At 49.2% G+C, this 230,686-nt stretch carries 213 protein-coding genes, 2 tRNA genes, 2 pseudogenes and 1 riboswitch (2 of these 218 running past the window's edge); of the genes and pseudogenes, 123 read left to right on the top strand and 94 right to left on the bottom strand.

Annotated features, from left to right (window positions below; genetic code table 11):
* The 18 genes from ACS18Q_RS06445 to ACS18Q_RS06530 form a co-directional block, all read left to right on the top strand.
* Positions 1 to 836, top strand: the 3' end of a protein-coding gene (locus ACS18Q_RS06445) for an NADH-quinone oxidoreductase subunit C (protein ID WP_195723463.1). 910 nt of this gene lie to the left of the window's left edge; 836 of the gene's 1,746 nt are visible here — the last part of the coding sequence; its start codon lies off the left edge, out of view; its stop codon occupies positions 834 to 836.
* 7 nt (positions 837 to 843) lie between these two features.
* The gene (locus tag ACS18Q_RS06450; protein ID WP_158107311.1) at positions 844 to 1,422 is read left to right on the top strand and encodes a formate hydrogenlyase complex iron-sulfur subunit; all 579 of its coding nucleotides are present in this window, start codon (positions 844 to 846) and stop codon (positions 1,420 to 1,422) included.
* A gap of 41 nt (positions 1,423 to 1,463) precedes the next feature.
* Positions 1,464 to 2,237 (top strand): NADH-quinone oxidoreductase subunit B family protein, encoded by a 774-nt coding sequence (locus tag ACS18Q_RS06455; protein ID WP_392440971.1) that lies wholly within the window; start codon positions 1,464 to 1,466, stop codon positions 2,235 to 2,237.
* A complete protein-coding gene (locus ACS18Q_RS06460) occupies positions 2,224 to 2,658 on the top strand; it encodes a formate hydrogenlyase maturation HycH family protein (protein ID WP_441257552.1) in 435 nt (144 codons plus the stop codon). The genes ACS18Q_RS06455 and ACS18Q_RS06460 overlap by 14 nt, the downstream gene beginning before the upstream one ends.
* Positions 2,655 to 3,110, top strand: coding sequence for a hydrogenase maturation peptidase HycI (hycI, locus tag ACS18Q_RS06465; RefSeq protein ID WP_004726124.1), 456 nt, complete (start codon positions 2,655 to 2,657; stop codon positions 3,108 to 3,110). The genes ACS18Q_RS06460 and hycI overlap by 4 nt, the downstream gene beginning before the upstream one ends.
* Positions 3,111 to 3,349: 239 nt before the next feature.
* Positions 3,350 to 3,895 carry a 4Fe-4S dicluster domain-containing protein gene (locus ACS18Q_RS06470; RefSeq protein ID WP_004726123.1) on the top strand — a complete coding sequence of 182 codons (546 nt, stop codon included), beginning with the start codon at positions 3,350 to 3,352 and terminating at the stop codon, positions 3,893 to 3,895.
* Between the two features lie 27 nt (positions 3,896 to 3,922).
* Positions 3,923 to 6,067, top strand: coding sequence for a formate dehydrogenase subunit alpha (gene fdhF, locus ACS18Q_RS06475; protein WP_081454197.1), 2,145 nt, complete (start codon positions 3,923 to 3,925; stop codon positions 6,065 to 6,067).
* A 75-nt stretch (positions 6,068 to 6,142) separates the two neighbouring features.
* Positions 6,143 to 8,200, top strand: coding sequence for a sigma 54-interacting transcriptional regulator (locus tag ACS18Q_RS06480; protein ID WP_441257553.1), 2,058 nt, complete (start codon positions 6,143 to 6,145; stop codon positions 8,198 to 8,200).
* Positions 8,201 to 8,254: 54 nt separating this feature from the next.
* Positions 8,255 to 9,100, top strand: a complete 846-nt coding sequence (gene fdhD, locus ACS18Q_RS06485) for a formate dehydrogenase accessory sulfurtransferase FdhD (protein WP_004726121.1) — start codon at positions 8,255 to 8,257, stop codon at positions 9,098 to 9,100.
* 113 nt (positions 9,101 to 9,213) lie between these two features.
* Entirely contained in the window at positions 9,214 to 9,795 is a 582-nt protein-coding gene (locus ACS18Q_RS06490) for a HupE/UreJ family protein (RefSeq protein ID WP_081454196.1), read from the top strand.
* 12 nt (positions 9,796 to 9,807) lie between these two features.
* The gene (gene hypF / locus ACS18Q_RS06495; RefSeq protein WP_441257554.1) at positions 9,808 to 12,108 is read left to right on the top strand and encodes a carbamoyltransferase HypF; all 2,301 of its coding nucleotides are present in this window, start codon (positions 9,808 to 9,810) and stop codon (positions 12,106 to 12,108) included.
* 69 nt (positions 12,109 to 12,177) lie between these two features.
* Complete coding sequence (locus ACS18Q_RS06500) at positions 12,178 to 12,435, top strand: HypC/HybG/HupF family hydrogenase formation chaperone (RefSeq protein WP_004726118.1); 258 nt, start codon at positions 12,178 to 12,180, stop codon at positions 12,433 to 12,435.
* On the top strand, positions 12,432 to 13,583 hold the full coding sequence (gene hypD, locus ACS18Q_RS06505; RefSeq protein ID WP_441257555.1) for a hydrogenase formation protein HypD: 1,152 nt from the start codon (positions 12,432 to 12,434) through the stop codon (positions 13,581 to 13,583). The genes ACS18Q_RS06500 and hypD overlap by 4 nt, the downstream gene beginning before the upstream one ends.
* A gap of 1 nt (position 13,584) precedes the next feature.
* Positions 13,585 to 14,577, top strand: a complete 993-nt coding sequence (gene hypE / locus ACS18Q_RS06510) for a hydrogenase expression/formation protein HypE (RefSeq protein ID WP_004726116.1) — start codon at positions 13,585 to 13,587, stop codon at positions 14,575 to 14,577.
* An 8-nt stretch (positions 14,578 to 14,585) separates the two neighbouring features.
* Positions 14,586 to 14,927: a hydrogenase maturation nickel metallochaperone HypA gene (hypA, locus tag ACS18Q_RS06515; protein ID WP_004726115.1), complete on the top strand. Its 342-nt coding sequence runs from the start codon at positions 14,586 to 14,588 to the stop codon at positions 14,925 to 14,927.
* Position 14,928: 1 nt separating this feature from the next.
* A complete protein-coding gene (hypB, locus tag ACS18Q_RS06520; protein WP_441257556.1) occupies positions 14,929 to 16,044 on the top strand; it encodes a hydrogenase nickel incorporation protein HypB in 1,116 nt (371 codons plus the stop codon).
* Between the two features lie 40 nt (positions 16,045 to 16,084).
* Complete coding sequence (locus ACS18Q_RS06525; RefSeq protein ID WP_004726112.1) at positions 16,085 to 16,450, top strand: DsrE/DsrF/TusD sulfur relay family protein; 366 nt, start codon at positions 16,085 to 16,087, stop codon at positions 16,448 to 16,450.
* Positions 16,451 to 16,516: 66 nt separating this feature from the next.
* A complete protein-coding gene (locus tag ACS18Q_RS06530) occupies positions 16,517 to 17,776 on the top strand; it encodes a rhodanese-like domain-containing protein (protein WP_208549761.1) in 1,260 nt (419 codons plus the stop codon).
* A gap of 108 nt (positions 17,777 to 17,884) precedes the next feature.
* Here ACS18Q_RS06530 and selD read toward each other — a convergent pair whose 3' ends face one another.
* A complete protein-coding gene (selD, locus tag ACS18Q_RS06535) occupies positions 17,885 to 18,928 on the bottom strand; it encodes a selenide, water dikinase SelD (RefSeq protein ID WP_441257557.1) in 1,044 nt (347 codons plus the stop codon).
* Positions 18,929 to 19,436: 508 nt separating this feature from the next.
* Between selD and ACS18Q_RS06540 the strand changes: the two genes are divergently transcribed.
* Entirely contained in the window at positions 19,437 to 20,129 is a 693-nt protein-coding gene (locus tag ACS18Q_RS06540; RefSeq protein WP_004726108.1) for a DUF2726 domain-containing protein, read from the top strand.
* Here ACS18Q_RS06540 and ACS18Q_RS06545 read toward each other — a convergent pair.
* On the bottom strand, positions 20,121 to 21,179 hold the full coding sequence (locus ACS18Q_RS06545) for a GGDEF domain-containing protein (protein WP_038151207.1): 1,059 nt from the start codon (positions 21,177 to 21,179) through the stop codon (positions 20,121 to 20,123). The genes ACS18Q_RS06540 and ACS18Q_RS06545 overlap by 9 nt on opposite strands.
* Positions 21,180 to 21,456: 277 nt before the next feature.
* Between ACS18Q_RS06545 and ACS18Q_RS06550 the strand changes: the two genes are divergently transcribed.
* Positions 21,457 to 21,533: transfer RNA gene (locus tag ACS18Q_RS06550), tRNA-Val, on the top strand.
* Between the two features lie 37 nt (positions 21,534 to 21,570).
* Positions 21,571 to 21,647, top strand: a tRNA-Val gene (locus ACS18Q_RS06555).
* Positions 21,648 to 21,914: 267 nt separating this feature from the next.
* Here the strand turns inward: ACS18Q_RS06555 and ACS18Q_RS06560 are convergent.
* A complete protein-coding gene (locus ACS18Q_RS06560; RefSeq protein ID WP_143679053.1) occupies positions 21,915 to 22,466 on the bottom strand; it encodes a VRR-NUC domain-containing protein in 552 nt (183 codons plus the stop codon).
* A 428-nt stretch (positions 22,467 to 22,894) separates the two neighbouring features.
* On the opposite strand from ACS18Q_RS06560, the gene ACS18Q_RS06565 reads away from it, so the two are divergent.
* From ACS18Q_RS06565 to ACS18Q_RS06575, 3 genes are all read left to right on the top strand, one after another.
* Complete coding sequence (locus ACS18Q_RS06565) at positions 22,895 to 24,211, top strand: methyl-accepting chemotaxis protein (RefSeq protein WP_441257558.1); 1,317 nt, start codon at positions 22,895 to 22,897, stop codon at positions 24,209 to 24,211.
* A 604-nt stretch (positions 24,212 to 24,815) separates the two neighbouring features.
* Entirely contained in the window at positions 24,816 to 25,787 is a 972-nt protein-coding gene (locus ACS18Q_RS06570; RefSeq protein ID WP_004726102.1) for a calcium/sodium antiporter, read from the top strand.
* Between the two features lie 56 nt (positions 25,788 to 25,843).
* Complete coding sequence (locus ACS18Q_RS06575) at positions 25,844 to 26,701, top strand: mechanosensitive ion channel family protein (protein ID WP_143679050.1); 858 nt, start codon at positions 25,844 to 25,846, stop codon at positions 26,699 to 26,701.
* Positions 26,702 to 26,869: 168 nt separating this feature from the next.
* Here ACS18Q_RS06575 and ACS18Q_RS06580 read toward each other — a convergent pair whose 3' ends face one another.
* Positions 26,870 to 27,190 (bottom strand): DUF1840 domain-containing protein, encoded by a 321-nt coding sequence (locus tag ACS18Q_RS06580; RefSeq protein ID WP_014205164.1) that lies wholly within the window; start codon positions 27,188 to 27,190, stop codon positions 26,870 to 26,872.
* A 378-nt stretch (positions 27,191 to 27,568) separates the two neighbouring features.
* On the opposite strand from ACS18Q_RS06580, the gene ACS18Q_RS06585 reads away from it, so the two are divergent.
* The 5 genes from ACS18Q_RS06585 to katG all read left to right on the top strand — a co-directional run bounded on the left by ACS18Q_RS06585 (position 27,569) and on the right by katG (position 34,707).
* On the top strand, positions 27,569 to 27,925 hold the full coding sequence (locus tag ACS18Q_RS06585) for a VOC family protein (RefSeq protein WP_143679049.1): 357 nt from the start codon (positions 27,569 to 27,571) through the stop codon (positions 27,923 to 27,925).
* A 367-nt stretch (positions 27,926 to 28,292) separates the two neighbouring features.
* Complete coding sequence (locus tag ACS18Q_RS06590) at positions 28,293 to 29,492, top strand: type III PLP-dependent enzyme (RefSeq protein WP_004726097.1); 1,200 nt, start codon at positions 28,293 to 28,295, stop codon at positions 29,490 to 29,492.
* Positions 29,493 to 29,660: 168 nt separating this feature from the next.
* A complete protein-coding gene (locus tag ACS18Q_RS06595) occupies positions 29,661 to 30,332 on the top strand; it encodes a response regulator transcription factor (RefSeq protein ID WP_004726096.1) in 672 nt (223 codons plus the stop codon).
* Between the two features lie 22 nt (positions 30,333 to 30,354).
* Positions 30,355 to 31,821, top strand: a complete 1,467-nt coding sequence (locus ACS18Q_RS06600) for a sensor histidine kinase (protein WP_441257559.1) — start codon at positions 30,355 to 30,357, stop codon at positions 31,819 to 31,821.
* Between the two features lie 711 nt (positions 31,822 to 32,532).
* Positions 32,533 to 34,707, top strand: a complete 2,175-nt coding sequence (gene katG, locus ACS18Q_RS06605) for a catalase/peroxidase HPI (protein ID WP_041942559.1) — start codon at positions 32,533 to 32,535, stop codon at positions 34,705 to 34,707.
* A gap of 234 nt (positions 34,708 to 34,941) precedes the next feature.
* Here the strand turns inward: katG and ACS18Q_RS06610 are convergent, their stop codons facing one another.
* The 7 genes from ACS18Q_RS06610 to ACS18Q_RS06640 all read right to left on the bottom strand — a co-directional run bounded on the left by ACS18Q_RS06610 (position 34,942) and on the right by ACS18Q_RS06640 (position 40,196).
* The gene (locus ACS18Q_RS06610; RefSeq protein WP_238529573.1) at positions 34,942 to 35,397 is read right to left on the bottom strand and encodes a c-type cytochrome; all 456 of its coding nucleotides are present in this window, start codon (positions 35,395 to 35,397) and stop codon (positions 34,942 to 34,944) included.
* A gap of 3 nt (positions 35,398 to 35,400) precedes the next feature.
* Positions 35,401 to 35,844 carry a c-type cytochrome gene (locus tag ACS18Q_RS06615; protein WP_232281691.1) on the bottom strand — a complete coding sequence of 148 codons (444 nt, stop codon included), beginning with the start codon at positions 35,842 to 35,844 and terminating at the stop codon, positions 35,401 to 35,403.
* Positions 35,837 to 36,376, bottom strand: a complete 540-nt coding sequence (locus ACS18Q_RS06620; RefSeq protein WP_004726090.1) for a methylamine dehydrogenase light chain — start codon at positions 36,374 to 36,376, stop codon at positions 35,837 to 35,839. Before ACS18Q_RS06620 ends, ACS18Q_RS06615 begins: the two co-directional genes overlap by 8 nt.
* A gap of 16 nt (positions 36,377 to 36,392) precedes the next feature.
* Positions 36,393 to 36,998, bottom strand: coding sequence for a redoxin domain-containing protein (locus tag ACS18Q_RS06625; protein WP_172562177.1), 606 nt, complete (start codon positions 36,996 to 36,998; stop codon positions 36,393 to 36,395).
* Positions 36,998 to 37,552, bottom strand: coding sequence for a MauE/DoxX family redox-associated membrane protein (locus ACS18Q_RS06630; RefSeq protein ID WP_441257560.1), 555 nt, complete (start codon positions 37,550 to 37,552; stop codon positions 36,998 to 37,000). Before ACS18Q_RS06630 ends, ACS18Q_RS06625 begins: the two co-directional genes overlap by 1 nt.
* A 1-nt stretch (position 37,553) precedes the next feature.
* Positions 37,554 to 38,696 (bottom strand): amine dehydrogenase large subunit, encoded by a 1,143-nt coding sequence (locus ACS18Q_RS06635; RefSeq protein ID WP_441257561.1) that lies wholly within the window; start codon positions 38,694 to 38,696, stop codon positions 37,554 to 37,556.
* Positions 38,697 to 39,002: 306 nt separating this feature from the next.
* A complete protein-coding gene (locus ACS18Q_RS06640; RefSeq protein WP_004726086.1) occupies positions 39,003 to 40,196 on the bottom strand; it encodes a class I SAM-dependent methyltransferase in 1,194 nt (397 codons plus the stop codon).
* Between the two features lie 245 nt (positions 40,197 to 40,441).
* Between ACS18Q_RS06640 and yccX the strand changes: the two genes are divergently transcribed.
* Complete coding sequence (gene yccX / locus ACS18Q_RS06645) at positions 40,442 to 40,717, top strand: acylphosphatase (RefSeq protein WP_014205155.1); 276 nt, start codon at positions 40,442 to 40,444, stop codon at positions 40,715 to 40,717.
* 31 nt (positions 40,718 to 40,748) lie between these two features.
* On the opposite strand, the gene ACS18Q_RS06650 is transcribed toward yccX, so the two are convergent.
* From ACS18Q_RS06650 to ACS18Q_RS06675, 6 genes are all read right to left on the bottom strand, one after another.
* Positions 40,749 to 41,078 (bottom strand): TusE/DsrC/DsvC family sulfur relay protein, encoded by a 330-nt coding sequence (locus ACS18Q_RS06650; protein ID WP_441257562.1) that lies wholly within the window; start codon positions 41,076 to 41,078, stop codon positions 40,749 to 40,751.
* Positions 41,079 to 41,217: 139 nt separating this feature from the next.
* On the bottom strand, positions 41,218 to 41,880 hold the full coding sequence (locus tag ACS18Q_RS06655; RefSeq protein ID WP_004726083.1) for a Bax inhibitor-1/YccA family protein: 663 nt from the start codon (positions 41,878 to 41,880) through the stop codon (positions 41,218 to 41,220).
* Between the two features lie 333 nt (positions 41,881 to 42,213).
* Entirely contained in the window at positions 42,214 to 42,969 is a 756-nt protein-coding gene (locus tag ACS18Q_RS06660; protein ID WP_004726082.1) for an amino acid ABC transporter ATP-binding protein, read from the bottom strand.
* A gap of 22 nt (positions 42,970 to 42,991) precedes the next feature.
* On the bottom strand, positions 42,992 to 44,089 hold the full coding sequence (locus ACS18Q_RS06665) for an amino acid ABC transporter permease (protein WP_004726081.1): 1,098 nt from the start codon (positions 44,087 to 44,089) through the stop codon (positions 42,992 to 42,994).
* Position 44,090: 1 nt separating this feature from the next.
* Positions 44,091 to 45,299, bottom strand: coding sequence for an amino acid ABC transporter permease (locus ACS18Q_RS06670; RefSeq protein WP_004726080.1), 1,209 nt, complete (start codon positions 45,297 to 45,299; stop codon positions 44,091 to 44,093).
* Positions 45,300 to 45,366: 67 nt separating this feature from the next.
* Complete coding sequence (locus ACS18Q_RS06675; protein WP_004726079.1) at positions 45,367 to 46,395, bottom strand: amino acid ABC transporter substrate-binding protein; 1,029 nt, start codon at positions 46,393 to 46,395, stop codon at positions 45,367 to 45,369.
* A 460-nt stretch (positions 46,396 to 46,855) separates the two neighbouring features.
* Here ACS18Q_RS06675 and ACS18Q_RS06680 point away from each other — a divergent pair, with 460 nt between their 5' ends.
* A complete protein-coding gene (locus tag ACS18Q_RS06680; RefSeq protein WP_441257563.1) occupies positions 46,856 to 47,794 on the top strand; it encodes an NAD(P)-dependent oxidoreductase in 939 nt (312 codons plus the stop codon).
* Positions 47,795 to 47,886: 92 nt separating this feature from the next.
* Here ACS18Q_RS06680 and yidA read toward each other — a convergent pair whose 3' ends face one another.
* Positions 47,887 to 48,711: a sugar-phosphatase gene (yidA, locus tag ACS18Q_RS06685; protein ID WP_158140819.1), complete on the bottom strand. Its 825-nt coding sequence runs from the start codon at positions 48,709 to 48,711 to the stop codon at positions 47,887 to 47,889.
* 273 nt (positions 48,712 to 48,984) lie between these two features.
* Between yidA and queE the strand changes: the two genes are divergently transcribed.
* The 10 genes from queE (at position 48,985) to ACS18Q_RS06735 (ending at position 59,897) form a co-directional block, all read left to right on the top strand.
* Entirely contained in the window at positions 48,985 to 49,635 is a 651-nt protein-coding gene (gene queE, locus ACS18Q_RS06690; protein WP_238810060.1) for a 7-carboxy-7-deazaguanine synthase QueE, read from the top strand.
* A 12-nt stretch (positions 49,636 to 49,647) separates the two neighbouring features.
* Positions 49,648 to 50,337: a 7-cyano-7-deazaguanine synthase QueC gene (queC, locus tag ACS18Q_RS06695; RefSeq protein ID WP_014205150.1), complete on the top strand. Its 690-nt coding sequence runs from the start codon at positions 49,648 to 49,650 to the stop codon at positions 50,335 to 50,337.
* A 368-nt stretch (positions 50,338 to 50,705) separates the two neighbouring features.
* A complete protein-coding gene (locus ACS18Q_RS06700) occupies positions 50,706 to 51,797 on the top strand; it encodes a NapC/NirT family cytochrome c (protein WP_441257564.1) in 1,092 nt (363 codons plus the stop codon).
* 19 nt (positions 51,798 to 51,816) lie between these two features.
* Positions 51,817 to 54,264: a molybdopterin guanine dinucleotide-containing S/N-oxide reductase gene (locus ACS18Q_RS06705; RefSeq protein WP_004726073.1), complete on the top strand. Its 2,448-nt coding sequence runs from the start codon at positions 51,817 to 51,819 to the stop codon at positions 54,262 to 54,264.
* A gap of 129 nt (positions 54,265 to 54,393) precedes the next feature.
* Positions 54,394 to 55,002 carry an HAD family hydrolase gene (locus ACS18Q_RS06710; RefSeq protein WP_441257565.1) on the top strand — a complete coding sequence of 203 codons (609 nt, stop codon included), beginning with the start codon at positions 54,394 to 54,396 and terminating at the stop codon, positions 55,000 to 55,002.
* A 192-nt stretch (positions 55,003 to 55,194) separates the two neighbouring features.
* On the top strand, positions 55,195 to 56,115 hold the full coding sequence (locus ACS18Q_RS06715; RefSeq protein ID WP_441257566.1) for an alpha/beta hydrolase: 921 nt from the start codon (positions 55,195 to 55,197) through the stop codon (positions 56,113 to 56,115).
* 194 nt (positions 56,116 to 56,309) lie between these two features.
* Positions 56,310 to 56,960, top strand: coding sequence for a glutaredoxin 2 (grxB, locus tag ACS18Q_RS06720; RefSeq protein ID WP_441257567.1), 651 nt, complete (start codon positions 56,310 to 56,312; stop codon positions 56,958 to 56,960).
* A gap of 170 nt (positions 56,961 to 57,130) precedes the next feature.
* Positions 57,131 to 57,355, top strand: coding sequence for a hypothetical protein (locus ACS18Q_RS06725; protein ID WP_004726068.1), 225 nt, complete (start codon positions 57,131 to 57,133; stop codon positions 57,353 to 57,355).
* 224 nt (positions 57,356 to 57,579) lie between these two features.
* The gene (locus tag ACS18Q_RS06730) at positions 57,580 to 58,566 is read left to right on the top strand and encodes an ABC transporter substrate-binding protein (RefSeq protein ID WP_441257626.1); all 987 of its coding nucleotides are present in this window, start codon (positions 57,580 to 57,582) and stop codon (positions 58,564 to 58,566) included.
* Positions 58,563 to 59,897, top strand: a complete 1,335-nt coding sequence (locus tag ACS18Q_RS06735) for a diguanylate cyclase domain-containing protein (RefSeq protein ID WP_014205143.1) — start codon at positions 58,563 to 58,565, stop codon at positions 59,895 to 59,897. The genes ACS18Q_RS06730 and ACS18Q_RS06735 overlap by 4 nt, the downstream gene beginning before the upstream one ends.
* Here the strand turns inward: ACS18Q_RS06735 and ACS18Q_RS06740 are convergent, their stop codons facing one another.
* Complete coding sequence (locus ACS18Q_RS06740; RefSeq protein WP_014205142.1) at positions 59,898 to 60,446, bottom strand: MSHA operon transcriptional regulator; 549 nt, start codon at positions 60,444 to 60,446, stop codon at positions 59,898 to 59,900.
* A gap of 418 nt (positions 60,447 to 60,864) precedes the next feature.
* Between ACS18Q_RS06740 and ACS18Q_RS06745 the strand changes: the two genes are divergently transcribed.
* Positions 60,865 to 62,007 carry a GGDEF domain-containing protein gene (locus tag ACS18Q_RS06745; protein ID WP_238770820.1) on the top strand — a complete coding sequence of 381 codons (1,143 nt, stop codon included), beginning with the start codon at positions 60,865 to 60,867 and terminating at the stop codon, positions 62,005 to 62,007.
* A gap of 75 nt (positions 62,008 to 62,082) precedes the next feature.
* Here ACS18Q_RS06745 and ACS18Q_RS06750 read toward each other — a convergent pair whose 3' ends face one another.
* Genes ACS18Q_RS06750 through ACS18Q_RS06760 form a run of 3 tightly spaced genes read right to left on the bottom strand, consistent with a single transcriptional unit; the run spans position 62,083 to position 67,511 of the window.
* Positions 62,083 to 64,905: an Hsp70 family protein gene (locus tag ACS18Q_RS06750; protein ID WP_441257568.1), complete on the bottom strand. Its 2,823-nt coding sequence runs from the start codon at positions 64,903 to 64,905 to the stop codon at positions 62,083 to 62,085.
* Between the two features lie 54 nt (positions 64,906 to 64,959).
* On the bottom strand, positions 64,960 to 66,867 hold the full coding sequence (locus ACS18Q_RS06755; protein ID WP_441257569.1) for an Hsp70 family protein: 1,908 nt from the start codon (positions 66,865 to 66,867) through the stop codon (positions 64,960 to 64,962).
* An 11-nt stretch (positions 66,868 to 66,878) separates the two neighbouring features.
* Complete coding sequence (locus ACS18Q_RS06760) at positions 66,879 to 67,511, bottom strand: DUF2760 domain-containing protein (protein ID WP_154181125.1); 633 nt, start codon at positions 67,509 to 67,511, stop codon at positions 66,879 to 66,881.
* A 342-nt stretch (positions 67,512 to 67,853) separates the two neighbouring features.
* Here ACS18Q_RS06760 and ACS18Q_RS06765 point away from each other — a divergent pair, with 342 nt between their 5' ends.
* On the top strand, positions 67,854 to 69,371 hold the full coding sequence (locus tag ACS18Q_RS06765) for a sensor domain-containing diguanylate cyclase (protein WP_154181126.1): 1,518 nt from the start codon (positions 67,854 to 67,856) through the stop codon (positions 69,369 to 69,371).
* Positions 69,372 to 69,455: 84 nt separating this feature from the next.
* Positions 69,456 to 69,986 carry a 3'-5' exonuclease gene (locus ACS18Q_RS06770; protein ID WP_038151184.1) on the top strand — a complete coding sequence of 177 codons (531 nt, stop codon included), beginning with the start codon at positions 69,456 to 69,458 and terminating at the stop codon, positions 69,984 to 69,986.
* 283 nt (positions 69,987 to 70,269) lie between these two features.
* On the opposite strand, the gene ACS18Q_RS06775 is transcribed toward ACS18Q_RS06770, so the two are convergent.
* The 3 genes from ACS18Q_RS06775 to ACS18Q_RS06785 form a co-directional block, all read right to left on the bottom strand.
* Positions 70,270 to 70,716 carry a TerB family tellurite resistance protein gene (locus ACS18Q_RS06775; RefSeq protein WP_004726057.1) on the bottom strand — a complete coding sequence of 149 codons (447 nt, stop codon included), beginning with the start codon at positions 70,714 to 70,716 and terminating at the stop codon, positions 70,270 to 70,272.
* 75 nt (positions 70,717 to 70,791) lie between these two features.
* The gene (locus ACS18Q_RS06780) at positions 70,792 to 72,720 is read right to left on the bottom strand and encodes an alkaline phosphatase D family protein (RefSeq protein ID WP_441257570.1); all 1,929 of its coding nucleotides are present in this window, start codon (positions 72,718 to 72,720) and stop codon (positions 70,792 to 70,794) included.
* Between the two features lie 9 nt (positions 72,721 to 72,729).
* Entirely contained in the window at positions 72,730 to 73,083 is a 354-nt protein-coding gene (locus tag ACS18Q_RS06785; RefSeq protein ID WP_004726055.1) for a hypothetical protein, read from the bottom strand.
* Positions 73,084 to 73,205: 122 nt separating this feature from the next.
* On the opposite strand from ACS18Q_RS06785, the gene ACS18Q_RS06790 reads away from it, so the two are divergent.
* Entirely contained in the window at positions 73,206 to 74,519 is a 1,314-nt protein-coding gene (locus ACS18Q_RS06790; protein WP_441257571.1) for a MipA/OmpV family protein, read from the top strand.
* Between the two features lie 281 nt (positions 74,520 to 74,800).
* Here ACS18Q_RS06790 and ACS18Q_RS06795 read toward each other — a convergent pair whose 3' ends face one another.
* The gene (locus tag ACS18Q_RS06795; RefSeq protein ID WP_172562187.1) at positions 74,801 to 75,388 is read right to left on the bottom strand and encodes an FMN-dependent NADH-azoreductase; all 588 of its coding nucleotides are present in this window, start codon (positions 75,386 to 75,388) and stop codon (positions 74,801 to 74,803) included.
* Positions 75,389 to 75,572: 184 nt separating this feature from the next.
* Between ACS18Q_RS06795 and hrpA the strand changes: the two genes are divergently transcribed.
* From hrpA to ACS18Q_RS06840, 9 genes are all read left to right on the top strand, one after another.
* Complete coding sequence (gene hrpA / locus ACS18Q_RS06800) at positions 75,573 to 79,496, top strand: ATP-dependent RNA helicase HrpA (protein WP_441257572.1); 3,924 nt, start codon at positions 75,573 to 75,575, stop codon at positions 79,494 to 79,496.
* Between the two features lie 132 nt (positions 79,497 to 79,628).
* A complete protein-coding gene (locus ACS18Q_RS06805) occupies positions 79,629 to 80,105 on the top strand; it encodes a porin family protein (protein WP_004726051.1) in 477 nt (158 codons plus the stop codon).
* 452 nt (positions 80,106 to 80,557) lie between these two features.
* Positions 80,558 to 82,243, top strand: coding sequence for a bifunctional 3-(3-hydroxy-phenyl)propionate/3-hydroxycinnamic acid hydroxylase (locus ACS18Q_RS06810; protein ID WP_441257573.1), 1,686 nt, complete (start codon positions 80,558 to 80,560; stop codon positions 82,241 to 82,243).
* Between the two features lies 1 nt (position 82,244).
* Positions 82,245 to 83,195, top strand: coding sequence for a 3-carboxyethylcatechol 2,3-dioxygenase (gene mhpB, locus ACS18Q_RS06815; RefSeq protein WP_275724345.1), 951 nt, complete (start codon positions 82,245 to 82,247; stop codon positions 83,193 to 83,195).
* A 32-nt stretch (positions 83,196 to 83,227) separates the two neighbouring features.
* Positions 83,228 to 84,091, top strand: coding sequence for an alpha/beta fold hydrolase (locus tag ACS18Q_RS06820; RefSeq protein WP_004726048.1), 864 nt, complete (start codon positions 83,228 to 83,230; stop codon positions 84,089 to 84,091).
* A 10-nt stretch (positions 84,092 to 84,101) separates the two neighbouring features.
* Entirely contained in the window at positions 84,102 to 84,899 is a 798-nt protein-coding gene (mhpD, locus tag ACS18Q_RS06825; RefSeq protein ID WP_004726047.1) for a 2-keto-4-pentenoate hydratase, read from the top strand.
* Positions 84,899 to 85,834, top strand: coding sequence for an acetaldehyde dehydrogenase (acetylating) (locus ACS18Q_RS06830; RefSeq protein ID WP_004726046.1), 936 nt, complete (start codon positions 84,899 to 84,901; stop codon positions 85,832 to 85,834). The genes mhpD and ACS18Q_RS06830 overlap by 1 nt, the downstream gene beginning before the upstream one ends.
* Positions 85,835 to 85,846: 12 nt before the next feature.
* Positions 85,847 to 86,860 carry a 4-hydroxy-2-oxovalerate aldolase gene (gene dmpG / locus ACS18Q_RS06835; protein WP_441257574.1) on the top strand — a complete coding sequence of 338 codons (1,014 nt, stop codon included), beginning with the start codon at positions 85,847 to 85,849 and terminating at the stop codon, positions 86,858 to 86,860.
* Between the two features lie 77 nt (positions 86,861 to 86,937).
* Positions 86,938 to 88,293: an MFS transporter gene (locus ACS18Q_RS06840; protein ID WP_172562189.1), complete on the top strand. Its 1,356-nt coding sequence runs from the start codon at positions 86,938 to 86,940 to the stop codon at positions 88,291 to 88,293.
* Between the two features lie 93 nt (positions 88,294 to 88,386).
* On the opposite strand, the gene hcaD is transcribed toward ACS18Q_RS06840, so the two are convergent.
* Genes hcaD through hcaE form a run of 5 tightly spaced genes read right to left on the bottom strand, consistent with a single transcriptional unit; the run spans position 88,387 to position 92,598 of the window.
* On the bottom strand, positions 88,387 to 89,586 hold the full coding sequence (gene hcaD / locus ACS18Q_RS06845; RefSeq protein WP_441257575.1) for a 3-phenylpropionate/cinnamic acid dioxygenase ferredoxin--NAD(+) reductase subunit: 1,200 nt from the start codon (positions 89,584 to 89,586) through the stop codon (positions 88,387 to 88,389).
* Between the two features lie 9 nt (positions 89,587 to 89,595).
* Positions 89,596 to 90,408 (bottom strand): 3-phenylpropionate-dihydrodiol/cinnamic acid-dihydrodiol dehydrogenase, encoded by an 813-nt coding sequence (gene hcaB / locus ACS18Q_RS06850; protein WP_004726042.1) that lies wholly within the window; start codon positions 90,406 to 90,408, stop codon positions 89,596 to 89,598.
* Positions 90,405 to 90,722 carry a 3-phenylpropionate/cinnamic acid dioxygenase ferredoxin subunit gene (gene hcaC, locus ACS18Q_RS06855; protein ID WP_014205127.1) on the bottom strand — a complete coding sequence of 106 codons (318 nt, stop codon included), beginning with the start codon at positions 90,720 to 90,722 and terminating at the stop codon, positions 90,405 to 90,407. The genes hcaB and hcaC overlap by 4 nt, the downstream gene beginning before the upstream one ends.
* Complete coding sequence (gene hcaF / locus ACS18Q_RS06860) at positions 90,722 to 91,240, bottom strand: 3-phenylpropionate/cinnamic acid dioxygenase subunit beta (RefSeq protein ID WP_441257576.1); 519 nt, start codon at positions 91,238 to 91,240, stop codon at positions 90,722 to 90,724. The genes hcaC and hcaF overlap by 1 nt, the downstream gene beginning before the upstream one ends.
* Positions 91,237 to 92,598, bottom strand: a complete 1,362-nt coding sequence (gene hcaE / locus ACS18Q_RS06865; protein ID WP_441257577.1) for a 3-phenylpropionate/cinnamic acid dioxygenase subunit alpha — start codon at positions 92,596 to 92,598, stop codon at positions 91,237 to 91,239. Before hcaE ends, hcaF begins: the two co-directional genes overlap by 4 nt.
* A 136-nt stretch (positions 92,599 to 92,734) precedes the next feature.
* On the opposite strand from hcaE, the gene hcaR reads away from it, so the two are divergent.
* Positions 92,735 to 93,619: a DNA-binding transcriptional regulator HcaR gene (gene hcaR, locus ACS18Q_RS06870; RefSeq protein WP_055466679.1), complete on the top strand. Its 885-nt coding sequence runs from the start codon at positions 92,735 to 92,737 to the stop codon at positions 93,617 to 93,619.
* Between the two features lie 28 nt (positions 93,620 to 93,647).
* Here the strand turns inward: hcaR and ACS18Q_RS06875 are convergent, their stop codons facing one another.
* Positions 93,648 to 94,466 (bottom strand): DNA-binding transcriptional regulator, encoded by an 819-nt coding sequence (locus ACS18Q_RS06875; RefSeq protein WP_004726037.1) that lies wholly within the window; start codon positions 94,464 to 94,466, stop codon positions 93,648 to 93,650.
* A 238-nt stretch (positions 94,467 to 94,704) separates the two neighbouring features.
* Between ACS18Q_RS06875 and ACS18Q_RS06880 the strand changes: the two genes are divergently transcribed.
* Positions 94,705 to 95,085, top strand: a complete 381-nt coding sequence (locus ACS18Q_RS06880) for a hypothetical protein (protein ID WP_004726036.1) — start codon at positions 94,705 to 94,707, stop codon at positions 95,083 to 95,085.
* A gap of 243 nt (positions 95,086 to 95,328) precedes the next feature.
* Here the strand turns inward: ACS18Q_RS06880 and ACS18Q_RS06885 are convergent, their stop codons facing one another.
* Both ACS18Q_RS06885 and ACS18Q_RS06890 read right to left on the bottom strand, forming a co-directional pair.
* The gene (locus tag ACS18Q_RS06885) at positions 95,329 to 95,898 is read right to left on the bottom strand and encodes an MSMEG_1061 family FMN-dependent PPOX-type flavoprotein (protein ID WP_275138704.1); all 570 of its coding nucleotides are present in this window, start codon (positions 95,896 to 95,898) and stop codon (positions 95,329 to 95,331) included.
* A gap of 374 nt (positions 95,899 to 96,272) precedes the next feature.
* Positions 96,273 to 97,757 (bottom strand): carboxypeptidase M32, encoded by a 1,485-nt coding sequence (locus tag ACS18Q_RS06890; protein WP_441257578.1) that lies wholly within the window; start codon positions 97,755 to 97,757, stop codon positions 96,273 to 96,275.
* Positions 97,758 to 98,091: 334 nt separating this feature from the next.
* On the opposite strand from ACS18Q_RS06890, the gene hcp-2 reads away from it, so the two are divergent.
* The 6 genes from hcp-2 (at position 98,092) to ACS18Q_RS06920 (ending at position 105,237) form a co-directional block, all read left to right on the top strand.
* Positions 98,092 to 98,610 (top strand): type VI secretion system effector Hcp-2, encoded by a 519-nt coding sequence (gene hcp-2 / locus ACS18Q_RS06895; protein WP_004726027.1) that lies wholly within the window; start codon positions 98,092 to 98,094, stop codon positions 98,608 to 98,610.
* A gap of 151 nt (positions 98,611 to 98,761) precedes the next feature.
* Entirely contained in the window at positions 98,762 to 100,813 is a 2,052-nt protein-coding gene (locus tag ACS18Q_RS06900; protein WP_441257579.1) for a type VI secretion system Vgr family protein, read from the top strand.
* A complete protein-coding gene (locus tag ACS18Q_RS06905) occupies positions 100,810 to 101,604 on the top strand; it encodes a DUF4123 domain-containing protein (protein ID WP_441257580.1) in 795 nt (264 codons plus the stop codon). Before ACS18Q_RS06900 ends, ACS18Q_RS06905 begins: the two co-directional genes overlap by 4 nt.
* Positions 101,601 to 103,718 (top strand): phospholipase effector Tle1 domain-containing protein, encoded by a 2,118-nt coding sequence (locus tag ACS18Q_RS06910; protein WP_441257581.1) that lies wholly within the window; start codon positions 101,601 to 101,603, stop codon positions 103,716 to 103,718. The genes ACS18Q_RS06905 and ACS18Q_RS06910 overlap by 4 nt, the downstream gene beginning before the upstream one ends.
* 1 nt (position 103,719) lies before the next feature.
* On the top strand, positions 103,720 to 104,478 hold the full coding sequence (locus tag ACS18Q_RS06915) for a DUF2931 family protein (protein WP_441257582.1): 759 nt from the start codon (positions 103,720 to 103,722) through the stop codon (positions 104,476 to 104,478).
* Positions 104,479 to 104,598: 120 nt separating this feature from the next.
* Positions 104,599 to 105,237: a LysE family translocator gene (locus ACS18Q_RS06920; protein WP_004726022.1), complete on the top strand. Its 639-nt coding sequence runs from the start codon at positions 104,599 to 104,601 to the stop codon at positions 105,235 to 105,237.
* 29 nt (positions 105,238 to 105,266) lie between these two features.
* Here the strand turns inward: ACS18Q_RS06920 and ACS18Q_RS06925 are convergent, their stop codons facing one another.
* Positions 105,267 to 106,652 (bottom strand): alanine/glycine:cation symporter family protein, encoded by a 1,386-nt coding sequence (locus ACS18Q_RS06925; RefSeq protein ID WP_038151170.1) that lies wholly within the window; start codon positions 106,650 to 106,652, stop codon positions 105,267 to 105,269.
* Positions 106,653 to 106,755: 103 nt separating this feature from the next.
* Positions 106,756 to 106,860: riboswitch (glycine riboswitch) on the bottom strand.
* A 307-nt stretch (positions 106,861 to 107,167) separates the two neighbouring features.
* Here ACS18Q_RS06925 and ACS18Q_RS06930 point away from each other — a divergent pair.
* From ACS18Q_RS06930 to msrB, 3 genes are all read left to right on the top strand, one after another.
* Positions 107,168 to 107,326 carry a hypothetical protein gene (locus tag ACS18Q_RS06930; protein WP_441257583.1) on the top strand — a complete coding sequence of 53 codons (159 nt, stop codon included), beginning with the start codon at positions 107,168 to 107,170 and terminating at the stop codon, positions 107,324 to 107,326.
* A 20-nt stretch (positions 107,327 to 107,346) separates the two neighbouring features.
* Positions 107,347 to 108,078, top strand: coding sequence for a chromosome partitioning protein ParA (locus ACS18Q_RS06935; RefSeq protein WP_441257584.1), 732 nt, complete (start codon positions 107,347 to 107,349; stop codon positions 108,076 to 108,078).
* Positions 108,079 to 108,193: 115 nt separating this feature from the next.
* Positions 108,194 to 108,643: a peptide-methionine (R)-S-oxide reductase MsrB gene (msrB, locus tag ACS18Q_RS06940; RefSeq protein WP_004726018.1), complete on the top strand. Its 450-nt coding sequence runs from the start codon at positions 108,194 to 108,196 to the stop codon at positions 108,641 to 108,643.
* 62 nt (positions 108,644 to 108,705) lie between these two features.
* Here the strand turns inward: msrB and ACS18Q_RS06945 are convergent, their stop codons facing one another.
* Positions 108,706 to 109,188, bottom strand: a complete 483-nt coding sequence (locus ACS18Q_RS06945; RefSeq protein WP_004726017.1) for a YajQ family cyclic di-GMP-binding protein — start codon at positions 109,186 to 109,188, stop codon at positions 108,706 to 108,708.
* 19 nt (positions 109,189 to 109,207) lie between these two features.
* A complete protein-coding gene (locus tag ACS18Q_RS06950) occupies positions 109,208 to 110,266 on the bottom strand; it encodes a 3-deoxy-7-phosphoheptulonate synthase (RefSeq protein WP_014205115.1) in 1,059 nt (352 codons plus the stop codon).
* Positions 110,267 to 110,472: 206 nt separating this feature from the next.
* On the opposite strand from ACS18Q_RS06950, the gene ACS18Q_RS06955 reads away from it, so the two are divergent.
* Both ACS18Q_RS06955 and ACS18Q_RS06960 read left to right on the top strand, forming a co-directional pair.
* Positions 110,473 to 111,360: a putative PEP-binding protein gene (locus ACS18Q_RS06955; protein ID WP_158165276.1), complete on the top strand. Its 888-nt coding sequence runs from the start codon at positions 110,473 to 110,475 to the stop codon at positions 111,358 to 111,360.
* Between the two features lie 123 nt (positions 111,361 to 111,483).
* Entirely contained in the window at positions 111,484 to 111,966 is a 483-nt protein-coding gene (locus ACS18Q_RS06960; RefSeq protein WP_395212017.1) for a PaaI family thioesterase, read from the top strand.
* Here ACS18Q_RS06960 and ACS18Q_RS06965 read toward each other — a convergent pair.
* The gene (locus tag ACS18Q_RS06965) at positions 111,963 to 113,312 is read right to left on the bottom strand and encodes a hypothetical protein (RefSeq protein WP_004726013.1); all 1,350 of its coding nucleotides are present in this window, start codon (positions 113,310 to 113,312) and stop codon (positions 111,963 to 111,965) included. The two genes, ACS18Q_RS06960 and ACS18Q_RS06965, sit on opposite strands and share 4 nt — an antisense overlap.
* Positions 113,313 to 113,414: 102 nt before the next feature.
* On the opposite strand from ACS18Q_RS06965, the gene ACS18Q_RS06970 reads away from it, so the two are divergent.
* Positions 113,415 to 114,251: a CvfB family protein gene (locus ACS18Q_RS06970; RefSeq protein WP_143679015.1), complete on the top strand. Its 837-nt coding sequence runs from the start codon at positions 113,415 to 113,417 to the stop codon at positions 114,249 to 114,251.
* Between the two features lie 173 nt (positions 114,252 to 114,424).
* Here ACS18Q_RS06970 and rsmF read toward each other — a convergent pair whose 3' ends face one another.
* The 4 genes from rsmF to ACS18Q_RS06990 form a co-directional block, all read right to left on the bottom strand.
* Positions 114,425 to 115,849 carry a 16S rRNA (cytosine(1407)-C(5))-methyltransferase RsmF gene (gene rsmF / locus ACS18Q_RS06975; protein ID WP_441257585.1) on the bottom strand — a complete coding sequence of 475 codons (1,425 nt, stop codon included), beginning with the start codon at positions 115,847 to 115,849 and terminating at the stop codon, positions 114,425 to 114,427.
* 157 nt (positions 115,850 to 116,006) lie between these two features.
* The gene (locus tag ACS18Q_RS06980) at positions 116,007 to 118,643 is read right to left on the bottom strand and encodes a PqiB family protein (protein WP_004726010.1); all 2,637 of its coding nucleotides are present in this window, start codon (positions 118,641 to 118,643) and stop codon (positions 116,007 to 116,009) included.
* Complete coding sequence (locus ACS18Q_RS06985) at positions 118,636 to 119,892, bottom strand: paraquat-inducible protein A (RefSeq protein ID WP_055466006.1); 1,257 nt, start codon at positions 119,890 to 119,892, stop codon at positions 118,636 to 118,638. The genes ACS18Q_RS06980 and ACS18Q_RS06985 overlap by 8 nt, the downstream gene beginning before the upstream one ends.
* Before the next feature lie 39 nt (positions 119,893 to 119,931).
* Positions 119,932 to 121,728, bottom strand: a complete 1,797-nt coding sequence (locus ACS18Q_RS06990) for an ABC transporter ATP-binding protein (RefSeq protein ID WP_055466007.1) — start codon at positions 121,726 to 121,728, stop codon at positions 119,932 to 119,934.
* 88 nt (positions 121,729 to 121,816) lie between these two features.
* Here ACS18Q_RS06990 and ACS18Q_RS06995 point away from each other — a divergent pair.
* The 3 genes and pseudogenes from ACS18Q_RS06995 to prc all read left to right on the top strand — a co-directional run bounded on the left by ACS18Q_RS06995 (position 121,817) and on the right by prc (position 125,039).
* A pseudogene (locus ACS18Q_RS06995) lies at positions 121,817 to 122,289 on the top strand (GAF domain-containing protein).
* A 99-nt stretch (positions 122,290 to 122,388) separates the two neighbouring features.
* Positions 122,389 to 123,018, top strand: coding sequence for an RNA chaperone ProQ (gene proQ / locus ACS18Q_RS07000; RefSeq protein WP_441257586.1), 630 nt, complete (start codon positions 122,389 to 122,391; stop codon positions 123,016 to 123,018).
* A 17-nt stretch (positions 123,019 to 123,035) separates the two neighbouring features.
* Positions 123,036 to 125,039 carry a carboxy terminal-processing peptidase gene (prc, locus tag ACS18Q_RS07005; protein ID WP_441257587.1) on the top strand — a complete coding sequence of 668 codons (2,004 nt, stop codon included), beginning with the start codon at positions 123,036 to 123,038 and terminating at the stop codon, positions 125,037 to 125,039.
* A 54-nt stretch (positions 125,040 to 125,093) separates the two neighbouring features.
* Here the strand turns inward: prc and ACS18Q_RS07010 are convergent, their stop codons facing one another.
* Positions 125,094 to 125,924: an HDOD domain-containing protein gene (locus ACS18Q_RS07010; protein ID WP_158165279.1), complete on the bottom strand. Its 831-nt coding sequence runs from the start codon at positions 125,922 to 125,924 to the stop codon at positions 125,094 to 125,096.
* A gap of 280 nt (positions 125,925 to 126,204) precedes the next feature.
* Between ACS18Q_RS07010 and ACS18Q_RS07015 the strand changes: the two genes are divergently transcribed.
* The 12 genes from ACS18Q_RS07015 (at position 126,205) to rmf (ending at position 143,602) form a co-directional block, all read left to right on the top strand.
* Positions 126,205 to 126,879, top strand: coding sequence for a hypothetical protein (locus ACS18Q_RS07015; protein WP_004726003.1), 675 nt, complete (start codon positions 126,205 to 126,207; stop codon positions 126,877 to 126,879).
* 205 nt (positions 126,880 to 127,084) lie between these two features.
* Complete coding sequence (pepN, locus tag ACS18Q_RS07020; protein ID WP_432582473.1) at positions 127,085 to 129,691, top strand: aminopeptidase N; 2,607 nt, start codon at positions 127,085 to 127,087, stop codon at positions 129,689 to 129,691.
* Between the two features lie 42 nt (positions 129,692 to 129,733).
* On the top strand, positions 129,734 to 129,952 hold the full coding sequence (locus ACS18Q_RS07025) for a DUF2835 domain-containing protein (RefSeq protein ID WP_081454431.1): 219 nt from the start codon (positions 129,734 to 129,736) through the stop codon (positions 129,950 to 129,952).
* Between the two features lie 188 nt (positions 129,953 to 130,140).
* A complete protein-coding gene (locus ACS18Q_RS07030) occupies positions 130,141 to 134,982 on the top strand; it encodes an NAD-glutamate dehydrogenase (RefSeq protein WP_441257588.1) in 4,842 nt (1,613 codons plus the stop codon).
* Positions 134,983 to 135,055: 73 nt separating this feature from the next.
* A complete protein-coding gene (gene pyrD / locus ACS18Q_RS07035; RefSeq protein ID WP_004725999.1) occupies positions 135,056 to 136,066 on the top strand; it encodes a quinone-dependent dihydroorotate dehydrogenase in 1,011 nt (336 codons plus the stop codon).
* Positions 136,067 to 136,253: 187 nt separating this feature from the next.
* The gene (locus tag ACS18Q_RS07040) at positions 136,254 to 136,796 is read left to right on the top strand and encodes a cell division protein ZapC (protein WP_238820125.1); all 543 of its coding nucleotides are present in this window, start codon (positions 136,254 to 136,256) and stop codon (positions 136,794 to 136,796) included.
* Positions 136,797 to 137,139: 343 nt separating this feature from the next.
* On the top strand, positions 137,140 to 137,295 hold the full coding sequence (locus tag ACS18Q_RS07045; RefSeq protein ID WP_154181151.1) for a hypothetical protein: 156 nt from the start codon (positions 137,140 to 137,142) through the stop codon (positions 137,293 to 137,295).
* On the top strand, positions 137,267 to 139,390 hold the full coding sequence (gene rlmKL, locus ACS18Q_RS07050) for a bifunctional 23S rRNA (guanine(2069)-N(7))-methyltransferase RlmK/23S rRNA (guanine(2445)-N(2))-methyltransferase RlmL (RefSeq protein WP_441257589.1): 2,124 nt from the start codon (positions 137,267 to 137,269) through the stop codon (positions 139,388 to 139,390). The genes ACS18Q_RS07045 and rlmKL overlap by 29 nt, the downstream gene beginning before the upstream one ends.
* A gap of 12 nt (positions 139,391 to 139,402) precedes the next feature.
* Positions 139,403 to 139,645: a glutaredoxin family protein gene (locus tag ACS18Q_RS07055; RefSeq protein ID WP_081454430.1), complete on the top strand. Its 243-nt coding sequence runs from the start codon at positions 139,403 to 139,405 to the stop codon at positions 139,643 to 139,645.
* Entirely contained in the window at positions 139,623 to 141,539 is a 1,917-nt protein-coding gene (locus tag ACS18Q_RS07060; RefSeq protein ID WP_441257590.1) for an ABC transporter ATP-binding protein, read from the top strand. Before ACS18Q_RS07055 ends, ACS18Q_RS07060 begins: the two co-directional genes overlap by 23 nt.
* 8 nt (positions 141,540 to 141,547) lie before the next feature.
* Complete coding sequence (locus ACS18Q_RS07065; RefSeq protein ID WP_441257591.1) at positions 141,548 to 143,263, top strand: DUF3466 family protein; 1,716 nt, start codon at positions 141,548 to 141,550, stop codon at positions 143,261 to 143,263.
* 165 nt (positions 143,264 to 143,428) lie between these two features.
* On the top strand, positions 143,429 to 143,602 hold the full coding sequence (rmf, locus tag ACS18Q_RS07070; protein WP_038151159.1) for a ribosome modulation factor: 174 nt from the start codon (positions 143,429 to 143,431) through the stop codon (positions 143,600 to 143,602).
* Between the two features lie 136 nt (positions 143,603 to 143,738).
* Here the strand turns inward: rmf and fabA are convergent, their stop codons facing one another.
* Together fabA and ACS18Q_RS07080 are read right to left on the bottom strand one after the other, a co-directional pair.
* On the bottom strand, positions 143,739 to 144,257 hold the full coding sequence (gene fabA / locus ACS18Q_RS07075; RefSeq protein WP_004725988.1) for a bifunctional 3-hydroxydecanoyl-ACP dehydratase/trans-2-decenoyl-ACP isomerase: 519 nt from the start codon (positions 144,255 to 144,257) through the stop codon (positions 143,739 to 143,741).
* A 71-nt stretch (positions 144,258 to 144,328) separates the two neighbouring features.
* Positions 144,329 to 145,972: a S16 family serine protease gene (locus ACS18Q_RS07080; protein ID WP_441257592.1), complete on the bottom strand. Its 1,644-nt coding sequence runs from the start codon at positions 145,970 to 145,972 to the stop codon at positions 144,329 to 144,331.
* 166 nt (positions 145,973 to 146,138) lie between these two features.
* Between ACS18Q_RS07080 and matP the strand changes: the two genes are divergently transcribed.
* The 4 genes from matP to ACS18Q_RS07100 all read left to right on the top strand — a co-directional run bounded on the left by matP (position 146,139) and on the right by ACS18Q_RS07100 (position 148,010).
* Positions 146,139 to 146,588: a macrodomain Ter protein MatP gene (gene matP / locus ACS18Q_RS07085; protein WP_004725983.1), complete on the top strand. Its 450-nt coding sequence runs from the start codon at positions 146,139 to 146,141 to the stop codon at positions 146,586 to 146,588.
* A gap of 11 nt (positions 146,589 to 146,599) precedes the next feature.
* A complete protein-coding gene (locus tag ACS18Q_RS07090) occupies positions 146,600 to 146,917 on the top strand; it encodes a DUF3634 family protein (protein ID WP_441257593.1) in 318 nt (105 codons plus the stop codon).
* A gap of 125 nt (positions 146,918 to 147,042) precedes the next feature.
* Complete coding sequence (locus ACS18Q_RS07095; protein ID WP_014205098.1) at positions 147,043 to 147,372, top strand: hypothetical protein; 330 nt, start codon at positions 147,043 to 147,045, stop codon at positions 147,370 to 147,372.
* Between the two features lie 272 nt (positions 147,373 to 147,644).
* Positions 147,645 to 148,010, top strand: coding sequence for a regulator (locus ACS18Q_RS07100; RefSeq protein WP_441257594.1), 366 nt, complete (start codon positions 147,645 to 147,647; stop codon positions 148,008 to 148,010).
* Between the two features lie 45 nt (positions 148,011 to 148,055).
* Here ACS18Q_RS07100 and ACS18Q_RS07105 read toward each other — a convergent pair whose 3' ends face one another.
* The 13 genes from ACS18Q_RS07105 to ACS18Q_RS07165 form a co-directional block, all read right to left on the bottom strand.
* On the bottom strand, positions 148,056 to 150,701 hold the full coding sequence (locus ACS18Q_RS07105; RefSeq protein WP_441257595.1) for an SIR2 family protein: 2,646 nt from the start codon (positions 150,699 to 150,701) through the stop codon (positions 148,056 to 148,058).
* A gap of 479 nt (positions 150,702 to 151,180) precedes the next feature.
* Entirely contained in the window at positions 151,181 to 151,543 is a 363-nt protein-coding gene (locus ACS18Q_RS07110) for a hypothetical protein (protein ID WP_441257596.1), read from the bottom strand.
* A gap of 456 nt (positions 151,544 to 151,999) precedes the next feature.
* Positions 152,000 to 152,281, bottom strand: coding sequence for an antitoxin MazE-like protein (locus ACS18Q_RS07115; protein WP_441257597.1), 282 nt, complete (start codon positions 152,279 to 152,281; stop codon positions 152,000 to 152,002).
* A complete protein-coding gene (locus ACS18Q_RS07120) occupies positions 152,202 to 152,381 on the bottom strand; it encodes a hypothetical protein (RefSeq protein WP_232658763.1) in 180 nt (59 codons plus the stop codon). The genes ACS18Q_RS07115 and ACS18Q_RS07120 overlap by 80 nt, the downstream gene beginning before the upstream one ends.
* Before the next feature lie 78 nt (positions 152,382 to 152,459).
* Positions 152,460 to 153,830, bottom strand: a complete 1,371-nt coding sequence (locus tag ACS18Q_RS07125) for a zonular occludens toxin domain-containing protein (protein WP_441257598.1) — start codon at positions 153,828 to 153,830, stop codon at positions 152,460 to 152,462.
* A gap of 4 nt (positions 153,831 to 153,834) precedes the next feature.
* Complete coding sequence (locus ACS18Q_RS07130) at positions 153,835 to 154,176, bottom strand: DUF2523 family protein (protein WP_232658765.1); 342 nt, start codon at positions 154,174 to 154,176, stop codon at positions 153,835 to 153,837.
* An 8-nt stretch (positions 154,177 to 154,184) separates the two neighbouring features.
* Positions 154,185 to 155,576, bottom strand: a complete 1,392-nt coding sequence (locus ACS18Q_RS07135; RefSeq protein ID WP_441257599.1) for a hypothetical protein — start codon at positions 155,574 to 155,576, stop codon at positions 154,185 to 154,187.
* 155 nt (positions 155,577 to 155,731) lie between these two features.
* Positions 155,732 to 155,950 (bottom strand): hypothetical protein, encoded by a 219-nt coding sequence (locus ACS18Q_RS07140; RefSeq protein WP_238819974.1) that lies wholly within the window; start codon positions 155,948 to 155,950, stop codon positions 155,732 to 155,734.
* Positions 155,951 to 155,984: 34 nt separating this feature from the next.
* Complete coding sequence (locus ACS18Q_RS07145; protein WP_238819975.1) at positions 155,985 to 156,209, bottom strand: hypothetical protein; 225 nt, start codon at positions 156,207 to 156,209, stop codon at positions 155,985 to 155,987.
* A gap of 9 nt (positions 156,210 to 156,218) precedes the next feature.
* The gene (locus ACS18Q_RS07150) at positions 156,219 to 156,536 is read right to left on the bottom strand and encodes a hypothetical protein (RefSeq protein WP_232658769.1); all 318 of its coding nucleotides are present in this window, start codon (positions 156,534 to 156,536) and stop codon (positions 156,219 to 156,221) included.
* Positions 156,529 to 157,788: a replication initiation factor domain-containing protein gene (locus tag ACS18Q_RS07155; protein ID WP_441257600.1), complete on the bottom strand. Its 1,260-nt coding sequence runs from the start codon at positions 157,786 to 157,788 to the stop codon at positions 156,529 to 156,531. The genes ACS18Q_RS07150 and ACS18Q_RS07155 overlap by 8 nt, the downstream gene beginning before the upstream one ends.
* On the bottom strand, positions 157,788 to 157,997 hold the full coding sequence (locus tag ACS18Q_RS07160) for a hypothetical protein (protein ID WP_417870123.1): 210 nt from the start codon (positions 157,995 to 157,997) through the stop codon (positions 157,788 to 157,790). The genes ACS18Q_RS07155 and ACS18Q_RS07160 overlap by 1 nt, the downstream gene beginning before the upstream one ends.
* Positions 157,994 to 158,323, bottom strand: a complete 330-nt coding sequence (locus ACS18Q_RS07165) for a hypothetical protein (RefSeq protein WP_441257601.1) — start codon at positions 158,321 to 158,323, stop codon at positions 157,994 to 157,996. Before ACS18Q_RS07165 ends, ACS18Q_RS07160 begins: the two co-directional genes overlap by 4 nt.
* A gap of 172 nt (positions 158,324 to 158,495) precedes the next feature.
* On the opposite strand from ACS18Q_RS07165, the gene ACS18Q_RS07170 reads away from it, so the two are divergent.
* Positions 158,496 to 158,864, top strand: coding sequence for a DUF3693 domain-containing protein (locus ACS18Q_RS07170; protein WP_202642843.1), 369 nt, complete (start codon positions 158,496 to 158,498; stop codon positions 158,862 to 158,864).
* A gap of 170 nt (positions 158,865 to 159,034) precedes the next feature.
* Here the strand turns inward: ACS18Q_RS07170 and ACS18Q_RS07175 are convergent, their stop codons facing one another.
* The 4 genes from ACS18Q_RS07175 to ACS18Q_RS07190 all read right to left on the bottom strand — a co-directional run bounded on the left by ACS18Q_RS07175 (position 159,035) and on the right by ACS18Q_RS07190 (position 163,781).
* Complete coding sequence (locus ACS18Q_RS07175; RefSeq protein WP_441257602.1) at positions 159,035 to 160,279, bottom strand: Nramp family divalent metal transporter; 1,245 nt, start codon at positions 160,277 to 160,279, stop codon at positions 159,035 to 159,037.
* Between the two features lie 106 nt (positions 160,280 to 160,385).
* Positions 160,386 to 162,119 carry an ATP-binding protein gene (locus ACS18Q_RS07180; protein WP_441257627.1) on the bottom strand — a complete coding sequence of 578 codons (1,734 nt, stop codon included), beginning with the start codon at positions 162,117 to 162,119 and terminating at the stop codon, positions 160,386 to 160,388.
* A 7-nt stretch (positions 162,120 to 162,126) separates the two neighbouring features.
* Positions 162,127 to 163,314, bottom strand: a complete 1,188-nt coding sequence (locus ACS18Q_RS07185; protein ID WP_206980610.1) for an FIST signal transduction protein — start codon at positions 163,312 to 163,314, stop codon at positions 162,127 to 162,129.
* A 110-nt stretch (positions 163,315 to 163,424) separates the two neighbouring features.
* Complete coding sequence (locus ACS18Q_RS07190) at positions 163,425 to 163,781, bottom strand: hypothetical protein (RefSeq protein ID WP_441257603.1); 357 nt, start codon at positions 163,779 to 163,781, stop codon at positions 163,425 to 163,427.
* 258 nt (positions 163,782 to 164,039) lie between these two features.
* Here ACS18Q_RS07190 and ccoN point away from each other — a divergent pair, with 258 nt between their 5' ends.
* The 11 genes from ccoN (at position 164,040) to ttcA (ending at position 174,045) form a co-directional block, all read left to right on the top strand.
* On the top strand, positions 164,040 to 165,467 hold the full coding sequence (gene ccoN, locus ACS18Q_RS07195; RefSeq protein WP_004725969.1) for a cytochrome-c oxidase, cbb3-type subunit I: 1,428 nt from the start codon (positions 164,040 to 164,042) through the stop codon (positions 165,465 to 165,467).
* 12 nt (positions 165,468 to 165,479) lie between these two features.
* The gene (gene ccoO / locus ACS18Q_RS07200; RefSeq protein WP_004725967.1) at positions 165,480 to 166,100 is read left to right on the top strand and encodes a cytochrome-c oxidase, cbb3-type subunit II; all 621 of its coding nucleotides are present in this window, start codon (positions 165,480 to 165,482) and stop codon (positions 166,098 to 166,100) included.
* A gap of 11 nt (positions 166,101 to 166,111) precedes the next feature.
* Positions 166,112 to 166,285: a CcoQ/FixQ family Cbb3-type cytochrome c oxidase assembly chaperone gene (locus tag ACS18Q_RS07205; RefSeq protein WP_038151150.1), complete on the top strand. Its 174-nt coding sequence runs from the start codon at positions 166,112 to 166,114 to the stop codon at positions 166,283 to 166,285.
* Entirely contained in the window at positions 166,285 to 167,262 is a 978-nt protein-coding gene (gene ccoP / locus ACS18Q_RS07210; protein ID WP_004725963.1) for a cytochrome-c oxidase, cbb3-type subunit III, read from the top strand. The genes ACS18Q_RS07205 and ccoP overlap by 1 nt, the downstream gene beginning before the upstream one ends.
* A gap of 85 nt (positions 167,263 to 167,347) precedes the next feature.
* The gene (locus ACS18Q_RS07215) at positions 167,348 to 167,830 is read left to right on the top strand and encodes a FixH family protein (RefSeq protein ID WP_441257604.1); all 483 of its coding nucleotides are present in this window, start codon (positions 167,348 to 167,350) and stop codon (positions 167,828 to 167,830) included.
* A 4-nt stretch (positions 167,831 to 167,834) separates the two neighbouring features.
* Positions 167,835 to 170,207: a heavy metal translocating P-type ATPase gene (locus ACS18Q_RS07220; RefSeq protein ID WP_441257605.1), complete on the top strand. Its 2,373-nt coding sequence runs from the start codon at positions 167,835 to 167,837 to the stop codon at positions 170,205 to 170,207.
* Positions 170,208 to 170,381 carry a cbb3-type cytochrome oxidase assembly protein CcoS gene (gene ccoS / locus ACS18Q_RS07225; RefSeq protein ID WP_004725957.1) on the top strand — a complete coding sequence of 58 codons (174 nt, stop codon included), beginning with the start codon at positions 170,208 to 170,210 and terminating at the stop codon, positions 170,379 to 170,381.
* Complete coding sequence (locus tag ACS18Q_RS07230) at positions 170,378 to 171,052, top strand: sulfite exporter TauE/SafE family protein (RefSeq protein ID WP_441257606.1); 675 nt, start codon at positions 170,378 to 170,380, stop codon at positions 171,050 to 171,052. The genes ccoS and ACS18Q_RS07230 overlap by 4 nt, the downstream gene beginning before the upstream one ends.
* Positions 171,053 to 171,142: 90 nt before the next feature.
* Positions 171,143 to 171,895 (top strand): FNR family transcription factor, encoded by a 753-nt coding sequence (locus tag ACS18Q_RS07235; protein WP_014205085.1) that lies wholly within the window; start codon positions 171,143 to 171,145, stop codon positions 171,893 to 171,895.
* 130 nt (positions 171,896 to 172,025) lie between these two features.
* A complete protein-coding gene (gene uspE / locus ACS18Q_RS07240; RefSeq protein WP_004725950.1) occupies positions 172,026 to 172,973 on the top strand; it encodes a universal stress protein UspE in 948 nt (315 codons plus the stop codon).
* A 139-nt stretch (positions 172,974 to 173,112) separates the two neighbouring features.
* Complete coding sequence (gene ttcA, locus ACS18Q_RS07245) at positions 173,113 to 174,045, top strand: tRNA 2-thiocytidine(32) synthetase TtcA (protein ID WP_004725949.1); 933 nt, start codon at positions 173,113 to 173,115, stop codon at positions 174,043 to 174,045.
* Between the two features lie 66 nt (positions 174,046 to 174,111).
* Here ttcA and ACS18Q_RS07250 read toward each other — a convergent pair whose 3' ends face one another.
* Genes ACS18Q_RS07250 through ACS18Q_RS07260 form a run of 3 tightly spaced genes read right to left on the bottom strand, consistent with a single transcriptional unit; the run spans position 174,112 to position 176,376 of the window.
* Entirely contained in the window at positions 174,112 to 174,774 is a 663-nt protein-coding gene (locus ACS18Q_RS07250) for a DUF2987 domain-containing protein (protein ID WP_441257607.1), read from the bottom strand.
* A gap of 2 nt (positions 174,775 to 174,776) precedes the next feature.
* Positions 174,777 to 175,574, bottom strand: a complete 798-nt coding sequence (locus ACS18Q_RS07255; RefSeq protein WP_441257608.1) for a glucosaminidase domain-containing protein — start codon at positions 175,572 to 175,574, stop codon at positions 174,777 to 174,779.
* Positions 175,567 to 176,376, bottom strand: coding sequence for a hypothetical protein (locus tag ACS18Q_RS07260; protein WP_441257609.1), 810 nt, complete (start codon positions 176,374 to 176,376; stop codon positions 175,567 to 175,569). Before ACS18Q_RS07260 ends, ACS18Q_RS07255 begins: the two co-directional genes overlap by 8 nt.
* 325 nt (positions 176,377 to 176,701) lie before the next feature.
* Between ACS18Q_RS07260 and potA the strand changes: the two genes are divergently transcribed.
* The 5 genes from potA (at position 176,702) to ACS18Q_RS07285 (ending at position 181,744) form a co-directional block, all read left to right on the top strand.
* Positions 176,702 to 177,838, top strand: a complete 1,137-nt coding sequence (gene potA / locus ACS18Q_RS07265; RefSeq protein WP_004725943.1) for a spermidine/putrescine ABC transporter ATP-binding protein PotA — start codon at positions 176,702 to 176,704, stop codon at positions 177,836 to 177,838.
* The gene (potB, locus tag ACS18Q_RS07270; protein WP_014205083.1) at positions 177,822 to 178,679 is read left to right on the top strand and encodes a spermidine/putrescine ABC transporter permease PotB; all 858 of its coding nucleotides are present in this window, start codon (positions 177,822 to 177,824) and stop codon (positions 178,677 to 178,679) included. The genes potA and potB overlap by 17 nt, the downstream gene beginning before the upstream one ends.
* Positions 178,679 to 179,449, top strand: coding sequence for a spermidine/putrescine ABC transporter permease PotC (gene potC / locus ACS18Q_RS07275; protein ID WP_004725940.1), 771 nt, complete (start codon positions 178,679 to 178,681; stop codon positions 179,447 to 179,449). Before potB ends, potC begins: the two co-directional genes overlap by 1 nt.
* 99 nt (positions 179,450 to 179,548) lie before the next feature.
* Positions 179,549 to 180,580, top strand: a complete 1,032-nt coding sequence (locus ACS18Q_RS07280; protein WP_004725938.1) for an extracellular solute-binding protein — start codon at positions 179,549 to 179,551, stop codon at positions 180,578 to 180,580.
* Positions 180,581 to 180,703: 123 nt separating this feature from the next.
* Positions 180,704 to 181,744 carry an extracellular solute-binding protein gene (locus tag ACS18Q_RS07285; protein WP_238825818.1) on the top strand — a complete coding sequence of 347 codons (1,041 nt, stop codon included), beginning with the start codon at positions 180,704 to 180,706 and terminating at the stop codon, positions 181,742 to 181,744.
* 93 nt (positions 181,745 to 181,837) lie between these two features.
* Here ACS18Q_RS07285 and cobB read toward each other — a convergent pair whose 3' ends face one another.
* From cobB to ACS18Q_RS07340, 11 genes and pseudogenes are all read right to left on the bottom strand, one after another.
* Positions 181,838 to 182,575 carry a Sir2 family NAD+-dependent deacetylase gene (cobB, locus tag ACS18Q_RS07290; RefSeq protein WP_238772993.1) on the bottom strand — a complete coding sequence of 246 codons (738 nt, stop codon included), beginning with the start codon at positions 182,573 to 182,575 and terminating at the stop codon, positions 181,838 to 181,840.
* A gap of 169 nt (positions 182,576 to 182,744) precedes the next feature.
* A complete protein-coding gene (locus tag ACS18Q_RS07295; protein ID WP_441257610.1) occupies positions 182,745 to 183,965 on the bottom strand; it encodes an ammonium transporter in 1,221 nt (406 codons plus the stop codon).
* A 315-nt stretch (positions 183,966 to 184,280) separates the two neighbouring features.
* Positions 184,281 to 184,703, bottom strand: a complete 423-nt coding sequence (locus ACS18Q_RS07300; protein ID WP_014205079.1) for a hypothetical protein — start codon at positions 184,701 to 184,703, stop codon at positions 184,281 to 184,283.
* Complete coding sequence (locus ACS18Q_RS07305) at positions 184,690 to 185,751, bottom strand: formate dehydrogenase subunit gamma (protein ID WP_041942686.1); 1,062 nt, start codon at positions 185,749 to 185,751, stop codon at positions 184,690 to 184,692. The genes ACS18Q_RS07300 and ACS18Q_RS07305 overlap by 14 nt, the downstream gene beginning before the upstream one ends.
* Before the next feature lie 6 nt (positions 185,752 to 185,757).
* Positions 185,758 to 186,366 (bottom strand): formate dehydrogenase FDH3 subunit beta, encoded by a 609-nt coding sequence (gene fdh3B, locus ACS18Q_RS07310; RefSeq protein WP_004725926.1) that lies wholly within the window; start codon positions 186,364 to 186,366, stop codon positions 185,758 to 185,760.
* Between the two features lie 11 nt (positions 186,367 to 186,377).
* Positions 186,378 to 189,233: a formate dehydrogenase subunit alpha gene (locus ACS18Q_RS07315; protein ID WP_441257611.1), complete on the bottom strand. Its 2,856-nt coding sequence runs from the start codon at positions 189,231 to 189,233 to the stop codon at positions 186,378 to 186,380.
* 10 nt (positions 189,234 to 189,243) lie between these two features.
* Complete coding sequence (locus tag ACS18Q_RS07320; RefSeq protein ID WP_014205076.1) at positions 189,244 to 189,441, bottom strand: twin-arginine translocation signal domain-containing protein; 198 nt, start codon at positions 189,439 to 189,441, stop codon at positions 189,244 to 189,246.
* Between the two features lie 76 nt (positions 189,442 to 189,517).
* Positions 189,518 to 190,125: pseudogene (locus tag ACS18Q_RS07325) on the bottom strand (TorD/DmsD family molecular chaperone).
* A gap of 63 nt (positions 190,126 to 190,188) precedes the next feature.
* Positions 190,189 to 191,850 carry a 4Fe-4S binding protein gene (locus ACS18Q_RS07330; protein WP_441257612.1) on the bottom strand — a complete coding sequence of 554 codons (1,662 nt, stop codon included), beginning with the start codon at positions 191,848 to 191,850 and terminating at the stop codon, positions 190,189 to 190,191.
* 200 nt (positions 191,851 to 192,050) lie between these two features.
* A complete protein-coding gene (locus tag ACS18Q_RS07335; RefSeq protein ID WP_441257613.1) occupies positions 192,051 to 192,602 on the bottom strand; it encodes a DUF3306 domain-containing protein in 552 nt (183 codons plus the stop codon).
* Positions 192,592 to 193,053, bottom strand: a complete 462-nt coding sequence (locus ACS18Q_RS07340) for a DUF3305 domain-containing protein (RefSeq protein WP_441257614.1) — start codon at positions 193,051 to 193,053, stop codon at positions 192,592 to 192,594. Before ACS18Q_RS07340 ends, ACS18Q_RS07335 begins: the two co-directional genes overlap by 11 nt.
* A gap of 302 nt (positions 193,054 to 193,355) precedes the next feature.
* On the opposite strand from ACS18Q_RS07340, the gene ACS18Q_RS07345 reads away from it, so the two are divergent.
* The 3 genes from ACS18Q_RS07345 to ACS18Q_RS07355 all read left to right on the top strand — a co-directional run bounded on the left by ACS18Q_RS07345 (position 193,356) and on the right by ACS18Q_RS07355 (position 197,615).
* Complete coding sequence (locus ACS18Q_RS07345; RefSeq protein WP_238773008.1) at positions 193,356 to 194,195, top strand: formate dehydrogenase accessory sulfurtransferase FdhD; 840 nt, start codon at positions 193,356 to 193,358, stop codon at positions 194,193 to 194,195.
* Positions 194,196 to 194,367: 172 nt separating this feature from the next.
* Entirely contained in the window at positions 194,368 to 196,716 is a 2,349-nt protein-coding gene (locus tag ACS18Q_RS07350; RefSeq protein ID WP_038151139.1) for an AAA family ATPase, read from the top strand.
* Entirely contained in the window at positions 196,716 to 197,615 is a 900-nt protein-coding gene (locus tag ACS18Q_RS07355) for a mechanosensitive ion channel family protein (protein ID WP_014205071.1), read from the top strand. The genes ACS18Q_RS07350 and ACS18Q_RS07355 overlap by 1 nt, the downstream gene beginning before the upstream one ends.
* 119 nt (positions 197,616 to 197,734) lie before the next feature.
* On the opposite strand, the gene ACS18Q_RS07360 is transcribed toward ACS18Q_RS07355, so the two are convergent.
* On the bottom strand, positions 197,735 to 199,783 hold the full coding sequence (locus ACS18Q_RS07360; protein ID WP_441257628.1) for a sensor histidine kinase: 2,049 nt from the start codon (positions 199,781 to 199,783) through the stop codon (positions 197,735 to 197,737).
* On the bottom strand, positions 199,773 to 201,242 hold the full coding sequence (locus ACS18Q_RS07365) for a sigma-54-dependent transcriptional regulator (RefSeq protein WP_441257615.1): 1,470 nt from the start codon (positions 201,240 to 201,242) through the stop codon (positions 199,773 to 199,775). The genes ACS18Q_RS07360 and ACS18Q_RS07365 overlap by 11 nt, the downstream gene beginning before the upstream one ends.
* A 259-nt stretch (positions 201,243 to 201,501) precedes the next feature.
* On the opposite strand from ACS18Q_RS07365, the gene ACS18Q_RS07370 reads away from it, so the two are divergent.
* Genes ACS18Q_RS07370 through ACS18Q_RS07395 form a run of 6 tightly spaced genes read left to right on the top strand, consistent with a single transcriptional unit; the run spans position 201,502 to position 206,395 of the window.
* Complete coding sequence (locus tag ACS18Q_RS07370) at positions 201,502 to 202,317, top strand: substrate-binding domain-containing protein (RefSeq protein ID WP_277755544.1); 816 nt, start codon at positions 201,502 to 201,504, stop codon at positions 202,315 to 202,317.
* A 9-nt stretch (positions 202,318 to 202,326) separates the two neighbouring features.
* Positions 202,327 to 203,025, top strand: coding sequence for an ABC transporter permease (locus ACS18Q_RS07375; protein ID WP_004725898.1), 699 nt, complete (start codon positions 202,327 to 202,329; stop codon positions 203,023 to 203,025).
* A 9-nt stretch (positions 203,026 to 203,034) separates the two neighbouring features.
* Positions 203,035 to 203,745, top strand: a complete 711-nt coding sequence (locus ACS18Q_RS07380) for an energy-coupling factor ABC transporter ATP-binding protein (protein WP_004725897.1) — start codon at positions 203,035 to 203,037, stop codon at positions 203,743 to 203,745.
* The gene (gene mobA, locus ACS18Q_RS07385) at positions 203,723 to 204,310 is read left to right on the top strand and encodes a molybdenum cofactor guanylyltransferase MobA (RefSeq protein WP_238773020.1); all 588 of its coding nucleotides are present in this window, start codon (positions 203,723 to 203,725) and stop codon (positions 204,308 to 204,310) included. Before ACS18Q_RS07380 ends, mobA begins: the two co-directional genes overlap by 23 nt.
* Entirely contained in the window at positions 204,307 to 206,097 is a 1,791-nt protein-coding gene (locus ACS18Q_RS07390) for a bifunctional molybdopterin-guanine dinucleotide biosynthesis adaptor protein MobB/molybdopterin molybdotransferase MoeA (RefSeq protein WP_441257616.1), read from the top strand. Before mobA ends, ACS18Q_RS07390 begins: the two co-directional genes overlap by 4 nt.
* Positions 206,098 to 206,125: 28 nt before the next feature.
* Complete coding sequence (locus ACS18Q_RS07395; RefSeq protein ID WP_014205065.1) at positions 206,126 to 206,395, top strand: DUF2960 domain-containing protein; 270 nt, start codon at positions 206,126 to 206,128, stop codon at positions 206,393 to 206,395.
* Positions 206,396 to 206,483: 88 nt separating this feature from the next.
* Here ACS18Q_RS07395 and nagK read toward each other — a convergent pair whose 3' ends face one another.
* The gene (gene nagK, locus ACS18Q_RS07400) at positions 206,484 to 207,395 is read right to left on the bottom strand and encodes an N-acetylglucosamine kinase (protein WP_441257617.1); all 912 of its coding nucleotides are present in this window, start codon (positions 207,393 to 207,395) and stop codon (positions 206,484 to 206,486) included.
* A gap of 161 nt (positions 207,396 to 207,556) precedes the next feature.
* Positions 207,557 to 208,294, bottom strand: a complete 738-nt coding sequence (locus tag ACS18Q_RS07405) for a tRNA-uridine aminocarboxypropyltransferase (protein WP_038151131.1) — start codon at positions 208,292 to 208,294, stop codon at positions 207,557 to 207,559.
* 120 nt (positions 208,295 to 208,414) lie between these two features.
* On the opposite strand from ACS18Q_RS07405, the gene ACS18Q_RS07410 reads away from it, so the two are divergent.
* The gene (locus ACS18Q_RS07410; RefSeq protein WP_441257618.1) at positions 208,415 to 209,206 is read left to right on the top strand and encodes a sterol desaturase family protein; all 792 of its coding nucleotides are present in this window, start codon (positions 208,415 to 208,417) and stop codon (positions 209,204 to 209,206) included.
* Here the strand turns inward: ACS18Q_RS07410 and ACS18Q_RS07415 are convergent.
* Positions 209,203 to 211,236 carry a methyl-accepting chemotaxis protein gene (locus ACS18Q_RS07415; RefSeq protein ID WP_441257619.1) on the bottom strand — a complete coding sequence of 678 codons (2,034 nt, stop codon included), beginning with the start codon at positions 211,234 to 211,236 and terminating at the stop codon, positions 209,203 to 209,205. The two genes, ACS18Q_RS07410 and ACS18Q_RS07415, sit on opposite strands and share 4 nt — an antisense overlap.
* 98 nt (positions 211,237 to 211,334) lie before the next feature.
* Here ACS18Q_RS07415 and ACS18Q_RS07420 point away from each other — a divergent pair, with 98 nt between their 5' ends.
* Positions 211,335 to 211,862 (top strand): NlpC/P60 family protein, encoded by a 528-nt coding sequence (locus tag ACS18Q_RS07420; protein WP_394624562.1) that lies wholly within the window; start codon positions 211,335 to 211,337, stop codon positions 211,860 to 211,862.
* Here the strand turns inward: ACS18Q_RS07420 and ACS18Q_RS07425 are convergent.
* A complete protein-coding gene (locus tag ACS18Q_RS07425) occupies positions 211,859 to 212,200 on the bottom strand; it encodes a DUF3802 family protein (protein ID WP_004725876.1) in 342 nt (113 codons plus the stop codon). The two genes, ACS18Q_RS07420 and ACS18Q_RS07425, sit on opposite strands and share 4 nt — an antisense overlap.
* Before the next feature lie 396 nt (positions 212,201 to 212,596).
* Here ACS18Q_RS07425 and ACS18Q_RS07430 point away from each other — a divergent pair, with 396 nt between their 5' ends.
* Positions 212,597 to 213,463, top strand: a complete 867-nt coding sequence (locus ACS18Q_RS07430; protein WP_004725873.1) for a fructosamine kinase family protein — start codon at positions 212,597 to 212,599, stop codon at positions 213,461 to 213,463.
* A gap of 166 nt (positions 213,464 to 213,629) precedes the next feature.
* On the top strand, positions 213,630 to 213,833 hold the full coding sequence (locus tag ACS18Q_RS07435; protein WP_232658788.1) for a CPXCG motif-containing cysteine-rich protein: 204 nt from the start codon (positions 213,630 to 213,632) through the stop codon (positions 213,831 to 213,833).
* A gap of 29 nt (positions 213,834 to 213,862) precedes the next feature.
* On the opposite strand, the gene ACS18Q_RS07440 is transcribed toward ACS18Q_RS07435, so the two are convergent.
* Complete coding sequence (locus ACS18Q_RS07440; protein WP_154181174.1) at positions 213,863 to 214,474, bottom strand: riboflavin synthase subunit alpha; 612 nt, start codon at positions 214,472 to 214,474, stop codon at positions 213,863 to 213,865.
* Positions 214,475 to 214,588: 114 nt separating this feature from the next.
* Between ACS18Q_RS07440 and ACS18Q_RS07445 the strand changes: the two genes are divergently transcribed.
* Together ACS18Q_RS07445 and ACS18Q_RS07450 are read left to right on the top strand one after the other, a co-directional pair.
* A complete protein-coding gene (locus ACS18Q_RS07445) occupies positions 214,589 to 215,965 on the top strand; it encodes an MATE family efflux transporter (protein ID WP_441256866.1) in 1,377 nt (458 codons plus the stop codon).
* A gap of 68 nt (positions 215,966 to 216,033) precedes the next feature.
* A complete protein-coding gene (locus ACS18Q_RS07450; protein ID WP_441256867.1) occupies positions 216,034 to 217,026 on the top strand; it encodes a DUF3080 domain-containing protein in 993 nt (330 codons plus the stop codon).
* Between the two features lie 40 nt (positions 217,027 to 217,066).
* Here ACS18Q_RS07450 and ACS18Q_RS07455 read toward each other — a convergent pair whose 3' ends face one another.
* The 9 genes from ACS18Q_RS07455 to ACS18Q_RS07495 all read right to left on the bottom strand — a co-directional run bounded on the left by ACS18Q_RS07455 (position 217,067) and on the right by ACS18Q_RS07495 (position 224,972).
* Positions 217,067 to 217,915, bottom strand: a complete 849-nt coding sequence (locus ACS18Q_RS07455) for a DNA ligase (protein WP_158165303.1) — start codon at positions 217,913 to 217,915, stop codon at positions 217,067 to 217,069.
* Between the two features lie 241 nt (positions 217,916 to 218,156).
* A complete protein-coding gene (locus ACS18Q_RS07460; protein WP_014205057.1) occupies positions 218,157 to 218,996 on the bottom strand; it encodes a patatin-like phospholipase family protein in 840 nt (279 codons plus the stop codon).
* 103 nt (positions 218,997 to 219,099) lie between these two features.
* Positions 219,100 to 219,867, bottom strand: coding sequence for a siderophore ferric iron reductase (locus tag ACS18Q_RS07465; protein ID WP_050780255.1), 768 nt, complete (start codon positions 219,865 to 219,867; stop codon positions 219,100 to 219,102).
* A gap of 219 nt (positions 219,868 to 220,086) precedes the next feature.
* The gene (locus tag ACS18Q_RS07470) at positions 220,087 to 221,262 is read right to left on the bottom strand and encodes a tetratricopeptide repeat protein (protein ID WP_172562377.1); all 1,176 of its coding nucleotides are present in this window, start codon (positions 221,260 to 221,262) and stop codon (positions 220,087 to 220,089) included.
* Complete coding sequence (locus tag ACS18Q_RS07475) at positions 221,262 to 221,882, bottom strand: energy transducer TonB (protein WP_004725855.1); 621 nt, start codon at positions 221,880 to 221,882, stop codon at positions 221,262 to 221,264. Before ACS18Q_RS07475 ends, ACS18Q_RS07470 begins: the two co-directional genes overlap by 1 nt.
* Positions 221,882 to 222,286 carry an ExbD/TolR family protein gene (locus ACS18Q_RS07480; protein ID WP_004725853.1) on the bottom strand — a complete coding sequence of 135 codons (405 nt, stop codon included), beginning with the start codon at positions 222,284 to 222,286 and terminating at the stop codon, positions 221,882 to 221,884. Before ACS18Q_RS07480 ends, ACS18Q_RS07475 begins: the two co-directional genes overlap by 1 nt.
* The gene (locus tag ACS18Q_RS07485; protein WP_004725850.1) at positions 222,283 to 222,828 is read right to left on the bottom strand and encodes a MotA/TolQ/ExbB proton channel family protein; all 546 of its coding nucleotides are present in this window, start codon (positions 222,826 to 222,828) and stop codon (positions 222,283 to 222,285) included. The genes ACS18Q_RS07480 and ACS18Q_RS07485 overlap by 4 nt, the downstream gene beginning before the upstream one ends.
* A gap of 9 nt (positions 222,829 to 222,837) precedes the next feature.
* Positions 222,838 to 224,205: a MotA/TolQ/ExbB proton channel family protein gene (locus tag ACS18Q_RS07490; protein ID WP_158107386.1), complete on the bottom strand. Its 1,368-nt coding sequence runs from the start codon at positions 224,203 to 224,205 to the stop codon at positions 222,838 to 222,840.
* The gene (locus tag ACS18Q_RS07495; protein ID WP_172475423.1) at positions 224,205 to 224,972 is read right to left on the bottom strand and encodes a DUF3450 domain-containing protein; all 768 of its coding nucleotides are present in this window, start codon (positions 224,970 to 224,972) and stop codon (positions 224,205 to 224,207) included. The genes ACS18Q_RS07490 and ACS18Q_RS07495 overlap by 1 nt, the downstream gene beginning before the upstream one ends.
* A gap of 175 nt (positions 224,973 to 225,147) precedes the next feature.
* Between ACS18Q_RS07495 and ACS18Q_RS07500 the strand changes: the two genes are divergently transcribed.
* Entirely contained in the window at positions 225,148 to 225,675 is a 528-nt protein-coding gene (locus ACS18Q_RS07500) for a lipocalin family protein (RefSeq protein WP_004725845.1), read from the top strand.
* Here ACS18Q_RS07500 and ACS18Q_RS07505 read toward each other — a convergent pair.
* Positions 225,640 to 226,425, bottom strand: coding sequence for an MBL fold metallo-hydrolase (locus ACS18Q_RS07505; RefSeq protein WP_172562235.1), 786 nt, complete (start codon positions 226,423 to 226,425; stop codon positions 225,640 to 225,642). The two genes, ACS18Q_RS07500 and ACS18Q_RS07505, sit on opposite strands and share 36 nt — an antisense overlap.
* Positions 226,426 to 226,536: 111 nt before the next feature.
* Positions 226,537 to 227,490, bottom strand: coding sequence for a lactate/malate family dehydrogenase (locus ACS18Q_RS07510; RefSeq protein ID WP_004725841.1), 954 nt, complete (start codon positions 227,488 to 227,490; stop codon positions 226,537 to 226,539).
* A 322-nt stretch (positions 227,491 to 227,812) separates the two neighbouring features.
* Here ACS18Q_RS07510 and ACS18Q_RS07515 point away from each other — a divergent pair, with 322 nt between their 5' ends.
* The 3 genes from ACS18Q_RS07515 to ugpE all read left to right on the top strand — a co-directional run.
* On the top strand, positions 227,813 to 229,105 hold the full coding sequence (locus ACS18Q_RS07515) for an extracellular solute-binding protein (protein ID WP_441256868.1): 1,293 nt from the start codon (positions 227,813 to 227,815) through the stop codon (positions 229,103 to 229,105).
* Positions 229,106 to 229,255: 150 nt separating this feature from the next.
* On the top strand, positions 229,256 to 230,137 hold the full coding sequence (locus ACS18Q_RS07520) for an ABC transporter permease subunit (RefSeq protein WP_441256869.1): 882 nt from the start codon (positions 229,256 to 229,258) through the stop codon (positions 230,135 to 230,137).
* 25 nt (positions 230,138 to 230,162) lie between these two features.
* A protein-coding gene (ugpE, locus tag ACS18Q_RS07525; protein ID WP_004725836.1) for a sn-glycerol-3-phosphate ABC transporter permease UgpE crosses the window boundary here: on the top strand, positions 230,163 to 230,686 show its 5' portion. Its footprint extends 319 nt past the window's final position; the window shows 524 of its 843 coding nt (coding positions 1-524); it begins with the start codon at positions 230,163 to 230,165; its stop codon lies beyond the right edge, outside the window.

The following is a 230,686-nucleotide window of genomic DNA, read 5'->3' on the forward strand; positions in this document are numbered from 1 at the left end:
GCTTTGACTCCGGCTTCATGCAATTTTTCCGCGTGCGTGAAAAAACCATGGAACTGGCTGAGCTACTGACCGGTGCTCGTAAAACTTACGGCATGAACCTGATTGGAGGTGTGCGTCGCGACTTCTTGAAAGCGCAACGTGAGAAAGGCATCGCGATGGTGCGTGAAGTGCGTCACTCCTTCCAAGAGTTGGTGGAAGTGCTGCTTTCTACACCCAACATCGACAGCCGTTTGGTCGGCGTGGGTGTGTTGGCAAAAGATATCGCGCGCGACTTCAGCCCCGTTGGCCCGCTGATCCGCGGTAGCGGTTTTGAGCGTGATGTGCGTGTGGTGCATGGTCAATCGCTGGAAGCATATGCGAATGTGCCGATTGAACTGCAACACATGGGCAACGGCGATGTGCAATCTCGCGTCATCGTACGTATTCGCGAAGTGTTGGATTCTCTTAACATCATTGAATACGGTTTGGATAACCTGCCAGCAGGCGCCATTCTGACCGAAGATTTCGAATACACACCGCACAAATTTGCCCTGGGCTTTACCGAAGCGCCACGGGGTGAAAACGTGCACTGGAGTATGACGGGCGACAACCAAAAACTGTTCCGCTGGCGTTGCCGCGCGGCCACTTACGCCAACTGGCCAACCCTGCGTTACATGCTGCGTGGCAATACCGTGGCTGATGCGCCGCTCATCATCGGTAGTTTGGACCCTTGTTACTCTTGTACTGACCGCGTGACCATCGTGGACACCAAGAAAAAACGTAGCCAAACCGTGTCCTACAAAGCCATCGAACAATACAGCGTGAGCCGTAAAAACTCACCGCTGAAAGGACTGTGAGGCTGTCATGATTAAACTACTCAAAACCATTCTCAAAACTGGTGACGTGACGGCGAAATACCCGTTTGCGCCGTTTGAGGTTGCCGAGGATTTTCGCGGTAAACCGGAGTTGAATGCGAGCCAATGCATTTCGTGCGGTGCGTGTACACGCGCTTGTCCGGCCAATGCCTTGATCATGGAAACGGATGAACAGAACGGCACGCGTCGTTGGGAACTCTCACTGGCGCGCTGCATTTACTGCGGCCGCTGCGAAGAGGTGTGCCCAACCCACGCGATTGAACTCTCCAAATCGTTTGAATTGGCCGTGACCAAAAAAGAAGACTTGTACGAAAGTGCAGAATTCGAATTGGCCAACTGCACCTGCTGCCAGCGTCCGTTTGTGGCGAAAAAACTGCTCAACTACGTGGTGGATTCACTAGAGCAAGCGGGCTTGAGCGGTGAAGCGCTCGCCACACGTCGCCGTCAGCTGGAAACCTGTCCGGCATGTCGCCGCGCAGACAACATGCTCGATGGCACCAACTTGGCGACCCACCGTTTTATGACCAGCCCTAATGATTTAATCCTGATGACGTCGGAGGAGATGTGAAAGGTATCAAGCAACTGTCTGGTGAACAACACACCACCGCCGTGCCGGTCGAAGTCTCTCCACAACATGAGAAACTGAAACAGGCGCTGATCAAGCAAATCAAACGCTCTGCTTACGTTTACCGCGTCGACTGCGGCGGTTGCAACGCGTGCGAAATCGAAATCTTCGCCGCCACAACGCCGGTTTACGATACAGAACGATTTGGGATCAAAGTGGTCGCATCACCACGTCATGCCGACATTCTGCTGTTCACGGGTGCGGTCACCCGTGCCATGCGTGCGCCAGCGCTGCGTGCGTATGAAGCGGCGCCGGATCCAAAAATCGTGGTCTCTTACGGCGCGTGCGGTTGCGACGGCGGTATTTTCCACGACTTGTATTGTGTGTGGGGCGGCACCGATAAAATCGTTCCGGTGGATGTTTACATTCCGGGCTGCCCTCCAACACCCGCTGCGACGTTGTACGGCTTTGCAGTCGCACTCGGCCTGCTTGAACAAAAAATGCATGCCAAACAACATGATGTTGAATCCACACCGGCCACATTGCGCCATACCGGTATTCCGATGGACATCCGCGTGATGGTGGAACGTGAAACCCGTCTGCTGGCGGGTTACCGCCAAGGTAAACGCATCGCCAACGAACTGCTGGTTGTACTGGCGAACAGTACAAGCGATACCGTGGACAGCAACGTCAGCCGCTACTTGAGTGAACGCGACGACCCACGCCTGAGCGACATCGTGAACAGCGTGATGCGTTCGGTGATGCGTCAAATCACCGGTGGCGATCAACCGAAAGGGGCTTGCCATGGCTGTCAGTGAATCACGCCATTTGGAAGGGCAGGTCTACTTCTACCGCTTGAGCCGTAAATTTGTCGACAACAAATACGATGTGCCCGAAGAAGCGAAGCAGATCATGTATTACAGCCTGACCATCGGCCACCACCTCGGCATTGTCGATTGTCTGAAGTCTGAAATGCAGTGTTCAGGTCACGAGTACCTGGCTTGGATTTCTGGCCTTAATGAACACAGCGAAGCCTATCGCAAGCTGAAAGGTTTTCTGATGTTTGGTGAGATCACGGTGTTCCCAGAGCACATTCACATGCTGGCGCTGGCGCTGGATCGCATCGATAGCACCACGCAATCAGAAAAAAGCCAACAGTTGACGAAAGGCATGATCGCCATTTTGAACGCGATCTACAACGAGCCGACCATGTACTTGATGATTCGGGGTGGGGCATGAGCCAAGATTTACTGTTAACTGTTGGCAACAACATGATGGGCGATGATGGCGCAGGCCCGCTGCTGGCGCAACTGTGTCGTGATCATCCGGTCGGATGGAGCGTGATCGAAGGCGGCACCATGCCGGAAGATAGCTTGCATCTGATCCGCAAAATTCAGCCGCGACGCGTGTTGGTTGTGGATGCCGCTGACTTTGGCGAAAAGGCGGGGGAAGTGCGCATTATCGAGTCCGATACCATCGCAGACATGTTCATGGTGTCCACGCACAGCTTACCGCTCAATTTCCTGATTGATGAGCTAAAAACGTTCGTTCCGGAAGTCACATTTGTCGGCATTCAGCCAGCGATTGTGGCGTTCTCGTTCCCGATGACCGAGATGGTTACCGAGGCTGTGACCGAGCTGCATCGCCGCCTTCCTGAATGGGAAGGCCACGGCGGTTACGAGAGCTGTTAACCCGAGATTTTGCTGAGTGTCGACACTTGTGCCGAAAATCATCGACACTTGTGTCGATGCCATTGCGCGCTCAGCTTCACTCCGGGAATGATTCGATATTTTCTCACGAGTTTTGGATTTTTAATGATTCAAAATCAATGAGTTAAAATTATTTTTGTTGATATTTCAATATTGGCACACCTTGTGCTTATAAGGAGCCGAGTGGTTGACTCGGTTCTATCGACACAGAAGGATATCCCATGAATCGATTTGTCTTTGCTGACGCTAATAAATGTATTGGCTGTCGCACGTGTGAAGTGGCTTGCGCGATTTCACATCAAGATGAAGGTATCGGGACACTGCAAGATCGTGAGAGTTTTCTACCTCGATTAGAGGTCATTAAAAATGCTCACGTCACCACGCCGGTGATGTGTCGTCAATGCGACGATGCACCGTGTGCTCAAGTGTGTCCTAACAACGCGATTGTCCACGAGGACGGTTACATTAAAGTGATTCAATCACGGTGTATTGGCTGTAAAACCTGCGCCATTGCTTGCCCTTACGGCGCAATGAATGTCGTGACAACCATGATTGAAGACACGTCACGTAGTGCTTTGTTCGCACGAAAAGTGCCTAAATCACAAGCGATTAAGTGTGATTTATGTTCTCACCGTACCAACGGCCCTGCGTGTATGGAAGTTTGCCCAACAGGTGCGATTTCTCTGATTGAACCAGAGGAAATTCATCAAACCAGTCAGAGCAAACGTGAAGCGGCTGCCAGCCGTATCGCGATTGTCACTGTCTGATTTCTTGAAATAGTGAAGAAGGTAACTATGAAAAAATCCATTGTAGTTTGTCCGTACTGCGGTACGGGGTGCAAACTAAAGCTACTTGTTGAGAACAACAAAGTAGTGGGTGCAGAACCGGCCGACGGTCGGACCAACGAAGGTCAACTGTGCCTGAAAGGTTATTATGGTTGGGATTTCCTAAACGATACTAACTTGCTGACTCCTCGTCTTAAAAAACCAATGATCCGTCGTACAAAAGACGCGAAATTGGAAGCCGTCTCTTGGGATGAAGCGTTAGATTTCGCCGCTGAAAAGCTGATGGAAATCAAAAGCAAATATGGCCCAGACGCCATTATGACAACCGGTTCGGCTCGTGGCCCAGGTAACGAAGCGAACTTTGTGATGCAAAAACTGGCACGTGCGGTCATTGGGACCAACAACGTCGATCACTGCGCTAGGGTGTGACACGCGCCATCAGTCTCCGGTCTGGAGTCAACAGTAGGTAATGGTGCAATGAGCAACGCCATTCCCGAAATTCAAGAAACAAAATGTTTGCTCATTTTCGGTTACAACGCAGCGGATTCTCACCCAGTTGTAGCAAGACATATTATCAAAGCACGTGCGAATGGTGCCAAAGTCATCGTGTGTGATCCGCGTAAGATTGAATCTGCGCGTATTGCGGATCAGTGGTTGCCACTGAACAACGGTTCGAACATGGCGCTGGTGAACGCACTGGCTTATACCATCATCGAAGAAAACCTGTACGACAAAGCCTTTGTTGAGCAGTACACCGAAGGGTTTGACGCGTTCTACGACATCGTGAAGAACTACGCACCAGAAACCGTGGAAACGATTACTGGTCTTGACGCAGCATCGATTCGTTTAGCAGCTCGTACTTATGCAGCAGCGCCAGAAGCCATGATCCTTTGGGGCATGGGCGTGACCCAATATGGTCAAGCGGTTGACGTGGTTCGCGGCTTGGCAGGTCTGGCTACCTTAACCGGTAACTGGGGTCGTCGTGGTGTGGGTTGTGGTCCGGTTCGTGGTCAGAACAACGTACAAGGTACGTGTGACTTAGGGATGTTGCCTCACCAATATCCGGGTTACCAAGACGTGACTGATGATGCCATCCGCGCGAAATTTGAAAAAGCGTGGGGCGTGTCATTGTCACCTAAACCGGGTTACCGCCTGACTGAAGTTGGTCACAAAGTGGCAGACGGCGAATGTAAAGCCTTCTACATCTTTGGGGAAGACCCAGCGCAGACAGAAGCGGACTTGAACGCGATGCGTAATACGCTGCGCAAGATGGAACTGGTGATTGCACAAGACATCTTCATGACCAAAACGGTTGAAATGGCCGACGTGGTCTTCCCAGCGACCAGTTGGGGCGAACATGAAGGCGTGTACTCCAGTGCTGACCGTGGTTTCCAACGTTTCTACAAAGCCGTCACTCCGCCAGAAGGCGTGAAACCGGACTGGGAAATCTTCAGCCTGTTGGCAACACGCATGGGTTACCCAATGCACTACAACAACACCCAAGAAATTTGGGATGAGTTGCGTTCATTGGCACCGCTTTACGCGGGTGCAACCTACGAGAAAATGGCGGATCTGAAATCAGTACAATGGCCTTGTCCAACTGAAGATCACCCAGGGACCTCGTTCTTGTTTGAAGGCAACAAGTTCTCGACACCATCAGGCAAAGCGAAGTTCATTGCAGCCGACTGGCGTGCGCCACTGGAACAACCGGATGAAGAGTACCCATTGGTGCTATCAACCGTGCGTGAAGTGGGCCACTACTCGTGCCGTTCAATGACCGGTAACTGTTCAGCCTTGTCTGCTTTGGCAGATGAACCTGGATACGTTCAGATGAACCCAGCCGATGCAGAGAAACTTGGCATTAAAGATCAACAACTTGTTTGGATTTCATCGCGCCGCGGTAAAGTCATTTCTCGTGCAAGTTGTAGCGAACGAACCAACAAAGGTGTGGTGTACATGACCTACCAATGGTGGATCGGTGCCTGTAACGAGCTGACGATTGAACACGTGGATCCAATCTCAAGCACGCCGGAATTTAAATATTGCGCCGTGAAAGTTGAGAAAATTGACGATCAACCGTGGGCTGAAAATTATGTACAAACTGAATATAGCAACATGAAAGCGCGATTAAAGTCGCAAGTTGAGTTTGCTTAATTCGGTAATCAATAGCTCTTCGTATGCGTTTATAATGATGACAAATACGAAGGGCTATAATTTATTGTTATTATTATGAATAAAACAGCGAAAGAATTAACCGCATTTTCCAAAGCGATGCTGCTAATTCATGGGATGTCTGATCTGCTCACATTTCTTCACAGCGAAGAGTGTGAATTTTTACACGTCGAGAGAATCAATATCATTCTAAATGATGAGCGATTGGGTGAAGCGATCGTTTATTTTCTTGATGCAAATCAGCAAATCCAAAGCGATGTGATATTTCATCATAATATTGATAATTATCATCAACGTTACGAAGAACAGGTGTATCAACTTGACGGCGTCGATTTTTACTACTCACATCCGAAGCTGGCACAGCATCCGGCTTACCAGAACGTACGTAGTTACTACAAGATTCCGCTGGATACCTTGGACAAACACCTCGGTGCGATTGAGCTGATTAACCCCAAATTTGACCAATTGGATGGGGGAGAAAATCAATTTAATTTATTTAACAGTATGTTGGTGTCGTTTATTACGCATGTGTTAGATCATCAACATGCAAATACGTTAACACGACATATTAGTGATGAAAGAGACAATTACCATATTCTGGTGGATGTCACCAATGCCGTTATTAGTCAGAGCAGTAAAGAAAATCTATTAACATCATTACTCAACTGTTTACATCCTTATTTTAAAATCAAAGAGTTGTCGATTATTGATATGGACAACGGTCGCTGTATTCAGCGGGATGGACGAATTGTTGGGAATGATATTCAAACGCAGTGTTTTTTCTTTAATGATATTTCTGGAAGCGTCCTGGATATTTATTATCCCGAGACCATGATTGTTACGGGCAATGATCTCGATCAATTGCGCGCGGAACATAGCGATTTCAATATTGAGAATGATATTGAATGTTTAATTTTAGTCCCGTTGATTTTCCGTCGGGAATTGGTGGGCAAAATTGCTTATATGCTGCGCGATGCAGCGCAGTTGCAAGAGATCGATGTTGCGCTGCTGCAACAGATCGCGGCGCGCGTGGCGCTCAGCATGCACAGTTTGCGTGAAAGCCAGCACAGTGCGCAGTCGCTGCCCAAAAGCACCGACATCCTCATTGATGAAACGTACGAGCATTACCAAATCTTTGACGACATCATCAGCCAAAGTGAAGTGATGAGCCAGGTGTTGGATCAGGTTGCGATGGTCGCGAGCTGTGACAGTACCGTGTTGATCGAAGGGGAAACCGGCACCGGTAAAGAGCTGATTGCCCAAGCGATTCACAAAATGAGCCGCCGTTGTAATCGCCAAATGATCAAAATGAACTGTGCGGCGATCCCAGATGGTTTGTTTGAAAGTGAGCTGTTTGGTCATGAACGCGGCGCGTTTACGGGTGCAATCAAAAATCGCGTGGGCCGTTTTGAATTGGCCGACCAAAGCACGCTGTTTTTGGATGAAATTGGCGATTTATCGCTGGAATTGCAACCCAAGCTGCTGCGGGTGCTGCAAGAACATGAGATCGAACGCGTGGGCCACAACCAGTTGATTCACGTGGATGTGCGTTTGGTGGTGGCCACCAACGTCGATTTGCTCGCGCGAGTGGAAGAGAAGCAGTTTCGTAGCGATCTGTATTACCGCATGAATATCTTCCCGATTCGATTGCCGCCGCTGCGCGAACGGGCTGAAGACATTCCGCTGCTGGTGAAACACTTTGCGCGTCTAATTTCGAAAAAGATGGGCAAAAACATTCGTGCCATCAGCCAAGAATCCATGCGCTGCATGACGGAATATCCTTGGCCGGGCAACGTGCGTCAGTTGAAAAACTTCATCGAGCGCGCGGTGATTTTAACGCGTGGCGAAGTGCTGAATGTGCCTGTGCATGAACTGGTTGGCATGGGACAACCCGTGTCGAGCCCGGCACCTGCGCTGGCTGCCAACGCGAGCTGTGCCAACACCAGCGAGGACACGATCTCTCGCGAGGCGATCATTCAGGCGTTGAAAGAGAGCAATGGCATTGTGGCTGGGCCAAGAGGCGCGGCCGTGAAATTGGGATTGAAACGGACAACGCTGTTGTCACGCATGCAAAAAATGGAGATTAGCAGTAAGGATTATCTTGTCGAACGCTAAGCCGCTTGGATTGCGGATGGTTCGGTCGACAGACAATAAACAAAGGTATCAACGGTGTACGAAGAACAACAGACGGTCTGTCATCCCGAAGTGACAACACGCAGCATCATCAAATGTCAGCGCACTCGCGGACAGTGGAGCCAAGATGACATTTTGATCGAAGAGACGCCGATTGCCTTGGAATATAACGGCATCGCTTACACCGTCATGATGGGCACGCCACGAGATTTGGAAGCTTTCGCGCTGGGGTTCTCGCTCAGCGAAGGCATCATCGACCATCCCCGCGATGTGCACGACATTGACGTAACCCACAACGCGCAAGGCTGCACGGTATCGATTGAATTAGCCAATCGCTGCGTTGCCCGATTGAAAGCGCGTCGCCGCTCAATGGCCGGTGTGACCGGATGCGGGATCTGCGGCACGGAACAACTCAGTCAGGTGGCGCGTTGCCTGATGCCACTGCCCACCACCGCGCAGTTTTGCTTTGACTTTCTCGATCATTCGCTCGCGTCGCTGGAGCAGCACCAACGTTTGAATCAACTCACAGGTACCACGCACGCCGCCGCTTATTTGGACGAGCAGGGCGAGGTGCAAGCGCTGTTTGAAGATGTCGGCCGCCACATTGCGCTGGATAAACTGCTTGGCTGGGCGAGCCGCCAGCAAGTAAAAGGCGGGGCAGTGTTGGTCACCAGCCGTGCCAGCTTTGAAATGGTGCAAAAAGTGGCCGCGTGCGGCTTTGAAATTTTGCTCGCGCTCTCCGGCCCCACCTCGATGGCGGTCGAATTGGCGGAGCGTCTTAATGTGACGTTATGCGGCTATTGCCGTGAAGGTCGCCTCAATATTTACGCGCACCCTGAGCGCGTGCGTTATCAGGATACTGTTCAACGGGATGTTAGTTAATCGCGTTGATTAGTCGTAAGGCTCATGGCTGCTGGGTTTCCAGCATATCGGGAGTCATGAGTCTTCTTTTTTTAGTTTTTATTTTCTCGTTCATTTTTTAAGAGCTTTTCGTTATGAGTAAAAAAAATACAGCAATCGTTAGTCTATGCCTTCTTTTCTCACCGATGGTGTTTGCTCACCCGGGCCACATTGGTAGTCATGGATTGGAAAGCGGTTTTATGCACCCGCTGACGGGTTTGGATCACATGAGCGTGATGATTGGCGTGGGCCTGCTCGCATCACTGTTTGGTGGTAAAAATCGCTGGACGATGCCACTGAGCTTTATCGCTTTCATGGTGATTGGTGGTGTGATGGGGATTTCTAGCCTTGTGGTGCCAGGGGTTGAAACCTTCATCGCGCTCAGCGTCGTGATGATGGGTGTGATGCTGCTTCGCGGTGCGAACATGCCACAAAAAATGGCGACCACATTGATCATGGCGTTTGCGGTATTCCACGGTATGGCGCATGGCGCAGAAATGCCAATCAACGGTCAAGCGATCAGCTACTTCTCTGGCTTTATCGTTGCGACAGCGGGTCTGCACATTGCTGGTATCGCTCTGGGCGAAATGGTAATGCGTTTTGCAGCCAGCAAACGTCTGACCAAACTGGCAGGTGCGGCAATCGCGCTGCTGGGTGGCTCATTCCTGTTTTCATAACGGACCGAAGCGATGATGCGTTGTCTGATTGAAATTAAAGGACAGGTACAAGGGGTCGGTTTTCGGCCCTTTGTGTACCGTCTGGCCATTGAACACCAGTTGAAAGGCTGGGTGATCAATGATGCCCGGGGCGTACGGATTGACGTCCAAGGTGAGCAGCGCCAATTTGACGCGTTTTATCGTGAACTCCTCATTCAAACGCCACCCTTGGCCCGAGTGGACAACGTGGCGTTGCGTCCGCTGGATCCGACCGATTTTGCGGCGTTTCAGATTTTATCCAGCAGCGATGACGCGGAGATCAGTGTCAGTGTGCCGCCCGATCAGGCCATCTGCATGGATTGCCGCCGCGAGCTGTTTGATCCGAATTCGCGCTTTTATCATTACCCGTTCATCAACTGCACCAATTGTGGCCCACGTTTCACCATCATCAAAGCTTTGCCATATGACCGCCATCAAACCTCGATGGCTGATTTCAAGCTGTGCCCAGCATGTGCGCGTGCGTATCAAAATCCGATGGATCGTCGCTACCATGCTCAGCCGGTGAGCTGCGCGCATTGCGGCCCGTCGGTGACGCTGCTCAGCCCGCAACAAACTTGCATTACGAAAGCACATGCGGCGATTGAACGCGCAGCCGAGCAACTGATTGCGGGCGGTGTGATTGCGCTCAAAGGCCTCGGCGGATTTCACTTGGTGTGCGATGCCACATCGCTTCAAGCGGTGGCGCGTTTGCGTGAATTAAAACATCGCGCCAGAAAGCCGTTGGCCGTGATGGTGAGTGATGTCGCGCAAGCCAAATATTATGTGCAGGGGGAAGCGCTGGAGTGGCAAACGCTGAAATCGCAAGCCAGCCCCATTGTTTTGATGCACAAAGCCGAGCACTCCGATGCGGGTCGCGTACCTGTCGCGGACAACGTCGCGCCTGATGTCGATTGTTTGGGAGTGATGCTGGCTTATACGCCGCTGCACCTGTTATTGATTGACGTGCTGCAACAACGTGGCTGTTTTGCGCCCTTGGTGATGACCAGTGCCAATGTGTCAGGCTTGCCGTTGGCGACTGAGGCGCAGCAGGTATTTGCGATGTTTGGGTCATCCCTCGACTGCGTGCTCGATCACAATCGCCCAATCGTCCATGCCTGTGACGACAGCTTAGTGCAGCTTGCTGCGGGCAGTATGCGCGTGCTGCGGATGGCGCGCGGTTATGCGCCGCTCAGTTTTCCGCTGGCCAATCGCGCGCCAGCCACGCTCGCTGTGGGCGCGCAGCAAAAATCCACGGTTGCATTTGCGGTGCGCAATCAATGGTTTTTATCACCCTATTTGGGCGACTTGACCGATCTCGATACGCAGCAGCGGTTTGTCGATGCGACACACTATTTTCCTCATCTTTACCAAGCATCGACCGAGCGTTGGGTCGCAGATGCCCATCCGGGCTATTTCTCAACCCAGTGGGTGAACGAACAAACGTCGTCTGCGCTGCACGTGCAGCACCATTACGCGCATATTTTGTCGGTGATGGCTGAATCGCAGCTCAATGGCCCCGTTTTGGGCGTGAGTTTTGATGGCACCGGCGCGGGCGATGACGGCACGGTATGGGGTGGCGAGGTGATGATCTCCGATCGACTTGGTTATCAGCGCATTGCGCACCTTCGACCATTTCGCCTGATTGGCGGTGAGCAAGCGATTCGTGAGCCAGAGCGAGTGCTCTATGCCTTGTTGCTTGAACTCATGACGCCAGCAGAGATCCAGCAACTCCATCTGCCTGCATTTGCCGCGTGGTCGGCTTCGCGTTTCCAAAACCTGTTTCACCTGTGGCGGAACGCAGAACGTTCGCCGCTGTGTAGCTCCGTCGGCCGTTTATTTGATGCGTGGGCGTGCCTGTTGGGATTGGTGACAACACCGGATTACGAAGGCGAGAGCGGGCTGCAAATGGAAAACGCCGCGCGTCAAGCGGGCGAGCACCAAGTTGCGTTGTCGCTGCCTTGGCGCGACCAGCAACTCGACTGGGCGCCAGCGCTGCAACAATCGCTGGCGCGCGGCTTGGCGTCTGATGATGTCTCGGCAAAACGCTGGGCATGTGTGTGCAGCGATGCCTTTATCGGTGCGCTGGCCAAAGCGGTGATCGATATTGCGCAGCAACATGCCAACTTACCGTTGGTGCTGAGTGGCGGCGTGTTCCAAAACCGCTGCTTGCTCGATGCCATTGATGCGATGTATCCCGATTCAGCCTGTCCGTTTATCACGGGCAGCCACATTCCGGTCAATGACTCCGGCATTGCCGCGGGTCAGCTCTGGCATCAACTGGCGTATGACCTTTAGTCGAACTTAACGAATAACGCCATGGCGACGCATGCCGTCATGGCTTCATGATCAAGAAGTGAGAACACCATGTGTTTATGTATTCCTTCCCGCGTACTGTCTGTCGATGAAGACGCGATGACTGCCAAAGTGGACACCTTGGGCGTGTGCAAAGAGATCAGTACCCACCTCATCAGTGATTCCATTGCCGTCGGCGACCATCTGCTGGTTCACGTGGGTTTCGCCATCAGCAAAATTAATCAGCAGGAAGCGGAAACCAACCTCGCGACTTATGAAGCGTTGTTGGCTGAGATGGAACGTGAAGACGTCGCGGTGTTGCTCTCATGAGTGTCGCAGCCAACCTCTATCAAACCTATCGGCGTCCAGACGTGGTGAAAGCCTTGGCAGACAAAATTCGCCAGCGCGCCGCGCAACTGAGCGAGCCGTTATACATCATGGAAGTGTGCGGTGGACACACCCACACCATCATGAAATATGGCTTAAAACAGTTGCTGCCAGAGTCACTCAGTTTTGTGCACGGCCCGGGTTGCCCGGTGTGTGTGATGCCCAAAGAACGCATCGACCACGCGATTGCATTGGCGCAATTGCCGGATGTGATGCTGGTCTGTTTGGGGGACATGATTCGTGTGCCGGGGTCGCGATTGTCTCTGGCGCAATGCCGAGCCGAAGGCGGGCATGTGGTGCCGATTTACGATCCGATGGACGTGTTGAAGATCGCCAAAGAGAACCCCACCAAGCAGGTGGTCTATTTTGCGATTGGTTTTGAAACCACCACGCCGATGACCGCGGTGTTGGTCGATTTGGCCGAGCGCCAGCAGATCAACAATCTCTACTTTCACATCAACCATGTGTTGGTGCCGCCCGCGATGAATGCGGTGATGGCCGATGAACGCACCCCAGTGAACGCTTTCATTGGTCCGTCACACGTGAGTGCGGTGACCGGGTCACATATCTATCAACCGATTGTCGAACAACACCAGGTGCCGGTGGTGGTGGCGGGCTTTGAGCCGGTTGATGTTCTGGAGTCGGTTTTGATGCTGGTTGAGCAAGCGCTGTCGCATCAGGCGACACTGGATACGCAATATTCTCGCGTCGTGACGTCGGCGGGGAATACGGCGGCGCAAGCGTTTGTCGACAACGTGTTTGCAGTGCGTGACACCTTTGCGTGGCGCGGATTAGGCAACATTCCACACTCGGCATTGCAACTGCGCGATGCTTACGCGCATCGCGATGCGGAATTACGTTTTGCGGCGCATCTGCCACACGATCATCAAGACGATCATAAAGCGTGTCGCTGCGGCGATATTCTACGCGGTTTAGCCACGCCACCAGACTGCAAAGTGTTTGGCCGCGCGTGCAAGCCAACGCGCCCAATGGGCAGTTGCATGGTGAGTTCTGAAGGGGCTTGCAATGCGTATTATCGCTACGGCGCCATTGAATCGGTGTCGTTGACCGGGGGAAACGAAAATGAGTGAGATGACTCACGTACAAATCAGTCATGGCGGTGGCGGTCAGGAGATGGGCCAGTTTATTCGCCAGCTATTTTTCTCGCGCTTCGGCAATGAAATTCTGAGCCGCGACGAAGACGCGGCGAGCTTGTCGATCAGTGGCCCAATTGCGATGACCACCGACAGCTTCACCGTTTCACCGCTGTTTTTCCCAGGCGGCAACATCGGCTCGCTGGCGATTGCGGGCACCTGCAATGACTTGGCGATGGCTGCGGCGAAACCGACGTACTTGAGCTGCGGTTTCATGATTGAAGAGGGGCTGGCGCTGAGCGAGCTGACCGAGATTGTCGATACCATGGCCAAAGAGCTGAGCCGTATTGGCGCGCAGATTGTGTGTGGCGATACCAAAGTGGTGCCCAAAGGCAGTGTCGATAAAGTGTTTATCAACACCACTGGTATTGGCGCCATCCAGCGTGAGGGCGTGTCGGCGCATCACCTGCAAGCGGGTGATTGCATTTTGGTGTCGCGCGATATTGGTTGTCACGGCGCGTGTGTGCTGGCGCAGCGTGAGTCGATGGCGCTAGAAACGCAAATCGAGAGCGACTGTGATCTGTTATGGCCTGCGGTAGATGCGCTTTTGCACGCTGACATTGAGATTCACGCCATGCGTGATGCCACGCGCGGCGGTTTGTCTGCGGTGCTCAACGAATGGTGTCAAACCAGCCAAGTGCAGTTGGTGATTGATGAGCAAAGTGTGCCGGTGACCGATGCTGTGCGCGGGTTGTGTGAACTGTTTGGCTTCGAACCTTACGATTTGGCCAATGAAGGCACTTTTGTGCTGGCCGTGCCTGCCAAAGATAGCGACACCGCCCTAGCCGCGCTGCGTCAACATCACCCTAACGCGGCGTGTATTGGCACCGTGCAAGCCGGAACGCCAGCGCGTCCTATTTTATGCAACCCTTGGGGAAGTCGTCGTTACCTCGATTTTCCGGCGGGCGAGTTGCTGCCACGAATTTGTTGAGAAGCGCCATGCATGAACTTTCCATCAGCTTGAAAACCATCGATTTGGTTGTCGAGCAAGCTCAAAAGCACCACTACCGTAAGGTCACCAAAATTACCCTCAGCGTTGGGGTGTTGTCGTGCATTGAGCCAGAAGCGTTGCGAACTGGGTTAGAAATGGCCAGCCGCGAAACGATCGCCCAAGACGCCGAAGTGGTGATAGAAACTCTGCCAGCAATTGCTGTGTGCCAAGGGTGTCGTCACCAGTTTGCCATTGAGAATTATCAAGACAGTTGCCCGCAGTGCCACAGCTATCAATTGACTGTGCAGCAAGGCGAGGAACTTCAAGTCAAACACATCGAGGTTGAATAATATGTGTACTGTTTGTGGCTGCGGTGATAGCCAAATTGAGCACGATCATCAGCATGATCATCCCCATTCTCATGGACATTCACATGAGCACGCGCATTCTCATGACCATGACCATGCACACGACCACGGTGAGCATCACGCTCACGCTCACGCCAGCGAACAGCCGCTGGTGACTCATCACCATTACTACCACCAAGGCGATGTTCATCATCACGTTCATTATCATGGTTTTACGCCGGCATCAGCGCCGCAGCACATCCAGCCTGACCAAGCACATCATGAACATAGTCACCATGAACATAGTCATCATGAACATAGCCACTCTGAACATGCGCACCATGAACACAGTCATGCAGGCGATCACGACCACGCCGAACATCACGCGCAGACCCATGACAATGGCGATATGCATTTTGGTCGCGGCGAAGCGCAGGTGCATGTGGCGGGCGTGTCGCAACGTCAATTGCTGACACTGGAACAAGACATTCTGGGCAAAAACAACGAAGTGGCAGAGCACAACCGCGCGCATTTCATTGCCGCCGGTCAGTTGGTGCTTAACCTCGTTTCCAGCCCGGGTTCAGGCAAAACCACCTTGTTGGTTGAAACTTTAAATCGCCTGAAAGATCGCTTGCCATGTGCGGTGATTGAAGGGGACCAACAGACCAGCAACGATGCCGACCGCATTCGCGCGACACAAGTGCCAGCTCTGCAAGTCAACACTGGTAAAGGCTGCCATTTGGATGCCGACATGATTCACCACGCGTACCATCAATTGGCGTTTGATGAGGCTGGTGTGCTGTTTATCGAAAACGTGGGCAACTTGGTGTGTCCAGCCAGCTTTGATCTCGGCGAGCGTTGTAAAGTCGCGATTTTGTCGGTCACCGAAGGGGAAGACAAACCGCTGAAATATCCCAACATGTTTGCTGAATCTGAACTGATGATCATCAACAAAACGGATTTGCTGCCATACGTGAATTTCGACGTGGTGAACTGCATTCACAACGCTAAAAAAGTGAACCCAGCGATTCAAGTGATTCAGTTATCGGCGACCACTGGCGAAGGGTTCGATGCTTGGCTCAATTGGCTGACCGAGCAGCGCGCAGCAGTGACTTGTTAAGTCGTGTGTTCGATGTTCATTGTTTAGAAAGGTGAAACTCATGCAATCTCAAAATATCGTGATGACATTGTCGGGCAGCCCGTATGGTTCGGAAGCGCTATTTAATGCGCTGCGTTTGGCCATTGCGCTCAAAGAGCAAGACGACCATACCGTGAACCTGAAGCTGTTCCTGATGTCGGACAGCGTCTTTGGCGCGCTGAAAGGGCAGGTCACGCCTGATTTCAGTTACAACATTGGCCAAATGTTAGAGGTCTTGTTGGCGCAAAAGGTCAGTGTGCTGCTGTGCAAAACCTGCATTTCTGCACGTGGCGTCGCCATGTCGCAAGTGATTGATGATGTGGCCATTGGCACCATGGCGGATCTCAGCCAATGGGTCCTGTGGGCCGACAAAGTCATCGCCATGTAGTTCTAAATGATGGGCGACTCCGCCCATCATATGCATTCAAATCAACGTTCGTTAAAAGGTTCGATTATGCGTTTAAGTCAAGCATCTCTTCTTCTCTGCGGCTGCGGCCTGAGCTCCATCGCTGCCGCGGCTACCTTCTCCGATGTCTTGGAGAGCCAACAAGCGCAACCCTATGAGGTGCAAATTGTCGATTGTCGCGACAGTAACTTCTACAACGGCTGGCCAGAAATGGGCCAAGCGACTGGCGGTCATATTCCGGGGGCGGTGAACTTTGATGCGCGTTGGGTCGAAATGATGTCAGCCGATGAACTGAAACACATGATCGAGAATAAGTCGCTGGTTAAAGATCATCCGACGTTTCTTTACTGCGCCATGGACAGCGCAACTCAATTGAAAAAAACATTGGTGAAGCAGGGTTTTCAATCTGTGGACGTGATTGAGCAGCCGCTGGAACAATACCAAGGCGATTTGGTGGCATTGCCGCGTTACCAAAACTTGGTGCCAGCGTGGTGGGTGAATGACGTGATCAAAGGTGAGGCTGTGCAACATGCACCAAGCGCCGATTACAAAGTGCTGGAAGTGGCTTGGGGCCCGGCAACCAAATACCTGTGGGCGCACATTCCGGGCGCTCAGTATGTGAACACCAACGACATCGAATCGAAACCGTGGTGGAACCGTGTCTCTGACGAGCAGCTGGAAGTGTTGGTTCACAACCTTGGCATCAAATACGACACCACCGTGATTTTATACGGCCGTGAAAACATGGCGGCAGCGCGCCTTGCGAACATTTTGATGTATGCCGGTGTGCAAGATGTCCGTTTGCTTAATGGCGGCTGGCAATCATGGGAAGATGGCGGTTACAAAACAGCCATGACCTCACCTGAAGTGTCGGCGACCACGGCGTTTGGTAAAACCATACCTGCCAATCCAAACTACATCATTGATCTGCCAGAAGCGAAAGCCTTGTTGACGTTGCCACAAGATCAGCAATCGCTGGTGAGTATTCGTACATTGGCCGAATTTAACGGCGAAACCAGCGGCTATGATTACATTCAATCCAAAGGTCACATTCCGGGTGCGAAATGGGGCCATGCAGGCAGCGATGCGTACCATCTGGAAGATTTCCGTAACCCAGACCAAACCATGCGCAGCGCCGAGGAAATCACACAGTTCTGGCATGCAGCCAACATCGAGCCAGAGCAACAAGTGTCGTTTTTCTGCGGAACCGGCTGGCGCGCTTCGGAAGTCTTTTTTGATGCGTACGTGATGGGCTGGGAAAATATCAGCGTCTATGACGGCGGTTGGTATCAATGGGCTGGGAAATAAGCCCTCACTGTCGCGGTTGCGCCATCAGTGACAGAGATAAAAGCAAATAAAGAAGCGGCGAGATGGAAGTTGATTTCATCTCGCCGCTTCTTTATTTGGGCGCAGGAATTAGAGGAATTGAATGCGGCATGCCTCATCGTTGTGCGCTGAGAATTGCCCAACTTTAAACAGCGGCTGGTGATGCTCGGCCAGCAGTGCTTCTAAGTGTTCCGTGTGTTGCGGATCAACTGCAATCATCAAGCCGCCACTGGTTTGTGGATCGCACACAATGGTTTTTTGCTCGGCGGTCATTTTTGGCAAGCTGGCGCCGTAGCTGGCGAAGTTGCGGTGGGTGCCGCCCGGGACACAACCTTGCTCCAGATACACATCCACTTTCGGCAGCAATGGCAATTGTTCGGTATGAATGGTGGCGTTGAGGTTGGCACCGCGGCACATTTCAAGCAGGTGTCCGGCGAGGCCAAATCCGGTCACGTCCGTCATGGCGTGCACCCCGTCAAGGGTTGCGATCTGTTCACCAATTTTGTTCAGTTGGCACATGGCGTTGACTGCGATGTCGGTGTCGCCCTCGGCAATTTTTTTCTGTTTCTGCGCGGTGGTCAGAATGCCAATCCCCAGTGGTTTGGTGAGGTAAATGAGGTCGCCTTCGCGCGCAGTATCGTTGCGTTTAATGCGGTCCAACGCCACTTGACCGGTCACCGCCAATCCAAAAATGGGCTCGGGTGAATCGATGCTGTGGCCGCCTGCCAAACAGATGCCTGCATCGGCACACGCTTGACGGCCGCCATCAACCACTTGCTGCGCCACGTCGGCCGGCAGTTTATTGATGGGCCAGCCTAGAATGGCAATCGCCATGATCGGCTTGCCACCCATGGCGTAAATGTCGCTGATGGCGTTGGTTGCGGCAATACGGCCAAAGGTAAACGGGTCGTCCACGATGGGCATAAAGAAATCGGTAGTGCTGATGATGCCGACTTCGTCATTGAGTTTGTAAACGGCGGCGTCATCGCAGCTTTGGTTGCCGACTAACAGATTTGGGTCGACAAAACTGGGTTGTTGAGAGGCGAGAATGGTGGCAAGCACTTCAGGGGATATTTTGCAGCCGCAGCCCGCGCCATGACTGTATTCAGTCAAGCGAATCGAATCTTCGTTCATAATCAATGCTCATGTTCGGTTACTAAAAAATTTTAATTTTTAAAATAATATATGAATGCTGACACGACTCGCTGATCTACATCATGATTCAGTAGCGGTGCGAATGCGAATCTTCAAATCGTTGCAGAAATTGATGATTTCTCGCCTAAAAGGGGGCCAAATCGTCGCATGAATTCGCATCTTGAAAGCGCGCCGAACGATGGTGACGTTTTCTCTACATCGGTGTGTTGTTTGCTGCGTTGTTTATAAAGCGATGGCGTTGGGATGAAGGGTGTCGCGCTTGAGAAATCCTTGCCCGGGATGTTGCCCGCCTTGAGTGTGGGGCGCGTTGGCGTAAACTAGGGCGATGTGAAGCCAGCGCGCTGTGCAATCCTCAAAATGGAAGGAATAAACTGGCCTTTCCGCAAAACTTCAGTTATCAATGAAAGCGTTACGTCTCAAATTGTTAGCGCTTGACGACGGGCAGTCATGCAGGGTTGAGCGCTGTAAGTAAAACCGATGGAGTCCCATGACTAACATTTTTATCATCGTTGCATTGCTGGTTATTTTTTTCGTGGTGATTCAGAAGTTTGTGATTCGTCATGATGACAGCAAAGATTACGCCTATAAACGTAAAGGGCCCGTACTCAACATGGCCGAAAGTGCCTTTTACAATGCGCTCAAAACCGCGGTGGGCGAACATGGCGTTGTGCTCACCAAAGTCAGCATGGCGCAAGTGGTGGCGCCCGCAAAATTGCAGAACAAAAAGCAGTGGTTTATTGCCAGTAATCGCATTGCTCGCAGCTACTTTAACTTTGTGGTGTGCGATGCACGTACGCTCGAGCCGCGTGTGGTGGTGGAGCTGGATGACGGCAAAGAGCTGAATAAAGCTAAAGTGGATCGCGAAAAGTTGCTGATGCACGTGTGCAAAACCGCCAACATTCCTTTGATTGGCGCCAACATCAAATACAGTTATCAAGTGGGTAAGCTGCGTCGCTTGCTGGCGGCGCACATCGATTTGATTGAAACGGATAGGGAAGTGCGCTTTTGTAAGCGCTGTGGCAGCCCGATGGTGATTAAAGTGGCCAGCCAGGGCGATTTCAAAGGTCGCCGCTTCTTTACATGCAGTCGTCAACCGCACTGCACGTATACCGAAAATTACAATGTGGTCTATGAACTGGATGAGGAGAACGAGGCCAACGACAACGACTCGTTAAGCTGATTCGGTTTGCATGGTGTGCTCGCGTTTGTCTGCCACCTGACATAAACGGACCTGATTGCGTCCGTTTTTTTTCGCGCGGTATAACTCCACATCGGCCAATTTCAGTAAGTCACTGAGGTTGTCGCCGTCGCGATACTCACAAATGCCGACGCTGAGCGTCAATGCGATGCGTTGGTTGCGATAGTTGTACAGGTGCTGCCCGACGATGCCACGCAGACGTTCGCCAACGCGCTCTGCTTGCGTCAATCCCTGATCAAACAACGTGACACAAAACTCTTCACCGCCAATGCGAAACAGATTTTCATCCCCAACCACTTGCGCCAACAGTTGTGTGGTTTCAATCAACACTTTATCGCCAGTATCGTGGCCAAACTCATCGTTGACCTGTTTGAAGTAATCCAAATCGATGATCAACAAACACAACGACGAATTGTCGTCTTTATGTTGTTCAAAATGGTTGAAGGCGGAAGAGAGGGACAAACGATTGTGAGCGCCCGTCAGTGAGTCGCGCGAGGCGAGGTAACTGAGTGAGTTTTCGATGTTGTGACGGTTGGTTTCATAAATATGAGAGACCGTCCAAACGCCCACATAACACAGAATCAAATTAACCAATGTCGCGACCGTATCAAACGCGGCAACTTGGCTGGAATTGTGGTAGACGTTGAAAATTTGAATGATCAGCACCACGCCGGTCATCAGGCGGCCATGCGATTGCCCAAGTAAGACATACAGCAAAATCGGGCAGAAGATCGTCCACAGGAACAACCCATTTCCCAGAGGTTGCATAAAGCTACCCACGCCGATGATGCTAATCAGAAAGTAGACGTAATATTGAACATGTCGATGCGTGTGCTTGTGCGCGGTGGCGAGTCGATAGATGTAACCGGAGTAGAAGGCGAAGAGGAACTCCAGCCCAGCCAGTAAATAAGCTTCATTGTACGAGATGTTGAAGATGGTGAAGAACAGGGCAATCGCGGTCAGGAACAAACTGAGCCCCGCCAAAACTGACGCTCTCAGAGTATGCGAATTGTCAAACAACTTTGCATCCATGTTCTCACGTCTCGATTGCATATTTCCTAGCCAATGAAGCGCTATACTACCCCTTTAGTTTGAGCAATCAATACTATTTTTGAATACGAGTCACAAAAGGAGAGATAGTTCTAATTAGTGGCGGATGATTAATTGTGATGTAACTCAGTTAATTGACGTGACATGGCATAAAAAAGCAGCAAACTGTCGATAGAAAAGCCAATTGATTCAAAAACAAAGAAATTTGACTTGCACGCGTGAAATTCTGTCGTTAATATCCTCCCCGTTCTCAAGGAAAGCGTCCGTAGCTCAGCTGGTTAGAGTATCGCCTTGACATGGCGGGGGTCGGTGGTTCGAGTCCACTCGGACGCACCATGAGAAAACACTTAGCAAGTGTCTAAAATTGCAGTGTGCGTCCGTAGCTCAGCTGGTTAGAGTATCGCCTTGACATGGCGGGGGTCGGTGGTTCGAGTCCACTCGGACGCACCATAAATTCACACAAAACCCGCTTTTTAGCGGGTTTTGTCGTTTCTGCGCGACAAGATTTCGATCCGATCAGTGTTAATTTCGTTTCACGTGTCCGACGATGTCCAACCAGACGACAACCTGCCTTGGGGATAAAAGCGGTGTCCATAGACTGTGAACAGCAATTCCAGCGCTCATTCAAACAGACTTCGCAACATCCAATTTTGCTAAGGCGTTCTATTCGCTAAAACACCGTATTCGCTAAAAATCTGTATTCGCGAAGGCATTGTATTAGTTGCGGTCGATCCACGCTTGCGGAACGTCGATGATATTCAGTTCGTAGGTCTTGGGTTGATAGACTTGCTTCTCTTCCGCTAGGTAAGCCACGCCGACGTCACAATTCAAGATAGACTTAATTTGTGCCAAACAGACCAGTTGTGATGGAGATAGACGATCGGATTGTTTTTTCACTTCAACAAATAGAACTGAACCGTCGTCTTTGTAGAGGAATAGGTCGGGTTCTCCTGCAGTCAAACCGTGTCTTAGCGCTTTAAACATCGCCAGCCGTATTGGGTCGATGTACTTTGCAACCATTGCTCGGCCGTGGTCATATTTTTCGTTGTTCGGTTCCCAATCCCCCAGTGCGTAAAATGCCGTGCCTTGCCAGCCCTGTTCGAGATACTGTTTCAGTGCGAAATATTCCCCGAAATGATAATTGGGTTGGTTATACACATCTTGCGGGACTAACAAAGATTGGGGAATCCAATGCTTATCGCCATTTTTCCACGCTTCGAGTAGAGCATTGGGATAGGTAAAAATTGTTTCAGTCACTTCAAATTGCATTTGTTTTTCCTTCAGAAACTCACGCCAAGGGCCGTTCGAACAATTGATCTAGGCAATTGATCTAGGAAATTGACCTAGAAAATTGATAAGGAGGCGATTGTTGCACGCCGCGTGATGTTTGACTTTAACGCATTGTTCGATAGACGCACAATGCCGGTTGACATGTGTTTGTCATCCAGCTCGGTTCACCATGCGATGAATCCATGTATCTGACTGCCGGATTTTGATCGACGCTCACAAACTTGTGTCAGCCAAGGGAGCGGATCTCAGCAATAATAAGGTCATGCGTGCATATACCGAACGCATGCGTCAATAAAAATTCAAACAATAGGCGCATTGGTCGATAATGGGTAAAGGGCGTGGCGAAAGCGGTGAGGGCACGTTACACCTCCGTTTCCTAAACACACAATAATAAACACAGGGCAGCTATGTTTTTTAATCAGTCACTTCAAAAAGAAAATCAGCAGCTTAAAGAAGAGCTTTATTCTCTGGTTCAGGTTCGGGAAAGTCTTGAACAAGACATGTTGAGAATCACGCTTAATGCGAAAGGCGTGGTGCAGTCAGTCAATGCGCGTTTCCACAAGGAACTGGGCTTGGTCAAAGAGTCGGTTGAGGGGAAGCACCTCACGGAGCTGGTGCCGGAGAAAGCGCGCGATACCGAGCATTTTCATCGCATGAAAGAAGCGCTGGCGCGTGCAGAACACTGGAATGGCGCGCTGCAAATCAAGAAAGGTGGCAATAAAGAAGCGTGGTTGCGCACCATTATTCAACCGGTCAAAAACAGCAAAAATGAGCTGCTGCGCATCAGCGTTTACGCGACGGAGTTGACACGCACCATCACCACATCACGTGAGCATGAAGACATGCTCAAAGCGCTGAACCGTTCGACGGCGGTGATCGAGTTTAGCCTCGATGGCACGATTTTACGTGCGAACAACAACTTTCTGAGCACCATGGGATATTCGAATAACGAACAAATTGCGGGCAAGCATCACCGAATTTTTTGTGAAGCGGAAGAGGTGAATTCACCGGATTACAAAGCATTTTGGCGAGAACTGGCCAGCGGTCAGTTCGTTTCGGAACGATTTAAGCGTGTTGACAGTTATGGCCAAATTGTGTGGCTGGAAGCTTCTTACAACCCGATTCATAACGATTTGGGAGAGCTGTATAAAGTGGTTAAGTTCGCGACGGTGATTACCGATCAAGTGAATCAGGAATTGGCCGTGGCCGATGCCGCTAAGATTGCGTTTGATGTGTCGGAAGTGACGGGGCAACAAACCTCGCAAGGTCAGCAAGTGGTGAGCACCACGATTGAGACCATGGAACGGTTGGCCCAACAAATGCAGCAGGCCAGTGTGGGGATCGAAGCATTGAGTGAGCATTCGAAGAAAATCAGTGATTTAGTGAACAGCATCAGCGGCATTGCGGATCAAACCAACTTGTTGGCATTGAATGCGGCCATTGAAGCGGCGCGAGCCGGTGAGCAAGGGCGCGGCTTTGCGGTGGTCGCCGATGAAGTACGCCAATTGGCATCACGCACCAACAAAACCACGGAAGAGATCGTGGCGGTGGTGAGTGAAAACCTGAAACGCACCAAAGATGCGGTGGATTTGATTGCCGCGTGTCAGAGCCAAGCAGGGGATGCGTTGGAACTGTCGACGGAAGCGGGTCAGGTGATGGGCGATATTCAGCGCGGCGCACAAAAAGTGGTCGATGCGATCAGTCAGTTCAACCAAAAACTATAAGCGATCATTGCGAACATTTGGCAGGGAACATCGTCGTCGGTGTTCCCTGTTTACTTTGCCCGATCAGTCTATGTTGATTTGGCTGCGCAATGTGTGATGCCCCCCGAGCTTTATCGGCTGCCATCAACAAGCACTTGCATTATGCCCGGTGACGTAGTTAAATGCGCGCGTTTAAGGGAGTAGCCTTCTTCATCGTGATGAAGAGTGAATATCAACAGTCTCCAAGCCTCATGCTTGTGGTATTCACGTTCCTGTGTTCTGGCAAGACTTAAGCAAAGTTTGGGTACGACAGGCCTCGATCTTTGCTTACGTGTATTTGCCTGTCGACCACAGGAGTTTTTATGCGCTGCTAACCAATCTTAAATGTCTGCCTTTCAGAACATTCAATCTCATTGTGCTTCGTTTGTGAAGCAATTCGTTTGTGAAGAAATTCGTTTGTGAAGAAATAGGTCATGAGCGCATGGTGTGCGTGATTGAGCGTTATACTGAATCCACTAGCCTCACCACACAACAGGCAACACCTTCCAACAAACACAAAGGCTTTTTATAGCGCCGCTTGGTTGCGACTCATTTTTTAAGCGTGTTTGAAAGTAGGAAACGAGCTATGTTGTTAGCGATTGTGGCAATTATTGTCGGTTTTGGTCTGTTAGTCTGGAGTGCAGATAGGTTTGTTGATGGGGCTGCAGCCAGTGCAAATTATGCAGGGATGCCGCCATTACTGATTGGGATGTTGGTGGTCGGTTTTGGTACCTCCGCACCTGAAATGGTGGTGTCTGCCATGGCGGCGTTGGATGGCAATCCGGCGTTAGCGCTGGGGAACGCTCTGGGCTCCAACATCGTCAATATCAGCTTGATCTTGGGTGTTACGGCGTTGATTGCGCCGATTGCGGTGCATTCCAATATCATTCGTAAAGAATTACCCATTCTTCTGATCATCACCTTGGTGCTCGGCGGCATGCTATGGAACCACGATGTCAGCTTCATCGAAGCGAGCATTTTGTTGGTGGGTTTCATGGGTTTGATTGGCTGGTCGATTTGGAGTGCGTTAAAAGCCAAACGCGATGCGCTGCAATCCGAGTGTGAGCAAGCCGTGCAAATGCCAGCCTTGACCAAAGGCAAAGCGGCGTTCTGGTTGATCGTCGGTTTGCTGCTACTGGTGGCGAGTTCGCGCATTTTGGTGTGGGGCGCAGTCGAGATTGCGCAGCAACTGGGCGTGAGTGATCTGCTGATTGGCTTGACCATTGTGGCGCTGGGAACATCGTTGCCTGAGTTGGCGGCCTCGATTTCCGCGGCACGTAAAGGTGAGCATGACATCGCCGTGGGTAACGTGGTCGGGTCGAACATGTTTAACTCGTTGGCGGTGATTGGTATTGCTGGTGTGATTGAGCCGATCAACAATATCGGCGCTGAAATCTTCTGGCGTGATTGGACAGCGATGTTGGTGATCACCGCGATGTTGTTGATCATGGCGCTGAAGTTTGGCAAAGCAAGAACCATCACACGCAAAGAAGGGGCGGTTTTTGTATTGTTCTATCTGGCTTATAACCTGTATTTAATCATGGGCAGCTTGGGGTAATTCCCACAGGCTCATACGCTCAACGATTCACTATAAAAATAATTACGGAGACCTTCATGGATTCATTAGTCGATTTCTACAATACGCATCAGACGTTGCTTGTAGATATTGCCAAAAACACCTTGCTGACGATTTTTATCGTCGTGGTGGCGTCGATTGCCTCGAAAATTGTGCGTAAAGCCGTGTTCAAAGGCGTGATGAAAGTCGGCAGCAGCGATGAAATCGTCGCGCGTTTGCTGTCGAAAGTGGCGGCGTACTCGGTGTATTTGTTGGCCTTGGTGATCATCCTTGACTTGTTTGGGGTGAACACGGCCAGCTTAGTCGCCTTGGTCGGTGCGGCAGGTTTAGCGATTGGTTTGGCATTGAAAGATACGCTCAGCAACATTGCCGCGGGTATCATGATTTTGTTCCTCAAACCGATCAAAAAAGGCGAGTTTGTTGAGTTTGCGGGGTACACCGGTAGCGTGAGAGATATCGGCCTGTTTACCTCGGTCTTCGAAACGTCCGATGGCTTGTACATCTCCAGCCCGAACCGCACGGTGTGGGGCGCGACCATCAAGAACTTCAGCCGCAATAATCGCCGTCGTATGGAAGTGACCGTGGGCATTTCGTACAACGATTCGGTGGACGTCGGTTTGGAAGTGTTGAAAGCATTGGCGCTCAGCCATGAGGCGATCATGCGCGATCCGCAGCCGCAAGTGATGGTGCAGATGCTGGCTGATAGCTCGGTGAATCTGCAGCTGCGTGCGTGGTGTCCGAGTGACAAGTACTGGGAAACGTACTGGAGCATTCAGCGTCAGTTGAAAGGCAAGATTGAAGAGGCGGGCCTGTCAATTCCATTCCCGCAACGCGATTTGCACATCACCATGTCTCAGCAAGAGCAAATTTCGGTGTCTCAAGCTATCCAAAAATAAAGCGTGCTGGCGGTTTCGTCACGCAGCTTGATTTCGAACGACACTATTTATCAGCCCCGCATTGACGGGGCTTTTTTGTGTCAGTTTCATCGTGGGTGATGAGCTGGCGGGCAGCGAGCTAATGGGCAGTGAGCTAATTGGGTATGAGCTGGTATCAGCCCGGCTGGGTTAGCAGCCTTCTTCCCACATCACGTCACACGCTTCTTTGGCCGCCGCAGTTAGCAATGCAATCAGCGGAATTGCGCGATTTGCAATGCTGACCGGAACCTCGGCCACGGTTTCATCATCGTCTTCTTCAACCTGTGGTTGTGCTTTTTTCTTTTCCGCCTCAATCGCGGTGGTTAATAACGCCAGTGCATGCGGCACATCTTTGGCAACAACGGCACCGGGCACCGTGCCGCTGTGTCCCATCATGTTCAATAGGCGTACAGCAATGTCGCCAAACATGGTGACGTTGGCGGACGCTTTACAGCGAAAGGTCACTAACATACGAATTCTCTCTTGTAATGCAGGCTCGCATGCCGTGTGGGTTAGCGAGCGAAGTCACGAATACATTGACTGTACTCCGATGGCGGGCAATATGCCACGTCGTAGTCAGTAAGTCGCAACCAGTCAGTTGTGGTCATTGACGCGGCCATGTAACTCAAATCGCCTTCATGTCACCCATGGTTGTATGGAAAAGTCGCGCTTTGGAAGCTGAATCACCGTATGGGATTGGATGATTAGCGCCTTATCACGGCAATATGCATCACGCGTCGCTACAATCCTCTCGTCAACGCCGCCTCGTTTCAGTCGCGCGGATGACGTTGCGCCGATCGGTTCTCCATTGATCGGCCATCAGGAAAATATGCCAAGTAGGAGCAGACAATGAATCAACATGAAAAACTCAATTACGTTGAATTTGCGGCGCGCGATTTAGCGGCCACCAAGGCATTTTTCAGCGGCGCATTTGGCTGGACATTTGTCGATTACGGGGAAGGGTACACCGCATTTTCCGGGCAAGGATTGGATGGTGGCTTTTTTGCCGCGCCGATGTGCAGCCAAACCGAAACCGGCGGCGCGTTGTTAGTGTTTTACAGCAGCGAGATTGAAGCGACGCAGGCGAAAGTGACGCAACACGGCGGTGAGATTGTGCGACCCATTTTTGAGTTTCCGGGCGGCTGCCGTTTTCACTTTAAAGAGCCCAGCGGCAATGAGTTCGCCGTGTGGTCGGAAGGGCGCTAAGAACGACGTCTGAATCAAATGGAAAAGCGGGTCGAAAATCGCCTGTTTTTCCTTTGCCGACAGTGAGATCGCTTGTGTCGCAACGCCTCAAAAATCCATCATCAAATGCAATCTTCACCACAAAAATCTTTTGCTTTTAAGTGCCACATTTTTTATTGCGCTCGTGAAACGATGACCTTACTATCGCCTCGCTTCTTGATGATAGCCAATCCGAGTACATCACAGCAGGTCTTGTGGCAAGGCGATAGAGCAACTATCCAAGAGTGACTTTGACAGCGCGTTTGCGCTTTTATTGACGCTCCACTTTTCATCTCCAGCGAATGAAATCACGCCAATGAAAAGTGCACACTATATTTGGAGGTTTGCCATGGCTGCTGCTCGTTCAGTTCTGAATTTTCAATCTTTCACTTCTCAAGCACTGTCTGCTGATGACGTTCATTTGATCGAATCATCCGTTGAACAGTTTGGCGCGCCTTTGTTGCTGCTCGATTGCGACATCGTTCGTCAGCAATACCGTGCGTTGAGCGCGGCGCTGCCAAACGTGACACTACACTTTGCTTTGAAACCGCTGCCACATCCAGTGGTGGTCAGAACGTTGCTGCAAGAAGGCGCAAGCTTTGACTTGGCAACCACTGGCGAAGTGGAATTGGTGGCACAAGAAGGCGTTCCAGCAGAGCGCACGATTCATACTCACCCAATAAAACGCGATGCCGATATTCGTGACGCACTGGCATACGGTTGCAACGTGTTTGTGGTGGACAACCTGAATGAATTGGCGAAGTTCAAAGCCTACCGCGATGAGGTTGAATTGTTGGTTCGCTTGAGTTTCCGTAACTCTGAAGCGTTTGCTGACCTGTCGAAAAAATTCGGCTGCTCACCTGAGCAAGCGGTGAACATCATCGAAATGGCAAAAGAGTGGAATATCCGTATCAAAGGGTTGTCATTCCACGTGGGCTCTCAAACCACCAATCCACAGAAATACGTGGAAGCGATTCGCACCTGCAAAGGTGTGATGGAAGAGGTGGTGGCGCGTGGCTTGCCTGCATTGAGCACACTCGACATCGGTGGCGGTTTCCCAGTGAACTACACCAAACAAGTGATGCCAATTGATCAGTTCTGCCTGCCTATCAACGAAGCGTTGGCGGAATTGCCAGAAACCGTACAAGTGATTGCTGAACCGGGCCGCTTTATTGTGGCGCAGTGCATGATGAGTGTGGCGTCGGTGATGGGCCAAGCTGAGCGTGACGGCCAAATGTGGTACTACTTGGATGATGGCGTGTACGGTTCATTCAGCGGTTTGATCTTTGATGACGCGCAATACCCATTGGTGACGTTGAAACAAGAAGGCGAACGCGTCCCGAGTGTTCTGGCGGGCCCGACGTGTGACAGCATTGACGTGATCGCAGAAGACATTCTGCTGCCAAAACTGGACAACGGTGATTTGATTGTTGGCCGCATGATGGGCGCGTATACCAGCGCAACAGCGACCGACTTCAACTTCTTCAAACGTGCGCAGACAGTGGTGTTCAATGAGTTGGCTGAAAACAGCGAACGTATGATTGGTTAATACCACCGAATCGGTGCACACGAAATCGCGAAAAAACGCTCACTTCGGTGGGCGTTTTTTATGCGCGCGAAACACGCCACCGCAGCATCGCTCGCGCCGTTTGGGTGCACATTGGCGCGGATTTCACGTATGCTTGTCACCATACTTTCCTGAAAATCAGAACCTGCCGTGAAATTACTCATTATCGAAGACTCCGAAACCCTGCGCCGCAGCTTAATTGTTGGCTTGAATCACCTTGGATTTGCGACGGACGATACCGGCGATGGGCAGGAAGCTCTCAGCATGGCGCTCAACAATACATATGATGTGATCATTCTTGATTTGATGCTACCTGGCCTGAGTGGGTTGGAAATTCTGAAGGCGCTGCGAAAACATAAAAAGCAGACACGTGTGCTGATTCTGTCGGCCAAAACTGAGACGCAAGATCGGGTCGAAGGCTTGTTGCAAGGGGCGGATGATTACCTCACCAAACCGTTTTCGTTTGAAGAGCTGCACGCACGCATCTTAACCATTATGCGCCGCGGGAGTTTGGAACAGGTCGATCAAACTTTGACGGTGGACGAATACAGCTTGAATCTGGTCGACAAGACCTTTCATTTTGAGCAGCAGACGGTCGACTTGACCCCCAATGAATTCAAAATATTGCAGTGTTTATTTGCCGCGCCCAATCGTGTGATGAGCGTCGAGCAGATCAGCGAAGCCGTGGTGGGGCACTTTGATTATGTGGCGAAAAATACCATCGAAGCGCACCTGTCTGCGATTCGTAAAAAAGTGCGTGACGCGGGCGGCACACTGCCGGTGAAGAATAAGCGCGGATTTGGTTATGTGGCGCAAAAATAGCGGCCACAGTGGGAGGAAGACGATGAAATCTTGGGTGCGTTCATTGTGTAAAGACAACCAGTTTGCGTCCATGGAACGCAACCTGATTAACTCCGTGACCTTTGTGTTCGGGGCATTCTTGTTTGTGGTGTTTTTGTCGGTCGACCTTGGGCTGGATGGGTGGGTTGAAGAGCAGTTTGATCAAGCGATGCTCAACAAAGCAAACTACCTGAAGTCGCAGATTCGAGCGACGGATCACCACGTGGAATTTCTGGCAGATGAAGGGTTTATGCCAGAGTACGACATCCATGAAGATGCGCATTTCTTTCAGGTGTGGCGTGGTGATACGGTGCTTAAACGCTCCAAATCACTCGAAGCCTATCCGGGCGTGGATTTGATTAAGCCGGATGTCAAACTGGGCCGTGACCGCATTATTGATACCGTGATGCCCAACGGTAAGTTTGGCCGAGCGACGTTATCTCACTTTGTGCCCGAGAGTGACGATCATGAAATTTTGCCGGTCACGCTCACCATTTATGAGTCGTCTGGCGGCTTGGAACGCTTGGTGTGGGTGGTTGATGGCCTGCTGGTGGGCAGTTTTATTTTGGCGATGATGATCATTCGTTATGTCACCAAAACCATTATTCGCCGAGGCTTGGAGCCGCTGGAAAAGCTCAACCAAGATTTGAAAACGTTGCACAGCAGTGAACATTTGGCGGAAGAGTTGGCCATTCCTGAGCGCACTGTGGAAGAGATTGAGCCGATTCGCAAAGAGCTGAACCGCTACATCCGCAGCAATCGTACCTTGATCAACAATGAGAAGCGCATTACCGCCGACATTGCGCATGAATTAAAAACGCCGCTGGCGGAGATGATTACCCTCAGCGAAGTCTACATTCGTTATCCGCAAGATGAGCGCATTAGCAAAACCTATCAACATGACATGCTGGCGATTGCCAAACGCATGAAAGCGATTGTGGAAAATTTGCTGCTGCTGCAAAAAACGTCGTCATTATCGATCAATACCGAGCAACAGGCGTTGTCGATTCGAGGGGTGTTTGGTCAAGTGAAGCATGACTTGACGTTCAAATACCCGCAAATTGATACACGTCTATCGGTGCATTGTGACGGCGAGGAGTGTTTCGTCGCCGACCGGTTTAGCATCGAAACCATTTTGAAGAACTTGCTCGATAACGCGATGTTTTACAGCCCGCAAGAGAGCGTTGTGGCGGTTGGGTGGACGGAGTTGCCGTCGGCGTTTCAACTCACCATCAGCAATGCGTTGTTGCACCCGATCACGCAAGAGCAGCTGGCGAAACTCACGTTACCTCTGTTTCAGATTGATGCCTCGCGGACCAGCGATGAGCGGTTTGGGCTCGGTCTTTCGATCATCAGCAACATCTGTAAGCAACACGGTTACACCTTGGCGTTTCACCAGCCTCAGCCGCTGGAACTAACGGTCAGTGTTACCCTTCCTAAGGGACAAGGCGAAACACCTCACGCCGCCTGATAGCGCGAGAAACTATCCATCCAAAGCCAGCGATATGCTGGCTTTTTTGTGCCTTAAATCAGGCTCTCAGTTGATGTGTTCAGAAGCTTAACTGTGACATTCATTGATGCTGGACATGGCGTGTTCTTGCTGCACGCAAGGCATGTATTTCAATCCTGTGCGCATGAGCAGGTTATTATTTTTCGCGATGGGGCACGCCGTTGGGTTGTATTTAGGTATTATTTCTGGGTTGCTCTTTGGTTTTAAATATGTTGCAAATATCATTCTAATAATTGTTATTTTGGATATATTCAAAAAATGATTTTGTTGAAAGTATAATTAAATGGTGACAACTTTATGACACAAACAGGATTGCCATCCTTCAAGCTTATTTAATGTAAGTAATTGATCCAATTTGTCTTGGTATGTTTTGAAAGGGATGCATTGCGTTGAGGTTTTATTTTAAGGTGGTTCAGTAAAACGGACTATTAATAAAGCTAAATACTTATTTAATCATTCAATGGGTCAGACTGAAACATCGAAAGTTTGTTTAATAGGTTTTTTCTATTGAAATAATCGTTACAAATAATGTGAACATTTGTTACTTCGCGACTAGACTCACTTTCGTAGACATTAATTCACACTATATTTTGCTAAGCAACTCATCGTATTAGCAAATTTGGATCAACGAATTCATTCAACTCGAACCAAAAATAGGTAAAGGGACATTTTATGGCAAATCATGATAGTAGCGCTTCAGGCAAATGCCCAGTGATGCATGGCGGCATGACTTCCGCGGGTACCTCCAACATGGATTGGTGGCCGAACGCACTGAACCTCGACATCCTGCACCAACATGACACCAAGACCAATCCCTACGGTGCCGACTTCAATTACCGTGAAGCGCTGAAGACGCTCGACGTTGACGCACTGAAAAAAGACCTGAAAGCACTGATGACCGACAGCCAAGAATGGTGGCCAGCAGACTGGGGTCACTACGGTGGTCTGATGATTCGTATGGCGTGGCACTCAGCAGGTAGCTACCGTACCACTGACGGTCGCGGGGGCGGCGCAACGGGTAACCAGCGTTTCGCACCACTCAACTCTTGGCCAGATAACGCCAACCTCGACAAAGCGCGTCGTCTGCTTTGGCCAATTAAGAAAAAATACGGTAACAAAATTAGCTGGGCGGATTTGATCCTGCTGGCCGGTAACATGGCGTATGAATCCATGGGTCTGAAAACCTTCGGTTTCGGCTTTGGCCGCGAAGATATTTGGCACCCAGAGAAAGACACGTACTGGGGTTCTGAAAAAGAGTGGTTGGCACCAAGTGGCAGCGCAGGCACACGTTACTCCGGTGAACGTGACTTGGAAAACCCGCTTGCAGCCGTGATGATGGGCTTGATTTACGTGAACCCAGAAGGTGTGGATGGCAACCCTGATCCACTGAAAACGGCACACGATATGCGCGTGACGTTCGCTCGTATGGCGATGAATGATGAAGAAACGGTTGCACTGACTGCTGGTGGCCACACGGTGGGTAAAACGCACGGTAACGGCAACGCGGCAGAGCTTGGTCCTGATCCAGAAGGCGCAGACGTTGAAGAGCAAGGCCTAGGTTGGATTAACCACAAATCACGCGGTATCGGTCGTAACACTGTAACCAGTGGCTTGGAAGGTGCGTGGACGACGCATCCAACACAGTGGGATAACGGTTTCTTCAAGATGCTGCTTGAGCACGAATGGGCACTGACCAAGAGCCCAGCAGGCGCATGGCAGTGGGAACCAGTCGATATCGCAGAAGAAGACAAACCGGTTGACGTTGAAGACGGTAAAACCCGTTACAACCCAATGATGACTGATGCGGATATGGCGCTGAAAGTGGATCCTGAATACCGCAAGATCTCCGAGCGTTTCTACAAAGACCAAGCTTACTTCGAAGAAGTCTTCGCCCGTGCATGGTTCAAACTGACTCACCGTGACTTAGGTCCGAAAGCACGTTACGTGGGCCCAGATGTGCCGGCTGAAGATTTGATTTGGCAAGATCCAATTCCTGCGGGTCGTAGTGATTACGATGTGGATGCAGTGAAAGCGGCAATCGCAGCCAGCGGCCTGAGCATCAGTGAGATGGTGTCAACGGCATGGGACAGCGCACGGACATTCCGTGGTTCTGACAATCGTGGTGGTGCAAACGGTGCTCGTATTCGTTTGGCGCCGCAAAAAGATTGGGAAGGGAACGAGCCTGCGAAACTTGCGAAAGTGCTTGCTGTGCTTGAGAAGATTGCCGCTGACGCGGGTATCAGCGTCGCCGACACTATTGTACTGGCTGGTAACGTCGGTGTTGAACAAGCCATTCAAGCGGCTGGTTTCAACGTGGCAGTTCCATTTAGCGCAGGTCGCGGTGATGCAACGGCAGCGATGACGGATGTAGAATCGTTCGAGGTGCTGGAACCTCTGGCTGACGGCTTCCGCAACTGGCAGAAAAAAGACTACGTGGTGAAACCGGAAGAGATGATGCTGGATCGCGCTCAACTGATGGGCCTGACTGCACCTGAAATGACGGTATTGGTGGGTGGTTTGCGTGTCCTTGGTACTAACTATGGCGATAGTGCACACGGCGTCTTTACCGACCGCGTTGGCGCGCTGACTAATGATTTCTTCGTTAACCTGACGGACATGGCGTACAGCTGGAAGCCAACAGGTCGCAACAAGTACGATATTGTTGACCGCCACAGCGGTGCGACTAAGTGGACAGCCACTCGTGTTGACTTGGTGTTCGGTTCGAACTCCATCCTGCGCTCATACGCGGAAGTGTACGCACAGGACGACAACCAAGAGAAGTTTGTGAAAGACTTCGTGGCTGCTTGGACCAAAGTGATGAACGCAGACCGTTTTGACCTTATCTAAGTCCATAGGATGATATGACCCAATCCCTCGGCTAGCCCGGGGGATTTTTTTATTGAACCGATCCGATATGAGTGCCCATAAAACGCTTGCCATACAACGTTGCCACTAACGCCTGATGGTCACTAATGATGGTTGGTCACTAAGTGAGTGAATTTCATCAGGTGAAGGCACGTTTGGCGTCGATTTTTCTCCGTCCATTTAAAATCAAAGCCCGCATCATGCGGGCTTTGTGGGTTAAGGCCAAGGGTATGACCCCGTTGCAATGCCTTGCTCATTGAAGCGCTTGACGATTTCTCGGCGATATTTCACCACATCCTCCAGCGGCGCAGCGCGAATCTGCGCAATCTCTTCAGCAGAGTACGGTTTGGCATTGGCTTTGTCGCCCCATTTGTCATTGAGGTAATTCATCAATACCGCAAGGTCGTGATTGTTGAGTCCGGAAGCAATCACGCCGGGGACGTTCATTAAATAGACTCGGCCTTGTTCATCATCCATAAATGCACCGAGGTAGCCGGGCAGTGGCGGGATGCCTCCGGGTTCGGAGCCAGAGCCATCCATGTCATGGCAGCCGGAACATTTGAGGATGTAGTTCTGTTGAGGCGTATTAGGCGCGGCATACGCCGCTCCGTTCAACAGGGCGAAGGTTAGGAAAACGCTTCGTACCCAACGACGGTCAAGCGTAGTCTTCATTCCTTAATCTCCGTCACGCAGTTGATGCAGATCCTGATGCGAGAGTGGATTCTCTTTGTATTGGTCGATCAGGGTGGCATTTGGACCGCCAGTCAGGTGGTTGATGTCATTCAGCACGTAGTGTGTGATGTCGACGAGATCCGCAGTATCGAGAAAACTTTGTGGAGGCATAGCAAATCCTTGATAGCTGTTGCCTAAAGACTCAATCTTGCCGCTCATTCCACCGGTGACGACGCCCGCGATGTATTGATCGCGTTTGTCGCCCAAACGATTCCAGAGTTCCGGATTTTCCAGTGGCGGAGCGAGGCCGATGATGCCTTTGGCGTCCATTCCATGGCAGCCAGAACAGTTGGTGACAAACTTATCCTGACCCGATTCGGCACTCACCGAATAGTGAGTGCCAAGCGCCATACATGCAAATAACAGAGAAGCGGCGCGTTTATTCATTCGCCAACCCCACCAATGCGGCCACGGTGCAGTGATAGCCTTTGTTGGTGTTGGCCATGCACCAGTTGATGTCATTGTGCAGACCCATGCGATACCCCGGACGCTCCCGTTCGCTATTCAGACACGCCACTGAACTGTTCACCGTGGCTTTACCACAGCAGTCGTTGTACGAGACCAGATAGTTTTTGTTGTCGTTCGGGTTGAGACAGGTGCCTACCCACGCCACTTTGGACGCTTCAGAACCCGGAGGACAGGTGGTTTCGCTCCCCCCGGATGAGGAACACAAGTTGCCATCAAGCGCACAATGGCGCCAGTAGTCACAACTGTTCACGTCATCGCCGGGGCCTTCGGCTGCAAACACTTTGCCCGCTGAGCGGTCGAAGGGCAACAATGGCATCATGCCGGTCCCGACGATAAATACACCCGCTTTGGCGAGGAAGTTACGGCGGCCAATTTGGCGTGCGGAATGACGGACGGTTTTCTCTGAGAGCCTGTCCATGGCATTCAATAACATGTCGCTGAATTTTTTCATTGTCACTGTCTCCTGCTTAGTGATTAACCGTCATGGTCTGTTTTTGTGAAAAATCTTGTAGTGATTCAAAGCCGCTCTCTTTGGCGTTGAACAGGCTTTCCAACTGTTCTCGGCTGTTGATCAGCCCTTTTGACACGATCTGTCCTTGTTCATCCATGAGAACAGAGAAGGGCAGTTTGGCGACGCGATACGCCACACCCAACTCTTGGGAGAGCACGTATGGAATCGCATCCAATTTGTGTTGGGCAATCAGTGCGCGTTGCGCCGCTTCATCGCCATCACTGGCCAGCACCACATTGAGCCAGCGCGTTTCGGCTTTTTGTAGGCTGTTGATGAGGGGCAGCAGCACTTTACAAATCGGGCAGGAGGGCGAGACAAACAGCACCAGCGTACTTTTTTCCTGCGCGCCGCCCAAGGTGATTTCGCCTTGGTTGAGCGACATAAGTGTCATGGGTTTGGGCGTTTCACCCAGTTGCGGTCCGTTGTTGTTGATCATGGCCCCGACCGGTGAAATTCGCTCAAACAGAATCCCAACTTGGCGAGAAAGCGCAATAAACGCGATAAACAGCAGTGCGACAAGTACAGCGAGAAAGCCGACTGCAAACAGTAATACAGTATTCATTAGACGTCCTTTTCCTGATCGTGTTGAGCAATCTTCAGAATTAAATCATGGTTGTGCATCAGTTGTTCCAGCAGGTAATACCCAAACCAGAGCAACACGCCGCCGCCAATCGCCAAGGCCAGACTCAAGCTGGTGATCGGTTGATTGGCCGTCAACAACATCGAACCGGCCAGCACCATGAGGGTGGCGTTGCGCATCAATGTCCGGCGCGATACCACAATCGGTGTGCCGCCGCAGCCGCAGTCGATTTCTCGTTGACCACTTCTAAGCTGAAGGCTCATGGCGAGCGTGTAGCCCATCAGCAGCAGTAACATCAACCCTTCGCCCACGGCATTGGTTGCTGGTGTGATGCTTAGGGCGACGGCCGCGATTTCACACACCAACAGCAGTACGGCAAGCGGGTAAGCGCGTGGCTCAAAGTGGCGTGAATACTGGCTGATGTACCCCGAGAAACGACGCAAATCCGATCCTTTGTGCAGTGCGGCCTGAATAAACACCAACACGAAGAAGGTCATGAGGGTCAGGTGATATTGGGTTATCCAGGATGTGCTCATCTCAATAATCCACCATCAGCATTTGTGTGAAACTGCCCATCTCTTCGACTTCATCGACTTTGCTGCCTTCAAACGTGCTGCCGTTGAAGGTGTATTTGACCACGGTGCCGAAATCGGTCAGTGCAAATACGTCTGGCGCTTGGGTTTGAGAGACTGCCAACGAAATCGGCTCTTCCGTTTCAATACGCGTCACCACTTGGTGTGTGTCCATGTTGACACCCCAAATCTCTTGCGCGCCGTCTTTGTGGCTGCCTTCTTTACCGTTAGGATGCATGGCCACGAACATCAACTTGTTGGGTTGGTTGTAGCCCATCACTTCGTAGCCGCCAGGTAGCCAGCCGCCGTCAATGTCTTTGGTAAAGCTGAATCTGTCTTCAAGCTTCACGGTGTCGCCGCTGTCGCTGAGCACGTACATGTTGCCTTTGAACGAGGTGAACATCAGCTTGCTACCGTCGCGCTGTGCGGTGATGAATAGCGCATCGTCATCGGTATCGAAAATCTTTTCACTTTTATGCGCAGTGTAGTTCTTGCCATCTTTGGCTATGACGTACGTGGAAAAAGTGCCGTCGCCACAAGCGGCGCTGAACTTGTTGTCCTCTTGCGAGGCGTAGATCCCCCAACAACCCGGTGTCGGAATTTCTAGGAGTTCTTTCCCGCTGGCGATATCAACGATAGACACTGAAGCCGCGGGCGTTGCATTTTGGACAAAGGCGTATTTGTCGCTGGCTGAAGTTTGGAATGAGTTCACGTATGCGGCGGATTGCGCCATTTTCGGAGAGGAGGTGAGCTCTTTATCCAAACTCAGCGAGTTGACCGTGAATTTTTGCACCACTGCGTCGATATCGCCCCATACGATTCGTTTGGGATAGACCGACGCGGTATAGAGCGATTTTTTGTCCTTTGACAGGCCAAACTGGGCAATCAAACCGGTAGAGATGTTCCCTTTGACGCCAAAATTGTCGGCGCCGAGCACGGTGATGGTGCTGGAGCCCGCCCAGCTTTGATCGATCACAAACACGTTCGGTCCCGGTTTAATTTCTTTCTCGACGGAAACGTGTTCGGGTTTAAATTGTGTGGCTGCGTTTGTGGTTGGAAGGAAGATTAAGCCGCTGATAAATAACGCGCCTAGTACTGTTTTTCTCATTGAATGATCCTTTTCGTTGTAAGAAATCATCATTCAAATCGCAAGCTTTATGCCATATTTATCAGTAGATACTCATTTTGCGTGTGCTCTCAAGGTCACACCTTGTTACATCTGGTCTGGTACGTGAACAGGGCTGTCATCAAAGTGTCATGGAAAGCGAAAGTCGGGGACTGGCTGCACAAAAATGTTTGTTTTCAATGCACTATTTTGGAGTTACTGCACTAAAAATGCGCTTGATTGCACATGCGGTTACATGCATTCGTGAAAGAGAAAAGGCTTCCCTTGGGGAAGCCTTTTGAAAAATGATTACAGCACTTTACAAGCGAAACCTTTGAGGTAAAACCCTTCTGGGTATGCCGTGTCTGTCGGGTGATCGGCTGCTTGTTCAAAACGTTCCACGAATTTCACATCGCGTCCCGCGTCCAGCGCTGCATCGGCAATGATTTTCTGGAACAACACTTGATCCATCAAACCTGAACATGAATAGGTCAGCAGCGTGCCACCGGGATTGAGGATTTGCATCGCCAGCATGTTGATGTCTTTGTAGCCTCGGCATGCACCATTAAGCTGCGCTTTCGACTCTGCGAACTTGGGTGGATCCATGATCACCACATCAAACTTGGTGCCTTGGTCGCGGTATTCACGCAGCAGTTTGAATACGTCTGCATTGAGAAACACGGCGCGTTTTTTCGAAATATCGAATTCGTTCAGTTCTGCGTTGAACTTCGCAGTATCCAGTGCGGGTTGTGACACATCTGCGTTGATGACTCGTTTTGCGCCGCCTTTGAGGGCGTACAGGCCAAAACCGCCGGTGTATGAGAAGCAGTTCAACACGTCTTTATCTTTCACGTATTTCATCGACTGGAAACGGCTGTCGCGTTGGTCGAGGTAGAAACCGGTTTTGTGGCCGCCCACGATATCGACACTGATTTTTACGCCATTTTCTTCAATCACGACTGATTTTGGTGGCGCTTCGCCATGCAGAACGCCAACGCGCTCTTCCAACCCTTCTTTTTTACGGACGGCAACATCAGAGCGTTCGTAGATGCTGCATGTTGGGAAACATTGTTTCAGCGCTTCAACCAGCACGTCTTTTTGGCATTCAGCACCTGCGCTCAGCAATTGACACACCAGAAAATCTTGGTATTTGTCGATCGTAATGCCCGGCAGACCGTCAGATTCTGCGGCGATCAAGCGGTAACCCGTTAGCCCGTCACGCACAATCAGATCGTCGCGGAGTAGTTGCGCTTGTTGAATACGTTTCACGAAGAACGCGGTGTCGATGGCTTCTTTTTCAAAGCTCCATACTCGCGCACGAATTTGAGAATGCGGTGAGTATGCCGCTTTCGCAAGCCATTGGCCATCGTGGGTATATACATCAACGGTGTCACCTAAGTTGGGTTCACCTTCGATTTTGCCGATACCACGAGAAAACACCCAAGGATGTTTGCGGCGTAAAGATTTCTCACGACCTTTGACCAGATAGATTGCAGGAGTCATTGCGTTACTCAAATGATTAATAGAAATGGGCGGGTATTTTCATGGAACTCAGCCAGAAAAGCAAACGCCGCGGGAAAATAGTCTTGGTCTTGCGCTCACAGTGCTTGATGTGAAAATTGTCTATCCTTGGTAAAGGTGATTTAGGGTCAAGGCGAGCAAGTGGTGCGCATATGTTTAGGGAACTCAGGAAATGGTTGTTGTCGAATCACCATGAGGCTTCAACATCGGAACAGGAAGGGAATGAGATGTCGATCAAATGCGATAAGTTTATTGTGTCGGGCGTGGTGCAAGGGGTGGGGTTTCGCTATCACACGGCGCATCAGGGATTAACGCTGAGCTTAACGGGGTATGCAAAAAACTTGTCTAGCGGCGATGTGGAAGTAATTGCATGCGGGGAACCCGACCAAGTCGACGCGCTGCATGAATGGCTCAAAGAGGGGCCAAGAACGGCATCGGTCAATCACGTGGAACGTTTGGAATGTATCACCAACAAGCATTATCGCGGGTTTGAAATCCTGTAAGCTGGGCGCTTACAGGATGACGAGCAAAGCGTTATAGGCACTTGGCCGGTTTAGGCAGGCCTGCCAGCTTGGTGGCTTGTTTCGCTGGGCCTTTCGGGAACAGTTTAAACAGGTATTTGCTGTTGCCTTTTTCTGGACCGTGCTCTTTTTCCATGGCTTTCACAAGCATGCGAATCGCCGGTGACGTTTTAAATTCTTCGTAGAAGTTACGCACGAAAAGCACCACTTCCAAGTGAGCATCCGTTAGAGTCAGGCCTTCTTCCTTGGCAAGCATGTCAATCATTTCTTCTTCCCACAAGGTGTAGTCCAACAAGTAGCCTTGTGCGTCGGTTTCAATCGATTTGCCGTTGTATTCAAACATCTTTATTGTCCAATCGTCAGTTTGCGCTAAGGGTAGCGAAGCTCTGGCGTTTGCTCAAGGAGTATTGCGTGTGTCGCAACAACGAAAAAGCCCGAAAGCGAGGCTTTCGGGCTTAGAATCGTTACCTGAAGCGAGCGAATTAATCGTCGCGCATCACGCCGAGAATGCTCAGCAGGCTGATGAACAGGTTGTAGATAGACACGTACAGTGTGATGGTTGCCGAGATGTAGTTGGTTTCACCACCGCGAACAATTTGCTGAGTGGTCAGCAAGATTGCGCCAGTTGAGAACAGCACGAACATACCGCTCATTGCCAAGTACAGCATTGGCATTTGCAGGAAGATGTTTGCCACCATACCGATCAGCAGAACCACAAAGCCTGCCATCAGCAGACCGCCCAGGAATGACAGGTCACGTTTTGTGGTCAGCGCGTATGCGGATGCACCCATGAACGCGAGTGCCGTACCGCCAAGCGCGGTTAGTACCACATCGCCCATCCCTGCACCGATGTACATGTTGAGGATTGGACCAATGGTGTAACCCAAGAAACCGGTAAACAGGAACGTAAAGACAAGGCCCATGCTGTTGTTACGGTTCTTTTCAGTCAAAAATAGCAGACCGTAGAAACCCACCAACATGATGATCAGGCCCGGACGAGGAAGGTTCATCGCCATCGAGATACCAGCCACAACCGCAGACCAAAGCAGTGTCATTGAAAGCAGTGCATACGTGTTACGCAGCACTTTGTTTGTTTGTAGAGCACTGTCATAAGACGAGGTGCGTGAATACATAGGACTGTTCATACTCTTCCTCATAGAAAGGTGTTGATAGTTATATGGACATTTATGAGGCCAAAAGTTCCTTATTTCAAGCCTCTTCCAGTACCAATTACTGGAAATAATAATCAAAAAATGGTCGCTCATGTGTGAGCAAGTTGTAACACAATATTTCCGTTTTGGTGAATGCTAACACACTAATTGTATGAATATTCTAAGCTTTTTGAAGTTAAGCGGAAATATTTGTTTAAATCCATGTACATAAAGGTGATGAATGCCCAAGCGATTGGGCGCTTTTCAAGCGTTCTGCAAAAGAAAAGAGGCGATAAATCGCCTCTTTGATGAGTGAATTGGCTTGCATTAGTGGTGCAGAATCTGCGCCAAAAAGGCCTGAGTGCGGTCAGACTGCGGGTTTTCGAAGAAATCTTTTGGATTGTTCTCCTCGATAATTTCCCCGGCATCCATGAAGATCACCCGGTCAGCCACCTCTTTGGCAAAGCCCATTTCGTGCGTCACACACAACATGGTCATGCCTTCTTCCGCCAACTCGACCATTACATCAAGCACTTCACGCACCATTTCTGGGTCGAGCGCTGAAGTCGGTTCATCAAACAACATGACCTGCGGGTTCATGCACAATGAACGCGCAATCGCCACACGTTGTTGCTGACCACCGGACAACTGACCTGGGTATTTGTCTGCCTGATCAGGAATCTTCACGCGTTGCAGGTACTTCATGGCAATCGCTTCGGCTTCCTCTTTCGGCATCTTTTTCACCCAAATCGGTGCCAGTGTGCAGTTTTCCAAAACCGTTAGGTGAGGGAAGAGGTTAAAGTGCTGAAAACACATCCCCACTTCACGGCGAACGGCTTCGATGTTTTTCAGATCTTCCGTCAGTTCATTGCCTGACACGACGATCTGGCCTTTTTGATGCTCTTCCAGACGGTTGATGCAGCGAATCATGGTGGATTTACCCGAACCGGATGGGCCACAGATAACGATTCGCTCACCTTTTTTGACGTCTAGATTGATGTTTTTTAGTACGTGAAACTCACCGTACCACTTGTTCATGTCCTTAATCTGAATCATGAGTTCGCTTGAATTTTGTTGCGTCATAATACGTTCCTTGAAAGATTGCTTATCGTTTGTGGCCGGTGTGGAGTTTGCGTTCAAGCCAGATCGAATATCTCGACATGCCGAAACAGAACACCCAGAACACTAACGCGACAAATACATAACTCTCGGTTGCAAACCCTAACCATTCCGGGTCGGTGTTTGCAGCCTGGCCGATACCCAACACATCAAACATACCGATGATGAGCACCAAGCTGGTGTCTTTAAACAGGCCAATGAAGGTGTTCACGATAGACGGAATCGTGATTTTTAGCGCTTGAGGCAGAATGATCAGCCCCATTTTCTTCCAATAGCTCAGGCCAAGCGCATCGGCGGCTTCGTACTGACCTTTCGGAATGGCTTGCAAACCACCACGAATCACCTCCGCCATATAAGCGGCACTGAACATCACCACACCAATCAGGGCGCGCAGTAGCTTATCGGTTTCTGAACCTTCGGAGAGGAACAGCGGCAACATCACCGACGCCATGAACAGCACGGTAATCAAAGGCACGCCACGCCACACTTCAATGTACACGGTACAGAGGCTGCGAATGACAGGCATGTCTGAACGACGACCCAATGCCAGTGCGACCCCAATCGGCAGCGAGACCACAATACCGACTAGCGCGATGATCAATGTCACCAACAAGCCACCCCATTTATGGGTGGACACCACCTCCAGTCCAAACACGCCGCCATACAGCAGGCCTGCCATCAGGAACGGATAGATGTTGACAAAGAACAGCCAGATCCACGTGCGTTTTGGCGTGCGTTCATACGCCAAGAGCGCAATGAAAATCGCCAATGTGGCAAAGAAGATGCGAGGACGCCATAACTCAGCTTGTGGGTAGAAGCCGTACATGAACTGTTCCCAACGCACGCTGATAAAGACCCAACAAGCACCATCACGGGTACAGGCATCACGAGTGGCACCCACCCAGTCTGCTTTGATGATGGCCCAGTCCAGCACATGCCAGATGGCTGAAAAGGCAATGTAGGCCAAGATCAATGTTACGACAGAGTTTAAAGGGCTGTTAAACAGATTTTTACGGAGCCAGCCGACCACGCCGGTTGTGTTTGCTGGTGGCGGCAGACTGGGTTGAAACTGATGCGTTTTCATCTTATCTCTCCACCAATGCAACTTTACGGTTATACAGGTTCATCAATGCTGAGGTAATCAAACTCAGAGCCAGATAAACCCCCATGGTCATAGCAATGATCTCGATTGCCTGACCCGTTTGGTTCAGCGTGGTTCCCGCGAAGACCGACACCAGATCCGGATAACCAATTGCCATCGCAAGCGATGAGTTTTTGGTCAGGTTCAGGTATTGACTGGTTAATGGCGGAATGATGATGCGCAGTGCTTGAGGAATGACCACCAGCTTCAATGTTTTCGAGCGTGGCAGGCCAAGCGACATCGCCGCTTCTGTCTGACCATGGCTTACGGCATTGATCCCGGAACGAACAATCTCTGCAATAAACGCGGCCGTGTAGACACTCAACGCGAGCAGCAGGGCCGCCAGTTCAGGAATGATGCTGATACCACCGCGGAAGTTGAAACCTTTCAACTCGGGGTATTGCGCCGAAATCGGCATCCCCATGATGAAATAGACAATCAGCGGTAGACCCACACACAGCACCAGAACAATACGTCCCATCGGTGTTTGTTGACCGGTGAGGCGTTGCTTGTTATTGGCCCATATATTGATCACAATCGAGGCGATAACGCCTGCCACGAAGGCAATCAGAACCACACTGGATCCAGGTTCGAAGACCGGCGCCGGGAAGAACAAACCACGAACGTTCAAAAAGACCGCTTCGCCTAAGCTCATACTCTCACGTGGTGACGGCAGCGCTTGTAGCACGGCGAAGTACCAGAAGAAGATCTGAAGCAGAAGTGGGATATTACGGAACGTTTCGATATACACCGCCGCGAGACGGCTAACTAACCAGTTAGATGACAGGCGTGCAATGCCCAGCACGAAGCCGATCATCGTCGCCAAAATAATGCCCAAGACTGACACCAAAGCGGTGTTCAGTAAGCCGACAACGAACGTTCGCCCGTAAGAGTACGTTTCGTTGTAGTCGATCAAGGTCAGGCCAATCCCAAAACCGGCAGGTTGATCGAGGAAATCAAAACCGGTCGCGATACCTCGCGATTCCAGATTTGTCAGGGCGTTATTAATGATGGTGTAGAAGAAAAAAACCAGAGCGGCAATAGCGATCAGCTGAAAGACAACTGAACGAAAGGTGGGATTGTAAAATAAACTTGTGCCTTTCGACGGAGCAGCGCTCGCGGTCTTTTGCACAGCAGTATTCGTAGGTTTCATACAGCGATAACCTCTTATCCATTTTTGACAAAGGGCGGCCGAAACCGCCCATTTTTATCAGTCTTTATTAACGGATAGGTGGAGCGTACATAAAGCCGCCCGCATTCCACAGCGCGTTCACGCCACGAGAAATTTGCAGAGGCGAGCCTTTACCAACGGTACGCTCAAAGCTTTCACCGTAGTTACCCACTTGTTTCACGATTTGGTAGCCCCAATCGTCACGAATGCCAAGGCCTTTGCCCTTTGGACCGTCAACACCAAGGATACGCTTCACTTCTGGGTTGTCCGATTTCAGCATTTCGTCAGCATTCTTCGACGTGATGCCATACTCTTCTGCGTTGACCATCGCAAATAGGGTCCATTTCGCGACGTTAAACCACTTGTCGTCGTCCTGACGAACAACCGGGCCAAGCGGTTCTTTTGAGATGATTTCTGGTAGTACGACTGCTGAATCTGGTTTTTCCAAGTTCAGACGCAGTGCGTAAAGACCTGATTGGTCCGTGGTCAGCACGTCACAACGACCTGCATCGAAACCTTTTGATGTTTGCGCCGCTGTATCGAATACGACCGGCTTGTAGCTCATGCCGTTGTTACGGAAGTAGTCTGCAAGGTTGAGCTCAGTGGTGGTGCCCGATTGAACACACACGGATGCGCCATCCAGTTCTTTCGCACTTGAAATGCCAAGATCTTTCTTAACCATGAAGCCCTGGCCGTCGTAGTAGTTCACACCAACGAAGTTCAGACCCAGCGCGCTGTCGCGGTGTAGTGTCCAAGTGGTGTTACGAGACAACACATCAATTTCGCCTGACTGCAGGGCAGTAAAGCGTTCTTTCGCGGTGAGAGGTACGTATTTCACTTTAGTTTTGTCACCAAGAACTGCAGCCGCGAGCGCTTGGCAATATTCCACATCAATCCCTTCCCATTCGCCTTTTGCGTTCGGGTTCGAGAAGCCCGGTAGACCAGTACTCACGCCACAAGTCAGAAAACCTTGTGACAACACTTTGTCTAGGGTGCTATCCGCAGCAGATGCTGAGTTTGCCATCAGGGCAGTCGATGCCGCTACGACGGAAGCAAGAAGTGTTAGTTTATTTGCCATTTGTATCCTTCCTGTATGATCCATATTTGATCAGTGATGCCTGATCCAAGGTTCAGAAAATGTTGTGTTTTATTATTAGTTTCGGTTGTATTTGGGCTCAATCGCACGTTTACAAATCAACCGTTTATAAGCGTAGGAAAGGATTAAAGTTTTCTCAAATATATAATTTAAAAAGATTTTCGTTTGAGAAGCCAAACCTAAGCTGTTGTTAGAATGGCCAAATGTTACGCGATTGTAAATAGTGCAACTAGGCACACGAATAGTGCAACAGAACGGTCGAAGTATTATTGACTGTTAACTTAATATTAACACTTGGTGTTGGTATGGTAATTCAATATAAAATGCTGATCAGCCGCTTAAATTCGGTGATTAATTATTTCATCCACCTTAGCTAGTGATTTCATTGCACCTTTTTTGGTAGCATGAAACGCATAGTTATTTAGATTGTGAACAAAATAAAATGCGATACTTTCCTCTGTTTCTGGATTTAACAAATAAACCTGTGCTCGTTGTTGGCGGAGGAGAGGTAGCGTGCCGCAAGATTGATGCGCTGCTGCGTGCTGGTGCGAAAGTGACCATTGTATCACCACAAATTGCCTCGACTCTTCAATCCTATGTGGATGACCGCAAATGCCAATGGATACAGAACTTTTACTCCTCGCAATTGCTCACAAAGGAGTACTTGCAAGTCTGGGCGACAACCGACAATCCTGAACTTAATCACCAAGTGCATAAGGATGCAAAAAAACTTGGTATTCTAGTCAATGTGGTGGACGACCAACCTTACTGTGATTTCATCACGCCTTCGATGATTGAACGAGGTCGAATTCAACTGGCGATCTCCAGTGGTGGCGCGTCTCCGGTACTGATTCGCAACGTCCGTGAAACCTTGGAAGCGGTCCTGCCACAAAACCTAGGATTACTGGCTGATTTCGGAGCGTCAAAACGCAACTCAATTAAAGAATTTTTGCCGACAGTTGATCTACGTCGCAAATTTTGGGAGCTGTTTTTCGCAGAAGCCGAAGTTAAAAATGCCAAAGATCGTGAAAGCCTCGAGAAGATTTATATCAAAGCGCTCGATAAACCGTTGGATGAACGTGGTGAAGTGACTTGGGTTGAATTTGGTCAAGATGTTGAGCTTCTGCCGCTGAAAGCACTGCGTTACATGCAACAGGCCGAACTGGTCTTGCATGCGCGTTCATGCCCGTTTGAATTTATTGATTTGTGCCGTCGCGACGCAGAACGTGAACACTTTTCTAGTGCCGCCGAATTGAGTGAACGCCTACAGCAAGCGAGTCAAGCACAGCTCCGCGTGTGCGTCTTGATTCCTCAAGGCACTCAAGAGTACGCGTTGCTGCAAGCGCAACAACGTGTGCTGGGACAAGGCTACGAGAAATAGCCGCGTCGCGCTTTCGACATCCAATCAAGTCAGAAATGAATCCAAGTAAAAAGGCGGCCATAGGCCGCCTTTTTGATCTGAAGTCTATGTGTTTACGCGTTACAGGGTGTTTTGTTGAGCGCAAACTTTTCGATGGCTACAGCAACACCATCTTCATCGTTGCTCAACGTAATGTAATCGGCAATGCGCTTGGTTTCTTCCATCGCATTTGCCATCGCAATGCCTAGGCCAGCATAGTTCAGCATGTGGTGATCGTTTTCAGCATCGCCCATACATATCACCTGACTGGCCGGAATGTTGAGGTGGTCAGCAATCGCTTTGACACCGACGCCTTTATTACTTTTCGTGTTGAGGAATTCAAGGAAGAATGGGGCACTTTGCACAATGGTGTATTGTTCATGCAGTTCCGCGGGCAGGCTTTCAATCGTGCGAGTGAGCAGCTCAGGTTCGGCAACAATCATGGCTTTGATAATCGGGTGATCGTCTTCGAGCAGTTCGAAGTCCATTTCCGTGATCGTCAGGCCGTTAATCTGTGCTTCGACTTCGGTAAATTGGCTGATCTTTGGTGTGATCAAGCCGTGAATTTGGCTAAATGCATGGGTATTGACGCCCATCTCGTTTGCCAAGCGCGCCACCATTTTTGCACTACGACCATCCAAAATCTGTTGATAGATGATTTCGCCTGTGCCGACATTGGCGACCATTGACCCGTTGTAGTAAAGCACGTAATCGTCGTTGGATTGGATGTTCAGTTCTTCAAGCTTACTGCGCATGCCATCAATCGGGCGGCCGGAGGCCAACACCACTTGAATACCTTGTTCACGAGCCTCAGCAATCGCCAGTTTAGTCCGTGGTGAAATCTGCTTTTGGCTGTTTAAAAGGGTGCCATCCATATCAAGAGCGATCAGTTTGTACATGTCTTACCTAAAAAGTCTGCGCGAAACGGAAGTCGAGATTATACCTAAAATATGACAGGATGCGCGTTTTTGATGAAAGTGATGTTCAATGAACGGGCATAACTATGCGCTGGATAGCGCTATGTTTGAGTCAGGTTTGAAGGAGCTATCGGCGCTTTTTATGCGAGTCACGTCGGTTTTAAATTGACCTTCACGAACGCATCCTTTAAGGTCAGCGACCTGCAATTTTTGGATAACAAGTTAGGCAATTTTACCTTGTATAAAGTAAACGAAATGTTTGAGACGATTCAGGGCGAGGGTGTGTTTACCGGCGTGCCTGCGGTTTTTGTTCGTCTGCAAGAATGTCCTGTCGGTTGTGCGTGGTGCGATACCAAACAAACGTGGGATGCGGCGCCCGCTGATGAGCGTTCATTTGATGAAATTCTGGTCAAGACAGAAGACAATCCGAACTGGTGTTCGGCATCTGCGCCGCAGATCATCGAACGATATCGCGCTCAAGGTTATACGGCCAAACATATCGTGATCACAGGTGGCGAACCTTGTATCTATGATCTCGTGCCATTGACCCAAGCGTTTGAAGCGATCGGTTGCCGTTGTCAGATCGAAACCAGCGGCACATTTGCGGTACAAGCAACGGAAAACACTTGGGTGACAGTGTCACCAAAAGTGGCCATGAAAGGCAAACTGCCTGTGGTGGATGTGGCGCTGCAACGCGCCAACGAGATCAAGCACCCTGTGGCAACAGAGAAAGACATCGATAACTTAGACCAACTTTTAGCGCGCGCGGGTGTGCCGGCAACGACGGTGGTCGCGCTTCAACCGATTAGCCAAAAGCCACGTGCAACGCAATTGTGTATTGATACCTGCATCGCGCGTAACTGGCGCTTGTCGATCCAAACCCACAAATATCTCAGTATTGCGTAAAGGAATCGTAGAATGAAAAAAGCAGTTGTCGTCTTTAGCGGCGGTCAGGACTCAACCACCTGTCTGGTTCAAGCGTTGAAAGAGTTTGATGAAGTGCATGCGATTACGTTTGATTACGGGCAGCGCCATAAATTGGAAATCGAAGTGGCTCAAACGCTGGCGAAAAAACTCGGTGTGAAAGCGCACAAAGTGATGGATGTGGGGCTGTTGAATGAATTGGCGATCAGTTCACTGACGCGCGATGACATTCCGGTGTCCAACGAACTGCAAGAAAATGGCCTGCCTAACTCATTTGTCCCAGGCCGCAACATTCTGTTTCTGACGCTGGCGGGCATTTATGCTTACCAAATTGGCGCGCAAACCGTGATCACGGGGGTGTGTGAAACCGATTTTTCGGGCTATCCCGATTGCCGCAATGACTTTGTCAAAGCGATGAACAGTGCGTTGGTCTTGGGGATGGATCGTGAACTGGAGATTCGCACGCCGTTGATGTGGTTAAATAAAGCTGAAACCTGGGCTATGGCGGATCAAAATGGCGCGCTGGAGCTGGTGCGTCATGAAACACTGACGTGTTACAACGGCATCATGGGGGATGGCTGTGGCGATTGCCCATCGTGTCACCTACGCAAAGTCGGCTTAAATGATTATTTGGAACATCGCGAAGCCGTGATGGCCGCATTGGTTGCAAAACAAAGCCAATAATTTTTGCTAAGACAGATTGACTTGATGCAGTGAAAGTGGCGATTGTATTCGCGCACTATCGCTGCATTTTTTTATCGTGATTTTCATCTTTTCGCTTACCGCTATACCTTTCATTTCTCTACCTATTCCTCTCGAATTCTCTCTTGTAACCCGATTTATCCGTATAAGAACTGAGAAATCAGCGCAAATTGTGTTGCGATAATTTGATTCTGGTACAAAAAGTGATGTGAATCACATTCACCTATGCTATCGATTGACTACTATTAGAAAGCCTAACCCTAAGGGGTAGGGTCGCTCTCGCAACTCTGTTCAGACCATCGAATTAGGCTTCACTGGAAATCATCCCCACCACAGATTTGTGAGGAAAAATGAGTATAAAAAAAGGCGCTATAGTGCTTGTTCTCGTCATTGGTGTTGTCATTGGTTGGCTATCACTTGGCGTAACGCATGCCATCTTAGAAAAAACGTCGAGTACCGAGTTTTGTGTTTCTTGTCACACTATGGATACACCTTATAAGGAATATCAAGGTTCGGTTCATTTCACCAATGCGAAGGGTATTCGCGCTGAATGTGCAGACTGTCATATTCCGACCGATACCATCGATTACTTAATCACCAAAATTCGCGCATCCAAAGATATCTACCACGAATTCATCACCAAAAAGATCAGTACCGATGAAAAATACGAGGCACATCGCGCAGAAATGGCGGAGATGGTCTGGGCGCAGTTAAAAGCGAATGACTCTGTGACGTGCCGTTCTTGTCACACTGAAGACGCGATGGAAACTTACGACCAGTCACCTGAAGCGCAGAAAATGCACCAATATGGGATTGAAAACAATCAAACCTGTATTGATTGTCACAAAGGGGTCGCACACATTCTTCCTGAAGTGAAAATGGACAGCCAAGCGCTGGCGCATTTGGTGGATGAAGCCAAACTCACGCCAACCACGGCAAAAGAAGTCTTCACCCTTCAAGCCACGCCAATTGGCGATTTGGGCACCATCAATCCGGCGACCAAACTGGCGGTGGTGGGCGATCACGATGGCAAACGTACCGTAACGATGCAGGCGTACCAAATGCAAGGGGCTGAGCAGGTTCTGTATATGGGCCAAGGCAAACGTGCTGTGGTCGCGATCTTGACAGATGCGGGTCAAAAAGCGTTGAAGACAGGTGAGTACACAGAAGACGATTACGGCAATCAATGGCGCCAAGTTGAACTGCAAGGCGACATCGAAACGCCTGTGTTGGCGAAAGTGGATTCTCTATGGTCTTACGCAGAACAGTTAGACAATGTGTACTGTTCAACGTGTCACGCAAAAATCCCAAGTGAACACTTTACTGTCAACGCATGGCCTGCGGTTGCGAAGAGCATGGGTGATCGCACATCGATCAGCAAAGAAGACTTAGAGATTCTGACTAAGTACTTCCAATACAACGCAAAAGATGCCGCTCAATAACCAGTATAAGGATTCAGTGATGACTACTATCACACGTCGAAGTTTTCTGAAAGGTGCAGGTATGACAGCGGGCGCTTTTGCCATCTCTTCTGTTGCACCGATGCCTGTTTTCGCGAACGAGCGCAGTGGTTCGGCTGTATTAACAGCGGGTCGCTGGGGCGCCATGTTGGTTGAAGTGAAAGATGGCAAAATCGTGTCATCGACCAACGCACTGCCACAAACTGTGGAAAACAGCCTGCAATCGTCTGCGCCGGATCAAGCGCACACGCAGGCTCGCGTTAAATACCCAATGGTGCGTAAAGGATACCTCGCAAACCCATCTAAACCGCAAGGCACTCGTGGCGACGATGAGTTTGTCCGCGTAACTTGGGAGCAAGTGTATCAATTGATCCATAAGCAGCAAATGCGCATTCGTAAGCAGTATGGTGCAGAGTCAGTGTTTGCAGGCTCTTACGGTTGGCGTTCGAGTGGCATTTTGCACAAAGCGCAAACTTTGCTGCAACGTTACATGAGTATGGCGGGCGGTTATTCGGGTCACTTGGGTGACTACTCAACGGGCGCCGCGCAAGTCATCATGCCGCATGTTGTAGGTTCGATTGAAGTTTATGAGCAACAAACCACGTACCCGATGATCATGGAACATTCGGATGTCGTCGTGCTTTGGGGACTCAACCCAATCAACACACTCAAAATCTCTTGGCTGAGTACCGATGGTGCTGGCCTTGAGTTCTTCCATCAACTGCAAAAATCCAACAAAACGATTATTGCGATTGATCCAATGCGCTCTGAAACCATTGAATTCTTTGGCGACAAAGTGCAATGGTTGGCACCACATCCGGGCACGGACGTGGCGATGCTGTTGGGTGTGGCACATTCATTGGTGGCGAAGAAACAACATGATGTGGAGTTTTTGAGCAAATACACCTCAGGTTACGATAAGTTTGAAGCGTACCTGCTGGGTCAATCCGATGGCGTTGAGAAAACACCGCAGTGGGCAGAAAGCATTTGTGGCGTGCCCGCGAAACAGCTTGAGCTGTTGGGGGATATTTTCAGTCAAAACCGCACCATGATCATGTCCGGTTGGGGCATTCAACGCCAGCAATACGGTGAACAGAAACACTGGATGCTGGTTACATTGGCGGCGATGTTGGGTCAAATTGGCTTGCCGGGTGGTGGTTTTGGTTTCTCTTACCATTATTCCAACGGCGGTAACCCAACACGTAACGCTGGTGTGTTACCGGCGATTTCTGCTGAAATTTCAGGGTCATCTTCGGCGGGGAACGATTGGGCCGTTTCGGGCGCAGTCAATGCGTTCCCGGTTGCACGTATCGTGGAAGCGCTGGAAAATCCAGGCGGAAAATATCAACACAACGGCCATGAGCGCACGTTCCCTGAAGTGAAAATGATCTGGTGGGCGGGCGGTGCCAACTTTACTCACCACCAAGACACCAACCGTCTGATCAAAGCGTGGCAAAAGCCGGAGCTGATTGTTATCTCTGAACCGTATTGGACTGCGGCAGCAAAACATGCCGATATCGTATTGCCAATCACGACGTCATTTGAGCGCAACGATCTCACTATGACCGGCGACTACAGTAACCAACACTTGGTGCCAATGAAGCAGGTGATTGAGCCGCAATTTGAAGCGCGAAGCGATTTGGATGTGTTTGCTGACATGGCCGAGTTGCTCAAACCGGGCGGTCGAGATGTGTACATGGAAGGCAAATCGGAGATGGAATGGTTGGCCGGTTTCTACAAAGACGCACAGAAAATTGGTCGAGCAAACCGTGTGGCGATGCCTAACTTCAGCTACTTCTGGAAACAGAACCAACTGATTGAAATGAAGTGGAACGAAGAGAACGCGAAGTTTGTGCGTTATAAAGACTTCCGTGAAAATCCGATCCTCAATCCGCTGGGTACGCCAAGCGGTAAGATCGAAATCTTCTCGAAAACCATTGAAAGCTTTGGCTACAAAGATTGTCCTCCTCATCCAACGTGGCTACCGCCAACCGAGTGGGTGGGGAATGCCAAAGATGGCGAGCTGCAACTGATGACCTCACACGCAGCGCACCGTCTTCATAGCCAGCTCAACTACGCTAAGCTGCGTGAACTGTATGCCGTTGCCAACCGCGAGCCGATTTGGATCCATCCAGACGACGCGAAAGCACGTGGCATTGCTGATGGCGATTTAGTGCGAGCGTTTAACGATCGTGGCCAAGTCTTGGTGGGCGCGCTCATTACAGACGGCATCAAGCAAGGTTCGGTGTGTATCCACGAAGGTGCATGGCCTGATTTTGATAAACCACACGGTATCTGTAAGAACGGCGGTTGTAACGTGTTGACGGCAGACATTCCGTCTTCTCGTTTGGCGAATGGCTGTGCGGGTAACTCGTCACTGGTTAAAATCGAAAAATGGCAAGGTGAAGCGCTACCGCTGACAGCATTCACACCGCCACAAGGCGCGTAGTTTTTCTTTACGGTCATCAAACCGCTCTTCGGAGCGGTTTTTTCTTGTGTCAAATCCCCAAATGCGAGCGAGTCTTCAACATCTGGTCATCAACCTGCGCTAGACTCGACGCTAAATCAGGAGGCGTATATGGCGATAAAAAATGTGGTGTTTGATATTGGAAACGTCATTGTGAAATGGGCACCTGCAGAAATTTCTGCGTTAACTTTTGGCGAAACAGAGCAGGCGAAAGAACGAGCTAAATTATTGTTCCATAGCGAAATTTGGCGAGACCTCAATAAAGGTCAATACACCGAGCAACAAGCGCAGGTGAAGTTTCACCACACGCTTGGCATTGAGCCTACGGAGCTCGAGACCCTGTTTCACTACATTAAAGCGACACAACAGCTGATTGACGGCACCCAGGTTTTGATGAATGACTTACTGAGTGCGGGTTACACCTTGTATGCGCTGACAGATAATGTGAATGAGATTGTGGCACACCTGAAAGCCACATATGACTTTTGGCCGAAATTTACCGGTGCAGTGGTCTCCAGCGAATGTGGATTGCTCAAGCCAGATCCGCGCATCTATCAACATTTAGCGCAAAGCCAAAACATTATTCCGCATGAGTCGGTATTTATGGATGACATGCCCGCCAATGTGCAAGGCGCGATTGAGCAGGGATTTCACGCTTTCCAGTTTGCGACCGCTCAAGATGCGCGTGCGCGTTTGCATGCGTTAGGATTAGCGTTCTAGTCTCGCTTGTGGCGATGTTCAATGGTGAAATTCGGGCTGACAATGCATGGCCGCTTGTCAGCCTTTTTTGTTTCTAGACGATTTCTTTTCTTGGTTTTGCCAATTCGTGCTGAAAAATTGTGATCTGTATATTTATACAGTTGTTTGTCTTTGCGTACAATAACGAAAATTTTGCGACAGAGAACACGAAGGATGACATCAACGTCAACACCAAATTTAGAGCGTGGCATCGCCACATTGGTTGAGGAATTTCTCGCCAACAGAGTGAAACATGCACCTTTACCGTCGGTTGCTGAACGTCGAGCCGGGTATGAAGCCAGTGCGGTGCTGGCTGGCGATGTGCCTGCCGGCATCTGTGTGGAAGAGCGCCAAGTTGGTGACCTCACACTGCGGATTTATCGTCGCGCAACGCAGTTAAATTCTGATATTGCGCTTTATTATCATGGGGGCTGCTTTGTCAGCGGTGGCTTTGCGACGCATCACCAACAACTGGCAACGTTGGCGATGCTCAGCGGGTCGATTGTGGTGGCGGTGAGTTATCGTTTGGCGCCTGAGCATCCTTATCCTGCCGCGCACGATGATGCGTATGAAGCTGCGCAGTGGGTTTATCACAACTCGGCGCTGTTGGGTGGGGACGCGCAAAGCATCACGCTTTTGGGCGACAGTGCTGGCGGATATTTGGCTTTGGCGACGACTCTGCGTTTAAAACGCCAAGGGCAGTGGCTGCCAAAGCAGCAAATCTTGATTTATCCGATGCTGGATCCGACGGGCAGTTCAGGCAGTTATCAAACTTTTGGTGAAGACTATGTCATCACCAAAGCCATGCTCATGTCAGGCTTTGAGCTTTACGCAGGTCAGCAGATGAACCGAGATGATCTCAATTTGCTGAAATGTGATGATCTGGCTGGCCTGCCGACCACGCACATCTTGACCGCGGAATGCGATCCGCTGCGCGACGAAGGCGAGCAGCTCTACGGTTTACTGAATCGTGAAGGTGTCGAGGTTCACTGTCAGCGCTATTTGGGGGTGATCCACGGATTTTTCCAACTCGCAGGCATCAGCCCGGCGGCGAGACAATGCTTGCGTCACGTCGCATCGCTCATTTCGTTGTGAATTAATTCTCTGTGAATGATTTCTCGGTAAACTGCAACGAGCCAACGGCATCGGTGCGGCGGAGTTCTGCTTCCGCCGATGCTGGGTGGATTGCTTTACTAACATGGCGAATTGATTTATCAATCATCATGTTATGTTGAGTTTTCCCCTTGAGTCGTTAGACTGAAAGCAATTCAACTGGCTAAGGATCGATTATGAAACTGTTTGTTTTTCAACATTGCCCGTACTGCATTAAAGCCATGATGGTGGCGGCTTATAAGAACGTTGATGTCGAGTGGGTCTATCTACAAAACCATGATGTTGATGCTCGCATTGAAAAAGTGGGCGCCAACATGGTTCCGATTCTACAAAAGCCGGATGGCAGCTACATGGCCGAGAGTTTAGATATCGCGGCGTATTTGGATGCGTTTGATGGCCAGCCGAGATTGGCTGTTGCACAGCAGGGGGAAAATATTGCAGAGTGGCAACGTCAAATTGCGCCGTTTAATGGCCCATTGGTTCACCCGCGTTGGATGATGATTGAGTTGCCTGAGTTTCAACAACCCGAAGCGAAAGCGTGGTACACCAAAAATAAATCGGCCATGATTGGCATGAGTTTCGACGATGCGTATGCAAAGAGTGCGGAATTTCTAGCGCCTATGAACGCGTTATTGGCGCAACTGGATTGGCTAGTTCTGCCTTCAGAGCGAGGCCACACACTGAGCTATGATGATGTGAACATGTATCCGACGCTGCGCAATTTAACGGTCGTGAAAGGCATCGAGTTTCCAGCACGAGTGCGACAGTACATCGATGAAGTCACTGCACTGACGCACATCCCGTTATACGACGATGTTGCAGTGTAGTGATCTAACTAACTGTAGCAGAAGATAATTTACTTCGCTTGTTCTTTTTCTTCTATCGTTGATCCTTCTCATAAACCGAAGAAGCACTGTTTAAGTACACAGTGTTTTTCTTGACTTCCTATGCCACTTTACTATGCTGTATACATAAACAGTGGTAAAGGAGGTCTTCTATGTTGTGGGATACACTAGAACGCGTTAACCGCCTGCGCCAAGAGGCGATGTCTAACCCGGAGTTCATTCAATCTGCTAGAGAGCATGAAGAAACATTGAAACATGTCGAACAAGAGTTCGAACCTAAACGCCATCGTAAATCTCATTCATCCAAACCGAAATCGTTAGCAGACATCTACAAACAAGCGGATTTCGGACACAATCCTTCAGATACTCAACATTAACGTTAAGGAGCCCCATTCTGTAAATGGGGCTTTTTTCGGTTGCACTTCAAGACGATGAATAATTTTGTCTAATTTAAGATCAATGGTTTTAAACACTTAAGTGAATGGATGCTTATTGTTGCATGCAGGGCACAAATAACCGACTAAACTGCTAAGTAATACTACAGTGGACACAACTGTCAGGGGCTCGAATGGAGAGCAAGTCTAAAGGCTTGAGACGATATATGGTCGTGGGTGCATGCGTTGCGCTCTCGGTGATTGCATCTGCTTATTTCTACTGGCGAGGTGAAGCTGCGAAACCTTCAACCAATCAACCTCATATTCGCATTGCCGTTTCACAAACCCCGCTGTCATCGCCTTTCTTTATTGCCTCACAACTGAAATTGTTCCAACGCCAAGGGCTTCATGTTGAGCTAGTCCCATGTAGCGGCGGCGTGGCGTGCGCGGAATCTTTGTTCCGTGCGGATGTTGATTACGCCACGGCATCGGAATCGGTGGCGATGTTCAAGAGTTTTGAACGCCAAGATTTCGTATTGCTCGCCAGCTTTGTCAGCTCAGATAACGATCTCAAACTGTTGACGTTAGAAAACCGAGACATCAATGGCATTCAAGATTTGAAAGGTAAGAAAGTTGGCGTGATTAAAGCCAGTTCCAGTGAGTTTTATTTTGATTCCGTGCTGATCGCCAATAACTTGAAGCATCTGGATTTGGAAAAGGTCTATCTGAGACCGGATCAGCTCAATCAGGCATTGTATGGATTTAAGGTGGATGCGATTTCGGTGTGGGAGCCTTGGGGTTACCGTACCGAGATGACATCGTCCTCCAAGGTGATCAATCTGGGCTTGGTTGGCATCTACAACCTATCGTTTAACTTGATGACGATGAAAGACCGCGTTGAACAAAGTGATGATGAATCGATTCGGCTGCTTGAAGCGCTTAAACAGGCGATTGCTTGGATGAACGACAACCCGGATCAAGCGCGCTACTGGGTAGCCAATTCACTCAACATTCGTGAACATCAATTGGAATGGTCGTGGCAAGATTACGCCTTTCGCTTGTCGCTGGGGAATGCGCTGCTGTCGAACATTCAACTTCAAGCGCGTTGGGCGATTGAGAACAACCTTGTTGATGGCTCATTACCGGATTATCGGCGTTATTTTGTCTCCGAGCCGCTGGAGCAAGTGTTGCAAACGGAGGTGTCATTCAAATGATTCACTCTGTTTCACGTAAATTGACGCTACTATTTGTTGCGACATCAATGTTGGCCATTTTGATTGCGTATTCGTTGTGGGATTTATCGCAAGAACAAAAGCGTACTCAGAGCGAACTGACGCAAATCATGCAGATTCAACGCAGTGTCGACATGCTGCGCAGTCAATTGTGGATCTTCCTGCAGTATGACGATGCCAACAGCCTCGATCAGGTGTATATCGCGCAGCAAAATCTCTCGGCCAAGCTGTCGAAGAATCCAGAGTTTGAAAACAACATTCAAAACCTCGCGCGAATGAATGGCAGCTTGGCGGCGTTACTGCGTCAGGAACGAGAACTTGATTATGACCGTCGCGCCTCATCAAGTGACTTTGTCGGCGCAAGCGAACTGCTGCATTCACGCTACAACATGTTGGTGCAGAACATGACGGAAGAGTTGTTGTATCTGCAAAAAGTGGTGTTAGAAAAGAGCGCGGAAAGCCAACGTTCGGCATTGATGACCAGTGCGCTGCACCTTCTGGTCTTTTCGGTCATTGTGTCCGTGATTGCATTTATGATTTTAAAACGCGTGCGTCATGGGTTTGCGACGTTAAAGCAGGGGATTGCTGAGCTGGCGCAGGGGGACTTAAGTAGTCGCCTGTCGATTCATCAACAAGATTCTGAGTTTGTTACCTTGGCGCAGTTCTTCAATCGCATGAAAGAGTCACTGCAAAGCTCGATTGTGACGCGCGAAGAGTTGCAACACGAGGTCGCTAGGCAGACGGCCAAACTAGAGCAGCAAAAAGAACAGTTAAGATTCCTGTCGGAAAAAGATCCGTTGACGGGCATGCTCAATCGCCGCGCGTTCAAAGAACACTTGCACGACGCCATCGTGCATGCCAACCGCACCGGTGTGAAGCTCGCGTTGTTGTTTATCGACTTAGACAAATTTAAAGCGATCAATGATAGCAAAGGCCATGATGTTGGGGACGAAGTGCTGATGCAGATTGGGGCAAGGTTAGAGCAGAACATTCGTGAATCGGACTTTTGTGGTCGCTTTGGCGGTGACGAGTTTGTGGTGTGTCTGAATCTGATCAAAGACTTTGAAGGGATAACGGCGAAAACAGAACGGTTGATTGAGCAATTAAGCCAGCCGATGGAGGTGTGCGGAGAGCCGGTGAGCGTCGGTGTCAGTATTGGTATCAGCCTGTATCCCGACCAGAGTCAGGATATGGTGGCCTTGTTACGCTTGGCCGATGAAGCGATGTACAAGGCCAAAAGTGCGGAGGGCAACCGTTTTTTTTGTCCACTTCTTCATCAGGGCTGTGATGAAGACAGCTCGAAGTTGGGATGATCAGAAATCCGCTTTACCCACGAAGTAAGGATTGTTGAATTTCTTGGCAGGCCCCAACTCAGAGACGACTAAGCGATTCCACAAGGCTTTATCAAATTCCCCTTTAGGAATCGACGGATAGAGCGTTTCCTCTTCTTCGCGCGCAAAACGCAACAGCTCTTTTTTCTTGATCTGGTTGTACTTTTTCGCCACGCGATTGTATTTGCGCATCCATTCCACCTTAAACGCGCGGAGTGCTGGCTCCGCTTGTTCCAGCGGGATACGCGACAGGTAAACTCGTTTATAGGCAACTTTTCGATCGAGCATGGTTAAGATTGTCGTTTGAAGATAGCTGCCATGATGCGTGATCGAAATGTCATCCTCCGAAAACGGTGTTAGACACCATCCACGTGGTAGAAAGTCGGCTTTTTGATACTGCTGATTGCGCAGCACCAACGCATCATGCAACACCAAATCAGAGGTGCCACGAAATGTCGCTTGCCATTTTCCAATGCGAATCTGGATTGAACCCGGCAAACGATAAATGTGCATAAATTTGTCTTGATTCATTGACTGCAATAACCCAACGAGTGATTCGAAAATCGAATACGAAATTAAAACGTTTTTTGCTCAAGTGACTTGAGCTAAGACAAAGCCGTTGATTATTTTTCCAGCGAAGACGTTGTGATCGGTATGCAATATACCGCCGCTCTGACGTTATTGTAGTCATTATTGTCAATAATTGAGCGAGGGCGCGTATTCTATCCTGCTTCCACGCAACATTGCGAGCATAAATCGAACATTTTTTCGTCGTAATGAGAAAAGTCTTGGTAAAAACAGGTCGTTCAGCGCTACTATTGGTGACATCAATAGTTCGTTGGTACTTTCTTGTGATCAGTGCTGACGGACGTGGTCAAAGCGCATTAAAATCCACAAAAAACGATAATAACGAGATGCGTCTCGAAAGATTGATTGGAAGTAAACTATTTTGCTTGATATTGATGTTCTAAAGTTTGCAACGATACTCAATAACGTTATCTGCAGTATCATTGCTTGCATCTTCCTCTGGTTACTCAGACGCAAACTGACGCACCATAAAGTCTCTGCGGCGGGTTGGTTTGCCGCCTATTTTTTGTTGTTTTCGTTAGCGTTTGCGACCACAACGATGCGCGGGTGGGTACCGATTGAGCTGGTCGTTGTGAGTAACAACTTCCTCTACCAAACCGTCACCTATATGCTGCTTTTTGGTGTGATGAGTTGGTTTAAACGGCCAATTACGCCACGACTCATGAGCTTCGCAGCCACGCATATTATTGCTTATACCTGCGTGCAACTTTGGTTGCTGCAACAGTTCCCCGAGCATTTTGATTGGCGGATTAATCTTGCAGCCGTCAGTTATTCTGCGGTGCACCTGACCAGCGTGTGGTTAACATTCCGCTTCATGAAAAAAACCAGTAGCGGCGAAAAATTACTCGCGACCTGCTTGCTGTTGTCGAGCCTGTTTGTCTTCTTACCAATGTTTCTTTTTCACCAGTTTCACTCAAAAGTCTACTTCTTAAGTGGTGTGGTGGTGGGGCAAAACCTGCTGACTATCGTGAGCTTAGGGGCGATGTTGTCCCTGTTCTTCTACGATGAAATCGAATGGCACTATCATCGCGCAATTCACGATGAGTTAACGGGGATTTTTAATCGTCGTTACTTTATGGAACAGGCCGAACGACGACTTAAGCAGGCCAAAGCGCACTACACGATCGCGATTATTGATGTGGACCATTTCAAACAGGTGAACGACAGCTTTGGACATGATGTGGGCGATCGCGCGCTCGAAGCGATTGCACAGCTCATGCATCGCCAGTTTCGTCACGATTTGGTGGCTCGGTATGGCGGCGAAGAATTCGTGGTGTTGTTGGCAGGCAGTGTTGAAGAAACTCGATTTAAACTGGAACGTTTTAACCACGAAGTTGCGCATCATGCGATGGAAATCTACGGTCATCATGTCGATCTGACGGTAAGTATTGGCATGGCGTCGGTGACGTCCGAACAGCATTTGCATCAGGCTCTCAAGCAGGCCGACATCGCGCTATACGATGCGAAAGGCAAGGGGCGAAATCGCTTGGTCTCGCTGGTGTGATGGACTTTGTCCCAGACCTTTCGTGTTGTGTTGCCATTGAAAAAATAAGAGCCAGCGTTGCTGGCTCTTTTGCGTTTAATGCGGCAGCAGCATCAGGCCGCTTGGCAGGGCATCACCAAATACGCGCTTCGATTCGCTTTCCGTTAATTCGGCGACTTCTGCCACCAAAGTGACCCAAGAATCCGGCACTTTACTCTGCTTAAGTTTATCGAGAACTTGAGTACGCAAATCGTCCGAAATATCCAACGCGCGGTCACCCGTTTTACGGCAAATCATCACTGCGGCAAACGCGATCATCGGCTCTTTCGCCCAATTCTCAGTCATCAGTTTTGGCAGCCATTGTTGAACTTGTTCGCGAGGAATCACGTTGTGCGCGCTGCCATAGAGTGGCGTGCGAGCGGCAAGGCGACCAACGGCCCACCAGTGCGCTTGCTCAAACTGGTTTTGGTGAATTGCTTTGCTGATGAACCAACTGGTCAGCAACACTTTATCTTCCACGTCCAGATGTTCCAATGATGCGGCCAAACGCACCATGGCTTCGTACCCTTTGTCTTGCGCTTCTTTCACCGATTTCGGGTTCCGTGATGCGCCCGGGTGCAGGTACTTGGCGATGTCTGCCAGAATGGCTTCTTGCTGCTCTTGGTTCAATCCGCCCGCCACACGGCGCCAGAAAACCCACCAGTCCGTCCAACCTTGATGATTTTGGAACTGAATCCCTTGTTGGTAAAGGGGCCATATTTGCTCAATGCGCCAACTGTCGGTGGCATCACCAAAGCCCGGGCGCAGTGTATAGCCCGCGAGGCGCAGCCAGTTTTTCTCGTGTTGTTCTGAGCGGCGACGACGTTTGCGTCCTTGAGCAAAGCAATCAAATAGGCTGCGTAGCGTTAAAAAGTCCCATTCGTCGCGTTTACCCAACAATTTGTCGAGATCTTTGCTCAGCGTTTTGACCGCGCCGGCTTCCGCGCTCGCTTTGTTGCCACTGTAGGTTTTGATGATAAGATCTTTCGCCTGCTCTAAACGCGGATCGGTGTTGTGTTCCGCTGCATCGCCGTCGCTTGATGAGCGGGCATCGTGGCGAACTTCAAATTCCATCAGCCAGCGTTTGTGTTCGTCGTCTATAGAGACACATTCGATTTTAAGCGTGCCCACTTCGGTTAACTGGCAAGCCAGCTGCACTTCGACGCGTTGCTTTTGGTTAGCGTGCAACTGCACCGAATCATCGCCTTGCAGTGTGGTGATGTATGGCGGCAGCGGCTGAAATTTGTCAGCATCGATGTCAACCAGTACTCCATTTTGCACCGCGATATGATCGGTGAGCGAATCGTAGGTCGAGGTCAGTAAGTTAAAGCGAACCGGCTCGCCCAATGTGAGCGAAAAGCGGCGACTGGTGAGTCGAATTTCTTGGCCTTCTTCCGTGCCTTTCGCTAGCAGACATAGGGCTTTGCCCATGCGATTCTTTTCTTGCAGATGCAGGAAGTAGGAGCGGGCAGCGCCGCCGCCAATTTTAAGTTGCGCTCCTCGGCGCGCTTTACCAAAGGCCACGGCGCCAAGTGCCACCGACCAATCTGGATGCGGGTTATCGAGCTGAGTGACCACGTCACCGCGCCAATGTTCGAGTAGCGACAACATGCGATCGGTGATGAGGTCGCTGTTGAATACGCCACCGTTGAGCAAGATGCCGACCGGGATCGCAGGCTGGCTTGAATCTTCCAATTGCAGTGCGGCGTGCGAGACCTGTTGGTGCTGAGTCAAAAACTCCGCCACGTGTTTACTGACGGCAGGATCGGCGACATAGGGCAGGCCAAATTCTACCACTGCGCTGCGGCGCTGATCGGGCAATTGATCGAAATCGGAAATCGGGAAAAAGCCATCTAAGGCGATTTGGTGGACTTCTTCTTTGCTGAGGTGAATGCTTTTCGTGCCGCCCAGCAGTTTAGAGCCACTGCCCAGCATGGTGATTTTCACCGTCTCTGGGGCATGAGCCGACAACAAATTCTCTTTGGCTTGGCGCGTTTGCTGAATCAGCTTGGTTAAGCCGGACGCCGTCAGCTTCTTGCCCTGATTGAAACGCGATTCGGCCAAGTGCGCTAAGGCGAGATCGAGGTTATCACCACCGAGCATCAAGTGTTCGCCAACCCCGATACGATTCAACGCCAATTGATCGTGTTCGAATTTGGCTTCAATTAAGCTCAGGTCGGTGGTTCCGCCGCCAACATCGCACACCAAAATCAACGGCAAGTTAGCCAGTTGTTCGGCGGCAGTCGCTTTGTGGCGAGCGTACCAGTCGTAACACACCGCTTGCGGCTCTTCGAGTAGCACAATGCGGCTCAAACCTGCGAGGCGTGCGGCTTCTAAGGTGAGCTTACGCGCGGTTTCATCAAACGAAGCCGGTACGGTGACCACCACGTCTTGATCTTCCAGTCGGTTGCCCGGATGGCGATAGTTCCATGCCTGGCGAATGTGATTGAGATAGCTGGCGCTGGCAATCACTGGCGAGACTTTCTCGACATCAGCAGCACCGGCCCAAGGCAAAATCGGCTGTTCGCGATCCACGCCTTGATGGGAGAGCCAGCTTTTGGCACTGGAGACTTGGCGGCCTTCGACTTTTGCGCCTAAATCGCGCGCCCATTGGCCGACGATCACTTGGGGCAGATCGCCTGCAACGGGTTGAGGTTCCCAAGGTAATGTGAGATCGCTGTCGGCAATTTGGCCAACTGCAGGATGGTAACGGAAAGAGGGCAGGAGTGGTTTGCGAACCACTTCACCCGGACCAATCAATTGGTCGATGGGAAACAGCTCAACCGGAGCGTTTTCGAGATCATCGCTCAGTTCACAGAATGCAACGACGGTGTTGGTCGTTCCTAAATCGATCCCGACCAGAAAGCGCGGTGTTGTCATAGGTAACCTCGATTTCAAGATAGAGGAACGGCACCCCGAAAGGTGCCGTTTTACTTAGTGATGGTGTTCTTGAGCCGGCTGCTCTTGATTGCCTTCTCGTACATCGAACTCCACGTGCCATTTTTGGCCGTTATCCGAGGCGATGGCTTCAAGATACAAGGTGCCTAATTCAGTGACGCGCGACGCCAGCGTGACCGGCACCACCTCACCTTCGCGGCGACCTTCGGAAACTGGGAGCGTGACCTGAATTTCTGGCAGCTCTTCCAATTCGTCTGGTGCCCAGTAATCAAGGTGTGTTCCCGCAACATCATCGCGGCGAACGGTTGAACCAAAGAACTGGAAGTGCACCGGCTGGCCAATGACCAACCCAAATTCTTGGCTAGGAACATTCACGCTAGAACCTTCTTCCATCCCAAACGGTGCCACACACAAGGCTTCCATTGGCGGTGCCATGCCCGGAATGGCAGGCATCGCGCTCTCGATGCCCACGTAGTACGCCGAGGCAATCCCGCCGCGAATGCGCACGCCTTGACCACGACGAACGGAGCCGTAATAGGCCGCGCCGCTGGCCACTGCGAGATCTAAATCCAAACCGGTCAGGCGTTTTGCCACAGGGCTGTCTGCGCTGGTCAGCCATTGGTTAATGGTGCTAAACAGGCGATTCGCCAGCAGATCAGATTTCAGCACGCCACCGTTAAACAAAATCGCAGTTGGCTTGATAAATTCAATACTTGGTGCCGGCATGCCCGGAATGCCAGCCATGTTAAATGGTGCGGCATCCGCTTGACCTTGCGCGTTGGCTTGTTTAGCCAAGAAGGCAGCAATGTGGCGGGTGATGCCTGCATCTTGTGCATAAGGCAGGCCCATTTGTGTCAGGGCGCCGCGTGGTTTTTGAACGGGATGCTCAGTGATGGCCACTTGTGGGAAGAAACCGTCAACCAAAGTTTGCTGCACTTCTTGCTTGGTCAGCTCTGTTTTCAGTGTGGCGCCCAGCAGTTTAGAACCGCGGCTTGGCACCACGATCGGCACGGATTGCAGTTCAGCATCACTGAGCAGCGCTTCTTTGGCATCACGACAGGCGTGCGTCATGGCTTGAACTTGCCAAGGTTGCAGCTCTTTGCCTTCTTGCGCCAGTTTCATCTTCAAACGGTACGCCAGTGCCAAATCCATGTTGTCGCCGCCCAGCAGGATGTGTTCGCCCACCGCAATACGATTGAGCGTGAGATTGCCGTCGTCTTCAGTGACTTCCACCAGCGACAAATCGGTGGTGCCGCCGCCGATATCGACGACCAGCACAACATCACCCACGTTGACTTCGTTGCGCCATTCGTCGTCGCTGTTGTCGATCCAGCTATACAGCGCCGCTTGCGGCTCTTCGAGCAGCGTTAGGTGGGTAAAGCCTACGTTACGGGCGGCTTCTGCGGTGAGATCGCGCGCAGCAGGGTCAAACGATGCCGGAACGGTAATCGTCACCTCTTGATCCGCCAGCGGGTGCTGCGGATGGGCGTGATTCCACGCATCTTTCAAATGGTCCAGATACAATTCCGTCGCGCGCAGGGGTGAAACCTTCGCGACATCTTCCGGGCTGCCTTGTGGCAAGAATGCATCGCGGCGGTTGACACCACCGTGGCACAGCCAAGATTTTGCACTCGCTACCAAACGAATGGGTGTTTTGGCGCCTAAGTTACGTGCAATGGCACCAACCAGCGCTTTAGGCTCGTCGGTCCAAGGCAGGCGACGAGAGCCAGCAGACATTTCATGTTCGTGGGGCTGATACAAAAATGAGCCCAATTGCATGCGGTCTTCAACCGTGCCGGGCGCAGTCATTTGTGGAATGGCCATCACTTCAACGCGGGCGTTTTCGGTTTGCGTGTCAACGAATGATAGCACGCAGTGGGTAGTACCTAAGTCGATACCAACGCTGTATTTCGCGGCAGTATCTGAGTGTTCAGTATGAGACATATTTTGGTCCATTACAGCTCGACCTCAGCAGGGGCGATAATAGAAGCATCGTAGTTTTCAGCCAGTTTTGGCAGCGTCATGGATTCAGCTTTCCAACCTTTGTGGATCAGCGTGCCCGTAAACGGCGCATGGCCCGTCACGTTGCCTGTCAGGCGAACTTCTTGAGGGTTAAACCCTTCGGCGATGGTAATGCGAGATTCTTCGTCTTCGCTACGAACTGGTGTTAGCGCCACATACTCTTTCAGCACTTTTTGGCCGCCAGAGTGAATGACACGTGCCGCGGCGCCCACTTCTTCATCGGAGAAACTGGTGACGTCTTCTTTCAGGAAGTCGATCAGGCGAGCTTCTTGTTGGAATAGGGAAAGCAGTTGCATCGCCGAATCGGTAGAAGCAGTGGCCAGTTTCGATTCAACTTCCACCACTTTCTCGATGACTTTTTCTACTTCAACCACTTTTTCCACTTCGACGATTTTCTCGACCGGCTTTTCGACTTCGACGATTTTTTCAACCGGCTTTTCGATAACTTTTTCGATGACTTTTGATTTGCGTGAGACCGCAAGGATCAGCAAAAGGATGCTGGATGCAGCTAAACCGGCATGAAGCATATCGAAGGTCGTTGGAATCATTTGTAAATCGAAGTTCATGATGAAATCTCTGTAGATGTAGGAAGGCAACGAATGGATGTAAAATCCGCTGCACCGAATAGTCAGAATTTAGCAAAAAATGAGGGCGAATATTACCATATTCAAGGGATAAGGCTTGTAGAAATGGCAGATTCTCACTTTGTTATGGGTCTGATAGTCGAACTTTTAAGCAGAAAACACAAATGTAGGAAAAGTCCTACTGATTTAGGGGGTGCAGGGTGTCAGACGGGCGTGATAATTTTTATGTATTTTGAGTCATATCAATTCTTTGTATAAAGGGTGATTGACGTGCCAGATTGTAAAGGGTAAACACACACTATATCCCGACAAGTTTAGATTTTTATGCCGAAACGTTTCAAAAGCTTTGTGCCAGTGAGCATTACTTGCATTGCGTTAATGTTCACCATCGCGATTGTTTCTGCCGCGCACATTGTTCAGCAACGCTACACGCGAACCCTGTTTGAAAATTTGGCTGACCGACAGGTTCAGTCGTTACAGCAGTATCTCAACAGTGATATTCATTTCATTGGTTCCGGAGCGAATTTCTTTCACAGCATCAGCCCGATGAACTGGAGCCGGTTTCGTATCTACGCCAGTGATTTGCTTAAAGGTTCAAACAGCTTGATTGGCCTGCAATGGTTGCAGCGCATCGACGTCAAAAATATCCCCACTTATGAATACAAAATGGCCAGGCGCTACCCCGGTTTTTCGATTTATACCGTGCGGGAGGGCGGCCAAATCGAAAAGGGGTATCAACTCAACGGTCAGCCGATTTTTGCGGTTTCTGACATTGTTCCGCGCACGCCAACCAACATTCAGCTGTTGGGATTTTATTCATCGCGCGACCGTTTTGCCCACGTCTTAGACTACTTTTCGAGTTCCACCCATCCCTACGTGTCTGACAAAATCCGTTTGTTGCAAGATGGCCGCGATGATTCCATCAGTAAAGATGGATTGCTGATCTACCACCCGGTGTTTAACCAATATCGTCACCATTTGCTGGGCGTGATGGTCGGCGTGATTCGCCTCTCGGCCTATTTTGATGACATGATGTTGAAAACGGCGGCGGAGCACCAAATGGCGATGCGTGTTGTCGATACGGGGTTTGATTCGGAAGATGATCCGGTGCTGTATCAAAGCGATCGTTGGGACGCCGCGCAAGGGCTGGAAGTGAGCCGCAAAGTGGAATTACCCAATCGTGAATGGTTGGTGGATTTTCGTTTATCGGTACCGTTGACGCAAAACGATCAGTGGGTGCTCATCGGCTTGGGCGCTGGTGGCACCATTATCTCGTTGCTGCTGGGCTTTGTGAGCTACCTGCTGATGCGCGAGAAAGAGACATTGAATCTCAAATTGGAAGAGCGCACTAAAGAGCTGCGCTTTATGGTCGAGCACGACAGCTTGACCGGTATTTTCAACCGCCGTGCATTTAATCGCATTTTGGATGTCTACATGCGTGACGATAAGGTCTTCACGCTGGTCAGTTTTGATATTGATAATTTTAAGTCGATCAACGATCGCTACAGCCACCTTGCGGGCGATCAAATCTTGGTTGCGGTGACCAAAACCATCGAAAAAGTGCTCGAAGGCAATGATATTTTTGTGCGCACGGGCGGGGATGAATTTTCTATACTGTGTCATGTCACTGAACGTGAACCCTTGATGCGCTATTTGGAGAAGATTCGACGCACCGTTGAGCAGAGTCAGTTCGATACAGGTTACCAACTGATTTCGGTCTCGCTTAGTATCGGTGCGGCGGTGAATCATGGGTATTCTGAGCAAGAATTGCTGCAGCGCGCGGATACCATGCTGTACGAAAGTAAAGCAAAAGGACGAAATCAGGTCTCAATTGCTGACTAAAGTACCGATTGGACGTCGAGTTTTGCCAAAGAGTTGGGTAACATAGCGCGCTTTGAGTTTTTCGACAGAGGACTGGATTTGGCAATGAACTATAACCGGGTCGTGTGCTTCGATTTGGAAATGTGCTGTTGGAATGAAAACGGAGTGGGCACCATCGGTGAGATCATTGAAGTCGGTCTGGCTGAAATCGATCTGACGGCGGGCGAAATCGTCAAGCGCGCTCAGTATTACGTGAAACCGGAACACGATGAAGTGTCGCTGTTCTGTGTCGAACTGACGGGGATCACACCGCGTAAGATTGAAAAACAGGGCCGCCCATTGGCTGCCGTGATTCAATCGATGGTGAAAAACTTCGGTGGTTCGCAAAAGATTTATGCGTCGTGGGGACGCGATGATCAGATCCTGATGAAAGAGTGTCAGGCCAAAGGCATCGACATGCCTTTTAAAGAGTTTATTAACTTGGCGACTTTGTATCGCATTCAGCATCGTCTGAAAGATAAACGGATTGGTCACCGAGCGGCGCAAGAAGCCAAAGGCATCGAGTGGGAAGGTCGTCAGCACTCCGGTTATGTGGATGCTTACAACCTCGCGAAATTGGCGCTGACGATGCTGTAACCGCGTGGTCAAACTGCGGTCATCTCGCCGTCATACTCGGCATGTATGCTTTCCTTCAGCAAATCGGGAAATGATGCTAACAACGTCGCGGCAAACAGTCATAAAAATAACCCATCAAAAAAAAGCGCAGTGATCACTGCGCTTTTTCTTTGCCTCAAATTTGTAACCTCAACCGTCTTGTATTTGCATTCAGCTGACTTCATTCAGCTGACTTTATTCAGCGGGGCCTGAAACTGAAATTGGGGCTATCTTTTAGCGGGTGGGCGAAGAGAGCCGTGCGGCATTATTTGCCGTTGGTCACCATCAATTTGGCACGAATAAACTGGCTGTGATCCACATACAAGAGTTCAGCGGCTTTGCGAATCACCGCATCTTCCAATGGGTCGATTTCACCATCGGCATGCGCCACCTCCCACATGGCTTTGATCAGTTCAAAGCGCGTTTCCTGAGTGAGTTCACGCAGTTGGGAGGTGAAATCATACAGTGACGCCGAACGGCGAATCTGTTCATCCGCGCTGTCGATCAGGGCGTTGGCTTCTTGCGCTTCTAAACCTAACAAGCGTTGCAGTAGCGTCAGTTTGGCCTGCTGCTCTTTGTCATCAATTTGATGATCCGCGCCTGCGACTTCACTGAGCAAGCATGCGATCGCGAGATTCGGGCTCTGCTTCTGTTGACTCAGATCTTGCCCGTCGAGCAATTGTTTAAACAGTGAGGTAATCGCATTGAACATAGTGATGCCTTTTCAAAAAAATCGTTGGTTTAAGTATAGATGGCGACGCGCGAGGTATTTCACAACCCAAACGGACTAATCGGCCCCGTGGGCACGTTGTTGCGTCGGCGCAAATGTAATGCGCCGCCCGTCACTGGTGAGGATCGCCACCGTGCTCGGTTTGCCACTCTTATCTAGTTTGAGTTCACCAATCGCCGCACAGTTCACTAATCGTTTCAATTTTTCTGAGCTGGGTGCGCGCTTACGGATTTTTAACCGCTTGCGTTTGGTGAGCCAGTTTAACGGTGAGCCGGGGCTGTAGAGCAGGCGATCCATGGTGTCGCAAAAGGAGAGCAGGGGCTCAGGAAACTGATTTTTGATGCCGCTGCACGTGATCTGAAAAATATTGGGGCTCGATTTTCTGGAGCGCAGTTGAATGTCGTAGGCAAACGAATAGTGCACATCGCCCGACAAAATGACGTAGTTGGATGGCGTTTTGGTGTGCGTAAAAATACTCACCAGCGTGTTGGCACTGCCGGGATGCGCCATCCAGTTTTCGGCATCAATCACCAAAGGTTTACCCAGCCAAGTCATCATGCGTTGCAACGCTTCGATGAATTTGACCCCAAACATTGGCGCGGCAGACACAATGATCACTTTGTCTTCGTTCATCAACGCGTGCTGAAATTCCATCATCGCTTCCCAATCCATCAAGCCTGATGGTTTGTTCATGCGCGACTCTGAGCGCCAGCGCCGCGTGCGCGTGTCTAGCACCACCATCTTGGGGGACGTGTCGGTGGTGTAGTGCCATTGTTCAAACGGATATAAATGCGATATCCACGCATCCTGTGTGGCGGCATCGGGCGCGTGGCAATAAGCTTTGGCGAATTGATGAAACGTATCGTCGAAGCTGTCGGGTTCGTTGCCCCAGCCTTGAAACAGCCAATAGCTGATCAGCGCATTCCCAATAATGCGTTTGGAAAACGCATTGCTATAGGCGGCTTGTTCCCACCCCACTGTGAGGTTCCAATCGTCGGTGACATCGTGATCGTCAAAGATCATGTACGTGGGTAAGTGAGCCAGCAGGCGCTGTACTTGGCTGAGCCCTTGAACAAACACGCGAATGTTTTGCAGTTCGCTTTGCCATTCCGAGAGCTTTTCGGGCGGAATGCGATGGGTTGTGTTGGCCAGTTGCAGTGTATCGCTGTCATCAAAGTGGATGTCTTGCCACAATGCGGGCGACCACATCAGCAGATACATGGCAAAGAATTCAGCCAATGAAATCAGATGATTGTCATTGTCGGTAGAACTAAATATGGGTGTGGGTTTGCGTGGCAACAGGCGATCAAACATGCGCTGTTCACCAATGGTGTGGGGCAGTAGTTGGTCACGGCTATAAAAACAGTATGCATGTTGAGACAAAGCCTCGCTGTTGGCGACGGGCGATTGCTCAAACGTTTCGCCATAAAGCCCCAAACGTTCAATCACGCTGTGAATGGCGAACAATGTTGGCCCAGCCACATGGTCGGCGTAAATCTGATCGCCACTCATCATCAATAGATCGGGACGCTCGGTAGCGGGCAAACGTGCGATGTGTTCATCGGCTGTCACCAACGCATCTTGCGCAACATGGTGTGGATTCCGACATGAGCCATGCAACACGTGATCGGCCTTGCCGGTCAGCCACAACGAGAAACGAGTTTCATCTTTGTAACGCAACTCAGGGTGGCGTTCACTGAGCGCGCCGTATTGCGTCACCAGTTCGTACTGGTAAAGCGTTTCTAAGGGGAAGTCGTGTTTTATGTGAACGAGAGTCACCCAAGCGCGCTCGCCAATGGGGTAACTCTGCGCCTCAGACAAGGGATAACTCAGCAAAGGGGACGCGGCATCGGAGGCAAACAGTTCCAACTGACCTTGCGGTGCTTCGGACGTGGCAAACCAAATCACCAACGCTTTGGCAGAGCTCTTTCTGACGATGGGCCCGGCCAGCAAAAATGGCAGTGAGGTGGTTTGATAGTGCGTCAAAATGGCTCCCTAGTTGTCCTCTTCCAGCGTGCCCAGCATTTCAATGAATTCCGAGCTGGTGCGTTCGTGCGCAACCACTAACAAGGTTAATAATGCCTCAGCTTTGGCTCGCGTTGCGCAATCATCTTGTAAAATCTGCGTCACCTGTTGACGAATCAGGTCGATTTCATGCTCTACAAAACCGCGACCTTCTTCGTCGCCGGCGTCTTCTTCTGGCGCATTGTCGAACTCGAGAAACAGCAGCTTGTCGTCGAGCTGCGCAGCGACCAGTTGTTCAGGCAACCACGCTTCGCCCATCACGACATCGGGGTCGCAATCATCAGGCAATGAATTTAAAAGTGCTTTGAGTTCGGATGCTTTCACAGTTCTGTCAATTAAAGAGGTGTATGTGTGTTATTTTAGCGGCCAATTCGATTGAAAACTAAGAGTTCTTTTGGTTGATTGCTCAATAAATGAGTGATCAATCCGGACCATAAGCAGAAAGTATGAACAAAAACAGGTTTTGGATACGTTTTGGTGGCGCGGCCCTCACTTTATTCACCTCTTGCCACGTCGCGGCTGAAAGCGAGCAGCAATGGGGAATTGCTGCCGTGTATCGTGTGGCTTCGATCCCGTTTGATACGCCATCGAACGATCAGTCGGTCTCCACATTTGTGCCGATGATGTTTTTTGAAAATGAACATGTGTTTGTTCGCGGGTTGGAAGGCGGCGTGTTTCTGCATCGTTTTGATGATGATCGCCTTGAACTCAACGCGCTATCGCGCATGCGCTTTATCGATGTGCCAGCCAGTTATCAAAATGCAATGGAAGGCGACACCGCCGACTTTGGTGGTCAGTTGAAGTACCACATCGATGATCGCTGGTCGGTGGATACTGAACTGATGACCGATTCGGAGTTACGTTTTCACGCCAACTTGCGCCTCAATGGTTATTTTGAAGCTGATGATTGGGAATTCCGCCCGTCACTGACGCTGCGCTACAAAGATGCTGATTTTAACAGTGCCTATTTCGCGTTTGCTGAGTCGTCGAGTGAGAATATTGGCGCTGGCGTTGATGCCAAATTGGGGATCGGAACGCGTTACCACGTGGTGTCGAGTTTGTACTTGCTGGGCGAAATCAGCGCGACGCGTCTGGATGACAACGCCTACCACAGCGATGCGGTGAATGAGCGTTATCAAGGTGAAGTGTATTTTGGTTTTGGCTTTTTTAACGACAAATCCAAGCCGCTACGTTCCTCACTCAATAACAAACGCTATCTGCGCATCGCGCACGGCTGGGGCACCACCTCAAACATTGGTGAGATTTTCAGTTTCAACCGCGAAAACGATCCCAATAACAACCAGATGACATCGGTGTTCTACGGCCATCCATTAACGGATGAGTTGTTTGGATTACCGCTGGACATTTACTTTACGCCGGGTTTGGTGCACCACTGGCACTCGGATGTGCAAACCAGCAGCACGGAATATGTTGCCGCCATCAAAGCGTATTACACCTTTGATTGGCCGACACAGTGGCGTTTTGGTGTGGCGGAAGGGATGTCGTACATCGACCACATCACCTACATCGAAAAGACAGAGATGGATCGCAAGGGTTACACCGCCAGTCACTTGCTCAACTACCTCGACTTCTCGTTTGATGTCAACGTGGGTGACCTGTTCAATCAACCGACGTGGAAGCAAGTGTGGTTGGGGTATTCGCTACATCACCGTTCGGCAATTTTCGAGAAATCGTCACAATATGGACGCATTAAAGGCGGCAGCAACTACAACACCGTCTATGTGCAGTTTACTTTCTAGCGCAGCGCCACCTTCGGGTGGCGTTTTTTGTGCTGTGATATGCACTTTGAGCCGATTGAATATCAACGCAATGCGCTGTTTTTCGGCAGCCAGACTGGCGAGTATTTCGTCTTCAGGTCGGGTGCATGGAACGACGACGCGCTGTTGGAGCCGCCAACGCAAGATAAAAAAAGCAGCTCTTTTAAGGAGCTGCAAAGGCTTAGGACTTTTATTTAGGACAAATAGGAGAAGTCATTCCGTTCGCTTCCCCGGTTCAAAAGGGCGCTTCGCACCCTTAAGAATTACAGCGTAATGGCTTCTAGTTGCGATTTCGCAGACTCGATGCCTTTTGCGGCAGGCTCTTCACCCATGTTCAGTGCTTCAGCGTAAACAAATTCAACATCTGTGATGCCCACGAAACCCAGAATGGTTTTGAGGTAAGGCGCCACGTTATCTGTTGCAGCATCTTTATGGATACCACCACGCGTGGTGATCACCACCGCTTTTTTCCCTTCGATCAGGCCTTTGACGCCCGCTTCAGTGTATTTGAAGGTAACACCCGCACGTGCAATCAAATCGAACCAGTTTTTCAACTGCGTTGGAATGGTGAAGTTGTACATAGGTGCTGCGATAACCAGGGTATCTGCTGCTTTGATTTCAGCAATCAGGGTGTCAGACAGGGCGACAACTTTTTGTTGATCTTCAGAAAGATCTTCAGTGGCACGCAGCGCAGTCGCGACAGAAAAGTCCAGAACTGGCAGGGGATCAGCCGCCAAATCGCGCACGTTCAGTTCGTCTTGGTTGAACTTAGTCAGATAGGCATCAAGCAGTTTGCTTGATTGAGAATAGTCACCCAGGATGCTTGATTTAAGAGCGAGTACACGAGACATATAATGTTCCTTTACTGTGGTTATCACGTCGATGGGGTCATATTAGTGAGAGCCAGCGCACAAGATAAGTAGGCAGATTTGCTGAACTCATTCAAAAAAATCGAACAAGTGCAAATTCCTCCGCAGCGCCAAGACTGTGATACAATCCGCGCAGTTTTGTTGATTAAAAAGAATAGGAAATGCTTTGACTCAGTCACAGCCCCAAAAAGAAAAGTCAGCGGTTGCGAAAGCAAACAGCGCGGAATCGCTGAAGAAGGCACTGAAACAGTGTCTGATTAAAGACCGTTTTCGTTTTAACAAGCGAATCAGTGGCGCTAGCAAAATCAAAAATGAACAAGCGCGCCATGCTGTGTTTGACGAAATCGCCCTTGAGATTGCGCAGTCCATGATGACCGTGGAGCAGCGCATGGCTCAGAAAATCAAAATCGACTATCCCGATCTGCTGCCCGTTAGCCAAAAGCGTGACGACATCGCTAAAGCGATTCAAGCGCACCAAGTGGTGATTGTGGCGGGGGAAACGGGGTCGGGTAAAACCACGCAGCTCCCTAAAATTTGTGCCGAGCTTGGGCGCGGTAAGTTTGGCTTGATTGGTCATACTCAGCCCCGTCGTCTGGCGGCTCGTTCGGTCGCCAACCGCATTGCGGATGAGATGGAAACTGAACTCGGCGGTTTTGTCGGTTATAAGGTGCGTTTTAACGACCAAATTTCAGATCAAACTCAAATCAAACTGATGACCGACGGTATTTTGCTGGCGGAGATTCAACACGACCGTTATCTCAATCAATACGACACCATCATTATCGATGAAGCGCACGAGCGCAGCCTCAACATCGATTTCATTTTGGGTTACCTGAAAGAGCTGTTACCGCGTCGTCCGGATCTGAAAATTATCATCACCTCCGCGACCATCGACCCTGAGCGCTTTTCAAATCATTTTAATGGCGCGCCGATCATTGAAGTGTCGGGCCGGACTTACCCCGTGGAAACGCGTTATCGCCCACTGGCAGGTGAAGATGAGAGCGATCACGACCAGCTCGAAGGCATCTTCGAGGCGGTGGATGAACTGTGTGATGAAGGATTGGGCGACATTCTGATCTTCATGAACGGTGAACGTGAAATTCGTGACACGGCAGACGCGCTGGCTAAGCGCAAGTTGCGTGACACGGAAATTGTGCCGCTGTACGCCCGTTTGTCGGCCGGAGAGCAGAATAAGATTTTCCAACCCCACGCGGGCCGACGCATTGTTCTGGCCACCAACGTGGCGGAAACGTCGCTGACCGTGCCGGGCATTAAATACGTGATTGACCCGGGTACAGCGCGGATTAGCCGTTACAGCTACCGCACCAAGGTGCAACGTCTGCCGATTGAACCGATTTCACAAGCAAGTGCCAACCAGCGTAAAGGTCGCTGTGGCCGTGTGGAAGAGGGGATCTGTATTCGTTTGTACTCTGAGGACGATTTCCTCTCGCGTCCAGAGTTTACCGATCCTGAAATTCTGCGCACCAACTTGGCGTCGGTTATTTTGCAAATGACCGCGTTGGGTTTAGGTGACATTGAAGCGTTCCCGTTTGTGGAAGCACCGGACAAACGCAACATTCAAGATGGTGTGCGCTTGCTGGAAGAGTTGGGTGCCATTAATGCCGATGCCAGCGATCCGAAGAAACGCTTAACCGAAGTGGGCCGCAAGTTGGCTCGTTTGCCGATTGACCCACGTTTGGCGCGAATGGTGTTGGAAGCGCCGCGTTATGGCTGTTTAAAAGAAGTGATGGTGATTGCCGCAGGGTTGTCGATTCAGGATCCGCGTGAGCGCCCGAGCGACAAACAACAATCGTCGGATGACAAACATCGCCGCTTCTTCGATGAAGAGTCTGATTTCCTCACGTTGGTGAACGTGTGGAATTACGTCAAAGAGCAGCAAAAAGCACTGAGCAGCAACCAATTCCGCCGCCAGTGTAAACAAGATTACCTCAACTATCTGCGCATTCGTGAGTGGCAAGATGTGTATTTCCAATTGCATCAGTCGATGCGAGAGATGGAATACAAGCTGAACGATGAACCGGGCAGTTACCAAGCCGTACATAGCGCGATTTTGGTTGGTCTGCTGTCGCATATCGGGGCGAAAGATCAGGAGAAAAACGACTATCACGGCGCTCGCAATGCGCGCTTTAACATCTTCCCTGCGTCTGGTTTGTTTAAGAAACAGCCGAAGTGGGTGATGGCCGCAGAACTGGTAGAAACCTCGAAGCTGTGGGCGCGCATGGTGGCGAAGATTCAACCGGAATGGATTGAACCGCTTGCCAAACACCTAATCAAACGCAGTTACAGTGAGCCGCATTGGTCGAAAAAACGTGCGGCGGTGATGGCGTACGAAAAAGTAATGCTGTACGGCGTGCCAATTGTGCCGAAGCGTTTGGTGAACTACGGCAACATTGATGCGACGCTCAGTCGCGAGATCTTCATTCGTAGCGCGCTGGTGGAAGGGGAATGGGAAACTAAACACGCATTCTTCAAACAAAACCGCGCACTGTTGCAAGAAGTGGAAGAGCTGGAACACAAATCTCGTCGCCGCGATATTCTGGTGGACGACGACGAGCTATTCCACTTCTACGATCAACGTGTCGGCACCGACGTGGTTTCAGGCCGTCATTTTGACAGTTGGTGGAAAGGGGCAAGCAAAGCCAATCCAGAACTGCTGAACTTTGAAAAAGAGATGCTGTTTAAGGGCGATGCCAGCCACATCACGGATTTGGACTACCCGAACTTCTGGTATCAAAATGGCATTAAGCTCAAGCTGAGTTATCAGTTTGAACCGGGGGATGATAGTGACGGTGTCACAGTTCATCTGCCGCTGCCGATTCTCAACCAGATTGAACCGCAAGGTTTTGATTGGCAGATCCCCGGTCTGCGCCATGAGCTGGTGGTCAGCCTGATCAAGTCATTGCCCAAAACGCTGCGCAAAAACTTTGTCCCAGCGCCGAACTATGCCGATGCCTTCCTTTCTCGAGTGAAGCCGATGGAAGCGCCGCTGTTGGATGCACTGGAAAAAGAGCTGCGCCGCATGACGGGCGTGGAAGTGCTGCGTGATGATTGGAAATGGGAACAAGTACCAGATCATTTGAAAGTGACGTTCCGTGCGGTGGATCATCGCAACCGCAAGCTGAACGAAAACAAAGATCTGCACGCGCTCAAAGAGAGCCTTAAAGAGAAAGTTCAGGAAACGTTGTCAAAAGTGGCCGATGACGACATCGAACAGAAAGATTTGCACACATGGTCGTTTGGCGAACTGCCGCGTGTTTACCAGCAAAAACGGGGTGGTTTTGAAGTCAAAGCGTTCCCGGCGTTGGTGGATAACAAAGATAGTGTGGAAATCAAACTGTTTGAGACTGAGCAAGAGCAAAACAATGCGATGCGTGAAGGTCAGCGCCGCTTAATTCTGCTCAATGTACCGTCGCCTATTAAGTACTTACACAGCAATTTGCCGAACAAGTCGAAACTAGGATTGTATTTCAACCCGTACGGCAAAGTGATGGATCTGATTGATGACTGCATTGCGTGTGGCATCGATAAGCTGATTGAGCAGCATGGCGGTATGGCGTGGGAACCGGAAGCGTTTGAAGCGCTAAAAGAGTTCGTGCGCGCAGAATTGGGAGATACTGTGGTGGATATTGCCAAGCAAGTGGAAACCATCCTCACGACCGCCTATAACATTAACAAACGCTTAAAAGGGAAAATCGACTTCACCATGGCGTTTGCGCTCTCCGACATTAAAGCGCAAATCGAAGGGCTTATCTTTAAAGGATTCGCCACGGAGTGTGGTTGGAAACGTCTGCCGGACATTCTGCGTTACATGAAGGCCATTGAACGCCGCATGGAAAAACTGCCGATTGACCCGAATAAAGACCGTTTACACATGTTGAAGATTGAATCGGTCGCGAAAGATTATCAAGAGCTGCTGAACAAGATTCCGAAAGGCATGGTTGTACCGGAGAATGTGAAAGAGATCCGCTGGATGCTGGAAGAGTTGCGCGTCAGCTTTTTCGCGCAGCAGTTGGGCACACCGTATCCGGTATCCGATAAGCGTGTGAAGAACGCGATTGATGCCTGTTAACCACTGACCCGGGTTTTTGACACCAACTCGGGTACAGGAATTGCATAGCTTATCAATATCACTATAATTTGGCGCAACATGGCAATGAATGGCCGCAGGGAGCATTGCCTCATAACGATGAGAAGGTTAAACATGAAAAAGACTTTACTGGCACTGGCTTTGATCGGTGTATCTTCAACAGCGCTGGCTGATTCTTGGATCTACGGTGGTGCCTCGATTGGTCAAGCGGACTACAAAGGTGACACCAGCACGTCTTACACAGTTCACGCAGGGACTGGCATTCTGCCATTCATCGGTGTGGAAGCGGGTTACACCGATTTTGGTGATTTCAGCGACAATGGTACAGACATCTCTGCATCCACCGTTTACTTTGCGTTGAAACCAAGCATCGATTTTGGTCCACTGCATGTGTATGCGCGCGGTGGTCTGCATTCATGGAAAACAGAAGTGAATGGTAACAAAGATGACGACATCGATATCATGTACGGTATCGGCGCAGAATACTTCATCATGGGTCCATTCTCAGTGGGCGCAAGCTACCACAAATACGATCTGGATAAAGACAGCATCGACACGTTCAGCCTGAACGCCACGTTCCACTTCCTCTAAGTTGACGTTAAAACGCCATTGAAAAACCAGCCGAACGGCTGGTTTTTTTGTTTTCTACCCTTAAACACACGGTCTGTGACCGTGGGTTTTTACGCCTCATTTTGCAACTTTCTACTCACATCCTTCGAAATTTCGCGATTTTATCGGCCTGAATTGTTCGATCTAAGTCTCACTTCTCTCGCTAAAACGTATTTCCTCAATAGCGTTGGTATCGTGCCATTTTGTAATAAACATCAATTAAAACAACCAAGTGCACTATGTGCACATTTGAGTCGTTTCTGATTGAGGAAAACTTAGCCCTTCATATACTCGCTAGTAACAAAATAAAAACATCTATAACAAGTTTAAAAATAAATATTCACATTAATTGTGTGGTTATTAAAAACTTTCCCTTGTGGCAACACCGAATACTTTGCACACAAGGGTGTCCCTACGTGAACGAACTTGGAGTAATGAAAGTGACTGTATCCATTACTAAAACGACGGACGCTCGTACGAACATAGACACTGATGTCATGATCGTGGGCGCTGGTCCGGTCGGTTTGATGATTGCTAACTATCTGGGTGGGCAAGGCGTCAACGTTACGGTTGTTGAAAAACTGCCGACCCTGATCGATTACCCCCGTGCGATTGGCCTTGACGATGAAAGCCTGCGCGCTTTCCAAGCGATTTATCTCGCAAACGAGGTCTTGCCGTATACCACACCCCTACACGCCATGCGTTTCCTGACTCCGAAAGGTCGCTGTTTTGCCGATATTCAGCCCATGACCGACGAGTTTGGTTGGCCGCGTCGTAACGCGTTTATCCAGCCGATGGCGGACAAAGCCCTGTATGACGGCCTCGACCGTTATTCGAATGTGCAAGTGCTGTTCTCACGCGAAATGACGGAATTTGGTCAGGAGTCAGAAAAAGTATGGGCAACCCTCACCAATGAGCAGGGCGAAACTGAGCAGATCACGGCACGTTACATGGTGGCGTGTGATGGCGGGAACAGTTTGGTTCGCCGCTCGCTCAACATCTCATTTGATGGCGAAACTGCGCCAAACCAATGGATCGTGATGGATCTGAAAAATGATCCATTAGGCACCCCAAACATCTACATGTGCTGCGATGCAGAACGTCCTTACGTGTCGGCTGCACTACCACAAGGCATTCGCCGTTTTGAATTTATGGTGATGCCGGGTGAAACCGAAGAAGAGCTGAGCAAACCAGAGAACATGGAGCGCCTGCTGCGCAAAGTGTTGCCTTCTACGGAGAACGTCGAGTTCATTCGCCAGCGCGTTTACACACACAACGCACGTCTGGCGGGCAAGTTCCGCGAACATCGCATCCTGCTTGCCGGTGATGCCGCGCACATCATGCCGGTTTGGCAAGGCCAAGGCTATAACTCGGGTATGCGTGATGCCAACAACTTGGCATGGAAACTGGCGTTGGTTGTGCAAGGTTTGGCGGATCCGCAACTGCTGGACACGTACCAACAAGAGCGTCGTGATCACGCAAAAGCGATGATTGATTTGTCAGTGACTGCTGGTCATGTGCTCGCGCCACCGAAAAAATGGCAAGCGACGCTACGCGATGGCGTGTCTTGGCTGCTGAATTACTTGCCGCCAATCAAACGTTACTTCCTTGAAATGCGTTTCAAGCCGATGCCGAAATATGACCACGGTGTGGTGGTGGAAGCCACGCCTGCGCTGAAATCGTCGCCGGTTGGCAAATTGTTCATTCAACCGTCGGTGCGCGTGGGTGACGACATCGTCAAATTGGATGATGTGATTGGTCAACGTTTTGCCATCGTGAGTTGGGGCACAGACCCAATGCAAGGCCTCAGCGAGAGCGAAATCAAGCATTGGCAACATCTCGGAACGCAGTTTATTCAGGTGGTTCCTTCGGTGCAATTGAAAGGCGATCTGAAATGCCACCCGGATGTGGTGTGCATTGGTGATGAGACGGGCGCGCTGAAAGAGTGGTTTGGCCGTTATCCTGCATCGGTTGCGTTGCTTCGACCAGACCGTTTCGTCGCAGGCATCGCGATTCCGCAAACCTTGCAGAACTTGTGTCAGCAGGTCCGTCATAAGTTGTTCGCACTTACCGTCTTGGAGCCGGTGTCTTCGACCTCGTCTAGCAAAAAGGTAGCGTGATATGGCCTCAGTATATATGCATTGTTTGTCACATAGCCCCTTGGTGGGCTATGTCGACCCAGAACAGAGTGTCTTGGATGAAGTGAACGGCGTGATTCAACAAGCGCGTCAGCGAATTGAAGCGTTTGATCCGGAGTTGATCATTTTATTCTCCCCCGACCATTACAACGGCTTCTTCTACGACATCATGCCTTCATTTTGTATCGGCATGGCGGCACATGCCATCGGTGATTTCGGAACGCTGGCCGGGCCACTCAATGTACCAAAAACACTCGCCGAAGAGTGCGCCACCTATGTGCTTTCGAAAGGTGTAGACGCTGCGGTGTCTTATACCATGCAAGTAGACCACGGCTTTGCACAGCCGCTGGAGTTTCTGATTGGCGACTTAGACAGCATTCCCGTCATTCCTGTGTTTGTGAATGGCGTTGCCAAGCCGCTGCCCAGTTTTCAACGGGCGCGTCTGCTGGGTGAAGCCATCGGCGAATTTGCCGCCAACCTCAACAAACGCGTGTTGATCCTCGCATCCGGCGGTTTGTCGCATCAGCCGCCAGTGCCTGAACTGGCGACGGCCAACGAGCACATGGCGGATCGCTTAAAAGGCAGTGGCCGTGAGCTGCCAGACAACGAACGTCATGCGCGTACTCAACGCGTGGTCGATGCCGCGGTGGATTTCGTGCAAGACCAAACCACGCTGCATCCACTCAATCCTGAATGGGATCAGTCTTTCATGACCGATCTAGCCAATGGCGACATTCAGAAACTCGATGCCATGAATAACCAAGATCTGTCTGACATTGCGGGCAAATCGACCCACGAAGTGAAAACTTGGGTGGCAGCTTTTGCCGCCATGTCAGCCTTTGGACCTTATCAAACAGAAGGGCGCTATTACCGGGAAATTCCCGAATGGATCGCCGGTTTCGGCTCGATCAGCGCAACCGCTGCCAAGCATTAAAACCATAAAGCTTTATAACAAGGAGTAACGGAATGTCTAATTACATCCATAGTGAGCAAGAGACGAGTCAATTCGTTCATATTCAAGAAGGCGAATTGGATCTGAACCTGCATTACAACGATTGTGGTGAAGGTGATGAAGTCGTTGTCATGCTGCACGGCTCTGGCCCGGGTGCGACGGGCTGGGCAAACTTTAACCGCAATATCGAGCCGCTGGTTGAGGCTGGCTATCGCGTGATTCTGCTCGATTGTCCTGGATGGGGTAAAAGTGACTCTATTGTTTCGACTGTTTCGCGCTCAGATCTCAACGCCACAGCGCTGAAAGGTGCGCTTGATGCGCTGGATATCGAACGCGTGCATCTGCTGGGTAACTCCATGGGCGGCCATACGTCGGTTGCATTCACGCTGCGTTACCCTGAGCGCGTGGGCAAACTGGTGCTGATGGGCGGCGGCACGGGCGGTGCAAGCCTGTTTACGCCAATGCCGGCTGAAGGCATCAAGCGTTTGAACCAACTCTACCGTCAACCCAACATCGACAACTTGAAAGCGATGATGGACATCTTCGTCTACGACACCAGCGATTTAACGGAAGAGTTGTTCCAAACACGCCTGAACAACATTCTTGCGCGCCAAGATCACCTCGATAACTTCGTGAAGAGTTTGGAAGCCAACCCAAAACAGTTCCCTGATTTCTCGCCGCGTTTGGGCGAAATCAAAGCCGACACCTTGATCGTTTGGGGACGCCAAGACCGCTTTGTGCCATTTGATACCAGCCTGCGTTTGATGGCCGGTATTCCTCAAGCTCAGCTGCATGTGTTTAACCAATGTGGTCACTGGGCGCAGTGGGAACATGCTGAAACGTTCAACCGTTTGGTTGTGGACTTCCTAAAGCACTGAGGAATTGAAGATGTCAGAAATCGTAGAACAATTGGCGGAGCAGCTTCGTCACGCGGAAGCCAGCGGCAAAGCCATCAAACCATTGCGTGAAATCATCGGTAACGATAACCCGCAAGAAGCCTATGCCATTCAGCGCCTCAACGTCGCTGTGGGGGTCGCCAATGGCCGCCGTATTGTTGGTCGTAAAATCGGCCTGACCAACCCGAAAGTGCAGGCGCAGCTGGGCGTGGATCAACCGGATTTCGGAACCCTATTTGCCGACATGTGTTACGGCGACAACGAAGTGGTGCCGTTTGATGCTGTGATGCAACCAAAAATTGAAGCGGAAATCGCGCTGATCCTCAACAAAGACCTTCCCAATACTGACACCACAATTGCAGACGTGATGGACGCCATCGGTTGGGTTGTGCCTTCATTAGAAATCGTTGGCAGCCGCATTGCTGATTGGAACATTCAGTTCGCCGATACCGTCGCCGACAACGCCTCTAGCGGCCTGTTTGTATTGGGTGGCCCCGCCTTACGTGCCGATGGCGTCGATTTTCGTGGCGCCAAGATGACGATGACGCGCAACAACGAAGTGGTCTCGTCCGGTGATGGCGCAGAATGCTTGGGGAACCCCCTCAATGCCGCGGTTTGGCTGGCTCGCATCATGAGTCAGTTTGGTGAACCTTTGCGCGCTGGCGACGTTGTGCTGACGGGCGCACTTGGCCCCATGGCCGTGGTTCAACCGGGCGATGTATTTGAAGCCGAAATCTCAGGCGTGGGCCGCGTGGCTGTGTCCTTTGATTTAGGTAAGGAGAGCGAATAATGAACAAGCTGAATGTAGCGATCATTGGTTCCGGTAACATCGGCACGGATCTGATGATCAAAGTCCTTCGAAATAGCCAATACCTGAACATGAGCGTCATGGTCGGGATTGACCCAGAATCCGATGGCCTGGCACGCGCACGCCGCATGGGCGTAGCAACCACACACGAAGGTGTGGACGGTCTGATTGCGATGGCTGAATTTGAGCACATCGACATTGTATTTGATGCAACATCTGCGAACGCGCACATTAAAAATGATGCAGCGCTTCGCCATGTGAAGCCCGGCATCAAACTCATCGACCTGACGCCAGCCGCCATCGGCCCCTATTGTGTCCCTGTGGTGAACCTAGAGCAGAACCTCGCGCAAAACAACGTCAACATGGTGACGTGTGGTGGGCAGGCGACGATTCCAGTCGTTGCGGCGGTTTCGCAAGTGGCCACTGTCCATTATGCCGAGATCATTGCGTCGATCAGCAGTAAATCGGCAGGCCCAGGTACACGCGCTAACATTGATGAGTTTACCGAAACCACATCGCAAGCGATTGAAACGGTCGGTGGGGCGAAAAAAGGGAAAGCGATCATCATTCTTAACCCAGCAGAGCCACCGCTCATGATGCGCGATACCGTGCATGTGCTGTGTGATTCAAACGATCAAGCCAAGGTGAGAGCCTCAATTGAAGAGATGGTGAGCGCGGTACAAAGCTACGTGCCAGGTTATCGCATGAAGCAAGACGTGCAGTTTGAAGTGATCGAGAAAGATGCGCCGCTCACGTTGCCAGGTTACGGCAAATTCAGCGGCCTGAAAGTGTCGGTATTTATTGAAGTTGAAGGCGCAGCTCATTACCTGCCAGCGTACGCGGGCAACCTCGATATTATGACTTGTGCTGCCATGGCGACGGCTGAGCGTATGGCTCAATCGCGACTCAATCAATAAGGAGCGTCACTCATGAATGGACAAAAACTTTATATCTCAGACGTGACATTGCGCGATGGTATGCACGCTGTGCGTCACCAATATTCGATTGAACAAGTCAAGCAGATCGCTCGCGCGTTGGATAACGCCAAAGTCGATTCTATCGAAGTTGCTCACGGTGATGGCCTGCAAGGGTCAAGCTTCAACTATGGGTTCGGCGCGCACAGCGATTTAGCGTGGATCGCGGCGGTGGCCGAAGAGCTGAATCATGCCAAAGTGGCGACGCTTTTGTTGCCGGGGATCGGCAGCGTGCATGATTTGGAAAACGCGTATCAAGCGGGCGCACGCATCGTTCGTGTGGCCACGCATTGTACTGAAGCGGATGTGTCGAAACAGCACATCGAACACGCACGTCATCTGGGCATGGATACCGTGGGCTTTTTGATGATGAGCCACATGACCACGCCACAAAACCTTGCGCTGGAAGCGAAGAAGATGGAGAGCTACGGCGCGACCTGTATCTACGTGGTGGATTCTGGCGGTGCCATGACCATGAACGATATTCGCGACCGTTTCCGCGCGCTGAAAGACGTGCTGAATCCTGAAACACAAACGGGGATTCACGCGCACCACAACCTGAGCTTGGGCGTGGCAAACAGCATCGTGGCGGTAGAAGAAGGGTGTAACCGCATTGACGCCAGCCTCTCCGGCATGGGCGCGGGTGCGGGTAACGCGCCGTTAGAAGTCTTCATCGCGGCGGCAGACAAACTGGGCTGGAACCACGGCACCGATTTGTATGCGCTGATGGATGCAGCCGACGAAATCGTTCGTCCACTGCAAGATCGCCCGGTTCGTGTGGACCGAGAAACATTGGCGCTGGGTTATGCCGGCGTTTACTCCAGCTTCCTTCGCCATGCAGAACGCGCAGCAGAACGCTACAACCTGAAAGCCGTGGATATCTTGGTGGAACTGGGTAAACGCGGCATGGTTGGCGGTCAGGAAGATATGATCGTCGACGTGGCACTCGACCTGCTGCAGCGCCGATAAACTGGAACTCATTAAATAATAATAAAAAGACCGGCATTCTTTCGAGAAGCCGGTCATTCCGATATGGAGTGAGGAATATGTCTAATCCAATACGTGAAGCTGAACAGAAGCAAAAAAAGCGCGAGAGTCGCCGTGCCGTGATTTCCAGTTATCTGGGATCGACGGTCGAATATTATGACTTTCTTCTCTATGGCAGTGCGGCGAGCCTTGTGTTTCCTGCGCTGTTTTTTAGCGATCTGGACCCGGGGCTTGGGATCATCCTGTCGTTTCTGACCCTGGCGACCGGTTACATCGCCCGTCCCATCGGCGGTTTGTTGTTTGGTCACTTTGGTGACAAATATGGCCGTAAGCAGATTCTATTCGTCACCTTGATGGTGATGGGCTTGGTGTCGATTCTGATCGGCATGTTGCCAACCTATGAAAGTATCGGCATTGCGGCACCGATTGCCTTGTTGGTGCTGCGTGTGTTGCAGGGCTTGGCCGTTGGCGGTGAATGGGCGGGTGCCACCTTGATGGCGATGGAACATTCGAGCAAAAAATCGAAAGGGCTTGGCGCCAGCATTGCGGTTTCCGGCGGGCCTTCTGGCGCGGTATTAGCCACCTTGGTGCTGGGAGGATTCTCCCTCATGCCGGAAGAAGCGTTTATGGATTGGGGCTGGCGGGTGCCATTTTTGCTTTCAGCGCTGTTGGTGATCATCGGTTTGTACATGCGTCATCGCGTCACCGAATCTCCTGATTTCGAAGCGGCCAAAGCCAAGCAGGAGCAAGAAGAGGCGCATACAGGCGTGCCGCTGGTGGAACTGTTTCGTACCTCGTCCAAAGAGATTGGCTTGGGCACGTTGTCGGGGATCGCACCGTTGTTCATTCAATCGCTGTTGGCGACATTTGCACTGACGTACGCGGTGTCGATCGGCCACAGCCGCAGTGACGCCTTATTGATGCTGACTATCGCCAACACGTTGCACATTTTTACCATTCCATTGATGGCGGCCGTGTCAGATCGATATGGACGTCGCCCGGTGATGTTGACGGGCACAGTGGTGGGCATGATTCTGATTTGGCCAATGTTTAGCTTAATCAGCCACGGCAGCCCATGGATGATGTTGCTCGGTTTTATTATCGGAAACCCCATTATTCAGGCGGTGATGTATGGCCCGATGGGCGCGTTTATCAGTGAGAAGTTCACCACGCGAACCCGATACACCGGTTTGTCATTGACCTACCAGCTTACCTCATTAATTGGCGCGGGCTTTACGCCCATTATCGCGCAAGCGTTGTTGAATCAGGCAGGGGGCGGCACCAACACTCAGTACATCGCCGCGCTGTTCTGTGTGCTGTGTGCTGTCACGGCATTTGGGGTCTATAAATCGAAAGAGACGGCTCTGGTGAAGGTGGAAGAAAAAGCCAACACGGCGCCAGTGATGGGTAAATAATTAGCCACATCTCAAACGGTTCATGATGTACTTACAATGAAAAGCCAGTCTTCGGACTGGCTTTTGTGTTATTTCCGCGCGAGGTCTCGCTCGCTACTTCAGTAACGATTTCAATGCCACGCTGGTATCGGTAAGTTGCGCCGCATCGAGCGCTTTGCCGCTGTTGATTAATTTGCGCAGCACACGCACTTCGCGGCCTTGGTTGAGGGTGATTGCCCCGCTTAGTTGATCGCCGTTCAAACTCAACCAGATCCGTTGATTTGCGTCGCCACGGCAGAGCCAATGGTCACTGCGCGTGTTGCCGATAAATTGCAGGTTAAGATCGTATTGATCGGCCCAAAACCACGGCGCGCCATGCACAGGTGGCGCTTGATTGAGCATCGCTGCCGTGGCGATGTCCGCCTGCCGATTGGCGTTCTCCCAGGTTTCCAATCGAACCAAATTGCCATCTGGGTGGCGTTGCAAGCACACATCACCCGCCGCAAAAATGTCAGGGTGCGATGTTCGGCACAATGCATCAATGATAATGCCATTGTGCGTGGCCAACCCGGCTGCTTGTGCCAGTTGATCGTTGGGTTCAATACCGATGCCATAAACGACGTGATCGCCGTGAATTTGCTCGCCCTGTTGGAGGGTGAGGGTCACGCCATCGTCGGCGCTTGCGCATTCAATTTGGCTATTGAAATGGAACGTGACGCCGCGTTGGCGATGGTAATCGAGCAAATACGATTGAATCGGGGGCGGCGTATTTCGCCCCATCAACACGGGCGCCGCTTCGATCACCGTGACTTCACAGCCGCATTGACGCGCGGTGGCAGCCACTTCCAGCCCGATTGTGCCTGCGCCAACTACGATCAAATGTTGCCCACTGCGCAGTTGCGTCCGCAACTGGCGCGCATCGCCTGCATGACGCAGCGTGGTGGCGCGAGCGCCTAAGGCATCCAACAGCGGTAGTTTTCGCGCTCGTGCGCCGGTGGCGATCAGCAGTTTATCAAACGCAATAACGCTGCCATCGTGGCGTTCAAGTTGCCGCGAGTCGGGTTTCAAAGCGACGATCTGGCTGTTGAATTGCACCTCGACACGTTGCTCCTGCCACCATGATGGGGGCAAGATGGGTTGCAGCGCCGGATGCTCATTAAGCAGCATCGCTTTCGACAACGGCGGGCGTTCGTAGGGAAAATCGGCTTCATCACACAGCAGGGTGATCTGCCCCGTAAATCCTTTTTGGCGCAGCAGGGCAGCTGCGGTTGCTCCCGCCTGACCGCCGCCTAAAATCACAAATCGGTTGTCCATCTCCACTCCTTATAAATCGAGGCCTGCCGCGACATGACGAATGCCGCGAATGCCCAATCCGGCGTCTGCGTTGATCATCACGCCGGTCAGCGTGCGATTGTTGCGGCGCGAGGCGAGCATGACGTAAGGGCCGGTAAACTCTTCGGTTTCGGGCATGTATTGTAGCGGCAAAATCGCGGCGATTTTCTCTGGGCTGAGCGAGGCCGTAATGGTGCGATCATGCTGATTCAGCGATTGCGGGCCGCGCAAATCGGTCGCCATGCCACAGGGGCCAACGCCATTGACGCGAATTTTGGGTGCCAGCTCATACGCGAGTTGGCGAATCAAACCCACCGCCGCGTGTTTGCTGGCGGTGTACAACGGGCCGCCGCCGCCCGGATACCACGCGGCATTGGACAACGTAAAGATCATGCTGCCTTGGCTGGCCAGCAGTGCAGGGGTGGCGGCTTTGGCCCCCAGCAGGTAGCCGAGCACGTTGATTTTCAGCAGTTCGTCAAACCCTTGTTTGAGCTGTTCGGCTGGCGTATTGACCAGCGAAGCGTTGTGATCCCAAATGCCTGCATTGCCAATAAAGCAGTCCAACTTGCCAAAGCGCGCCAACGTGTCGGCAACCGCTCGTTCGTTATCCGCCACACTGGTGACGTCCCCCTGAACGGCGAGCACGCGTTCGCCGTATCGGTGGTTCAGCGCATCCACTTTGGCCTGTGAGATGTCGAGTACCGCGACGTGCGCACCTTCTTCCAGAAAGCGATGGACGAGTGCCAACCCCAACCCGGAGCCGCCGCCGGTGATCAGAATGACTTCTTGCTGAAGATCGCTCATGAGGCCTCCGGTAGATCAACGTAGACGGTGTCACCTTCGACGCTGACCGGGTAGGTCGCGATGGCATCGGTGGCGGGCAAACACAACGCTTTGCCGGTTTTCAGGCAAAAACTGGCAGCATGCAGTGGGCATTCGACGGTTGCATCCTCTTCGACATACCCTTCCGACATGGACGCATTGCCATGGCTGCAACGATCATTCATGGCAAAAAATTCGCCGCCAACATGAAACAGGGCAATGACTGGGTTGGCGTCAATCCGGAGTGCCTCACCTTCCGGCAGTTCATCTACGAGGCAAGCTTTAATTCGATTCATCAGAACAACACACTCAGGTTATGGGACGTAATGGTCGCTTGGTCGAGCACGATTTCGCGTTTGAGCAAGCGCCAGCCCGTGGCGTTGTCGGCTTGTTTGACGAGGTCAAAACGTGTGCCGACGTAGAAACTCTCGTCCCGTTCTTTCTGTGCGCGATACAGAATGTAGTTCACACGCACGGCAAACACGCCGACCTGTTCGGTCTCTTCCACCTGACAGTTGGAGATCAAATGGCGCGTGCGCGACGGGGGCTCTTCCGCCCAAGCCATGCCGGTTTCTAAGCGAGCGATGCGGCGCTCAAGCTGAGACTTGGTGTCGTTAAATATCCACGTGGTCGGTGGCTGTTTGCCTTTTCGACGGTCGCGGGTTTGCGCATTGACGGTGGTGCGCATGGTGTAAGCCAGCGTCTCGTCGAGAAGATCAAGCCAATCGCGGAATTTCCAATCATCGAGCAATGCCGCCTCGTGAGCGAGGAACTGACTGATCTCATGATGAAGTTGCAGGGAGACAAGTTTCATTTCAGGACCTCCTGTTGGTACGCAGCGGTTTTACGATGGATGTCGTCCCAAGAGTCGCTGGTAAGTAAATCCGCCCAACGTTGGTACATGCCGCGCGCAGCCGTTTCGGAGAAAATGTAATTGGTGGTGCCGGGGATTCCATCTTCGCGTCGCTTCTCCTGGCCCAAACCCATTTCCAAACACAGCTTGCTGTTGCGGGCACGATACCCTTTGAGCAGTTTTTGAATTTCACACCAGTTTTCGGAGTCGTCTTGTTCTAATAATCCGGCCGGGCCAAACGCGCGCGTGGCGCTGTTTTCAAATGCGGCTTTGACTTCGTCGGACGCGGCTTTGTCGGTGATGCAAAATGCCCACACTTCCACTTGATCGGGGCCTTTGGGGTGCCAAACACGCAGGGTTGCCGTGCCGTTTAACCACGACAAGGTCGGGAAGATATTGTTGTGTCCAGCAAGGCGCAGCGCGCGCACTTCGCCCAAGCGTTCATGGGCTTCTTCGTAAGTGTCACGATAGTAACGCGCGACTTCGCCATCGACCCATACGTTAGCATCCGGTTTTTCGGTGAAGAAGAATCCGCTGCCGTGGCCTTCTTGGCCAAACTGCAAGGCGTCTTTGGCGGTTTCCCACACGGGGCGAGCGGTTTGATCTGCGCCAAGTTTCTTGTCGTCGTCCCCGTCTTTGGCGCCCAGCACTTGAACCGCAGAGGCATGAGAGAAGAGGGCGTGGTATTGGTCGCTCGCAAACTGCTCTGCCGGGAATTTCCAGTTACAATTGATGACCCATTTTTGAACGCCACCGACGATTTCGGTTCCGCCTTCACGGCGGTCAAGCACGCCATCAAGGTACCATGCAATGTCGCCCAAATAATCGGTTAGCGTGGGCGCACTGGTGTCCCAGTTGCCAAAAATCAATCCTTTGTAGCTTTCAACGCACGGCACTTCATTCAGGCCCCATTGCGATTTGCACAGGCCTTGTGGGTAAGCGCGCGGTTCTAATGGCACATCAATCAAGTTTCCGTCAATGCCGTAGGACCAACCGTGATATGGGCAGGTGAACGCACGTGTATTACCGCAGTCGCCGTTGCTCACGCGCATGGCGCGGTGACGACATTGGTTGAGGAATGCTTTGATTGAACCGTCTTTCTGGCGCACCACCACCACGGCGTCTTCGCCCATGTAAGTGTTGAAGAAATCGCCGGCTTTGGGGATTTGGCTTTCGTGGGCCAAAAAGAGCCAGCATCGACCAAAAATTCTTTCTAATTCAAGTTGATAGATTTCATTGTCGGTGTAAATGTTGGGCGTGACACGACCGTTTTTGCTGTCGATTAGGCTGTAAATATCCAGTTTTGTGTGTGTGGTCATATTATTAAAATCCTCGGGTAACAGAGTTATTGACCTTCGATGTCTCGTTCATAATCATGTTGCGAATTGGTGTGCGAAATGTGAAATATTTACTTTCTATCAGCTAAGTGGTTTTTCAAATAACAGGAAATTTGTCATGGAATTAAGGCACTTACGGTACTTTGTTGCGGTAGCCCAAGAGTTAAACTTTACGCGTGCCGCAGAAAAGCTCCATACATCACAGCCGTCGCTGAGCAGCCAGATCAAAGATTTGGAGCAGTGCGTCGGTGTGCCGTTGCTCAACCGTAACCGCCGAAAAGTGACCATGACGCCCGCTGGAGAGCTGTTTCTTGATGAAGCGATTGCCATTCTCGACATGGCCGAAAGAGCGAAGATCAAAGCAAGACAGGCCATGATCGCCAACAATTCGCTGACGATTGGGTTTGTGCCATCGGCGGAAGTGAACGTGTTACCGAGCGTGTTACCGTTGCTGCGGATCAAGCAGCCCAATACTCAAATTGAGCTCAGCAGTGTGATTACGACCGAGCAGGAAGCGAAGATTCTGGATGGTCAATTGGATGTGGGATTTATGCGTTACCCCGTCACGAGTTCCAACATTGATCATGTGATTTTGTTTCATGAACCGTTGGTGGCGATTTTGCCTGCGCAGCACCCGTTGGCCAAAGAACGAGTGATTGCGCCTCAGATGCTCAACGGTCAAGATTTTGTGTCGACCGACCCCCAATACTCCGGGTCGCTGTCGGCGATTGTCGAGGACTATTTGACGGCGGCTGCGTGCCAACCCAACATCGTTCAGGCGGCGAGTAATATTTTGGTGACGATGAATTTGGTCGGCATGGGGTTGGGCATCTCCATTATTCCCAGTTACATGGAGAAGTTTAACTCGGGTAATGTGGTATTTCGTCCGTTAGCGGGAGAGGCGCCGACGTTTGACCTCATCATGGCGTGGAGCCGAGAGAACGAAAACCCGGCGCTGCACGATTTGATTGACATCATCAGCGCCAAAACAGAGGAAGCGTGATTGCGCTGATGTGTTGGTAGACAAAGCTTCAGTGAATATGCGGGTGACCAAAGCGAATGGTGTTTTCCGCCACGCCCGATTCGATCTGTTTGGCGACACTTTGTAAAGCTGGCAAATAGCGTTCTGCGGCTTGTTCAATGGTCATCGCTTTGGCGATGTACACCAGATTGAGGCAGCCGATGATGCGGTCTTCATCGTTGATTGGCACTGCAATGGCAGCAATTTTGTTCTCTTGCTGCCAGCTTTGGTTATTCTCGCCGTACCCTTTGTCGCGAATCGTTTGTAAAAGCTTGGCCAGTTTTTCGGGTTCGCGCGCCAGTTGATAGGCTGCGTCGTCCCGCTGGGCGAGCAGCGCGATAATGTTGTCGCGTTCATTTTCTGGGCAGAAGGCGAGATAGGTGAGGCCGCACGCGGTCAGCAAAATGGGGAGTCGGCGCCCGACCATGGCGCGGTGAAACGACAATCGGCTGAACCGGTGGGTGGTTTCACGAACCACCATGGCATCAACGTCCAAGGTGGTGATGTCGGTTGGCCACACCACGTTTTCCAACAGGCCGCCAAGCAAAGGCGCAGCCAGCGCGGAGATCCACTGTTCGTCGCGAAATCCTTCACTCAATTCACGCACTTTCATAGTGAGACGGAAGCTGTCATCAGACAGGCTGTATCGTACGTAGCCTTCGCCTTTCAGCGTTTCCAATAATCGTTTGACCGTAGTGCGATGAATGCCCGTTAATTCAGACAGTTGGCGCACCGTTGCGCCGCCGTCCAGGCGATTGAGCACGTTGAGCAAATAAAGGCCACGCGTGAGACCGCGCACGGTTTTGTAGTCGGCTGATGGTTGTGTCATGGGATACCAGATGTTGTTCTTATCATGCGTGACCAGCATAAAGGAAGTGGGCGAGTAATTCTTTGGGATGGCTTACGTTAATCGATCTTGCATGCTGCGAAAGGATGCGGGTGATACGGCGTATGCGGCGCTTGGCTATATTCCGTATGGCAATTGTCTCTGCGCCGACTAATAAGATAGTATTTTGCGAGAAAACGCGCATAATCCACCTATTCAACACTCAAAGAAGAAATGACCTATGGCTGATTTTCAATATTACTTTCATCAACTGCCTTGTTTTAACTGCAAAAAGACCACAGTCAGCACCGACTTGGGTTGGTTAACTGCTGCGATGAAAGATGAGGTTCTCGAACAAGTGGCTGCGATTGTCGCGCAAGATAACCTTGAGCCAGATATCGCGGTGAACGTGACGTGTTCGAAAGAAGAAGCACGCGATTACTTGCTGCTGAACTTCTACGGTTACGCTGAAGAAGAATTGGCGGGCCAAGTAGAAGCGGATGATGCACAAGAAGTGGCAGACGAAATCGCTGAACTGACCGCAGAAGGCAACGACACGGTGGTATTTGAACACGAAATCGCACTGCAAAGCTGCACGGGTTGCGATGTCGACGAAGACTAATCCGCAGTCAGCACTCTGAGTTGCAGTGGCGCTGTTGTGAATGACCGCCGTTCAATTAAAGGCGTGAGTAGAACGAATCTACCCACGCCTTTTCTTTTGTATGGGGGAGCCGAAGCTTCACGTTGGTCGATATTTATCGCGTATTCAATGCCGCAAAAATACACGAAAATGACCCATTCTTGGTCAGTGGAATTTATATTTTTTCATTTTTTTAGTGGTCAACATGAAGCCACAAAATAAACGTTAGCTTCGCTGCGCTTTTTCTTTTTGCTGATCTTTAATGATATTTAACAGCGACGGTAATAGATCGCGGGTTTGGTGAGATTCAGCCTTCCAAATTGCCGATTTCATAAATGCTTTCGGGCAGTGGAATAATAAGGTCTCGACGGCCACTTTAATGACTAATTTCGGGATGGTTTTGCCATCTAAACAATGTTCGCGAATGGCGTCATCCACATGAATGGAAGCCGTGCCTTTAATTCGTACCACATCTTCGATGCCGGGCACCACAAATAATAAGCCAACCTCCGGATGGGTTAGCAGGTTGGTGAGGGTGTCTAACCGGTTGTTACCGGGGCTGTCTGGAAATCCAAGTGTTTGATCATCCAATACTTTCACGAATCCCGCTTCGCCACCTCGCGGTGATACATCCAACAAACCATCGGCACTTTTTGTCGCCAGAAAAAACAGCGTGCTGTTTTCAATAAAGGTTTTCGTGTGTTGATCGATGTGGTGCAGATCCTTGGCCACAGCCAGAGGCGCCGGTAGGTGATATAACGCTCTTAATTGTTCCAGTGTCGTGATTTGACTCATCGCATGCTTTCTCTTTTGTTATCGGTCGTGAACTATTTGTAAATGATAGTTACTTCTATCAGTTAATGGTTTCTATTATCATAAACGAAGTCATCATACCGAGCGAAAAGCCTTTTCTGCAATCAATTCCTGAATTCATTAAATAGAAGTCAAACCGATGTTTATGATTAAAGCGATCGTCACAACCCTGATATTTGCACTGACGATGATTGTATCGTCGATTGATTGTCCCGATAGGTTATTGGCTCTGGGACGGCGAATTACTACAACCCGGGGCGTTCATTGAATGCCGCATTACAGTATTCGTGGTAATCCTCGTTGACAAAAAGAGCCGCATTCGCGGCTCTTTCTTTTCGGTTGTGATGATGTCACGTTTATTTCAAATAACGATCTTCTAGATGCACTTTGAAGTGCTTGGCGTTGAGTGTTTCACCAGTCGCGTGTTTCACGAGTTCATCTGTTGTGAATAGGCTGCCTTTGCTCCAAATATTACTGTGTAGCCAAGCAAAAATCGGAGATAAGTCGCCGCTGCGAATCACCGCATCCACATCAACACTCTGTTTCATGGTGGCCATAAATTGCGCCGCGTACATCGCACCCAAGGTGTAGCTTGGGAAATAGCCGAAACTACCGTCGGTCCAATGAATGTCCTGCATACATCCATTCTGATAGTTACCTTTGGTGCTCAGGCCTAAAGACGCGCTCATTTTCTCGTCCCATAGCTCAGGGACGTCGGTATGTTTGATCGCGCCGTTCATCAGATCACGCTCAATTTCATAACGCAGAATAACGTGTGCAGGGTAGGTGAGTTCATCGGCATCCACACGAATAAAGTCTTTCTTCACCCGTGTATACAGCTTTTGAATGTTGTCGATTTGAAACACTTTGTCATTATGAGCGCCAAAGTGATCCGCAGACAAACGCGCCAAATGATCGATAAATGCAGGGCTACGCCCCAACTGCATTTCAAAGAACAGGGATTGTGATTCATGAATGCCCATCGAACGCGCTTCACCTGCTGGGGTTCCCGCCAGATGCTTTGGCAATCCTTGCTCGTAGCGTGCGTGACCTGTTTCATGCACGATCCCCATCAGCGATTGCACGAATTCATTGTCATTGTAACGCGTTGTGATTCGCACATCGCTAGGCACGCCGCCGCAGAATGGATGGACACTTTCATCCAAACGACCATGATCGAAATCGAATTGAAGCAGTTTCATGACGTCAAGGCCAAGCGCTTTCTGATTTTGTGTTGGGTAGTAGCCTTTCGGCTCTAACACTGATTCAGAACGCTGCTTCTCAATCGCTTGATCGATCATCTCTGGGAGCCAACTTTTTACATCGCTGAACACGTGGTTCAAAGATTCAGTCGTCGTGCCGGGTTCATAGAGTTCCAGCATCGCATCGTAAGGCGTGGCGCCCGTCGCTTCAGCACGGATTTGTGCTTCTTCTTGAGATAACTTCACCACTTCAGCCCAGTTCTTTTCAAAACCGGCCCAGTCGTTTGCTTTGCGCTGAGAGCGCCAAGCATGTTCACACTTTGAACCTGCCAATGATTTGGCTTCGACCAAAGATTCAGGCAATACATTGGCTTGTTGCCAATGGCGTTTCATCTCGCGCAGGACAGCGGTTTGTTCGTTATTGAGACTTTCCGCTTCTGCTTCGGCAAACCAATCGCCAAGTTGCGGCTGCGTCATCAAACCATGAATATGAACAGAGAGTTCAGCCATTGCTTCTGAACGCGCTTGAGCGCCACCCGTTGGCATCACCGCCGCTTGATCCCAACCGCAGATGGCAGACAAATGATTGAAGTGAGAAACCTTTTTAGAGTGTTTAACTAATTTATCGAATGCACTCATGAGAATAGCCTTCCTTGACGAAAAATGAGAGAGAAGTGTACCAACGTGCTACAAATTAACAAGTGACCTGAATCGGTGTTTTGGTGACCTGACCCAGCGACGTGAACCTTGCCCGACAAGCAAGATCTTGCTTGCACAAAGGCAGTTTATTGCTCTAATTGTAATGAATTAAATATAACTGATTGATTTTAAAAGAATGCTAAAGTGGCATCGACTTTGCTCCCTTACTCACTGAATTCGCGCTGAGCGCACTTACATCACGAACGTTTTATCGAATGGCAAAGGTTGTCTTAACCCGTTGCCTGATAAACAACCAGTTAGAAAGGAATGAGCAATGCCAACTCCATGTTATATCTCTATCGAAGGTCAAACTCAGGGTCTTATCACTGCAGGCGCTTGTACTGCGGATTCTATCGGCGATTCATTCGTTGAAGGTCACGAAGACGAAATGCTGGTTCAGCAGTTCGACCACATTGTCACCGTACCGACTGACCCACAATCGGGCCAGCCTTCAGGTCAACGTGTTCACAAACCATTCAAATTCACTGTGTCTCTGAACAAAGCCGTTCCTCTGTTGTACAACGCACTGGCTTCAGGCGAGAAGATGACGACTGTTGAACTGAAATGGTACCGCACGTCTATCGAAGGCAAACAAGAAAACTTCTTCACCACCAAGCTGGAAAACGCGTCTATCGTGGATATTCAATGTGAAATGCCACACTGCCAAGATCCAGCAAAATCTGATTTCACTCAGAACCTGACTGTTTCGATGTCTTACCGCAAAATCACGTGGGATCACGTGAACGCGGGTACTTCAGGCTCAGACGATTGGCGTAAACCAGTCGAAGCGTAATTTACGCGCGAGCTGCGTTGCCCGTCTCAAGGCGGGCAACCTTGTGAACCTTAAGCACAAAGCATCCAACCCGCACCCTAGCATCCGCTCGGTTTCGGGTGTTTTGCGCTTAAGGTTTCACCATTTTTACTGAGTATGAAGGAATGGCAGGATGGCGACGTTAAAGTATCAGTTTCATGTGGAAGGTCTGGAGGACGACACGCTGGTGGTGCGTGGGTTCGACGGGCAGGAAACGCTTTCCAGCGAACGCATAAATGGGCAACCGTGCCACGGTTTTCGTTATGAACTGGAGCTGGCCAGTCGGCTTGCTAATTTAACGCCCGATATGGTGGTGGATAAAGTCGCGGAGCTGACGCTCTATCGCGATGATGTGCTCGTTCAACGCGTAAACGGCATCGTGCGCTGCTTTACGCAGGGCGATACCGGCCACCACCACACCTTCTATTCACTCACGTTAGTCCCTGCTTTAGAGCGTTTGTCTCTGCGCCACAACAGCCGCATCTTCCAACTCAACACCGTGCCGGAAATCCTCTCCATTCTGCTGCAGGAAATGGGCATCAACGACTACGCCTTTGCGTTGACCCGTGACTGCGCGCAGCGTGAATTCTGCGTTCAGTACCGCGAAACTGACTTAGATTTTCTCCATCGTCTGGCGGCCGAAGAAGGGTTGGTGTACAGCTTCATTCATGAAGAAGGCAAACACACGCTGATATTCAGCGACGCCTCTGACAGCCTGCCGAAACTCGGTGAGCCAATCCCGTACAACACGCTGGCAGGCGGCATGATTGAATCGCCGTATATCTCGGCGCTGAGCGTGCACTCCCAATCGGAGGTGAGTCAAACGGCGCTGCAAGATTACAGCTTCAAAAAGCCGACATACTCCTTTGCCCAGCAAGCGGTCGGGACTGAAATGGACTACCAGCAGCCAGACTACGAACATTTCGATGCGCCGGGGCGGTATAAAGACGATGTCAGCGGCAAAGCATTCAGCCAGATCCGCCTCGATTATTTGCGCCGCAACGCGCACACCGCAACCGGCAAAAGCAACCAACCGCTGCTGCGTCCGGGCGTGAAGTTTGACCTGCAAGAGCACCTTGATGACACCTTAAACCGAGATTGGTTGGTGGTGAGTGTCACCTGCCAAGGTACGCAGCCTCAGGCGCTGGAAGAAGCTGGCGGCAATGGCGCGACCACCTACGCGAACCAATTCTCGCTCATCCCGGCGCATCGCACTTGGCGCGCCACGCCGCAAGCCAAACCTCAGGTTGATGGCCCGATGATTGCCACAGTCGTAGGCCCAGAAGGCGAAGAGATCTTCTGTGATGAGTACGGCCGCGTAAAACTGCATTTTCCATGGGATCGCTACTCCAACGGTGATGAGCACAGCTCGTGCTGGGTGCGTGTCTCGCAAGGCTGGGCGGGCAGTCAATACGGCATGATCGCTATTCCGCGCATTGGCCATGAAGTGATTGTGTCGTTTCTCAATGGCGACCCCGACCAACCAATTGTCACCGGTCGTACCTATCATGCCACCAACACTGCGCCATATACGCTACCGGATAATAAAACCAAAACTGTGCTGCGCACCAAAACCCATCAGGGGCAGGGTTACAACGAACTCAGTTTTGAAGACCAAGCGGGCAGCGAACAAATTTACCTGCACGCGCAGAAAGACTTTGACAGCCTGATTGAAAACGACCACACCAGCGTGATTCAACACGACAAACACCTCACGGTGGAGAACGATCGCTTTACTCAAATTAAAAACAATCAGCATCTGACGGTGGGCGGCGAAAGCCGTGAATCAGTGACCGGAAATCGAACTCTGATGGTTGAAGGTTCATTGCATGTGAAAACCGGTAGTGTTTGGGTGAATGAATCGGGTACTGAAGTCCATATTAAAGCGGGCCAAAAGGTCGTCATTGAAGCTGGCTCCGAAATCACCGTGAAAGCGGGCGGCAGTTTTGTGAAAGTCGACCCGGCAGGGGTTCATCTTTCAGGTGCAGGTGTGAACCTAAACTCGGGCGGTAGCCCGGGCAGTGGCAGTGGTTTCAGTGGTCAAGCTGCCACACTACCGGGCAATTTGGACGATGCGCCGCCACTGGATGCTCCGAAAACGGTATCTTACGAAGCTTTGTTGCAGGCAGAGGAAGCCAATGTGCCTGCAGTGAAACCTTGTCCACTCGCGGAGGGTAATTCATGATTTCTGAGTGGCTAGATACACAAAGCTTGCCTGTCTTTTGGCTTGCCAAAGCAGACCCTTTTAAACAAGCCGTAAGCGAAAATGGCGGTCTTGCGTTCGAGCATTCCATCCCACTTTTTTATGGGGACATGTTTGCCAATGCGATGCCATTGTCACCTTGGTTGGTGCCTGCCGATGAATCCCTGGCTGCGGTTTCTCAAGAGACGTTGCAGCAGGGGGTGTTCTTCACATCATCGGCCGATCTACAGGATCTGACTGACCATTTGCGTAGTTTGTTGACCGCAGGATTGGATGGTGAAGAAGTAGTCTTTCGCTTTTACGATCCGAAAGTGTTATTGCCAATGCTCACGGTAATGGATGAGAGCGATCTCAACGCGCTATTCGGCAATATCAAGGAATTGACTGCTTTCCATACCGAAACAGACCAATTGCAAACTTGGTCGTCAACCCGAGTGACGCCGTTCGAACTGCAATCAGCACCTTGGTGGCGAATGAAAGAGGCACATCTTAAGCCACTGTACTCTACTCAAACTCATGCCGTGATTTTAGAAAAGCGATTCTGGGAAGTGTTGCCCGAATCGATGGAGGCGCTTGACCAACCCGTGGAGACCATCAAACAGACTTTGGTTCAGGCTCAATCGCAAGGATTTAACCCCGAACAAGGGGAACTGGCAGTGTTGAACATGCTGGTTCAACGCACTCCGGTGTCGATGGCGGAAGTATGCCTCGCTTTTCACTTATCTAATCCAGAACAAGAACAGTTATTGAATATTCAGGAGAAATTTGTATGAGCAGTACAGGAACCAACGCTTATTGCTTACCATGCCAACAGTTAACTCACTGGATAGAAATTCTTGTTCGAGATGAAAATAATCAACCATTCTCGGGGGTGACTGGTGTAGTGGTTGACTCCAATCAAGTTGAACATCCTGTCGAACTGAGTGATGACCCCATTTTGATTGAGCAGCTACCGCCCGGCCCGGTACAATTGGTTTTAGACGCAGAGCCATGGATCCTCGAAGCTCAAGCTGAGACGCATCCGAGAAATAACACGGATAAGCCGACCAAAGATTTTGCTGCTGGTTATAGCGGTCACAATGGTGGCCCAGTGAAATATGCAGAAATCACCACTGGCGATCTCACGCTGTTACCCGAGAAAGTAACACTGCCGACTTACCATCAGAAAGGGAAAGGTGATGCAGTTAAATTGATCGTCGATAAAACGTATGTTCTTCAGGTCAGAGCGTACAAGTTCATCACCTTGCGTGTCGGCATGTTCTTCGATGGTACTGCCAACAATACCTATGGTGCGATATGGGGTAAGCAGGAACTGGAAAAATACTATTCCACTTGGAAGGCAAAATACGAAGCAGACTGCGACATTCTTTCCAGAAAAACCGGTTACTCCAAAAATGACATACCAGAAGTGCTGCTTTCTGATGACTGTTTTGCGTATCCTAAGAAAGATAACTTCTTTATCTCATTGTTTAAAAACGATGACGGGGAAATCGAAACCGTGGAAGGCAGTGCAACCAATGAGCTGACTAATGTTCAGAAGCTGTATGATTTATATTCATATAATAAATATTTCAAAGAAATCAAGACGTTTTCTCATGCGCAATATGTAACAGGAATTGGTACAGGCAATAGTACAAATATCTCACCAGCTGACGAATCTCGAATTGGACAAGGACTTGGAACTGGTAAGTATGGCGTAACGGCCAAAGTCTCCACAGGTATTGCTCAACTTTCAGAAGAGATGGAAGACGTGGCTTCCGACATTTTTGTTAAAGTTGGTCCTGATATAGATGGCATTAGTAAATTACAATTCGATGTTTTTGGTTTTAGCCGAGGCGCTGCGGCCGCGAGGCATTTCGTAAATGTTGTCTTAGACGGAGGTCGTGGTGAGTTTGTTCCAGTATTTTCAAAGGCATGTGTCAATGCAGGATTACCTTTGAAGTTCGGATTTGATTGGGACGAGAAAGATGAAGGCAAGGCAAGTTGTGAAATTAGCTTTGCCGGGTTATTTGACACTGTTGCTTCTGTTGTCGATCTTTTGTCTTTTGATTTTTCAACACATACAGACAATGGAGACGTGCGACTTTGGCTCGATCCTGAACGTGTAAGGCGCGTTGTACATTTAACCGCTGACCCAACCGTTGAATGTCGTGATAATTTTAGCTTAAATCATCTTAACTCGAGAGACGAAAAGCATTTCTATGAATTTGTATTACCAGGCGCACATTCGGATATAGGTGGAGGATATCATTCTAGAGATAGTTTTGTTCATAAAGATTTTTTGCTCCCAATGCTTGAGAATAAGTTGGTTAAAAAAATCAGCAGATCTTTTTCTGGTGAATGGGAGAAAGAACGAGCTAAGAAATATATAAAATCTAAGTTGATGGAATATAAGGAAAGAGATCGGTTAACTGGATGGAATGAGAACGACTATTCTGAACCAGAATTTGAGGTGATAAATAGAGGAAATGACAGGGATAGTGGAACGGTCATTGGGCGTCTCTATATCAAACGTTTGGTTTCAGGTGATCTGTCTAGACTATATCTTCGCTTAATGTACGGTCTATCTGAATTTCATGGTGTTCCATTTGATGATAACGATGGTGAAATTTGGTCTGATTCAATACGAAATGCAAGTCAATATACGGTAGAAGATATTGATACGATTAGTTTCAGAAAGTTTAATGATGAAATATTAAAGTCTGCCAAATGTGGAGAATATGACTCCTTGTCAAAAAGACTCGGTGGGAAAAATGTTAAAGAAGTATTCATGGCAATGAACTTGTATCATCATTCATCAGGTGCTGATATCGGTATGGCACCTCTTTGGGATGAAAAACAGAATTGTTTCAAACGGGCCAGCTATGAATGTGAAAAGGGGAAATAATTTGAATTATAAATATATAATCACATCTGTACTATCACTTTTATTGATAGCTTGTGCTTCGGATGCTTCGCCAGTACCTGGAAAAAAGTGGCAAGTGAGCATTGTTATGCCGTCGTTGTACCCAGTAAATGTTACTCAAGCATATGGAATAAATGACAGCGAGGACTGGACTGTATTAGTGCATAATTTTACTCAATTTATGAGTACCAGTGAATTGAGTTATGTTCGTGAAAAATTACCCGACTATAATGGATTTGGATTGCCATTACATCCAATAAGCATCATTCGCAGAAATCAAATTGGTGGAACGAATCATTTGCCTGATGCTATCTATATTTATTGGGGATCGTTAGTAAATACCAAGTTTTATGTGACCAAATATGAACTTGATAAATCAGTGAAAGAACTAATGGCTACCAGAGGAAGTTTTCGGCGTGAAAACGGATTTGTGGTTAAGAACTGTTATCGCAACGAAATAATCTTTGGGTTGCTACCTGACGGAAGAGCAAAAGTCTGGCTTGAGGGATGCGGCGAGACAATTTATGTGAAAGAGTTACCACCAGATAGAATTCTTGATCATGATAGTAATGGGAAACGTGTTGAGGATTATAAAAATAGCTCATTGTTTACTGAGGTTAAAAAAAGAGCTGAAGATGAAGGTGTATCAATTGACCCGATTCCATGGGACAAGGTGAACAAAGTTTATACTTTAGAAAAAGTAAAGACTTTAGATGAAGCTCTGAGTGCTAGCCATCAATAAAAATTTAATGAAAACGCCCGGCTCACAGCTGGGCGTTTTCTTATCTGGCGATAATCTGTTAGAGACACAAATCACACTTTACGGTATAAGTTAACCACTTGTGACTTTTCAGGGATTGATATGTACATACAGAACATTGAAGCGTTTCTTATCGCCATTACTATTCTCACTTTAACGCCCGGTCTTGATACTGCGCTGGTGATTCGCAACACCTCCCGAGCGGGGATGGTGGATGGCTGTGTGACCAGCCTTGGGATTTGTGCTGGCTTATTCGTGCACGCAACTTTTTCCGCGATTGGTATTTCTGCCATTTTGACTCAGTCGGCTGATCTGTTCCACTTCATGAAAATGATTGGTGCGGCGTATCTGATTTGGTTGGGTATCTCTAGTTTGCGTACCTTGTTGAAAACTGGGCAGGGCATGAACGTGGCAACTTTGTCTCATTCACAGCTCAGCGTTAAGCGTTCTCTACGTGAAGGTTTTCTATCTAATGTTCTTAATCCGAAAACGGCGGTTTTTTACCTTGCGTTCTTGCCTCAGTTTATTAACCCTGAACATTCACCGTTGCTTCAGTCGTTATTGATGGCAGGTATTCATTTTGTGATTGCGATGGTTTGGCAGTGTGGCCTGGCGGGAGCATTGAGTTCTGCAAAAAACTTGTTGAAGAACGCATCTTTTATGCGTTGGATGGAAGGGACAACCGGTTTTGTTTTGGTCGCGTTGGGTTTGAAGCTCTTACTCGAAAAAGATACGGTTTAATAAAAAAGCGCCCATTGGGCGCTTTTCTATTATCGTGTTTGCTGAGCTTTGAACGCTGGTTGCGTCTCGTTCATTGCATTGGCAAAGAAACGCTTGGTTTCCTCGACCACAATATGACGCAGCGCAATCAGACCTATCAAGTTCGGAATGGCCATCAAACCATTCACGATATCGGCAATCACCCAGATCATATCCAATTTCAGGAATGCGCCTGAGGCTACCAGTGCAATGAATACGATTTTGTATGGCAGCACCGCTTTGGTACCGAACAAGAATACGATGCAGCGTTCACCGTAGTAGTTCCAGCCCAGAATCGTTGTAAATGCGAAGAACATCAAACCAATAGAAACCAGCATTGGGCCAATCGTTTCAGCGTTCAAGCCCACTGCAAATGCGTAAGTGGTCATCGCCGCGCCTGAAAAATCACTCTGCCATGCGCCTGTTAGGATCAGCGCCAAGCCAGTCATCGTACAGATGATGATGGTATCGAAGAAAGTCCCTGTCATCGAGATGAGACCTTGTTTGACACAAGAGTCGGTTTTCGCAGCCGCAGCAGCCATTGGTGCGCTACCTAAGCCCGATTCATTTGAGAACACACCGCGTGCAATACCCGATTGAATCGCCAGCATGATGCTCGCACCCAAGAAGCCGCCTGTTGCTGCTGAAGAACTAAAGGCAGAGGTGAGAACCAGTTCCACCGCGCTCATCAGTTGATCAGCATTGGTGACGATCACGCTCAAACACGCGACGATATAAAATAGAGCCATGGCGGGAACAACTTTACCGGCCACTTTAGCAATTGACTGAATGCCACCGATGGTGACGAATGCGACCAGTAGCGTCAGCACAACTGCGGATGCTTCACGCGACACACCAAAGGAAATTTCAGTCGCATCGAGAATTGCATTCACTTGCGGGAAAGTACCGATACCAAAACAGGCAACGCCGAGCGCGAAGATGGCAAACATGATTGCCAACGCTTTCGAACCCACGCCATATTGCAGGTAGTACATTGGGCCGCCGACCATTTGACCATTGTCGTCGACTTTACGGTATTTCACCGCCAGTAGGCATTCAGCGTATTTGGTTGCCATACCAAACAGCGCAGCCAGCCACATCCAGAAAAGTGCACCAGGACCACCGAGTTTAATGGCAGTTGCGACGCCGACAATGTTCCCCGTACCGATGGTGGCAGACAGTGCCGTACACAGCGCGGCAAAGCTCGAAACGTCCCCTTGTTTATCGGAAGATTTGTCTCGGCTGAACACCATTTTTAGTGCTGTTGGCAGGTGACGAAATTGCAATAGACCCAAACGAAAAGTGAAGTACACGCCAGTACCGACGAGCAAAATAAGTAGTGGTGGGCCCCACACAAAGCTATCAATTGTATGTAATAGTGAAAGTAGATTAGTCATGTTTTCCCCTTAATAAACAACATCTAAGGAGAAGAGGGAAAGGGCGGATCGAAAAATGGATCAAACAGTAACAGGCCAATGGCCAGCTACAATACGGGTAACCTTTCACTCCTCTGTCCTTTTGCCTGAGAGTTTCACTCCGCTTAGTGGATAAGCAGAACTTGCTCCTTCGGCGACCGATTGAACGGTTCTCTCCAGAGGTTCCTCCAACTACAGTCCTCGCACATTCTTCTTAGGGAAGAATAAAGCACCTGAAAGATTTACTTCTTCGGCGGGTATGTTTGCCTATTTTGTTAAAAATAGGTTAACAACCTCTCTCCTGCAGTCTTCAACGGAACAATTACCTATAGAGATAGGTAACTTGCTCGATGATACTAACCAAAACAAAGTGTGATGTCATCTACAAAATTCATCGAATACAGAAATCTTGTCTAAGATGTGGTGGAATAAACTTTTCTCTGACCTTTCATGCGGTATAAGTGGTATAAAATAGAGAATTACAAAGGGAGCGAGCCATGAGCAGACTGATAACCATAGGATTATTGATTGTGCTGGCATACTTTCTGATCCGCTATCGAACCAGTGAGAAACTTCAGAAAGGTGTGGTTATTACTTTAGGGGCGGCATTCGTGATTTATACCGTCTCCGTGGTCGTTGCTGAATTAATCCGCTGATGTTGATTTAGGAGTAAAACTTGAACCAGAAACATTTAGACGATAACGAAGATGTAGTTGTCATTGAAGAGCGTGATAAGCGCAGTTATCTCTATATTGGTATCGCCGCAGTGCTGGGCTTAGCGCTGGGTGGGCTGGTTGGCTCGTCGCTTACGGCAGCGAAGTGGGAAAGTGTTTATCACACATTGGAAGCGCAGTTTCAGCGTTCGAAAAGCGATGATACCCAACAAAAGGCTGACACCGAACAAAAAACAGCGGCAATGAACAGTGAGTGGGAAGCCAAGCTGCAAGCGGCGTTAGATGAACAAACCAAACAACATCAAGCAAACGTCAACAAGCTTGAAAAACAAGTCTCCGAGCTTGAGAAAGTGAACTCGACATTAGAAAACGAACTGTCCGCACAGAAAAATGCGTTGGCGGCTTCTGATGCGAAAAATAACAAACTGAACCGTCAGGCGGACATGCAAGCCACCATGTTTGAACGTTCTCGCGAGCTTTTCCAGAAAGAGCTTAAGATCAAGCAAGAAATGGAAGCGATGCAGAAAGAACGTGATGCATTGGTTCCTGCGTTGAAAGACCTGAAGAAAGAGTGCGATGCCTATTTGGAAGGCAAATCATGGGATGCCAAATCGGATTCTTGTGACAAGCAAGATGAGGCCAATTCTCGGATTAGCCAATTGGATCAGATGATACGAGTCCATAAAATGGATTTGGAACAAATCAAAGCGTTGTCCGAAGAAATCGGCCTGTAAATACGCAATAGCTCATCTCCGATGAGCTATTTTTTATCCTCAATACGAGGATGTGAAAGTTTTCGTGTGGTTTTCAGGTCGTGTAGATAGAGATAACCGTGATAAGCGAGTGATTATGCTGAGTTGGAAAGATGTTTTGGAGTTTGCCAATCATGGCAATCTGACCCCAACGCGCCGTGTTGATAAATCTGCGCAGGAATGGCGAGAATTGCTGACGGAAGTGCAGTATCACGTCACGCGCGACCATGGCACGGAAAGGCCGTTTTCTTCGGAAATGTGCAGCGTGTTTGAAGCGGGGATCTACCACTGTGTTTGCTGTAAAACGGTGCTGTTTGATTCCAACACGAAATACGATTCTCGCACGGGATGGCCGTCGTTTTCTCAGCCAGTCAAACCGAACGCAATTTCCTACCATATGGATACCAAACTGGCGACGCCGAGAGTGGAAGTCCGCTGCAATAGTTGCGACGCCCATTTAGGCCATGTTTTCCCTGACGGCCCACCGCCCAGTGGATTACGGTACTGTGTGAATTCGGTTGCAATTGAGAAAGAGCAAGACCGTTAACATTTTTCGCGGAGAAAAAATCCAGCCCTGAGGCTGGATTTTTTAGACTTCATTGCAACGCATTAGTCGCGGAAGTTGTTGTACTGGAATGGTTGTTCCAGTTCGCTATCGCGTAGCAGGGCAATGACCGATTGCAGATCATCACGTTTCTTGCCGGTGACTCGCACTTTGTCGCCTTGAATGGATGCTTGCACTTTCAGCTTGGCATCTTTGATCATTTTTACGACTTTCTTCGCGAGGTTCGTTTCAATACCTTGGACGAACACGACATCTTTGTACCAGTTCTTACCTGAGTGTACCGATGCTTTCACATCCATTGAACGTGGGTCAACGCCACGTTTAGCCAGGTTGTTACGTAGAATGTCCATCAGCTGTTGCAGTTGGAAGTCACCTTCAGCAGCCAATTTCACTGTCTCTTCTTTCAGTTCAAAACTGGCGTCTACGTTACGAAAATCAAAACGGGTTGCCAACTCACGGTTGGAGTTATCAACAGCGTTACGAACTTCAACAACATCGATTTCAGAAACAATATCAAAAGAAGGCATCTTAATGTTTTCCTTATGGTTAACTTGCGCGGCGTACTTTAATCGATTGAGCCAGCATAGCAAGCATTGTTGCTGTATCTTCCCAACTCAGACACGGATCGGTGATCGATTGACCATAAGTCAGGTTGTCCAGATCGTGCATCGGTTGGTTGCCTTCAAGAATAAAGCTCTCAGCCATTACGCCCGCCACTTTATGGCTGCCTGATTCGATCTGTTGACAAATGTCTTTTGCTACATCGATCTGCTTGCGATGCTGTTTCTGACAGTTGGCGTGGCTAAAATCCACCACCAAACGTTCAGGAAGACCAAATTCCGCCAGCTTCGTACATGCGGCATCAACAGAAGCGGCATCAAAGTTGGTGCCGTTGTCGCCACCACGCAGAATGATATGACCAAACGGGTTCCCACTGGTGCGGTAGACCGTCATGCGACCATTTTTATCTGGCGAGTAGAAATAGTGGCCGGATTGCGCAGCGCGAATCGCATCAATCGCAATCTTCACATTGCCGTTGGTGCCATTTTTAAAGCCAACCGGGCACGACAGTGCCGAAGCCATTTCGCGGTGAATTTGAGATTCAGTCGTTCGTGCGCCAATTGCGCCCCAAGTGATCAGGTCTGCAATGTACTGGCCGGTGATCATATCGAGGAATTCAGTGGCAGTTGCCAGACCCAGTTTGTTGATGTCCAGTAGCAGTTGACGAGCTTTGTTCAAACCCGTTTCCAGTGCGTAGGAACCATCGAGGTTCGGATCGGTGATCAGGCCTTTCCAGCCAACGACAGTGCGTGGCTTTTCGAAATAGGTACGCATCACAACAAACAGTTCGTTGGCGTATTGATCTTGAATAGTACTTAGGCGGCGCGCGTAATCCATCGCAGCTTCGGTGTCGTGAACAGAGCATGGGCCGACAATCACTAACAGGCGATCATCTTCTCCGGTAAGAATGCGCTCGATTTGGCGTCGAGAATTGGCGATGCGTTCTGCTACTTCATCCGTGATGGGATGGGCGTGGCTAAGTTCTGCCGGTGTGGGCATGGGGCCCAGTGCTTGGGTTCTTAATTCATCAGTTTTTAGTGGCATAGGATAGCCTGTCCTTTTATTGCGAGGCCCTAAAGATAACGAATTTAAGTATCAGAATAAACCGTTACGCAAAAAAGGAATTTCTTACCGCGCGTAAAGTGAAAAGTTATGCAAAATAATTCAATAAATATTGATTTGTGGGCTTGTTTTTCTTTGCATCTCTAGGTATTTTCGACTTGAACATCATCATGATAAACGGAGCTGTAATGAGTTTAGAACACCATGCCACCCTTCATGAGCAACTCGCTCTGGGGAACACCTTGCCAAAAGCCAATGTACAAGTACCGAGTTCTCATCTGTTTGTCTCTTTGTCTGAACTCATTGCTGAAAGCGTATTTTATCATCCAGCCTTAGTGAGCGGCGTGGAAAACCTCACTGCATTGGAGAAAAGCTCACTGGACGCGATGCTCGACGGGAAGCCGTTGGCGCATCATTTTGTCGAGACATTAGTTACGCAGATTGAAAACAACATCGAAGCGCATCATGACACGATTCGTGTCTGTTTGAGTGCGGCCGACAGCTATGCGTTTCAAGCGCTCTTGGGTGGTTCATTGGAACACGATGAAATCAATCCGGTCATGGGCGTACGTGGTGTGGCGCGTTTTGCTTCGTCAGACTATAGCGCAGCGTTTGCGATGGAATGTGACGTGATTAAGCAATTGCGTAAAAATCATCACAACGTCGAAATTGTTGTCCCGTTTGTGCGCACGCTGAGCGATGCAGCGACCATCATTGATCGACTGGCAGAGCAGGGCTTGCCTCGCGGTCTGAACGGCTTGAAAGTGCTGTACGTGTGCAATGTGCCTTCCAGCGTGATGGTGGCAGACCGTTTGCTGCATTACTTTGATGGTGTGGTGCTGGATTGGGAATCGCTGGCGCAATTTACGCTTGGCATCGACAAACTCAATGAGTCGTTGGCGTACTTGTACAACCCAGACAGCGAGTCGATTACGCAACTGGCAGACATTGCGATAAAAGCTGCCCATCAAGCGAAAAAGCCCGTGTTGGTCGTCACGCAGTCGTTGGAATCGTATCCGAAACTTCAAAATTACTTGTTGGAGAACGCGCAAGCGGAAGCCATCTTCAATTTCTAAGTGAACTTGATGCGACAAGCCAGCCATTAAGCAGGCTGGCTTCTTGTTTTTTGTAACATCTCATTGACAATTTAAATGCGGTCTAGTCAACTGGTCTGACAACTATAAAAGAAGGTCTGGCCTATGCTCTCCGCACTCACAAAAGCAAATTTTTACCTCAATTACTTTGGCTTGATGAAAGTTCCGCTCATCTGGTATTGCCGGCCAAAGCTCATCACGCTGAACGACCAATCGGTGGTGGTGCGTATACCGCTAAAGCGTCGCAATAGAAATCACCTCAATAGCATGTATTTTGGCGTTCTCGCGGTCGGTGCAGACGTGGCGGGTGGCTTTATGGCGATGCAAAAAGCACAGCAACGCGGTGAAACCGTCTCGCTGGCATTTAAAGCGGTGAAAGGGGAGTTTTTAAAACGGCCGGAAGCGGATGTGTATTTTCATTGTGATGAAGGCGACGCGATTGACGCCATGTTGGATGAAACCATCGAAACCGGTGAGCGTGTGAATAAGGCCGTTAAAATTACCGCCACTTGCCCCTCTCTGCATGGTGATGAGCCGATGGCGGAATTCTGGTTAACCCTGTCACTCAAGCGCGTGAATCGACGTTAATCCAGTTCAATCGATTCAATGTCCACAATTTTGCTTCGGTTGAGCACGATTTTCCAACGGTAATAACGTGGCTTGTTTTTGTGGTCTTTCTCTTTGACTATCAAGTTAATCAAATGACGCTTCTCGACCGACTCTTTACTCACTTGGCCATTGCTCAGTTGATAAATGCGGTTCGATCCTTTATCCATTAAACGCGTTAATGCTCGTAAATCCACCAGCACGCTTTCTCGTGTGGCTTCGTAACCGCTCATGAATCGGGATGTGGTCATCTCGGTCTCTGAGCGGTAATGCAGAATCTGCTCTTCACGTTGCACAACCCGTTTTTTACGAATGTTTTGAATGCTGTCTGGCAAGCTACTCAAACTTTTGTAATCCAACCATTCGTCCTTTTGACCGACCTGTTTCCCGGTGCTTGGGTCGAAGTAGCGGCGACGCCATTTGGGTTTGCCTTTGCGAATCCAGCGCCACAAGATGTCACGCAGGTCATCTTTAAAAATCTCTCGCAAGGCGTAGATGAACGACATCGCAATGATGAAAGATGCAGTGATCTCTCCCCAATAATCACGAGCCGTAATCGCGGTAATGGTCACCACCACCATCACCAAGCCTGTGGCAATGCCTTTGACTGCACGCTTCATGTTCTTGCCAAGCGATGTGACTTTCTCGTTGAGAATGATGGGGTGCTCAATCAAACGGCGTAGCAAGCGCATTTTGTTACTGAGGCGCGTTATGTCTTTGTCGGCCTTATCTGAGTTGTAATGGTTTAGCGCCCGGTGCGCTTGTTCTTTCTCGACCAGCGTGATCAAGCGTTCTTTGATGGTTTTGTATTCGTTGTCGCGGGTGAGGTGCGACACCATCGACAGAAACTTTTGCTCGGTGTACCACGACAAATAGTTATCGATGTTGGCGTAATAGCGCTTGAGGCTTTCTTCGTAGGGAATGGTTCGACGCAGTCGTTTAAGGATGTCGAGTGACAACTCAATCACGGTATCTACTTCATCTGACGTGACGCTGTCACTTGTATCATTCAACTGGTTAACGGCTTTATCGAGTGCAATCACATATTGATAAGCAAACAAACTCAAGCTGACACGGTACTGCGTAGACGATAAGCGCCCCCGTTGTGCCAGACGGCTGTGCACCAAGGGCAGCAGGATCTGATCACTGTAATAGGACCGTTTTTGGTGGATGGAACTGTAAAAAAACTCCGTCTCTGACATCATTTCCGGAGTGAGGCCTAGCTCTCCGGGGATAAACAGATACATATCAAGATCGAGTTTTTTGCTATCGGACATCTCCGATGAAATCTTTAGGGTGACGGCATCTTGCTTATCGACAGTGATCAACGAAAACTCCTGAAAAAATTGCTTAATTTTCTCTGTTGAATGGGGGAAAGCATAACAGAGATCACGTATAATCTCTGCAAATTTGATGTGAGACAGTTTTAAATGATTAACGTTGGTCAGATTAACAATCTAGAAGTCGTAAAAATTACCGATTTTGGTGTCTTCCTAGACGCCGGGGAATTCGGGACGACGTTGCTGCCAAAACGATTCGCACCTGAAGGTGTGGAATTGGGACACTTTATTGATGTGTTCCTGTACTTTGATTCAGAAAACCAACTGGCGGCGACCACAGAAACACCAATCGCCAAAGTGGGTGAATGGGGCCTGATGAAGATTGAAGGCGTCAACACGACCGGTGCTTTCGTCAACTGGGGAATCAAAGACAAAGATTTGCTTGTGCCCTACAGTGAGCAACGTGCGCGTTTCACTGCTGGTCAAAATATCTTGGTTTATGTGTATACCGATAAAGCCTCGGGCCGTATCGTGGGCACCACGAAGTTCAACAAGCTGCTGGATAAAACGCCAGCCAAGTACGCGCAAAATGAACAGGTTGATTTGATCATCGCAGAACGCTCCGACTTGGGCTTTAAGGCGATCATCAACGGTCAACACTGGGGCATGATTTTCCCATCTGATGTATTTGGTAAGCTCTTTATCGGTAAGAAGCTGAAAGGTTACATCAAGCATATTCGTGAAGATGGCAAAATCGATCTGGCGCTGCAGAAAGTGGGCGTTGCGAAGATGGATGATCTGAGCGAGAAAATTCTGGACACTTTGCAGAAGAAAGGCGGCTTCTTGCCACTGAGCGATAAGTCGACGCCGGAAGCGATTTTTGCGACCTTCCGAACCAGTAAGGGCACCTTCAAGAAGACCATCGGTGGCCTGTTTAAGCAAGGTAAGATCCTGATTGAAAAAGACGGTATTCGCCTCGCGGAATAAGGTATTTTCCCTAAGAAAAAAAGGCCCAAAACGTAAGGCGTTTAGGGCCTAGGGGAATGGCTCCAAAGAGCCTGCGCTAATGGAACTGAGTCTAAGACTGCTTAAGATTAAGTGTAGTACAGACTCATTTTTTCGCGACAGGCCGACAGCATTTCATGCTGTCGTTTACCGGTTTAGAACAGGTTTTTATCTCGAACCAGTTCGCGAGGAAGGCCATTTTTCACGCGATTCCCCACCCATTTCCCGAGTCCAATCACATCGTTACCATAACAGACAATCACTTCGCCTTGGCCACTTTGACCTTCTGGACGCACATCTCGCCCCATGTACCATTCGCGTGCATCATCAATCGAAAGTTCAACACGATTGGCTTCTTGGCCAGTTGCTAACGTCGTCGCGACTTGGTGTTGCCAGCGATAGCCTTTCTTATGGGTTTCTGCAATTTTGATCCCCATGCGTGAAAAACGTAGTTTTCCGAGCATCGGTTCAAGGGCATGCGGGAATAGCCACACATCGTTGTCGCGCAGCCAAATGTCCGCGTCTTGTGGTAGGTGGATGCTCAATGCGCCATCCAGTTGTTTTTCAATCTCGGCGCGGACTTTGTTCGACGCTTTTTCGAACGGGAACTTGCCCAGGCGTTTTTTCACCGCAGGTGTTTCAACGGCGGCATGTTTGCGAATCCGAGCTACAAAGAAGCCTTCGCAGTCATAAACTTGAGGGAAAATATGCAAGAAACCTTCTTCGGTAATCGCTTGGTCTGCATGTTCGAACAAATTATCAAGGCGCTCAAAACTCACTGCATCGCCATAGGTATTTTTCAGATGCCAACAGACCTGTTGGTTCTCTTCTCGGCTTAATGTACAGGTTGAATAGACCAACACACCGCCGACTTTCAGCGCTTGAAATGCGCTTTCAATCAAGTCCTTTTGTGTATCCGCAATCGATAATACAGAAGCTTTGCTCCAGTTTTTCATCGCATCGGGATCTTTGCGAATGGTGCCTTCGCCAGAGCAGGGCGCGTCAATCAGCACCGCATCGAACTGTTCGGGTAACCAGCCGCCAAATACACGACCATCGAAGTTGCTTAATGCGGTATTGAGAATGCCACAGCGTTCGATGTTAGCGTGCAATACTTTCACTCGGCTGGCTGAGAATTCATTGGCGACCAAAATGCCGGCATTATTCATCAGTGCTGCGATTTGCGTGGTTTTCGAACCCGGCGCTGCCGCCATATCCAATACGGCATCAAAACGTTCGCTAGCATCCATAAACAGTGCCGAGACGGGCATCATTGAGCTGGCTTCTTGAATGTAGAATAGTCCCGCCATGTGTTCTGCGGTATTGCCTAACGGCACGTCGCTCTCGTCGGCATCAATCCAGAATCCGGTGTCACACCAAGGCACCGCCTCTAACATCCAACCTTTCTCTTTGGCGCGCGACAGAAATGCTTCCACACTGATCTTCAGCGTGTTGACCCGAATGCTTTTACGCAATGGGCGCTGACAAGCGGCAATGAAATCATCCATGTTCAACGACGAAGGTAGGATTTCGGCCATGGTGGAAAGAAACGCTTCAGGTAGAGAAATATTTGAATGCAAAATGGTATCTCGGTCTCGGATTGGGGGCCGGAATTATATACCTTTCACAGAGGTTCTTGAAGTTGTCATGTGACGTAAAGTAATAAGGCAGCCGTTTGGCTGCCTTATGGATAGGGTTAGATGTATGGATCGCGTTCCATGTAGGATTTCGCTTGGGCTAAGATTTTGGAATGGCGGTTCGCCATTTTTTCCAATCGTCTTGCGCGGCAGGATAGAGGTAGAACGATTGCCCGGATTTTGCGGGCGCGAGCAACTGCTTTTGCTCTGGGGTGGCGAAGGTAATGCCGCCGCGCACTAAGCTATCCAATGTTCCGGCCTTCACATTCGCCCCTGTCAGGCCAATCGACACATCCAGCCCTGACGTGTTCCAGAACACGCTATTTTCACGCACGAGGTAGGCATAGTTCGGCTCAATTTCAATGGTGGAAATCACGCGATCGGCAAAGCTACCCAGTTGAACATCCGTGACGCGTCCCACTTCAATGTCGCGATACAACACCGGCGTGCCCACATTCACGGAGCCACGGGTCTCGCTTTGCAGGCTAAACACAACGCCTTTTTCCTGATAAGGCATGTCGGCCAGCGTAAAGTGCTTGGTGGTTTGACCGCTTCCCGGTTTCACTTCAATCGACTTGGATATTAGATTTTGCAGGTTGGCGATGCCTTGCAGACCCACTTTGGCTTCCGCCAACCAGAATACCGACCCTGCTTTGGCAATATAAGGCGCGTAAGCGGGCTGAATGCGGGCTTTAAAACGCACGTTTGGCGAGCCAAAGTCGGGCATCACATCGGTAATTTCGCCGACTTGGACGCCGTTGTATTTAATCGGCGTACCGAGCGTGATGCCGGTATCACCATTGGCAGTAAGAAGAATCTCTTCGCCATATTTCTGCGCGTGCTGGTAATCGGGGTAGAGTTTCCACAACTTGCCCTGTTTGTTCTCAACACCATTGATGTTGTCAAACGCGATGCCGCCTTGAATCAGCGTCTGCAACGGTGCGGCTTTGACACTCACACCAGACAATGAGGCGTTCACTTCAACACCGGAACGGTTCCAGAATACCGTTTGTGGCGTGATCAAATGTTTGTATTGGTTTTCGATCTTCGCTTCGATCAGGACGCCGCTCTGCGTGAGTTTGAAGTTCGCGATGGTGCCAACTTTGAGATTGCGATAGAGCAGCGGGCTGCCAGCACTCACTGGTGGCAGCTCATCGGCAAATAGCTGCAAGGTTTGCGAGCCAGATTGATTGTATTTCGCAATTTCGGCCAGAGATTGGCTTTGATACAAGCGGTAGTTTGCTTGCATCGTGGCGTTGCCTTCGCTGACGAAACTGATGGAGCCGGTCAAGAGCTGTTTGGCCGGAGGAATGGAGACGTTCAAGCCGGCTTCCGTCAGCTCTGCTGTTGCTGCCCCTGTGACGTAGAAGCGACTTTGAGAGCGCACCAGCGCTGCGTATTGTTTGTCGATTTGTACATCAAATTCCACATGATCTTCAGCAAGCTTCACTGCGGTGACCGAACCCACGGCGACGCCGCGATAGAGAATCTGCGCATCCTTATCCAAGCCAAAAGAACTGTCGGCGGTCAGGGTGAGGGGGACAGATTGCGACTGCTCTTGGTTGAATGCCACTTTACGCACGGCAGTAAAATGTCTGGCGCGTTTGCCGTCACCCGGAACCAGTGTGAGAAAGTTACCTTTGACAAGGTTGGCTAAGTTTTCAACGCCGGTTAGTGAGACTTTCGCTTCTTCTAACACAAAGTGGCTGCCCGATGTGAGCAGATCGCTAAACGCTGGTTGAATGGCGGCCGATGCTAAGATTTGGTCATTTTGCAGCTGCAAGTTGGTGATTTGACCAATTTCAATGCCACGATAGATGATTGGTGCGCCCGACGGATTGATGTTGTTGTCGTCTGGAAGCACGATCTTCACCGGAATACCGCGCCCGGCAGTTTTGAGATCTTTGTAGAGGCGAAATTGTGTATTCTGCGCCACAGGCTCTCCACCATCTGGGGAATCGACCGCGATCGAGCCGCCCAGCAGCGCGCTGAGGCTCTCCAGTCGTACATCGACGCCGTCAAAACCAATGCTGGTGCCGATGCCGCTTACGTTCCAGAAACGACTTTCTGAGGTAATAATGTGGCGATATTCGTTGCGAATAGAAGCCTGAATGACGACCGATTTGGCGTCGTCATTGAGCTTGTAACTGTAGACTTCACCAATCGGAATTTTCTTGTAGACGATTTGCGATCCAATCGAGATGCCACCCAAATCGCTGGCTTTGAGCGAGATGGTTAAACCGCTGTTGGCCAGCAGATCCGACGGTGCAGAATCCAACGCGCGATATTGTTCAGGATGATCGTTGTCGTCATCCACGTCGCTGCCCGGCTGGATGGCGATATAGTTGCCCGAGACCAACGCATCCAGCCCCGAAACACCGGATAAACTTGCGGTCGGTTTGACCAGCCAGAATCGTGTTTCCGAAGAGAGCAGGCGAGTGGCTTCTGGATACACATCGGCTTCAACGTAAATACTGTTGAGATCCGGAGAAAGCTTGATATCGCGAACCATGCCCACTTCTAAGCCTTGATAGCGGATGGTGGTGCGACCGGCAACCAAGCCTTGTGCATCGGAGAAGTAAATTTGAATACGCTCGCCCGCATCGTGAATGGCCTTGACGACTAGCCAACCGGCAAGAATCATCGTGAGGATCGGCAAAATCCACAATGGGGAAATGCCTTTATTACGCTTTACATCGGGCGAATAGGCGGCTTGTTTCGTTGGTTCATTACTCATTATTCGACTCATTCTTCGAAGCGGCGCTCGGATAATTGTCCCATATCAGGCGGGGATCGAGGCTTTCTGCGGCCAACATGGTCAATACGACCACCATACCAAAAGCGACCGCACCATATCCGGGCGTAAAATCAAGAATCTGGCCACGATCGACCAAGGTTAGCATGATGGAAATCACAAACAGGTCCATCACAGACCATTTGCCAATCCATCGAATCACATAAAAAATCGTCATTCGCTGGCGGTGGTATACGCTGCGTTTAAAGCGGATCGCCAGCAATAAATAAATCAGTCCCAAAATTTTGGCGACCGGTACAACAATACTGGCGACAAAAATGATGATCGCAATCCCCACCATGCCGCTGTTCACTAATGAAGCAACGCCGGAAAAAATGGTGTCTTCTAAGCGTTGACCGTTGGTGATCAAAATCGAAATTGGAATGATATTGGCTGGGAAAATCGCGACGCTGGCGGCAATAACATATGCCCACGTGCGTTCAATGGATTGCGGTTTCCGGTGATACAGTTTGTGATGGCAACGTGTACAACGCGCTGCTTCTGGCTGCGACAAATGGCAGTTGTGACAGTGGACTTGTTTATTATCGGCGGCGTAGTCGCACTCCGGTTTCCATGCTTCCCAATAGCGGCGCACACTGATGCGGCTGATCAGGAGCACAGTGAAGAGTTGCAGCAGCACGAGGCTATACAACGCCGGGCCGACAAAAATATCGGAGTAGTCTTTGAGTTTGAAGCACGATACGGCGACGCTGACCAGAAACACATCCATCATGGCCCAAGATTTGAGTTTCTGAATCAAAGTGAGTGAATAACGCAAGCCTTTAAACCAGTGGTGGTGCAGTGATAAGTGCGCCACCACCACCGAGCCACACACCAAAAATGGTGCCAGCGTGCTGCAGAAAAACACCAGTAGGGCGAGCGCGAGGTAGCCTTCGTTGCTCATTGCCAGGATACCTGCAGGCAGAGAGGCTGGGATCATCACGCCGACCAAGCGTATGCTGATGAAATCGAAAAATTGCGATGGAATAAACAGCAGCAAACAGGTGATCGCGATGGCCAAATTGCCCGACAGTGACGGACTGCCGCCACGATACAACTGCGTACCGCAGCGTGGACAATAAGCGCTTTTTCCCCGTTCGACGTCAATCACGTCCACAGGCAGTTCGCACCCTTGGCACAGCCGAATCGAGCTGCTTTCTGTCAGGTGCTTCTGTAACGCTTTGACTTTCATCGCGTTCGTTCCATACTCACGCGAGTGACAGCGTCACCTTTAGGCGTGCGATTGAATGGAACCGTACAATGTCTGATACAAACCTTCTTGTTCAACCAGCTCTCCATGTGTACCGGATTGACTCACTTTCCCGTCTTCCAGCACGTAGATCAAATCGGCCTGCTTCACTGCAGAGAGGCGGTGCGCCACAATCAGTGTGGTTCTGCCTTGCAGGAACTCCGTTAGCGCTTTATGCAGCGCGGCTTCGGTAGCGGTATCGAGTGCCGAGGTCGCTTCATCCAAGATGACAAATTTCGGATTGCTGAGCACCATTCGAGCAATCGCCAAACGTTGGCGTTGCCCGCCGGACAAACGGATGCCGTTGCGCCCAATTTGAGTGTCGAGCCCCTGATTCAGTTTGCTTATCACATCCTGCATCTGTGCGATCTCTAATGCGCGCCACAAGGACAGTTCATCGTAGTCGCTACCAAGGGTGAGATTATGCCTCAAAGTATCATTGAAAAGTACAGGTTGTTGCAGCACAACCGCGATCTGACTGCGAATGACATCAAAACTGATGTCGTCGCACGTCTCGCCGTTATAGCGAATTTCCCCAGAATTGGCGCGATACACGCCGATCAACAGCTGGATTAAAGTGGATTTCCCGCCACCGCTGGCACCGACTAAGGCCACTTTCTTACCGGCGGGTATGATGAGTGACAAATCGTCCAATACATTGTGTTCGCCATCGTAAGAGAAATCGACGTGCGAAATCGACACATCCACTTCACGGTCATCGGTAAAGGGGTTTACCTTGCTTGGTGGGCGATGTTCTTCTTCCAATTGGAGTAAATCGTTGATGCGATTCAAGGCCGCTTTGGCGCTGTACCACGAAAACTGAATGCCCAAAAGCTCTTGTACTGGGCTGAGCATGAACCACAGATAGCCAAACACGGCAAAAATCTGGCCAATGGTCAGGTCGCTAAATACCACCATCAGCATGGCAACGGCGCGAAAGAGTTCGAAACCTAATAAGAAGAGGAGAAACGAGAGGCGACCTGCAGCTTCGGATTGCCAAGCGTACTTATCGGCATGACGACGAACCGCATCGGCGTTGGCTGTCAATTGTGCGAGAAACTCTCGCTCTTTGTTGGCAGCGCGCAGCTGATAAATACCGTCCAGCGTTTCAACCAAGCGATTTTGGAAGCGCTCAAATGCTTGGTTTTCACGTTTCTTGAGGTGTTTCACTTTGCTGCCCAGCTTGCGCGAGAAATAAATCACAATCGGGTTGACCAGCAAAATAAACAGGCCTAAACGCCATTCCAGCCAAAGCAAAACAATCGCAGTGCCAATCACCGTTAAGAAACTGATGATGAATTTACTCAGCGTGGTGCCAATAAACTGATCAATCGTTTCAATATCGGTAATGAGATGCGCATTGATCCCGCCACTGCCGCGGGTTTCATATTGCTTTATGCTAATGCGCCCCAATTTATCAATCATCTTGCTGCGCATTTGGAAGGTGATGGTTTTTGATACCAGCGTAAATTGGCGGTTTTGCACGATATTGAGCAGTTGGCTGGCCGCACGCATGAGTACCACCAGCAGCAGGGTAAACATGATGTAGCCAGTTGGCGTTTGCCACGCGGTTGGCAACCAATGGTTCATCACCGCTAAGCCGGTTCCGGGTTGATTGAGGAGCACTTCATCAACCATGAGCGGCATCAGCAGCGGGATCGGTACGCTGATTAAAGTTGCAACGATCGCGATCGCATTCGCGTACAACAACTTAGACTTATGTTTTTTAACTTGAGTTATGAGCCAAGAACGGCTAATAGTGTCACTGGTATACGTCATTATAATGAGAATGCATCCTATTTAACTTCTGGGTGCCATTTTACGTAGAACCGTTAGTGAAGTCTTTATTTTTCAATTGGAAGTTAGTATGAAAGTAGAACATTACCACCGCTTAACCAAGCAAGCTGTTGCGTTATTGGAGTCTGAACCAGACATGATCGCCAACTTGTCGAACTTAAGCGCACTGCTCAACATGGAATTAGAAGACCTGAACTGGGTCGGCTTCTACCTGATGCGAGACGGTGAGTTGGTACTGGGCCGTTCCAGGGTAAGCCGGCCTGTGTGCGTATTCCTGTCGGACGTGGTGTCTGTGGAACGGCTGTTGCCACAAATTCTGTACAACGTGTGTATGATGTTCACGCGTTTGAAGGACATATTGCCTGTGATGCGGCAAGCAATTCTGAGATTGTTATTCCGTTTTCGATCAACGGCGAAGTCATGGGCGTGTTGGATATTGACAGTCCAACTGTTGGCCGTTTTTCAGAAACTGATGAAGAAGGGCTCACGTTTTTGATGACTGAAGTAGAAAAGCTGCTTAATTCACAGGCGAACAAGGCATAAATTGGCCTTTGCCTGTGGTTTTTCGTAGTCAGGTCACTATAATACCGAACATATTTATACTAATGCTTCGCGGACCAGCCGCATCAACCAGGAATCCTCATGGAAAACACTGAAAAGTTAAAAAACAGCAAAGAAGTGATTGCGTACATTGCTGAATGTTTCCCTAACTGCTTTACTTTAGAAGGTGAGGCAAAGCCTCTAAAAATTGGTATTTTTCAAGATCTTGCTGATCGTCTTAGTGAAGACTCTAAAGTAAGCAAAACTCAACTTCGTGCAGCGTTAAGACAGTACACCTCATCTTGGCGTTACCTGCACGGCGTTAAAGCTGGTGCGGTTCGTGTCGATCTAGATGGTAATGCATGTGGCGTATTGGAAGAGCAACATGTAGAACACGCAAAAGCGGCGTTGGCAGAGAGCAAAGCTCGTGTTGAAGCCCGTCGTAAAGAGCAAGGAAAAAAGGTGCGTGAAGACGCGAAAGCGAAGCCAAAGGCAGCAAAAAAACCTCAGGCTCGTCGTCCTCAACAAAAAGCGGCACCAAAAGCGGATAAAAAGCCAGTTGAAACGCGAGCTTTGACTGCAGACGAACTAAACGTCGGCAACGAAGTGAACGTGAACATGGGCAAAGGCAACATGGCTGCGACCATTGTTGAAATCAATAAGGAAGATGTGCGTGTTCAACTCGGCAACGGCCTGCAAATGGTTGTGAAAGCGGAGCACCTGCGCGCATAAAGGAGAAATTCCTACGCATGAAATGCCGTTCAAAGATATCTCTGATTGCTGCTAGCCTTTGGCTAGCAGCCTTTTCAGCTCAGGCTCTCGAAGCCACAATTCATAAAGAAGATCTTCCTCTTCTTGCTCCTGAAGTTCAGCATGAAACGGCGAGCAAACGAGTGACTTCCCGTTTTACTCGTTCTCATTACAAACATTTCAATCTCGACGATCAATTCTCTCAAGCGATTTTCGAACGTTACATCGAAATGCTGGACTATAACCGTAACCTGTTTACCCAAGCGGATATCGATTCTTTCAAAGATTGGTCGATGCAGTTGGATGACCAACTGAAGGTCGGGAACAACCAAATCGCCTTCGATCTGTACAACCTATCGATGGAAAAGCGTTTTGACCGTTTCCAATACGCCCTCACACTGCTTGATCACGAAATCACGTTTGATACCGACGAATCAATTGAGCTTGATCGCTCAAAGGCAAGTTGGCCGAAAGATCAGGCGGAAGTGAATGAGTTATGGCGCAAGCGTGTGAAATATGACGCGCTGAACCTGAAGTTAGCCGGTAAAGAGTGGCCAGAGATTAAAGAAACCTTGGCCAAACGTTACAACAACGCTATCAAACGTCTGACGCAAACGCACAGTGAAGATGTGTTCCAACTTTACATGAACGCATTTGCGCGCCAAGTCGATCCGCACACCAGTTATCTGTCCCCTCGTAATGCTGAACAATTCCAATCGGAGATGAACCTTTCTCTGGAAGGGATCGGTGCGGTATTACAAATGACCGATGATTACACCGTGATTCGTTCGCTGGTGGCTGGTGGCCCGGCGTCCAATAGTAAACAGTTGGGCGAAGGCGACCGCATTATCGGTGTGGGTCAGGACGGCGAAGATGTTGTTGATGTGATCGGCTGGCGTTTAGACGATGTCGTGCAATTGATCAAAGGTCCGAAAGGCACCAAAGTGAAGCTGCAGATTCTGCCTGAGGGCAAAGATGCAAAAAGTCACGTTGTCACAATTGTTCGAGATAAGATTCGTCTTGAAGACCGCGCTGTCAAATCAGAAGTGATTGAGAAAGACGGCAAGAAAATCGGCGTGCTTGAAGTCCCGAGTTTCTACGTTGGCTTATCGCAAGATACCGACAAGTTGATCACCGAGCTGAAAGCGAAGAACGTGGATGGCATCATTGTTGACCTGCGCAACAATGGCGGTGGCGCATTGACAGAAGCCACCGCATTATCTGGCCTGTTTATTACCAGCGGCCCAGTGGTGCAAGTGCGTGATAGTTACGGCCGAGTGAATGTCAACAGCGATACCGATGGCAAAATCAGCTACACCGGTCCGATGACCGTGTTGGTGAACCGATACAGTGCATCCGCTTCAGAAATTTTTGCTGCGGCCATGCAAGATTACGGTCGTGCTATCATTCTGGGTGAAAACTCATTTGGTAAAGGAACCGTGCAACAGCACCGTTCACTAAATCATATTTATGATCTGTTCGATAAAGAACTGGGTTATGTGCAATACACCATTCAAAAGTTCTACCGCATTGATGGCGGCAGTACACAGAATAAAGGTGTGATTCCGGACATTGCGTTCCCAACTGCAGTTGATGCTGCGGAAACGGGCGAGAGTGTGGAGCCGAATGCACTGCCTTGGGACAGTATCGACAAAGCCAAGTATGAGAAGCTGCACGATTTCCACACGCTGATCAGTACGTTGAATACAGAACATCAGGCGCGTATCGCTAAAGATCGAGAGTTTGGTTTTATTCAGCAAGATATTGTGAAATACAAAGCTGAAAAAGATGATAACTTCTTATCTTTAAACGAAAAAGTACGCAAAGAGCAGAGTGATAAATCAGATCAGGAACGTTTAGCACGTATCAATACTCGTCAGAAAGCGATGGGTAAAGAGACGTACAAAGCGTTGACGGATGTGCCGAAAGATTACGAAGCGCCCGATGCGTATTTGGATGAGTCGGTTTCGATCATGGTCGATATGATCAAACAATCGAAATAAGCATAAATGAAAAAGCGGGCTGTTGAGCCCGCTTTTTTTATGCGCGTGATTCAACTATACCTGCACCATGTGTATCGCTAAGTCGCGGCCGTTGCCACGGATGCGATCGATGGTGCCGGAGAATTTGGCGGAAATACTCAAAAGACGTGAATCTGGGTGTTGCGCTAAAAATTCGTACTTCTTCATGTCATCACTAAAGCTATCCCAATGATCGTTGATCGAGCGGGCGAAGTGCAATATGGTCGCGAGTTTTGGAGACACTTCTGCTTCACGTGGCTCGTTGAAATGTTCAATGGCGTCTGCCATTTCTTCTGGAAAATTCCAACTGCGCGCCAAACGTGCGCCAAGAGTCGGGGAGGACACATCCAAAATCTCTTCTTGAATGGCGAAAGGGTCGCCGCCCGCTTCAATTTTCTGATTAATGGTCGCCGCGTGTTCAGGAACCAAGGTATGAATCATCAGTTCACCAATGTTGTGCAGTATCCCGGTGGTGAAGACTTCATTGCTGTCCATGCCGACTTCTGCCGCGAGTTTGCTTGAAATGACAGAGACTTCAAACGTGTCAGTCCAATATTTTTCCATATCTAAAGTCGTGATGTGTGGGAAGGCGCTCGATAACACCGACGCGACGACTAATGTTCTGACCGGTCCGGTGCCGACGCGAATCAAGGCATCGTTAACGGTGGCGACGGTTTTATTGCCACCGAAATGCGCCGAGTTGGCCATGCGTAACAATCGGGCACTGAGCACTTGATCCATTTCGATCTTGTGTGCCAATGCGTGAAAGTCGACATCGTCTTGGTTGACCATTTCTAACAACTCATGCAACAGGCTTTGAATGCGAGGGAGTTCATTTAAGCGTGAAATTAAAGCTGTCTGACTCATGTTTGTCGTCTCCTTGAAGATTACGTGTTCTGACTATAGTTCACACGATGATAATAAGACAATGTCGGCGTAACATTGCATTAACATGTTTTGCATGAGCACATTGCGTTTAAAACCCCGCGAGAAACAATGCATTTTAACGATGAAGGGTGAAAGAAATGCCAAGGAGTAACTTTCAAAAAAGTCGTTGAAAAGACTGATTATTGTGATTGAATTCAAATAATTTAGCGTTATTAGCGTGGAAGTCCTAAGCTTAAAGAAAAAAGTGAGGGGAAGCGCAATGAAATGGATCATGATGATTTTCGCTTGTCTGAGCTTGGTTTCTACCAGCCCAGCGTTTAGCGTTACGGATTCAAATAGCAAAGATTTAACACAATTTGATCAACCGTTTTTGCTCGGTGACTGGTACTTGGTGAACCCAAACCCGGAAGAGTCACGAGAGAATTTTCTAGCGATCAAACTCAATTTTTCGTCGGATTATACCTTTGCCATCGATATTCAAAAGAAAGATTACAGTGTTGATCATTGGGAGGGGATGTTTGCGGCCAACAACGACACGATTATTCTTGGCCTCAATTCGGATGAACCGCAGGTCTACGAGTACAAAGGCAATCATAATTTACTCCACCTCAATGGTGTGACGTTTACCAAAGCGTTGTCGAATGCGCTTGCGGGCATTTGGTCGAGCACCTCGTTGTCGGGAAATGACTTGTCAGCAGAAAGCATTCAAAGTGTCGATTTGATCTTGCAGCCTGATTTTGTGTTTCTGTTTCGAGCCAGTGGTGACAATGGCACCGAGGCGATTCATCGTGGTGTTTACTATACCGAAGGGAACCATTTGGTTTTGATGTACGAAGATGGTGAACACGATACGCGTTATACCTTGAACCAGAATCAACTGACGTTGGAAGTGGAAGACGGGTCGATGTTCGCGGTGATGGATCGGATTCGTTAGCCAGATGGCAGAAAGCCTGTCAGGCCTACATCAATTAGGGAATTGTGTTATTTCATTTGTTCTACCTAGCCATTTAACGAGGTATTTCGCGTAAATACCTCGTTTTTTCTTTTCAGGGGTTGTTATTGGCACCAACAAGCCTAAGATCTGTAACACCAAGTAATTGGATATCGTCACATTTCATTACGTCAAAAGGATTCCGACAATGGCTCAAACTCCACAGGCCAAGTACCGTAAAGATTATAAAGCGCCTTCCCATTTGATTTCAGATATTGAACTCACTTTCGATCTTCATGACACGGCGACCACCGTGACTGCTGTATCTCAAGTCAAGCAGCAAGGAGAAACTGCAACGCTGACTCTGGATGGTGAAGGGCTGGAATTAAAAGCGCTGCAAGTTAATGGCGCCGATTGGCAAGATTACACGTTGCTGGAAGCGGGCATTGAAATTCGCGCGCTGCCAGAAGTGTTTGAACTCACTATCATCACGTTAATCAATCCAGAAGCGAACACCGCGCTGGAAGGTTTATACAAATCAGGTGGTGCATTCTGTACTCAGTGTGAAGCCGAAGGCTTCCGCCGCATTACTTACTACCTCGACCGCCCAGACGTTCTGGCGAAATACACCACCACCGTTATTGCGGATAAAGCACAATACCCATTCTTGCTCAGTAACGGGAACAAAGTTGAACAGGGTGAAGCAGAACAGGGTCGTCACTGGGTGAAATGGCAAGATCCACACCCAAAACCTGCATATCTGTTTGCCTTAGTGGCTGGCGACTTTGATGTACTGCGCGACAAGTTTGTGACCCAATCGGGCCGCAATGTAGATCTGGAAATTTTTGTCGACAAAGGCAATCTGGATCGCGCACATCACGCCATGGCGTCGCTGATCAATGCGATGAAATGGGATGAAACCCGTTTCGATCTTGAATACGACTTGGATATCTACATGGTTGTGGCCGTTGATTTCTTCAACATGGGCGCGATGGAAAACAAAGGTCTCAATATCTTTAACTCCAAGTACGTGCTAGCCAACGACCAAACTGCCACCGACACTGACTACCTCGGCATTGAAGCGGTGATTGGTCATGAATACTTCCACAACTGGACAGGGAACCGCGTGACCTGTCGCGACTGGTTCCAACTGAGTTTGAAAGAGGGGCTGACCGTCTTCCGCGATCAAGAATTCTCTTCAGATCTGGGCTCTCGCGCGGTCAACCGAATCAACAATGTCCGCATCATTCGTGGCCCGCAATTTGCCGAAGATGCGAGCCCGATGTCACATCCGATTCGCCCGGATAAAGTGATCGAGATGAATAACTTCTACACCTTGACCGTATATGAAAAAGGCAGTGAAGTGATTCGCATGATGCATACTTTGCTGGGTGAAGCGGGTTTCCAAAAGGGCATGAAGCTTTACTTTGAACGTCATGATGGTACGGCGGCAACGTGTGAAGATTTCGTTTCAGCCATGGAAGATGCGTCTGGTGTTTCTCTGAAACAATTCCGTCTTTGGTACAGTCAATCGGGCACACCAACGGTGAAAGTGAGCAGTGAATACGATGCAAATGCGCAGACCTACGCGCTGACCATCGCACAGCACACCGAACCGACACACGAACAGAAAGAGAAACAACCACTACACATTCCGTTCGATGTGGAACTGTACACCAAGAAGGGCGACGTTATTCCGTTACAGTGTCACGGAAAGCCGGTGGCGAATGTCCTGAATGTGACAGAATCTACACAAACGTTTGTGTTTGAAAACGTGGTTGAGCAGCCGATCCCTTCATTGCTGCGTGAATTCTCAGCACCAGTCAAACTGGAATACAACTACAGCGATGAAGAACTGACGTTCCTGATGGTTCACGCAACCAATGAGTTTGCGCGTTGGGATGCGGGGCAAATGTTGCTGGCGAAATACATTCGTGCCAACGTTGAAAACGTGCAGCAGGGCAAGCCCGTGGCATTGTCTGAAGCGGTCGTCGATGCCTTCCGCGGTGTGTTGCTGAGTGATGTTCTGGAGCCTGCGTTTGTGGCGGAAATGTTGTCGCTGCCGAGCCACAATGAAGTGTCGGGTTGGTACAAACGTGTCGACGTTGATGCCATTGCTCAGGTGCTGAAAGCAATCAAAGTGATTTTGGCGACAGAACTGCAAGATGAACTGAGCGCCACCTATCACACGTTGAAACAAGCCGATTACACCATTGAACACGCCGCGATTGGTCGCCGCGCGCTACGCAACACCTGCTTGGCTTATTTGTCTTACACAGCCCAAGGCAACGAGCTGGTGAGCGCGCAGTATACTCAAGCGAACAACATGACCGATACCATTGCGGCGATGTCTGCCGCGAACTCGGCGGGTCTTGCGTGCCGCGAAGCCTTGATGGCAGACTACAGCGACAAGTGGAAACACGATGGTTTGGTGATGGACAAATGGTTCGCGCTGCAAGGGTGTAACCCAGCAGACAATGCGCTGGACGTGATCAAGCAAACCATGAACCATGAAGCATTCAGCCTGAAAAACCCGAACCGCACTCGCAGCCTGATTGGTTCATTCCTCAGTGCTAACCCAGTTCGTTTTCATGCCAAGAGTGGTGAGGGTTACCGCTTTGCAGGCGAGATCCTGCGTGAGATGAACAGCAGCAACCCACAAGTGGCATCTCGTTTGATTGATCCACTGCTGAAATTCCGCCTGTATGATGATGAGCGCCAAGCCATGATCAAAGCAGAACTGGAAGGGTTGAAAGCGATGGATAACCTCGCTCGCGACCTGTTCGAGAAAGTCAATAAAGCGCTCGAAAACTAAGGGACACCAAGGTGGTACTTCGGTACCACCATTTTTTAAAGCATGAATCACTATTTCTTTTCTCTGAACATCTCTTACCAGTCGTTTTTGTCACACTATTCTGGGGCCGCGAGTACCGTTTTAGTGTTAACAGAAAGTGGCTTGCGTCTCCAATTACCCGCCGCAAAATTCCGCCCATTTCTTAGTCAAATTGGTGTAAAAGGTCGATTTCGTCTAACAACTGACCAAAACAATAAGTTCCTAAAGTTAGAAGTTCTGTGAGTTCGTGATTTTGCAGTAATTTAAATAGGTACCTTAGTCACATTCTCAGACATTTCACCTCCTACCAGCCGCAAAACCATTAACTTTTTGTCAATAAAGCTTTTACAATAGCTCTGCATTACCAAGCGTAAGCTCTATGCTTACTGCATACCCTACAAAGCACATAATTCTAATCTTTGGAGTCGCCTATGACCGCGCGTGAAAGTTTAATGCCGGTTCTGCTTGAAAAAGTGTATCAACTGATTCAAGACAAACTTGAGCTTGCTCAACAACCCCTCGTCACCCAACTCGCACAACACCTGTTTAGTAATGTCGCACAAGACGATTTGATCGAACGAAATGAATCCGACCTATACGGAGCCGTCGTCAGTCTGTGGCATCACATCAACGAGAAAAAACCGGAAGAACGCTCTGTTCGAGTGTTTAACCCAACGGTGAGTAAACAAGGTTGGCAATCAACCCACACCATCGTCGAAATTGTGGTTCCGGATAGCCCGTTCCTTGTTGACTCCATCAAGATGGCATTGAGCCGTCTGGATCTGACCTCGCACCTAATGCTCAATGGCCCGACTCAAATCGCGCGTCATGCCGATGGTACAATCAAAAGCATTAACGAAGGTGAAGGCCCGCTGCAGTCTCTGTTCCATTTGGAAGTCGACCGACTCAACAGCAAAGAAGAGATGACCGCACTGAAGGATGAGTTGCTGGATATTCTGAGCGATACCGCGCTGGTGGTTCAAGATTGGAAACCGATGGCGAATCAGTTGGATCAAGTGATCGCACAACTGGAAGCGAAAAAAGATCGTATCCCCGTGGATGCGGATCGTTACGATGAAACGTTGAAGTTCCTCCGTTGGCTTGGGGATCATAACTTTACGTTCATGGGCTACAAAGAATTTGATTTGGTTAACGTGGAAGGTGATACCGAGCTGCGCCCAACGAAAGAAGCAGGCATGGGTCTGTTCTCTGACGCGAAACGTGTGCGCAACGTGAAGTTGTCTAACTTCCCTGATTCAGCGCGTTTGGAAGCGAAAAAGCCATTCTTGCTGATTTTGACCAAAGGTAACAAACAGTCTCGCATTCACCGCCCGGCGTATACCGACTACATTGGCATCAAGAAGTTTGATGACAACGGCAAAGTGATTGGTGAGCACCGCTTTACCGGCCTGTACACGTCGGCCGTGTATAACCAAGCGGTGGAAAGCATTCCGCTGATTCGCGAAAAAGTAGAACGTATTCTGCATGCCAGCGGCTACCGCGTGGGTTCATACGCGTACAAAGCGCTGCACAATATTCTGGAAAACTACCCGCGTGATGAACTACTGCAAGCGCGTGAAGAAGACTTACTGGAAGTGGGTATGGGCGTGGTACAGATGCAGGATCGTGACCTGATCCGTCTGTTCGTGCGTAAAGACCCGTTTGGCCGTTTCTTTAGCTGTATGGTGTATGTGACCAAAGAGCGTTACAACACAGAACTGCGCCGCCAGACACAACGCATTCTCAAGCATTATTTTGGCTGTCAGCAAGAAGTGGAATTCACCACGTATTTCTCTGAAAGCCCGTTGGCGAGAACGCACTACATTGTTCGTGTGGACAACAACAGCATGAACGTCGATGTGAAGAAAATAGAGCAGAACTTAATGGAAGCATCAACAACTTGGGATGATCGTTTGTCTGAAGCGATCGTGGCAAACTTTGGCGAAAGTAAAGGTCTACCGCTTTCAAAAGAGTATCTGCATGCTTTCCCACGTTCTTACAAAGAAGATGTGATGCCCGGTTCTGCGGTTTCTGACATTGAAAGCCTAGAAGCGCTGAACGAAAACAACAAGCTGGGCATGTTGTTCTACCGCCCGCAGGAAGAGAAGAAAGATTCAAAAGCGGTTCGTCTGAAACTATATCACCGCGATGAGCCTATCCATTTGTCGGATGTGATGCCGATGTTGGAAAACCTCGGCCTGCGTGTCATTGGTGAATCACCATACGAAGTCGTGAAATCTAACAGCCAGACCTACTGGATCCTAGATTTCTCCATGCTGCATAAGAGCGACAAAGAAGTGGATCTTCGCGAAGCACGCGATCGTTTCCAACAAGCGTTTGCCGCAATCTGGAATGGTGGCCTAGAAAACGACGGCTTCAACCGTCTGGTACTGGGCGCATCATTGACGGGGCGTGAAGTCTCTATTCTGCGTGCGTACGCCCGTTATATGCGTCAGGTCGGTTTCCCATTCAGTCAACAATACATCGAAGAGACACTGAACCATTATCCAGATCTGGCGAAAGGGCTGGTGGAACTGTTTGTTCGTCGTTTTGACCCGAAATTCAAAGGGGCACAAAAAGGTCAAACGGATCTGGTCACCAAGCTGACCGCGCAATTGGATCATGTGGAAAGCCTCGATGACGATCGTATTTTGCGTCGTTACATGGAAATGATCGCAGCCACACTGCGTACCAACTACTTCCAGCTCGATGAAGACAAACAGCCGAAACCTTGGTTGGCGCTCAAAATGAAACCGAGCGACATTCCAGACATTCCGGCACCCGTGCCAGCGTTTGAGATCTTCGTGTACGCACCGGATATCGAAGGGGTGCACTTGCGTGGCGGTAAAGTCGCGCGTGGTGGTTTGCGTTGGTCTGACCGTCAAGAAGACTTCCGTACCGAAATTCTGGGCTTGGTGAAAGCACAACAAGTGAAAAACACCGTGATCGTTCCTGTGGGAGCGAAAGGTGGCTTTGTGTGTAAGAAACAATACCTGTACACCACGCGTGATGAGATCTTCGCCGAAGGTCAGCGCTGCTACAAACGCTTTATCCGCGCGCTGTTGGATGTCACGGACAACATCATTGAAGGTGAATTGATTGCACCGAAGAGTGTCGTTCGACACGATGAAGATGATCCGTACTTGGTGGTTGCAGCAGATAAAGGTACGGCAACGTTCTCGGATTTGGCCAACTCAGTCTCGGCGGAATATAACTTCTGGTTGGGTGATGCGTTTGCATCCGGCGGTTCAAACGGCTATGACCATAAAGCGATGGGCATCACCGCGAAAGGTGGCTGGGAATCGGTAAAACGTCACTTCCGTGAAATCGGGATTGATTGTCAAACCACAGATTTCACAGCGATTGGTATCGGTGATATGGCTGGCGACGTGTTTGGTAACGGTATGTTGCTGTCGAAACATATTCGTCTGCAAGCCGCATTCAACCACCTGCACATCTTTATCGATCCAACACCAGACGCTGCCAGCGGTTGGGAAGAGCGTCAACGCTTGTTCAACTTGCCTCGTTCAAGCTGGGAAGATTACAACGCGAAACTGATTTCGAAAGGCGGTGGCATTTTCTCGCGTAAAGCGAAATCCATCACGCTAAGCCCTGAAATTCAGAAAATGTTGGGGACGAAGAAGGCCTCGGTTGCACCGAACGATCTGATTAAGATGATCCTGAAAATGGATGTGGATCTGCTGTGGAACGGCGGTATCGGCACGTACGTGAAATCCTCTGCAGAAACGCACACCGATGTGGGCGACCGTGCCAACGATGCGCTGCGTATTGATGGTCGTGAACTGAACGCGAAGATTGTCGGTGAAGGCGGTAACCTCGGCATGACACAACTGGGTCGTGTGGAATACGCATTGACCGGCGGCCGTGTGAACACCGACTTTGTTGATAACGTGGGCGGTGTTGACTGCTCTGATAATGAAGTGAACATTAAGATCTTCCTCAATGGTTTGGTTGCCAACGGTGACATGACGATCAAACAGCGCAATGTGATCCTTGAATCGATGGAAGATGAAGTGGGCGACATTGTTCTCGAAGACGCTTACACCCAGTCTGAATCAATCTCGGTGACCGAACAGCAAGGTGTGGGTGTGGTGAAAGAGCAGATTCGCTTTATCCATCACATGGAAAAATCGGGTCATCTCGATCGCGCTCTGGAATATATCCCTGACGATGAAACACTGCTGGAACGTGAAAAACAGGGCATGGGATTAACCCGTCCTGAGCTCGCGGTCTTGGTCGCGTACGGCAAAATGGTCTTGAAAGAAGACTTGGCGTGTGAAGACATCGCCAATGATGACTTCCATGCCACTCAATTGGTGAAATACTTCCCATCTGAGTTACGTCGTAACTTCGCAGATCAAATGAAGAATCACCCTCTGCGTAAAGAAATCATCGCAACAGCGCTTGCAAATCAGATGGTTAACGAAATGGGCTGTAACTTCGTGACGCGTCTGCAAGAAGAAACGGGCGCGAATGCCGTTGATATCGTGAATGCTTACGCTGCGGCGCGTGAAATTTACGGTTTGGGTGCGGTACTTGAACAAGTGCGTACGCTCGACAATAAAGCAACAGCGCACGCGCAATACGACGTGATGTTCCATGTTCGTCGTACACTGCGCCGTTTATCGCGCTGGTTCCTGCGCAATCGTACAGGAAAACAATCGGTTCAAGCGCTCATCGACAGTTACCAATCGGATGTGAAAGCCATTGCGAAAGATCTGGATCAATTGCTGGTGGCTGATGAAGTGGCTGAACACAAAGCGATGGCGCAGGTGTGGGCTGAGCAGGGCATTGATGCAGAATTGGCTAATTATGTAGCACGTTTGTCGAGTTTGTACTCAGTACTGGATATATCTACAGTGTCCCGTGAAAAAGGTAAATCGGTGGAACAAACGGCCAAGCTGTACTTCAACTTGGGCGACCGTTTATCACTGCACTGGTTCCTGAAGCAGATCAATGGTCAAGCGGTCGATAACAACTGGCAAGCTTTGGCTCGCGCAGCGTTCCGCGAAGATCTCGATTGGCAACAACGCCAGTTGACCGCACAAGTGTTGAACTGTGCGTGCGACCCGGAGAAATTGGACGTGATGAAAGCGTTGGAAGAGTGGATTGAAAACAACGAGGTATCACTGCATCGTTGGGAAAACATTCTTAACGAATTCAAAGTCGGTACGGTTCATGAGTTCGCGAAGTTCTCGGTAGCGATGCGAGAATTGATGCTCCTCAACTTAAACTGCCAGGCGGCGGAATAAGCATTGAATTGTTAGATAAATACGTCAATAATATCGCCCCGTTTATTCGGGGCTTTTTTCTTTTGGAGGCACAATGCTTTACCGCTTAGCCAGAGCTGGCTTTTTTCAACTGGATGCTGAAAAGGCGCATGAACTCGCCATTCAAAACTTCAAACGTTTCACTGGTACTCCTCTCGATCTCTTCTATCGTCAACACCTTCCAAACCGTCCTGTAGAATGCATGGGATTAACATTCAAAAACCCTGTTGGTTTGGCCGCTGGTCTGGACAAAAACGGCGAATGTATCGATGCGTTTGGTGCAATGGGTTTTGGCTTTGTCGAAGTCGGTACAGTGACACCACGTCCTCAACCGGGCAATGACAAACCGCGTCTGTTCCGATTGATCCCGGCTGAAGGGATTATCAACCGCATGGGCTTTAACAACGAAGGTGTGGATCACCTTGTTGAGAATGTTAAAAAAGCAAATTACGACGGTATCATCGGCATCAACATCGGTAAGAACAAAGACACGCCGATTGAAAAGGGTGCTGACGATTACCTGATTTGTATGGACAAAGTATATCCATACGCTGGTTACATTGCGGTCAACATTTCATCTCCCAACACACCAGGGCTTAGAACGCTGCAGTATGGTGATGCATTGGATGAGCTGTTGGCAGCACTGAAAGAACGACAGTCAGAACTTGCCGAGAAACATGGCAAGTACGTTCCACTGGCGCTGAAGATCGCGCCGGATCTGAGTGATGATGAGATCAAACAGATCTGCCAATCGTTGCTGAAGAACAAGATTGATGGCGTCATCGCAACCAACACCACATTAGACCGTTCTTTGGTTGAAGGCATGAAAAATGCCACCGAAGCGGGTGGGTTAAGTGGTCGTCCTTTGCAATCCCGTAGTACCGAAGTGATCAAGTGCTTGTATCAAGAGCTGGGGGATGACATTCCAATTATCGGGGTAGGCGGTATCGATTCTTATGTCGCGGCAAAAGAAAAACTGATGGCCGGTGCGAAACTGGTTCAGGTTTACAGTGGATTTATTTTCCAAGGCCCTAAATTGGTCAGCGATATCGTCAAAAACCTGTAATTGACGACAATCAACTGGCGTTCATCACCCGTTGTCAAAAGTGACAAGGTGACAAACAGAGGAAATGAGATAATCATTTCCTCTTTTTTTTTGATTTTCCGTTCTTAGAATTACAACTATTCGTTGGCAAAGGTAATTAAGCGTTTTACCTAATCGTTTGATAATTCGTAAATTGAGAGTCGGAACAATGCTTAAACCAAGTGACAAATGGAATTGGTACTACGCAGATAGCGAAGGCTATTTGATGCTAGACCTGGGCGAGGAGATGGTGTTCCGCACGAATCTCAGCCGAAACCTATTAGTCGATTGCGCTTTTTCTGAAAACCATTTTACTGTCGACGATGCCTCAGATTACCAAACCTACAAAGAACGCATCAGTTGCTTAGAAATGAGCGAACCGCGCCGTGTCGAGCTGGCACTGTATTGTGTGGCGGCAAAGCGCTTCCACAAGCCGGTTCAGCCTAAGAGTTGGTTCTTTGATTATCAGGGTGGGGATGTCGCACCGGAAGAGGGTGACATGGTCAGTTTGGTTAATGGGTACAATCAAGGTTATTTTATCGTGCTCGAAGTGGGCGATAACGCGAGTTTATGTGCATTGGTCGATTTACAGGCGTTTGTATTAAACGGTTCTAAATCGCTCGAATTCGGTCAGGTCATTAAAGTGATGCATGACCGTATGGCCAACGCCAACCATCTTTTCGTATCAGAGCCAATGGCTTTGGTCGGTTAAACTTTCCCTAAGTTAATTTCGTTCTTTTTTCATTTCCCATCGGCGCAAGCCGATTTTTTTTGCCTCAAATTCCTTCCCAAGGACAGCTTGCTTGCCAAGTTGGGTCGTCTTACGCCTGAGATTTACCCCTGAATCGAATATTTTTTATGACAAAAGTGACGAGTCATTCACCGGTGTTCGGGGTGAATTCCCCTTAAATATTCCGCTTTTGGTAGGTTTTGTAATAAATTTACAGTGTAAAAGCTAGTCTGGTATAGTCCAGTTTAAGTGTGAATAAATACTCACTTCGCCGCTAGCGCAGATGAACCCGTATCAATGATGAAGGAGTGAGGTTGGAGAGAACGTGGCAGCTTGGTTGTTGGATGAATCACCACTTAACGGGCTTTTTAATGAAATGATTCGTTTAGATTTAGGAATGGCCTGCATTGTCAGTTATAATCTGAAGCCATTTTTACCAGTCAAAGAACACTATGAATCAGTATCTAGCGGTTACCTCTAACGGTCTTGAGAACCTATTAGTCGAAGAATTAACAAATTTAGGAATTTCCGATGCCAAGCCTGTTCAGGCAGGGGTGAAATTCAAAGCAACCAATGAGCAAATCTACCGTTGTTGCTTATGGAGCCGTCTTGCTTCTCGATTCGTACGTGTCGTGGCGGAGTTTAACTGCCAGAACGATATGGACTTGTATCTGTCAACCACGGCGATCAACTGGGTCAATCACTTCCATAGCTCTAGAAAGTTTGTGGTTGATTTCAACGGCACCAACCGTGAAATTCGCAACAGTCAATACGGTGCGATGAAAGTCAAAGATGCAGTCGTGGACTGTTTTGAAAAGAAAAATCTCCCACGTCCGTCGATCAGCAAAGATCGTCCAGATCTTCGAATCCATGTTCGCCTTCACAATGACAAAGCACTGCTTGGCATTGATATGGTCGGTGGCGGCTTGCACATGCGTGGCTATCGCCCAGAATCGGGTAAAGCACCGCTTCGTGAAACGCTAGCGGCTGCCATTGTGATGCGTAGTGGCTGGAATGAATCAAAACCGTTGCTTGACCCGATGTGTGGTTCGGGAACGTTGCTGATTGAAGCGGCAATGATGGCAGCCAATATCGCGCCAGGACTGAAGCGTGAGAAATGGGGCTTTGAAGCGATTGAAGACTTTGATGCCGAGCTGTGGGCGACCATTAAATCGGAAGCGAGCGTGCAAGCAAAACGTGGCGCCAAGAAAGTTGACACTAAGTTTTATGGCTTTGATAACGACACGCGCGTGATCCAAGTGGCTAAAGATAACGCCCGCCGCGCTGGTGTGAGCGACCTCATTGAGTTTAACGTTGGTGATGCAGCTAAATTGACGCGTCCTGCTGGTTTCGAGAATGGCGTGATTATCTGTAACCCGCCTTACGGTGAACGTTTAGGAACGCATCCTGGCCTGATTGCGTTGTACACCGCATTTGGCGCGCAACTGAAAGCACAGTTTGGCGGATGCCAAGCCTCGATCTTCTCTAGTTCGGATGAATTGCTCGCTTGTTTGCGTATGCGTGCTGAAAAGCAGTTCAAATTAAACAATGGTGCGTTACCGTGTCACCAAAAAAACTACAGTATTGCGGTACGAGCGGAATCTGAATTGACGGAAGGTCGTCAAACGTCGCTGGTTGCACCAGACTTCGCCAATCGCCTGAAGAAAAACATCGGTAAGATTGGTAAATGGGCGAAACGTGAAGGGTTAGACTGCTACCGCATTTATGATGCGGATCTGCCGGAATACAACGTGGCGATTGACGTTTATTTGGATCATTTGGTGATTCAGGAATACGCGGCGCCGAAAAGCATTCCTGAAGAGACTGCTAAACGCCGTCTGACGGATATCATTCGTGCTGCCATTCAGGTGACGGATATCGATGCTAACAAAGTGGTACTGAAAGTTCGCGAGAAGAAGAAAGGAACGTCTCAGTATCAGAAGCTCAGTCAGCAATCTGAAACCATGTATGCTCAAGAATACGGCGTTAAACTGATTGTGAACCTGTATGACTACCTTGATACCGGTCTCTTCCTTGACCACAAGCTGACTCGTCGTCGCTTAGGTCAAATGGCGAAAGGACAGGATTTCCTCAACTTGTTTGCGTACACCGGCTCTGCCACCGTGCATGCGGCCTGTGGTGGCGCGAAATCGACCACAACCGTCGATATGTCCAAAACCTACCTTGATTGGGCTAAAGAAAACATGGCGCTGAACGGTCAAGTAGGTCGCCAGCATCAATATGTTCAAGCGGACTGCTTGCAATGGTTGGAGAAGGCGAACGGTCAGTATGATTTGATCTTTATCGACCCACCGACGTTTTCGAACTCGAAGCGCATGGAACAGTCTTTTGACGTTCAGCGTGACCACATTCAGCTGATGACGAATTTGAAACGTATTCTTCGTCCAGAAGGCACGATTGTATTCTCCAACAACAAACGTCACTTCAAGATGGATATGGAGCAGATGGAAGCGCTCGGTCTTGAAGCGCAGAATATCTCCTCGCAAACATTGCCATTGGATTTCGAGCGCAATAAACACATTCACAACTGCTGGCTTGTGACGCACAAAAAATAACAGGGCACGGATGTGATAACTCTCTATAGCACGGAAGGCTGCCATTTATGTGAAATGGCGTATGACTTGCTTAAACAAGTTCAGCTCACTCAACAGGTTAACATCGTCGACATTGCGTTCGACGATGTACTGTTTTCTCGTTACGGGGTCACAATCCCCGTACTTTCCTATCAGAATTCAGAGCTGAATTGGCCTTTTGATATCAACGAATTAACTCAATGGTTGGAAAATAATGGCATTAATTACCATTCATAACGGGTTGCTGGCATTTGGTGATCACCCATTGCTGGACCATGCAGATTTCGCACTGCAAGAAAATGAACGTGTCTGTCTTGTGGGCCGCAACGGGGCCGGTAAGTCGACACTGATGAAAGTCTTGGCAGGGGAAACCCTGATGGATGACGGCAAAATGCAGGTGATGCAGGATGTTGTCGTTTCTCGCCTTGAGCAAGACCCACCTCGCGATCAGGAAGGCAATGTGTACGATTACGTTGCTGGTGGTTTGAAAGAGGTCGGTGAACAACTCAAGATCTATCAAGATCTGCTGGATCTGGTGGCGGTCGAACCCACGGAATCCAACATTAAACGTCTCGCGAATATTCAAGAGCAGCTTGAGCATGCTGGCGCATGGCGATTTGAAGACCGAATCAAGAACGTCCTGAGTGCACTGAAGCTTGATGGCCACACGAAGTTGACCGAACTTTCCGGTGGTTGGCAACGTAAAGCTGCATTGGCGCGTGCGCTGGTCTGTGACCCAGATGTATTGCTACTCGACGAACCGACCAACCATTTGGATGTGACAACGATTGAGTGGCTAGAAGGTTTCCTGAAGGATTTCCGCGGTTCAATCATCTTCATTTCCCACGACCGTGCGTTTATTAAATCCATGGCGACACGTATTGTGGATTTGGATCGTGGTCAGTTGAATTCGTTTCCTGGGAACTACGAAAAATACCTCGTGGAAAAAGAAGAGCAGCTGCGAATTGAAGAGATGCAGAATGCGGAGTTTGATAAGAAACTGGCGCAGGAAGAGGTATGGATTCGTCAAGGCATCAAAGCGCGTCGTACGCGTAATGAAGGTCGCGTTAGAGCACTGAAGAAGCTGCGTGAAGAGCGCGGTGAGCGTCGTGAAGTGCAGGGCAAGGTGAACCTACAAATCGATGATGCGGCGCGTTCAGGCAAGATTGTCTTTGAGGCGGAAGATTTACAGTACGCGATTGACGGCCAGTCCATCGTTCAGGACTTTAGCTTTAACATCATGCGTGGTGATCGCATCGCCCTTGTGGGTCCAAATGGGTGCGGTAAGAGTACCTTGCTGAAATTACTGCTGGGTGAACTTCAGCCGGATTCAGGTCGTTTGCATTGCGGTACCAAGCTTGAAGTCGCGTATTTCGACCAATACCGCGAAGTTCTAGACCCAGAAAAATCGGTGATTGATAACCTAGCTGATGGGAAGCAAGAAGTGACTGTAGGCGGGCGTCAACGCCATGCATTGAGCTACCTGCAAGATTTTCTGTTTGCACCAAAGCGTGCACGTACACCAGTGAAAGCACTGTCCGGTGGTGAGAAAAACCGTCTGCTGTTAGCGCGTATTTTCCTCAAGTCGAACAATTTATTGGTGCTTGATGAACCAACGAACGATTTAGATATCGAAACCTTGGAACTTTTGGAAGATTTGCTTGCCAATTACCAAGGCACGTTATTGTTAGTCAGCCACGACCGTGAGTTTGTTGATAATACCGTGACGTCGAGTTGGATCTTTGAAGGCGATGGTGTCATTGAAGAGTTTGTTGGGGGCTATCACGATGCTCAACAACAACGACAGCAAGTTCTTCAGTACCGGAACGCTGAAAAAGTAATCAAAGCAGAGAAAGTGGTTGAGGAATCTCCCAAAACCGCGCCTTCGAAGCCTAAGTCTAAGAAGTTATCTTATAAACTGCAGCGCGAACTAGAAACTCTGCCTGTGAAACTCGAAGAATTAGAAGCTGAGATTGACGCTCTGCAGGAACAGGTGAATAGCCCTGACTTCTTTGGTCAGCCTGTAGAGGCAACACAACCCATTTTAGACAAGTTAGCTGCCACTGAGCAGGAGCTTGAAATTGCATTTGAGCGCTGGGAAGAGCTCGAGGCAATGCAACAGGAAAGTTAATGAAACCAATGAGTAGTAACACTTTTAAACTGACCTTCATCACCGCCGCGATTGTGTCATCGACCACTGCGTCCGCAGCTTTGTATCAAGTCGTCGAAGTGACACCAAGTACAACGTATTCTTACAAGAGTAGCTTTGGTGTTGCGATTCAACCGGGCACAGCGACGGGTGGAAGCGATGCTGATTTGGGATGTTTTGATTCGGCCGCATCGAACTGTGATGGAAGCAGTTTTATTTTGGCTGGTGAAACCCGTTCGTCTGAAGTGAACGCCGGTGAGGCGGTCGACGGTTTGAGTTTCCGAGAAGAAGCGCCGTTTGGTATGGACAGCCGCTTTGTCTATATTGATAGCCTCGATGATTTTGAAAGCTACTGTAGTAACCAGTTGCGATATGCGACGTGTGATGCGTGGGCTTCAGTGCGGTGGACGCCTTGGGCAAGTGAAGTGAGTGGTAGTCAAACCCCGAATGCAATTGCTTTTACAGGCGCATCAACCACCGGCGATGCAATCGATGAAGGCAACAACGTGGTTGTGAACAGTTTGACCTCTGATGGCGATGTTGTGGGGATCACCTCAACGCTGGGGACTGTGACGGATTATCGCCGTGATTCGGTATTGGGGTTTGTTGGTACAACAAGCGATACCTTTACTGACAACCTTCAGACACGTGCATGGAAAACGGACGGTACTTATACGGTCGGTAGTATTTCAACTGATTACACGAACGATCAGGGGGATTACTACACTTCTAAGGCGGCATTGTGGAACGCAAGCGGTACGTCTGTTTCGTTGAATTGGGACTCTGGCGTATCAAGCGTGAAGAACAATCGTCTTGCTCAAGGTAGTATGCGAGATTTCGTTGAAGTTGATGGCACGCTGTATGGGGTGGGTTATAACACCTATGAAACCAACTCAACCAACTACATGAATGCAGTTGTGTATTCTGTGAGTACAAGCTCGGATATTATGACCGCCAGCAATTGGACATCTACACCGATTGCGAATGCGACCGTGCGAGAAAATGGTGTTTCAAGCGGCGACTATATTTATAGTAACTCGGTCGGACTGGCGGTGAATGAGAATTTGGTTGCGATTGGTGAAGCGAAACGGGGCGGCGATCGTGCATACAAAGGGGCGGCCTCGAATCGCGTGTTTGTTGTGAAAGATGTAACGTCTCCCTCTGCCACTTATTTAAGTGACGGCGTGTTCTTTGATGGCGCTGGTGGTAAAGCCGGAGGCATTAATAATTACAATGAAATTGTTGGCCAAGTCGATGCGGAATCTACCCGTGAAGTGAATGGTAAGCCGCGCCGTAAGCGTGCATTTATCTACCCGTTGGATGCTGATGGCACCAATGACACTCGCCGAGGTATTTTTAACAACAAAAGTTGGTGGTTAGATAATCTCACTAATGGTGGTGACTATTCTGATCACAACAACCAATACCGTATCATTGATGCCACTGACATCAACGATGCAGGTGTGATTTCTGCAACCGCGTTGAAGTGCGAGAACGGCTACGACACAACCGCATACAACGCGACGTGTGGCGACGGCAACCAAGATGAGACAACGGTCGCCGTCAAACTGGTGCCAATTCCAGGCGTAACGAGCAGTGACATTTCGGCCCGTGGCACAGATGAAACAACGACTGAGCGTAGTGGTGCAGGTGTTGGTTTGTGGATGCTGGCTGTACTTGGTTTCCTCGGGTTCCGTAGAAAATAGTAAATTTTTGTCAAACGAAGCACAAGTTCACAGATCTGGACTTGTGCTTTTTTTTGGCTTGATGAAGGTGGTTTTTTGAGCAATTCTTAATGGTGTGGTCATGGAAACGCCACACGATTTTAATAGTTGTAACTTAGACACAAGCTACTGTATGAGGACTGCACTATGAAGAGACAAAAGCGTGATCGCCTGGAAAGAGCGCAATCTCAGGGATACAAAGCGGGCCTGAATGGCCGATCGCAAGAAGAATGTCCCTACCAACAAATGGAAGCTCGATCCTTTTGGCTAGGTGGTTGGCGTGAAGCTAGAGAAGACAAACTGACTGGTCTCTATAAATAATTTCCACATACAACACAGGATCTAAGCCCCGAAAGGGGCTTTTTATTTGGATTTTAAATCACCTGATGCACTATAACTAAATGTACTACCAACAAAAAAGCCGCTCAATCGAGCGGCTAGATTCAATCACAACGAATTAAAACGCTGAAGTGTCTTGGAACAGGCCAACTTTTAAGTCTTTCGCAACATAGATTTCTTTGCCATCAACCAGTACGCGGCCATCAGCAAGGCCCATCACCAATTTACGGTTTACAACGCGTTTCATGTGGATTTCGTAAGTAACTTTTTTCGCTGTCGGTAGGATTTGACCAGTGAATTTTACTTCGCCAACGCCCAATGCACGACCTTTGCCTTTTCCGCCAACCCAGCCAAGGAAGAAACCAACCAGTTGCCACATTGCATCAAGGCCAAGACAGCCAGGCATCACTGGATCGCCAGGGAAGTGACAATCAAAGAACCAAAGATCTGGAGTGATGTCGAGTTCGGCCAGAATCAAGCCTTTACCAAAATCACCCTCAGTTTCAGACATCTTAGTCACTCGATCCATCATCAGCATGTTTGGTGCTGGTAGTTGAGGGTAACCAGGGCCAAAAAGTTCGCCACGGCTAGAAGCTAAAAGATCGTCGCGGTTATAAGAGTCTCGTTTGTTGTGCATTATCAATTACTCCAATTTCTGATACGGTGCATCTTAGTGAACACGTGTACGCCAAACAACTCCGATCAGTACTAAACGAACCAGTTTTTGAGGCGTTCCACAAATCCTTGTGGCTGAATGTGTTTTTCAAAGTTTTCAATTCGTTCGGCGATTCGGCTGATCACGCTTTCCTCATCATCACCACGGAATGGTTTATTCATGAGTACAGGAACAGCTTCATCAACATTCGAGACGGGCCAAATGTTGAATTCCCCATTTTTAATACTTTCGACGACAGATTGATGAAGCGCAAGGTGTTTCAGATTACTTTTCGGCAGGATGACGCCTTGTTCACCGGTAAAACCTTGATGTTGGCAAACCCGGTAGAAACCTTCAATTTTTTCGTTGAGCCCACCAACTGCTTGGACGCGACCGAACTGATCTACGGCGCCTGTGACCGCAATTTGTTGGTCAATAGGATATTCGGATAGGGCGCTCACTAATGAGCATAGTTCAGCGAGCGAAGCGCTATCGCCATCCACTTCACTGTAAGACTGTTCAAATACGACTGAAGCGGAGAATGGCAGCGGAACGTCCAGATTGAGCGCGCTGCTCACAAACGCTTGCATGATCATCATGCCCTTAGCGTGTAAATTGCCACCCAGCTCAACTTTCCGTTCGACATCAGAAATATCACCATCACCAAAATGAATTACACATGAAATACGAGCTGGCTCGCCGTAAGATACTGGATGACCAGCAATATCGATGACAGTCAGGCCGTTGACTTGTCCGATTTGCTCACCTTGAGTTTCGATAATGACTTGGCCATCAAGGATGTCGTCAAGCGCGCGCTCAGGTAAGTAAGATTCACGGTAATAACGTTGATTCAGTGCTTGTTCAATGTGTTCTTTTTTTATTGTCGCTTGATGACCCAGAAGTGCCGCTTCTTCGAGCAGCGCGCGATGCCACATCACACATAGGGGTGCATAATGTTGATCTTCGGTGTAACGAGCGCCAGCGGTCATCACTGCTTCAACGGCATCGTGCGTCAGCATTGGCAACTCATAGCGTTCAGTGAGCCAGAGTAGGTAGCCTAAATAAGTCGTAATGGAGTCCTGATCAAGCTTGATATCCACTTCCAACTCACTGAACAGGCATAGCCCTGAGTGAATATCTGCATCCAGAAAATCGATGTCGCCTAACTGGTTTCTATCACCAACCACAACGAGTTTGACGTTGTAACTTTTAGTCGGCAACGAGTGAATGGGTGACTTGGGATCACAATTCACCGGTGAAATGGCGTCGCCCAGCACGGCAGATTTCAACATTGGCCAAGAGCGCGGATTCGCGAGTAGTAAATTCGCAGAAACGACAAGATATCCGTTATCAGCTTTGTCTAATAGGCCGCTGACTTCACTGACAATATGGCCATTTTCAGCTTTGACTTGTCCGAAAATTGCACCCATATCTAACGTTTCAGTCACTACAACGGGCACTGAAGACGTCATACTCTCCATCTGCTCTTTAATCAGAGCGCGGTAGATTGAGTTATCTGGCGCATTGACTAACAGAATGCGGCTAAAACCTTTGACGTGAATGAACCTTTCAATTGCTTGTGCAAGTCTGGTTTGAGTGCCAAACAGAGAAACAGAAGGCAGGTTAGGGTATTGAGATAACTCAGTGCTGAACTGGTCATACTGAGGCGTCACTAAACGCCAGATATCTTGTGTCATTGAATCGTCGAAATCGTGAAAAGGAGACAAATTATATAGAAAAACCCAAAGCACGAATAGCTTTGATATTTGTGATGATCTTGGTCGTGTTTTTTATCGATATAATTGAAACGACTGTGTCACTTGGGTTACGCTGTCACCCTAATTTTAAATAGGCTTGCCAGACATGAAATATCAACAACTCGAAAACCTGGAATGCGGTTGGAAGTGGCAGTACTTAATCAAAAAATGGAAAGATGGCGAACCGATCACTTGTCATATCGATCGTAGTGAGGCAGATGCCGCTGTTCAAGAACTCAAATCTCTAGAACATGAGCCAACCTTGGTGCTTGAATGGATCGAACAGCATATGGCACCAGATTTGGACAACAAGCTCAAACAAGCCATTCGTGCCAAACGGAAGCGTCATTTCAATGCAGAGCAGTTGCATACACGTAAGAAATCCATCGATTTAGATTATCGCGTGTGGGAAAAGTTGTCTGTGCGAGCAAACGAACTGGGATGCACGTTATCCGATGCCATTGAGTATCTGCTTAGTGAAGCGTCACGGAGCGAGAAAGCGAGCCGCACGGTTTCGAGTTTAAAAGAAGATTTAAGTAAATTGCTGTCTGATTAGGAGTTAGCAAGATGTTGTATGTGATTTTAATTGCTGCAATCGTCATCTTTTGGTTGGTCGCGGCCGACAGGCCTGTGCTCAAAGTTAAGTTTAAAAATGGTGTCATTACACAGGTTAAAGGTCATTTTCCGCCGTCGTTTAAATATAATGTAATTGAGATTGGTGAAAATGCGCCATTTGATGGTGAACTCAAAGTTTATCATCAAAGGCACAATATGAAGTTGGTGTTCTCGAACCAGGTGCCAAAGAAAGTACAACAGCGCATTCGAAACGTGTTTCCACATCAAGGCTTTAAAGGCAACGGTGATAAAAGTAAAAAGAGTCACTAGGATTGCGCCATTAGCGACAACACGTTTGCATCAAGGTGCAAACTAGACCGAAATCTTAACGCTTCAAGCTGAAACGGCTGAATACCAGATGTAGTATTCAGCCGTTTTTTTATTGGAGTGACACAATGAAACCACAATTACTCATCATCGCAATATGGCTTTGTTCACAGCACGCATGGGCAGACGACACAGAAACCAACAACGTCGCAAGGCTCATCAAAGCCAAAACTCTCAAAGTGCTGAGCAAACAGAATGTATCTGCAAAAGGTTTTTGCGATGTATTTGTCGACATGAATCACATCGACAATCAGTACGCCAAGGTCGTACAAGTCTCAACGCTTGGCGACGCGCAACTCTGTAAACGCGTCAAACAGGCCATCAAGGTAGGCAAAAAGTACAAATACCAAATCCCAGAACGGTTCATCAGAATTCAAATTGATGCACGGGAACTCTAACAAATGTGTGTGACAAAATGATCTTGATAAGGTGTGAGGCTGAAATCATTAAAGCACGATGAAGACGACTCAGTGAAAACAAACGTCAAACTACGAAGAAAAGCCCAGTTAACTAGAAATACGGCTCATGTATCAGGGTTTTAGGTCATGAAAACCGACAGGTTTTATCAGATGTTAAATTCATTATGATTAGTGCGCATTATGCGTCATTATGTATAATCCTTGGGTGCATATCACATGTCGCAATAATACTCCTTTTCGGAGTATTAACAGTGAAGTATCACGAGATGACCAAGAATTACATTTTTCGTGAATTTGAGTGCGGTTTGACACGCGAGCAGACGGCGGAACTTTGTTTTAAAAGTGTGAGAACGGTCACTGAGTGGGATAAAGGAAAACCAATACCACCTGAGTGTAAACGCCTAATGAGGATTGCAAAGGGTAGAGAATTGTCATCTTGCGATTCCTGGAATCAGTTCAAAATGCATTATGACAAACTAGAGCTACCAACAGGAAAGTTGATTTCAGCCCAAGAGCTTTTAACGGCCATAGCAATATTAGAAATATCGGCACCAGAAGACATAAAGATAAGTTCGGCTTTGCTAAAATACGCAAGAGCAATTACTAGATTTAGGTAGCATTACTAAGAAGGAGGTCATTTCACAAGACCTCCTTCGATAATATTAGGCCGCAGTCAGCGAACTTGTTTTACTTTTGTGAATAGATAAATCATGCAAATCAATAGTAGTCAACAAAGTCAATATCGGCCACTTTACGAAATTTTCTATCAATGTGATATCTATTTCTGCTTCCTGCTTTATCAACCTAATCGCGTCCACTTCCTGCCCAAGTAAAGTGTAACAAGCAATATTTATATTTTCGCCCAAATTCTGCCCAACTAGGTTTCTAACCTTGCTCTTATTTATATTATTTCCAAGCATATGATTAGCATATTCACAATGTAGGGTTAGTATAGCTCTACTACTAGGGCTGAAGGATACATTCGAGTGGCTTTCACATAGCGCTCTAGCTCGTAGGTAATCACCAGAAACTAGTAGAATAAAACTCTTATCGCACAAGTACTTATCTAGTTTTAAACCAGCTTCATGTTCTTTATCTTTATACTCAATTGCTTTGTCATATTTCTCTTTTGCCAGTTCAACATCACTCATTAGTGAATAGTACTGCTGCTTAGTAATATCTTTTTTTACCGCCCCAATAAATTCGATAGCCCAATCTAGGTCTTTCAATACATGGGCTATCGAATTGAATATTTTCCTAGAGAACTTAGCGGCATCATCTGATGTATAAGCGAAATCTATATATTTCTTAAAGTTAACCAAATCGTAGTCAATACAAATCGCATAACTTGACTTCAACAAACAGAAAGATGTGATTTTATCTTTATCTGATTGCATTTCGCTTAAGTCAGATGACAAAAACGACTTCCAATCATTCTTATATGAATAGTCTTTCTTTCTTATTCCGATCAGGCCAAGTTGCTGGTAGCAAAGTAGATCGTACATGAGTTTTTGCTTACTTTTTCGTGCGTTTTTATATTCAGACTCCATTGTTTTTATAGAATTTTTCGACGCTTCCAAATTGTGCTTTGTAACCTGAGGATGGCTAAGCAATTCAAAATAAGTAATGCTGCATGGGTTAATTAACTTGGCTCTCTCTAGATGCTCATCTACTAAACGTTTACGCTCTTTTTCTCCTTTCTGATCTGCGTGGTTAATGTATTTAACACCGTATGCGGACAACATTTGGCTCCAAGCATCATTATCTAACGATGGATCAAGATGTAAACTTCTCTCCAAAAGGCTTATTATCTCATCGATACTAAATGTCTTGTTTTCTGAGTGTTCCACTTCTCTTAGTGCAATGCTACAAACGTAGTTATTAAACGATGGAATATATTTAAAGTTCTCTACATAACTTTTTATATACTTGCATTTCTCTGCAAGAGTATCCATGTTTTCACATTTAACCATGTAGTATTCATGGTTGTTTTTATCGGTCTCAATTAATTTATCACAATATTCTAAACTTTCATTGTGTAGATCTAACTTATTGCAAATATATATTAACTTTCTGATGTACCTAATTGAAATATTTTGATCGTTACTATTTGCTAAATAATTTTCTGCAATTGATTTTGCCTCAGGGTAGCTATTTGATTTAACTTTAGCATCTATTTCCAGTAGAGATTTAAATTGAGATTCGGATAAGTTATTTATTTCATTTCCATCATTGCTATTCAACTCTCTAATTAAATTGGATATATCCATTTCATTCTTATGTTTCGTTAAATTGGATATATCGCCCCTGATAAATTCTGATTTGGTTGCTAGAAAATGCAGATCGCTTTGGATTGTCTTAATAATTTGTTCTTGTTTAGAATCAGCCAAATTATCTTTTATAGACAAGGAACCATTTAGTGCGTGATGTAACTCAGCCATGGCCTCATCAAAACCATCGACCTGAACAAAGTATACGCGCTCTTTCCATAATAACTTTCTAAGTTCTGAACTTACTTGAGAACCCTTTCTGATACACCAATAAACACCATTCTTGAGATAGTCTTCTGATTTCAGTAAGTGGTTTAATACATCCATTATGGATCTATCATTACCAGAATACCCCATAACAACCAAACCAAATTCTTTAGAAAATTCTATGAATTTATTTCTAATATTTGCCTCCAATGATTCAGTCTCTCTCAAAGTACTTTTTATATCATCAAAGAGATAATCACCATGCAATTTAATTATCTTGGGACGAGTTGAACTAATGCTTAAAGAATTTACACTTGAATCATGAGCACAAACTAATGGTCTAGTTTGAGAAAATTGGTAAAACGCTTCATTTATTAAATCATCGAAGTTAGTTGTATAAATTGTATCAAAATACCTATTTGATACATTCATTAGTGAAACTAGATATGCATAACCGATTGACGGTTTTGCAGACTCAACTTCTTTTTCAACAAATCTTCGACGTTGTGATGGTAGATCGAACTTTCTTTCAAATAAAGATGAATATTCATTACTTTCCGTGTACCAAGATCCTTGTTCAGTTATAAGGTATCTCTTTGCTATATCTGCAGTTTCATATTCTTTTCCAGAAAGCATTTTATATTCATCTTTACGCCATTCATCAACCAGATTTTGTCCTGTTTTAATTCCTGATGTGAACGAGGCACCAGCGCCAAGCAACAAATTGTAGTTTGGCGAAGTATTACTGGTTCTTGTTTTCAAGTATGCCACTAGGTCTTTAATGGAACGTTCTTTATGTTTTAATTCATCTTCTAATACGTTAAAAGCCATTACTATTTCCTTAATAATTATTACATTCTGTAAGTTTTTAGTACTCAATGGATAGATTGAGCGATATTAAATTTTTCTATAAAGGCCATATTCACGGATGAAGCGTAGTTGGAAATCCTGATTATATGAGTAAATAATCATATACCTATTGATGCTTAGTGGTTAGTGACATTTTGGAGCAATATCTAGAATTCAGAGGTGCGTCACCAGTAAAAGAAACAAACTGATACATTTGTTAAACGGCTTCCGTACCCGTTTAAACAGTCAGTTTCATCTACTGGATTGAAACGAATCGCAAAGTGATTTCAGACCTGTAGACTTGAAACCATAAGCTTAATACTGTGTGAGCTCACAATCGAAAAACCTTTGCTTGCTTTGAGCTAACCGCCCGAATGGGCGGTTTTCTTTTATCTGACTCCCATCTTTGAGATGACATTACATAGAATTCAACACGTAGAGACAAGCAAGAAATGAGTTACTCACATTCTCGGTTCAACGCGCTCTTTAGACTTTACGTCGGTTTCTTCCGTTTCATCCTTTGAATAGATATACCACAGCACTATACCAACTAGTTGCAGCAATAGAATAACCCAGTACATGGCCTTTAAACCGTCTGTCTGAAACCATTGATATTTGCTGGAAAAGATAGATAAAACAGTGATTGGTGATAAAAGAGTTAAATTCAAAATGTTAAGTATTATTGAACCTTGAGCAAAAGGATCTCTTACCTTTAGTGCAAAAAGAGCAAAAAAACCTGACAGACCGGATAGCAAGATTCCCATAGTCGGTGTCACGATTCCTAGTACACTCGTCACGATAGCGACGATACCAAACGCATTCATAGCTACTCCACATATCCAAAATTGTGAGCGTTATTATGCACCAAATTGTTTATTGTTCAGTGATGGAGTGAAGACTTTCACCCCGTATTACTATACGGGGTGCTCCCCAAGGCTCGCTCGACACTCGCAGAGCCTACGCCGAAGAACCGACGAGACACGCAACAACCTAGGGCGCGGCCATAATCGTATGGCTTGGCAGGGAGAGGTACTTTTTTCTGTTTTGGGAGTCAGCGCAGTATTTCACTCAGATGGCGCTGGACGTTGGTCGCGGACAGTCGTGAGTGACGTAGCGGTGTTGGATATGCAGCAGCATAAGAACGTCGAGCGCAGGAACTAACGTTATGGCTCAGCCCCTAAGCCAAGGCTTAGGGTAGTCGCGCACTAAGGCGCGAGATACAAAAAAGCGGTATGTCATTTTTTAACATACCGCTTCAAAAAAGTGTCACCAGTGACGGGCTATTTCTCAAGTGATACGAACCGACCCGTTGCGGTGTCCCGCAGTAGCGAAAGGGATAACGTCGGTTGCGTTCGACAGCGTTCTGCGCAGCTCTGAAACTCAGATTTAAGGTTAGAGGGCACCCATAGAGTGACTTTCTCTAACCCTTGTTCACGCATCCGGTCTTCATATCTTTTGTTTCGTTTTGACATACCCATTCCTTTACGCTCTGCGTTTCTTGTATTGATAGAGGCCGACACGCAGTTGCCGCACCAAATACACAAGCAAAGGCGACACAACATGAGATAACAATGCTGATGAGCCGCCGATAATCAGGCAGACCCAAAAGACCGTGTCGAGCAGTTGGGTAAATTGTTCAACAGTAAAAGTGATGGTATCCATAAGGTGATCCTTTTCGTTAGCTTGCTTTGCTCCTCCTCCTCAGTCTTCGTCGTCGTCCGCCCGCGGCGCATGTGTGTGTTAGAAAACTGAGTTGAGTTGTATCTGAGTTTGCTCTTGTTTGGGCTGCTCGACAGTGCGAGGTTTGCAGAACACATTGAGGTCGACGGCCTCTTTAGTCAGCTTGAGCAAGCAGTCATCGTAATGCACAAACTTAATCTCGTTCGCTCTGAGGAACGTGTCGTCAAACCGATAAACACCATCCGGTGTTTTCGCTTCCAGCGTGACCATGAACTTAAAGCCGGTGCTCGTCGATTGCGTCGTGTGTCCTGTGTAGTAGAGGCTTTGAATTTCATACAGGCCGAGCATTTGACGCATCAGTTCAAGCCTGTTTGCTGCAAGAGAAACTGAATCACGGGCACCGCCGTTAGACGAATTACGATTCCCACCATTAGGTAGAACGCCAGAACCTTTAGAACCCGTTTGACCAGACCCATCGGCCGACGCAGAAGCGTTAGATTGAGTCTTTGACGTGGACGGGTTCGCCACTTCCTCAGAAGAACCAAAAACCAAACCGGATAAACCATAGAAAAAATACCCCATGCAGCCGATACCCACGACCAAAGCGCCGATGAATTTCGGGTTTTTGTAAAGCACGTTAACCGCGCCAGAATGACGAGCAACACCCGTTGCCGTGGATTTGTAGAGCAGGAACGCATCGAGCGGGATTTTGACCGTCATGACGTTGGGGTCTTTGCCTTTGGGAATAACAGGCGTTGACGTGTTTTTCGGATGTTTATAGACATAAGGTTTACGCTTAGCCCAGAACATGCCGTCATTGGCCTTATGGAAAAAGCACTGTTCCGCACAAGCCCGAATCGCTGTGTCTATCTGTCCCCAGTCAGGCGAGAGCAATTCAATATCCCAGTTATATTTACGGTGACGCGCGAACCCTTCATTAAAGGTGAAGGGGTAGATAATCCGCCCGTTCTCGTCGTACTCAGCTTGACCACGGTCATCGATTTCAGACGGCTTGAGTTTGGTCATATCAACAGGTACATGGCGCGAGTTAAAGAAGTTCTCGTAGTCACTCGGCAAGTTATCGAGAAAATCAGACAAAGGGCGAGCCGTTACCTTTTCCATACGAAAGCCGATGTTCTTTGAAAAGATATCCTGGCACTCATCGATAACAATCAACGCCCCAAGCGGGCACCAGCAAAAGAAATGTTGCCACAGGTCAAGCCCGTTTTTGTCGCGGCTAAAGATACGAATCAAACGGGTCGTGCTCGGGAACTGGAGGTCAAGACGTCGCTCAATTTCATCGAGTGGTTCCATACCCTCGATATTGGTCACAACAACACGGCCAGCTTTGAGCGCTTCCAATATCACGAAGTAGGCAACATAAGATGATTTGTAGGCACCGTTAGCGCCTGTCCGAATAGTAATAGCCATGTCATCACCTCAACATCTTCATGACGAAGCCAGTGGCAAGAAAATTGAAATAGGTACTGATTGCGCGAGGTAGGCCAAAAGCGTGCGCGTAGTAACGCAGCTCGTCCGGCAATGCGTTAAAGGCCGAGGCAATTGCCTGAGTGAATCCGATTTCTTCAAGCAGTATCTGAGCGGTAGCGTAGTAAACTTGCATTGTCCAAATCAGGCCGACAAGTTTGAGCTTGATATACCACACGTTGATGTAGGCAACGAGCTGTTGAAAGTAGGTCGGAACGAAGTCCAAAAAGTCGACGATGGTCTGACCAAAATCGCCAAGTGAGCTAATGAGATCAACTAAGAATTGCATACGTCCTCCTAATCCGTCAGGGCTTTGATGCCGAGCAAGACGGCAAGAAACAACAGGACGGCAGCAATCAAGCTTGAGTTTTCAAGTAAGGCAGGGAATACACCAGACGTGAACGAGTTCACTTGACCGTTAGCAAATCGAAACGTCCACTTGTGTTCAATGTAAGTCCCATCAGCAAGCTCGGACTCATCAAACGTGAACAGTGATTTAAACTGCTCCATTTGCTCCTGATACTGTGTTTCAAGCTGTTCGATTTCACCCTCAAGATTTTCAATCGCATCAGTGCCGTATAGGCCGTTCGCTTCAAAATCGACTTGTCCCTCAAAGGGACGCCCAACCATACCTTTACCGTCGAGAGTTTCTTGGATGCCTTGCAACTTTGATTCGACACCGGACAAATCGACGTCGCCACCAGTGCCACCCGCACCGCTGATTTGAGAAGAGAGGGCTTCAAGACCGTCAGCGAGGCCGGACACATCACCGGATAAGGTAGACAGGCTGTTTGATAGTTGAGCAATATCTTGACCGTTTTTCGTAACAAGTGAATCATTGTAGGTTAGGTGGTTGTTTAGCTCAGAACGCAGACCGCTGACAGTACCGGAGAGCGTTTGAATGTTTCCATTCACTCCACCGAAAAGGCCATTAATCGGAGCAACATACTCCATGATTCGAGGAAAGAAGTAGTTCATCTGGCCTGTAACGCCGTCGAGTTTAGTACCCAGCTCATCGAATTTAGGATCTAATTCAGAAAGGTCGACGTCGACGTTCGCAAGATCATCTTTAAGAGCAGCTACCTTTTTAGTTATCTCACGAGTCTCGACCAACGTCGCATTTGCAGCACCGTAAACAGATTCAACAGAGGTCTTAACGGCATCTACTTTAGAACTAACTGTTGAAATAGCACGGCTGTTGTCACGAATGCGGTCAAGGTTGTATATGTTCTGGTCATATAGCTTGGTGAACTGCTCACGATAATCGAGCATTGAAATGCCGCCTTGGCAACGATAATCACCTTCAGCCGTTGTATAACACACCCAACCGTCATAAACGATTGGAGACTCCCAATCATCATCAGGGTCAGTCTCACCACCGTCATCGCTATCGTCAGGATCACAACCCGCGCTGTTATCTTCAGCTTCACACGTCGGAGCTGGGTCACCGGACTCACAAAGAGTGCCGTCACTGAGTCCATTACCGCTACAATAACCAGTCGCATCATCACAAAATGTGGTTGCAAACTGATAACGACAGCCATCATTGCTGGAGCAAACGACAGGGAACTCACCTAATGATTGTTTCCACCAAAAGTAACGACTATCGCCGATTCGACAAGTTGTTTCCTCACTGCTGGCGAATGAAGGAAGTGACAGAAAAGCGCAAAACAAGAGTAGGAGAGTCAAACAGGTATTCGTCGCGCATCGCATAAGGCACCCCATGAAGTAAAACGCCCCCGTTAGGAGGCGTTGATTCCGGTGTAAAAGCCGTATATGAACGCCCCACCATTAGCCAGAGCCAACAAGATAGTGACGACGTTTGATATCAGCTCAACCATGGTTTAACGCATCGCGCCCATGATCGCACGGAGGCCGAAACCGATAGCCGCCAAACCAATCAAACCGATAACAACAATCGAATAGTTTGATTGGCCAGAGGTAACCGCCGCGTTCAGCGATTCTTCAACGGTTGCGTTGGCCGCACCAGAGAGAACCAAAGCACCAGTAGCCGCGGTAACTTTACCCGCGTGTTGTTTCATAGAAGCAAGAATGTTTTTCATAAGGATTTACTCCGTTGTTAGTGACATACAAAAATCAGCCTCGACCGAGGCCTTTAACGATACGACCCAGAACGTGACCACCGACAAGCGACAACAACAAATAGCCACTGACCGTGGTGTATAAGTTCGGGTCAATACTTAACGCGCCCACTGAATCGGCTTGTAATTCTTCCAACTCAGTAGCGGTTAACAGGGCGTAATCGCAAGACGAGGACGACGGAACGACATACCCATTCGAAACGATTACGCATTGACTCATGACGCCGCCTTACTTCGTCAGCGGCTTGATATCGACCACCCAGTTTTTTTGTGGGTTGTTCGGGTCGATGTCTAAAACCAAATCACACTCAAGCGGAAATTGACCTTCCAGTTTCTGGAACTCGGCCAGTAGTGACGGATTGGTGTTGCACATGGTGATTTTCTTTTGCTCCAAACCGACGCGAGTGCATTGGCCTTGAGCGGATTGTGTCCAGCCGTCGTTCTTTCCGAGATAGTTCACGACCGCGTAGTCGTAAGGACGGTTAGAGCCTTTGGACAGACCTTTGCTGTGTTCACAGCCGATAACGAAAGCGCTGATTTTAGACATGTTGGAATTCTCCAGTTTTTTGCTGATGGAAAGCCCGTCCGACTGGATAGTTGATTCGGTCGGGGATATCGGTTGGTTCGAAGCCTCTTGTGAGCGCTTCAAGGACTCTTGAATCGTCTTCAAAGATTTGACGCATCGCATTGATAAGCTTGCCGTATTGAGTCTTCGCATGTTTCACCGCGTTATCTAATGAGATATTAAAAACGAGCTTGACGGTTGGGATACGAACGGGCTCAACATCGCTTAAAAGCGAGGCGAGAGCAGGGTACGCACCAACAAAATAGGGGTCAGGATTTACCAGAATATCGAGCGGAATCACTCGGTAACGGTTGCCGATTTGCACCTCAAAACGGTTCCAATCGGGGTATTCTTCGGACTTGAGTTGTGCGCCTTTGTGGTAAGCACGAAACACCTTGCCGTTCTCACGAGCGCCGACGTAGAACGTTCGGCCATGGTCAGGAACGAGGCCACATTTGCGACGGTCATCTGATGAAACGCCAGAGCCACCCATGAACAAACCCCATCCGGGCGGTGTGCCGCGAGTGATGAATTCACCGTCTTGGTAGCGTTCAATCATGGAGTCAATAGAGACATTGCCTTGCAAGTCATCGAGTGCAAGGTCAACACGGGTCAGTTTGGTTCCAGCCATCTGTTTTAAGGCGTAATGCAGCTTTTCAAAATTCAGTGCTTCGCAGCCTTTACCGGAAAAAGACACGTAATAACCGAAGTTCGACGCGCCCCAAGCGACCATGCCAGCCTGAATTCCGTTACACAGTAACTTTGCAGAATAGCGATAACCGGAGAAGCCACCACGGCGTTCCGTTGTCCAGATGTTGCCGTCATAGCTGAGTTCATGTTGCAGCAGCTCAAGGAATGACTCGACTTCGCCATGGCAAAGCACATCCAGCATATCAATCCCAAGGTTGGCGATAAGCTCTTGGTAACAGTCGTTAAACGATTTGTCCTGAGCGATGTGTAAGTCCGCATCTTGGAGTTGGTCGGCCAGCGCTTCAAAGTACAAATCTTTGTTGGCGTAGTTTTCAGATTCAACACAGCCAAGAACCTGCGCGAGGTTTTCCGCAAAGTGATTGATTTGGTCGCGTTCGCCGTCAGCAACAGCCACGTCATTGTAGGACTGGAACTGATAAGGCGAGCGGCCAATCAGGAAGCGTTGTTTGGCCATGTCTTTGCAGCGCTCAAGGATAAGCGGCGAACCAGAGAAAGAAACGTAGTCAATCAGCGTGCGAGACATTACAAATCTCCCTGATTAACAAAGGCACCAGCGGCGCGAAGTTCGGATTCGTTTTCGTCGGTGACTTCGATGAGATCGCGTTCAGTGTCGCAAGCGTAAGCGTACAGCTCAGCACGAGTACGGAAATACTCCGGTTGTCCGTCAACCGAGCAGTAAAAACCGTCTTCGTCATTCCAATAGTAAACAGGAGATTTCTTAGAGCACATCATTGAGCCTCCTGAATCAGGCGGGTCAATTTGGCTTTTTCAGAGATGGCATCTCTAATCTCGTAGTATTCTGAGAAACTGATTTCACCATCAGAAAGAGCGCTGGAAATCAGTGGTCGAGCATGTTCATCAGAGTACCAATCAGAAACTTCAAAATATTTTTCAACACCAATTTCAACGTAATCCGGCAAAAGTTTGCTAAGAACGACGACACCGTAGATGAACAGGAAAACAAGCAGCCAAGCCGAAAGCCAACCAATCAAATCCCAATTGCGCTTAACAAACTGACAAACTGCGCTTGCTTGAATGTGTTTACTTGAGAATGCCATGACCAACCACCTTGAACAGTTGAGAGAGCGACCACCAAGCGCGAGAGCTTCAAGGGCAAACGCCCAAGGTGGTCAAATTCGATTTATCGAAACTTTAAATTCGAATAATCGAATCTGCAAGATGCGAAAAATCGAAACTTTAAGGCTAGAATTGAGAAAAATGGAGGTAGCCATGTACGCGAATGAACTGTTAGATGCCTACAAAAAGGCGCAGAACTACGTTCAAGACAAGCAAATTGCACATGACTTGAACTTACAACCGAACAAGATTAGTAAAATGCGCAATGGCATTCGCTATGTAACTGATGAAGAAGCTATTTTTCTAGCTGAAGGCGCAGGAATTGACCCAGAGTTGGCGCTGTTAGGAATTCACGCTGACCGCAACGATAATCCGTCTATAAAAGCGTACTGGGAACGCATAGCAAAAAAGTATAACGGGCTGGGATTACAAGGATTATCAATGGCTGTGGGCAGTTTGGCGTTGTATGCGACCGAGGTTAAAGCGTCACTATTACAGTGCGCATTATGTATATTATGTTAAATAATGTTGCTGAGCACCATGAGATATGTTGATTTGGCCCTCTTTCTTGCTGAGAACCACTTAAGGCATTGAACATAAATGATTTACCATAAAGTATATAATTACCATATTGATTCACGTTCACACGCGTAATCAATATGGTAATTAAGATGGCTTGCTTTTGTTTAGGTTTAGATCAGTGTCGTAAGCAGATACGCATTCAATAACAACACCAAACCAATGATGACACCGCCAATCGATGTGACTGCTTTACTGTTGGTGTATTTCCCCATGATGCTTGAGTTCGCGGTAAACAGAATCAGCGGAATGATCGCCAATGCGATACCAAAGCTAAGTGCGACTTGGCTCATCACCAATATTTGTGTGGTGTTAATGCCTAGCCCAATCACCACAAACGACGGCGCCATGGTGATGGTTCTTCTCAACCACATGGGAATGCTCATACGAACAAACCCTTGCATAACGACTTGGCCTGCCATTGTGCCAACAACCGTGGATGACAAACCTGATGCTATCAGTGAGATACCAAACAAGATGGATGCGGCCTTACCAACCAGCGGTTCCAGAGTTTTGTATGCTGTTTCGATTTCTGCCACATGTTGATTTCCGCTGGCGTGAAATGCTGCCGCCGCCATTGCAACAATCGCGATGTTCACGAAACCGGCAATAATCATGGCGATGGACACATCGAATTTGGTTGAACGCAGACGTTTTTCTACGGTTTGATTGTAGGTGTTTTTAAACAATGCGGAATGCAGGTAGATGACGTGCGGCATAACCGTTGCCCCTAAGATACCGGCTGCTAAGTAGATTTGATGACTACTATTTAGTGTTGGGACCAAGATGCCGGTTGTGAGGTCTGAGCCCGATGGATGTGCAAACAGCAATTCTGCCACGTAGACAATGGCGACAAACAGTAGCAGCCCACCAATCGTCATTTCCAACGGTTTTTGCCCTTTCTTGTTGAGCATCAATATGGCCACGGTCGCGACGGCTGTAATGGCGGCGCCATCAATCAACCGAATACCAAACAACAATTGAAAACCGACTGCAGCCCCAATAAATTCAGCTAGGTCAGTCGCAATGGCGATGAGTTCTGCTTGGATCCAGTAAGGCACTATCGCCCATTTTGGCAACCGTTCTCTTAGATGTTCCGCTAGGTTTTTGCCGGTCACGATGCCAAGTTTCGCGGATAGATATTGAATTAACATCGCCATGAGGTTTGCCCACAGTACTACCCAAAGAAGTTGATAGCCAAAGGCTGAACCGGCTTCGATGTTGGTGGCGAAGTTACCCGGGTCAATGTAACCAATTGCGGCAATAAATGCTGGTCCGAGTAACAGAAGTTTGCTTTTAAACTTAAAAGAAAGCTGAGTGAATCGGTCGTGTTTAGGCGAATAAAGTGTGGTGTTCATCAGTTGTCATGCCTGAAATAAATCTGCTATAGACAACATATTCCTCATTTAAATGAGAATCAATATCAATTACTCAGGTTGTAACTATTACAGAGATAGGTCTCACCTATCGCTGGTGATTCAGGTAGCGATCTGAGATTCGTTGTAGCTCTTTGCTTCGGATGGGCTTCAACACAATGTCATTCATCCCTGCGGCCAAACAGTTTTCATGATCGCTATTCATGGCGTGTGCAGTCAGTGCAATGATCGGTGTGGCGAGTTTTCGAGAACGCAAAATGCGAGTTGCTTGAATCCCATCCATGATTGGCATTGAAATATCCATGAAGATCAGGTCAAAAGTTCTATCTTTTTCAACCAGTTCTATGGCGTGTTGTCCATTATTAGCAAGTGTTACGTTGTAACCCATTCGATTGAGTAAGAGCTGGATGACCATTTGGTTTGTCTTGGTATCCTCGACAACGAGGATGTGTTTGGTGTCATCAAGCGCACGATGTGATGCGGTATGAGAGAGCGGAAGTTCATCGAGATGAGACGTTTCTGAACTTCGCGATTGCAAAGGAATCGAAATCGTAAACAGACTTCCCTCGCCTAGTTTGCTATTCACGGTAATGCTACCCCCCATCAGTTCAACCAGATGTTTGGTGATGGCTAACCCTAACCCGGTTCCGCCGTAGTTCCGCGTAATCGAGGTATCGGCTTGAATGAAGGGTGAAAACAGGTGTTCGATTCGCTCGTTGTCGATCCCAATGCCGGAATCTTTGACTTCAATCTCTAGGCGATCCCGTGCGGTCACCAGTGATACATCGACAAAACCGTGATGGGTAAATTTGATTGCATTGCCGATGATGTTAAACAGGATTTGAGTGAGACGAACTGAGTCGACCCAATATTCAAATTGCTCACAAATGGAGGCTTTGACGTTGAAGGTAATGTCTTTGGCTTGCGCTACTTGGCTATGGTATTCGAGTGCATGTTGGAGCTTACGACTTAAACTAATCCAGTGACGTTGTAACTCAAAATGACCTGACTCGATGCGACTGAGGTCGAGGATATCGTTGATGATGACCAAAAGTAACTCAGCCGAATTTTCCATCTGTTCTAGCATGTCTTGCTGATAAGCATCTGAATCATCACGCAGTAAATCAATCAGCCCTAACACGGCATTGAGTGGCGTACGTAGTTCGTGACTCATCATGGCAAGGAATTGTGACTTGGATTGGTTCGCCTGCTCTGCCAGTTGCTGAGCAACTTTCAGTTCTCGAGTTTTTAAATCGACCAGTTTTTGCAGCGCTTCTTTGTGTTCAATGTCGTTGATCGCGCGTTCAAGTAATGGGCGAAAGCGTGACAGCGTTGATTTAGTTTCGAGGCTAAACTGCCCTTTTCGTGTGCCCAGTAATAGCAAAACAGAGTCACTGGTTTGCGCTCGAATCCCCGTCACGAGTGCTGAGTTGATCTGATCTTTTAGAAAGTGATTTAAGTTTCGAAACTCATCGAGTTTGCTGGGCTCGAAAAGAATGATGCATTCGCCATCCAACACACGTTGAAACTTGTCGCCGTTGAACCACTCTTTGCCTTGAAACGCTAAGTTAGATGCTAGATACGTCGAAAAGATACTGCTTTCTTTATCTTTTGAAATCACGATGAAGTCGTCGAATCGAATGTAGCGACTGAGGACTTTTTTCAGCTCTTCAAAAATTTGGTATTTGTTGTCGGCGTGACTGAGCGCGGATAACGCCGCCAAAATGACCCGGTTTTCTTCGGCCAGACGCTGTTCTCGTTCTTTGCTGCGTTCCAATTCCAATAACGCTTCATTAAGCTGCTCTATCTTTTCTTGTTCCATCAGATGGTTACTCAGACTCATAGAATAGGACTGACGAGATCATCAAGTTCCCGTGTGCGTTCTCGCCACCGATGAAACGACCTTGTTCACCGAAGGTAAAGGGACAAATAAACGGCTGATTGTTCATTTGGGATTTTAATTGGCGTTGCACTTCGAGAATATCTTCGCCAAGGCGCAACATTGAACCGGCGCAATAGATGATGATTGAGCCAAGTAGTTGTGACTCATGATAATTCTGGGTATTGGCCTCTTTTACAACTCGAGACGCTCGATTGATCAGTTGCTCTCTGGATCCGGTCATCAACGTGACGGTTTCGCCTTCAACTGCAGCGGTAAACATCTCCATCGATCCGTTGCGTGTCATGCGCACTGGATGAGAGAGTTTGTAATACGGCTGTTGATGAATGTGCCCGGCAACACGGCCGAGTGGAAAGCGAGTGACGTGGTGAAAGAGATAATGTTCTGATATTTGGACGCTGGAGTGATCACTGATCCACTCTTTGTAGATTTGTTTAGCCGGCTCGCCATCGATTTCATGGATAAAACGTCCGGACGCCTTCGTGACTGTGCCAACAAACTCGGTGGGTGAATAGCCTGCGCTAAATCCAGTGGTCAGCGGCTTAGATGGGAAAAAGAGCTCAATCGCAATGCCACGTTGAATCCAACCTTGCTCCGTCATGCTTGACCACTGCTTTTGAATATAATTATCTGCTGCACTGCCCCCGATGATGGGGATTTGAGTCCCGAACGTATCGTCAATTTCATCGATAAACAGCTCTTCATGACCGGGGGTTGCATGAAGCACAATCAGACTTGGAACTTCGCCAATTCGGCCTGCAGAACGCAGTGCTTGTTGAATCGCTTTGCGAGTGGATTTTCGAAAGTCTTGGCCTTCATCCAATGCAATCAATCCGGTTCCGTATGCGCTTTGGTTTGAATCGTAAATCCCCATGGCGGCGATGACTGGGCCGGCATGATAACCTTTTTCAGTCATCACGCCTTTACACGATGAACACCCAATAAAAGGAATATTAGGAAATGCTTGCTTAAATAGCGTGAATAATGTTTCCGTAGGATATTCGTCAGTATAATAGAGAACAACACTAGAAAGCCCCTTTAATATTAGGGACTCTCTCAGTTGATGAATAGCATTGATGAGATCAGAAGATTGAGTAAAAGTCGTTATCAATCGCATATGCGAATATAAGTTAAAAAAATTCTTCAATCTTTATACATTAACTTGAGGCGATATTAAATTTTTTCTCGTAACTTAATGAACGCTGTCTCGCAAATTATACGACCTTATTAATCATTAATATTAATGTTTACTGAGTCATTAATATTAATCGTGCTATTTGTTTTTGAGTTGTTGCGAATCACCCTGAGCTGCACACTTTCGCCTTCTCGAATCAATTCATCATCCGATTCTAAGCGCCATTCCTCGGGGATTGGACGAATTATATACACGCCTGGGAACTCTTCACTTTTTGTTACAGTTAATTTTTGTCCATTCACAAATAAAGAACATTTTGGTTGTGGAATGCATTCCTGTGCTGGTACATCACGATATGTGATCGTGCGCCAAAAAAAAGCGATCACGAGCACAGCTAAGGTGATGATTATTTGATCAAGTCTATGTTTGGTTAGCTTTTCAGCCGCCATGCCTTTGTGTTCCCCATGTAACAAACTTCAAAGTTTTGAAATAAAAGGTCAAATCCAGATGGATAGTAAGGTTACTACACTGTCATTGAATTGTTAATTGCAGTATAGTTGTGGCCTGAAAATGCCACTTTTTTATAAAGTCAGCAATAGGATTAACGTTATGAAAAGACATTAATTTTTATTGTGAACTTGGGTGGCATTACGACATGTGTCGTGTTGGAAGTAAAGTGTAGTTAATTAGACATTGGAAGCATGCAAATGAGCCAAGAAAAGCAGCTTGAACAAAACTATAACTATACAGTCGTCCGTCAATTTACCTTGGTGACTATTCTCTGGGGTATTGTCGGTATGGGTGTTGGTGTTTTGATTGCCGCTCAATTAGTATGGCCACAGCTCAACTTTGATACGCCGTGGCTGACGTATAGTCGCTTACGTCCTCTGCATACAAATGCGGTAATTTTTGCGTTTGGTACCAGTGCACTGTTTGCAACATCTTATTATGTTGTGCAGCGTACCTGTCAAACTCGTCTCTTTGGTGGCCCGCTCGTCCCATTCACCTTTTGGGGATGGCAAGCGATAATCGTTTCTGCCGCTATTTCTCTGCCTCTGGGTTACACCTCAGGTAAAGAATACGCGGAATTGGAATGGCCGATTGATATCGCGATTGCTCTTGTATGGGTTTCTTACGCCGTGGTGTTCTTTGGAACGCTGGTGAAACGTAAGACGTCTCATATTTATGTAGCAAACTGGTTCTTCGGTGCGTTTATTCTCACCGTCGCAGTTCTTCATATCGTGAACAGCATGGCAATCCCTGTTTCTATGGGGAAATCGTACTCGATTTATTCTGGTGCGGTGGATGCCATGGTTCAGTGGTGGTACGGCCATAACGCAGTTGGTTTCCTTCTGACCGCCGGCTTCCTAGGTATGATGTACTACTTCGTCCCTAAGCAAGCCGAACGTCCAGTTTACTCTTACCGTCTGTCAATCGTTCACTTCTGGGCACTGATCTCTTTGTATATTTGGGCGGGTCCACACCACCTTCACTATACAGCGCTACCTGACTGGACTCAGTCGTTGGGTATGGTGATGTCTTTGGTTCTGTTCGCACCATCTTGGGGTGGCATGATCAACGGTATCATGACGCTATCAGGTGCATGGCACAAACTGCGCTATGACCCAATTCTTCGATTCCTGATCGTTTCTCTGTCTTTCTACGGCATGTCGACTTTCGAAGGCCCGATGATGTCGATCAAGACAGTGAACGCACTTTCTCACTACACCGACTGGACGATTGGTCACGTTCACTCTGGTGCGCTGGGTTGGGTTGCGATGGTCTCTATCGGTTCGGTTTACCACCTAATTCCTCGCCTCTTTGGTCAAGAGCGCATGTACTCCATGAGCTTGGTGAATGCCCATTTCTGGTTGGCAACCATCGGCACAGTGCTGTACATCGTTGCGATGTGGATTTCTGGTGTGATGCAAGGCCTGATGTGGCGTGCCGTAAACTCTGACGGTACATTGACTTACAGCTTTGTCGAATCAGTTCAGGCGTCTTATCCGTTCTATACCGTTCGTTTCATCGGTGGTTTCATCTTCCTGTCGGGCATGTTCCTGATGGCATACAACGCGTATAAGACCATTGCTGCACCAAAACATAGCTTGAAAGCTATCCAACAACCGGCTTAAGGAGATTGAGGAATGAGTAATAATTCTAATAATCGCCACGAAATCATTGAGCGTAATGTCGGTTTGTTGGCTATTTTCATCGTTTTTGCGATCAGTTGGGGCGCGTTGGTTGAAATCACACCGTTGATTTTCCAAAAGCAAACAACTGAGCCGGTTGAAAACCTGAAGCCTTACACGGCATTGCAACTGGAAGGTCGTGATATCTACATTCGCGAAGGATGTAACGTCTGTCACAGCCAAATGGTGCGTCCATTCCGTTCTGAAACTGAACGTTATGGTCACTACTCTGTTGCCGGCGAAAGTGTGTGGGAACACCCATTCTTATGGGGTTCTAAGCGTACTGGTCCGGATCTCGCTCGTGTTGGCGGCCGTTATTCTGATGAATGGCACCGTGTTCACTTGATGAATCCTCGTGAGCTGGTTCCAGAATCAAACATGCCAGGCTTCCCGTGGCTCGCTGAAAATGTCCTTGATGGAAAATACACTCAACAAAAACTTGAGCTGTTCCGTGACAAATTTGGTGTGCCATACACTGATGAACAAATCGCGAATGCGACAAAAGATGTGGAAGGTAAAACGGAGATGGATGCCATTATCTCTTACCTTCAGTCTATTGGTCATGCAATGAAATAACAGGGGTAATTATGGATATCGGTACTATTCACAGTATTTGGACCATAGTGCTTTTCGTCTGCTTTATTGGCGTTGTTTGGTGGGCTTACGGCAAGAAACGTAAAGCTCGCTTTGATGAGGCTGCCAATTTGATTTTTGCTGACGAACAGCAAGCGCCCTCAAAAAAACAAGGAGTGACTAAGTAATGACAACATTCTGGAGTCTATGGATTACCGTCATCACACTTGGAACCCTGTTCGGCTGTGCTTTCCTGCTCTTTTGGTGTCTGAAAGACAAAATGGGCGTGGAAGAAGGCGTAGACATGGGCCACGAGTACGATGGTATTCGCGAAATCAACAACCCATTGCCAAAATGGTGGACTTATCTATTTGTAAGTACATTCATTTTTGCGGCGGTCTACCTGACCCTTTACCCGGGTCTGGGTAACTTTAAGGGCGTGTTGGGTTGGCAAAGTTCTGACCAGCGAGTTCGCTCACTGGAAGAATCAAAAGCCTCGATTGCGGCTGCTCAGGATAACAAAACACTGGTGCAATACGCGAAAGAACTCGACGATGCAGACACCTATTTTGGTGAAGCATTCAAACGTCTGGCTTACAAAGATGGCGGCTCAGATCTGCGCCCTATTCCTGAAATTGCAGCCGATTCCGATGCACTAAAAGTTGGACAGCGTTTGTTCTTACAAAACTGTTCTCAGTGTCACGGTTCAGATGCGCGTGGTCAGAAGGGGTTCCCTAACCTAACTGACAATGCGTGGCTGTATGGCGGTGAACCTGATGCTATCGTGACGACAATTCGTCACGGACGTATTGGTCAAATGCCAGCATGGAAAGATGCGCTGGGTGAACAAGGCGTTCAGGAAGTCGTGAGCTATGCTCTGAGCTTATCGGGTCGCTCTGTGAACGCTCGTGAAGCCGAAGCGGGTAAAGCACGCTTTGTTGTGTGTGCCGCGTGTCACGGTACTGACGGTAAAGGTAACCCAGCTGTAGGTGCCCCAGACCTGACAGATCAAGACTGGCTGTTTGGCGACTCACGCGCTGCGGTCACTGAGACTGTATCGAATGGTCGCTCAGGTGTGATGCCTGCATGGATTGATATCCTCGGTGAAGACAAGGTGCAACTGGTTGCGGCTTATGTCTGGAGCCTGAGCAATTCAGAAAAATAAGTAACAGTCCAATAACAGCCCCTTTTCAAAGGGGCTGTCTTTCTCTTAAGTTAGAGCCTTCTTATTTGTTGTAGAGAACTTTTTTATGGTAAAGCCTTGGTATAAACAATTCTGGCCGTGGTTTCTGATTATTCTGCCGCTTACGGTCGTTGTCTGGACAATCATCACTGTCATCGTGTTTTCCAATAACTCAGTATCCTTGGTGACGGAGGATTACTATAAAAAAGGCAAAGGCATTAATATTGATTTGTCGAAAATTCATGTGGCCAAAGAGCTCGGTCTCAACGCGGCGGTCTATTCTGACGGGAATGACATTGTGATTAAGTTGGATAAAGGCAAGCTTGAGCACTACCCGGCCGTTCAAGCCATGTTTGCACATCGCACGCTCCCTGATCGTGATTTCTCCATGTTATTAACCGCGGATGCAAAAGGCCGTTATCGAATTGTTCGCGATAACGAACTTCAAGGCCCTTGGTTTATTGAATTGACGCCTCACAATAGCGAATGGTTGGTTCAAGGCCGAGTCACGTTCCCTTCTGAGTCTCCAACTCGCCTGATGAATGATTAATGCCATGACGACAGCGTGTTATCACTGCGGTGAAGATGTCCCAGCCAACACGGATTTTAAAGTCGAAATTCTCGGAGAAGACCGAGAAATGTGTTGTCCTGGATGTCAGACGGTGGCGCAGACCATCGTTGAAAACGGCCTTGTCTCCTACTACCAATTTCGCACGGCACCCGCTGAAAAAGTGGAGTTGGTACCCGAGCAACTGAAATCGCTCATTCATTACGACAATTCCGATGTTCAAGCCGAATTTGTGCGCAATCAAGGAGATTGCAGTGAAGTGACATTGTCACTTGATGGCGTATCTTGTGCTGCGTGTGCTTGGCTCATTGAAAAGCAATTGGCTAACGAACCCGGCGTGCTTTCGATTCGTGTTAACACCACCACCAACCGTGCGCTGCTGAGTTGGGATAAATCTAAAGCCAAATTAAGCGAGATTCTCAGCCAAATCCACAAACTGGGATACAAAGCTGCGCCATTTGAAGCAGACCAACATGAAGCGTTTTACCACAAGACGATGAAGCAATACCTTTATCGTCTCGGCATTGCGGGCCTTGCTACAATGCAAGTGATGATGTTGGCTGTCGCGTTGTATCTCGAAGCCTTCGGCGATTTGGACACGGAGTTTAAAAACTATTTTCGCTGGGTCAGTTTGATCTTCGCGACCCCTGTTCTGCTCTACTCGGCATTGCCATTTTACTTTAACGCGTGGCGCAGTATTAAAGGTCGAACGCTTGGCATGGACGTTCCGGTGTCAATTGCGCTGATCTTTGCCTATGTGGCGAGTTTGGTTGCAACGGTGACCCAACAAGGCGAAGTCTTTTTCGAATCCATCTCCATGTTCACATTCTTCCTGTTGGTTGGACGTTTTCTTGAGATGCGAGCACGCCGTAAAGCGGCGGCGGCTAGCGGTAATTTACTCAAACTGATCCCGGCGATTGCTACCACGCTCGATGGTCAGCAAGTGCCAGTGAAAACGCTGCAATTGGGCGATCGAATTCGAGTGCTTCCTGGGGAACATATTCCTGCTGATGGTCATATTCGACAGGGGCGCGTCCATGTCGATGAGTCCATGTTAACGGGTGAATCGCTGCCAGTGGTTAAAAGTGTTGGCGACGCGGTATTTGCGGGAACCCTTAATGGTGAAGAGGCGTTTGAGCTGGAAGTGACGGCATCGAAAGCCGATTCGGTCATCTCCAATATCGTACGTCTTCAAGATGATGCCCAGTCGTCCAAACCTCGTATTGCTGAAGTGGCAGACGTTGTGGCGCGTTATTTTGTTGCAGTCATTTTGATTATTGCCGCCGGGACATGGTTCTATTGGCATGAAGCAAACCCAGATGATGCGTTTTGGATCATGTTGTCTGTTTTGGTCGCCACCTGCCCTTGTGCGCTCTCTTTGGCCACTCCGACGGCGCTCACGTGTGCCACATCACGCATGGGGAGCTTTGGGATTTTGCTTCGCAAGAGCCACGTGTTTGAAACGTTGTGTAAGGTCAATCACTTGGTGATCGATAAAACGGGCACCTTGACGCATGGTAATATCGAAATTGGCCAAGTAGTTCTTCATTCGTCGTGGACGGAAAAACAATGTTTGGCGCTCGCAGCGTCGTTGGAACAACACGCGAATCATCCCATTGCCAAGGCATTCAGAACGTACGCGGATACAACGTTTGCTGTGCACCAAGTACGCAACGTGATCGGCTCTGGCGTTGTGGGCCGATATGGAATACATGACGTGAAGATCGGTAGCGCGCAATTTGTATTGGATAACAGTCACCAAGGTGAAGTGAACGCCATTTATCTCGCGGTGGACGGTGACCATGTTGCGACCTTCCATTACCAAGACCCAATACGAAAAGAAGCAAAAACATTTATCGACAAATTTCACGATGCTGGCATCAAAATTACCCTGTTGACCGGCGATTCTGAAGCAAACGCGCAAACCGTCGCTCGTCAGATGGGCATTGATCATGTGGTTGCTCAGGCCAAACCAGAAGATAAACTGGCGTACTTGAATCAAATCAATACCCAAGATATCACCATGATGGTTGGCGATGGCATTAACGATGCGCCGACGCTTGCTGGCGCGCACATTTCTGTGGCGATGGGTGGCGGCACTGACGTCGCGAAAGCGTCGGCCGACATGGTTTTACTTGGTGATAGATTGGATAAATTGTTAGAGGCTCGCACGTTAGCGCTGAAAACTCGACGTATTATTCGTGAAAATCTTGCGTGGTCTTTGGGCTACAACTTGCTGATTTTACCTTTGGCGGTGGCGGGATTAGTTGCACCCTATGTGGCGGTGGTGGGTATGTCTGCCAGCTCAATTATAGTAGTATCCAACTCTCTTCGTTTGTTGAAAGAACAAGGTAAGTAAATGGAAAGCCTCTATATTCTGATCCCGATTGCGATTGTGCTTGTGTGTGTCGCTGTTGCCATTTTTTTGTGGGCAGTGAAAAGCGAGCAGTTTGAGGATCTGGAGCGTCAGGGGCACAACATTTTGTTTGAAGATGATGAGCACGCCGATCAATCCGGTAAGGATAAACAATGAGCCCCGATTTTATCGGCGCCTTTGTGATTGGCTTATTGGGTGCTGGCCACTGCATGGGGATGTGTGGCGGTTTGGGGGCGCTGCTCACCTTAAATCATCAAACGAATCCAGCCATGCCGCTGCTATTCTATAATATCGGCCGTCTTGGCAGTTACATGGTGTTTGGGGCCATTGTTGGCGGGTTAACCGCCTCTCTTTCTGCCGTTGCGGATCTCAACCATTTTTTGGTTTGGTTACGATTGCTGGCCGCGATCCTAATGATTGGGCTTGGCTTGTATGTGGGGCGTTGGTGGTTTGGTGTCCTCAAACTCGAGGCGTTAGGACAACGTCTTTGGAAACGCATTTCGCCTGCCGGTAAAGCACTGTTGCCTTTGAAAAAGAGTTGGTATGCCCTGCCGTTTGGTTTCATTTGGGGCTGGTTGCCATGTGGCTTAGTGTATTCAATTTTGACTTGGGCCGCGGTTTCAGGTGGTTTTTTGCAAGGCGCACTTGTGATGGGCGCGTTTGGTTTAGGCACATTACCCGCGATGCTGTTGGTCGGTTTTGGGGCAACAAAAATAAAAGAGTTGCAACAATCGAAAATATTTCGTCATATAGCGGCAATATTTATTATCGTTTACGGCGTTTATACCGGTGTCGGAGCCGTAAACATGCTGATTACCTTAGTTTAGGTAGTTGATTCTTTGCACAATTATTTTCGCTATCCTTTGGGGTTAAGGGATGCTAAAATATTGATGTATATCAAATAGTGAAAGGTTGTTATGATTTCTGAAAAGCCTGCTGCAAAACGCATTCAATCCGGTGGTTGTGCAATTCATTGTCAAGACTGCAGTATTAGCCAACTTTGCATCCCGTTTACTCTGAATGAATCAGAGTTGGATCAGCTTGATCAGATTATCGAGCGTAAAAAGCCGATTCAGAAGGGTCAGGAACTGTTTAAAGCTGGTGATGATCTGCGCTCTCTGTACGCAATTCGTTCAGGCACCATCAAAAGCTACACCATTACTGAACAAGGTGACGAGCAAATTACCGCTTTCCATCTTGCCGGTGACTTAGTCGGTTTTGATGCGATTACCGGTGATTCTCACCCCAGTTTCGCGCAAGCGCTTGAAACATCAATGGTGTGTGAAATTCCATACGAAATTCTTGATGACCTGTCTGGCAAAATGCCTAAACTGCGTCAGCAAATTATGCGCCTGATGAGTAATGAAATCAAAGGCGACCAGGAAATGATTCTGCTGCTATCGAAGAAAAACGCTGAAGAGCGTCTGGCAGCGTTCCTGTACAACCTTTCAACTCGTTTCTCTCAGCGTGGATTCAGCCCTCGTGAATTCCGTCTGACCATGACACGTGGTGATATTGGTAACTACCTTGGCTTGACGGTTGAAACCATCAGTCGCCTACTGGGTCGTTTCCAAAAGTCAGAAATTCTGAGCGTAAAAGGTAAATACATTACCATTCTTGATCATGATGCGCTGATGGAATTGGCTGGCGTCTCACAAGAAAGCAAGTAACATCAATGAAGTAGCTCATTAATGAGCTACTTCATACTTCTCCGATTTTCCTTCCTAAATAGCTAAAACTCTTCGATTAACTACGCTAAAGTAAATGTAAGAAATCTCCTCCACTCACAAGGAGTTTGTTATGAGTATCTATAGCAAAATCTTAGTTGTTGCCGACATCAATCATGATGAGCAACCTGCCCTCGCCCGTGCGATGCAACTGGCTGCTAAAAGCAAATCAACCAGCCGCATTACGTTTTTCCTGTCTATCTATGATTTTTCTTACGATATGACATCCATGCTCTCTGTTGATGAGCGTGACGCCATGCGCAGAGGCGTAATTCACCAGCGTGAGCAGTGGATGAGAAAAGTCGCGGAATCTTATGTTGATGAGTCGGTGATGTTTGATGTCAAAGTGGTTTGGCATAATCGCCCTTACGAAGCGATCATCGGCGAAGTATTTGCTGGTGAACACGATATCCTCATTAAAGGCACGCGCAAGCATGATGTGTTGGAGTCGGTGATCTTTACGCCGACCGATTGGCACTTGTTGCGTAAATGCCCTACGCCAGTGCTGTTGGTCAAAAACGCAGAATGGCCGGCAGATGCAAATATCGTCGCGTCTGTCCATGTCGGCTCAGAAGTTGAAACGCATCTGCAATTGAACGACATCATGGTCGAACAGTTGCTGTGCCTGACGTCACGTTTGGGAGCAACGCCTTATCTGGTGAACGCCTACCCGGTCACGCCTGCCAATATTACGATTGAGCTGCCGGAATTTGACCCCACCACCTACACGGATGCGGTACGCGGTCATCATTTAACATCGATGAAAGCGTTGCGTCAGAAACACGGTATTGATGAAGCACAAACCATGGTTGAACAAGGGTTGCCAGAAGATGTCATTCCTGAAGCGGCCACCAAACTGAACGCGGCGATGGTGATTCTGGGAACCACGGGCCGCACGGGGTTATCTGCCGTATTTATCGGGAACACCGCCGAACATGTGATTGATAAAATCAATTGTGACGTGTTGGCATTGAAACCACCTGGCTACATTAGCCCGCTAGATCCCAAAACAGCCAGCTAACCTGATCACCATGGTGATGAATCCCCGGCCTGAGTGCTGGGGATTTTTTCTTTTCTAGCACGGATAGCACTAGCATCTGGATAATTTATCCGTATCATACGCACTTCATTTTGTTTTGAAGAAGTAAGACTGCAGGCTGATGACAGAGCAAACACAAGAGTTGACCAAAGCTCAACAATACAATTTCAATAAACTGCAAAAGCGCATTCGTCGTAATACTGGTCAGGCTATCGCTGATTTCAACATGATTGAAGATGGCGACCGCATTATGGTGTGTCTGTCCGGCGGTAAGGACAGCTTTACCATGCTCGAAATTTTGATGAGCTTACAGAAAAGCGCACCGATTTCGTTTTCTCTGATTGCCGTTAACCTTGATCAGAAGCAGCCTGGCTTCCCTGAACACATTCTGCCTGAGTATTTGGCTAGCCTTGGCGTAGAATACAAAATTGTCGAAGAAGACACCTACTCGATCGTTCAGGACAAAGTTCCTGAAGGTAAAACGACGTGTTCACTGTGTTCTCGTTTACGCCGTGGCATTCTTTACCGCACCGCAAAAGAGTTAGGTGCGACAAAGATTGCTTTGGGCCATCACCGCGATGACATCATCGAGACATTGTTCTTGAACATGTTCTACGGCGGTAAAATGAAAGGCATGCCGCCAAAGTTGGTCTCTGACAACGGTGAGCACGTGGTGATTCGACCATTGGCCTATTGCCGTGAGAAAGACATCATTAAGTATGCTGACATGCGTGGTTATCCGATCATTCCTTGTAACCTATGTGGTTCACAACCAAACATGCAGCGTCAAAACATCAAACAGATGCTCAATGCGTGGGACAAGCAGTTCCCGGGTCGTATTGAGTCTATGTTCCGCGCGATGCAGAACGTGGTACCAAGCCACTTGGCAGACTTTGAACTGTTTGATTTCAAATCCATCGACCGCGATTCTGGCGTGATCAATGGTGGTGACATCGGCTTCGATAAAGAAGAGATGCCCACCCAACAGGTTGAAGACGAAGATTTGGTGATGGAGTTTGACCCAAGTTTAAAATTAGATGTCACGAATATCTAATAAAAACAAAGGCTGCGTATGCAGCCTTTGTTTTATCTCTGTATCGATGGATGAACGTTTCGAATGCTATTTTTTGCCTTTTGGCAGATAAGGCAACACGCGCGTTGTGGTTTCAGGCAGCATCATCCAACCGTCTTGGCCGATTTGCACCAAATCAACCTGTGCTTTCCCGTGAATGACGGGAATGCTTTCGCCGCTGCTGAGTTCGATCGTCGAATTCAGATCGTTGGCAAATTCCAGCGTCACACCCGTCACCGCCGGTGTAAACCAACTGGCAAACATACCGCCTAAATCTTCCAGTAAGCTTTGCATCTGTGGCAGCAACGTTTCAACTTGCGCGTAAGTCACTTTGCCTTCAAGTGGTGCTTTTGTCATGACCACCATGGAAAAATCGCAGCGGCGATCATTCGGCGTATCAACAAACACCAACGGGTTGGCTTGGCGAAGATTATTATCCAGTGGCACAATCAACTCATGCCCCGCCGATGGCGTCAGCGCTTCGTAGTGCTCCTCTTTCTCCATCCATGCTTTTTCAATGTGACAAAGTTGTTTGTTGTCGGCATCGACAAAGAAAAAACCAACTTTGACATCTTCATGGTTGTCTTTCACGTTGTTTTTCATCTGTGAGTACAATTTTGAATAGGTAAACATGTACTCTTGCGCCCAGGTTGGTGCAGAGAAGCTCGCGCAAAGTGTCGCGAGCATTAAGGATGACAATGTTTTTTTCATGTTTAGTTGAGCCAATATTTTTGGTTGTGACGGATCATGGTTTGAAGATCTGCCACATAATCTGCGCCGCGTTCTGAATACTTCAGCAGACCGTTCGTGAGTTCAACAGCAGTCTCGACACTGAGTAAGTTGTTTTGGTCTTGGCGTAGATCGTAACGAATTTTGCGTAAATCGTAATACGCAGCGTTGCGGTTCACGTTCATGAAATAGCGATGAATCGATTCTTGCACCGAGCTAAATTTTGCCACTTCATGAGTCATGCCTTCGGCACGTGCCCGAGGCACCAAACCACAGCCCTCAGTGTAACACCACTGACCAAAGTAGTTGTTTGCTTCGCGGGCAAAGCGTGATGTACCCCATGCCGATTCATTGGCAGCTTGAGTCAATACCAGCGCTTCTGGGAGGACGTCCACACGATGCAGCATGATGGCCAGCCATTTGTCGTCGACTTGGTTGTCGGTCAACGCCACATTGTATAGACGCGCTAAGTGTTTCGCATCATCGAGATCTTTTTCGGACACCCGATTTTTCTCAAAATTGTCTTTGATGCGCTCGATAATTTTACGCTCTTTCATGACGCGCTCATTTTCCAGCGCAATCCCAGGTTTCAGGTAAGAGAAAAATGCATGCTTTTTCTCTGGAATATCGCTGATGGCGGCGAAATCTGGCGCATCAGACACAGCCTGACCATTCATCTCAAACGACATTGAGTCGGTCGAGTGTTGTTTAACATAGTAAACGCTGCAGCTAGCAATCACAGCAACGACAGATAAAGCGAGATACTTATTCTTATTAAGCATTAAACACCTGTGAATCTTGGTTATTATCATTGTTATCGTCATCATGGTTTGACGATGTGGTGACGATCTTAAGGCGAATACCAAACATATTGCGGTAAATAATACCTTTGATATGGAAGAAAAATGGCAGCACAAAGATAAGGCCAATGCCATAAAAGATTGCAGCGGCGACGAACATCATCATCATGACGATGTAGATGACGACCAGCGGCAGAATTTTCTTGTTGACGGCGCGCAGTGAAAGCAGCAATGAACGCATCGGTGTCACTTGCTTTTCACAAATCAGAAGTACTGAATTGCTAAACGCCAATGAAAGATACATCGACAACAGCGGGAACAGCATGCCCGCCACGCCTTGTAGTACTAACCCACATAGTGTGGCAATGATCACCGGCACCGTGTATTGCAGGCCTTTGCTGATATGGCCAGTTTTGGTCTTCAACCCTGCTGCGTGGCTCATTGCCATCAGACACACACCAGCATAAATCGGCGCGCTGACCACTTCATAACTGAAGTTTGCGATAAATATTGCCTGCACCAGCCCTTGTGGGAACACGCCGTCTTGAGCGATGGCAGAGACAATAATCGATGGATCACCAAGTTGCAGTTTGAGTGCGATAAAGAAGATCGCAACCTGAACGACAATGAGCATCACAATGGCAGGAGAAAAGGACAGAAAATGTTTAATGGTGCAGTCAAAGGCTTCTTTAAACACCTCTCCAATCTTGAGTTGATACTGGCCCGACAGAGCGCGCTCAACCGTTCCTCCCAAATTGAAATCTTTTTCGATATCGTTATTCATAATGTGCCCTAAGTTGGCTTGTCAAAAATGCGACCTATACAAGACAGATAAAATACTCGGTCATTATACTGAAATGCTACCGAGTCTAAACTCTGTGTGCCAAACTCGTCTTGCTTTCTGGAAACTATGGTTGATAATTAACCACTTGAAACCATTAAGAGTTAAGCGAAACGCCTATGGTAATTAATCTTTACTTTTAGGTGCAAAATTTTTTCTGTTTCAGAATAAGAAAAAACTTTGAATTCGTTTCCATGATGATTATGATTCGCGCCTTACTTGGTGTATTGCTACAGGTCTAATCAGTAGAGCGAATCTACGGACCAAGGTGGGAGAAAAACAGACGTTGAACGAACAAAATTCAGTAGGAAAGCCAGTTATTCGTCTTTCTGGCATTAGTAAAAGTTTCGATGGTAAGGAAATCATCAGTCGCTTAGATCTTGATGTAAACCACGGTGAATTCCTAACCATATTGGGGCCATCTGGTTGTGGTAAAACCACCGTCCTGAGAATGATCGCCGGTTTTGAGACGGCAGATGAAGGTCAAATTCTTCTTGATAGTCAAGATGTTACTTCCGTTCCTGCTGAGCAAAGACACGTCAACACTGTCTTCCAAAGCTATGCACTCTTCCCGCATATGACGGTATTCGAGAACGTTGCATTTGGTCTGCGTATGCAGAAAGTGCCAACGGCAGAGATCGAACCTCGCGTTCTAGAAGCGCTGAAGATGGTGCGTCTTGAGCAAATGGCTCAACGTAAACCGCATCAACTTTCTGGTGGTCAGCAACAGCGTATTGCGATTGCTCGTGCTGTCGTCAACAAACCGAAAGTATTGCTGCTGGATGAATCGCTGTCTGCACTGGATTACAAATTACGTAAACAGATGCAAATCGAGCTCAAACAGCTGCAACGTCAATTAGGCATTACCTTTATTTTCGTAACTCACGATCAGGAAGAAGCCCTGTCGATGTCGGACCGTATCATCGTGATGCGTGACGGTGTGATCGAACAAGATGGCTCTCCACGTGAAATTTACGAAGAACCGAAGAACCTGTTTGTTGCCCGCTTTATCGGTGAAATCAACGTGTTCAACGCCGTGATGCAAGAGCGTCTGGATGAAAAACGCGTGCGTGTTGAAATCGAAGGCGTTGATTCGGTCGTTTATTACGATCAAGACGTTAACTCGGGTGATAAGTTGCAAGTTCTGCTTCGTCCTGAAGATTTGCGTATTGAAGAGATTAAAGAGTCTGAAACCAACGGTATTTTGGGTCGAGTGACCGATCGTACCTATAAAGGCATGACGCTGGAATCGATCATTGAACTAGAAGATTCTGGTATGCGCGTACTGGTTAGCGAATTCTTTAACGAAGATGATCCGGATGTGGACCACTCTATCGGCCAGAAAGTCGCAATCACTTGGGTTGAAAGCTGGGAGGTAGTCCTCAATGATGAGCAAAAAGCTTAGTCTTCAAAACGCGATCATTACCCTCATTGTTGGTTGGTTGGTTCTATTTGTTCTGATCCCTAACCTTATGATCGTGGGGACCAGTTTTCTAACGCGTGATGAAGCCAATCTGATTGACCTCACATTCACGCTTGAAAACTACGCGCGTTTATTGGATCCGCTGTATGCCAAAGTCATGCTGCACTCGTTCTATATGGCGATTGTGGCCACTATTTTGTGCTTGATTATCGGTTACCCATTTGCCTACATCGTGGCCAAAATGCCCGAGAAATGGCGCCCAATCATGCTGTTTTTGGTGATTGTGCCGTTTTGGACTAACTCTCTGATCCGTACTTACGGCTTAAAGATTGTTCTGGGGACGCAAGGGATTTTGAACCAAGCGCTGATGGGCATTGGTTTGATTGATACTCCGATTCGTCTGATGTACACCGAGACTGCGGTCATGATTGGTCTGGTTTACATTCTGCTGCCATTTATGATTCTGCCGCTCTACTCTGCGATTGAGAAACTAGACGGCACTTACATTGAAGCGGCGCGCGATTTGGGAGCTAACAAACTGCAAACGCTCACCAAAGTGATCCTGCCTCTGACGATGCCGGGTATCATCGGCGGTTGTTTGCTCGTGCTGCTTCCTGCGTTGGGCATGTTCTACATTGCTGACCTGCTGGGCGGGGCGAAGAACTTGCTCATTGGTAATGTGATTAAGAGCCAAGTGCTGAACGCGCGTGACTGGCCGTTTGGCGCTGCAACCAGTATTGCATTGACGATGGCCATGGCGGTCATGCTGTATGCGTACTACCGCGCAGGTAAACTGTTGAACAAAAAAGTGGAGCTAGACTAATGGGAAGAGCAGTTAGATTTAGCTTTATGAGCTTAGTGTACTTATTTTTGTACCTACCGATCATCGTGCTGATTGCCAACTCGTTTAACGACAACAAATTCGGCATTAAATGGGGTGGATTTACGGTTAAGTGGTACCACGCTCTTGTTGCCAATGACAGCTTGATGCAAGCGGCTTGGCACTCCTTGAACGTGGCGGTCTTTTCTGCCACGGCGGCAACCATTATTGGTAGCCTGACAGCAGTTGCCCTATTCCGTTACCAGTTCAAAGGCAAAGGGATGGTTAACGGGATGCTATTTGTTGTGATGATGTCCCCAGATATTGTCATGGCAATTTCTCTACTTGCGCTATTCTTAGTGTTGGGTGCAAAACTGGGCTTCTTTACCCTGTTGATTGCACACATTACATTCTGTTTGCCATTTGTGGTGGTGACGGTTTACAGCCGCCTCAATGGGTTTGACGTGAAAATGTTGGAAGCCGCAAAAGATTTGGGTGCCAGCGAATGGGTGATTTTGAAAAAAATCATTCTGCCTTTGGCAAAACCTGCGGTTGCTGCGGGTTGGTTATTAAGTTTCACTCTGTCGCTAGATGACGTGATTATCAGCTCATTTGTGACTGGACCAACCTACGAAATTCTACCTTTGAAGATTTACTCGATGGTTAAAGTGGGTATTTCGCCAGAAGTCAACGCACTTGCTACAGTGATGTTAGTGATTTCTTTAGTACTTGTTATCACTTCACAGTTGTTAGCAAGGGAAAAAGTGAAGTAGAATTCAATTTCTTAAAAAGCACGAAACAGAATGACTTACGTCATTCTGTTTTTCTATCTAACGCCCGAATGGGCAACGTTTGGTTTGGAGCTAACGTCAATGAAAAAATGGGCTACTCTATTGGCTGGTAGTGCATGTGCGCTTTCACTGTTTACGGGTACAGCAGCAGCGGAAGATAAAGAACTGGTATTTATGAACTGGGGACCGTACATCAACAGCGGCATTCTGGAACAATTTACTAAGGAAACAGGCATCAAAGTGATTTACTCGACTTACGAGTCGAATGAAACACTCTACGCTAAGCTCAAAACGCATAACGAAGGTTACGATCTGGTTGTTCCATCAACCTACTTCGTTTCTAAGATGCGTGATGAGGGTATGCTTCAGAAAATTGATAAATCAAAGCTTTCAAACTTCAAAAATTTGGATCCAAACTATCTGAACAAACCTTATGATCCAAACAACGATTACTCAATTCCTCACGTTGTTGCGATCACCGGTTTGGCAGTGAACACCGACATGTACGATCCAAACGATTTCCAAAGCTGGGGCGACCTGTGGAAACCGGAATTGGCCGGCCAGTTGATGCTGATGGATGACACGCGTGAAGTGTTCCATATCGCACTACGTAAACTGGGTTACTCAGGTAACACGACTGACGACAAACAGATCGACGAAGCTTACGCTGAACTACAAAAACTGATGCCAAACGTTTTGGTTTTCAACTCGGATAACCCAGCAGCACCTTACCTGTCTGGTGAAGTTGGCCTAGGCATGTTGTGGAACGGTTCAGCAGCAGCAGCGCAAAAAGAAGGTCTTCCTCTGAAACTGGTTTTCCCGAAAGAAGGCGGTATCGGTTGGGTTGATAACTTTGCGATTGCATCTGGCGCGAAAAACGTAGAAGCGGCACACAAGATGATCGACTTCTTGCTGCGTCCTGAAATTGCAGAGCAAATCTCGCGTGACACGGGTTACCTCACCGGCGTGAAAGCATCGAACGACAAGTTCCAAGACATCGCACCCCTCTTCCCTTCTCAAGAAGATCTGGACCGTGTTGAATGGCAAGCAGCTGTTGGCGACAAAACTGTGAAGTACGAAGATTACTTCATGAAGCTGAAAGCGGGTCAGTAAACTCCGAAAATGAATGAAATAGGCAGCCTTGGCTGCCTATTTTTTTTTGAGCTGGTATACTCTTCCCCCCAAATGAACACGCTCCTGCCTGGCTAGGCTCTTGCACTACATCATGGAAAAGTAATGAAAAGTAAACTGTATGCTGGCGCACTATGCGCTGCGACTCTATTCACTACCAATGCAATTGCTGACGACCAACAACTGTATTTCTACAACTGGTCTGAATATATTCCTAACGAAGTCTTGGAAGATTTCACTAAGGAAACTGGTATTAAAGTCATCTACTCGACCTATGAGTCCAATGAAAGCATGTATGCGAAATTGAAAACTCAAGGCTCGGGTTACGATTTGGTTGTGCCATCAACCTATTTCGTTTCAAAAATGCGCAAAGAAGGTATGTTGCGCGAAATCGATAAATCAAAATTGAGTCATTTTTCGGATTTGGATCCTAACTATTTGAACAAGCCTTTCGATCCGGACAACAAGTACTCGATTCCTTACATCTGGGGCGCAACTGGTATTGGTATCAATACTGACATGCTGGACAAATCTTCCGTGAAAAACTGGGGCGACCTGTGGGACGCGAAGTGGGAAGGTCAGCTGATGATGATGGATGATGCACGTGAAGTGTTCCACATCGCGCTTAGCAAACTTGGTTACTCACCCAACACCACCGATCCCAAAGAAATCGAAGCGGCTTATCACGAACTGAGAAAGCTGATGCCAAACGTGTTGGTCTTTAACTCGGATTTCCCAGCGAACCCATATTTGGCGGGTGAAGTTTCTCTGGGCATGTTGTGGAATGGTTCTGCATACATGGCTCGTGAAGAAGGCGCGCCAATTGAAATCATCTGGCCAGAGCAAGGCACGATTTTCTGGATGGACAGCATCGCGATTCCAGTCGGTGCGAAAAACGTAGAAGCTGCGCACAAAATGATCGACTTCCTGCTACGCCCTGAAAATGCAGCGAAAATTGCGCTGGAAATTGGCTACCCAACGCCAGTAAAAACCGCATACAGCCTGCTGCCTGCTGAATTTGCAAATGATCCGAATGTCTTCCCGCCTCAATCTGTGATGGACAGTGGCGTTTGGCAAGATGAAGTCGGCGAAGCCGCCGCGCTGTACGAAGAGTACTTCCAAAAGCTTAAAGTGAATTCGAAGTAATTCGCAACCAAGCAAAAAGCGGCCATTGGCCGCTTTTTTTATCCCTGTCTCTCCATCACGATATCTACCGCCTATTGGCGCGCGATGTTATCGTCACGCGTGCTTGATGGTCGGTTCTTGTAATGCCAGAATTTCTTCGACTAGACGTGGGACTTCTACGCTGGCTTTACCGTAGCGTTTCTCGGCGAATTCACTTTCTACCGCACTCGGCTCTAAGTTAATTTCAATCGTGTGCGCGCCATGCATTTTCGCGTCGTGGACAAAACCAGCCGCTGGATACACCACGCCGGACGTGCCAATCGAAATAAATAGATCCGCTTGTTCCAACGCAGCATAGATATCGCCCATGCGCAGTGGCATTTCCCCAAACCACACAATGTGTGGACGCATCTGAGAAGGCATCTGGCAGCAATGACACAACTCCCCAGTGAGAATGTCATCTTTATGCTCAACCACTTGATTGGAGACGCTACAGCGCGCTTTCAGTAGCTCGCCGTGCATGTGGATGATGTTTTGACTGCCGCCACGTTCGTGCAGGTTATCGATATTTTGGGTGATGATGGTGACGCTGCCTTCGAGCGTTTTCTCTAACTTACCCAGCGCGATGTGCGCAGCATTGGGTTGGATACTCTCAGACTGGAGTTTACGGCGGCGTTGATTGTAGAAATCTTGGACGAGATTCGGATCTCGCTCAAACCCTTCCGGTGTCGCGACATCTTCGATTCGGTGATTTTCCCATAGTCCGTCTTGGGCTCGGAAAGTTTGAATCCCGGATTCTGCCGAGATGCCTGCACCCGTCAGTACAACAACATTGCGATACGGAAAATTCATACAACGTCCTTTTATTTTGCTTTTCGGCTAGCTTAGCACCGATGCCCCGACATCCCTAGCTTTGCGGATTAGACCATAGTATTAATTCAAACAACAAAGCCCTCTTCTGTGAGCCCAAATGCAAAAGAGCAGGTTCATCACCTGCTCTTTCATCCCAGAGTGTGGCGTACTACTCTTCGTTCACTGAAGAGATTTTATGAATTGCCAAATCGGCCCCGTTAAACTCATCTTCTTCCGAGAGACGCAAGCCTGAAACGCGATTCAGCGCGCCGTACACGACAAACGCACCAACGACCGCAACCCCAATGCCCAATCCGGTTCCCAGCACTTGCACGACGAAACTAACACCGCCCATGCCGCCCAATGCAGCTTGACCGAAGATCCCCGCAGCAATGCCGCCCCACGCGCCACATACGCCGTGCAATGGCCAAACGCCCAGCACATCGTCAATTTTGGTTTTGTTTTGTAACTGCGTAAACAGCCACACGAACAACGCGCCAGCGATCGCACCCGTCACCAATGCGCCAAGTGGATGCATTAAATCCGATCCCGCACAAACTGCGACTAAGCCTGCTAACGGGCCATTGTGAATGAAGCCGGGGTCATTTTTGCCGGCAATTAACGCGGCTAAAATCCCGCCAACCATGGCCATCAAGGAGTTCATCGCAACCAAGCCGCTAATGCCGTTGAGGGTTTGTGCGGACATAACGTTGAACCCAAACCAACCCACACTGAGGATCCACGCGCCAAGCGCTAAGAACGGAATGTTCGATGGTGCGAAGTTGGTGTGTTTGCCTGCGCGAATGCGCCCTTTCCGCATGCCCAAAAAAATCACTGCAATCAGCGCAATCCAGCCGCCGACACCATGTACAACCACAGAACCTGCGAAATCATGAAACCCGACGCCGAAGCTAGATTCAAACCACGCTTGAATGCCGCAATTTCCGTTCCAGATGATGCCTTCAAAGAATGGATACACGATCCCGACGGTGAAAAATGTCGCCATCAATATAGGGTAGAAACGGGCGCGCTCTGCAATGCCGCCTGATACGATGGCGGGGATTGCTGCGGCAAACGTCAATAGAAAGAAGAATTTTACCAACTCATAACCGTTCCCCTGCGACAACGTTGCGGCATCAGAAAAGAAGTTGGCGCCGTAGGCAATCCAATACCCAATAAAGAAATAGGCAATGGTGGACACGCCAAAATCGGCCAGAATTTTCACCAGCGCATTGACTTGGTTTTTCTTTCGGACGGTTCCCACTTCCAGAAATGCAAATCCTGCATGCATCAAAAACACCATAATGGCGCCAAGCAGCAAAAATAAAGTATCTGAACTTTGGGTCAGGGTTTGAACGGCACCTTGTACCTGACTTACGGTTTCACTCATTCTCATTTACTCCATAACAAAGTAGTGCACTAATCCTGTGCTACTCGTTTAAATTTTCACCAAGTTGGTGAGGTTATTCTATTTTTTCACTGATAGAGCAAGATACGTTCCAATGATTGAAGGTTATATTAATGACTGGTAAGCAATTAATAAGTGATTGAAATGATTTAAATAAGTAAAAAGATGAGTTGAAACGTGGTGAATGGGTTGGTTTATACTGGTGCGGACAATGCACCAATATGGAGAAATGGCACTACTTTGATGCGCACTGGAATGTTGCGCAAAAAAACACCCGGTATAAAACCGGGTGTTGAATCAGAGATTAGGGCCGTTCGATGGCTTATGCGGAATATCGCTTTTCAACTGCTTCATCCCCTGCACCATGCGCCCGATCCAGATCAGCATGGCAAAACACGCAATCAGTGCGCCGATGTAAGGAATGGCGTACCCCACACTGTTGAGCCAAGAATTGGCGTACCAGTATCGGTTAACGCCAATAATCAAGCCGTTGGAGGTCGCAACGGTGACAAGCAAGACCACAAAGAAAGTCAGAAACAAGAAGAAGCTGCGAATCAGCCCATAATAGTGAGAATTCGCCACCTCCCCATCTTCGTTCTTGTCCAGACGATAGCCCGCGTAAATGATCCCAATCACGCCGGATACCAAACAGGTGAACGGTGTCAGTAAGCTGGCGATATAAACAAACCACACGGCGCCGTTTTGACTAGCGGGTTTCATGCTTAGGCTCTCCTGTCACAACGTGATGTGTCTTTTCAGCGGCGTCCGCTTCTTCGATTTGGCCTTGCTGCTTCATCTCTTCGTACCAAAGATCGTGATGCTCTTTGGCCCAAGTTTCATCAACTTTGCCAGTGACCATCCCTTCTAATGCACCCTCCATACCGAACAAACCAATGTAAATATGGAAGATGAAACCGCAGATCAGAATCAACGCGGAAATCATGTGCACCAAATTCGACAGTTCCATATCACGGCGCGTTTGACCGAAGATGGGAAAATCCAACACCAATCCACTGAATGCCGCGAACGCGCCAAAAAAGATTAGCAGCCAATAAATGGCTTTCTCACCACCGTTGGAGAAACCGGCCGACGGGTGGCTGCCTTTGTGTTTGCCTGCCATGCCGCCCAGCTTCATAAACCAATGCAGATCCACTTTGCTAAACAGTGACTTACGCCACCACTTGAGCAGAATAAACACCAGCAACACAAAGAATATCGGCCCCATGTAGTTATGGTACTGCTTGGCGGCATACACAATGAATCCCCAAAGATCCGTCGGCACATAGGGTTTCAAAAAGTGTTTGCCATACACCAGCATCAAGCCACTGAACGCCAGGGTTAAAAAGGTAAACGCCATGCTCCAGTGCAGCGCGCGGTCCAAACGCGACCAACGTTTCAGTTTCCGCCCAGTTCTCGGCTTACTCAGCATCAGCGGCCCCATAACCACATAGGCAAAAATCACCATCGCGATACTGCCAAAAATGGCGACTGCGCCAGCCGGTGACATCCATTTTTCTTTCAAGATGAACCAGGTTTCGCCGGGTTTGCTGATCAATACGCCATGTTCAGGGGACTGAGACGTGGTATAGCCCGACTCTCCTTGGCGAACCTGACGCCAGTAATCTGCGCCTGCCAGTTGCGTGATTTCTCTTTGCACCACATCTGGTTTGCTTTTCTCTTCGGCAAACGAAGGTTGAACAGCAAAGCACATCAGTGCTGCCAGCAACGGCAGCACATACCGAGTGGCGCGCATCCAAATATGTCGCATCACCACTTAGCTCCTTGTTGCATCGTAAGAGAGATCTTCACCATCGGTCCAACCAGCACCTTTGGCACCACGTTCCACCACACGCTGACGGAAGATGTCAGACACTTTCTCGGCATCACCCGCCATCAGTGCTTTGGTTGAGCACAGTGACGCACACATGGGCAGTTTGCCTTCGGCAATCCGGTTGGCGCCGTATTTCTTGCGCTCTTCTTCCGAACCCGGCTCGGTTTCCGGGCCGCCAGCACAGAAAGTACATTTGTCCATCTTGCCGCGTTCACCAAACGCCGACTGTTTTGGAAACTGCGGCGCGCCAAACGGACACGCAAACAAGCAGTAACCGCACCCGATGCAGAGATCTTTGTTGTGCAGCACGATCCCGTCTTCGGTATGCACAAAACAGTCAGCCGGACACACCGCCATACACGGCGCGTCGGTACAGTGCATACACGCCACTGAGATCGAGTTTTCGCCCGGTTCGCCATCGTTTAACGTCACCACGCGGCGGCGTTGAATGCCCCACTCTAGTGCGTCGTCGTTTTCATTCTTACATGCCGTGACACAACCGTTACACTCGATGCAGCGTTTGGTATCACATAGAAATTTCATTCTGGCCATGATTGCGCTCCTTACGCTTTACGAATGTTACACAGGGTGACTTTGGTTTCCTGCATTTGAGTGGTTGGATCGTAACCGTAGGTGGTCGCAATGTTCGCGGAATCACCGACAACGTAAGGTTGCGTGCCTTCTGGATACTTGCTGCGTAAATCTTCGCCTTGATAAATACCGCCGAAGTGGAATGGAATGAACGCCATGCCCGGTTTCACGCGGCGTGTGACCATGGCTTTGACATGGATGCGGCCTTTCTCAGCCCCTTCCACCCAGACGTATTCGCCATCTTTGAACCCGAGATCGTTGGCATCTTTCGGGTTCACTTCCACAAACATCTCTTGTTGAAGTTCCGCCAGCCAAGGGTTCGAACGGGTTTCTTCACCGCCCCCTTCGTATTCCACCAAACGACCCGATGTCAGAATGATGGGGTACTCTTGCGAGACGTCTTTGTCCTGAATCGATTTATACAGCGTTGGCAAACGATAGATTGACTCGGCATCATCCCACGTTGGGTAGTCGGCAATCAGATCGCGACGCGGCGTATAGAGCGGTTCGCGGTGCAAAGGCACGCGGTCTGGGAACGTCCAGACAATCGCGCGAGCTTTGGCGTTGCCAAACGGAATACAGCCATGTTTGATGGCAACGCGTTGAATGCCGCCGGACAAGTCTGTTTTCCAGTTTTTGCCTTCGGCTTCCGCTTTCTCTTCTAGTGTCAGATCGTCCCACCATCCAAGGTGTTTCAGCAATTTGTCGCTGAATTCTGGATAGCCGTCTTCAATTTCACTGCCTTTGGAGAAACTGTCTTCTGATAGTAAGCTCTTGCCTTCAAATTCAACCCCATAACGCGCGCGGAATGTCCCGCCGCCTTCGGCCACAGGTTTTGACGTGTCGTACAGAATGTGGGTGCCGGGGTGCTTCATTTCTGGCGTGCCCCAACAAGGCCAAGGCAGACCGTAGGTTTCACCATGTACTGGGCCGCCTTCTGCTGCCAAGGTGGTTTTATGGAAGGTATGCCAGTTTTGTTGGTGCGCTTTGAGGCGCTCTGGGCTTTGGCCGCTGTAACCGACGGTCCACATGCCTTTGTTGAACTCACGCGTGACGTCTTCAATCACCGGTTGATTGTTCTCGACACGAATGTGTTTGAACAGCTGATCGGCGATGCCCAATTTTTTCGCCATCAAGTACATGATTTCGTGATCGGGCTTAGAGTCAAACAGCGGCTGAATCACTTGATCGCGCCACTGAATCGAACGGTTCGATGCGGTCACGCTGCCGTAAGTCTCGAATTGCGTCGTTGCTGGCAGCAGATACACGCCATCAGTGCGGTCGTTCATGACTGCCGCTACCGTTGGGTACGGGTCAACAATGACCATCATGTCGAGCTTTTGCATCGCTTTTTTCATTTCGACGCCACGGGTTTGCGAGTTCACCGCATGGCCCCAGTAAAACATGGCGCGAATGTTGTCGCGCTGCTCGATGTTCGCTTTGTTTTCCAGCACGCCATCAATCCAGCGAGAGACCGGAATGCCCATGTTGTTCATCGGTTTCTGACCGCGATATTCGTTTTGGTCGAAACGATCTTTAAGCCACGCAAAATCGAGATCCCAAACGCGGCACCAATGTTTCCACGCCCCGTCGGCTAAGCCGTAATAGCCCGGCAATGTGTGCGACAACACGCCAAGGTCGGTCGCGCCCTGCACGTTATCGTGACCACGGAAAATGTTCGCGCCGCCGCCTGATTTGCCCAAATTACCCAGTGCCAGTTCCAACACACAATATGCACGAGTGTTGTTGTTGCCGGTGGTGTGCTGGGTACCGCCCATACACCACACCACGCAACCAGGACGGTTCTCAGACAGAATTTTCGCAGTTTGATACACTTCGGCTTCCGAAATGCCCGTCACGCGCTCCACTTCTTTTGGGTTCCATTTCGCAACTTCTTCACGAATTTCGTCCATGCCAAACACACGTTGGCGAATGAACTCTTTGTCTTCCCACTGATTTTTGAACACGTGCCATAAAATGCCCCAAATGAACGCGACGTCGGTGCCCGGACGCAGCGAGACAAAATAGTCGGCTTTGGCGGCGGTGCGGGTACGGCGAGGATCCGCAACCACGATTTTGCAGCTGTTTTTCTCTTTCGCGATCAGGATGTGCTGCATCGCCACCGGGTGCGCTTCGGCTGGGTTAGAACCAATGAACAGGATCGACTTACAGTTGTGCATGTCGTTAAACGAGTTGGTCATCGCGCCATAACCCCAGGTGTTGGCGACGCCAGCGACCGTGGTGGAGTGACAAATCCGCGCTTGGTGATCCACATTGTTGGTGCCCCAAATCGACGCCATTTTGCGGAACAGATACGCTTGCTCGTTGCTGTGTTTCGCGCTGCCAAGCCAGTAAACTGAATCTGGGCCGGATTCTTGACGAATTCTTAGGGCTTCATCGCCGATCTCGGTGATTGCTTGATCCCACGAGATCTTTTTCCATTTGCCGCCTTCTAACTTCATGGGGTATTTCAAGCGACGTTCACCATGGCCATGCTCACGCAGCGCTGCACCTTTGGCGCAGTGACCGCCGGCGTTAAAGGGGTGGTCAAATGCGGGCTCTTGGCCGGTCCATACGCCGTTTTGTACTTCGGCGTAAATACCACACCCGACTGAACAGTGTGAACAAATGGTGCGTTTGACTTCGGTTTTTGCGCTGCGATCCACGTCGCTTGCTTGTGCTTTCTTAATCATGCCCGGCGCAAACAACGCTGCACCGACAGCGGCGCCCCCTGCGGCCAGCGAGGTATTTTTCATGAACGCACGGCGGCTGATACCAAGCTGATTCTTTTCCTTGCTCGTGCTGTCTGAACGTTTGGTTAGTCTCATCACGGCGCTCCTATAGCGTGTCGTAGTAATCACGAATGTGTTGTGTTTCGTGATACCCTTTTTTCAGCGTATCTTTCGCTTCGACGGGCTTTTCACTCGCGACTGCGTGCTGAGAAACGCCCGTCACGACAGCGCCTGCGACCGCGGCGGTTCCGAGACCTTTGAGCAGCTCACGTCTGCTTTCGTTGATCGGTTTTTCTTCTTTCATCATTGCTTCCTTTTCCCTTTCCCGTGATTTGACACGTCGGTGTCAACACGGGTTGGTTCGTCTGCTTTTCTTATCGTCATTGCTGAGCTTTATCGGTGAGGTTTTTTACCTCAATTCGGTGTGTATTACGGCGACTTGCTGGCGCTTGTGTGAGCGCAATATTCTCCAGTGTCAGGAACGCCAACAGTAACTGAGCGACGGACAGATAAAACTGCGCGTGCTGAGCCTGTTGAATTTGGTCCACCAGCTTTTCAAACCACGGTGAAATATGGCGATTAAAAAACGCCTGCTGCGCGCCATCATTGGCGTCGCACAGATAGGCCATGCTTTCGCACAAGGCGGCCATGTGATCTTCCGGCTCTTTCACCGACGCATCACGCTCCAACCCAAGTTCATTGAGGTGGAATCGTATCTCTGCCAATGGTTTTTCCATCAGCGAACCGGTCAAATGCCATGATGCAAACGGACCACTTCGCCTCGGCCAATGCCGATGAATAGCTCTTGATACTCTTGTGCAAGTTCTGTTGGCTGCGTGGTTTGTGCGGCTTGTGTTAACGCGCGCCACGCATCAGCCATCGGCGTGCCGTTGTTTTCATAGTCCAACTGGCTAAGGAATTCGACCAGTGACGGTGACGGCACATCACGCAGCAACGTCGCCAGCAGCAAATAGATGTCTGAGCGCATCGAGGCGGTGGTGTCCGAGGCGGTGGTGTCGTTCAATGGATCGTGTGGCATCTCTCGTTCTCCTTAGTAGCGCAGTTGTTTTTCGGGATCATTGGCCATCGACTCAAACACATCGACAACGCGGCAGTCTTCGCACATCGCAATGCGATCCAGAGACGCTTGATCGGAGAAATGGGAGTGACCACGTAACTTATCTTGCAGCATGGTGATCATCGATTGAGGCGCAAACGGCTTGTGACAACGCAGGCATTTCGCCGGCTCTTCTTGATGCAAGGTCACCACCGATTGACGCTGAGTAGCATTCCAATTGAGTTGTTGAACTGCCGTGAGCGCGTTCTCCGGGCAGGCTTTCACACATAACCCACATTGCACGCAATCTTGCTCAACGAATTTCAGCGACGGTAGCTCCCCTTCATGATGCAGCGCGCGGGTTGGACACACCGCCACACAGCTCATGCACAAGGTGCAATCGGTGGTTGAACACGCAATGGCGCCATAAGGTGCTGTGGCCGCCAGTGGCTGCGCGTTCAATTCTGTGCCACGCGCTGTCGCTAGCGCATCAAGCGCGACGTATAAACGATCGCGTTTCTTGCCATCTAGCTCGCCAATGTGCAAACCAAGAGGTTCATCACACAGGGTTGGTGCCGCTTCGCGTAGCGATTCGAGATAAAGTATGTCGATGGTTTCTTTGCGAATACCAAGATGAGCCAAAAAGCTTTGCGCCAGACTTACTTCTTGATTGAGTATGCGCAGAATGGTTGGCGGCATATGACGACTGGCAGCAAACAACACTTGCGTCGCACCATTGACCAGCGCGGCAAACCAAGTATCGATCCCCACCGAAGGCAGCTCTTCAACTGTCACTGGCATGACGTTGTCAGGCAGTACTCGCAGCGCCATCAAGTTGTATTGTTCGTGACGCGAGCTACAAATCAGCACGATCGGCTTTTCGCCGCCCGCTTGATGATAGTTATGTAGCAAACGCTCAATGAATTTCTGCGTTTCGGTCGGGTTTGGCAACGCGTAGTGAATGGCTTCGGTTGGACACGATGTGGCGCAAGTGCCCACGCCTTGACACAAATACGGGTTGATTTGAATGCGATGACCGGTCTGCTCGGAGCCTTCGCTGGATAAGGCGCCGGCTGGACACGCATCGACACATCGGTCACACCCTTTGACGCCACGCGATGAATGCGCGCACAAATCGGTATCGAGACGAAAGTATTTGGGTTTATCGAACGTGCCCATCAAATCGGGAATTTCTTCCAGCGCATCGGAGAGTTTCGGAAACCCGCGTCCAACCGGGAAATACCCCGGCACGGGCACTTCTTCACTCATCACGCCATTGAGCGACATATCCAGCACGATATCAAAGCAGTCGAGATCAAGTGCTGCATTGGCGAGATTAATACGCTGACCATGATTTTCGACGGTGACATTAAAGGCCCCAAGAAAGCCGCTGATTTCAACCGTATCCGCAAAATAGAGCTGCTCATGCGTTCCCTGTTCGCCATCGACCGACAGCAGCGTGATGGACGCCATTTGAGACAATTGCAGCGCGGTGCGTTCAATCAGACTGGTGGGGCCGAGAATCAATGTATGACCGCCGCTCTCGTAGCTGACGGTCGGTGGGATCAGGTTGGTCAGCTCCACCGTGTTTTCAATGGCAAACCACCGCGCGCTGCCATTGGGTGACGTCGCTTGTTGCAGAAATTGTTTTAACATTGCTCGTTTCCATGATTGAAGCGAATCTTTTGTGTTCGCTCTTTTTTGATGAAAATAGCAATTAATGTTCCAACCTGATTTTGACCGTCAATTCAGCCCGTTAACCCGATTTCGCGCCGTTCTCGTTGCGACAAAAACAAAGGGTGAGACAAATTGTCGCACCCTGTTTCTCATTCAATAGGTCAAAATGTACCTACGATTTATGTGGTAATTTTTGTCTCATGTTTTGTCTCCTGCTTTACCTCATGGGTAGTCGCATCGGAATCTGAGTTTTGGGCCGGTTCTACCGCAGCGGTTTGCTCAGATTCACTTGGCATGGCGTCGATGTGACTGCTGTCACCGTCAAGTTTCTCGTCCACGTCGGTAGTTTGAATACCCTCTTCGGCTTTGTTCATCCAATCTCGTAGCCCCTGTGCCACTTCAGCGCTGAGAGATTTCACTGCGGTGTAGTCATGATCGTAATCGTTGAGGCGATCGACTTCACTGAACTCACCACTCAAAAACAGTTTACGCAGCGCGGCCTTTTTTACCTGCTGAGTTGCTTCTGAAGCCAGCAATGCCGCAATCGAAGGCGCTTTGGCGTCTTGGGTCGTCTCTTCAGCGCTGCCGATATGTGCTTCTGTGAGTTCAACGTCTTCGGTATGCTCCGCATCCGTTTCGACACTCGCAGTAGGCGCCTCAACTAACGCTGATTCCTCTTGCGGTTCCAGTTTGCGCTGAGACCAACGGGATAAAAACGATTCACTGGCCACTGGCTCTCCCCGCGCCTTTGCGCTTCTTACGTTTCACTTCCAATAGTTCGCCATGACGGCCGATGAAGGCTTCCATCCACGCCTGCACAGGCAGCGGCATTTCATTCGACAAAACCAAGTAATCGCCATCCATATACTGGCCTGCCACGCTCTGAGATGCGGTCAAACGAATGATATTGGGTCGGGCGTCTTCTTCGGGATTTTCAAGCACCAGAAAGAGTTTGGGTTGCTGAGAGCTGAGGTTAAAGCGGTAATCGGTGCGTTCATCACGATACAGCTCAAGAATGGCCGGATACGGCGCGTCATCAGCCTGCAATAGAAAGCCTTTGAGTTGCCATTGGGTGGTGACCCACATACCCGTCGTGATTTCATGCGCCACCAGTTCGCAACCGAGTGGCCAGGTGGTCTCTGTTTTCGCTGTATCCAAAATGGTGGAGTGTGTGTCTGACATGGGGATACCTAATCGTTCTTGGTTTGATTGGCTTGTTCTATCGTGGTTGCGATTCAACGTCGCTGCTCACGAGAACCCAATCATATTTGTTGGCGTATTCACGTGAATTAGCAATTATTGCGCCAGTCGTCCGCTATCACGAGGGGCGCGCCACATGCGTGTGATTAACGATTAGACCGTTTTGGATTTTTTCGCTAGTGTTGAAGTCAGATTTGGAACAATCCTTGCTGAGGACTCCCCTTATCCGATAGCGCGCTTCAGAACCCGTGAAGACATGATGTGCAATACAACAGGAATTGGCAGTGACAAAACTTTCGATCATTAAAACCAGTGAAAACCCATTACAAACCATGGATGTGGAAGTGTATGACGAATACGGCGACAAGTTGGTGAAGTCCATCGCCTGTGAACGTCCGTTAACGGTGCTGCTGAACTGGAAAGAGATTGTCACCTTGATGACGTTAGGCTCTCGGCCGGAAGCGTTAGTGTTGGGGTATTTGAAGAATCAGGGATTTATTACCGATCCGGATGCACTCGATTCGGTGATCATTGACTGGGAAACCAGCTCCGCGGCAGTCGTCACCAGAGAAAACTTGGATCATCTTGAGCCAGCCTTGAAGAAAAAGACCGTCACCTCCGGTTGTGGCCAAGGCACCATGTACGGGAATGTCATGAAATTGTTGGAAAATTACCAAGTTCCGCAAATTCTACTGAAACAATCTGAAATATATGCGGCACTGGAAGCGCTGACTCATTACAATGACACCTATAAGAAAGCAGGTGCTGTACATGGGTGTGCAGTGTGTCAGGGAAATCAGGTGCTTTCCTTCGTAGAAGATGTTGGCCGTCACAACGCGGTGGACACCCTTGCTGGGGAAATGTGGCTGAATGGCGTCCGCGGTGAAGATAAAATTTTCTACACCACAGGGCGCTTGACGTCGGAAATGGTCATTAAAGTCGCGCAGATGGGGATACCCGTGTTGTTATCCCGCTCTGGCGTGACACAAATGGGGTTGGAGCTGGCACATCAGTTCGGCATCACCACCATTGCCAGAGCAAAAGGGTTGCGTTTCCAAATATACAGTGGTGTCGACAAAGTAACCTTTGATGTTAAAGGTCACCTTGCCGACGAGAATGCGTAACGCATCGAGTAGGCTCCCCCTACGGTGTGACATTGCCACGCCACGTTCACATTCCTCCCCGTCATTTCGCCTGCCGATATGGAGTCGCGATCCCAATCTTGAGTCGCGACTCTGGCTGTGTATCAACTACACTAAATTCTCATAATCAATAAGTTAACTAAGCGAATCCTCTATGCAGGCAGTGTCTCGAGTCTTACTCTTGTTATGTTGGTGTGTGGCGTTTCCCGCCTTGGCGGAATGGGAATACGACCACGTTGATTTGATCCCCAAAGCGTCGGACAGCGCACTTGAATTGGAAAAACAAGTCTCGGCTTTACCGGAACCGTTGTTTATGTCCCGAAGCGAGCAGCAGAAAGTGAACCTGTTGCTGCGTGAAACCATCAAATCGCAGCGCGATACGGTGGAGCAGTTTGAACACTATCTTGATAACTATCGCCATCAAAGCGATGAACTCAACTGGTTCAATCTGCAACAAAGCTATTTGTCTCTCGCCAGCCTCTCCTACTCAAAACAGCAATTGTTGTCGCTCACCGATGCATACACGCGTGAAGAGCTCACCGGTTTTGGCCCCGGCGGCGTCACACAATTCAAACGCGAACTGAAACAGGTTCAACTCAATCTTGAATACCTGTTGCTGTTTCAAATTCGCAGTTTCCAATCGTTGGTCAACGACTTACTGATCTCGCCGGTGCCATTTATTTGGTCGGTGTGCAAAGTGCTGTTCATCTATGTCTTGCTGGTGTGGTGGTTGAGAAACAGCAAACACCTGATTGACTTGTTTTGGCAAAATTACCTCAAGGATAAACAGTCGCCGTCATTGTTGGCTCGCCTCGTGTGGTACATCAGCAGTGCAAACAAAGCGATTGCTTGGTTGATTGCGATCACCCTTTCGCTTCAGGTGCTGAGTGCCATTAAGAGTTTGCAGCATTTGGTGTTTCTCGAAATCTTCATTTGGTGGATTTGGGGAGGCTCGATTGCAGTCAGTCTGATATTGGAATTCACCTATCGTTCCAGCCACACCTCAAACAAAGCGTTGATCGCGCTGCGCCTGAGCACCATTCGCCGCATTGTCTGGACCATCATTGTGACGGGCGTTGTGCTACAAATCTCCATGCGCACATTGGGCAAAGGCACCATTTATACCTGGATTCTCAACACCATGTACGCATGGTTCTTGTTGATGATTATTTCGGTGCTCAACTTATGGCGTGAACGTATTTTTGCCATCGTGGAGAAAACACCCGATAAGCCGCTGTGGGTTTTGTGGGCCATCAGTAAAAAAGACACCTTTTTGATTCGCGTGGCAGCGACTTTGGTTGCCATGGTCTGGATTTCGGTACACGGCACGCAGCGCCGTTTGGTCTCTGCGTTGTCGAACTACACCTTTTTCAGTCAAGCGTTGGCGTACCTGTTTCGGATTGAAGCGGCGAAGCAAACCACCAACATTGCAGCCGATCAGAACTACGTCCGCATTCGGGGTGACGAAACGTTTAACTACGTCTTGCCCGGCACCATCGACAGCCCACTGGTTGATTATGCGCATGATGAAATCAAACAGCTTTCGCGCTATCTGCTGACTGACAGCCCCGCCATTTGTGTGGTAAGCGGTGAACGTGGCATTGGTACCACGACCTTGCTGTATACCCTACTCAACAAGGTGAAAAATGCCGAGCCGTTGTATCTCAACTGCCCATATTCCGGCTACAACGAACTGTTGTCGCTATTGGCGTTGAGCCTAGGCTTGGATGAAGACGCCACCGAAGTGCAGATTCTGGCGTATCTGCGTAAAAGCGAGCAAACCTATCTGATTGCCGTTGATAACGCGCAGCGGTTGGTGAAACCGATGGTGGGCGGGTTAAGCAGTTTAATGCGCTTGACCAACTTGTTGCGCCGCTCGAAGAAAAACCACCGCGTGGTGATGGCGATTGAAAAATCGAGCTGGCGTTTTGTGGACCGCGCGCGAGGCGAACGTTTGCTGTTTGACTGGGTGAGTATTCTGCCACGCTGGAGTGAAAAGCAGTTCGAAGATCTGCTCGACAGTCGCATCAATCCCGACGTGGAACATCCGGTCTCTTTCGATGGTTTGATCGTTCCCAAACAATGGGGCCAAGAAGAAAGCAGTGATGAAACGCGTGCTCGTCGCGGTTTCTATCGCATTTTGTGGCATTACGCCGATGGTAACCCGACGTTTGCGTTGCGCTTCTTCCGCCGCTCGCTCAATCGCAATAAAGAAACACAGCAGGTGGTGGTGCGCTTGTTCCACATTCCTGAATCTCAAGAGCTGGAAAAAATGCCCAAGCCGATGCTGGCGGTGCTGCGTTCGATTGTTCAACTCGAAGTGGCCGCGCCGGAAGAATTATCAGAATGTACGCAGCTCAGTGTGCCTGAAGTGATTGGCATCATGCGCTACTTTGAAAGCCGCGGTTACATTGAATGGGCTGAAGATAAAACCCGCGTATCTGACCACTGGTATCGCACCATTACCAACGTGCTCGACCGTCAACATTTGCTGGTGAAGTAATGAATACACTCTCTCGATTCAAATCATTTCGCTGGGCAGCACTACTGCTACTCGTATTGGCTCGCCCGGTTTGGGCGGCCGACGACTTGGCGAACCTAGAAGATTTTCAACAATTTGCCAGCTTGATCCGCTGGAGCGGCGTCTTCTTCTCGATGTTGATCATCGCGGCGACGTGGTTGTTGCTCAAATTTATGACCTCCTTGGTGGATGCCATCGGCTCTCAATTTGCGCAGTACCGAATGGTGCTGCACAAGTGTCACTCCTTCTTGCAGTTCTTTATCTACATGAGTGCGGGGATTGTGGTGTTCATGTTGAGCTTTCGCATCAACGACCACATCCTCGCGCTGATTGGCGGTACGCTAGCAGTGTCGGTGGGTTTCGCATTAAAAGACTTGGCCGCCTCTTTCATCGCGGGCATGACGGTGATGATTGACCGCCCGTTTCAAGTGGGTGACCGTGTCACGTTTGAAGGCAACTACGGCGATATTATTGCGATTGGTTTGCGTTCGGTACGCATGCGCACGTTAACGGACGACATCATCACCATTCCAAACAACAAATTCCTCAACGAAGTAACCATCAGTGGGAACTACGGGGCGTTGGACATGCAGGTGGTGATCCCTTTCTATGTTGGCATGGATGAAGATATTGAATTGGCGCGTAACCTGATTCAAGAAGCCGCATCGTCAAGCCGTTATATTCACCTGCCCAAACCGGTGACCGTGTTGGTGAAACAAACCATTACGGATAACTACTTGGCAGTACAATTGACCTGTAAGGCCTATGTGGTGGATACCGCGTACGAAAAGTTATTTGAAACCGACATTACCTTGCGGGTGATGAAAGAGTTCAAAAAACACGACATCAAACCGCCGAAGATCGCGGTGCAGGCGCAGTAAGCACCAAGCCCGCCTTAAGCTTTAGCGAGTAACTACAGTAAAAAGAGTAAATCAGTCAAAACGCCTCTCAAGATGAGAGGCTTTTTTTTTAACGACGGATGACGGTGTGTCGCGCTGATTTAAGACGCTTTGGTGATGAGTAGATGCGTATCGGCTTTACTCGGCAGATAAACGCTAAACGTACTGCCTTTGCCCCATTCGGATTGAACGCGAATTTCGCCGCCTGTTTGGCTGAGTAGGCTCTGTGAGACGGATAAGCCCAACCCCGTTCCGTCGCGCTTGGTGGTATAAAACGGATCAAAGACGCGTTTCAGGTATTCCGGCTTGATGCCACAGCCTTCATCTTCAATGTGAACGATGGCGCCCAACACGTCGCCGTGTTCACACCAATCTTCACTGCGAATGGTCAGCTTCCCTTTACCGTTCATGGCATGAATCGCATTCATTTGCAGGTTCACCAAAATCTGGAGCAGTTGATGGCGATTCACCTCCACTGAGCTTTGCGCTTGCAGATCGGTCACAAATTCAATGTCGCGCTTCTTCGAGCCGGTTTTAACCAACGTCATGCTTTCATCGATGATTGGGTTGACATGCTGCCAAGTGATTTCGTCCTGCACGCCGCCATGACGACTGTATTGCAACAAACTGCGCGTAATGTTTCGAATGCGGTCAATTTGCAACATGATGGCGTCGATTTCTTCTGTCACTCGATTGGCGTCTTCGCCCAATTCAAAACGAATTAGTTCGGTGTTGCCTAAGATCACCGCGGTCGGGTTGTTGATCTCATGGGCAATACCCGCCGTCAGCTCGCCCAACGCCGCGAGTTTTTCATGGACGATCAGCTTATCGCGGGTTTGGTTGAGTAATTGAATGTGATGCTCTAACTGCTCGGTTTTTTCTTGCAAGCTGGCGGTTCGGTCGAGCACTTTTTCCTCCAGCTCATGCGCGGCACGTTGGATCTCCTCATTGCGCTGCTGCAATAGATCCAGCATGTTGTCGAATTGCTTGGCCAACTGTGCCAGTTCGTGTTGCTCATCTAAACCAATCGCACCAATGCGCTGGTTTTTACCCAATTGAACCATTTTAACCACGCGGTGAATCCGCTCAATCGGGCGAAATAGATCGCGCGAACCTCGGTAAACAAACACGCCGGAGGCCAGCAGCAAAAGAATCGTCGCCACGCCGATCTCAATAATGTTCGTCAGATACGCTTTGACAAATGGCCACGCCAAATAGCCGGTATACAGCATACCGACCACGTTGTCGTATTGGTCTCGAATGGGTCGATATGCGGTGATGTACCACGCATCATAGACATAGGCTTTATCCACCCACTCTTTGCCCTGATTGAGCACTGTATCGCGCACCGCGTTGGAAACACGTGTACCAATCGCTCGGCCAGCGCTCTCATCACTGTCGAGCGGCACGTTGGTGCTGACCCGCAGGTCATCTAGAAAAATCGTCAGCGTACCGTTGGGCCGTAATTTGTCCTGTTTGATGGGATAAATCAGGTCGCGCGTTTGATCGACCAACACACTGCTGTTGTTGAGCAGCAACCCGCCATCCAGAAACCCGATGATGTCGTTATATTGGCTGAGTACCGGAATCACGGTGCGGCTGACGAGGCCGCGCTTTTCTGTTTGCGGTAAATCAGCGGTTTGAGGTAAATCAACGAATGGAATCTCGGCCCGTTTAGCCAACTGCGGGCTGAGTCTGGCCAATTCGTGTGACGACAGCACATCAAAAAACGATTCACGGCGAGTGAGATCGAGATAGCGAAACTTCTGCTCCAGCGTGTCCACGCGTTCAAACACCAGAAAGTCGAGGTCAAAGCGCTGCTTTTGCTCGTCAATCCATTGATTGAGCGTCTCATCCTGGTTGGATGTGAGAATTCGGGTTCGAAACTCATAGGAATCGCCAATCGCGCGAACATAACTGGCCTGCTTTTGTTGCAACAGCGTCATGCTGTTGTAGGCGACGCCCAAACGCTCCGACACATCCACCAAGGCGCTTTGCCAGGTGTAATGAATCGACCAATAGATGGAAATGACAATCAGCGCAATCAACGTAAACGCGATGGGTACGGATGTCAGTATCAGCAGCCGATAACGCACCATGGTTTTGACGCGTTGGTGCCACGTTTGCCACAGCGGGAGTTTAGCCAAGATTCTCTTGCTCATCGCCATCCCACTCTTTGAATTTACGCTCTAAGGTTTTGCGGGCGACGCCCAAGTCGCGCGCCGCTGCCGATTTGTTACCTTCATAAAAATCAACCAACTGCATGATGTGCGCTTTTTCCACTTCTTTCAGCGTCCAATGGTTGGGATACCCGGTTTCGCCTGTCTGCACGACGATCGCACTGTCGCTGAGTGCGGTATGGCTGGTTGGTTTGGTGGAGTTTTCTAGTGACGTTGTCACCTCATCAAGCACAGGGTAACCATGCAACTCACGCCAGTAATGCGCCGGTGGTTTGCCGAGTAAAATGCAGCGTTCAATTAAGTTTTTCAGCTCACGAATGTTGCCCGGCCAATCGTAATCCTGAATTGCGGAAACATCCTCATGTGCCCATTTGGGCAGCGGCATACTCAATTCCGCGCACAGGTTCTGGGTAAAAAACGGCACTAAATCAGTGAGATCCGCTTTGCGTTCACGCAGTGGGCTGACATCGATTTTGAGCACATTCAGGCGATAAAACAGGTCGCCGCGAAACCGCCCCTGTTCCACTTCTTGTATCAGATTTCGGTTGGTCGCTGCCACAACTCGCACATCAATGCTGATCTCTTTTTCAGAGCCCACTGGACGAATGGCGCGCTGCTCTAACACGCGTAGCAGCGCCGATTGCATGGCCAAAGGCATCTCGCCAATTTCATCCAGAAATAACGTGCCCCCATTGGCGACACGAAACAGTCCTTCCCGGCTTTTCTTGGCGCCGGTAAACGCGCCCGACGTATGACCAAACAGTTCACTTTCCAACAATTCTGGCGCAATGGCGCCACAGTTTACCGGCACGAACGGCCCTTGGCGCTCACTGGCTTCATGAATCGCTCGGGCGACCAACTCTTTGCCGGTGCCCGACTCACCTTCGATCAATACGGAGGCGCGGGACGGCGCAAATTGCAGGATCAACTGTTTCAGTTGTGCGGTTTTCTGCGATTGACCAATGATTTGAGTGGCGCAATGGCGTTGATAATCGCGCTGCAATGCGTACTGCATGCGCTCGTTGAGGCGCTTATCCATGCAGCGTTTGACCGCTTGCAGCATCTGTTCAAGGTTAAACGGTTTGAGAATGAAGTCCGACGCTCCCAGCTTGAGCGCACGGATGGCGGTTTCGAGATCGGCGTAACCAGTCATAAAGATCACATCCGCACGGCGGGATTCATCATTGAATGCTTCCTCCCACTCAATGCCGGAGCGGCCGGGAAGATTGATATCGAGAATAATCAGATCGTAATGTTGTTCACAACGCAGGGCTTCGGCATCTTCGATACTGCCGCTGCAGTCGACTTTGGAAAACCATTTTCCGAGCGATTTTTTGAGGATGGCTTGCATGCCAGGTTCATCATCCACGACGAGAACAGAAAAGGCCTGGTATTGCAGAGACGGTTGCAAATCAAACGTTTGAGACATAATGGATTCTAGTTACCTAGTGAGACATATCGACGCAATTAACCTTACTATCGATACGCTTAACATGGGACAATTTGTCCTAACATATGTGCACTAACACTTATTTTAGTCAGGATTTGTTGAATAACCTTTGTTTTTTGATGGTGAATTGAGTTATTAGTTTTGGCATCCAGATTGCAAGAAGACGCGGATTGCTCGCGCGGCTTCTGCGCGCTGCAATGCCTTTGTAATGACTCTTATCTGCCAAATGGAAATTAGAATGAAAAAAGTGATCTTCAGCCTTACAGCCTCTTCTTTGCTTCTCGTCAGTTATTCCGCATCCAGTGCCGATGATGTTCAACGCATTCGCCTCGCGACCACCACCAGTACATACCATTCCGGCCTGCTGGACTACCTGTTGCCGAAGTTTGAACACGATTCTGGCTACAAAGTGGATGTGATTGCCGCAGGCACCGGTAAAGCGCTCAAAATGGGTGAAAACGGTGACGTGGACTTGGTTATGACGCACGCACCAAAAGCAGAAGCGAGCTTTGTTGAGCATGGCTACGGTGTGATGCCACGTAAACTGATGTACAACGACTTCATTATTGTTGGCCCTGAGAACGATCCGGCGCACATTGCGCAACAAAAAGATATCGCGCAAGTGTTCAAGCAGATCGCCACAAGCGATGTCAGCTTCATCTCGCGCGGTGATGACTCCGGAACACACAAGAAAGAGCTGGGCATTTGGGCGCAAACCAACATTGAACCGAACTTTGGTGGCTACCGCTCTGTCGGTCAAGGCATGGGGCCAACGCTGAACATGGCCTCTGAGATGCAAGCCTACACCATGACCGATCGCGGCACATGGCTGGCCTACACCAACAAGCTGGACCTCAAAGTGCTGTTCCAAGGCGATAAAGCACTGTTCAACCCATACCAAGTGATTTTGATTAACCCAGAACGCTACCCAACCATCAACTACCAAGGCGCAAAAGCGTTCAGTGATTGGTTGGTTGCGGACAACGGCCAAAAGTTGATTAACGACTTTAAACTGAATGGACAACAGCTGTTTGTTGCAAACGCGAACGAGTAATCGCCATTCATGAGCTTATGGCAAACCACATTGGATGCACTCACCTTACTGGTGAGCTTTGATTCCGAACTTTGGGAGATCGTTGCGGTCTCCTTTAGTGTTTCTTTAGCGGCCATCAGTTTGGTGATGGTGCCCTCCGTGCTGCTCGCTTTTGTGCTGGCTTACACCAATTTTCGAGGCAAGTGGCTGCTGCTCTCGTTGATCAACACTCTACAAGCGGTGCCGACTGTGGTGATTGGTTTATTGCTGTACATGACGCTGTCGCGCTCCGGTCCTTTGGGCGATTGGCAGATGCTGTTCACGCAAAAAGCGATGATTGCAGGCCAGATGTTGATCTGTTTTCCGATTTTGGTTTCCATGATGCATGGCGCGTTGCAATCAAGCGATCGTCGTTCGGTTGAAACCGCGATGACGCTAGGCGTATCCGTGCCTCGCATCGCAGCCACCATCATGTGGGAAACCCGTTTCCCGCTCTGCGCAGCTACAATCGCTGGTTTTTCTCGCATCGTGACCGAGGTTGGCTGCTCCATGATGGTGGGCGGCAACATCATGGGATTGACGCGTAACATTCCGACCGCCATCGCCATGGAGAGTCATAAAGGCGCGTTTGCGCAAGGTGTTGCATTGGGAATGGTGCTACTCTCATTAGCACTGGCTCTCAATTTTTTGCTTACCAGTATGCGTGGCAAAGGCTATCTACGTACATAAGGATGTCGAATGTCGATTAAGCTAACCGCACAGCAGTTATCCATGCGTTTTAAAGATCGCGTTCTGTTTCACATTCCCCAACTTTCCATTGGTCCCAACGACGCGATTTATCTCAAGGGCGACAACGGTGTGGGTAAAACCACGCTGCTCAAAATTTTGGCCGGCTTGCTGACGCCAACGACGGGCCAAGTGCTCAATCAAGACACATGGTGGCGCCGTCTCTGGCACACCAATGCTCGTCGCAACGTGATTTATCTTCATCAAAGTCCTTATCTATTTGACGACACCGTGTACCAAAATGTGGTGTATGGTATTCGATTTTCCTCTCAATCGGCTCAAGATAAACGGTCGGAAGTGATCACCGCACTGCGCATGGTGGGGCTCGAAACACTTGCCGACGAACATGTTTCGGTGCTCTCCGGCGGTGAAAAACAGCGCGTAGCCATGGCGCGCGCATGGATTTTGAAACCATCGATTTTACTAATGGATGAGCCAAGTGCATCATTAGATCAGGAATCCATCGACAGATTAGTTATAATGGCCAAGGATTTACTGGATCGAGGCTCCAGTTTGGTGATCACAAGCCATCAGACAAACGCACTCACTACATTGTGTAAAAAGCAGTGGTGGATAAAAGACCTCACACTGGTTGAATCGCCGTTGCTTCATGTCGTCAAAGAAGAACAAGAGAAAACCTATGTTACTTCCCTCTCAAACTAGTTGGGTGATTTTAGCGGGTGGCCAGGCCAGCCGCATGGGTGGAAACGACAAAGGACTGATCAAACTCAACGATAAACCCTTGGTGCAGCACGTTTTGGAACGTCTGCAACCCCAAGCGGAACGGATTCTTATCAACGCCAATCGTCATCAAGATTGGTATCAGCAATTTGCCCCCGTGGTTTCTGACCATTTCGCTGGCTATCCGGGCCCTCTCGGTGGAATTCATGCTGGCCTGACTGCGGCCACCACCGATTGGGTTGGTTTTGTGCCTTGCGACAGCCCGATGATCGCGACGGACTTGGTGCAACGTTTTTGTGCTGCCGTGACACCAGGCACCGACATCGTGGTTGCCACCGATGGCAACCATCAACAGCCTGTTTTTACTCTATTTCACAAACGCGTTCTCCCTCGACTGGCTGCCTTCCTTGAACGTGGTGATCGAAAAATCATCCTGCTCTACAACGAATGCCACACGGTAGAAGTCGATTTCAGCGATTCACCCGACTGCTTTTTCAATTTAAATACGCCACAAGAGCTGGCTCAATTTGGAGCGCTTCAGCCATGAGTTCACATCATTCTTCACGTCCTTCACTGCCTTTACTTGGCTTTGCCGCGTACTCTGGCACCGGGAAAACCACCCTCCTTGAACTGCTGGTGCCCAAATTGACTGCAGCGGGATTGCGTTTGGGGATTTTGAAACACGCGCACCATAATTTTGATGTCGACAAACCGGGTAAAGACAGCTATCGCTTGCGGAAAGCTGGCGCGTCACAGATGCTGATTGCGTCACGAAACCGATACGCGCTCATGACTGAAACACCAGACGCTGAAGCCGAATTTGATTATTTGCTGCAACGTTTCGACGCGCAGCAACTGGATGTGATTTTGGTGGAAGGCTGCAAAAACATCGCCTTTCCGAAAATCGAACTGCACCGCGCTGAAGTCGGCAAACCATGGCTGTATCCAAACGATGACAACATCATTGCCATCGCCGCCGATGAGCAGGTCGATACCACGTTGCCACAGATGGACATCAATGACTTAGATGCGATCGCTCAGTTTGTATTGGCGTACGTCAACACCGCCAGTCAACCCAAACCAATCCAGAAAGCGGAATCTGGCAGCTGCGACACGCTCTCTCCCGCCTTTTTATCGGTCGAACAAGGCCGTCAGGCGATCCTTGATGCGGTGAACGTGTTGCGTGAGCGAGACACCATCGCCGTCAATGCGGGGTATCAGCGCGTCCTGTGCGACACGATCACCTCGCCCATCAATGTGCCTGCGTATCGCAATTCCGCAATGGATGGATATGCCATCCGCAGTGAAGATATCGATTTAGCGCAATTTGAACAGGTGGCCGAAGTGATGGCCGGACACGGTTACAACGCGACGCTGCATACTGGTCAAACGGTGAAAATCATGACCGGAGCGCCGGTGCCAGACGGTGCCGATACGGTAGTCATGCGGGAACAAGCACACACCGATGGTCGCTACGTTTCCTTTGGCGATGCCCATATCAAACCGGGCCAAAATGTTCGTCAAGCAGGCGAAGATTTAGCGCTGGGCCAAAACGTGTTTACACAAGGTCAGCGCGTTCATGCCGCCGAAATGGGCATGATAGCCTCACTGGGGCTGGCATCATTGCCCGTCTACCGCAAATTAAAAGTCGCGCTGTTTTCCACCGGTGATGAGGTACAAGCGCCGGGCAGCGAACAAAACGACCATTGCATTTACGACTCCAATCGTTTCACCCTAATGGGGCTGTTGACCAATTTAGGATGTGAGATCATCGATCTGGGCATTATTGAGGATGACGAAGCGCGCATGATGGACACATTGCAACATGCCGCGGCGAACGCGGATGTGGTGATGACCTCTGGCGGTGTGTCGGTTGGTGATGCTGATTTCATTAAATCGGCATTGGAGAAATTGGGACAAATTGATTTCTGGCGTATCAACATGCGCCCGGGACGCCCGCTGGCGTTCGGCCATATCAACCACAAACCTTTCTTTGGTTTACCGGGCAATCCCGTGGCTGTGATGGTGTCATTCATCAACTTCGTGGAACCGGCGCTGCGGAAAATGCAAGGCGAAACACATTGGTCACCGTTGAAAATCCAAGCCATTGCGACAGAAGACCTGCGTTCGCGTCAGGGCCGCACGGAATTCAGCCGCGGCGTGTATAGCCTTAACGAACAAGGTCAACTGACCGTCAGAACCACCGGGAAACAAGGTTCGGGGATTCTGCGTTCCATGAGCGAAGCCAACTGCCTGATTGAAATCAGTCCTTCGATTGATACAGTAAAAGTCGGTGAAAGCGTGACAATCCTCCCACTACAAGGCAGAATCTAGCCCATTCATTGGGTATGAGAGAGAAAACATGGCTCGCACCATCATTTACACCTACAAAGATCAGGAAAAAACGCTGACTTTCTCTTACGAGAAGCATCGCAACATTCATGAAGCGGTGGCGGAAGCAGAAGGCATCGATTTGACGGACTATCTGAAAATGGAACAGCAAATCGAAGCGATTTCAGATACCAAAGCGGTTCGCAACTACCGCGACAATCACTTCCGAAAACTGGGATTTGGCCTCATTACCATGCAACCGAAAGAAAACTTTGGTGTAGGTAAGAAACCGAAAAAATGACGATAAAAAGGGCGCTGATTTCAGCGCCCTTTTCTTTCATTCAGTGTGTTGCTTGAGTCGGTATGTTTCTTGACTCAATCAGGTGCAATTACTTGATATTCAAGAATGCAGCACCGCGCACGCCGCCCGAATCGCCATGTTTGGCTTTGATGATTTTCGGACATTTTGCTACCGATAGCAGATGCTTCGGTATACGTTTCGGCATTTCTTCGTAGATGAGTTCGAAGTTTGACAGACCACCACCGAGTACAACCACGTGCGGATCGTTTGCGGTGAAGATGTTACCAAAACAGATGGCCAGCAATTCCATAAAACGCTCGACGTGCTCAACCGCTTTCGCCTCTCCGGCTTGATGCGCATTGATGATGTCGACCGCTTTCTTCTTCTCACCAAAGTAGTGTTCGTAAATCAGCTCGAAACCACGACCAGACAAGTAGTTGTCCATGCAGCCTTTTTTACCGCAGCCGCAGCTCAGCAGTGGCGCTTTTTCTGAGCCGAGGTGGAACCACGCATCAATCGGCAGACGCATGTGACCAATTTCACCTGCAACGTGGTTACGGCCAGAGAAAATGCGACCTTCGTAAACCAAACCGCCACCAAAACCAGTACCAAGGATCAACCCCATCACCGACGCTGCATCTTTTAATTCATCATCCCACGCTTCAGACAGCGCGAAACAGTTCGCATCGTTCTCAATTTTTACGCTGCGGCCAATTTTAGCTTCCAGATCCGCGCGCAGTGGTTTGCCTTTGGCTGACGGAACGTTCACAGTCAACACGGTGCCATCATCGGCATCTTCCATGCCCGGCAAACCAAGGCCAATCGTGCCTTGAACACCAAATTGATCGTCGTATTTCGCAACCAAACCGGCAATGGTGTCCACCAGTAACTGGTAATCCTCTGTCGGTGTTGGCACTCGCTCTGTTGCGACGCGCTCAAGTTTTTCGTTGAATGCACCGAACTCAATTTTTGTTCCGCCGACATCAAAGCCGTAGTACATGCGATTCTCTCCTAGTAAACACCCCAAATCTTGGGGTCAAAATAACAAAAGTTAAACAGCAGTATTATCCATAGACCATCTGACACAGTCCGTGACCAAGGGCGGGTTTATTTTGCCTGTTGCACGAATCGCGGCGTTCACACTCGGCAAATTGCCAGAGTTTAGAGTGACTTCTCGCTTTCACGATGTTCAATAAACCGTTTCAACGCCACTTTGTCCCCATCGATTTTGAGACGAGATTTACACATCAGGTAGCTTTCTTTAAAGGCGTCAAACCACAAGCGCAGGGTTTCTGCCGCTTGAAACTCACCAAATTTATCCAACACCAAACTGGCCACTTCCGCCGTTGCAAGGTGTTGTTCGTTGTCAGATTTGCGCATCACATAACGTGATAACGTGTCTGGTTCGATGGACATCAGGGGTAAATCGGCAAGATAAGGCGATTTACGGAAAATACGTTTCGCTTCGCGCCAACTGCCATCGAGGAAAATGAGCAACGGAGTGCGCGAATCCATCCGTTCTGGCAGCGTTGTTAACACCCGTTGTTTGTCTTCATCAAGCTCCGCCGGAAACACAACCACTGGAAAATAAGCAGGATCGTTGAGGATCGCCAACATCTCACGCGATGGTTCGGTGCGACTCCATTGATACACATAGGTTTCTTTGACCACATCGGCAATCAAACGCCCGGTGTTGCTTGGCTTAAAGACTTCATTTTCTGACACGATCAACATCACCGCCAGATGTGTTTCAGTATCAGGCTGGTGGTCGCACAAACAGTGTGCCAAACTCACATGGCAATAGGGGCAGCGTTGAATACGCGAACCGCGTGCTAAAAAAGGTTTGGTTGATCGTTCGAGTCGATACTGATACAAACGATGAAAGGCGTGAATTCTCATAAACGCTGTGACAGAGGGGGAAAACAGGCAGCGATTTTACTGTTAGCCACCCAAGTTCGCCAGTGTTGTGTGGGAATTAACGCAAAGTTTTTAGCGAAATGGACATTTGCTGGAGGCGTGATGCTACAACATACGGAAGCGGTTCGATTGCTGTTTTTTACTTTGGTGCTGGTTGCCTGTGCGTTATGGGAATCGAATCAGCCACGCAAAATCCTCACGCAGCGAAAATGGTTGCGTTGGGTTAACAATCTTGGGTTGGTTGGCTTAAACAGCGTGCTGCTCACCCTCGCCATGCCGATTTTAGCGGTCTCTGCCGCTCACTGGACGGAAGTCACTCAGTTTGGCGTGTTGTATTGGCTCAACCTTTCCCCTGCCCTTGCTTTCGTGCTGTCAGTGATCCTGCTCGATGGCGTGATCTATGCCCAACACGTGCTGTTTCATCGTCTGCCGACCCTGTGGCGTCTGCATCGCATGCACCATGCAGACCAGGATATTGATGTCACAACCGGCACGCGCTTTCATCCAGTCGAAATCATCATTTCCATGTGGATCAAAGTGGGTGCTGTCACCTTAATTGGTGTTTCTCCGCTGTCTGTGGTGGTGTTTGAAATTCTGCTCAATGCCAGTGCCATGTTCAACCACAGTAACGCGCGCTTACCGCTCAAAGTGGATCAATGGTTGCGTCTAGTGGTGGTGACGCCCGACATGCATCGCGTGCATCACTCGGTGATTGAACGGGAAACCCATTCCAACTTTGGCTTCTTTCTGTCGATTTGGGATCGAATGTTCCACACCTATATCGCCCAGCCGGAACAAGGTCATGATGGTATGAAAATCGGACTGCCGCTGTTTCAGCAACCCCGAGAACAATGGCTGGACAAAATGCTGACCCAGCCATTTCGCGATCATTAACTCAGCGTGTATTTGTGCAGCATGGCTTGTTGATGACCGGCAATCTCCGCGACCTGTTCGGAGCTTTCGACCATTGATTCCAATTGCAGTTTGGTCTGTTCGCCCTGCTCCGAGATGTGTGTGATTGATTGACTGACATCGGCCGTCGCGCGCTCCTGCTCTTCGGTGGCGACTGAGATCTGTTCGACGCGTGCGCGAATGTGCGTGACCGCTTGCTCAATATCCGCAAAGCTGGTTTTCACCTCTTCGCTGGAAGTCAGTGCGTGCGCCATTTCCGCTCTTGAATCTTCCACCGCCTGACGCGAGCGTCCAGCCGCTTGCACCAACTCATTCATCATTTCGCGAATATTTGCCGTTTGTGTGGTGGTATCACTGGCCAGCTTGCGTACTTCGTCGGCAACCACCGCAAAACCGCGCCCTTGTTCACCGGCACGCGCGGCTTCAATGGCTGCGTTTAGTGCGAGCAAATTGGTGCTGTCGGCAATACCGCTGATTAAATCGACCATTTCACGAATCTTGGTCACACGTGTATCGAGTTCCAACATGGCGGCTTCGTTGATGTTGAGCGTTGAGTCCAACGACTGCAGACGCTGACGATTCAATTCCACCACGGTCACCCCATGCGCAGAATACTTCGCTGCCGACAGCGAATCGGTGTAAGAATCGTTGGTTACGCCAGCAATTTCACGAATCGACGCTTCCAACTGGTTAATGGTGGTCACCATGTTCATCAATGCTTGATTCTGTAACGCCAAGCTTTTGTTCGATTGATCAGCGGCGTCGTAACTTAACTCAGCGGTTTGATACAAGGTTTCGCAGTTGCGTGTCACAGTCGAAATCGAATCGTGGGTGCTGTCAATCACCTGATTCAGTTGGGTCGCAATGTGGTGAAACTCTTTCGGCCCCGTCATTGACGCCTGATGAGCAAGATCATGTTCGGTCATCAAGGTGAGGTGCTTGCTGATATTTCGCATGCCATTGTTGACCCATCGACGTAAACCAAACCATGCCAGCACAATCATCACGACCAAGACGGCACCACTCACCACTTGAATCCAAGTGACGCTTAACATGGTGCTTTGCACTTCGCGCTCTTTGGCGCTAATCAGTGCTTTTGCATCGCTTGATAACGCGTTCAGTGTGTTCACTGTCGCTTGAGCCACGATCGCCGCTTGTTCAAACTGTTGGTTTTGTTGCTGTGAGGTGTGCAGCTTGTCGATGATCTGGTCAAGAATACCGCCTGACTTAAATCCGGTTTGCACCATGTCATACGGCGCAGTCAAGCTGGCAAAATCCATGACATCTGGGTGCCACTCTTTGAAATCATCAAACGCCAATGCCAAACCAGCAAGGCGATTTTTCAGCTCTTTGTATTGCGTTTGCGCGTTGTTGAAGTCATCTTGCATCATCAACATTAAAAAGGTGCTTTCCATCGAGCTGGCTGAGGCCGTAAAGCGGTTGGCGGCATCCATCGACTCAGGATTATCGACCGAAAGAAACGACGCGATGCGGCTCATCTCCGGCCCAATCGAGCTTAATCCGTAACGGAAGCCGGTCGCTTGATCGGCAATGGTCTTTTGCTGAGTCAATTGCTGTTGCTGGGCATTGAGAATGGTGTTGGACAACGCGCTCAGTTGGTGAATGTTCTCCATCAACGTTTGCAATTTCTCGGCGTCGATGAGGTTGGCAAACTGCGCCGAAATCGCTTTCATATGTTCCAGCGATTGCTGGGCTTGCGTCTCGAGCTCAGAAATGTTGGACTGAATGGCGGTGAGCTCGTCGGCAGTTTTGGCGCGACTGCCATAACCGAGAAATTTAACTTGTTCGAGAATATTTTGAGTGAGCGACGCATTGGTCATGGCCAAAGGCAGTGCTTGCTCTGATAGGTGATTGAATTGGTCACCCACTCGTTCAATGCCTTTGATACTAGTGACAGAAAGAACGATGACGAGTAGTGTGATCGACATAAAGATGGCAGTGAGCGTTTGAATAAGAGACAACGCTTTGCCTGGCTGATTAGGCTGAGTCATAGGAAGTTGAGAGTCCGATTCCACTTTTAAAGATCCGTCGCCATGGTAGGAATCGAATGTGTCAGAAATATTTCATTCAAATTTCATTTAAGTGACAGATGATGAGAAAACGTATTCCCTTTCTGGTGGTATGCCTCGCACTTGCGGGATGTTCATCCGTTCCCCCCGGCCACCATGCATCGGAAAGCCTTGCGGCACCATTGTCGCCGGCCAATGCCATGTCAGACGATTCACTCGAAGCGCGCAAAGAGATTGCGTTTTTTGATATTTACAACCAATGGCAAGGCGTCCCTTATCAATTTGGTGGCAACACCAAACGCGGCGTCGATTGTTCGGCATTCGTGCAGATCGCGTATCGCGACGCGTGGCAACAGCCCCTACCGCGCACCACGACGTCACAAAGCCAAGTTGGCAATGCCGTGGCATACAATCAGGCAAAATATGGGGATTTGGTGTTCTTTAAGACATCGCGTAGCACGCAGCATGTGGGCGTTTATCTGGGCAACAAACTATTTATGCATGCCTCAACATCGCAAGGTGTGATGATTTCGAGGTTAGATAACCCGTATTGGGCTTCCAAGTTTTGGCAGTTCAGGCGGATAGAGACTCCGCCTGAGATCCATTAATCGTATTGGCTGACTGCTGTATCAAACAGGTTTTTCACCAACGCAATATACTCATCAAGGAAGATGATTTGTTCGTTGGTTGCCGGTTTACCCCACACGCCCGCTAACACTTCGCCGAGATCGTCGACGACGGAGTCCGCTTCTTTCAGCAATTGAAAACGTACGCTGGAATGGAGTTCCGGGTTTTGTTCAAAAATAGCCATGATGTTACTGGCAACCATATCCGTAGCCACGTCTTCGACACTTTCTTCGCCAGTGTCACCTTCACGTGTAAAGATATCCATGTTCATTGCCAGGTGTTCAATCAGCGCTAAATAACCATCGGTTTCTACAACCACTTTTCTTCTCCGCTATACCGCTTAATGCCAAACACGACGTTACCTTGTGTAATACTAAGCCATGTGTCCTTTTTTTCACAGTTTCTCACTGAGGTAATCCCTCATATTCTTGCCCAATATCAAGAGACGAACACATTTTGCTGAAATGATGAATCGACGTCGTATGTTGATTGGCTAAATATTGCATTACAAGGCGACATTATTGCACTGGATCATGAGTGAACCGAGATAACTTACGATGATGGGTTATCGGTTTTTTGATAACAGTCACATTTATATGCATTTATAGGACGGAGTCAGTAAGTGAATGAAATTATGTGCATTCGTTGTCTGAAATATAGTCAATGATCGCCTAAACTGTCTTACAACAACGACGTACCGGGACGGAGCAAAACTATGTGGCAAGCGATCGCGCAACAGCTCTCAGACACTTTGATGTTCCAATTCGACATCACTGAAAAAGACAAGATCAACGGCGGAGACCTGCATGAGTGCTACATGATCTCCGATGGCCGTGAGCGTTATTTTGTCAAACTCAACCAACGTGAACATTTGCCCCAATACGAGTTAGAAGCGGAAAACCTACGCGTTTTGCGGGAAAGCTCAACCGTTTCCGTGCCGGAGTTGGTGTTGGTTGGCACCAGCAAAAGCCATGCGTTTATCATCCTCAATTACCTGCCCACCAAACCACTGGACGATGCGACGAACAGTTTTAAGTTTGGCGTTCAACTGGCGCAGCTTCATCAATGGGGCGATCAAAAAGAGTACGGCTTTGATGTCGATAATTTCATTGGCAACATTGTGCAGCCCAATCAATGGGCGAAGAAATGGAGCCTCTTTTTTGCCGAACAGCGCGTTGGCTGGCAACTGCAATTGCTGAAAGAAAAAGGCATTGAACTGGTCAATATCAATGAGTTTGTTGAACTGGTTAAACAACGCTTGGCCAACCACTCGCCTCGTCCATCGTTACTGCATGGCGACTTATGGCATGGCAACGTGGCAAACTCTGCATTTGGCCCGATCTGCTACGATCCAGCGTGTTATTGGGGCGACCGCGAGTGCGACATCGCCATGACGGAACTGTTTGGCGGGTTCCAACCTGATTTCTACCAAGGGTATGAAAGCGTGTTGCCGCTTGATTTTAATTACGGTGAACGCAAAGACATTTATAACCTGTACCACATCTTGAATCACTACAACCACTTTGGTGGTCATTACCTTGCCGAGGCGGACAAGCTGGTTAAGAAAATTCTTACTTTTTAAACAGTTAGTCACTCATCACGGATACACTTTGTGACGATAAAGAATGCGCTAACGGGTGTTCTTTATCGGTTTTATGCCTTGCCTCAAAGTTTGTACTTAATTTCTCTCTTTAACTAACTTCGCAGCTTACTATTAACTCATCTCCCGTAGATGTAAGGAAAGTGAGATGAGAGAATTCACTGAAAAAACGGTTCAATGCCCGCATTGTGGCCATTCCATCCGCATTACCCTGGACTCTTCAAATGGCAGCCAAGAATTTTATGACGACTGCCCCGCGTGTTGTCATGCCATTCACCTCAACATGATGGTGGATGAACAACAAGACACCATTGAGCTGTATATCGATGCGGATGATGAACAGATTTTCTGAGACAAAAAAGAGCGCCTAGGCGCTCTTTTTTACATCTGCTTGGCAGCGAGAACGCGTTCGACCGTATCGACGATCGCTTGCGTTTGGGGATCAAACTCAACGTTGACGTGATCGCCAGCCTGCTTGTGCCCAAACAACGTGCGCTGCATAGTTTCTGGGATCAAGTGAACATTAAAGCGGTTCGCTTTGACTTCACCGATGGTGAGTGAGCACCCGTCGAGTCCAATGTACCCTTTCGCCAATATGTACTTCATGTGTTGGGCTGGCAGTTCAAACCAAATGGTTCGATTATTGGGTGTATCGATCACCTCGGTGATCGTCGCCACTGCACTGATGTGCCCAGACATGTTGTGACCGCCAATTTCATCGCCAAATTTCGCAGCACGCTCGATGTTCACCCAAGCTCCCGGGGCGAGTTCACCCAGGTTAGTGAGGCGTAAGGTTTCCTGCATCAAATCGAACGAAACTTCCGTGCCTTCGATTTTCGTCACCGTCAGACAACAACCGTTATGCGCGACAGACGCACCAATCGCCAAGCCTTGTCCCAGTCCCGCCGGTAAATCGAGCACATGAGTTTGGAATTTTTCTTTCTTTTCGATGGTCACAACTTTTGCTGTGCCTTGCACAATACCTGTAAACATTTTGTGATTCCGACAGTTTTTCGTGGTGCTTAGTGTGACATTTCTTTATCATTCACTCCAGCATCAAAATTTGCTTTTGATGCGCTCTAGCAGTCGTTCCTTCCGGAGAAATTCGTGCACCGTAATCAATATAAAATCGAGGCGTCTAATTTAATTAAATTGGCGACGCCAGTTCTCATCGCATCTGTCGCACAGACGGGAATGGGCTTTGTTGACACCATTATGGCCGGTGGCGTAAGCGCTATCGACATGGCGGCGGTGTCCATCGCGGCCAGTATTTGGTTGCCTTCCATTCTGTTTGGCATTGGGTTGCTTATGGCGCTGGTTCCTGTGGTGGCACAACTCAACGGCTCCGGACGTCAGCACAAAATTCCGTTTGAAATTCATCAAGGCGGCGTTTTAGCCCTGGTGATTTCCGTGCCGATCATCATCGTGCTACTGCAAACCGAAGCCATTTTGGGCATGATGAAGGTCGAACCGATGATGCAGGAAAAATCTATCGGTTACATGCACGCGATGGTGTTTGCGGTACCAGCCTTTTTATTGTTCCAAACGCTGCGTAGCTTTACCGACGGCATGTCTCTCACCAAGCCAGCCATGGTGATTGGTTTTGTTGGTCTGTTGTTTAACATTCCTCTCAACTGGATTTTTGTTTACGGCAAATTTGGCGCGCCAGCACTGGGCGGCATTGGGTGTGGCGTGGCCACGATGATCGTTTACTGGCTGATGTTCTTCATGCTGCTGTTTTACGTCATCACATCCAACCGTTTGGCGCACATTAAGCTGTTTGATTCGTTCCACAAACCCCAACTGAAAGCGCAGATTCGTCTGTTCCGTCTGGGCTTCCCGGTCGCAGCGGCGCTGTTCTTTGAAGTGACCCTCTTTGCTGTGGTTGCACTGATGGTGGCGCCATTAGGCTCCCTCGTAGTGGCAGCGCACCAAGTGGCACTCAACTTCTCATCGTTGGTGTTCATGTTACCGATGAGTATTGGTGCGGCGGTTTCGATCCGGGTCGGCCATACGCTGGGTGAAAAAGATTTCCGTGGTGCAGCGATTTCCTCCAACGTCGGTTTGATGGTGGGGGTTGGCACTGCAGTTATCACCGCCACATTGACCGTTTTGTTCCGTGAACACGTATCACTGTTGTACACCGAGAACCCAGCGGTTGTGAGCCTAGCGATGACATTGTTGATGTTTGCAGCTATCTACCAAGTGGTTGATGCCATTCAGGTGATCGCCGCAGGCGCCCTACGCGGCTACAAAGACATGGCGGCGATTTTCAACCGTACGTTCATCGCGTATTGGATTCTTGGCCTTCCATCCGGTTACATCTTGGGGATGACGGATCTGATTGTGGAACCGATGGGCGCTCAAGGCTTCTGGATTGGTTTCATCATCGGCTTAAGTTCGGCGGCATTGATGCTCGGCCTGCGTCTGTACTGGGTGCAGAAACAAGACGACGACATGCAAATGCATTTTGCGTCCCGCTAAACCCACGAGTTTGAAGGCCAGCATAACGCTGGCCTTTTTGTATACGGAATGAAGCATAAGGAGGTTGCGTGCGTTATTGGATGATTGGATTGATGGCGCTGTGGATGACAGGTTGCGACTTGGCGCGGCCTGCGATTGAGCGTGATTTTGCCGACTACATTCAACGCATTGCCAATGTTCAGGACGCCGCAGCCATTCCCTTTCCTGACACGCAAAATCAAACCTTACCGGATAAACGCAATCTTCTCATCACCATCGACCCGCTCACCCTTGGCTTACTAGACAGCTATGAACTGCGCAAATGTGCGTTGTTTTCGCTGATCGCAGAACGCAATTCCGTTCTGGGGAAAGTTCAAGATGAATTTCGCCGTTTTGATTATGAATTGGCACTGTTGCACGGCCTCACACGCTGCATCACCGACAACGACCTTTCGCCGAAATTGCGCCAACAATTAAGTGACATTGAAGCTGAGAAAATCGACCAATTACCGGCGCAGTGGCACAACTTGTTGTACACCAGCACAGCCATGCGTCAGCAGCTCACCAGCCATGAATGGCTCGAAGGTCATTGGGATACGGCACAGATTAATGAGGCGTTAACCACATTCTCCGCCATCCATGCGGCCATTGCGCAGCAACAACTGGCGGTGGCATTGCCAGTTGTCACGCCTTATCAAGAAGCGTTGGAGAAGCAACCCTTGCTCGGTCAATTGAAATTCTCGCTCGACAATTCGGCGCGCTGGCTGAGTGCGGCCACCCAGCAATTAACTCAACACGATGCCGCCATTGTTTGTGGTGCCAACCGTAACCCAACCAAACTCAATTATCTACGCAATGTATTTCAATCTATTTATGTGGAGAAGCTGCAACCTTACCTCGCTAAGATTGACAGCATCTACATCACATTAGCACCCAATATGACGCCGTTTGAACCGACACCGTTGAGCGACTACGCCTTTGCCATTGTGCAGAGCCATCAAGCATTTCGCCAAGCGATCCAACATCACATGCAATACTGGCAAGCTCTGTTTAAGCGCTGCTCCGTCACGGTGGGTCGTTAACACCATCAGGTGAGTTCACGATATGAATGATGACATGGTCTTAGTACACGGCTCGAAAGCGAACAAAGCGGGCGAAGCGCGGTTTACCTTCGGCCGTTAAGCCGTTATAGCGGTAAGTGATGAGGCTGCCAATTTCAGGTGGATTCTGACGTTGCTCGTCAGTAAAACCGGTTCCTACGTAAAACTCGGTGCCTTCGTCAGTGCGGACCAGCAACGACCCCATCATGCCTTTGTATTTGCCGTTGCCAAATTTATAGCCCATGACCCGCGCTTCAGCATCCTGATATTTTTTCAGCTTTAACAGATCGTTGCTGCGCCCTGCCTGATAATTCGCTGTTACTTTGCGTAACATGACACCTTCGCCATTTTGGTTGGTTAACGTGTCTAAATAGTTCAACAGTTCCGCTTCAGAAAGCACCGGTGAGTGCTCGATGTATTTAATGTGCGATGCGGCGGCCTGTTCCACTAAATATTTGAGGTTGTAATAACGCTTGGTGTAATCGCCGGCAGCTTCCGGCATATCAAACAGCATGAAATCAATCTTGCGCCACGCCGCATCGGATGGAGTGTGATCGAGCACCGTCTGCTGCACAAGTGGGAAATGGCCTCGTCCAGCCCACAACTCTCCTTCCAATGGATAATCCGGTAGCGGGTCGGTAAACCAATGTGGCGCGTAGATTCGATTACCATTGCGGGTCAACAGCTGTTTGCCATTCCAAATGGCACGAATACCATCGAGTTTTTCACTCTGCCAATATTCATAAATATTGATGCCATCGTGGTATTCATTTGCTTGGGCGACAGGAACAAAAGCCAGTGGATTCGCAATGGCTGGCGCGTGCTGCGCCGTCAATAACGCCGCAGCAATAAGAGTGAGTTTGAGTTGCATGAGCACGTCCAGATGAGTCAAGGATGTGCTCTATTGTGGAAAGGTTATCGAATGAGGCCAAAAGCGTGAGTGTGACGATGCGAGAGTTATCATGCTTTATCATCCCCAACGCCATGGCCCTGTGTGACAAGTCGCGAGCCGCTTCAAACTTCTTCTTCGTGCGTATTAGCAAGGCCAGCCAACACATCTTGATACGTCTCGATCTCACACACGAAAACGACCATTTTCTCTATAAAATTCATCATAAGGCTCCTTGGGACTGAATGTACGCTCTGCCCGCTTTCACCCCCATGTCGTAACCGACATCAAGCAGCGGTTTCTTCATGGTTAAGCGCTTGACGGCAAAGTTTTCTGGCGGTGCGATCACGTGGATCGTCGCATCTTTCGGTGGATTGTGAATGAATTCCAACGAACCGTTGTATTTCTCAAAGCGGTGAATGATTGAGTTCGCTACATGAGGATGCTTTGAAAACAGACGTTTCATCATCCATTCACTTTTCGGTTTCGCCATGTGATAGCTCAGCGGATGCGATAAGATCACGGTGATGTCACGAGCGCCGCGGCGATACGCTTCTTTCACTGGAATTGAATCGGCAATGCCGCCATCGGTGTAACAGCCACCCGAAAAACATGGCGTGGGTTTGTACACTAGGGGCAGCGCCGACGTGGCTTCGATTGCGGTGGCAAAGTTGTCTTGCGTCACGCGATAGTAATCGGCTTTACCCGTGTCGACATTGGTGGCCGCCGCATAGAAAGGAATCGATGAGAACAAGCGTTCTTCATCCACAGGGTAGATGCGGTTGGCTTCATCAATTAACCAGCGAACGTCCACCAAGCTACCACCACGAAGAAATCGACCTGGGTTGTAAAACTCTTTACTGGTCGCGAGTTTGGTGATGACTTGATAACTGCGCAGTGGCTGATTGGAAAGGTAACCCACAAGATTCGATGCCCCAGCAGACACACCCATCACGAAATCATAGGGTCGGTAGTTAAAATCCATGAAGGAATCTAACACGCCGCTGGCAAATATGCCGCGCATTGCTCCGCCTTCTACTACCAGTGCTGTTGTCTCTGCCATCTGCATGCTCCTCTTATCATTAATCTGTGATCAGGATAAGCCTATGCACGCCGAGCGCCAAATGGGTTTTAGTTATTAATCGAATAGGGATTGCATATGTAACTTAATGAACAAGCGTCAGCTCGAGCGCTTGCGCTTGTTTATTGACCGCTGCACGGGGGCAATCCGGACACACCTTGCGGCCGCTGCATTTGTAGACGAGGCAGCAACTGCTGCGCACCAAGGTAAGTTGTTGGGATTTTTGATCCAATTTCAAGCTGGATAGGTGTTTGTCTGGCAGATCAAACGCCGCTAACCACACGCGCGCTTGCGTCAGAATTTGCGCGTTGGAATAGTGCGGCCGAAGCTGCTGCAATTTCACTAGACAACTCAATAGCATGTCAGCCAACAGATGCTGCGTAAACCCCGGACGAATCCGCACGAACTCGTTCATCTCAGCGCGATATTGCTCAAACAGCGTCGTCAATTGATGGGCCACGCGATGGATCAACTGCGTGCGATTGCCATGCTGCCATTCATGCGGTTCAAAACTGAATCCAGCCACAAACAGCGGACGGCGATATTGCGTCATGCGAGTAAAATCCGGCAACGCTTTTTGTGTGTAAACGGAGAGAAATGACAGGTACACCGGTTGCCAGCACAACAGCCCCCAGGTGCGAGTGAGCCAGTAAGCTTGCCCCGCTTCAGGAGACGCGGCTTTGATCTCGTCATAAATCGCGGCAAACGTGTCGCCATTGTGACGTTCAAGCGCAATCGCCTCTTCCCCCGCTTGGGCAACACCCACACGACCATCCAGGTAAGGCGTAAGTTGTTGCGCATAGTGAAACAACGATTCAAAGGCGGCTTGGCTCTGCGTGCTGACCTTATTCATGACGAAGGATGATCCTGAAACTCGATGATGGGGTAAAGCATACAAAGAACTATTCTTGTTTGCAAATCAATATCATTTGCAAGTTGCTATGATTTCATGATTCGCCCTAGCCCAGCGCTTGATTGGCCAACAAGCATTCAACGACGCCGATACCCGACAGGTGTTCAGAACGAAAAAAGACCTCACAAGGAGGTCTTTTCGAGATGGCGTTGCGATGTATTACGACGTTTGGCGCGTCTGAATTTGACGCAACTGCGTGAGGTATTTGATCCAGCCTTTCGCTTCATCTGACGGGTCAAGATTGTTTGAACGCTTCGCTTGAATCAGCGCCTCTTCCAAATGGTTAAGCTTGTACAGCGCCCGCGCTCGTGCCAAAGCCACTTGCGGCTGACGATCTTTTTCTTTCACGTGGTCGAGTTCGCTCAACGCAGAGCGGTACTCGCCTTTTTGATTGAGCAATTGGGCGACGTTCCAGTGGTAGCGACGATCAAATTTGGCAGCCAACGTCCAAGTTTCAATCGCGCGATCCCACTCTTTGGCGCGTTGCCAGTAGAAGGCACGCTCGGTGATCAGTTGAATGTCTGAGTCCGCCTCATCGAGTAACTCAATCACACGTGCAGCGCGCTCAGGCACACCATTTTGCGCATAAAGTTGCGCTAACAAACGCAGGTCGTGCTGACTTAACGCCACACCTTGCAATTTAGCCAGACCCAAGCTGCTAAGAGCATCTTTCTTCTGACCGGTACGGAGTTCTAAACTGACCAGTTGCAGCCACCAGTTGCCTTTCTCCGGCTCCAGCGCAATGAGGCGCTTCAAGGTTGGAATGGCATCTTTCCACTTCTCCAATTGAAGCTGAGCACCCAGTTTGACCGACAGTGGCGTCACTTCGTCCGGGCGTTTAAAGCCTTCATAACGTGCGATCGCATTGAGTGATTTTTGCCACTGTTGCGCTTGATAATGAATTTGCCCAATGCGCAGCCACAGTTCATACACCTTTTGATCTTTCGGTGCTGACTTGACCAGCTCATAGTAGTGCGGCAATGCTTGCTTGTATTGCTGATTCATCAGCAGCAAATCGGCCAGCATGCGACGCGTCGTCCACCCTTGATCATCAACCAGTTGACCACTTGAAACCGCATCATTCAACGATTGAATCGCCGGTTTCAGTTGCTCGTTTTGCCAATAAAACACACCCAACATTCGCGCAAAGTACGCTTTGTCGTAAGCACGCGTCACCTCGGAATTTTTCAACGTGTTGATGGCTTCCGTTAACTTGTTATCTTGCGCAAGTTGGTTGGCGCGCATCGCTTTGTTGGCCGCGTATTGGCTCAGTTCCGCCGCTGTCGCAAGTGACGCCGAGCTCATCAGCAATAGACAGACGATTAATCGTTTCATCATTTGGCTAATTTAAACTCCAGTTTTACGGTTTGACCCGGCTGAGATACGGCACTGCCATCCAATAGTTTGGGTTGGTATTTCCAGTTTCTCAACGCGTGCATTGCCTCACGTTCAAACATACGACGCGGATTGGCATCAACCACTTCGATGTCGGTCGGACGACCCGTTTCGTCAATGGTAAATTTAAGCACCACATAGCCTTCAACACCCCGCTTCAACGCACGCGGCGGATAACTTGGCTCAACACGATAGAGTGGCAGCGCTTGTTGGTTCACACCAAAGTCACCAAAGGTTGGCGCGCTGATTTCTATGCCATTGATCGCCGTATCCAAACCCAGTGACGGTACGCTGGTTGGTGAAACGGTGTTGCTGGCCGTTGTCTGCTTCTGTGATACCGGTGTTTCTGGCGGCTGTTCCGGGGCTTTCGGTTGCTCCGGAACGCTGCGTTGGCGGCGCTGCACATCCTGCTCTTGCTCCACCATCACCATGTTAAAGCTCAGCGATTCGCCTTGCTTAGGTGCTCGCATGCCGTCGTTGTTGACCATCCATGCCATAAAGGCAAACAACCCAATCGAGATGCTTGCGGCAAATGGCATGGCTAACAATAGACGCCCCATTAACGTTTCTCCGCAGCCAAGGCAATGCTCTTCACGCCCGCGCCTTTCGCCGCATCCATCACTTTAACCACCGTGCCGTTGTAGGCATGTTCATCCGCCTGAATCACCAAAGAGGCTTCCGGTTGTTCCAGTAAGAGATGTTCCAACGTGGCTTGAACGCGCTCCACATCAACCTGACGTTTATCAATATAAATGTCGTTGGCTGAGGTAATGGCCACGAAAATGCCCGCATCTTTCTGCGCCACCACATTGGCCGCAGACGGACGATTCACTTCCACACCGGACTCTCGCACAAACGAGCTGGTCACGATGAAGAAGATCAACATGATGAATACGATATCCAGCATTGAGGTGAGGTCGATTTGCGCCTCTTCTTGTTTCGACTGACGTCGACCGAGTCTCATCGCTGACTCCTTAACGATTTTTCTAATTTCAGTTCAAACAGGCGACAGGTTTTAGCCAAACGCGCGTGCACGAACATACCGGCCAGCGCAGCGACCATGCCTGCCATAGTGGGCAGAGTCGCAAGAGAGATGCCTGACGCCATTAATTTTGGATTGCTGCTGCCTTGGGTTGCCATCACATCAAACACCGAGATCATCCCGGTGACGGTGCCAAGCAGTCCGAGCATCGGACAAATGGCAACCAGTACTTTGATGACGTTGAGGTTTTGCGTCAGTGCGATATGCGCCTGACCAATCCAACCTTCACGAATGGCATGTGCGTGCCACGATTGATGATCGCGACGCGCATGCCACTGTTCAACCCACTGCTTACGTTGTTTAGGAAACGTGAAGGCGAGATAAATCACGCGCTCCACCACCAACAGCCAACATAAAGCGACGACCGCAGCCAGCCACCAAAGCACTGTTCCGCCCTGAGCCATAAACTCTGACAGTGGCAAAAACAGATTTTTCAGTGAAAACAACCAGTCTGCTTGGTTCATCTTGATTCCTTACGCTGCGTTGCCAACCACGCTAGAAGCTGGCGTCACGCCACATTCGCGTTCCGCTTCTTCCGCGACCAGACCAATCCCCTGTTTCTCCAGAATATTGCGGATATTTTCTGCTTGGGTACTGAGGATGTTGTGCGCCAGCAACAGTGGCATGGCCGCCACAAGGCCAAGCACCGTGGTGACCAGTGCCATCGAGATACCGCCCGCCATCACTTTTGGATCGCCGTTACCAAACTGAGTGATCACTTGGAAGGTCTCAATCATCCCGGTCACCGTACCGAGCAGACCCAGCATAGGTGCTAATGCAGCCAGCAGTTTCAGCATCGACAGCCCTTTTTCAAGCCCCGTTTGCTCATCCACGACCGCTTCAAGCAAGCGTAGTTCCAGCGCTTCCACGCTGCGGTTTTGCTCTTTGTTGTAGACCGAAAGAATGCGACCCAGCGGGTTGTTGCCCGGTTGATTTGGCGTTTTCAGTTGCGCTTTGATTTTCTGACGTGCGATCGCCAGAACCACACCGCGATACACACCAATGATTAGGCCCACTGCCAGTAGCACCAGAATGATCTTGCCGATCACACCACCCGCTTCGAGGCGTTGTTTTAGCGTCGGTGCTTGTGCCAGTTGTTCAAGCAACGTGCCACGCGATGGGTCAAGAACCACAGGCGCGGTGTCACCTTGTGCGATCGCCGTGAGTGAAGACGACGTTGGGCCGTTGTCAGGCTGTTTGTGATAAGCGATGGCATCTTTACGCGCGTTGTTCCAACTCACGTAACCTTGGTCTGTCACCAAACCGAGCGCACCAATTCGTGTTGCAGACGCACTGTGCGTGCGGCCTTCGCCATCAATGAAGTTGATGTCGTGCGTGCTGATTTCGCCACTGGCGACAATCTGTTCATCCATCGCATGCCACAAGCCGACCAGTTGTTTCATCGAAGGCAGTGATTTGGCCGCCACAATGTCATCAATGACGGACGCGTATTGTTGACGATCCACGCCAGTGACGGAGTGTTCTAGCTCAGCTTTGATCTCTTTGGCGTTTTGGCGCACAACGCCAAAAATTTCGCCTAAACTGCCCGTTTCTAAGCGCAGTTTTTCTTCCAAACGCGCGAGGCTGTTTTCATTTTTGCTGAATTGAGCTGACAGTTTGTCGGCTTCTGCTTGCAACGCATTACGCTTGGCAATCAACGCGGCTTTTTCGGCTTTCAACGCTTGTTCGGTTTTCTTGAAATCCGCTTCGCGTTTCACGTTGTGTGTTTGCTCTGTGCGGTTTTCCGTTCTCGCTTGTTGCACTAAGTCTGTCGCTGCGAATGTTGGCGCGGTCAGAATCAGGCTCAGCCCCATCACAGAGACAAGTTTATTCAAGGTCATTATTTTGCCTCCGCTTGAGTTAGCGATACAGGAAGCGTCAACAAGGTGGGTGCAATTTGTTGATTCGCCAGGTTGTAAGCCGTATCGAGATCGGCTTTATTACTGCCGCTCACCGCAGACCACTGTTTCTGTGTTTGATCCCAAGACCAGTACTGTGTGGCGTTCAGGTTACGCGCAATCAGCGACACGCGGCCAAGGTAAAGAATATCTGCTTTCACCGCATCGTTCTCAGCCAGTTGAATGGTGTCTTGGTAAACGCCCAGCTTCGAACCGTAATCCATCTCAATTTGGTAGGCTTCTAAAATACGACGGTATTTTTCTGCATCGCTGACATCTGCACGTGGCATCAGTGCTTTGAGTTTTTCGATGCGGTCTTCACGAGCCGTCAGGCGAATGGGTTTATCTTCGCTCAGATTGGTTTGCAGCCCATCAATCATTTGGTACATCAACGGCACAATGCCTTGACGAGTTTGATTGATTTCGACGATTTGCTCTTGAAGGCTGGTGATTTCGCTGTCTTGGCTTACAACCAATGAGGCCAAGTGGTCGCGGTAAACGCTGAGGTTTTTCACCTCTTCGTTCAATTGTTCGATTTCCGATTGCAGTTCCATCGCGGCGGCCGAGCTTTTGTCGACTGCGCGTTGGCTGGATGCAGACGCTGCATTGGTTTTGTTCTGAATGGCTTTCGCATCGTCCAGAGTATTGGCATAAGCTGGAAGCATGGTCGCTGCAGAAAGCAGTACTAGGCTAGGTTTTAAAAGGTTCATCATTGTAATCATTTACCGCGTGAGAATGCGAATATGTTATTGATAAAAGCTCTCATTATCAACTAAGTTTGCCATTCTATCCGCTTTTCCTGCTGGCGACAATCACGCGATGAATAATGATCGTCTATGCGTTATCTTCCGTATGCCCTTTCACGTGTATAAAAAGGATAGTGTTATGAAATTGTTGAAATTTAATCTATTCGTGGTGCTGATGATGTTGCTCGCGGGATGCACCGGAACGCCGGATAAAGTGACGCCGGTCGGCCATTTTGAGCTCAATCGATACTTAGGAACCTGGTATGAAATTGCGCGACTCGACCACAGTTTTGAGCGGGGTTTAAACCAGATCAGCGCCACTTATTCACGCAATGACGACGGCAGCGTCAAGGTCATCAATCGGGGCTGGAATGACCATGCGCAACAATGGCAGGAAGCCGAAGGCAAAGCCAAGTTTGTCGCCTCACCGGACATCGCACATTTGAAAGTGTCGTTCTTTGGCCCGTTTTATGGCAGTTACGTGGTGTTTGATTTGAAAGATGATTACTCGTTGGCGCTGGTCAGCGGCTACAACACCGACTATCTATGGCTGCTGTCACGCACACCGACCATTGCCGACAATGAATTACAAGCCGCCCTCAAAAAAGCGCAGGCGGCGGGCTTTGATACCTCAAAGCTGATTTTTCCGCTCCAGAAAGCCAAATAACCACACCGATTTGAGCACACTTTTCGCTTTGAGCTTGGCGACACGCCAATGGGTCGCCGGGCGAACCGGCGCAGTATCAATCAGGTGCTGATACGCCGCTTCATCAAACGGAATGTCCTGACCATGCGCGAGCAATAATGTGTTGGGGGCAAGATCCAAAACACGTTTGACCGAGCGGCGATACTGATTCGGATAGAAGATAGGAAAGGGAGAAATCAACCGCTTCTTCACTTCGACAATCAAATCGGCCACATACAGGATGCCCTGTTCAGCGTGATACACCGACAAATCGCGGTCAGTGTGTCCTGGCGTCTCTAACACCTGCCACTCATCAAACCCGGGGATGGTGTCACCGTCAGACACACGAACGTCCGCCAGTAGCTTACGGGCAAACCATAAGCGGCGCTTGGGGCTACGTAGGCGATTCGCCATCCAGTGCGCAAGCGCCAAATCGGTCAGGTACATCAACACACCATCCCAACCTTGATACCAATGGGTTGCCTTATTGGCCGACACGATGTGGCAGCCCGTCAACTCGCGCAATTTGTGCGCGCCGCCCGCGTGATCCGGATGCATATGAGTCACGACCACGGCCTTGAGGTCACTCAGTGGACGCCCAAGCGTCGTTTCGATAAAAGCTTGAATCATCGGCACGTCGGCGCGACTGGCACCATCAAGTAACAGCAGTTTATCGGGGTATTCGGCGAGGTAGATGTTCTGAATGTAGCCTTTAAGAGTATGTAATTTCACGCGTTTCCTTCGCTGTTCTATCCATTCCTTGGATGGAGTAAGCATAGCAGCCTTCGCAGCGCTGGCACGTAAAAACCGCAACGGGCGAGCAAAAATACTCGCCCGATCAAATTAGTAGCTCAATCCCGTCGATTTGGCGACGTTTATCATGTTTTCTCGCAAGTTGTCTGCAATCGACACCAGCGTCTGCATTTCGGCATCGGTAAATGGATGAATCAGGATTTTTTCCACCCCATTTCGCCCGACCACCGCAGGCAAACTCAGCACCACATCGTTGAGGCCATATTCCCCTCGCAACAAGGTACCCACTGGCAGCACAGAATGTTCGTTGATGGTCACCGCCTGAATAATACGAAACACACTGGCCGCGATACCGTGTGTGGTGTTGTTTTTACGTTTGAAAATTTCATAACCCGCCTGTTTGACAGACTCCAACAACTCATCGGCGTCAATCCGGTCAAGATGGTTGGCATCGCAGTAATAGTCGGCGGCTTGTCCGGCGATGCTGATTAAACTTTTCGGGGTAAAACAGTGACTACCGTGTTCGCCCAGCACGTAACCAAACACGTTTTTCGGATCGAGATTGACGCGCTGGGCGACAATGGTCATCAAACGCGCGGTATCAACCACGCAACCTGCCGAGATCACTCGGCCCGGGCTGTAACCGGTGTTGGCGACGATGCTATGCGTGACAATGTCACAAGGATTGGTCACGACAATCAATACCGCTTTCGGGGCAACACGCTCAATTTTTTTCGCGATATCCACACCAATTTTGCTATTGATTTCAGCCAGATCCATCCGTGACTGGCCTTGCTGAATTTGCGCGCCAGCGGTAATCACCACGATGTCGGCACCAATCAGCTCCAAATAATCGTCCGTGGGCACAATGCGGGTATTTTTAGAAAACGTCAGCGCCGCCGTGTGGCGAAAATCGAACACTTCCCCTTCCGCGCGCGCCACATCGCGATCCAATAAAATCAATTCACTCACACTGCCTAAGGTCAGCAAGTAGTTACAGATCCCAACCCCAACAGCGCCTGCTCCAATCACACCTATTTTCATTTTCTTTCCCTGATAAAAACGACAATAACTTCAACTGATGTTACTAATGTTAGCAATCTTTGTTCCAATTTTATTTTGTATTTTTCTCATATTCTGGCGTTTTGAACTGAGATATTGCGCCTTATTAGGTCATTCATATGTATTTATGCGCCATCACTGTGCAATCGTCCGATGAACCACAGCCTGTGATGCCGCGCACGCGATCCATAAATCTTTCATCGGAATGAAATTTAACATCCACGGATGTGACATATTTCTTCGCCACCATAGCGTCAAACGAAACAAGAACAGTCTCGTTCGAAACTCAACAAGGGAAAACACAATGAACAAGCTATGGTTAGCGGGTCTGCTGTCAGCAACCTTTTCAGGATCCAGTTTAGCGGCAACAGAAATCACGTGGTGGCACGCCATGGGCGGTCAGTTGGGCGAAACCGTGAACAAGATTGCGTCCGATTTCAATGCGTCACAGAACGACTACAAAATCACGCCCGTTTACAAAGGTGAGTACACCGAAACATTGACGGCCGGTATTGCGGCATTTCGTGCGGGCCAGTCGCCAAACATTCTTCAGGTGTTTGATGCCGGCGCAGCAACCATCATGAATGCGCCGGGTGTGGCAAACCCCGTGCAAGACATCATGATCGATGCGGGCTATTCATTTAACGCCAAAGATTACCTGGCAGGCGTGCGTAACTTCTATGCCGACAACAACGGCAAAATGGTGGGCATGCCATTCAACTCTTCAACACCAGTGCTCTACTACAACAAAGACATTCTGAGCACAGTGGATGGCGAAGCGCCAAAAACATATGAGCAGCTTGAAGCGCTGGCGGCAAAGCTGAAATCCAAAGGTTACGTGGCATTTTCGCAGTCACACACCCCTTGGATCATGTTTGAGAACTTCAAATCGCGCCATGACCTACCCCTCTCTGATCACAAGAACGGCTACGAGTCCCTCTCTTCTAAGCTGATGTTCAACACCCAAGACATGGTGATGCATTTCAAAAAACTCAAAGAGTGGTCGGACAAAGGTTACTTCAAATACTACGGCAGCAACTGGGATGCAAACCAGACGCCATTTGAACGTCAAGAAGTGGCGATGTGGATGGGCTCTTCGGGTTCATTCGGTGGCCTGCGTAACCGCGTGACCTTCAATTTGGGCACCACATACCTGCCTTACTGGCAGTCGCTGAACGCCAAAGGCACACACACCTTCATCGGCGGTGCGGCGCTGTTTGCGCTTAATGGCCATCCGAAAGCGGAAGACAAAGCGGTCGCGGCCTTCTTCGCTTATCTCACTCGCCCGGAAGTGCAAATGTACTGGCACGAAACCACCGGTTACGTGCCCGTCACCAACGCGGCTTATGACATGACCAAAGCCTCCGGGTACTACACCAAGCAGCCGGACGCAGAAGTGGGCGTGAAACAGCTGAGCCTGGCATCGGGTGAATGGACCAAAGGCTACCGACTCGGTTACTACCCACAGATTCGTGAAGTGATGCACCGTGAATTCGACAACATTTTCGCAGGTCGTGCTTCGGTTGAAGCGAGCCTGAACAAAGTCGAAGACGAAAGCGAAAAACTGCTCAATCGCTTCGCACGCACCGTGCAATAACGCGCTCGCCTGCTTATTCGCCAGAGTAAGCAGGCTTTCTTTTTGATGCTGTTTTCGCTTGCGCGAAAAGTAGCTCACCCAACCCCAAGATGCCGTGAAGTTGTTCGCTTCACCGGATATTGCCGGGGTTAAGCATTACTGGAAAGAGTCGTGGAACGTCGACAACAATTTTTTCACTCACCACTGCCTTATATTTTGCTGGCGCCTCAAATCGTGATCATCGCGATCTTCTTCGTGTATCCGGCGGCAAAAGCAGTTTATCTCTCATTCATGCTGGAAGACCCGTGGGGCATGTCCTCCACGTTTGTCTGGTTTGAAAACTACCAGATGCTGTTTCAATCGAGCGACTATCTGGAATCACTCGGTTTCACTGTGCTGTTTTCGGTACTGGTCTCTTTTTTGTCACTGGCGATTGCACTGCTGCTGGCCGTCAAAGCCGACAATGTGATTCACGGCCAAGGCTCGTACAAAGTGACGCTGACTTGGGTGTACGCCGTCGCGCCAGCCGTCGCGGGCATCATCGGCGGATTTCTGTTTAACCCACACATCGGTGTGCTGACCGATTTCTTCGCCAAAGTCGGCTGGACATTCAGCGTTCAGACCGACCCATTCGATGCCACTTTTGCACTCGTTTTGGTGTCGGTGTGGAAACAGGTCGCAGTCAACTTCGTCTATTTTCTCGCTGGATTGCAGTCGATTTCTTACGCGGTCAAAGAAGCGGCCACGCTTGATTGCGTTAGCGATAGCAAACGCTTCTGGACAATTACCTTTCCGTTGTTGGCACCGACAGGCTTTTTCCTCTTGGTGATCAACCTGACATACGCCTTCTTCGAAACGTTTGGCGTGATTGACACCATGACCAACGGCGGCCCCGGCGGCACCACCACCTCGCTGGTGTACAAGGTGTATCGCGACGGGTTTGTGGGTGCTGATTTGGGCGGCAGTTCGGCGCAATCCGTGGTGCTTTTGCTGCTGGTGCTCGGCCTAACATTCATTCAGTTCCGCTTTGTTGAAAAGCGCGTGCACTACTGATTGGCACGATGTTTAAGGAATGACTATGAAAAGCAATAAACTGTCGGATCACGTGATCCTGATTGCCGGCGCACTCTTTATGCTGGCGCCAATTTGGCTGATTTTCGCCAGTTCGACCCACAATCCGAACACCATCATCAGTGAAGGTCTGCAATGGGGCATCGGTGACAACCTGTCTGCCGTGTACGACGAAGCATGGAATAAAAGCCTCGGCTTTGCCGGTAACGTCACCGCCAGCACCATGATTTTTAACTCGATGGTGATGGGGCTTGGCTTTGCGATTGGCAAAATCATCATCTCCATGATGGCGGCGTTCGCGCTGGTTTACTTTCGTTTGCCGTATGCCAGCGCGTGGTTCTGGTTGATTTTCGTCACGCTGCTGCTGCCGCTGGAAGTGCGCATCATCCCCTCTTATGAAGTGGTGTCCGGCCTTGGCATGCTCAACAGTTACACCGGATTAATTCTGCCGTTGATTGCATCAGCAACCGCGACTTTCTTCTTTCGTCAGTTTTTTAAAACCATTCCTGACGAATTGCTGGAAGCGGCGCA

Origin of the sequence: Vibrio sp. Vf1514 (assembly GCF_052076135.1) — a bacterium.
GTDB lineage: Bacteria > Pseudomonadota > Gammaproteobacteria > Enterobacterales > Vibrionaceae > Vibrio > Vibrio furnissii.

What these genes read in the sequence shown, in the direction of transcription:
- ACS18Q_RS06450 (WP_158107311.1), top strand. Translation starts at nt 844, where the DNA reads ATGATTAAACTACTCAAAACCATTCTCAAAACTGGTGACGTGACGGCG.
- ACS18Q_RS06460 (WP_441257552.1), top strand. Translation starts at nt 2,224, where the DNA reads ATGGCTGTCAGTGAATCACGCCATTTGGAAGGGCAGGTCTACTTCTAC.
- hycI (WP_004726124.1), top strand. Translation starts at nt 2,655, where the DNA reads ATGAGCCAAGATTTACTGTTAACTGTTGGCAACAACATGATGGGCGAT.
- ACS18Q_RS06470 (WP_004726123.1), top strand. Translation starts at nt 3,350, where the DNA reads ATGAATCGATTTGTCTTTGCTGACGCTAATAAATGTATTGGCTGTCGC.
- ACS18Q_RS06480 (WP_441257553.1), top strand. Translation starts at nt 6,143, where the DNA reads ATGAATAAAACAGCGAAAGAATTAACCGCATTTTCCAAAGCGATGCTG.
- ACS18Q_RS06490 (WP_081454196.1), top strand. Translation starts at nt 9,214, where the DNA reads ATGAGTAAAAAAAATACAGCAATCGTTAGTCTATGCCTTCTTTTCTCA.
- hypF (WP_441257554.1), top strand. Translation starts at nt 9,808, where the DNA reads ATGATGCGTTGTCTGATTGAAATTAAAGGACAGGTACAAGGGGTCGGT.
- ACS18Q_RS06500 (WP_004726118.1), top strand. Translation starts at nt 12,178, where the DNA reads ATGTGTTTATGTATTCCTTCCCGCGTACTGTCTGTCGATGAAGACGCG.
- hypD (WP_441257555.1), top strand. Translation starts at nt 12,432, where the DNA reads ATGAGTGTCGCAGCCAACCTCTATCAAACCTATCGGCGTCCAGACGTG.
- hypE (WP_004726116.1), top strand. Translation starts at nt 13,585, where the DNA reads ATGACTCACGTACAAATCAGTCATGGCGGTGGCGGTCAGGAGATGGGC.
- hypA (WP_004726115.1), top strand. Translation starts at nt 14,586, where the DNA reads ATGCATGAACTTTCCATCAGCTTGAAAACCATCGATTTGGTTGTCGAG.
- hypB (WP_441257556.1), top strand. Translation starts at nt 14,929, where the DNA reads ATGTGTACTGTTTGTGGCTGCGGTGATAGCCAAATTGAGCACGATCAT.
- ACS18Q_RS06525 (WP_004726112.1), top strand. Translation starts at nt 16,085, where the DNA reads ATGCAATCTCAAAATATCGTGATGACATTGTCGGGCAGCCCGTATGGT.
- ACS18Q_RS06530 (WP_208549761.1), top strand. Translation starts at nt 16,517, where the DNA reads ATGCGTTTAAGTCAAGCATCTCTTCTTCTCTGCGGCTGCGGCCTGAGC.
- selD (WP_441257557.1), bottom strand. Translation starts at nt 18,928, where the DNA reads ATGAACGAAGATTCGATTCGCTTGACTGAATACAGTCATGGCGCGGGC.
- ACS18Q_RS06540 (WP_004726108.1), top strand. Translation starts at nt 19,437, where the DNA reads ATGACTAACATTTTTATCATCGTTGCATTGCTGGTTATTTTTTTCGTG.
- ACS18Q_RS06545 (WP_038151207.1), bottom strand. Translation starts at nt 21,179, where the DNA reads ATGGATGCAAAGTTGTTTGACAATTCGCATACTCTGAGAGCGTCAGTT.
- ACS18Q_RS06560 (WP_143679053.1), bottom strand. Translation starts at nt 22,466, where the DNA reads ATGCAATTTGAAGTGACTGAAACAATTTTTACCTATCCCAATGCTCTA.
- ACS18Q_RS06565 (WP_441257558.1), top strand. Translation starts at nt 22,895, where the DNA reads ATGTTTTTTAATCAGTCACTTCAAAAAGAAAATCAGCAGCTTAAAGAA.
- ACS18Q_RS06570 (WP_004726102.1), top strand. Translation starts at nt 24,816, where the DNA reads ATGTTGTTAGCGATTGTGGCAATTATTGTCGGTTTTGGTCTGTTAGTC.
- ACS18Q_RS06575 (WP_143679050.1), top strand. Translation starts at nt 25,844, where the DNA reads ATGGATTCATTAGTCGATTTCTACAATACGCATCAGACGTTGCTTGTA.
- ACS18Q_RS06580 (WP_014205164.1), bottom strand. Translation starts at nt 27,190, where the DNA reads ATGTTAGTGACCTTTCGCTGTAAAGCGTCCGCCAACGTCACCATGTTT.
- ACS18Q_RS06585 (WP_143679049.1), top strand. Translation starts at nt 27,569, where the DNA reads ATGAATCAACATGAAAAACTCAATTACGTTGAATTTGCGGCGCGCGAT.
- ACS18Q_RS06590 (WP_004726097.1), top strand. Translation starts at nt 28,293, where the DNA reads ATGGCTGCTGCTCGTTCAGTTCTGAATTTTCAATCTTTCACTTCTCAA.
- ACS18Q_RS06600 (WP_441257559.1), top strand. Translation starts at nt 30,355, where the DNA reads ATGAAATCTTGGGTGCGTTCATTGTGTAAAGACAACCAGTTTGCGTCC.
- katG (WP_041942559.1), top strand. Translation starts at nt 32,533, where the DNA reads ATGGCAAATCATGATAGTAGCGCTTCAGGCAAATGCCCAGTGATGCAT.
- ACS18Q_RS06610 (WP_238529573.1), bottom strand. Translation starts at nt 35,397, where the DNA reads ATGAAGACTACGCTTGACCGTCGTTGGGTACGAAGCGTTTTCCTAACC.
- ACS18Q_RS06615 (WP_232281691.1), bottom strand. Translation starts at nt 35,844, where the DNA reads ATGAATAAACGCGCCGCTTCTCTGTTATTTGCATGTATGGCGCTTGGC.
- ACS18Q_RS06620 (WP_004726090.1), bottom strand. Translation starts at nt 36,376, where the DNA reads ATGAAAAAATTCAGCGACATGTTATTGAATGCCATGGACAGGCTCTCA.
- ACS18Q_RS06625 (WP_172562177.1), bottom strand. Translation starts at nt 36,998, where the DNA reads ATGAATACTGTATTACTGTTTGCAGTCGGCTTTCTCGCTGTACTTGTC.
- ACS18Q_RS06630 (WP_441257560.1), bottom strand. Translation starts at nt 37,552, where the DNA reads ATGAGCACATCCTGGATAACCCAATATCACCTGACCCTCATGACCTTC.
- ACS18Q_RS06635 (WP_441257561.1), bottom strand. Translation starts at nt 38,696, where the DNA reads ATGAGAAAAACAGTACTAGGCGCGTTATTTATCAGCGGCTTAATCTTC.
- ACS18Q_RS06640 (WP_004726086.1), bottom strand. Translation starts at nt 40,196, where the DNA reads ATGACTCCTGCAATCTATCTGGTCAAAGGTCGTGAGAAATCTTTACGC.
- yccX (WP_014205155.1), top strand. Translation starts at nt 40,442, where the DNA reads ATGTCGATCAAATGCGATAAGTTTATTGTGTCGGGCGTGGTGCAAGGG.
- ACS18Q_RS06650 (WP_441257562.1), bottom strand. Translation starts at nt 41,078, where the DNA reads ATGTTTGAATACAACGGCAAATCGATTGAAACCGACGCACAAGGCTAC.
- ACS18Q_RS06655 (WP_004726083.1), bottom strand. Translation starts at nt 41,880, where the DNA reads ATGAACAGTCCTATGTATTCACGCACCTCGTCTTATGACAGTGCTCTA.
- ACS18Q_RS06660 (WP_004726082.1), bottom strand. Translation starts at nt 42,969, where the DNA reads ATGACGCAACAAAATTCAAGCGAACTCATGATTCAGATTAAGGACATG.
- ACS18Q_RS06665 (WP_004726081.1), bottom strand. Translation starts at nt 44,089, where the DNA reads ATGAAAACGCATCAGTTTCAACCCAGTCTGCCGCCACCAGCAAACACA.
- ACS18Q_RS06670 (WP_004726080.1), bottom strand. Translation starts at nt 45,299, where the DNA reads ATGAAACCTACGAATACTGCTGTGCAAAAGACCGCGAGCGCTGCTCCG.
- ACS18Q_RS06675 (WP_004726079.1), bottom strand. Translation starts at nt 46,395, where the DNA reads ATGGCAAATAAACTAACACTTCTTGCTTCCGTCGTAGCGGCATCGACT.
- ACS18Q_RS06680 (WP_441257563.1), top strand. Translation starts at nt 46,856, where the DNA reads ATGCGATACTTTCCTCTGTTTCTGGATTTAACAAATAAACCTGTGCTC.
- yidA (WP_158140819.1), bottom strand. Translation starts at nt 48,711, where the DNA reads ATGTACAAACTGATCGCTCTTGATATGGATGGCACCCTTTTAAACAGC.
- queE (WP_238810060.1), top strand. Translation starts at nt 48,985, where the DNA reads ATGTTTGAGACGATTCAGGGCGAGGGTGTGTTTACCGGCGTGCCTGCG.
- queC (WP_014205150.1), top strand. Translation starts at nt 49,648, where the DNA reads ATGAAAAAAGCAGTTGTCGTCTTTAGCGGCGGTCAGGACTCAACCACC.
- ACS18Q_RS06700 (WP_441257564.1), top strand. Translation starts at nt 50,706, where the DNA reads ATGAGTATAAAAAAAGGCGCTATAGTGCTTGTTCTCGTCATTGGTGTT.
- ACS18Q_RS06705 (WP_004726073.1), top strand. Translation starts at nt 51,817, where the DNA reads ATGACTACTATCACACGTCGAAGTTTTCTGAAAGGTGCAGGTATGACA.
- ACS18Q_RS06710 (WP_441257565.1), top strand. Translation starts at nt 54,394, where the DNA reads ATGGCGATAAAAAATGTGGTGTTTGATATTGGAAACGTCATTGTGAAA.
- ACS18Q_RS06715 (WP_441257566.1), top strand. Translation starts at nt 55,195, where the DNA reads ATGACATCAACGTCAACACCAAATTTAGAGCGTGGCATCGCCACATTG.
- grxB (WP_441257567.1), top strand. Translation starts at nt 56,310, where the DNA reads ATGAAACTGTTTGTTTTTCAACATTGCCCGTACTGCATTAAAGCCATG.
- ACS18Q_RS06725 (WP_004726068.1), top strand. Translation starts at nt 57,131, where the DNA reads ATGTTGTGGGATACACTAGAACGCGTTAACCGCCTGCGCCAAGAGGCG.
- ACS18Q_RS06730 (WP_441257626.1), top strand. Translation starts at nt 57,580, where the DNA reads ATGGTCGTGGGTGCATGCGTTGCGCTCTCGGTGATTGCATCTGCTTAT.
- ACS18Q_RS06735 (WP_014205143.1), top strand. Translation starts at nt 58,563, where the DNA reads ATGATTCACTCTGTTTCACGTAAATTGACGCTACTATTTGTTGCGACA.
- ACS18Q_RS06740 (WP_014205142.1), bottom strand. Translation starts at nt 60,446, where the DNA reads ATGAATCAAGACAAATTTATGCACATTTATCGTTTGCCGGGTTCAATC.
- ACS18Q_RS06750 (WP_441257568.1), bottom strand. Translation starts at nt 64,905, where the DNA reads ATGACAACACCGCGCTTTCTGGTCGGGATCGATTTAGGAACGACCAAC.
- ACS18Q_RS06755 (WP_441257569.1), bottom strand. Translation starts at nt 66,867, where the DNA reads ATGTCTCATACTGAACACTCAGATACTGCCGCGAAATACAGCGTTGGT.
- ACS18Q_RS06760 (WP_154181125.1), bottom strand. Translation starts at nt 67,511, where the DNA reads ATGAACTTCGATTTACAAATGATTCCAACGACCTTCGATATGCTTCAT.
- ACS18Q_RS06765 (WP_154181126.1), top strand. Translation starts at nt 67,854, where the DNA reads ATGCCGAAACGTTTCAAAAGCTTTGTGCCAGTGAGCATTACTTGCATT.
- ACS18Q_RS06770 (WP_038151184.1), top strand. Translation starts at nt 69,456, where the DNA reads ATGAACTATAACCGGGTCGTGTGCTTCGATTTGGAAATGTGCTGTTGG.
- ACS18Q_RS06775 (WP_004726057.1), bottom strand. Translation starts at nt 70,716, where the DNA reads ATGTTCAATGCGATTACCTCACTGTTTAAACAATTGCTCGACGGGCAA.
- ACS18Q_RS06790 (WP_441257571.1), top strand. Translation starts at nt 73,206, where the DNA reads ATGAACAAAAACAGGTTTTGGATACGTTTTGGTGGCGCGGCCCTCACT.
- ACS18Q_RS06795 (WP_172562187.1), bottom strand. Translation starts at nt 75,388, where the DNA reads ATGTCTCGTGTACTCGCTCTTAAATCAAGCATCCTGGGTGACTATTCT.
- ACS18Q_RS06805 (WP_004726051.1), top strand. Translation starts at nt 79,629, where the DNA reads ATGAAAAAGACTTTACTGGCACTGGCTTTGATCGGTGTATCTTCAACA.
- ACS18Q_RS06810 (WP_441257573.1), top strand. Translation starts at nt 80,558, where the DNA reads ATGAAAGTGACTGTATCCATTACTAAAACGACGGACGCTCGTACGAAC.
- mhpB (WP_275724345.1), top strand. Translation starts at nt 82,245, where the DNA reads ATGGCCTCAGTATATATGCATTGTTTGTCACATAGCCCCTTGGTGGGC.
- ACS18Q_RS06820 (WP_004726048.1), top strand. Translation starts at nt 83,228, where the DNA reads ATGTCTAATTACATCCATAGTGAGCAAGAGACGAGTCAATTCGTTCAT.
- mhpD (WP_004726047.1), top strand. Translation starts at nt 84,102, where the DNA reads ATGTCAGAAATCGTAGAACAATTGGCGGAGCAGCTTCGTCACGCGGAA.
- ACS18Q_RS06830 (WP_004726046.1), top strand. Translation starts at nt 84,899, where the DNA reads ATGAACAAGCTGAATGTAGCGATCATTGGTTCCGGTAACATCGGCACG.
- dmpG (WP_441257574.1), top strand. Translation starts at nt 85,847, where the DNA reads ATGAATGGACAAAAACTTTATATCTCAGACGTGACATTGCGCGATGGT.
- ACS18Q_RS06840 (WP_172562189.1), top strand. Translation starts at nt 86,938, where the DNA reads ATGTCTAATCCAATACGTGAAGCTGAACAGAAGCAAAAAAAGCGCGAG.
- hcaD (WP_441257575.1), bottom strand. Translation starts at nt 89,586, where the DNA reads ATGGACAACCGATTTGTGATTTTAGGCGGCGGTCAGGCGGGAGCAACC.
- hcaB (WP_004726042.1), bottom strand. Translation starts at nt 90,408, where the DNA reads ATGAGCGATCTTCAGCAAGAAGTCATTCTGATCACCGGCGGCGGCTCC.
- hcaC (WP_014205127.1), bottom strand. Translation starts at nt 90,722, where the DNA reads ATGAATCGAATTAAAGCTTGCCTCGTAGATGAACTGCCGGAAGGTGAG.
- hcaF (WP_441257576.1), bottom strand. Translation starts at nt 91,240, where the DNA reads ATGAAACTTGTCTCCCTGCAACTTCATCATGAGATCAGTCAGTTCCTC.
- hcaE (WP_441257577.1), bottom strand. Translation starts at nt 92,598, where the DNA reads ATGACCACACACACAAAACTGGATATTTACAGCCTAATCGACAGCAAA.
- hcaR (WP_055466679.1), top strand. Translation starts at nt 92,735, where the DNA reads ATGGAATTAAGGCACTTACGGTACTTTGTTGCGGTAGCCCAAGAGTTA.
- ACS18Q_RS06875 (WP_004726037.1), bottom strand. Translation starts at nt 94,466, where the DNA reads ATGACACAACCATCAGCCGACTACAAAACCGTGCGCGGTCTCACGCGT.
- ACS18Q_RS06880 (WP_004726036.1), top strand. Translation starts at nt 94,705, where the DNA reads ATGGCTGATTTTCAATATTACTTTCATCAACTGCCTTGTTTTAACTGC.
- ACS18Q_RS06885 (WP_275138704.1), bottom strand. Translation starts at nt 95,898, where the DNA reads ATGAGTCAAATCACGACACTGGAACAATTAAGAGCGTTATATCACCTA.
- ACS18Q_RS06890 (WP_441257578.1), bottom strand. Translation starts at nt 97,757, where the DNA reads ATGAGTGCATTCGATAAATTAGTTAAACACTCTAAAAAGGTTTCTCAC.
- hcp-2 (WP_004726027.1), top strand. Translation starts at nt 98,092, where the DNA reads ATGCCAACTCCATGTTATATCTCTATCGAAGGTCAAACTCAGGGTCTT.
- ACS18Q_RS06900 (WP_441257579.1), top strand. Translation starts at nt 98,762, where the DNA reads ATGGCGACGTTAAAGTATCAGTTTCATGTGGAAGGTCTGGAGGACGAC.
- ACS18Q_RS06905 (WP_441257580.1), top strand. Translation starts at nt 100,810, where the DNA reads ATGATTTCTGAGTGGCTAGATACACAAAGCTTGCCTGTCTTTTGGCTT.
- ACS18Q_RS06910 (WP_441257581.1), top strand. Translation starts at nt 101,601, where the DNA reads ATGAGCAGTACAGGAACCAACGCTTATTGCTTACCATGCCAACAGTTA.
- ACS18Q_RS06920 (WP_004726022.1), top strand. Translation starts at nt 104,599, where the DNA reads ATGTACATACAGAACATTGAAGCGTTTCTTATCGCCATTACTATTCTC.
- ACS18Q_RS06925 (WP_038151170.1), bottom strand. Translation starts at nt 106,652, where the DNA reads ATGACTAATCTACTTTCACTATTACATACAATTGATAGCTTTGTGTGG.
- ACS18Q_RS06930 (WP_441257583.1), top strand. Translation starts at nt 107,168, where the DNA reads ATGAGCAGACTGATAACCATAGGATTATTGATTGTGCTGGCATACTTT.
- msrB (WP_004726018.1), top strand. Translation starts at nt 108,194, where the DNA reads ATGCTGAGTTGGAAAGATGTTTTGGAGTTTGCCAATCATGGCAATCTG.
- ACS18Q_RS06945 (WP_004726017.1), bottom strand. Translation starts at nt 109,188, where the DNA reads ATGCCTTCTTTTGATATTGTTTCTGAAATCGATGTTGTTGAAGTTCGT.
- ACS18Q_RS06950 (WP_014205115.1), bottom strand. Translation starts at nt 110,266, where the DNA reads ATGCCACTAAAAACTGATGAATTAAGAACCCAAGCACTGGGCCCCATG.
- ACS18Q_RS06955 (WP_158165276.1), top strand. Translation starts at nt 110,473, where the DNA reads ATGAGTTTAGAACACCATGCCACCCTTCATGAGCAACTCGCTCTGGGG.
- ACS18Q_RS06960 (WP_395212017.1), top strand. Translation starts at nt 111,484, where the DNA reads ATGCTCTCCGCACTCACAAAAGCAAATTTTTACCTCAATTACTTTGGC.
- ACS18Q_RS06970 (WP_143679015.1), top strand. Translation starts at nt 113,415, where the DNA reads ATGATTAACGTTGGTCAGATTAACAATCTAGAAGTCGTAAAAATTACC.
- ACS18Q_RS06980 (WP_004726010.1), bottom strand. Translation starts at nt 118,643, where the DNA reads ATGAGTAATGAACCAACGAAACAAGCCGCCTATTCGCCCGATGTAAAG.
- ACS18Q_RS06985 (WP_055466006.1), bottom strand. Translation starts at nt 119,892, where the DNA reads ATGAAAGTCAAAGCGTTACAGAAGCACCTGACAGAAAGCAGCTCGATT.
- ACS18Q_RS06990 (WP_055466007.1), bottom strand. Translation starts at nt 121,728, where the DNA reads ATGACGTATACCAGTGACACTATTAGCCGTTCTTGGCTCATAACTCAA.
- proQ (WP_441257586.1), top strand. Translation starts at nt 122,389, where the DNA reads ATGGAAAACACTGAAAAGTTAAAAAACAGCAAAGAAGTGATTGCGTAC.
- prc (WP_441257587.1), top strand. Translation starts at nt 123,036, where the DNA reads ATGAAATGCCGTTCAAAGATATCTCTGATTGCTGCTAGCCTTTGGCTA.
- ACS18Q_RS07010 (WP_158165279.1), bottom strand. Translation starts at nt 125,924, where the DNA reads ATGAGTCAGACAGCTTTAATTTCACGCTTAAATGAACTCCCTCGCATT.
- ACS18Q_RS07015 (WP_004726003.1), top strand. Translation starts at nt 126,205, where the DNA reads ATGAAATGGATCATGATGATTTTCGCTTGTCTGAGCTTGGTTTCTACC.
- pepN (WP_432582473.1), top strand. Translation starts at nt 127,085, where the DNA reads ATGGCTCAAACTCCACAGGCCAAGTACCGTAAAGATTATAAAGCGCCT.
- ACS18Q_RS07025 (WP_081454431.1), top strand. Translation starts at nt 129,734, where the DNA reads ATGAATCACTATTTCTTTTCTCTGAACATCTCTTACCAGTCGTTTTTG.
- ACS18Q_RS07030 (WP_441257588.1), top strand. Translation starts at nt 130,141, where the DNA reads ATGACCGCGCGTGAAAGTTTAATGCCGGTTCTGCTTGAAAAAGTGTAT.
- pyrD (WP_004725999.1), top strand. Translation starts at nt 135,056, where the DNA reads ATGCTTTACCGCTTAGCCAGAGCTGGCTTTTTTCAACTGGATGCTGAA.
- ACS18Q_RS07040 (WP_238820125.1), top strand. Translation starts at nt 136,254, where the DNA reads ATGCTTAAACCAAGTGACAAATGGAATTGGTACTACGCAGATAGCGAA.
- rlmKL (WP_441257589.1), top strand. Translation starts at nt 137,267, where the DNA reads ATGAATCAGTATCTAGCGGTTACCTCTAACGGTCTTGAGAACCTATTA.
- ACS18Q_RS07060 (WP_441257590.1), top strand. Translation starts at nt 139,623, where the DNA reads ATGGCATTAATTACCATTCATAACGGGTTGCTGGCATTTGGTGATCAC.
- ACS18Q_RS07065 (WP_441257591.1), top strand. Translation starts at nt 141,548, where the DNA reads ATGAGTAGTAACACTTTTAAACTGACCTTCATCACCGCCGCGATTGTG.
- rmf (WP_038151159.1), top strand. Translation starts at nt 143,429, where the DNA reads ATGAAGAGACAAAAGCGTGATCGCCTGGAAAGAGCGCAATCTCAGGGA.
- fabA (WP_004725988.1), bottom strand. Translation starts at nt 144,257, where the DNA reads ATGCACAACAAACGAGACTCTTATAACCGCGACGATCTTTTAGCTTCT.
- ACS18Q_RS07080 (WP_441257592.1), bottom strand. Translation starts at nt 145,972, where the DNA reads ATGACACAAGATATCTGGCGTTTAGTGACGCCTCAGTATGACCAGTTC.
- matP (WP_004725983.1), top strand. Translation starts at nt 146,139, where the DNA reads ATGAAATATCAACAACTCGAAAACCTGGAATGCGGTTGGAAGTGGCAG.
- ACS18Q_RS07090 (WP_441257593.1), top strand. Translation starts at nt 146,600, where the DNA reads ATGTTGTATGTGATTTTAATTGCTGCAATCGTCATCTTTTGGTTGGTC.
- ACS18Q_RS07095 (WP_014205098.1), top strand. Translation starts at nt 147,043, where the DNA reads ATGAAACCACAATTACTCATCATCGCAATATGGCTTTGTTCACAGCAC.
- ACS18Q_RS07105 (WP_441257595.1), bottom strand. Translation starts at nt 150,701, where the DNA reads ATGGCTTTTAACGTATTAGAAGATGAATTAAAACATAAAGAACGTTCC.
- ACS18Q_RS07110 (WP_441257596.1), bottom strand. Translation starts at nt 151,543, where the DNA reads ATGAATGCGTTTGGTATCGTCGCTATCGTGACGAGTGTACTAGGAATC.
- ACS18Q_RS07115 (WP_441257597.1), bottom strand. Translation starts at nt 152,281, where the DNA reads ATGTTGTGTCGCCTTTGCTTGTGTATTTGGTGCGGCAACTGCGTGTCG.
- ACS18Q_RS07120 (WP_232658763.1), bottom strand. Translation starts at nt 152,381, where the DNA reads ATGGATACCATCACTTTTACTGTTGAACAATTTACCCAACTGCTCGAC.
- ACS18Q_RS07125 (WP_441257598.1), bottom strand. Translation starts at nt 153,830, where the DNA reads ATGGCTATTACTATTCGGACAGGCGCTAACGGTGCCTACAAATCATCT.
- ACS18Q_RS07130 (WP_232658765.1), bottom strand. Translation starts at nt 154,176, where the DNA reads ATGCAATTCTTAGTTGATCTCATTAGCTCACTTGGCGATTTTGGTCAG.
- ACS18Q_RS07140 (WP_238819974.1), bottom strand. Translation starts at nt 155,950, where the DNA reads ATGAAAAACATTCTTGCTTCTATGAAACAACACGCGGGTAAAGTTACC.
- ACS18Q_RS07145 (WP_238819975.1), bottom strand. Translation starts at nt 156,209, where the DNA reads ATGAGTCAATGCGTAATCGTTTCGAATGGGTATGTCGTTCCGTCGTCC.
- ACS18Q_RS07150 (WP_232658769.1), bottom strand. Translation starts at nt 156,536, where the DNA reads ATGTCTAAAATCAGCGCTTTCGTTATCGGCTGTGAACACAGCAAAGGT.
- ACS18Q_RS07155 (WP_441257600.1), bottom strand. Translation starts at nt 157,788, where the DNA reads ATGTCTCGCACGCTGATTGACTACGTTTCTTTCTCTGGTTCGCCGCTT.
- ACS18Q_RS07160 (WP_417870123.1), bottom strand. Translation starts at nt 157,997, where the DNA reads ATGATGTGCTCTAAGAAATCTCCTGTTTACTATTGGAATGACGAAGAC.
- ACS18Q_RS07165 (WP_441257601.1), bottom strand. Translation starts at nt 158,323, where the DNA reads ATGGCATTCTCAAGTAAACACATTCAAGCAAGCGCAGTTTGTCAGTTT.
- ACS18Q_RS07170 (WP_202642843.1), top strand. Translation starts at nt 158,496, where the DNA reads ATGTACGCGAATGAACTGTTAGATGCCTACAAAAAGGCGCAGAACTAC.
- ACS18Q_RS07175 (WP_441257602.1), bottom strand. Translation starts at nt 160,279, where the DNA reads ATGAACACCACACTTTATTCGCCTAAACACGACCGATTCACTCAGCTT.
- ACS18Q_RS07180 (WP_441257627.1), bottom strand. Translation starts at nt 162,119, where the DNA reads ATGGAACAAGAAAAGATAGAGCAGCTTAATGAAGCGTTATTGGAATTG.
- ACS18Q_RS07185 (WP_206980610.1), bottom strand. Translation starts at nt 163,314, where the DNA reads ATGCGATTGATAACGACTTTTACTCAATCTTCTGATCTCATCAATGCT.
- ACS18Q_RS07190 (WP_441257603.1), bottom strand. Translation starts at nt 163,781, where the DNA reads ATGGCGGCTGAAAAGCTAACCAAACATAGACTTGATCAAATAATCATC.
- ccoN (WP_004725969.1), top strand. Translation starts at nt 164,040, where the DNA reads ATGAGCCAAGAAAAGCAGCTTGAACAAAACTATAACTATACAGTCGTC.
- ccoO (WP_004725967.1), top strand. Translation starts at nt 165,480, where the DNA reads ATGAGTAATAATTCTAATAATCGCCACGAAATCATTGAGCGTAATGTC.
- ACS18Q_RS07205 (WP_038151150.1), top strand. Translation starts at nt 166,112, where the DNA reads ATGGATATCGGTACTATTCACAGTATTTGGACCATAGTGCTTTTCGTC.
- ccoP (WP_004725963.1), top strand. Translation starts at nt 166,285, where the DNA reads ATGACAACATTCTGGAGTCTATGGATTACCGTCATCACACTTGGAACC.
- ACS18Q_RS07215 (WP_441257604.1), top strand. Translation starts at nt 167,348, where the DNA reads ATGGTAAAGCCTTGGTATAAACAATTCTGGCCGTGGTTTCTGATTATT.
- ACS18Q_RS07220 (WP_441257605.1), top strand. Translation starts at nt 167,835, where the DNA reads ATGACGACAGCGTGTTATCACTGCGGTGAAGATGTCCCAGCCAACACG.
- ccoS (WP_004725957.1), top strand. Translation starts at nt 170,208, where the DNA reads ATGGAAAGCCTCTATATTCTGATCCCGATTGCGATTGTGCTTGTGTGT.
- ACS18Q_RS07230 (WP_441257606.1), top strand. Translation starts at nt 170,378, where the DNA reads ATGAGCCCCGATTTTATCGGCGCCTTTGTGATTGGCTTATTGGGTGCT.
- ACS18Q_RS07235 (WP_014205085.1), top strand. Translation starts at nt 171,143, where the DNA reads ATGATTTCTGAAAAGCCTGCTGCAAAACGCATTCAATCCGGTGGTTGT.
- uspE (WP_004725950.1), top strand. Translation starts at nt 172,026, where the DNA reads ATGAGTATCTATAGCAAAATCTTAGTTGTTGCCGACATCAATCATGAT.
- ttcA (WP_004725949.1), top strand. Translation starts at nt 173,113, where the DNA reads ATGACAGAGCAAACACAAGAGTTGACCAAAGCTCAACAATACAATTTC.
- ACS18Q_RS07250 (WP_441257607.1), bottom strand. Translation starts at nt 174,774, where the DNA reads ATGAAAAAAACATTGTCATCCTTAATGCTCGCGACACTTTGCGCGAGC.
- ACS18Q_RS07255 (WP_441257608.1), bottom strand. Translation starts at nt 175,574, where the DNA reads ATGCTTAATAAGAATAAGTATCTCGCTTTATCTGTCGTTGCTGTGATT.
- ACS18Q_RS07260 (WP_441257609.1), bottom strand. Translation starts at nt 176,376, where the DNA reads ATGAATAACGATATCGAAAAAGATTTCAATTTGGGAGGAACGGTTGAG.
- potB (WP_014205083.1), top strand. Translation starts at nt 177,822, where the DNA reads ATGAGCAAAAAGCTTAGTCTTCAAAACGCGATCATTACCCTCATTGTT.
- potC (WP_004725940.1), top strand. Translation starts at nt 178,679, where the DNA reads ATGGGAAGAGCAGTTAGATTTAGCTTTATGAGCTTAGTGTACTTATTT.
- ACS18Q_RS07280 (WP_004725938.1), top strand. Translation starts at nt 179,549, where the DNA reads ATGAAAAAATGGGCTACTCTATTGGCTGGTAGTGCATGTGCGCTTTCA.
- ACS18Q_RS07285 (WP_238825818.1), top strand. Translation starts at nt 180,704, where the DNA reads ATGAAAAGTAAACTGTATGCTGGCGCACTATGCGCTGCGACTCTATTC.
- cobB (WP_238772993.1), bottom strand. Translation starts at nt 182,575, where the DNA reads ATGAATTTTCCGTATCGCAATGTTGTTGTACTGACGGGTGCAGGCATC.
- ACS18Q_RS07295 (WP_441257610.1), bottom strand. Translation starts at nt 183,965, where the DNA reads ATGAGTGAAACCGTAAGTCAGGTACAAGGTGCCGTTCAAACCCTGACC.
- ACS18Q_RS07300 (WP_014205079.1), bottom strand. Translation starts at nt 184,703, where the DNA reads ATGAAACCCGCTAGTCAAAACGGCGCCGTGTGGTTTGTTTATATCGCC.
- ACS18Q_RS07305 (WP_041942686.1), bottom strand. Translation starts at nt 185,751, where the DNA reads ATGCGACATATTTGGATGCGCGCCACTCGGTATGTGCTGCCGTTGCTG.
- fdh3B (WP_004725926.1), bottom strand. Translation starts at nt 186,366, where the DNA reads ATGGCCAGAATGAAATTTCTATGTGATACCAAACGCTGCATCGAGTGT.
- ACS18Q_RS07315 (WP_441257611.1), bottom strand. Translation starts at nt 189,233, where the DNA reads ATGAGACTAACCAAACGTTCAGACAGCACGAGCAAGGAAAAGAATCAG.
- ACS18Q_RS07320 (WP_014205076.1), bottom strand. Translation starts at nt 189,441, where the DNA reads ATGAAAGAAGAAAAACCGATCAACGAAAGCAGACGTGAGCTGCTCAAA.
- ACS18Q_RS07330 (WP_441257612.1), bottom strand. Translation starts at nt 191,850, where the DNA reads ATGTTAAAACAATTTCTGCAACAAGCGACGTCACCCAATGGCAGCGCG.
- ACS18Q_RS07340 (WP_441257614.1), bottom strand. Translation starts at nt 193,053, where the DNA reads ATGTCAGACACACACTCCACCATTTTGGATACAGCGAAAACAGAGACC.
- ACS18Q_RS07350 (WP_038151139.1), top strand. Translation starts at nt 194,368, where the DNA reads ATGCAGGCAGTGTCTCGAGTCTTACTCTTGTTATGTTGGTGTGTGGCG.
- ACS18Q_RS07355 (WP_014205071.1), top strand. Translation starts at nt 196,716, where the DNA reads ATGAATACACTCTCTCGATTCAAATCATTTCGCTGGGCAGCACTACTG.
- ACS18Q_RS07365 (WP_441257615.1), bottom strand. Translation starts at nt 201,242, where the DNA reads ATGTCTCAAACGTTTGATTTGCAACCGTCTCTGCAATACCAGGCCTTT.
- ACS18Q_RS07370 (WP_277755544.1), top strand. Translation starts at nt 201,502, where the DNA reads ATGAAAAAAGTGATCTTCAGCCTTACAGCCTCTTCTTTGCTTCTCGTC.
- ACS18Q_RS07375 (WP_004725898.1), top strand. Translation starts at nt 202,327, where the DNA reads ATGAGCTTATGGCAAACCACATTGGATGCACTCACCTTACTGGTGAGC.
- ACS18Q_RS07380 (WP_004725897.1), top strand. Translation starts at nt 203,035, where the DNA reads ATGTCGATTAAGCTAACCGCACAGCAGTTATCCATGCGTTTTAAAGAT.
- mobA (WP_238773020.1), top strand. Translation starts at nt 203,723, where the DNA reads ATGTTACTTCCCTCTCAAACTAGTTGGGTGATTTTAGCGGGTGGCCAG.
- ACS18Q_RS07390 (WP_441257616.1), top strand. Translation starts at nt 204,307, where the DNA reads ATGAGTTCACATCATTCTTCACGTCCTTCACTGCCTTTACTTGGCTTT.
- ACS18Q_RS07395 (WP_014205065.1), top strand. Translation starts at nt 206,126, where the DNA reads ATGGCTCGCACCATCATTTACACCTACAAAGATCAGGAAAAAACGCTG.
- nagK (WP_441257617.1), bottom strand. Translation starts at nt 207,395, where the DNA reads ATGTACTACGGCTTTGATGTCGGCGGAACAAAAATTGAGTTCGGTGCA.
- ACS18Q_RS07405 (WP_038151131.1), bottom strand. Translation starts at nt 208,294, where the DNA reads ATGAGAATTCACGCCTTTCATCGTTTGTATCAGTATCGACTCGAACGA.
- ACS18Q_RS07410 (WP_441257618.1), top strand. Translation starts at nt 208,415, where the DNA reads ATGCTACAACATACGGAAGCGGTTCGATTGCTGTTTTTTACTTTGGTG.
- ACS18Q_RS07415 (WP_441257619.1), bottom strand. Translation starts at nt 211,236, where the DNA reads ATGACTCAGCCTAATCAGCCAGGCAAAGCGTTGTCTCTTATTCAAACG.
- ACS18Q_RS07420 (WP_394624562.1), top strand. Translation starts at nt 211,335, where the DNA reads ATGATGAGAAAACGTATTCCCTTTCTGGTGGTATGCCTCGCACTTGCG.
- ACS18Q_RS07430 (WP_004725873.1), top strand. Translation starts at nt 212,597, where the DNA reads ATGTGGCAAGCGATCGCGCAACAGCTCTCAGACACTTTGATGTTCCAA.
- ACS18Q_RS07435 (WP_232658788.1), top strand. Translation starts at nt 213,630, where the DNA reads ATGAGAGAATTCACTGAAAAAACGGTTCAATGCCCGCATTGTGGCCAT.
- ACS18Q_RS07440 (WP_154181174.1), bottom strand. Translation starts at nt 214,474, where the DNA reads ATGTTTACAGGTATTGTGCAAGGCACAGCAAAAGTTGTGACCATCGAA.
- ACS18Q_RS07455 (WP_158165303.1), bottom strand. Translation starts at nt 217,915, where the DNA reads ATGCAACTCAAACTCACTCTTATTGCTGCGGCGTTATTGACGGCGCAG.
- ACS18Q_RS07460 (WP_014205057.1), bottom strand. Translation starts at nt 218,996, where the DNA reads ATGGCAGAGACAACAGCACTGGTAGTAGAAGGCGGAGCAATGCGCGGC.
- ACS18Q_RS07465 (WP_050780255.1), bottom strand. Translation starts at nt 219,867, where the DNA reads ATGAATAAGGTCAGCACGCAGAGCCAAGCCGCCTTTGAATCGTTGTTT.
- ACS18Q_RS07470 (WP_172562377.1), bottom strand. Translation starts at nt 221,262, where the DNA reads ATGAAACGATTAATCGTCTGTCTATTGCTGATGAGCTCGGCGTCACTT.
- ACS18Q_RS07475 (WP_004725855.1), bottom strand. Translation starts at nt 221,882, where the DNA reads ATGGGGCGTCTATTGTTAGCCATGCCATTTGCCGCAAGCATCTCGATT.
- ACS18Q_RS07480 (WP_004725853.1), bottom strand. Translation starts at nt 222,286, where the DNA reads ATGAGACTCGGTCGACGTCAGTCGAAACAAGAAGAGGCGCAAATCGAC.
- ACS18Q_RS07485 (WP_004725850.1), bottom strand. Translation starts at nt 222,828, where the DNA reads ATGAACCAAGCAGACTGGTTGTTTTCACTGAAAAATCTGTTTTTGCCA.
- ACS18Q_RS07490 (WP_158107386.1), bottom strand. Translation starts at nt 224,205, where the DNA reads ATGACCTTGAATAAACTTGTCTCTGTGATGGGGCTGAGCCTGATTCTG.
- ACS18Q_RS07495 (WP_172475423.1), bottom strand. Translation starts at nt 224,972, where the DNA reads ATGAACCTTTTAAAACCTAGCCTAGTACTGCTTTCTGCAGCGACCATG.
- ACS18Q_RS07500 (WP_004725845.1), top strand. Translation starts at nt 225,148, where the DNA reads ATGAAATTGTTGAAATTTAATCTATTCGTGGTGCTGATGATGTTGCTC.
- ACS18Q_RS07510 (WP_004725841.1), bottom strand. Translation starts at nt 227,490, where the DNA reads ATGAAAATAGGTGTGATTGGAGCAGGCGCTGTTGGGGTTGGGATCTGT.
- ACS18Q_RS07515 (WP_441256868.1), top strand. Translation starts at nt 227,813, where the DNA reads ATGAACAAGCTATGGTTAGCGGGTCTGCTGTCAGCAACCTTTTCAGGA.